Source organism: Ruegeria sp. A3M17 (assembly GCF_003318255.1).
Taxonomy (GTDB): domain Bacteria; phylum Pseudomonadota; class Alphaproteobacteria; order Rhodobacterales; family Rhodobacteraceae; genus Ruegeria.
Genome location: NZ_QOCF01000004.1, coordinates 1 through 198,654, shown reverse-complemented (window position 1 = coordinate 198,654; position 198,654 = coordinate 1). Strand labels below are relative to the sequence as shown.

Sequence of the window (198,654 nt, the reverse complement as noted above, 5' to 3'; positions counted from 1 at the left end):
AGATCGAAGCCTTCGTCGACCACTACAACCACCAGCGCTACCACGAGAGCCTGAACAACGTCACACCTGCCGACGTCTACTTCGGACGGGACAAAGCCATTCTACAACAACGAGAAAAGATCAAACGAAAGACGCTCGAAGCGCGCCGCTTGCATCACAGCCAACGCGCCGCATAATCAACCCAACCAGATGAGCCAGACACTCTCTTAGTTCAGGCGACCTTTGGACCCAAAAACTCTGCCGACGGACAATTGGAGTAGCACTGTCTTCGGGAGGCAGGGGTCGGAGGTTCGAATCCTCTCACTCCGACCAATAAAACAAGGCGCCAAAGGTGTCTTTGACGATCTTCTCGCCAGAGTTCTTCGTTGGCTTTCTCATGTCCCACTCCTCAATGGTTACGATGAGCCAGAAACACCCTCATATCAAATATTGCTTGTTGGACCGGTAAGCGCTGACGTCAGACAGGTTTACCTATGTGTTCGCGTCTGTCGCATTCAGGGAACCGGTTGTTGGGCCGTCACTCATCCCGATGCCGACAGGTTGCCAACTTCGTAGTCGGCCTCTGCGCCATCGGGATATTTCCCGAAGAGGCAAACGCCAAAAATTTCAGGATATTCGACCGCAGAAGAGTTGATCGCCCGAACATTTTCGACAGTCACCAGTCCCAACATTTGTCAAACGAACCCATTCTCGAGACCGGCCCTGGTGCTCATTTTGGTGGCCTTTTGTTTGAAGGCCTGGCGGGGGCTGTCCTGTCCCAGAGCTGAGTGTCGCCGTCGCGGATCACAAAATCCGCTGATGTATGCAGCTATGGCGATCTAGGTTTTATAGCGCAGCTGCGAGGATCGTTGCACCAAAGCTGGACCTCAATCGTCTTGAAGAAGGTTTGGTCCGGCGTTCTGGATTTGAACTGTGTACTGTTATCAAACAAAAACCGGTAAATTTCCCAAGCGGTATCTTGAAACCTTGGCGGCAAATGTATACCGGTGCATACAAATGCGATCGAGCGGGTTGCCCAACACCTCTCAACAGCAGCAGATTCAGACAAAGCGGAAACAGCCATGAGCCAGTATTCAGATTACTTGGATGAAATTGAAACGCGCAAAGAACAAGGGCTTAGCCCAAAACCCATCGACGATGGTGCGCTGGTCGAGGAAATCATCGAACAAATCAAGGATACCGGTCATCCACATCGCGCAGATTCGCTGCACCACCTGATTTACAACACGTTGCCCGGCACAACCAGTGCTGCGGGTGCGAAGGCAACGTTCCTGAAGTCCATCATCGTCGGCGAGGTTGCAGTCGAAGAAATCTCGCCCGAATTCGCGTTCGAACTGTTGTCCCACATGAAGGGCGGACCGTCGGTTGACGTGCTTCTGGATGTTGCACTGGGCGACAAGCAAGACATAGCGGTTCAGGCGGGCGAGGTTCTGAAAACTCAGATATTCTTGTACGAGGCTGACACGGACCGTCTGAAAGCTGCCTATGAGGCGGGCAACAAGATTGCTGCGGATCTCCTTGAGAGCTACTCCAAGGCCGAATTTTTTACCAAGCTGCCTGATGTGGACGAAGAAATCCAAGTTGTCACATATATTGCAGCCGAGGGTGACATTTCCACCGACCTTCTGTCGCCGGGGAATCAGGCGCACTCGCGTTCCGACCGCGAGCTGCATGGCAAATGCCTGATTTCCGAGGCCGCACAAAAAGAGATTGAAGCGCTGAAGTTGCAGCACCCCGACAAGCGCGTGATGCTGGTTGCGGAAAAAGGCACTATGGGTGTTGGTTCGTCGCGGATGTCGGGTGTCAACAACGTGGCGCTTTGGACCGGCAAGCAAGCCAGCCCTTACGTGCCTTTCGTCAATTTCGCGCCGGTCGTGGCCGGCACAAACGGCATTTCGCCCATCTTTCTGACAACCGTGGGCGTGACCGGCGGTATCGGTGTCGACCTGAAGAACTGGGTCAAGAAAGTGGACGAGGATGGTAAGGCGATCCTCAACAACGATGGCAACCCGATCTTGGAACAGCGCTATTCGGTTGAGACCGGCACCGTGTTGACCATCAACACGAAAGAGAAAAAGCTCTATAGCGCGGATGGCAGTGAAGAACTGGTCGACATGGCCGGCTCATTCACGCCGCAAAAGATGGAGTTCATGAAAGCCGGCGGCTCTTATGCCATCGTCTTTGGCAAGAAACTGCAGACATTTGCGTGTGAGACGCTGGGCATCGAGCTGAAATCGGCCTTCGCCCCTGCGAAGGAAGTCAGCTATGGAGGTCAGGGCCTGACGGCCGTCGAAAAGATCTTTAATGCCAATGCGCGCGGGGCGACCCCGGGCAAAGTGTTACATGCCGGCTCTGACGTGCGCGCCAAAGTCAATATCGTGGGCTCTCAGGATACCACCGGTCTGATGACCAGTCAGGAGCTTGAGGCCATGGCTGCCACCGTCCTGTCGCCCAGCGTCGATGGCGCCTATCAGTCCGGCTGTCACACGGCTTCGGTCTGGGACCTCAAGGCGCAGGCCAACACCCCGCGCCTGATGGCGTTCATGCACAAATTCGGCCTGATTACTGCGCGTGATCCCAAGGACGTGTACCACGCGATGACAGACGTCATTCACAAGGTGCTCAACGACATCACCGTGGATGACTGGGCCATCATCATCGGCGGCGACAGCCATACACGGATGTCCAAAGGCGTGGCCTTTGGTGCGGACTCGGGCACGGTTGCGCTGGCGCTGGCCACGGGTGAGGCAACAATGCCGATCCCGGAATCCGTCAAGGTGACCTTCAAGGGCGAAATGGCCCCGCACATGGACTTCCGTGACGTGGTGCACGCGACGCAAGCCCAGATGCTGGCGCAGCACGGCGACAACGTTTTCCAGGGCCGGATCATCGAGGTTCATATCGGTACGCTGCTGGCGGACCAGGCCTTTACCTTCACCGACTGGACGGCCGAAATGAAGGCCAAGGCGTCGATCTGTATCTCGAACGACGATACGCTGATTGAATCGCTGGAAATCGCCAAGTCGCGGATCAAGATCATGATCGAGAAAGGCATGGATAACGATGTTGAGATGTTGCAGGGCCTGATCGACATCGCGGACAAACGTATCGCCGAAATTCGCTCGGGCGAAAAACCGGCTCTGCGTCCAGATGACAACGCCAAATACTTTGCCGAAGTCGTCGTGGATCTGGATCAGATCGTCGAACCGATGATCGCCGATCCGGATGTGAACAATGCCGATGTGTCCAAGCGTTATACCCACGACACGATCCGCCCGATCTCGTACTATGCGGCTGAAAAGAAGGTTGATCTGGGCTTTGTGGGCTCCTGCATGGTGCATAAGGGCGACATTAAGATCGTGGCCCAGATGTTGCGCAATCTCGAAGACGAGTATGGCAAGGTCGAGTTCAAGGCCCCGCTTGTTGTTGCCGCGCCGACGTACAACATCGTTGATGAGCTGAAAGAAGAAGGTGATTGGGCAATTCTGCAGAAGTATTCGGGCTTTGAGTTCGATGACCTGTTCCCCAAGCAAACCGCACGGACCGAGTACGAGAATATCCTCTATCTTGAACGCCCGGGCTGTAACCTTTGCATGGGCAACCAGGAAAAAGCTGCTAAAGGCGACACCGTTCTGGCCACGTCCACCCGTCTGTTCCAAGGTCGTGTTGTAGCGGACAGTGAGACAAAGAAGGGTGAATCCCTTCTGGGTTCGACCCCGGTTGTTGTTCTGTCAGCCATTCTGGGTCGTACGCCGACGCTGGAGGAATATAAGGTCGCGGTCGAAGGCATCGACCTGACCAAATTTGCACCGCCGATGGACGTTCCCGGTACTGCCCGCTCGGTGCATTTCTAGTACAATAGCGGGCGCGGCGAATGGTGCCGCGCCCGCTTTACCCCAACCTGCCCGACGCTTGGTAAAAACGGCGCATTACAATGGGGGTCAGGTACATCGGGATCTGATAGGCCCCGATGAACACCAAAAGTGGCGCCGTTACCTCGGGTGGCAACGCAATCAGGAAAATCGCGACATTCCGGTTTCCGGCGACAATGGACAATGCGGTGGCTTTTTCGGCAGCCGCTCGGTTGCGTGTCAGAAAAAACATCACCAGTTGCGCGCCGAAATTGGCTAGGCATGCGAACCCCACCCAAAAGGCCGCAAGCCCGGGATCAACAAGCGCTGTCGCGGTCACGGACGGCATCAAGCCGATCACAAAGACTGCGAGTGTGATTGTTGCCAACCCTTCCAAATTTTTTAGCGAGGTTTGGGATGGGTTTCTCAGAAATGCTAGGCGAAACAACACGGCTGCTACAGTCGCCCCCGCAATTGTCAAAAACAGACGCAAGACGGCGATCAGAACGGATTGAAAGTCGCCCAGCTCGGGCATCAGCACGAATATGGGAAACACGGTTAACGGCAATACGGCGGTCCCGATCACCATCAGGCGCATGGCGTGTTCTGCCGGGTGTCCCATCATCAGGCACATATTGGCACTGCCCGAGATGGACGGAGTCGCGGCCATGATCAGCAGAGACAAAAAGACCGGCGTGCCGGTCCATCCACCGATCATGCCAATAGTCACAACTATTAGCGGCAAAACCAACTGAAACGCGATCACTGTATTTGCCACCTGGCGTAAATCGACCAATGACCCCAACAGCAAAGAAGGCTCAATTCTAAGGACAGTCAGAAACAGCAGCAGTGCGACAAGCGGCGGCAAAGCTGCGCGCATCGGCTCGGCCAGCGCAGGCAACAACAATCCAGCAGCCAGTCCTGCAACCAGAACATAAGGACCGTTGCGCGCCGCCAGATGAAGTGGGTTCAATGCCCCCTACCCGCCCGGGCTTTGCCTAAGGTTTTCTGGCAGCCATGTGGCCAGTTCCGGGAACCAAATCAGGACGAAGACCATCACCACCATGATCAGAAACATCGGAATTGCCGCGCGGGCGATATAGCTCATCTCATGGTTCGTCATGCCTTGCATCACAAACAGATTGAAGCCGATCGGCGGCGTGATCTGCGCCATTTCAACGACAACGACGATGAAAATGCCGAACCAGATGAGGTCGATACCCGCGTCCCGGATCATCGGTTCCACCACGGCCATGGTCAACACGACCGAAGAGATGCCGTCAAGGAAACAGCCCAGAATGATGTAGAAGACCAGCAGAACCATCAACAACTCAAACCGCGTCAGCTCCCACCCGGCGATCAGATCAGCCAGACCGCGCGGCAGACCCGTAAATCCCATGGACAAAGACAGGAACGCGGCCCCCGCCAGGATCAAAGCGATCATCGCGCTGGTCCGGGTAGCTCCCATCAGGCTTTCGGTAAACGTCTTCCAGGTCAGGGACCCCTGCCCTGCCGCCAGCAACAGACCACCGATTACGCCAAAGGCAGCGGCTTCGGTCGCGGTGGCATAGCCCAAATACATCGACCCGATCACCACCATGATCAGCAGGATTACGGGCAACAAGAAGCGTGAGTTCTTGATCTTCTCAGAAAAGCTCAGTTTGCTCTCACTGTTTGGGTTCCAGTCTTTCCCGAATTTCGAATAAATTGCGACGTATCCCATGAACATCGTCGCCAGCACCAATCCGGGCAGGATGCCCGCAAAGAACAGCTTGGTGATCGATTCATTGATGGTCACGCCATATACAATCAGCGTCAATGAAGGTGGGATCATCAGACCCAGTGTTGCCGCGCCAGTCAATGTTCCGATGATCATTCGCTCGGGGTAATTGCGCTTGCGCAGTTCAGGGATCGACATCTTGCCCACGGTCGTCAGTGTCGCCGCCGACGATCCGGATACGGCGGCAAAGACTGTGCAGCCCACTATATTGGTGTGCACCAATCCACCGGGCAAAGGTGCCATCCACGGCGACAGACCTTTGAACATGTCCTCGGATAATCTCGTTCGATACAGGATTTCGCCCATCCAGATGAACATCGGCAATGCAGTCAGGGTCCAGGACGAAGACGCCGACCAGATGGTGGTGATCATCACGTCGCCGACGGGCCTTGTAGTGAACAGCTCCATCCCGACCCAGGCAACGCCCATAAGCGCCAGACCGACCCAGACGCCGGTGCCCAACAAGGTGAAAAGAACAAAGAGGAAGAGGATGATGACAGACAGGTTTTCCATACGCTTATTCCCCGTGGCTCTGATCGGCCAGATCGCGGACGATACGGTGATTGCCTCGGAAGAGGACGTGGACCAGATGATCGGTCAGGGCGATTGCAAGAATGACCCCGCCGATCAGCATCGCAGACTGCGGAATCCACAGCGCGGTTTTGTCCTGACCCTGACTGATGTCGTTGAACTTCCAGCTCCAATAGACAAAGCGATAGGCATACCAGCAAAAGTACCACATGACCGCCGTACCCACCGAAAAACACCATATTTCAAGGAAGCGGCGAACCCGATCGGGAACCGCATTGAGCAGGATCGACACACGAATGTGGCTGCCTCGGTTCAGCGCATTGGCAAAGGCCAGAAAGGACGCGGCGGCCATGGCATAGCCTGCGTAATCGGGGGCGCCGGGAAAAACCTCACCGGTCCAGCGGGCCAGCATTTGCACAACGATCAGCAGCAAAATGGCGATCAGGCTAAGCGCTGCCAGAACCCCTGCTGCCTGATAGATGAAATCCAATACGGACCTGAGCCCTCGTAGTGCCGCCATGCTGTCCCCACTATTATTTATTCTATGGAAACGGGCGGCAGGTTGATCCGCCGCCCATCTTTGGCCAATTACTGAGACGAATTGAACGCATCGACGATGGCCTTGCCCTCGTCACCTGCGGCCTCAAGCCACTCATTGGTCATTGTCACACCGATGTCTTTCAACTCGTTGGTCATCTGCTCGGAAGCCGGACCAACTGTCATGCCGCCATCACGCAGACCTTGCAGGGTAAAGCCGGTGTATTCCTTGGCGCGCCAGTTGCCGGCATATTCGGCAAGCTCAGCGCAGGCCTTGATGACGTTCTTGTTGGCATCAGAAACGCCAGCCCAGATATCTGAGTTGACCATGACGTAGTTGCGCGGCAGCCACGCGTCCACCTCGTAGAAATAATTCAGGCTTTCCCATACTTTGCGGTCATACCCGGTCGATCCCGACGACACCATCGAGTCCGCGACACCAGTGGCAAAAGCCTGGCTGATTTCTGCAGCTTCGATTGTCACGGGCAACATGCCGGTCAGTTCCGCCAAACGCGACGTAGCATTATTGTAAGACCGGAACTTGATGCCCTCCATGTCGGCGACCGAGTTCACCTCGTCTTTGAAGTACAGCCCTTGCGGCGGCCACGGCACGGCATAAAGCAACGTCAGGTTCTGTTCGGCCAACAGATTTTCGATCGAGGGTCTTGCGGCATCCCAAAGCTTGGCGCTGTCATCGAACGACGTTGCCAGGAATGGGATCGAGTCGAACCCAAACAGCGCGTTTTCGTTCTGGTGGCCGGACAGCAGACGCTCACCAATTGGGGCTTGCCCGGTTTGAATGGCACGCTTGATGTCGGCGCCTTTGAACAACGACCCGGACGGATGCGTGACGATTTCAACCTCACCACCGGTGCCTGTGGTCACGCATTTGGCAAATTCCGCACCCGTGGCCGAGTGGAAGTTCGATGCCGAATATGCCATAGGCATATCCCATTTCTCGGCCATCGCCGGTGCAGTTGCTGCGGCTGTCAAAGCGGTTGCCGCCAGAAGGCTTGTCAATTTCTTCATCTTTTTCTCCCTGTTTGATTTTGTGTTGCCGGCTTGTGTTACCGGACATTTCTCAAGTCGCGTAGCGAGACGGCGCATAGACGCTCATGTCTGCGTTTGGGGTCCTGCCCGCGATCATCTGCGCCAGCAGACGTCCTGTTTTCGGCCCGCCCGTGAGGCCGATATGATGGTGGCCAAACCCCATAAACGCTCCGTCAATTCCCGGCACCTCGCCGATGATCGGGATCGAGTCTGCCGGTGCGGGCCTGTGCCCCATCCATTCTACTTCGTCCTTCCATGTTACGCCCGGAAAGGCCGCCCGGGCATTCTTGCGCATCAGTTCGAACGGTGCCCTCGAAGGCGGCGCGTCCAGCCCGCCGAATTCGACAATCCCAGCCAGCCGGATGCGGCCGTCCATCGGCGTGGCAACGAACTTGCCCGAAGCAACCATAACCGGACTTTTCGGCATCGCGGAAGGTTCCACCAATTCAAGATGATAACCACGTTCTGTCTCCAGTGGAACAGAAACGCCCAATTTGCTGGCCAAAGGTCCCGACCAGACGCCCGCAGTGACAATTGCAGTGTCACACGGGATGGTCTCACCAGCCACCCGAACGCCTGAGACTTTACCGTTCTCGTGTACGACGTCCTCAACAGCAGCACGGATGACCCTGCCGCCGTTGGCCTCGACATGTGCGGCTAGGTCTTTCACGTACCGCCCGGGATCGGTGATGTGTCCGTGATCGGAAAGTTTGGCAGCAAATCCGATATCTTTGCTGTAGATCGGGTCGTAGGCGTGGAACGCGGCACCCTCTAGTTCTTCCCACTTGAACCCATGCTTGCGCCGAACACGCCAACCAAAGGCATCGCCTTCGAAATGCTGGCGGTTTTCGTAGAGGAACAGGTAGTCGGATGGCACAATCCATTTCTCGGCCGTCGTACCCTGAGCCAGAGCCTGATGATCGTTTAGGCTGTCTCCGACAATGGGGGTTAGCGCGGCCGCTATACGTTCGACGTCGCTTGCGTTTGCGTGTTTCAGATAGCGCGTCAACCACGGCAAGAGCTTGGGTACATAGCCCCATTTCATGAACAAAGGTTGCGACGGGTCAAACAGCATCCTGGGCGCTTTTTTCAAAAGCCCCGGCACCGTGACCGGAATGATCGAGCAAGAGGCCAGCACACCGCCATTGCCATGCGAGGTGCCCTCTCCGGGGCCGGCCTTGTCGATCAGGATGACATCATGTCCGTCACGTTGCAGCCAGACGGCGGTTGAGACACCAACGATACCGGCACCGATAATGGCAATTGTCTTTTTCTCGCTCATGCCGCCACCGCTTTGGAAACCGCATAGTGATTCAGCTTTGCCTCGTCCGGCTTCCCTCCAAGACCCGGTGTGTCGGGGACTATGACCTGGCCCCTTTTCACCTCGAAAGGCTTCTCAAGAATGTCTTCTGCCAAGAAGTAAGAGGCCTGATAAAACTCGCAGCCCAGCGTAATTTCCGGTGTGGCGGCGATCATGTGAGTGCCTGCCAGATGTGCCAGACCTGCCTCAAACATATCTCCGCCATAAGCACTCAGACCGTGTGCTGCGGCCATGCGGGCAACTGTTTGCCCGCGCGTCAATCCTCCGGATTTCATGATTTTGACCGAGACACCGTCGCAGATCCCTTCGCTTGCAGCCCGCTCCATATCCTCGGGGCCAAAGACGCTTTCATCGGCCAGTAGCGGCACATCCGTCATTTGCCGCAGCTTTGCCATCATGCCGTAGTGATGCGCGCGCACCGGCTGTTCGATGAAATCAGGATTGAACGATGCCACGTCCCGTACCTGCGCCAGTGCGTCCTCGATTGACAGGCCTTGATTGTAATCAACGCGCACCGAGAACTGTGGGTAATGCTTCGCCAAATGCTCAAGCCGCATGATATCGAAAGCATGATCCTTGAACCCCGTCTTCAACTTGACGATTCTCACGCCGTCGTCCTGCAAACGGGCCAGCAGATCTATATCCTGCGCAAAATCGGGGTTAGCGATGGAGCAGCTTAGCGGGATCGCGTCGCGGCATTTCCCTCCCAACAAGGCCCAGACCGGAACGGCGCTGATCCGGCCCGTCAAGTCAAGCAATGCTGCTTCCAACGCCGCCTTGGCCTCGGTGCAATGCGCCACCGCATATGCAGCCCGCGCCATGATAGCGGCTCTGTCAGCAACCCTCGCCCCCATCACCAACGGACGCAGATACCTATTCAATGCGGCGTAAGTCGCCTCGGGCGTTCCGGTGAATACGGACCAGGGTGAGGCTTCGCCAAATCCTTGGCTACCATCCTCGGACGTCAGGCGCAGGACAACGACCTCGCACACGCCTTCGACAGATCCAATACCGTGGTCCCGGCGAGATGTGACAGGCAGTTCAAGATGCCACAGGTCGTAGCCGATGATTTGTTGTGACAGATCGCCCATTCGTCCTCCCCAGCGATAGGTGGAAGCCTGCCTTGACCTGCATATCATTTCAAATACTATGTTTTCGTAAGTCCATCATAAGAAATGATAGGGTAAGCTGTGTCTCTGCGCTTTCGTCAGTTGCAGGCGTTCCACGCCATCATGGAAACGGGCACCGTAACCGGGGCCGCGTCAGTCTTGGGAATCTCGCAACCGGGCATCAGCAATCTGTTGGCTCAGCTGGAACGCGAGGCCCGGCTGCCCCTGTTCGAACGCAACAAAGGGCGTCTTTTGCCGACGCCAGAGGCGGAGCTTTTGTATCGTGAGGTCGATACCGTGGTCCGCGGGCTGGATCACGTCGCGCAGGCCGTATCGGACCTGCAGAACAAGCACCCCGGGCAATTGCAGGTTGCTGCGCCCCATCTATTGTCGTTCGGTTTCATGCCGCGAGAGATTGCCCGTTTTGCCAAATCTCGCCCCAATCTGTCCGTCAGCTTTCAGTCTCAGTATTCTTCGAAAATACAAGAGTGGGTGACCTCTGGCTTGTTCGAAATTGGCATCGTCGAGATGCCAATACTCCACGACACGCTGAACTATCAGGTCTTCCATTTTGAAACGATGGCCACGTTCCCCGAAGGTAGCCAATTGGCGGCCTATGACGAGTTGACCCCTGAGCTGCTTGAGAATGAGCCGTTCATTGTCATGGGCCCCGAGCACCAAACACATCGCAGAACCCGTGACATTTTTCAGACTGCAGAGCGTACCTGGCAGACGCGAATACACACACACTTGTCGGAAAACCTGCTGAGCTTTGTCAAACAGGGCATGGGCGTGGCGATGATCGACCCGTTCACCGTTACTTTCGACGAAGAGGGCGGGTATCAAACCCGCCCTTTCACACCAACAGTCACGCTGGATCTTGCGATAATCACCGCAAAAGGACGCCCTTTATCGATGATTGCGCAAGAGTTTCTGACCCAGCTGACCCCGTCAATCGCGTCCTACGCCACCCATTCCGACACCGGTGCCGCCGCTTCGTGAAGCTGTTGTGAGTGGATGTCGACCAGCGTCGGGCCATCATGCTCAACAGCCTGCTTCAACACTTTTCGCAGATCGTCAGGATCCTTCACCGTCCAGGATTTGACCCCAAACGCCGACGCAACGGCAGCGTGATCGGTCCGATTGAAATCGACGTTGTAGTAACGCTGCCCAAAGCCTGCATCCTGACCCGCTTTGATCCAACCAAAGACCGAGTTCGAGAATACGATCGAGGTAATCGGCATCTTGTGCCGCACCATCGTTTCAAACTCACCGCAAGTGAAGCCAAACGACCCATCCCCCATAACGGACAATGTCTTGACCGATGGCCGACCTACATGGGCGCCCATAGCGGCACCCAGCGAATAACCCAACGCGCCATGCGCCCGATTGGTGATAAAATGCCGCCCCGGTTTGCGCCAGCGGTAATGAGCGCTGAAGTAAGGGCACGGGGTGCCCGGATCAGCGACGACAATCGCATCATCATCCAGGATGTCTGCAAGAGCCGCCATTACGGCTTCGGGCCGGATCGGAGTTTCGCGACTTGCCGCAAGCGGAGCGAACGCTTGCAACTTGGCCTCCCAAGCGGCACGGGCTAGGGCCGCTCCACCAAAGTCTGGCAGATCGTGTCGTGTTTTCAGTGACTGCGCCAAGGCCTCTAACGCTAGCCGGGCGTCGGCGCAGATGGCCACCTCTGTCTGATAGTTTGCGCCGATCACCATCGGATCGCTGTCTATATGGATGATGATGGCATCCCGTCCGGGGCTGCGCCAGCGTTCGGTCGTGACCGACCCAGCGCGGCAACCGACAAACATGACCACATCTGCCTGATCCACAACGGCGCGCGTGGCCGTAACACCACCGTTCGATCCGACGACGCCCAAGGCCAGCGGATCCGTTTCGGCAATGGAACCCTGACCGGAAACTGTTGTGGCGACTGGGATATCCAGCAGGGTTGCAACTTGGCGCAACGCCTCCTCGGCCCCGGAAAGAACCGGCCCGCCGCCACAAACGATGACTGCTGACTTAGTTTTGGCCAGGATATCCGCGGCCGCTTCAATCGCATCCAGATCCGGTCCTGCCCGTTCTGCGGGATAGCTGCGGTGGCGTGTGTCGGCCCATATCTCGGCTTCGTCCACCGGCCCTTTTTGCGTGTCAAAGGGCAGCGCCAGATGTGTTGCGCCCGGTGTTCCGGTCGTCATTGCACGAAACGCAGCCCGCACCATCGCAGGCAAACGCGAGGCGTCGTCCAGTGACGCATTCCACTTTGCCAAAGGCTTGAACAGCGCAGCCTGATCCAATTCGGTCAACGGATACTTCCCGCGGCTTGTGGTTGCCACGTCAGAGGTGATCGCCAGAATGGGAACCGAGCTTTCGCTGGCCTCGATCACCCCCGGCAATATGTAGGTCGCCCCGCCTCCGGACGGGCCTTCGCAGACGCCCGGCTTGCCAGTGACGCGTGCGTATCCATCCGCCATATAGGCCGCGTGACGTTCATCCCGGGTCAGAATGTGCTGAATGCCATGATCCATCCGCGCCAACGCGTCATAGAATGGCAGCGTTGTATCACCGCACAGGCCGAACATGTGTTTCACGCCGTGTGCTTCCAGCATGCGCACCATTGCCTCAGCACCTGTCAGATAGTTCGTCCCGGTCATCGCTGGTTTCCTTTGGTTTCGTTCTGCACACAGAACTGTATACAGTTTTGTATATTGATTTCAAGTGCAGCCTGTGGCACGCCTTGGCAAACGGAAAAAGGCGGCACTTATGGCAGGTCCACGCGTTGACGACATCTATGATCAGGTAAAGGCGATGGCCGTCTCGTTTCATCTGCGACCCGGTGATCGGTTGAATGAAGTGGCTTTGTCGAAAGAATTGGGCGTCAGCCGCACGCCTCTGCGCGAGGCCCTGAACCGGTTGGTGGCCGAACACCTGTTCGACTTTCGCCCCGGTCTGGGGTTTTTCTGCCGCCCGCTGGACCCGCAGAGCGTGTTTGATTTATTCGAGCTGCGCCAGATCATCGAATCCGCCGCCGCGCGCATTGCTTGCACAAAAGCGTCTGACAAGGACCTACAAACACTTCGGGATGAGCTTTACACAACCGGCATCGACATCGCCGGCCTGACCGTCGAAGAAGCCGTCAGCAGGGACGAGGATTTTCATCTGGGCATTGCCAGGCTATCGGGCAATGAGGAACTGGTTCAGACCCTGACCCGGATCAACGAACGCATCCGATACATCCGCTGGGTTTCCATGAGCTTGGATCGGGTTCAACGCTCGAAAGACGAACATAAACGGGTCATGCAGGCTTTGATGGATCGCGACGCGGATGAGGCCGCGCGCGTACTGGGCGCGCATATCTCCAAGCGAATGGATCAGGTGCAGGACGCCGTGCGCCACGGGATATCCAGCATCTACATGGAAGGGTCCGAAGACATCTCGGCCCGCATTATCGAGGAGGCGCAAGGATGATCGCCCAAGGTGGTAAATCCATTTACGGAGCGTCGGTGGGCATTCTGATGCTGGACGCCCAATTCCCACGCATCCCCGGTGATATGGGAAATGCGCTGACATGGCCTTTTCCGGTGCTCTATCGCATTGTTCGGGATGCTTCGCCGGAACTAGTCGTTCGGCACCGGGCCGAGGGCATGTTGGACGCATTCATTGATGCCGCGCGTGAACTGGTCAAGGATGGCGCGGACGGCATTACCACCAATTGCGGGTTTCTGTCCCTGTTTCAGAAAGAGCTGTCCGAGGCTGTGCCGGTTCCGGTTGTGACCTCATCTTTGATGCAGGTGCAGATGGTGAACGGTATCCTTCCGGCCGGAAAACGCGCGGGGGTTCTGACCATTTCTGCTTCCACTTTGACCCGTGAACATCTGCGCTGTGCTGAGGTTCCGGACGATACACCCATCGGTTCCACCGAAGGCGGGCTCGAATTCACACGCGCAATACTAGGGAACGAACTCGTCCTGGATGTTGATAAGGCCCGTGCCGATAACGTTGATGCCGCGCTTGCGTTGCAGTCTGAGAATCCGAACCTTGGCGCGATCGTGCTGGAATGCACGAATATGTGCCCATACGCGGCAGATATTCAGCGCGCCACCGGTTTGCCCGTCTTTTCCATTGTGACATTGGTCAGTTGGTTTCAAGCCGGGCTTGCGCCGCCGCGCTTTCCCAATCCCTAAAGGGCGCGACGGTCAGGCCTAAAGTCTCTTTTGCCCACCAATTCGTGCGTTGCGCTTACCGGAAAAAGACCGTAAGCGTCCCGCCCGCCGGTCGCAGCCTACCCGGTTATCAAAACAAGGACTGAAAACATGAAAACTACTTTGGTCTGCTCCGGCGGACTGGATTCCGTGTCGCTTGCGCATGTGCTGGCCGCGGAAGGAAACCTTTCACGGCTTGTGTCTTTCGACTATGGCCAGCGCCACACCAAGGAGCTGACCTTCGCGGCCCTTTGTGCAATGCGGCTAAGCGTGCCTCATCACCTGATCGACCTGCGTTCTGTCGGAGCGTCGCTGACAGGCTCGGCCTTAACCGACGACGTGGACGTGCCCGACGGGCATTACGCGGAAGAAACGATGAAGGTCACGGTTGTCCCCAACCGCAATGCGATCATGCTGACCATCGCTTATGGTGTGGCAGCAGCGCAGGGGGATGATGCGGTGGCTGCTGCTGTTCATGGCGGCGACCATTTCATCTATCCCGATTGCCGCCCGGCATTCACCGATGCGTTTGACACCATGCAGCGCGCAGCGTTGGGCGGCTACGCGGATGTGGCGCTGCATGTGCCATTCGTGCACCGCAGCAAAGCCGATATTGTCCGCGAAGGCGCGCGCGTGGACACCCCGTTCGATCAGACGTGGTCCTGCTACAAAGGCTGCGATTTGCATTGTGGCCGTTGCGGAACATGCGTTGAACGGCGCGAGGCGTTTGATCTGGCCGGAGTGCCGGACCCAACGCAATACGAAGACGCCGAATTCTGGAAATCGGCCATCGCGGGGGCACAGGTCTGATGTACCGGATCACCAAAGAGTTCCACTTTTCCGCCTCGCACCAGCTGACCCACCTGCCCGAAGATCATCAGTGTGCCCGGATGCATGGACACAACTATGTCGTTGTGGTCGAATTGGCCCGGCGCGAGTTAAACGCGGATGGGTTCGTGCGGGATTACCACGAGCTGAAACCGCTCAAGACCTATATCGACGATGAATTTGACCACCGGCACTTGAACAATGTGCTGAATGTCGTGTCGACCGCCGAAAACCTTGCGCGGCACTTCTTTGACTGGTGCGCGGCCCGCTGGCCCGAAACCGCTGCGGTGAAAGTGTCCGAAACGCCCAAGACATGGGCCGAGTTTCGCCCATGACCCTTAAAATATCCGAAATTTTCGGCCCCACGGTACAGGGCGAAGGCGCGCTGATCGGTCAGCCGACGGTATTTGTACGCTCGGGCGGATGCGATTTCCGGTGCAGCTGGTGCGACAGCCTCCATGCTGTCGACAGCGCCTATCGCCACGATTGGGCAGCAATGGAAACGCAGGCCGTCTGGTCCGAGGTCCAGCGTTTGTCAGGCGGGCGGCCTCTGACTGTTTCCCTGTCTGGCGGCAATCCCGCCATTCAGGATTTTGGCCCTTTGATTCAGCAAGGTAAAGCGGAAGGCTATGCCTTTGCATGCGAAACCCAAGGGTCAATTGCAAAGCCGTGGTTTGCCGACCTTGCTATGCTTGTTCTCAGCCCGAAACCGCCCAGCAGTGGCGAGGATATGGATTGGACGGCGTTTGACGCCTGCCTCAACGTGCGCCCCGCGCAAACTGTCCTCAAGATTGTGATCTTTGACGACACGGATTTTAACTGGGCACGCAGCGTAGCCGACCGGCATCCGGACCTTCCGCTGTACGTTCAACCCGGTAACCCGGAAACCGATCCGGCCAGCCCGGTTGATCTGACCAATGCCACCAGCCGTATGGACTGGCTGATCGACAAAACTTTGAATGCCGGTTGGTTCGCGCCTCGCATTCTGCCCCAGCTCCACGTGCTGATCTGGGGCAACAAACACGGCGTCTGACTGCAGGAGAGATAACATGACCGATAGTATCTACAGTAACCTCACCCAGTTGGGCGGAGACACCAGAATGCCAGCCAGCCCGGAAGAGGCGGTTCTGGAACGCGTGCAGAACCCGCAGGCTGATGTGGATTACAACGTGCGCTTTACTGCGCCCGAGTTCACTTCGCTTTGCCCAATGACCGGCCAACCGGATTTTGCCCATCTGGTGATAGATTACGTGCCCGATCAGTGGTTGGTGGAAAGCAAGGCGCTCAAGTTGTTTCTGGGCTCGTTCCGCAATCATGGCGCCTTTCACGAAGATTGCACCATCTCGATTGCCCGCCGACTGCAGGAGTTTCTGGAGCCAAGGTGGCTGCGTATCGGAGGCTATTGGTATCCGCGCGGGGGCATTCCGATCGACGTGTTCTGGCAAACTGGCCCAACGCCTGAAGGCGTCTGGATCCCGGATCAGGGTGTGCCGCCTTACCGTGGGCGTGGTTGACCCCGATGATTTGAGAGGCGTGAAGGCCCCAGCCTGACAAGCAATCAAAGGGGCCCCACGCACCGGTTCGAAACGTGACGTTTTGGCAGTGGTGGTAATTTTGTTTCGCCCAAGCTTGCGGTTTTGAAACATCATGACAATCCAACACTGATGGGTTAGATGTTTTTTTAATGTAAGAACAAATTCCTGGTGACGATTGTGGAACAGGTGGCCTTTAATTTTGAGATGGGTGTCGTTTGCGCTCTTCTTGCCTTCACCGTATTTCTCTTTGTATCCGAAATCGTCAGAATTGACCTTTCTGCCATACTTGTTCTGGTCCTAATCGGCCTTCTCAGTTACGCGCCCGGGCTCGAGAAACTCGCGGACGTGCCGCACCTGTTTGATGGATTTGCATCCAATGCGGTGATTTCCATTATCGCTGTCATGATCGTTGGCGCGGGCCTCGACAAGACTGGCATAATGAACAAAGTCGCCGCCGTTATTCTGAAATATGGCGGTACGTCCGAGAAACGCGTGCTGCCGATTATTTCGGGTACCGTGGGGGTCATTTCCTCGTTCATGCAAAACGTTGGGGCCGCCGCGCTATTCCTTCCGGTCGTCAGCCGAATATCTTCCCGATCAGGCATCCCGTTGTCGCGTTTGCTGATGCCGATGGGGTTCTGCGCCATCCTTGGCGGCACAATGACGATGGTCGGATCTTCGCCTCTTATCCTGCTGAACGATCTGATCCAGTCGGCCAACAATGGCCTGCCCGAAGGTCAGAAAATGGAGCAGTTCGGCCTGTTTTCTGTGACGCCGATCGGGATTGTTCTGATCCTGACCGGCATCGCCTACTTTCTGCTGCTGGGTCGGTGGGTTTTACCCGGTGATGAGGGATCGGAAAACACCGGGACCGGGCAGGGAACGCAGGAGTATCTGCAACGTGTTTACGGCTTGAAAGCCGATGTTTTCGAAGTAATCGTTCCAGCCGAAAGCCCTTTGGTCGGGCAGATTTTGGCCGACATAAACCACGAAAACCACCTGTACATCATTTCGACATTCTATCGCGGCAAAACCTCGATGGTTCAGGTCCTGACGGCCGAAATTGCCGCGCCTTGCCGATTGGCGATCATAGGTCGGCGCTGGGTCGTGGAGGAGTTTGCTCAGAAATACGGGCTGACCGTGCTGCCGGCGTTGGACATCTTTGTCGAAGAATTTGCGCCAACCAATGCAGGGATCGCTGAAGTTGTCATAACACCCGACAGCAAACTGATCGGGAAATGCCCACGTGAGCTATTGTTCCGCAAGACATACGGCATGTCGTTGCTTGCCATCCATCGCGGCGAGGAAACGCTCAGCCATGTTGAATCCGAAACGCACGAGTCCACTCAAATCGGGCTTGAGGAGTTTCACGCAGGCGACATGCTTGTGGCCCATACACGCTGGGACAACCTGATGCGGATCAAGCGCGATCCCGATTTTGTGGTCGTCACCACCGACTTCCCCCAAGACGAACTGCGCCCGCAAAAGGTAGGTTGGGCGCTGGCGTTTTTCGCCGTTTCCTTGTCGATGATCCTGTTCACCGACATTCGGCTCTCACTCTGTTTGTTGACCGGAGCCGCGGGAATGATGTTGACACGTGTATTGAGTGTCGATGAAGCCTACCGTGCGGTTGGATGGAACACAGTCTTTCTGCTCGCATGCCTTATTCCATTGGGTCAGGCGGTACAGAATACCGGCACGGCTGCATGGATTGCACAACAGATCATGGTCATTCTGGACGGCTGGCCGATCTGGTCACTTCAGGCCGGCGTTGCGATTTTGGCCACGGCGTTTTCCCTGGTGATGTCCAATGTCGGGGCCACCGTCCTGCTGGTGCCATTGGCCGTTTCCATTGCCGTGGCGGCTGGAGGAAATCCGGCTGTTTTTGCCCTGACAGTTGCCATATCAACATCGAACAGCTTCATAATCCCGACCCATCAGGTAAACGCCCTGATTATGGGTCCTGCAGGGTATAAAGTCATGGACTTTGTACGCTCAGGGGGGGTTATGACCATCCTGTTTCTTGTTGTTTCACTCCTTATGCTCAATCTGCTGTACTGACCGTTTCGGCAAGCAGGAATGGGTCCATGATTGCAAGGCCTTACAGCTGTAAACTAACGCTCGCTGAATGCGCGTTCCATTGTCATCTGCACCGGCTTCAACAGGTAGGAAAGCAGCGTCTGTTCACCCGTCGTCATTTCCGCAACAACAGTCATCCCAGCCTGAAGCGGACGCTCCCACGGGCCCGTGCCGACCTTGGCTTCGGCCAGTTTAAACGAGGCCCTGAAATAGGTTTCACCGGTTTGTTCATCCGTCAGAGGCACAGGATAGATGGATTGCAGGCGTCCTTCGACCTTACCGAAACGCCGGGCATCAAACGTGTCTACGCTTACTGAAACCGGCTGATCCACCTCAACATGGCCGACCTCGGAATTTGCGATACGTGCTTCTACGACCAAGGCGCGACGGGTTGGCAAAATCTCAAAAATCACTTCGCCCGGCGCGATGACTTCCCCTGGGTTAGGATATGTTACCGCCTGAATAATTCCACGTGCTGGGGCAGAAATACGCAGTGCCGCCAATTTGGAATTTACGATGTCCAGCGATATCTCCAACTCCAAGCGCCTTTGCTCAAGTTCGGCCCATCGGGTCAGCACCTCATCTCGCAGCGCCAAGGTTTCTTCAACTTTGGCTGCGCGGGCCAGCATCAATGCGCTCTGGGCTTCGGCAAGGCGCACCCGGGCGTCTGAAGCAGCCGCCCGTACTGAGTCCACTTCATCCTCTTCCTCAAGGAAATCGCTCAGGGATTTTAGACCCTGCGTCCGCAGCTGCGCGTATCTCTCCAGAATCTCCTCTTTCTTTCGAACGCGGTCCTGTGCGAACTGCGTGGCCCGTGTCAGGATATCCAATGTCCCCTCGTGCTGTTTGATTGTGGCCAGCTGAATGCGTTGGCTTTCAGCATAAAGGTCCAACCTTGCGGCTGCAGAAATCAGGCCCTTGCCTTTGAGCGCATCAATTTCCGCCTTGTCAGGCACCGCTTCGCGATCCAATACCGCCAGTACAGCGGACGCTGTGGCCAAGTCTCGCTGAACCGCAGCATGCTGGCCCGACGTGACATCTCTTTCCCGCGTCAGATCCGGGTGATGCAGTTCAACCAGCAAATCCCCCGCCTCAACCAACTGGCCGTCGCGAACGTGAACAGCCCGAACAATGCCGCCGAGCATCGTTTCGATTTGTGGATACGCGCCAACTGGCAGGATGGTTCCAGGGGCGCGGGTGACCTGGGGAACAGCAGTTTGCCCTGCCAGAACCACCAGGCAACCAACCATGGCCGAAACCGCAAGCGACAGGAAAGCCGCAAATCGTGGCCGCCGCATTCGACGCCTCCAATTGGCGCGTTCCATTGGACTGGACGTGTCACTTTTCTTTGAACCTGATTTCACTGTGCCCTCCCAAGCGTTTTCAACACGGCCTGAAGTTTCTTGCGCCCCGCATCACCTGTGCTGTTCACGACAACCTTGTCGCCATTCAGAAAGATGAAGCGGTCGGCGATCTGCATGAATGAGCGATCCGCCGTTGCTATGACCACAGTCCTGCGCCCTTGCTGCGCGCGGCTCCAGTTTCTGAAACACGCCCGTCGATGGTCGGAAAGGCCGTTGGTTGGATCGGAAAACAGATAGACTGAAGAAGGGCGCGCCATGCTGCGTGCAAGGACCAGCGACTTTAAGGTTGCCGATGGCATCTGCGCCAGGTCACCGTAGGTCAAACGAGTATCGATGCCCTTTGGCAGAAGGCCTTGGTCATCCAGCAAATCCATATCGGTCAAAGCAGCCATAATGTTGTCGTCAGTGAGAGACGGCGAGGCCAATCGAAAGTTCTGGGCAACAGTGCCGTAGAACATCGACATGTCGTAAGTGGCGTAGGTTATGGATTTACGCAATTCGTCCCTGGCAATCTGACGAATGTCGATGCCGTCATGTTCAATCGTACCTGCCAGAGGCGCGTAAAGGCCATCGATCAGATCCAGCACCGCTGTGCGACCGGCCGCATCGCTGCCCATGACCAGTACCACTTCGCCCGGATCACAGTTGAAACTGGCTTGCGAAAGGACAGGCGCGTTCAAAGGGTCCGGCCGGTACGTGGCAGAGCAAAACGAAATCGCGCCGCTCAAAGTCTTTTGGTGCGTTTGTTCCAGGCCCACCTCGATCTCCTCGCCAAGATCAAGGACGCGATCCGCCTGATTTCGACTGCTTCGGAAGGAAAGGATCTGGGGGAAGCTGGAATACAGAGACTGAATCGGCGCCAGAATTTTGGACACCAACGCAATCGAGGCGATCAACGCACCAAAACTGATATCACCGCGCAACGCACCATGCGCGCACAAGATGATGGCCCCCATCGTCGCAAGTGCCGTAACGGATTGAGCCAATGATTGCGCAAGCGCCTGAAACTGACGGCTGCGGCGCGCGGCCGCTTCTGCGCGCTGTGCAAGAGGCATACAGCGATCCAACCATTGGTTTTGCATCCCCAGATTTGCAATGGTCCGCTGGTTAAGAATAGCGTCCTGAACGGCCGACTGGCTGGCGGCTGCGGCCTCTGCCGTTTTTTGATCCAACCTTTTTTGGTGTGGGATGATTATTGCGCCGAGCAAGACAAGAAAGACCGCCAAGCCGAGCGTCAGCAGCCCGACCTGCGGTGCGAGACATGCAAGGACCGCAAAGAAAATCACCACGAATGGCAGATCCAAAAGGGTCGTCATGACCTGCCCGGTAAATGCATCGCGCAAGGATTCGAATTGGCGAAAACGAGATAGCTGTTGGTTTACATCCGTTTTTCCGAGCTGGCTCAGCGGCAGTGACATCAGTTTGCGAAACAGCGCAATCATCAACTGACGCTCTCCACGCCAGCCAACATATGCCAGCGCCCGCGTGCGCGCTTGGCGGAAGCACAGGTCAGACGCCCCAACAATCACCACACCGATCATCAGCGAAACCAGCAAACTGACAGAACCCGACGGGATGACACGTTCGTAGATGCCCATGATCAACAAGGGTGCCATGAGTCCCAGAATGTTAGACAGTAGCGAGGCGGTCAGCAGCCAAGGCAGCATCGGGCCAAATTCTGCGAATGCCGAGCGGACAGATGTGAACCGCCTGTCTGCTTGTTGATGTGTGAAGCGGTCTATCCGGATGACGGTGCACCATTGGCGACCGGGCTTGAGGTGGTTCAGATCTGGGTTCAGATCGTCGCTGATTTGCAGCGTGCCACCTATCCGAGCCAACGCCAGGAAGCAGGCACCATTGTCCGGTATGATCAATGCCGGGCATTCGTGATCCGTGATCTCGCGTTCACGACATCTGATCTGCGTGTATGGGATATCGAGGTTTTCCAACGTCTCGAAAATGTCGTCCGGGCGGAGCCGATCCAGCACGTGCGGAAACGCCTCAAGCAGCCGGTCTTCATTATTGCGCCAGCCACCCGCCAATAGCAATCTAAACAGCAACCCGCTTACAATCTGAGTGTTCATTGCGGTCATGCGGCACCCTTTTTCCAGGCTTCTGCGGCAGTCCGTTCAAGATCTGCGTCCATCGCCCATGCCGCCAGATCCAGGGCGTTTGACAAACTTAAGCGAACGCACCTGTCCGTAATCTGCCTCATCCGAGGGTCCGGGCTTGCCACAAACATCGTAGGCCGCGGTGAAACGGATTGGAGGTAATCCGCCAGAGCTTGGCGTTCCGTTGTATCTAAAACCGCTGTTGGTTCATTCATCAAAAGCACTCGCGGCCGCAGCGCCAAGGCCCGTGTCAATGCAATGAGATGACGGTTCACCGGGTCGGCCTCAAACCCGGTTCCGGTGTTAAGCTGGGTTGCATTACCCATGGGCAAACGGTGAATGCGCTTCTCTAGCCCAAGTGCGACGGCAACTTGCTTGGCGCGATCAACGGACTCGGCGTCACCAAAAGCGCTGATGTTTTCAAGCAGTGTTCCCGACAGGATCGCTGGCTCGGCTTCGAGCGCAACCAGCGCGTCCTGCCCTCGCCACCCGATCAGTTGTGATGCCCCCAAGCCGCCAATGAACAACCCGCCTTCATCGGGTTCTCGCTGCCCCATCATTGCGTCAAACAAAACTTCGACCATCCAACTTTCTTCGGGCTCAATCAAAACGCCCTGCCCTTGCTCCACCTGAAAGTTGAGGGGCAAGAAAGCTCTTCCCTCTCCTTTCAAACGGCGCATGGACAAACCGGATACCCGGATCTGACCCAAGTGATCGTAGGAAAGCCCTACACTTTGCCCGGTTTCAAGCTGTTCCATTTCGTTCAATCGTGCTTGTGAAATGGCAGAATTTTCCGACTGAACCCACATCGCCATGAGTTTGGTCAAAGGCTGGATAATTCGGCCATTCAACAGCATGCAGGCAGCCAATTCGGCGATACCGATCAGGTTGATGATCACCAGGTAGGCCCCCAGCAGCCCCATCGCAGCAACAGTCACCTGCGAGAAAATGGCTCCAAAGCTTTGTGCAAAGCCCGAGAAATGGATCAGCTTTTTGCTGATATCGACGGTCTGATCTTCAAGCAATTCAAAGCGGCGGGCCAATTGTGGCTCCATCCGGTTTGCCTTGGCCGTGGGCATATTTGACAAAATCTCGGCCAAAAACGCGTATCGGCGTGTGTCCAGGGACTTGCGGCGCTTGAACAGGGCCCACTGCGCCCGTTTCATGGCTGCCGCGAAGACAATCACGACGCCAAACGCGCCCAGTGGCACCAAAATCAGCCACCCCCCGATCAATCCGATCAGAATCGCAAACAAGACCGTAAAGGGCAGATCAATCGAGAGTGTTTGCCCCTGCCCCGAATGGTAGTCCCGCAACTGGCCGATAGCTGCGTAGCGTTCCGCATAGTTGCTGGCGGGTTCACGCGAGAAGGCCAATGAATTCGCGTTCAGAACTTTGGTCATAAAGCGGCGGTAATTCCAGACCGCTGCCCCTTCAGCCGTGGTTGTCAAAAGGACGGCACGGCACTGTCTCAGTATCAGCTCCATACCGGCACCGATAACCAGTGCCACCGTCAATACGCGCAGCGTGTCTGTAGACTGAAATGGGATGACCCGATCAAATATCAGCAAGATGGAAATCGGCATCAAAAGCGACAGAATATTCATAGTCAAAGAGGCAACCCAAAGCGGGATATCAAAGTGAGGTGTCGAAATGCGACCAACAAATCCACGCGGTTCCATGATGCTTTTCACCCCCTTGGTCATTTCAGCAGGAGTGGTCAGTTTCCGTTTACGACCCGTTAACTCCCCGGCGCATCATTCCTAAGATTTACTTTTAAATTTAGGCGTTTAGTTGCCCGTTATCGGCGGGCGCGTGTTACCAAATACGATGAATCAGCTGTTGTTTGGGGAATTGTGCGATGGGTAAACTAGAGAACGACCTGAATTTTCACGCAGGGTCTGCACAGGCCGATATGGACGAACTACACGAGATCGCCTCTCATCTTTCCCGCAATGTTGTCGGGCCAAGCGAAGATCCGACGCGCAGTTCGTTACACACAGGCCAACAATTCTCTGGGACATTGGCGCGGAATATTCGGAACGAGGGTGCCCCGGACGAGTTGAGCCCTCGCACCGTGCATGCGCAACAGTCCGGCAACGTCACAAACACTGATCCCGTCGCCCATACCTTTAATTCAACGAACACGTTGGCTGGGTCAATTGCACAGAACACCAAGGCAGAGGCGATGGAAATTGCCGAAAGCGCGGCTGGGGTGGAAGCATTCAGAGTCGCAATTTCAACGCCCCAAACAACAGAAGGTGTGGGAAATACCCATGTAAGCGGCCCGGTCTCTCGTCCAGAGCTGCCAAGCGTACCCAGTCTGGATGCAGCCCCGGCAATACCAACCGACACGCAGACCGAGAACAATGCTCCGCAAGAGGTCACCCTGGATAACACTTCTGTTGCCGAGAACGCCAATGGGGCATTGATCGGAAACATCTCGATCGTGGACGCGGATGCGTCGGACACGCACAGCTTTGACATCTCGGACGACCGTTTTGAAATCGTGGACGGCAAGTTGCAGCTAAAGCCCGGCATTGCGTTGGATCATGAAGAAGCGGCGCAGATAGAGGTCGACGTCACCGTGACGGACGCTGGCGAGTCCACCCTGACCGAGCGTTTCATCGTGGACGTTCAGGATGTGAACGAGGGTCCGGCAGATCTGGAGCTGGACAACACTTCTGTTGCCGAGAACGCCAATGGTGCGGTGATCGGGAACATTTCCATCGTAGACCCGGACGCGTCGGACACGCACAGCTTTGACATTTCGGACGACCGTTTTGAAATCGTGGACGGCAAGTTGCAGCTAAAGCCTGGCATTGCGCTGAATCATGAGGAAGCGGCACAGATAGAGGTCGACGTCACCGTCACGGATGCTGGCGGGGCCACCCTGACCGAGCGTTTCATCGTGGACGTTCAGGATGTGAACGAGGGTCCGACGGGTCTGGTGCTGGGCCACAGTGCTAAAAACCTCATTCAGAATGGCAGTTTCGAAGAATTTGATTTGGATATGGGCAAGTGGAAAGGCTTTGGCTCGGATGAAAGCGGGTCCTGGCAAGACGCGCACGGATTGGAAATTTGGGATCATCTAGGCGGTACGAAAGCGTCCGATGGCGATCAGCTGCTTGAGATGGATCATGGACGGGGCGTCGACAGTATTTCCCAGGTCGTCCAAACAGAGGATGGTCAGCTCTATGATCTGGGCATTGACCTGCGTGAGCGCCTCGCAGGTGGAACCGATACAGTCGAGGTCTATTGGAACGGCAATCTGGTGGCGGAACTGGACCCGCAATCCGCAGTTTGGGAAACGTTCCAACTGCAGGTCGTTGGAACAGGACAGGATACGCTGAAACTGCGCGAACCTGAGGGCCATAATGATACCTACGACGCCCTGGTTGATAACATCACACTGACCGCCGCAGAGCAGACCGTGGCCGAAAATGTCGACGGTGCAGTCGTGGGGCGGCTCAGTTTCGAGGATCCGGATCAGCGCGATACCCATAGGTTCCAAATCTCGGATGACCGGTTCGAAGTCATCGGTGGTGAACTGCGTCTGAAACCCGGTGTTGCGTTGGATTATGAAGTGGCACCCTCGGTCACTGTTGATGTCACAGTGATCGACGACGGCGGGTTGCGTCAGACCGAAAGCTTTACTGTCAATGTGGCGGATACGTACGAGATGACGTTTTCGTCAGGGTTTCACGCCAAACACTTCGACGTTGATCATCGTCTTTCCAAACTGGAAGACATCAACTGGACCGCAGAACCGACCCATGAAGAGGTTACGTCCGAAATCAACTACGCAAACAGTCACGACACATTCTGGGATGGAGGCGCGAAAGACACGTTCGGCGTCCAGATCAATGGCAGTATCGAGGTTGAGCAAGGCGGAACATTCACTTTTTTTCTGGGCGCCGATGATGGTGCGATGTTGGTAATCAACGGCAAACCCGTCGTTGAAAATGACGGGCTGCACGGGTTTCGAACTCGAACAGGTGAAATTGAGCTTGAACCGGGAACACATTCGATCGAAATCCGATACTTCGAAAATTACGGACGGGCTGGACTGAAACTTGAATGGGAAGGCCCAGGTCTTGATGGGCGAGAGAGGGTTACAGCCCCGGACATGTCCGAGGCCCAAACCGTATCCGGCATGCCGCTGGCCATTGATGTGGATATGGGAACGCTCAGCGTGACCGAGGAAACCACGTTCGAACTGACAGGTCTGCCCACCGGGACAATTATCGAGACTGGCGGAACCGCATTCGCGGCAAACGCGGACGGGATCGCAGAGATGGGAGGCTGGCAAGGTGGAATGATCACAGTAACACCGCCGCCAGAATTTGAGGGAACGGTCGAAGCAGCCCTGCATCATTCTACGCCAACCGGTGAAAACAGCAGTCACGACGGCGTACAATACCTGACTTTCGAAGTAACTCAGGCTGACTTGCCCGCACCAGATGCCAAAATGGTGGGCGGATTCCGTGCCAGTTATTTTGACATGGACAGCAGGTTGTCAGAGTTGGACGACATCGACTGGTCCGCTGAGCCGACACATCAGGAATTTGTGCCTGAAATCAACTATGAAAACAGTCGCAGCTCATTCTGGGAAGGCGGTTCAGGGGATACGTTTGGGGCAAAACTCGAAGGTCAAATCACAATAGAAGAAGGCGGTTCCTACACGTTTTTTGCCGGTGCGGACGATGGCGTAGCCGTCTTTGTCAACGGAATAAGGATCGTGGACAATGATGGTCTGCATGGGTTCCGAACGCGGTCCGGAGAAATCGACCTGGAACCGGGTACTTATGATATCGAAGTCCGATATTTTGAGAATTACGGCCGTGCGGGGCTGAAATTGGAATGGGACGGGCCGGACACAACGGGGCGCGAGCTTTTGCAGGCTGACCCACGACCAACAGTCGACGAAAACGGGACGGTCGAAGTCGCAATCGAGTTGGACCAAGCAAGCGATCATGCTGCCGTATCTCTGGAAGGGCTGCCACCAAATACGCTGCTGATCAGCGGTGAGAATTCACTGATGACAGATGGCGGTTCGGCGGATCTGTCTGGCTGGGATCTCGACTTTCTTGAGATATCTCCACCCCCTGGATTTGAAGGCGCAATCGAAGGGGAAATCGCGGTGACGGACACCGGATTTAACGGGGCGCAATTGTCCTCAGAGATTCCCTTTGCGCTGGACGTCGGGCAGACAGATGAAATTGCAAAGGACCTTGCCCCTGATCTGTCCGAAACGCTTGCTGCGACAATACAGGTTGAACCGCCGGCGCTGTGGCACTTGGATTTTGCGCAAAGTGACGGGGAAACCGACAGTGATGTCATGGCCGAAGCGGTATTGACCAACCCGGGCTCTGAGATCTCGTGTATCGAGACCGAAGCCTATGAGCGCATTGATTGGTAGCAGCATTCAACCTTGTTTGCGGGCCACAATCCATATCGGGTTATATGTCAGGGACACGCCATTATCGCCGCCAAAGTGACGGACATATTGTTCCGTGAATTGGGCAAGACTGGTTTTGGTCCAGACCTTCTGCGCGCGCCCGTTGACCCCAGTTTTTCGAAGATGATTGAGAACGCCTCGGGGCGTATCAAAGTGCAGTTCAGAAAGGTTTTCACCGCAACTGATTATCTCTAACTGGCCTTTGATCGCCGCGGCCAGATCTTCAGATCGGCACAAGCCCGGCGCCTTGGCAGTGGAGCCGACTTTCACCAGTTCCCGGTATTGTTCCGGTCCAAAGCCTGAAACCGCCAACCACCCGCCAGGAGCCAATGCGTTGGCCGCCTTTTGCAAAAAGGCTACGGGATCGAACAGCCATTGGATCATGGATGCGGACATGACCAAATTGGGCTGAGATGGCCATTCAACAGTTTTGGCATCACCACATAAAAAATCCGCGCCGACCGATGTTGCGGTCTCAGCTGCTTCGGGCGACAGGTCATTGACCGTCAACTGACAAATATCGAATGCGCTACACATCCGATGCGTGAGGTGGCCGGTACCACACCCAAATTCCAATCCGGTCGCGAAATGATGCGGCGCGCCGCCGGCCCGCATCTCATCGACCAGCCGATCCGCGATTTTGGCTTGCTGGCTGGCCGAGCCGTGATAGCTGCGGAAACTGCGACTGAAACTGCGCTGGACGCGGTCCGCGATCTGCACGTTCATGCGACCCACTCCTGCCAGTTCTGACCATCGCGAAACGGGACATGCGGGGTGGCTATGTCACGCGCGGCAGACTGTTGATGCGCCCATGCCGCCTCTTGCGCGGGGGGCGGGATAATACGGTCCCGCTGGGGGATCCAAATCCGGTCAAATGCCACCTCGGGTGCGCCACCACGGTCGATCACGGCGTGAAGCTCTGCCTGCGCGGCCTCCATGTCAATTTCGGGAACCGGTCCATTCAATCCGGCGCGGCGACAGAACTTTGCTAAACTGGCTTCGGTCAGGTTATCCGCCGTGGCGCGGATCATATCCGGCGCGATGCCACGCTCGGGGTCAGCAGGGCATAGCGTGCCACTGATAGCAATCAGCCGATCAGGGAAATATCCGGTTTGCGCCAGCCAATGGCCCGCAGATGCGACGCCGAAAGAAAAGGCAATCAAATTGACGCGATCATATTGCGCAATGTCAGGCAGAGGATCGTCAAGGTGGCGGAAGTCGTCGACTAATAGCACATCACCGCGCCCTGAAAGGCCAGCAAAAGGCGCAGCCCCCAGCGCCCAACCGCCAAAAATCAGGATCAATTCTTCCGTTCCCGACCGCGATAGCCACTGCTGTTTCATGACAGGCCTCGGACCAGGGAGATCATGGCCGATGTTACGCGGCTCAATTCGTCGGCGGAGATGATGTAAGGCGGCATGCAATAGATGTTGCGGGCAAACGGGCGCAACCAAATTCCGGTATCGGGTGCCAGCGCATGCGCAACCGCGGGATCAACCCATTGCTCCATTTCGATGACCCCGATCGCGCCAAGCACGCGCACATCGGCAACGCCTGGCAATTCACGTGCGGGGGCAAGCTCTTGCTTCATCTGGTCGGCGATCGCGTGCACTTCGGCGCGCCAATCTCTAACCGATAGTTGGTCCAAACTGGCCACTGCGGCAGAACAGGCCAGCGGGTTGGCCATATAGGTCGGGCCATGCATCAGAACGCTGGCTTTGCTTTCACCAATTCGACGCGCGACATCCTCAGTCGTGGCGGTCGCGGCCAGAGTAATATGGCCACCTGTCAGCGCTTTGCCCAGGCAGATGATGTCCGGAACCACTTCAGCATGATGCATCGCGAACAGTTCGCCCGTGCGGCCAAACCCGGTCGCGATTTCGTCAAAAATCACAAGAATTCCGTGCGATTTACACAGGTCTTGCGCGCCTTTTAGCCACTTGGGGTGATAGAAATACATACCACCCGCGCCCTGGATCACTGGCTCAAGGATCAGGGCCGCGATTTGATCGGCTTTGGTTTCCAGCAGCTCTGCTAATGCATCCAGCCCATTCAGGGTTGGATCATCCGTCCATTCCTGATCGAACGATATCGGCGGGCGTGGCAGGAAATGTTGGATCGACAGCGCGCCGCTGAACAGCCCATGCATCCCATTCTCGGGGTCGCAAACGCTCATCGCTTTCCATGTGTCCCCGTGATAGCCGCCGCGAACGGTCGCAAATTGCGTGCGCCGCGTGTGACCCAGCGCCATCTGATACTGCACGGCCATTTTCAATGCGACTTCAATCGCGACCGACCCGCTGTCACTATAGAAAATGCGATCCAGCCCGTCAGGCAACAGCCCGACCAGCTTGCGACCGAGTTCAATCGCGGGTTGATGCGTCAGGCCACCGAACATGACATGGGGCATTTGCTGCAGCTGTTCCTGCATCGCAGCCGTAATGGCCGGATGACGATGCCCGTGCACCGCACACCACCACGACGACATTGCGTCGATCATCCGTGTGCCGTCGTCTCGGGTCAGCCACACCCCTTCGGCCTCGGTGATCAGATGCATCGGGCCGGGGTTCAGAACATTCGTATAGGGATGCCACAGGTGGCGAGCGTCAAACTCCAGAGCGGTCACAGAACCCTCCGAATTGTTGCGGTGTCGATCGCATGGAAGGCAGCCGACAGCGTTTCTCGCGTCAGGGTTTCAAGATACGGCAAGCGTCCCAAATGGGTAACCTGACACATCTCGGCGATGGTCTGTTCAACCTCCGGCTCAGCGTCGCCTACGAACGCTACACCGACGACGTTGCAACCTGCGCCCCGCAAGGCCATCAGGGACAGGCTTGTGTGGTTGATCGTGCCCAATGCGGTCCGCGCCACAAGAACCACGGGTGCCTGCCACACCGAGATAACATCAAGGAAAAAGGTCTTGCGGTTCAGCGGCACCATGATCCCGCCTGCCCCCTCGACGACCAAGGGCCCGTTGACTTGCGGCAGCGCAAGCCGATCCGGCGAAATCTCGACGCCCATGTCCTCGGCCGACAAATGGGGTGAGGCTGGCATGTTCAGGCGATAGGCTTCCGGCAAAATTTCAGCACCGGAAAGCGTCGCGACGGTTTCTGTGTCCGTTGCATCCTCAAGCCCGGATTGCACCGGTTTCCAATAGGTTGCGCCAAGCGCGGCCGTTAGGCCCGCAGCAAAAACCGTTTTCCCGACACCGGTGTCGGTACCTGTTACGATTACAGCGCTCATGCCGCCTCCGCCTGTTGATGCGACAGTGTTTCGAACAGAGCGCTGATGTCATCAGCTCCTACGTTGCCGGTGATCGACACCCTTAGACGCGATGTGCCGCGTGGCACGGTCGGCGGCCGGATACCACGGACGTCAAAACCTTTGGCCTGCAACGTTGCGGCCATTTCCATGGTTTTGGCATCATCGCTCAGAATAATGGGGATAATCTGGCTGTTCAGTGCCTCTTGGGGTGTTCCGATCTGACGTGCAACGGCATGCGCGTGGCGAATTCGGGACAGGGCACTCTGGGCTAGCAAACTATCTGCTTGAAGATGCTGCAGAACAGCGCGAACAAGGGCCGCGTTGAAGGGCGATGGGGCCGTGGCAAAGATAAACGGGCGCGCGCGGTTAATCAGTGTTTCGATCATCACCCGGCGGCCGCAAATCAATCCGCCCGAAACCCCCAACCCTTTGCCGCAAGTGTGCAGCGTCAACAACTCAGCCTTTAGGCCATGCGCCAGACCTTTACCATTAGTGCCAAATACTCCGGTCGCATGAGCTTCATCCACGACCAAAATGGCACCGTGTTCACAGGCCAGATCAGACAGCGCGGCCAAGGGCGCAATGTCGCCCTCCATGGAATAGATGCTTTCTACTGCGATCCAGATTTGGCCAGGCCCGCCTTCTGCCAACCACGCCTCAATGGCCAGACGCGCTGCGGCCACATCATTATGAGCAAAAGCACATGTTTGGGCGCGTCCCATCCGCATGCCTTCAAGCGCGCTTGCGTGAACCAAAGCATCGTAAAGGATCAGATCATCGGCGGCAGGAAGGGTCGAGAAAATCGCCTGATTGGCTTGGAAACCTCCACCCATGAACAAAGCAGCCTCAGCATCAAAAAAGGCGGCGGCCTCGTTTTCAAGCGCCTCATGTTCGGGATGATTGCCCCGCAACAAACGGGAACCACCAGATCCCAGCGGCACGCCCTGCGCCAATGCCGTTTGCGCGGCATCGCGCAGGAGTGACGATTGCGCCAGACCAAGGTAGTCATTGGACGCAAAATCCAGACCGCGCGGCGGTGTCAACACCCGGCGGCGGTGCCGGGTGTCCAACAGTTCAAGCATCGAGTTCAACCGACTCAGTGCCTTCATTCAGCAGCATCCAGGCAGGATTTTTCGGCCGATGTTTCCGCCTGCAGCCCAAGCTTTGCGAACAAAATGGCATCGGTGTCTTCTTCGGGGTTTTCTGCCGTCAGAAGAGTTTCGCCAACAAATATGGAATTCGCACCTGCGAAGAAGCACATGGCTTGCAATTCCTCGCTCATATCGCTGCGCCCGGCGGAAAGCCTTACATAAGACTGTGGCATCATGATCCGTGCCACGGCTATGACCCTTACAAAGTCGATCGGATCGATCGGCTTGGCGTCTGCCAAAGGCGTGTCTTCTTGCGGCATCAGCATGTTGATCGGCACCGAATCCGGTGCCGGGTTCATATTGGCCAATGTGACCAGCATATCGACACGGTCCTGAACCTCTTCCCCCATCCCGAGGATACCGCCGGAACAGACCTTTATACCCGCTTCCTGCACGCGGTTCATCGTGTCAATGCGGTCCGCAAAGGTGCGTGTGGTGATGACTTCGGGATAGTAACGCTCGGACGTGTCTATGTTGTGGTTGTAATAGTCGAGCCCGGCATCACGCAAACGGATCACCTGATTATCGTCCAGCATGCCAAGGGTCATGCAGGTTTCCATCCCCATCTCGCGCACACCTTCGACCATGGCAACAAGCGCATCCATATCCCGATCTTTGGGTTCGCGCCACGCAGCGCCCATGCAGAAACGGGTCGCCCCGCCGTCGCAGGCCTTGCGGGCTTCGGTCAGAACGCGCTGAACCTCAATTAGTTTTGAGGCTGACAGCTTTGATCCGTTCCGTGCTGATTGTGAGCAATAGGCGCAATCTTCGGCACAACCACCCGTTTTGATCGACAGCAGTTTCGATGTCTGGACCTTGTTGGGATCAAAGTTTTCGCGGTGCACTGTCTGCGCGCGAAACAGCAAATCCATCAGCGGAAGGTCATACAGAGCTTGGGCAGCGTCGCGGGACCATATCGGGGAGGTATTTTTCATTTTATAGATACTTTTCGAGAACTCTCATGGCTACCCGTTCTTTTATAGATAAAGATCGTTATCACAACCAGTTTCTACCATCTACGTCACTCAGGCGGAAAAACGCGGATGCTTGCGATAGCCCAGCGTACCAGCGCCGCTTTAGCAAACGATGCGGAGCATTCTGCCCCAATGCGGCTGCCGCCATTTCCACAATATGCGACGCGCGATAATCCTCCGTCTCAATTCGACATATATTGCCATGATTGAGCAAGCAGATCACAATGGGCATCAGTACCAAACATTCCCGCATGCGCCGCGCCGCTGCAAACGCGTTGGATACCAGTGTCACACGATTGTTTTGTAAGTCATGCAGAAGGCGCTTTAGCAAACATATTGAAAGGTTCCGAATGACCTCCTCCAGCCATTTTTCGATGTCTCGCCGCCAGTTCCTTGCCACAACCACGGCCAGCGCCGCCGCAATCACCCTGCACCCGTTTTCGGCCGCTGCTGCCGACAATCAGGCGCATCTTCGGATCATGGAAACCACCGATATCCATGTGCATGTCTTCCCTTATGATTACTACGCAGACAAGCCGCGCGACACAGTAGGCCTGTCGCGCACCGCCTCGATCATCAATGACATTCGGTCAGAGGCAACCAACTCGTTGCTTGTGGACAATGGCGACTTTTTGCAGGGCAATCCAATGGGTGACTACATCGCCTATGAGCGCGGCATGAAAGAAGGCGACAGCCATCCGATCATCGCCGCATTCAACACCGTGGGCTATGACGCCGCTACTTTGGGCAACCACGAGTTCAATTACGGTTTGGATTTTCTGGAAAAGTCACTCGCCGGTGCGGATTTCCCGGTCGTTTTGGCTAATATCGCCAAGGAACAAGGCGCGGGGCCACGCGATGATAAGACCCTGGTCAAGCCTTACGCAATTCTCGACCGCGAAATAGAAATGGGCGACGGCACCAAGCATCCGATCAAGGTTGGCGTCATTGGGTTTACGCCGCCGCAGATTATGAATTGGGACCGCAAGCATCTGGAAGGTAACGTTCAGGCCCGCGACATCGTTGAAACGGCGCAAGCCTATGTGCCCGAGATGCAAGAGCAAGGCTGTGATCTGATCATCGCCCTCTCTCATTCGGGCATCGGTGAGGCCGATCACACTGATGGGATGGAGAACGCCTCAGTCGTGCTGGCCGGTGTTGAGGGCATCGACGCGCTGGTCACAGGCCACAATCACCTGGTCTTTCCCTCGGCTACATTCGCGGATCGCCCGGGTATCGACATCGAAAAAGGCACGCTTATGGGGAAACCAGCGGTCATGGGCGGTTTCTGGGGATCGCATCTGGGTCTGCTGGACCTGCTGCTGGAACGCGACGGGAATGAATGGCGCGTTGTAACAACGACGTCCGAGGCGCGCCCTATCTCAAAGCGCAACGAAGATCGTACGATCACCGCGCTGGTGGGCGACGACCAGACCGTGCTGGATTCGGTCGCCAAAGATCACGACGAAACACTGGCATATGTTCGCCGCGCCGTTGGGAAGACGTCCGCGCCGTTACACAGCTATTTCGCGCTCGTCGCAGATGATCCGTCGGTTCAAATCGTGTCGATCGCACAAAAATGGTATATTGAAGAGATGATGAAGGGCACCGAGCACGAAGGGCTGCCCATCCTATCAGCCGCCGCCCCGTTCAAGGCCGGTGGCCGTGGTGGGCCAGAGTATTATACCGATGTTCCAGTGGGCGATGTGGCCATCAAAAACGTGGCTGACCTGTACCTCTATCCAAACACTGTCCGGGCGGTTCGCGTGAACGGCGCGCAGGTCCGGGGTTGGCTGGAGCGTTCTGCAGGTATGTTCAATCAGGTTGAGCCGGGCTCGGCCGATGCAATCCTGCTGAACCCAGAGTTCCCATCCTACAACTTTGATGTGATGGACGGCGTGACCTATCAGATCGACCTGTCCCAGCCCTCGCGATTTGGACCAAAAGGTGAAGAGGTTAACCCAGATGCGGCTCGGATTGTAAACCTGTCCTTCAACGGCACGCCAGTTACGGATGATATGGAGTTTATCATCGCCACCAACAATTACCGCGCATCTGGCGGCGGGTCCTTCCCGGGCGCATTGGGCGACACGATTGTTTTCGAGGCCCCAGACACCAACCGCGACGTCATCGTGCGCTATATTGTTGAGCAGGGTACAATCGATCCAAAAGCGGACGCCAACTGGTCCTTCGCCCCGCTGGCAGATACCACGGTGCTTTTCGAAACCGGCCCCAAGGCGCGCGACTATATGAGCGACGTCAAAGGAGTGGTGATCGAAGACGCAGGCGAAGCCACCGATGGTTTCGCAGCGTTCCGCATCAAGCTTTAAACGCCAGAGCTTTTAGGCCGACCGTCGCCCCGACCAGTAGGTGGCGGTCGCGCACCAAAGATGACGAATTTTTCGAACACTTGAAGCTGGGCTTTGAAGAAATCAGTCAAGTTCGCCGCTTTCTGACATCAAAATCGCTAGCGGTCGCGTTGAATGGATTTGCGACAAGATGATCATCACCACGGCAGTCAACGGTATCGCCAATATGGTGCCTGCCAGACCCCACATCGCGGTCCAGATCGTAAGCGAAAACAGCACCATAAATCCGCTCAGATTCACCGAGTTTCCGACAAGCCGTGGTTCAAGGAAGTTTCCGACAAACAGCTGAGCGGCCATCAGCGCGATCAGCGCGACACCGGCGTGCCAGATGCCGCCGAATTGCACGAGGCTCAGCATTACGGGAAACAGAACGCCAACAATGGAACCTAGGTATGGGATATAGTTCAAAAGCCCGATCAATATGGCCCAGAACATTGCGAACTCGATCCCAAGCAACAACATGATCGCATATGAGAGCACAGCTAAAATGACGTTGATCAGGGTCTTTGCGCTTAGGTAGCTGCCAATTTTCTGGTTGATCTGGGCGACGATTTGCAGCGACCGGTCAGCTGTTTCGGCATCACCCAAAGCCTTTCGAACTTTTTCCGGCATATCGTCTAGATCGGACAGAATGAACACGATGTAAAGGATCGTCATCAACATGACCGTGCCGAAACCCTGCACTGTGGAAAGCGTCCCCTGCACAAAACCCAAAATATCGAACTTGCCAGCAATCGTCTGCTCGATCGTGGACCAATCTGGCAGTTTTTTAACGCCCAACATCGCCATTGCCGAGTCAATCAGCGCTTTTAAATTGGTTTGGTAACGCGGGATATTCTGGGCGACCGCTTGTGCGTTTGCCTCAAGAAAAACCCCTATCAGAACCAGCGTTAGAAATATGGCAAGCAGCGCAAGCAAACGGCGCCCGCGGCGTGGTATGTGGCGCAACCCCGGAACACGGCCGATTGTCGAGGCGGTCGAGTCCAGAATGTATATTCCGATTATGCCCAAAAGCACCGGAAGAAGGATGCTTTTACCCAGCACCAGCAGCCAGCCGATGACAACAGCGACGATCAGGCCAGATGCAAGTTTTGTCACATTAAACAGCAGCATATCTTCGCTTTCGGTCGGGCGGGTGGTTCCTTTTGTGCCGGGTTCAAGGCTTTTATTCAACTTCTTTCACGCGATCTGCGCGCCCCGAGCGCGGTGACGGCTACCCGGTGCCGGAGGCGTTTCGCGACCACCGGCAAAACACTGCGCGATTGACATCCATTCGGCAGCAACCGGCCCTTCCACCTTCAGCGATGTATCCGCGATGTTACGGGTTTGGGCTGAGACTTGTGCAAACTCTACCGCAGGGCCTGTTATCCGATTGCCCCTCGGCTCACCGAACTCCCACAAGGCTCCGGATGGCGCGGTCAGTTCAAGCCTCGGCATCGCCTCAGGCACAGGTTTGCCGTTGACCTGATAAGCCCAGCCAAAGGTGTTCACACCCAGAATGACGATGTTCTTGACCCGGTCCTGTTCGACGCGCTCGATACCAAGAACGTCAAAAACCTCTTGCCCGTGTGCCCAAGTCTCCATCTGGCGGGCCGTAATTGATGAGCGTACAGACATGTCCGGACCGGCCCATTTCACCCGGTGCTTGGGATCGAGATCGGCCCAACGCGTGGCAATATCTGTGTAAAGTGTCCGCCAGGCTTGGCGCAACTCGTTCCCGCGCAGCAAGATCGCTTCGTTCTCGGCTGCGCGCAGCCCTTCGGCCTGAGCTTTGACAAACAATGCGCCAATGCGCGCAGCGAACGCGTCGGGGTCCTGAAGCGACAGATCGGCCATCTGGTTCCAATAGTGCAGATGCACCAGAACATCGTTCAGCGTCCATCCCTTGAACTGCGTCTGGCTGTTCCACTGATCGCCCGAAACATCGGCCAGAATGGCAAACAATGCCTCGCTTTCTTGCAGAAAATCCGTTGCCTGTTGCACTGCTTTTTTCCTCGATTTCGTGATTGCCTATTCGATGTCCCCGGATGCAGCGTCTGAGCGGCGGTGGTCGACACACACCCAATTCTATCTATGTTTCGTCAATCTCGATCATCACATCCCCCGCGCTTAGCTGCTGCCCGACCTCAACATGGACAGAGGTCACGACGCCTGCAACGGCAGCAGTGATCTGGTGTTGCATCTTCATGGCTTCGAGAACGGCCAGACAGTCGCCAATCGAAACGCTTTGACCAGGTCTTGCCGCCACCTCGACCAGGGCGCCCGGCATGGGGGCGGTGACGCGACCGCTAGCGATCGTTCCCGCATCCAATGCACCGGGACGCAGGCGTCGAAACGTCAGGCGCTCGGCGCCGATGGCGATCTGGGCTGTGTCGCGGGTTATGTGTACGGTGGCGTCGACGGTGTTGTCATTTATGCGTGCCCGGACCTTCCCGCTGCTGCGCTTGATAAACGAGACATCATACGCGTTGCCCTCAACCCATACCGTCCATCCATCGGGGCGGGCGAGTGCGCGCGTTTGTATCTCTTCGTCACCATAGGCAAGCATCACGGCGAACAGCGGCAACGCCGCGCTGGACCAACCCAACTGTTCGGCTGAGACATAGCCCGCCGCAGCCCTTGCGCGGGCCTGATCCGCATCCAACAACAGCGCAGCCGCTAAAGCGATGTCCGGCGCAGTTACTCGGTACGCAGGAAAGCCCCGGGGGTAAGTCCGATCCAGAAATGTTGTCGTTGCATCGCCGGCAATAAAGTCTCTTTGCTGCAGAACATCTGCAAGAAACCGCGAATTTATCACCGTTCCCAGCAGAATAGTTTCATGCACAGCCTTGATCAGCCGCGCACGTGCAGTTTCGCGGGTTGGACCATGCGCGATGATCTTTGCAAGCATGGCGTCATAGAATGGCGATACCTCTTGCCCGTGTTGAATGCCTGAATCCACACGCACTCCGGGTCCAGTCGCAGCCTGCCAGAAATCAATTGGACCGGTTGCCGGCAGATATCCGTTAGCAGGATCTTCGGCGTAAAGCCGCGCCTCGATGGCGTGGCCGTTCATGGTGACGTCTTCTTGAGAGATTGGAAGGGCGTCACCCCGCGCGACAGCGATCTGTAGCGCCACTAGGTCGATGCCAGTGACCATCTCGGTCACAGGATGCTCAACCTGCAGTCGGGTGTTCATTTCAAGGAAATAGAATGCGCCGGACGGTTCCAATAGAAACTCCACGGTTCCTGCACCGCGATAGTTCACCGCACGGGCCGCCTCAATCGCTACAGCCCCCATTATTGCGCGCAACTCTGGCGTCATGGCCGGGCTTGGGGCTTCTTCGATAACTTTTTGGTGGCGACGCTGAACCGAGCATTCCCTTTCGCCCAGATGAATTACGTTCCCGTACCCATCGGCAAAAATCTGAAATTCGATATGGCGCGCATCACCGATCGCTTTCTCAAGGATCAGTTCGCCGGATCCAAAAGCGTTCTCGGCCTCGGATCTGGCAAGCGCGATCGCCTCAGAAAGAGCGTCGGCGGATTGGACCACGCGCATTCCGCGTCCACCGCCACCAGCTGCGGCTTTGACCATGATGGGAAAACCGATTTTGCTCGCTTCGGCGACCAGTGCAGCATCCGATTGATCATCGCCTTCATACCCCGGAACGCAGGGAACGCCCGCGCCGATCACAAGTCGTTTGGCGACGGCTTTGTCGCCCATCAGCCGGATCGCTTCGGGATCGGGTCCGATAAAAGTCAGACCCGCGGCCTCGACTGCCGCTGCAAAATCCGCATTTTCGGACAAAAACCCATAGCCCGGGTGGATCACCTCTGCCCCAGCTTTCTGAGCAGCGGCAATGATCTTTTCTGCGTTCAGATAGCTGTCACCTATAGGCCCTTCACCGATCCAAACCGCCTCATCAGCAAGTTCGACATGGGGTGCCCGTTCGTCAACGGTTGTAAAAACGGCCACTGTGCGCAGCCCAAGCGACCGGGCGGTTCGCATGACACGCGCGGCGATTTCCCCACGATTGGCAACGAGAAGCGTGTCGAATGTCATGCCTCAGCCTCTGTTATCTGTCTTGGATGTGGATCTGGTGGGTAATGCAGCATGGTCAGAACCTGTGCACCCCGTACGAACTGGGTTTGACCGTTCGCGAACGGCCCTCAAGGCAAGTTTCAAGGCAAAAACCTAGCACACGCCGCGTGTCGCGGGGGTCAATGACGCCATGATCGATACACCGGCCCGAGGTGTAAAACGCATTCTCCTGTCGTGTGAAATTCGCTGTGATCGCTGCCTTCTGCGCTGCCAGTTTGGCTTCGTCGGGGTCGATCTCTTTGCGTTTAAACCCTGCGCGCGCGACCAGCTCCATCGTCCCGGCGGCTTGCTCACCTCCCATCACGCCCGTTGCCGCATTGGGCCAGGCAAACAGAAAATCCGGATCATAGGCGTAGCCGCACATCCCGTAATTGCCCGCCCCGAAACTTGCCCCGACATAGAGTGTGATCTTGGGCACATCGACTGACGTAACGGCCTGGATCATCTTGGCCCCATGTTTGATCATGCCGCTTTGTTCATATTGGGTGCCGACCATGAACCCTGTAATGTTGTTCAGAAATATCAGGGGAATGTCAGCCTGACCACATAACTGAATAAATTGCGCGGCTTTGTTCGCGCCTGCAGGGTCCAGTGGTCCGTTGTTTCCAAGAATTCCCACAGCGATACCATTGATTGCGGCCTGCAAACAGACAGTCGCCGAGCCATAGTCGGGTTTAAAATCCTCAAAATCCGAGCCGTCTACTACGCGGGCCACGACCTCGCGGACGTCATAGGGGACACGGTAATCGGTTGGAACAACGCCTGCGATCTCATCCGCATCATATTTCGGTGGCTGCACTTCTTTGCTGCGACGCACAGGCAGGGATTTGTTCCAATCTAGCCGTGCCATCACGTTCCGCGCCATTTTGATACCGTGCGCATCGTCCTCGGCCAGATAGTCTACTAGCCCGGATGTAGTGGCATGCATCTCGGACCCGCCCAGATCGCGGTCATTGGCCTTTTCGCCCGTCGCCGCGTGAACCAAGGCGGCACCGGCCAAGGCGGCCATACCATTGTTCTTCACGCCAACAACATAGTCCGCAAGGCCGGGCATATAGGCCCCGCCTGCGGTTGATGGGCCATGCAGCACTGCGATGTTGGGCAGCCCCGCGGCCGAATGGCGCGCCAGATTGCGGAACAGTTTGCCGCCATTGGCCCAGAATTCGACCTTGTATTCCATCAGGTTTGCACCGGCGCTTTCGACAAGATGTACAAATGGGACGTTCTGTTTCAAAGCCATGTCTTGCGCACTCAGGAAGGCCGCAGCTGACATCTCGACCATCGCGCCGGCCTTGATCCCTGCATCGTCGACGATGATCATGCAGCGCACGCCCGAGATGAAACCAATGCCGATGACTAATGACGCGCCCGGAACAGATTGCTCAGGATCGTCTGTATCGACGCAGTAACCCGCCAACCCGTGCAGTTGCAGAAAAGGCATGCCAGGATCCAACAGTTGGGCCAAACGGTCACGGGGTGTGATCTGCCCCCGGGCCTCCATCCGTTCGCGCCGTTTCTCTGATAGGGCGACAGGACGCGCTTCAAGCGCGCGCATCTCGTCGACAAGAGCCAGCATATCGGCTCGGTTCTTGGCAAAGGCGTCAGAATCGCGGACGACTTTACTGACAAAACCCATCAGTTTTCTCCTCGCTCGGGATATGAGGATAACTCTGCAGGAATCCTGATCGGTGTGGCCAGCAATATCTGGGCATAACTCTTGCCTTGCGCGTCGTTGCGCAACGAGGCGACGCCACCGCCACCCAGCGCATTGTGCAGCAGAATGTTCATGGAATGTGTTCCTGGAAGATAGAACCGTTCGACCCTGCCAGATAAGTAGTTAGAAAAAACATCTGCCAGAGTCTCTGAAGTTAGCGCTGCCCAAATGTAGGGCAAAAAGGTAGCATGACGTGCAATGACCCCAATGTTTGCGGTGTCGCCTTTGTCCCCAGATCTTGCCCAGGCCAAATCTTCCAAAGGGCATGTGATCCACTCGGTCACCTTTTCACCGGCTATTCCTGGGGCTTTTGCCGGGACAGGTTCTGGGTCTTGTGGGGACGTTTTCGGCGGAATGTATGCGATATTGTCCCCATCCATCGTTACGCAATAGGTCAGCGTGTCGTTTGGCACCAAGAAGGAAAACAGGGCAACGACTGGTGAGGGTTTTGGCCGCCCTCCGCCGGTAAAGATGTGTAACCCTGGCGGTGCGGCCAGTGCGCACCCGGTCATCTCACGGAGGAATACGCTAACCGCGCGAGGGTCGTCGTGTTTCACGGCTGCCTTGAACGAGATTTCTTCGTATTCACCGTCGCCGGGCCGACCGCCGAAGGCTTCAAATGACACCTCGCGATAGTCTGGGGCGCCGATCCGGCGCAGGACAGCGCGCGCGCGTTTCAGTCCCGCTTGGGCAAAAGCATCCGCCTTTTGTCGTGGCTCGCGTCCGTTGATCAGAAAAGTCATGCCCGCACGATAGCCATCCGCCCAGGTGGCGGACACTTTGAGCTGCCCGGTCGGCGCGCGGCCTTTAGCGCCCGAGACATTTACATGGTCCGCCACGGATTGCTCAATCCTGACATTGGAAAAGTCGCAAATCACGTCAGGCAGAATATAGGACTGCGGGTCGCCGATCTCATACAGCATCTGCTCGCAGACCGAAGCCGGGGTTACACATCCCGTCGTGCCCTGCGGCTTGGTCAGGACCAGCCCGCCATCGGCGTTTACCTCGATAATTGGATAGCCGATTTGGGCGATATCCCCCGCCATATCCCAATCCGTGAAATTCCCGCCAGTGGCTTGGGGTCCACATTCCAGCAGATGCCCCGCAAGCGACCCGGCAGCCATTAGGTCGTGGTTTTCTTGTCGCCATCCAAAATGATACATGCACGCCGCCAACGTCAGCGCACTGTCGACGCAGCGGCCTGTGATGACGATGTCAGCCCCGGCGTGTAGCGCCGCCAATATCGGCCCTGCCCCAATATAAGCATTCACCGAGGCGATCTTTTCGGTCGGTGGCATCGGCGTACCGGAAAACATCTCGGTCCGGTCGACGAACTCGGCCACTCGTGGCAGCAGGTCGTCGCCTTCGACCACTGCAACTTTCAAGTTCAATCCCAATTCTGCAGATTTGCGACGCAATGCATCAGCACAGGTCACTGGGTTGACCCCACCTGCATTTGACAACACCTTGACGCCCAGCTTGGCGATCTGGGTTAAATTGTTGGCCATAACGTCAGAGACGAAATCCACCGCATATCCCTTTTGGGGGTCTTTAAGGCGGGCGCGGGCCATGATCGACATGGTGATTTCGGCGAGGTAATCGTAGACCAGAAAATCGAGCCCTTGGGCACGCAGCAATTGCTGTGTCGCATGGGGGGCATCCCCCCAAAATCCACTTGCTCCTCCGATCCGCAGAGAATGTGTCACGCCACGTCTCTCCCGCTTGGGTGCGATCTGCAGTTTACAGACCGACTGTTCTGTTTTTATGATTCACTGACCACCTTGGTCAACGATGATTTGCCACTGCGACGCTACGGAAGATGACGGAAACGATGCCAAAGAAACCCTCGGTCCAGGATCAAAGGTCCCGGGATATGCAGGCCAAAATCTGCAATGCGACGGTCACTTGTCTGGATCAGCTTGGGTATGCCGAGACTACCTTTGCCAAGGTGCAAGCCAAGGCGGGCATCTCACGCGGGGCAATTACGCATCACTTCCCCACGAAACAGGCCCTGGTCGCAGCTACCGCGATGCGACTGCTGGGCAATGCGCAAAACCCGCTCTGGCCACATGATCGCGCCCCTCAGCCCGTCTATGATCTGATTATGTCCGCCTGGGCCAATATCGTAAATTCCGCAGGCGGGCGCGCCATAGTCGAGATTCTGGTTGCTTGCCGAACCGACCCGGCACTGTTCGGAATGCTTGAACAGAGCCTTAGAGATTGGGACAAATCGAACCTTAGCCTGATCTCAGCCCGGTATGTCAGCGCAACAGGCAACCGTGACGACACTGAATTGTTGTGGAGTATCGCCCGGAACTTCCTGCGTGGTTTGTTGTTGCATGAGAAATTCGTTTCGTCGCCAGAATACCTTACGCAGATGATGGATCGCTTTGCCCGCATGATGGAAAGCCAGCTTCAGGTCTTGCCCGAAAATGACGTTGAGGAGGTCGAATGACCCTGCCATCCCCTTTTATGACCCCGGAACGCGAAGCTTTCCGCGGGAATTTCCAGCGCTTTGTCGATGCCGAAATCAAACCGCATATTGAGCAATGGGAGGCGGATCGCAGCGTCCCATGGGAACTGCATGCAGCAATCTCTGAGTTCGGCGTATTTGGCTTTGGGATTGATGAGAAATATGGCGGTCTGGGTTTCGACAACGCCTTCATGCGCCATGACTACAGCGAAATCCTGTTCGGCTGTGGGGCATCCGGTATCGGAGCCGCCGTAGGGGGACGTACGATTTCAATCAGCCCAATTGCGAAGTTCGCTTCCGAGGAGTTCAAACAGAAAGTGCTGCCCGAGATCATCTCGGGGCGCATGATGTCAGCACTTGGGATCACCGAACCGGGCGCAGGGTCGGACGTTGCCAATATTCAAACAAAGGCCGAGCGCAAAGGCGGCAAATGGATACTGACCGGGGAAAAGACCTATATCACCGGGGGGATGGATGCCGAATGGTTTGTGGTTGGTGCCCGCACTGGCGGCCCCGGATTGACCGGCATTTCGTTGTTCTTGGTCCCTCATGACGCGCCCGGGTTCAGCCGCACACCGTTGGGTGGCAAGATGGGCTGGCACAGTTCACAGCAAGCGACGCTGCATTTCGATGATTGCGAGCTGGATTCAACTGCGCTGTTGGGGCCTGAGAACAGGGGCTTCATCGCGATCATGAACAATTTCAACTTTGAACGGCTTGGCCTGACATCCGCTTCGCTGGGTATGATGAAACTATGCTACGATAATGCGCTGGACTGGGCACGGGAACGCGAGACATTCGGCAAGCGACTGGTCGAACATCAGGTCATTGGCCACAAGTTTGCAGAAATGTCCGCCCGGCTTGATATGAATGAGGCATATATCGAACGGATCTGCTGGGCGATTGAGCAGGGCCTGATGCCTGTCGCCGAAATTGCCAAGGCCAAGGTTCAGGCCACGACGTCACTGCAATTTGTTGCTTCCGAGGCGATGCAGATCTTTGGCGGTGCCGCATACATGCTGGGTAACCCGGTCGAGCGTGTATGGCGCGAAATCAAAATAATGGCAATTGGCGGCGGATCCGAAGAGATAATGCGCGAACTGGCTGTGCGCCAGATGGGATTGGCTGGGCAATAGTGGCGACGTTATGGGTCCGCATGCGCGTGCTATGAACGAGAAGAGGTGGCCGATAGGACAGCTTTTGACAAATTCTCTGCCCGGCAATTGCCCGTAAATGATCAATGCACAATTGCGCAATCATTTATGACAACCTAAGTTGCGCCAAACTTATCACGCGAGGGAATTATGGATGTTTGGTTCTATGTGGGGCTTGGCTTGTTGATATGGGCTATCAGAGACTTGGTATTTGGTTCGACCTACTTGTGGGAACGGGTAACCCGTGCCGAAAATCCGGGCACATACTGGGTTTGTGTTTTGGTTTGGCTTGTCGCTGCGTTGGCTATTTTGGCCACGTCTCCAACGACGTATTACCTGTTCTCCTGACACCACGCTCCGACAGGCTGGTCGTGTAACCAGCCTTTCCAAGACATGGAGTCCGATGTTTTCCCTATGGACGCAGTCACCCAATCGTTCGCTTAGCGAGCGCACCCGACTGTTCAGGTGTCAAAATCCAGTCGGCTGTCCAGTATAAAACTTTTGCGATTGCCTGAAAGCCCGCAAAGGCGATCCGAAGTGGAAAATTCTCTGAAACGATATGGTGCGGGTGGAGGGACTTGAACCCCCACGCCTTGCGGCGCCAGAACCTAAATCTGGTGCGTCTACCAATTTCGCCACACCCGCAACCCAAGCACTCAGTGCCAGAATGTCGGCGTGAATAGCAAAGCTTGCTGCGGAGTGCGAGAGGGAAAATTGAGTTGTGTGCAAGATTATTGATGACATCGGAGGAATATGCTTCTGAACTGACCGCCGTGCACATATGATGTGTGCTGGACGCCGCTGCTAAGCGGGATGCGGGCTATTCTCATGTGTTGCTGTTCGCGGCAGGAAAGCAGTCTGATTTTTGGCGTTCTCCGAGCAGATAAAATAGATTCCCAGGTCAAATTTGATTAATTTTATTGTTTTGTATTTAGCAACATTCTAGTCCCTTTGGTGAGCATTTGAAAACTATCTTACGTTGAGTAAATAGCTCCTCATCTAAGATCCGGCAATGATGAGAACCCAAAGACGACTGCAGCAAACATATATTTTGCAGACGTCCTCTGGGTGGATTTGGTGTTGGGTTAATTTCAAGAGATAGGTATTTTTGTTTTATTAATAATATACTAGATGCATCACCAACAATTTTTCGCGCGAGCATTGTTGCTAAGATTCCGCTCTTGAAGGCTGCGAACGGCAAATGACGCTGTTTACATTGATGACGAAAATACGCTCGTAGGTTGTGGTTGAAAAATGCCACCAAACACAATTGCGACACAATTCAAACGCCAAAAAATCTTATTCGCGTCAAAATAAGACCGCCTTGAAAGCTGCTTATAGGCAGAAGGAGTTAATGAGTCTTTTTTGCCTTCGGGCGCTGTACGAGTTTTTTTCGCTCAACTCCAGTACAAGGGTCTGAAACGTGACCAATATGATGAACTCCGCTGCCGCCGAGCAAGAAGCCGTTGGTCTTGCGCGTGAAAGTTTTCTTGGCGAACTCAAATCCCTGAACCGCGATCATCCGAACACAGGGTTTGGCGTATCGTTGCGCACGCGCTCGGGGCGGCGATACTTGCTTGCAAACTCGCGTATGCCGCTGCCCGAAACCAAATCCGAGGGCTTTCCGACCGGGCGTCGTCTTGCCCGCCTTGAAAACAGCGAGCGCTTCAGCTCGATCGAAGTTTTGGCGGATTGCCACACCTTCGAATCGATTTCGCCGGGGGCCGAAGCTGCGATCCTGGGCAATGCGCTGAATCTGATCGCCCGAATCGACACCATGACCAGCACGCCAACTGACACGTTGGCCGCGACAGGAACCGGAGGCTGAACATGGCGCGCAACGACCATCTTTTGTCAGTTGGCAATGAGGCACTGACGCCTATGACGTCAGCGATGAACTCACTGACCGCACAGATTGATCAATTGACAGAGGTGGCGGATGCACGTTCGTCCGCCCGTCTTGCCACGCTCAAGACCCGGATGGAGAATTTCTCAGCCAGCGTTACGATGGTCGGGCAGGTCAAGGCTGGCAAGTCTTCGATTGTGAACATCTTGGCCGGGCGCCCTGCCCTGCTGCCATCGGATGTAAACCCATGGACGTCGGTGGTGACCACGCTGAATATCAACACCCGCACCGAAGGCGACAAACGCGCCAAGTTTACTTTCTTTGAACAAGAAGAATGGGACAACCTGATGGTCGGCGGCGGCCGTCTGGGTGAACTGGCAAACCGCGCCGGCGCCGATGACGAGATGGATGACATTCGCCGCCAAATCGGCGAGATGAAGGCTAAATCCGAATCCAGATTGGGCCAGCATTTCGACCTGTTTCTGGGGCAGAGCCATCAATATGATTACTTCGACGAAGAGCTGATTCAGCGCTATGTCTGTTTGGGTGACGAAGAAGACCCGGACATCAATCCCAAGACCGGGCGGTTCGCCGATGTGACGAAGTCGGCAGAGCTGTACATGGACATCCCGCAATACCCGATTGCGCTCAAACTGTGCGACACGCCGGGTGTCAACGATACCTTTATGGTCCGCGAACAGATCACCCTGCGCAGCTTGCGCGGATCTGAGGTCTGCGTTGTTGTTCTGGCTGCCAGCCAGGCGCTTACAACCATGGACATGGCGCTGATGCGGATTATCGCCCAGTTCGAGAACCGGCAGATCATCCTGTTTGTGAACCGAATTGACGAATTGGCTGATCCGGTCAATCAGGTCCCGGAAATCCGTGACCGTATTCAGGACACGCTCAAGCAGAACAATATCGATGCCAATACCAGCGTTGTCTTTGGCAGCGCCTTGTGGGCCGAGGCCGCGTTGACGGGCAACCCCGAGATTCTGTCCGATGAATCCCGCGAGGCGTTGAACACGTTCTATCTGGCTGCCGGTTTTGGTGATCAGGCGCCCTCGCTCGACAAGATCTGGGCGCTGTCCGGCCTGCCCGATTTGCTGTTGGCCATGAACGAGCGCATCGCCGAAGGCGCAGGCACCCGTTTGCTGGATCGCGTCCGCCACCGCGCCCGCAATATCGCCAGTCAAATCCGCGCCACGGCTGTTGCCAAGACCCTTTCAGGCGGCGAAGGTCTTGTGCGTGATCTGGATGGTGTATCGCCAGAGGAAGCGATTGCCACACTCTCGGATCAATACGAAAAGAAAGTAGCTGAACTGACCGCATCCTTGCGTGCGAAGGTGTTGGAGAGACTAAATTCAGCGGAAACCAACTTTGTCAAACGTGCAACGGATTCGCTGATTGCCCACCTCGAGCTGAACGGCGAACAAGGCACATGGCAGTATGACCCAGCAGGTCTGCGCACCTTGCAAAAGGCCGCGTATTTCAGCTTTGCGCGATCAATGCGCAAAGAAGCAGGTGCGCTGTACAATACGGCGGCCGCAGATATTGAGACGCTGTATCAAAAGATACTGGGCAACCACCTGGGTGAGTTCAGTATCGAAGCACCCATTGTTCCGCGTGTCCCACCCCCACTCGGAATTGGACGAACAATCGCATTGGACTTGCAAAGCACCTGGTGGCGTCGCTGGTGGCAACGCCGCAAAGGGTTCGAAGCTTATGCAGCAGACTATACGCGCCTGATCGCGTCTGAGGCGAATTCGATCACCAAGGATATCGAGGAAAATCAGGTTGCAGCCGTGTTGGAAAACGTTCGCGCGATCCTGTCGGATTTCATGCGCGAGCAGAAAGAGACGTTGCTTAGCATTTCGGCATCGGCCGAGAATGACCCAAGCCGCAACGCAGCTCTGATGGCAGGACTGACACCACAGAAATCGCGTGACGATATTCTGGGCGACATCCTGAAAGATCTTAGTAACGAGGCAGCATAAGTAGCGATATGGCAAAAGACTCACAAACCCGTTTCGTCTCGCCCAAAGCATGGGAACGCATTGAGCAGTGGTCCCGCCGCAAGCCGATCTTTGCTCTTATGGGAGAGTTCAGCGCTGGCAAATCCACGCTGATCAACTTTCTGCTTCGGTCGCACACGCTGCCGACTCAGGTGACTGCGACCCAGTTACCGCCCGTCTGGTTCAGCTGGGGCAAGAAATCTGCGTATGTGCAGCGCCATGACGGCACACGCGAAAACATCGAATTGGATGCGTTGGAGTCTGTCGGCGTCAACGACGCCCAATTCGTTCGTATTTTTCTTGAATCCGACATTCTCGAGGCGGTCGATCTGATCGATACGCCCGGCATCTCGGACCCCAAGATTTCAACGGATGTCTGGCGTCGCGCCGTGGGTCAGGCCAATGGGGTGCTGTGGTGCACACACGCCACCCAGGCTTGGCGCGAGACCGAACGGGCGACATGGGTCGCGCTGCCGGAACGGTTGCAACACAACTCGCTTTTGTTGGTCACCCGCGCGGATACACTGGGCACGAAGGACCGCCAGAAGGTGTTGCGCCGTGTAAACCGCGAGGCCGGGCATCTGTTCAATCGATCGATTTTGTTCTCTGCCCGCGATGCGATTACCGCACGCGACAAGAGCGGCGACGCCGAAATGTGGGGACGCAGTGGCGGCGGCAAGATGGTGGACAGCTTTCTTGAGATCACCGAACAGATCATGGACAACCGAGCAGACATGCTGGCGCGTTACCAGATCGACAACAGCCTTGCCCATATGCCCAGTGTGCAACCTATCCGCCTACGCAAACCTGGTGAGAGCGCAGAGCAGCCTGCTCCGCTAAAGCTGGTCAATCCCGTTCAGGACGAAAACCCGCAGGACGAAGTCGTAACGAGTTTTCCGATCCGTCCTGCCCGGGTCGAGGCGCGTTCTGGCGACACTGAACGCGCACCCCGCATTGACGCGGATGAGGCCGAACGGTTGCGAGCCGAAATGACCGCGATCTCGGAAGAGACCACGCCCGAAACAGATCAGGACGAACTACGCTCTTTCTTCCGGGAAACGCCAAGTCAGCCTCTGAATTTGGCGGATGTTGCCGAGATCCCTTCGGAAGAAAACGCGTTTCTTGAACTGGATGACGAGGATTTCGACGAAGAAGAGCCCCTGGAACTGGAAGCCGAAGTCGAAGCCGAAGCAGAGCAATCTGACTTCAGCGCCGATGGTCAGGATCCCTTTGTGGCGTCGCTTGGAGACAAGCTGGCCGACGTGCCTGAAACTGTTGAGACCGACAAACCCGGCGCAGACGCGCAAAGCGCTGATGTGTCAGTCTCCTCCATTGCCGCCTTGCTCGCCGAGCAATCGGATGGTGCGGCGGATGAATTCGAACCGGAACCTGAAACCAGCGGCCTGATGGAAACACAGATCGTGCATATGCCGAACGGCACGTCGTCCGAGGCGGAGGCCGAGTCTGGATCGCTTGAGCAACTGCTGAATGTGGAGGCCGGATCAACACTCAGCGCATCGGCGATGTGGCGCGAGATCACCGCTGGTGAGGATCTTCCCGAAGACTCAGAAGGCCTGAAAAAGGTTTTTGTGGCCTTCCTGGAAGAGTTCGACAAGATCGCCGCTGAACACGGCGCCCGCGACGCAAAAAAAGACGTTTCAACGCTTCCGAAAGCTGGGAACAAGGGCGGGGCTGAATGGCATGTTTTATAACGTGAAACCAAGGTAGAAGGACGGGAAGCCCGATGTCTATCGAAGCCGCACTGAAATCTGCGATGGAAACGATACCCGACTGCGTTGCAGCCGGGTATATCGACATGGAAACAGGGATGTTATTGGGGACCAGTGTCCACGATCAAGAGGACGCCGAAGTGCTGGACAGTCTCGCGCTTGCAGTGGCGAACCTGTTTCAGGGTGGCGGCGTGGGTGCTTTTGAAGCATTGCTGCGGCAATCGGGTAATGCTGATACCGAAAACCCGGGATTTGGGGAAATCGCGGTGTTTTCAAAGGATCGGTTGAACATTTTCTTGCGGACGCAGGCCTATCCGGATCATGTGGTCTGCTACATCTGTCGCAACAGCGCGAATGTAGGGTTGGCACTGACAAAATCGCATCTCAGCTTGGGGCCCGTCGCGGCTGCAGTTTAGACGGGACCAGAGGGGGTCACGGCATGATGGATACAAACATACTCGATTTGCTCGAGGATATTGGGCGATCATCGGTCGCGCGGCTGGAACCAGCCATCGCGCTTGCTGGTGACACTGCGCTTGAGCGTCGCGAAAAGGTGTTGCAGTCCATCCGTGGCACTGTTTTGCCGCGCCGGTTAGAGTTTACGGCTGCCAATGGCGATTGCCTTGCGATTGAGGTCAATAGCTCTCGGGTTACTGATGTCTTCCGTGTCCGGTCCGGCGTTGCGCCTGATTTTGAGACCGAAGAGCGCGATACGCTGGCGGGTCAATTGGCGCAGCTGGTAACCGATATTGCCGTCGCGCCTGCACCGCTCAGCCTGATATCCCTGCGGCCGGACGCCACGCTGGAAGCGGACGATGTCGGAATCACTTTTAGCGAAATCGCTAGTGCTTGCACGATGATCGAAATGCCCGCTGAACCCGTCATAGCGGTCGTTCCGAACTCTGCCGAGCCCGAAAATGACGTGGAACCAGCAGACGAAACCAGCGATTTGGCCAACCAGTTCTATCTTGGCAGCCAGCGTTTGGCTGTTGGTCGCATCCAGGTCAAAGCTGAAGGCGGGGAAATGGTTCAGTCTGACGGCGATTGTAGTGAAGATCAGCCATTACAGGCAGATCAAACTTTGCTGGCGCAGTTCGCGCGTGACTTGTCGGGCTGGGATGATGACACGGCCGCGGCGCTGGATCATCCGCAACTGATCGTCATACGTCCGTCCGGCGGTAAAGGTTCTGGTTTGGCCGTCCTGAATGACGGCAAGGAATTCTCCATGGTCGTTCACGAGGCGCGCAAGCTAGGCGCCATTGTGAATCTGTGGACATCTCTGACGGAGCGTTCCGAATGATAGCGCCCGTAATATTCAATTTTTCGACTATTTCAATCTGTGATTGCAAGTACCCAGGGTAACAGTATGAGTGAAAATAACCGTCGTGAGTTAATTCGAATCGCCGAAGACATGAACGGGGTCAGCAACGACGAGACCCGCCAGTTTATTTCACGCATTGTAGGCGATCTATCAAATCTGAAACCGTCAATTGCATTTGTCGGGCAGATCAAGGCTGGTAAGTCCCGCCTTATCAACGGGTTTACGGGGCAGGCCGAATACCTGCCCTCGGATGTTAATCCGTGGACGACCGTGATCACCGACATGCATTTCGGTCACCCCTCGGGTCGAACCCGAGGGGCGGAGTTTCATTTCTTCGATAACCGTCAGTGGCAGGCGCTGATCGCCGAGGGCGAAGAGCTGCGCAACATGTTCCCCGATGACGAGGACAGTTATAAGCGCGAGATGATCGAAGAGCAGGTCGACGCGATGAAAACCCGTGCCCAACTGCGATTGGGCGACAGCTACGAGCAGTTGCTGGGTCAGCATCACGATCTGGAGCATCTGAACTCGGACGATCTGGCCCGTTATGTTTGTGCGGGTGACGATCCGACCGACAGCGAAGAATACGACCCCGGTTCAGATCGGGGACTGTATAGTGACATCACACGCAAGGCCGAGGTCTACTTTGACATCGGCCATTTTCCGTTCCCGCTGACGGTCACGGATACGCCCGGCGTCAACGACCCGCTGTTGATCCGCGAAGAAATCTCGCGCCAATATCTCAAAGAATCCGATTTCTTTGTTGTTGTATTGTCCGCGCATCAGGCTTTGTCGCGGGCGGATCTGAAGCTGTTCCGCCTGATGCAGGCGCTGGAACTGGGGCAGATCGTCGTCTTCATCAACCGCGTTGACGAATTGGGCGGTGGCGCCGAGGATGCCGGAAAAGTCCGGGCGGACGTTTTGGATGGCCTGGAAAAAGCCCTGGGCAACTCGGACATTGATGTACTGATGGGCAGTGCCCAATGGGCCCATTATGCCTTAACCGGTGACGATACCGGCGTGAACCACGATCACGTTCTGGCTTGGCTGCGCGCCCATCCCGAGCAGATGAGGCAATATCTGGACGGTGTAGAAGAGATCAAACAGGGTCCCGGCCCAATCAGCCGTGAGGGCGTTTTGCGCTTTGCCGCAATGATCGCCTCGGGTCTGCCCGATCTGCGCCGCCATGTTACGCACGCCTTGACCCAAGGGCCCCGTGACGAACAGCTCAAGATGGCCTGGCAGCATCTTAACAGTTTTGCGCAAGGTGAACTGGAACGGTCCAAGGCCCATCTGCGCGTAATTGACGACGAAAACTCCGCCGACATGACCGACGGCGACGAAAACGACAAAACACTGGCCGAGCTGCGCGCGCTGGTTTCGCAAAAAACCACACAGATCATTGACGATATGGATGATGTGTTGGCCAATCTTCGCGGCGTCATGGATGACACTGTATCCGAGGCCGTTTCCGCCGTTGTCCGCGGACCGAATGGCGATTCCCCCTTGTTGGCCAAGGGCGGAGACACCGAATTGAACTTTTCGCCGCTGCGGGATCGCATGCGCGAACTGGTTCAAGGTGCAACACAAGTGGTGCGGCAGAGAATGCTGAGCGAACTTTATGCCGTCGACATGAACAGCAATGCGGCGCTTCGCGCCCTGCCCGGCTGGCAAGACCCGACCGACAGTCGGATGAACACCAGCGCGGTTCGGTGGTTCCGCCCGGATACCACCGCACTGACGCGGGGCATTACCGTAGAATTGCGCGTAAGCTGGCTGTCCCGTCTGATTTCGCGTAAAAGTGTGGTCGCTCGGGCCGAGCGGATGATCGTTCAGGAATTCGAAATGATCGGGGACGATCTGGTGGACACAGCGCGCGCCGATCTGCTTGAGCGTCTGAACACCGTTCTTGACCATTATCTGGCATTGTTGGCCGGACATCTTGAACTACGGGTCGGAACCGGCCAAACCAATGTTCGTGCAGAAGCACAGGCAGCATTCGATCAGGCGCAACGTGTTGCCGATGATCTGGATGCGGTATTCGGCGGCAATAGCGCCGACAAGAAATTAGCAGAGGCTGCGGAATGATTGAATTTCCCGGAACCGAACAGGAAGTACGCAAGCTTGAACGCTTCCTGACCGCCACCGAAAACCTGCCGTCAGAGGCAGGTCTGGACAAGATGCGCGAGCGCGCCTTGTTTCATGCCGAACGGCTTTCGAATGCGGTCAATATCGGTTTTGCCGGGGAATTTGGGGCCGGGAAATCCAGCCTCGCAAACATGCTTGCCGGGGCGGACATTCTGCCGACGGGTCCGCAGCATCTGAAACTGCCATTAGTTATCGTGGCATACGCGGATGCACCGGAAACCACGGTTGGCTGGTGGGACAAAGAGCCCAAAGTTTATTCCGGCATTGCGCTGGAAAAAGCCGCAGCTGATAGTCCTGATTTTATTTCAGTCGGGTTGAATACCCCTGCCCTGCAAGAGATCTCATTGTTCGATCTGCCGGGAACCGGCGCACTGGATGACACCTACAAGTCCACTCTGGAACTGTTGTCCTATGTCGATTGTGCCATCTGGTGCACGAACGGAACCAATGCCTGGCGTGAGACCGAGCGCCACCTGTGGGCACAAGTTCCGCAAGAATTGCGCTCGAACAGCTTGCTGGCCGTAACCCACACGGATCTCCCCCCGGTTCGGGATGCTCTGGACCGTGTTCTGCACCGGTTGCAAAAAGAAAAAGGTAAATTCTTTCGGTCTGTCGTGCCCATCGGCACACCGGTCGCCGTCAAGGCCATGGCGCAAGAACCCGAGCCTGATTTTGATCTGTGGGAGACCTGTGGCGGTCAAAATCTGGCCGAACAGGTCCTGCAAGTCGCATCCGAGCGGCGTTTGAAGGATTTGGAAGCTGCCCAAATTGACATCAAGCAGGAATTTCTTCCCTTTCTGACCAGCCTGAACATCGCAGAAGCTGAACCAGCGCAGGTCGAAGCACCCTCGATTCACGCCACGCTGGAATCCGCCCTTCCCCCGCTTGAAAACCCGATCCTTGAAGACTGGCTGGCGGCAATCGCCAGCATCTATGACGACTTGCGCGAGACATCGGATATCGAACCGGCCGCATTCCTGAATAGCTGTCAGGAAATCGTCGAAGATTTTGCAGAGCGTCTGGAGCAAGGGGGCGAAATCGCCACCGAAGCTGACTGGATTCCCGGTGAGTTTGAAAAGGCCACTGATCTTCTTTTGCTACTGCAATTCGAAAGCGGTGACGCGCCACTGAAGGACGCTATCAGCATCCTCGCCCAGCTCAGCGACAACCTCGCCTGGGCCGGCAGCCGCGTCGATTCCGTTCAGGCAAAAACCGGAACCTGATGCCTACCCGTTTTAATTGAGCCGCAACGCAGCGATTCGAAGCCCTCAGAATCGCGCGTTTATTGTTTCGGATTTAGTGACCAATCCGCAGAAAACAGACACTCAGTCCGCAAGTGATGCCGCTAAAAAATCAACATTTAGATTTCCGTATGGGCAAGGTCACCATATATAGATTTTCTTTGCGCTGGGTTCTTAGTGAAGCCATCAGGCGGCCCCAATAAAGTCAAATTTGAAACGTCTAACGTACATGAGTGTCCTGCGGTTGTGTTTGGTTGTGAGTTCGCGGGCTGAAAGCCCAGTTAAGTAAGCCGCAAAACGATTAGAACGGGCGGAAAGAAATGAGCCACAACCAGGCCGTCGGCGAAACGCACGACGAACCGAAAATTGAAGGTCTTCAACCCGGCGCCAAGCTGTTGCGCGGGCAGTACGAGATCCTGCGCTTTATCAGCAATGGCGGATTTGGGATCACCTATCTTGCGCGGGACAGTCTGGAACGCGAAGTTGTGATCAAAGAGTGCTATCCCGGTGCCCTTTGCCGCCGTAACGGCGATATGGTTGAACCGGGCGAGCCGGGTTGCGAGGACGATCTACGCGCGATCATCGACCTGTTTATCCTTGAAGCACGTAATCACGCCCGCTTGGTTCACCCCAATATCGTCGACGTTCATCAGGTGTTCGAAGACAACGAGACCGCTTATATCGCGATGGATTTCATCCGTGGCTGCGATCTGCTGGACTATGTTGAGGACTCCAAGAACAAAGCTGGCCCTGACTTTATCGTTCAGGTCACCGAGAAAATGCTGTCGGCGGTGTCTTTCATCCATCAAAGCGGCATGCTGCACCGCGATATTTCGCCCGACAATATCCTGATTGATGAAAATGGCGATCCGGTCCTGATCGACTTTGGTGCTGCGCGTGAACAGGCTGCGCACCAATCCGCTGCGCTGATGACGCTGCGGGTCATCAAGGACGGGTATTCGCCGCATGAGTTTTATGTACGCGGCGCGGAACAAGGGCCAAGCAGTGACCTCTATGTTCTTGCGGCAACACTGTATCACGCCATCAGCGGCGAACGTCCGATCGACGGTCAAACCCGCCTGAACGCGTTCAACAATGGTCAGACAGACCCCTACACACCGCTGGCCGGGCGCTTTGAGGGCTATCCCAACGGGTTCCTGCAGGCCATCGACAAGGCGATGGAAGTTCACGCGACAGATCGTCTGCAGACCGCGTTGGACTGGTTGCGCATGTTCCGTGGCCCCAGCGTGATGTTCGACAGCTTTGACTACCGGCCGGTGTCGGTGATCGTGGCGATGGACCAGAAAGACGAAGCAGAAGAAAAGGCCCGGATCAAGGCTGAAAGTGAAAACGCCGAAGCCGTTGTCACCGCATTGCTTGCCGGAAACACAGACATTGCACTGGGCAATGAAGACAAGAACGACGACGGGCTCGCCACGTTCACATCGAAGGATGAAGTTCCGGTCGCGGTGGATACCGTGGTCAAAAGCGGATCCAGTGGTGCAGGCAAAATTGTTGCGGGTGTGGCCGTGGTCGCCGCTTTGGCGGCAGGCGGGTTCTTCCTAATGCCTGGTGAGGAAACTCCGGCCGAAGACACTGCATCGACGCAAGCGCCCGTAGCGACAGAAACGGTGGAAGAAACGGCCACAGTCGAAACATCCGAGCAGGAACCGGTCGAGCAAGTGACCGCAACCGAAGTGGAGCCGGCACCAGAACCAATAGAGCCCACGCAGGCCGAGGTCGCATCCACTCCAGAGCCTGTCGAGCAGGCGCAAGAAAATCCGGTTGCCACGGAGCAGGAAGAAGCTGCGGCGACGGAAACGGCTGAAGCCGCGACCGTCGAGCCGACGCCGCTCGTTCCGGCGGAACCGGTGAACCTGATGGAACAACAGGTCGCATTTTCGCATTGGGATGTGGAGATTCCGTTTCAAACATCGCGACGTCGGGCTTCGACCGGCAACGTGATTGCAATTACCGGCGTTGATCAGGATCTTGACACGTCAATTGTAGGTGAATGGGTCAAGCGTGGTGCCACGATCTTTACTCTGAACGGCAAACCCGTACAGGCAGAATCGACTTTTGCTGCACAAGTGCTGAACGATCTGAAAGTGGACCCGGACGGCTACATCCGTGTTTCTGCCCGGTATCGTACATTGGGTGAAACCCGCCCTCAAAACGGGTTGTTGGCACTGCCCGCGATGCGCGTGTTGGGTCTGGAAAACGGATACGTATTTACAATTCAGAACACAGGCGGCGCAGGGTGGAAAGCAGTTCTAACCGCAGTTCCGCCTGAGACTATGGGCAGCTTGCAAAAGGGAGATGTCTTGGTCTCAGAGGCAAATTCCGGAACGAATATTGAGGAATCAGAAAGCCTGGATGCTTTGTTGGCCAAGCTTGTATCCGAAAACCAGCCGCAGGCCCGTTTCAGCGTTTTACGCAGTGGCGTCGAGACGGACGCTGACATGCCATTAGCGCAGGATTGATCTGACCGGTTCGTAAGTGATCTGCCAGTATGTATTTGCTGAGGGTAGCGCCAAATTCGGCACCCCTGACGGGAACCGGCCCGTCGCGGAAATAGAAAGTGACCTTGTTGTCACAAACATCCGTGCCGTTGTGCAACCGCGCACAGAGGTAAGAAGCAGCCCCATAGGACCGTTGTCCTGTGCCAAGGAATAAAGGTGTCGACACCATGTTCAAATACAAAAGCCCTCTTAGCCGGCTTCTCGAAGGTGCCGGCAAACCGAAAGAAAACGAAGCCGAAGAAGCGGTAGCGCCAGAGGCGGAAAAGGCCGAACCGATCGCCGATTTCAATGCCCTTCGCGAGGCACTGGCAGGCGGTAATATGTCCTCAGACAGCTACGAAGAAGCCGATGAGTTGGTTCCCGAAGAGAAAATGCCGGAATTCTCTGAGAAAGACGTAGCAGATGCAACTGAGGCTGAAGATGATGTCGTCGTCGCAGAAGTTATCGCAGAAGTTCAGGACGTGGCAGACGAAGTACCTGCGCCCGAAGCAGAAACCGTGTTGACGCTGCACTCGGCAGTTGAGGAAGAAGTCGAAGAGGTTGTCGAGCACGAGGTACTTGAAGTAGAGGAATCCGAGCCGGAACAGATCATCGAGGTTGTCGCTGACGAACCCGTCGCAGAACCGGTGCCAGAAGCACCGGTCGCCGAAGAACCACTGGTTGAGGTTGCACCGGTTCCGCAGCCCGCGGCTGCCGAAGATCGTCGTGGTCGCGTCAAGACAACCTTCCTGGGTTTCGAACGCGCCGACACGCATGTGCAGGACCTCATCGAGACAGCAGAACCTGCAGCCAAGACAGACAATGCCGAACAGTCTTTCCCGGTTGGTTGGCTGGTCATCACTGGCGGTCCGGGCCGGGGTGCGAGCGTAACGCTGACCGAGGGCTTGATGCAGATTGGCCGCAACGACGATCAAGCCATTCAGCTGGACTTTGGCGACACTGGCATTTCCCGCAGCAACCATGCGGTGATTGCCTATGATCCCGAGGACCGCAAATGTTATCTGGGACACGGCGGCAAGGCCAACCTGGTGCGTCTGAACGGCAAGCCGGTCCTCAGCACCGTCCCACTGTCCAGCGGGGATCTGATCCGCATCAGCGAAACATCAGTCCGCTTTGCCGCTTTCTGTGACGATGGCTTTGACTGGCGGGATTCCTAATAGATGCTGGCGACACCGGCATATGATATTGCGCTGATCCTGGACAAGGGCCAGCGTGACACGCAGGAGGACGCGGTTGCTTCGCGCATGTTCGATGCGACGAATGCAAGCTATGTCGTCGTCGCTGACGGCATGGGCGGGCATGCGGCAGGTGAAGTCGCCTCGGACCTTGTGATCCAGGCCTGGCGTGACGCGTTAGATGCCGAGCTTGAAGGTTCAACGACACCCGAGTCCGCATTGATCGACGCGTTGCCCCTTGCGGCAATGCACGCCAATGCGTCCATTGCCGGTTATTCCGAGGAACAAGGTACTGGATTCAACATGGGCTCAACCATGTTGGGCACTTTGTTGTTGGGCCAGCGGCTGTTCTGGATTTCGATCGGCGACAGCCCGCTTTACCTGTTCCGGGACGGAGAGCTGTCGCAGATCAACGAAGATCACTCGATGGCTCCTATGATTGATGCACAATTGGCCGAAGGGACTTTGACCGAGGCCGAAGCCCTGGCGCATCCTGACCGCAACCAACTGACTTCGGTCATCATGGGTGCGGCAATTCCAAAGGTCGATTGCCCGGAAACCCCGCTGGACCTGACACCTTCGGATGTTTTGGTTCTGGGAAGCGACGGCCTCCAATATCTCAGCAACGCTGAAATTCAGTCCATTCTTCAATCCAATGCCAGCGGGCTTGCACAAGACATAGCCGGGGCGCTGCAGGCCGCGCTGAACGCTAAGGGCGACCCAGATCAGGACAACATCTCAATCGGTGTTGTCAAACTTACAAAAAACTAAACAAGGCAAAGCAACAGGACCCATGAGAAACCATCTGATCATATCAAGCCTGGCACTTGCTGCCGCTGCGGGTACCGCCTCGGCACAACAGGCATGCTCAACCTACGAAATTCAACGCGGCGACAGCCTGCGCGAGTTATCCATCGAAGTTTATTCGACCGAAGACTTTCGTATCATTTACGATGCAAACCGGGACGTGATCGGAAACAATCCGAACATCATTCGGGTAGGCGACGTTCTGAGCATGCCTTGTTTGGAAGAGATCGGGCGTGCACCGGCCGTGCCGCAGACTGAAGCCGAAGCTATGGCCGCCGAAATGGCAGCCGAGCTGGTCAAGGCAGCCGAGAATCGCGCGGCGAAAGCCATCGCAGAGGCGGAAGCCCGCGTTGCCGAAGCCGAAGCTGAAGCCAAAAAGGCAAGCGAAGATGCAGTGATCGCTGCAAAATCGGCTGCCAAGGATGAGATCGAATCCGCGCGGGCAGAAGCCGCAGCGCTGATCCGTAATGCAGACGCCGGCGAACGCCCGGAGATCCGCGACCGTCAGTTGTTGCTTATCACTGGCGGTAACTATGCGCCTTTCACCGACGAGGCCCTACCCAATCGCGGGCTCTACACCTACCTTGTCGAAACAGCGATGCTGCGCGCCGCGCCCGAACAGTCCTATAAGATCCAGTTCGTCAACGACTGGTCGTCGCATCTGGACCTTTTGATGCCGACACTTGCTTTCGATGCCACCTTCCCCTGGTCGCGTCCAAACTGCGAAGATGCTGAGGCGCTTTCTGAAAAAGACCGCGCGCGGTGCGATACATACAACTTCTCTAACCCGTTCTATGAAGTTGTGGACACGTTCTTTGCCCGCGAAGGCTCGGGCTATGAGCAAACACTGACTTATGCGGACTTTGCCGGGACAACAATCTGTCGCCCCGAAGGTTGGTCGCTGTCGCACATGGACGCGGTCGGACTGTACGCACCGGCGATCTCGCTAATGCGCCCAGTTTCACCCGATGATTGCTTTCACGCGCTTATGAACGGGACAGCCGATATCGTCGCGATCGAAGCTCATCTGGCTTTCGAAGCAATTGGACGGCTGGGGTACGAACACCGCATTGTAGAAAACCCCAATCTGGCGGCGATCAAGTCGCTTAACGTCATGACCCATAAAGATAATCCGGATGGGGAAGCGATCCTTGAGACGCTCAATCAGGGTTTGGACATCATGCAGCAATCCGGAGAGTGGCGAGACATCGTTTCAACCGCTCTGCGTCATCAAATGGAAAATGGCTAAGGCCCCATGTGGCCTAACTAGAAGAAAAGTCTGGAGGAAGTGGACATGTTTGAATTGAACCTGAAGAAAGTTGCACTGTCGGCCACCGCCGTTACCGCTCTGAGCGCCGGCGCCGCCGCTGCGCAAGAAGCTTGTACCAATTATACAGTTGCGGACGGCGACACGATGGCGACCATTGCGATCGCAGCATACGGTACGTCGAACTATCAGCCGATCTTTAACGCAAACCGCAACATCATCACCAACCCAAATGCACTTGAGTCAGGCCTGGTTCTGGCCTTGCCCTGTGAGGATGGTAGCCTGCCAAACGGTCAGTCCGCGCAGGAACTGATCGCAGCAGAAGAGCAACGCGCGGCAAGCGTCAAGCGATCAAATGTCTATGCACCGCCAATCAAAATGGTGGCGGGTAACGGTTGGGAACCCTTCACGAGTGAAGCGCTGGGTGGCGGCGGTATTATGACCCGTCTGGCAACAACCAGCCTTCAGCGTGCTGGCAACAGCCGCGATTACTCCGTCAGCTTTGTCGACGACTGGAGCTCGCATCTGGACACTTTGTTGCCGCTGGGCGCGTTCGATATTTCAATCGCCTGGACCGTCCCGGATTGTACGAACCGCACATACGAATGGTCGTCCGAAACTGAAGCGCGGTGTACGCAATTCGTGGCTTCTGTCCCCGTATACGACATCGTAGGTGGCTTCTTCACTCTGCCTGAAAGCGACTATGCAAGCGCGACAAAGTTCGAAGACTTTGAAGGTTCAACCATTTGCCGCATGTCAGGTTGGAGCATGGTGGTCCTGGAAGAAGTCGGACTGAACCGCGAAAATACCAATGTGGTCCAACCTAACTCTGCTCGCGAATGCCTTGATGCCGTTCTGACCGGCACAGCGGATGTCGCCGCGTTTGAAGTCGATCTGTTCGCTTCGACCATGAATGACATGGGATTGACTTCGACTGACCTGGTCGAAAACCCCTATGTGTCGACCTTGTCCTCGATGAGCTTTCTTGCACACCGCACCAACCCGTTCGCACGTGAGTACATTGCGATGATGAACAAGGGCCTGAACGAAATGCGTCAGTCCGGCGAGTGGTACGCGATTATCTCGGACACCCTTCGCGAACAAAACGAAAAGCTGAACGCAGCATCTAACTAATCATTCGACTTTTCGCGCGAATTGGGCCGGTCATTTGACCGGCCCTTTTTCGTTTTAAACAGGTGGTTTAGCTACAGGTTGAACCCAAAATTCCCAAAAGTACGGGAATCCCCTAATTTCCAAAACTCGTGGATTAGTTAACGTGAAATCAACTACACCGGTGAGGCTTCGGCCTGACCACTCACTCAAAAAAGGGCCGACTTTGGGGGTCGGCCCTTTTTTCTATTGATCTCACCAATCCGAAAATACCCACGCCGCTAAACGTGGGTACTGTTTATCAGCCGATGATCGCGTTCAGTGTCGCGCTGGGGCGCATTACTGCTGCGGTCTTGGCAGGATCGGTGTGATAATATCCACCGAGATCCGCGGCAGCACCCTGAGCGGTCGCCAGCTCAGACAGTATCTGATCTTCTTTATCCGCCAGCTCTTTTGCAATCGGCGCAAATTCTGCTGACAATTCAGCATCACCCGATTGCGCGGCCAGAGCCTCAGCCCAATAGCGTGCGAACCAATAGTGGCTGTCACGGTTATCTGGCTGCCCAACTTTACGGCTGGGCGATTTATTGTTGTCCAGGATGCCTTGCGTGGCCGCTTCGGCCGCGGCACCCAGAACACCCGCTTTGGCGTTGCCATTATTGTCGGCTAGGAAGTTCAGCGATTCACCCAAGGCACAGAACTCACCCATCGAGTCCCAGCGCAGGTGGTTTTCCTCAACCAATTGCTGCACGTGTTTCGGAGCGGACCCACCCGCGCCGGTTTCGAACAGACCACCGCCATTCATCAGCTTCACAATCGACAGCATCTTGGCCGACGTGCCCAGTTCCAGGATCGGGAACAGGTCAGTCAGGTAGTCGCGCAACACGTTGCCCGTGATAGCGATGCTGTCCTTACCTGCCGTGATGGTTTCCAACGACTGGCGGGTCGCCTCGCGCGGAGCCATGATCAGGAACTTGTCGGCCACACCAGCCGCCTCAAGCGCTGGTTTGACGCATTTGATCAGTTCCGCATCGTGGGCGCGGTTTGCGTCCAACCAGAAGATCGCTTCGGACCCGGTCAAACGCTGACGGTCCATGGCCAACTGGATCCAGTTTTCGATCGGAGCTTTCTTCACAGTGCAGGCGCGCCAGATGTCGCCCTTTTCAACGTCATGCGAATGCAGCGTCTCGCCATTGGCCAAAACGATACGGATGGTGCCGTCGGCCGGCGCTTGGAAAGTCGTCGGGTGCGAACCGTATTCTTCCGCTTTTTGCGCCATCAGGCCGACGTTGGCGACAGCACCGACAGTTGCTGGGTTCAGCGCGCCATTGGCTTTAAAAAAGTTGATGCTCTCATCATAAACCGATGCATAGCAGCGGTCGGGGATCACACAGTTGGTGTCGCCCTTGGCACCGACCTCGTCCCAGCCTTTGCCGCCTGCCCGGATTACGGCAGGCATCGAGGCATCGATGATCACGTCTGACGGCACGTGCAGGTTGGTTATGCCTTTGTCACTGTCGACCATATACATGGCCGGGCGATCACCTTTGATCGCGTCGATGGCGGACATGATGTCGGCATTGCCCCGAACACGTTCCAGCAAATCGCCCAAGCCTGAATTCGGGTTCACACCCAGTGCGTCGAGTTTCGCGCCGAATTTTTCGAATACCGGGGCCAGCCATGCTTTGACCGCAAAGCCAAAGATGATTGGGTCCGAGACCTTCATCATCGTGGCTTTCATGTGCAACGAGAACATGGTGCCGTCTTTCTTGGTGTCCTCAATCGTATCTGTCAGGAAGGATGACAGCGCCTTGACCGACATGAAAGTGGCGTCTGCAACTGTGCCCTCGGCCAGTGGCCAGGCGTCCTTCAGGACAGTGACGCTGCCGTCTTTGCCGACGAATTCGATCTTGGCGTCACCGGCCTGAGCGGCGGTAATGGTGGCCGACTTCTCGTTGGCATAGAAATCACTGCCAGACATCGACGACACTTTGGTTTTGCTGTCCGACGCCCACTCTCCCATCGAATGCGGGTTCTTCTGAGCGTAGTTCTTCACGGCGCGGGCGGAACGGCGGTCGCTGTTACCTTCGCGCAGAACCGGGTTCACAGCCGAGCCTTTGATGGCGTCGTAACGCGCGCGGATTGCTTTTTCCTCATCGGTCGATGGCTCTTCGGGGTAGCTCGGAATGTCGTAGCCCTGTGACTGCAGCTCTTCGACGGCTGCCACAAGTTGCGGGACCGATGCTGAGATGTTTGGCAGTTTGATCACGTTGGCGTCCGGCGTTTTCACCAGCTCGCCCAATGCGGCCAAATCGTCGGTGATGCGCTGTGCATCGGTTAGTTTTTCCGGGAAAGTCGAGAGAATACGACCTGCCAATGAAATATCCTTGGTGCCAACACTGACACCCGCGGCGCTAGCAAACTTGCGAATGATGGGCAGGAACGAGGCGCTGGCCAGTTCGGGCGCTTCGTCTACAATGGTATACAATATGTCGAAGTTTGAGTTATCTGCCATATTCTTTTACCTTTTTTAAGCCTTTCGGGGCGTGCGATCCCAGAGTGTGCCACAAACGGGTGGCTAGTGATGGGCGTGTTTAACCTACCGCCCAACGGTGACTCTGTGTTGACAACGTCTCCCATAAATCACGATTGGCTTGGGATCAATCGTCTAAACGGGGCGCAAATTGCCACGGGTATGAGAATGTGGATAGAAGTTATAGCCAAAACTACTGAGCACCGGTTGTTAGGGTCATTACCGGCGCAACTTCTTCCGGCAACCCATTCGCCATGAAGCCGCTTTGTTTTTCAAATTGACCGAGGTAATCTGCGATTGCGGCGTTCAAATGCTCAACAGAACCGGCGTCCGCCTCGCGCGGAACCGAGGTTCCGAATCTTCGCATGACTAGTATCAAAATGTAGCGACCATTCTCTCCGGTTTCCTCAAGGAAACCTTGGAGTACGGACATGGCGAGGTCCGGCCTGCCAAAGGCAGCAAGCAGCGTGTAGCGGTGCAACCACTCTTCATCTTGACCCAAAGCATACCAATTCGAGGTTTTGCGATACCATCGCTTGTAGAAAGCCAATTCGGCCAAGTCTCGCTGAACAGCGTAATCTGCATATTCGTTTACAAATTCAATGCCTTTGTCTTCGTCGCCGATTTTCAGATGTATCATAGCTGGCATAAACAAATCGTAATTTTCGCCGGGCTCCAGCCGAGCGAGCGTCGCAGATGCCGTAAGAGCGCTTTCATGATCTCCTGTGACATTCAGATCGTAGATCAAACGAGCACTATACACCCATGTTTGATCGGGCCAACGCTGTTCAGCTTGTGCCAGAAACTGTTCGACCGCGTCATGTCCATTTACGTCGTAGTGAGTATTGATCAGTACTGTTCCCGCGCGCCCATAGCTCGGGTCGAGTTCCAGAACCCACTCCATACCCTGAATGGCGGCTGACGTGTTTCCTTGATCCCTGTCGAACTGGGCCTTGTGAAACAATGCCTCAGTGCTGCTTGGGGCAAGCGACAGAGCTTTTTCATACGCTGTTTCAGCTGATTGGACGTCGCCTGCCGCGTCATAGGCATTAGCACGCCACAAAGTCGACTGCGGGTCGTTCGGGAATAGAGCCAATGCGCTGGTATAATCCAGAATCGCCTTATCGTACTGTTTGCCACTGTAGTACGCCCAACCACGAGATCTCAGCAATTTGTTCCGGTTTTCTGGGGAAACATCCACGCCATTCATCAAAGTTGTGCAGGCCGTGACCACATGTGCCATGCCGCCTTTATTTCCAAGGCATGACTGGGCCTGCTGCGTGTAATTTGGTCCGGATTTTGATGGTGAATTGAAGGACAGCAACAACGTGGTGATCACAATAGCCAGGGCGGCAAGACGAATGTGCATTGCACCTCCAATCTGTTCAAAGCACTCACCTTAAGGTGGCAATCCGGAACCTATACTCAAGGAAACGCGTCGCTAAATTTCTGTAATGAAACCGAAAAGACACAAGCGCTATCGCAGAGATTGATCAAACGCCCCAAGTGTCACTCAACCGATACCCACTTGGCCAGGGGTCGTCTGGATCAAGCATGTGTTGATGGGTTCCGGTGATCCAGCCGCGCCCGCTGATTTCTGGGATGATAGCAGGTTGGGCGCCAACCTGCGTTTCCTGAACAATCCGCCCGGTAAAGCGCGAGCCGATGATCGAAACAGCTTCGAAGGTTTGCCCGACCGTCATCTGCCCTTTGGCCGCCATCAGCGCCATACGCGCAGATACCGCTGTGCCAGTGGGCGAGCGATCCACCTTTCCGGGCTGAATGGCAACGGCAGATTTACCGCGCCAACCAGTCGGGGTTTTTTCAAGCGGGCCACAAAAAGCGCAAAAAGAAATGTGGGTCCAATCCGGGTTCTCAGGATGTGAGAACCCCAATTGGGCATTGGCGGCATTCGTAATTGTAACGCCGGTCCGGGCGATTTCACGGGCTTCATCTTCGATTATGTCAAACCCCAGCTTAGCGGCATCTACAACCACGAAACTGTCGCCTCCAAAAGCCGTATCAACAGTCAGTGTGCCCAGACCCGGAACCTCTAACGGGACAGAGAGCTTACCCGCAAAACTGGGGAGGTTCTGCACGTGGATCCGTTCTGCCTTGCCGTCCCGGCATACAGCGCGCACGCGAACCAGGCCTCCGGGCGCTTCAAGCGTCAGATTGGTCTCGGGTTCTTGCATCGGGATGATCCCGCTATCCAGCAATACTGTGGCAACACAGATCGAGTTTGAGCCGGACATGGGTGGAGTGTCCTCGGGCTCCATGATGATAAAGGCGGCATCGGCATCCGGGTGTTTGGGCGGAACCAGAAGATTGACATGACGAAACACACCGCCTCGCGGTTCGTTCAGTACGAAATTCCTAAGTGTCTGATCCTTGGCAATATGCGTTCGTTGTTCCCAGATCGTGTCACCGGGCGGCGGTGAGACGCCGCCCACGATGACGTCGCCGACTTCGCCTTCGGCATGGGCCGACACAACATGAATTGTTTTGATACTGCGCATATCCCCTCCTTAAAATCGGATGGCGGCGTAAGGCGACAATGATATTGGTGGGTCTTGCCCATCGACCAGCGCCCCGACGAGTTCCGCAGTTCCCGCAGATTGAGTCAGGCCCAAATGCCCGTGCCCGAAGGCATAAACGACGTCCGCCGAATTACGAGACGCGCCAATCACCGGAATGCTGTCCGGCAAGGATGGACGGAACCCCATCCATTGCGTGCCACCTTCGGTTTTTAGTCCAGGCAGAAACGCCGCCGCCTTTTCCAACAAAATATCGGCGCGCTTGTAGTTTGGCGGTAAGGTCAATCCACCCAGCTCGACAGCCCCCCCTACGCGCACGCCGCCATTGATCTTGCTGGCAACAAAGCCGTGGCGCGAGAATGTAAGATGCATATGCAAATCAAATGCGCCTTCCGGCAAGGTGGTATTGTATCCGCGCTCAGTTTCTAACGGGATACGGTCGCCCAAAGATTGTGCGATGCGATGAGACCAGGCACCTGCGGCAATCACCACTTTGGCCGCATCTATTGTTCCGTCCGCGCATGCGACACGCACGCCATTTTCCTGCGGTGACAGAGTTCGAATGTCTTGCCCTTCGATCCGACCGCCGCGATCTTGAAAGACCTTAGCGATGTGTTCGACCCAACGCTTCGGATCAACTGTGTTCAGCCAGTTCGGCGTAAACCCGGCATGAGTGAAACGAGGGCTGAGGCCCGGCTGCATCTCGGCAATTGCGGCCGGGCTTTCAAGCAGTTCGAATTCGATCCCGTGTTTGCGCCGCAAGTTCCATGTCGGCAAACTGGCGCGATATTCAGCCTCGCTTTCATACAACTGCATCTGCCCATTGCGTTGCAACAGGTGTTCGGCATCGACGTTTGGTATCAGCTGATCAAGCGCAGTTTTAGATAACGCCATTAAACTGGCTTGCGCACCAAGCAAGTTTTCATAGCGATCCGGCCGGCTGGCCCGCCAAAACCGGTACATCCATGGCACAATTTTCAGGGCGTGGGCCGGCGGGATAGACAGTGGGCCCAGCGGATCCAACAACCACTTTGGAGCTTTGCGCATGATGCCGGGCGTGGCCAGTGGTTCGACCTCAGAAAAGGCAAACGCCCCGGCGTTACCGGCTGATGTTTCGGCCGCGATGCCCTTGCGGTCCAAAATAAGCACGGAATGGCCCCGCCGTTGCAGTTCGAGCGCGGTCGTAATCCCAATTACTCCGGCACCGATGACAACGACTTGTGAGGTCATGTTTCGATCCCGGCTCTGAAAGGATCGTTTTCGTTGAACAACAACGTAGCCTCGGCCATGACGAATGCCTGCCCGGTGATCGAGGGGATAACACCCCCGTTAGACCCAGGCTGGTAGGACAGCCGATAGGAACTGCCAATCACACTTTGCTGGATGATCTCCTGACCCGGCGCCAAACGCCCGTCGGCCGCCAGACAGGCCAGCCGAGCCGAGCCGCCCGTTCCGCATGGTGAGCGGTCATAATTGTCATCGGGGCACAGAACGAAATTGCGACTGTGAACCGCCGGGTCCGGTGAAGATTCCTGTAATATGACGTGGTCAATCGGCTCACCGTTTTCACCGCCAACCCCTTCCTCGATCGATGCCTCACGGATGGCGATCGACATATCCGTTAGTTTGCGTATGTTAGCAGGCTCGACGGGGATCGGGCTGGGGTCAATGATAAAGAACCAGTTTCCACCATATGCCACGTCGCCTGTGATCCGGCCGTAGCCCGCGACATCCAGTGTAATGGCCTGATTAACCCTGCGGCTTTCAATGTTGGTCACGGTAACGGTGTTTGCATCGTGCAACTTGACCGTCACCACACCAGCGGGCGTTTCGATCCGGTGTTGGCCCACACCAATTCGTCCCAGATGAGCCAATGTGACCGCCAGACCGATGGTTCCGTGCCCGCACATGCCCAAAACGGCATCTACATCGAAATAAATCACACCAGTCGCGCATGTAGGATCAACCGGCTCGACCAGTAACGCAGCGACCATGGCTGGCTGGCCGCGCGGCTCTAACATGACAGAGCGATAGAACGCCTCATGCTCTGTCGCCAGCCGCTGTGCTCGTTCCGCCAACGGCCCAGAGCCTAAATCGGGCGCGCCATCCAGTATGACACGCGTCGGTTCGCCGCCTGTGTGACTGTCGATCACATGCATTCAGCGATCACCCCACCCTGTTTCGACCAATCGGCATACCAAGTCTGGAACAGATCATATTGCTGTTCGCAATAGTTACGTTGTGCATCGGTCAACTCATCCGTTTCGTTAAAGTGCAATCGGTATTCCTGTTCCCCATTCAGGACCAGCAAGTGCTTGTAATACAGCACTAGATCCGGGCCTTCGTCAAAGCTGGAAAGCACCTGAATCGCCTCGGTCAGTTCCAGCGCGCGTTGGCGGGCCTCAGCATGGCCTTGCGCCGCTTTTTTGGACAGAGCAGCCAGCAACAGCGCTTCGCGTGGCAATGCTGTGCCGATCCCGGTAATCGACCCGGTTGCGCCGCAGTTTACGAAACCGTGGAAGACCTCGGTATCAACACCTACCATCAGAGTGACTTGCTCATCCTGGCTGGTAATGTTTTCGGCCGCATATCGCAGGTCGTCTTTGCCCCCGAATTCCTTGAAGCCGATCAGGTTTGAATGTTCTGCGCGCAGAGCAAAGAAAAGGTCAGCCCGCGTAGCAAAGCCATAATACGGACTGTTGTAGATGATCGCCGGAACATCGGGGGCGGCTGACAAGATCGCTTTGAAGTGGTTCTTCTGTGCGGCAGGTGAACTGCCGCGAGACAGAACGCGTGGAATGACCATCAGGCCGACTGCACCTATCTTTTGCGCATGCGCCGCATGGGTCACGGCGGATTTGGTGTTGATGGCTCCGGTCCCGACCACAACGGGCAAACCCGCGTCGACCAAACGCTCGACTCCTTCCATCCGCTGTGCATCGGTCAACAAGGGCCAATCCCCCATCGAACCGCAGTAGACTACCGCGGACATACCCGCCTCGATCATCTGCTTTCCTTTGTGCACCAAGGCATCAAAGTCAGGTGTCCGGTCGGGTTTGCATGGCGTCATCAGAGCGGGCATCGTGCCGGTGAACACATTGGTCGACATTGGTAAATTCCTCGATGGCTGGGCGGTTACACACGCTTTTGGAATCGCCATAACGGATATTGGATACAAAATCCAGAAAAATTGAAAACGCGCCAAATCGATGATCGGGCGCGCTCAAATTACAAAATGGGTTTTTCAGCGAAGCCTGTGACCTGTTTCGGGATCAAACAACATCGCGCGTTCCGGTCGCACCGACAGCCCGATGCGTTCACCCTGTTTGCTGCGCTGATCCTCTCGCTCCTCGACAATCAGCTTATCGCCATTGGGCGTCAGCAGATACGTATAGCTGACACCACCAAGCGCTTCGGTCAGATCAACCGTGCAGATATCGCCTGCGCGATCCACTGTGATGTGTTCCGGACGTATGCCAAGGGTCACTTTGTTCATCCCAGCCGGTACGTTTACAGGCACATCCAACGGTTCGCTAAGGGCTGGGTGCGAGACCTTCGCATCGACAATATCGCAGTCAAGAAAGTTCATGGCAGGCGATCCGATGAACCCCGCTACAAACCGATTGTCCGGGTCCCGATACAAGTCCATCGGCGCGCCGACCTGTTCAATTCGGCCATCACGCAGCACCACGATCTTGTCGGCCATAGTCATCGCTTCGACCTGATCGTGGGTCACATAGATCATCGTCGCGCCAATTTCATTGTGCAGCCGAGCGATCTCGACCCTCATTTCAACCCGCAATTCCGCATCGAGGTTGGACAGGGGCTCGTCGAACAAAAACACTTCGGGGCCCCGCACAATGGCACGCCCAATGGCGACCCGCTGGCGTTGCCCGCCGGACAGGGCCTTGGGTTTGCGCTTAAGGTATTGATCCAACTTGAGGATGTTCGAAGCGTCTTGCACTTTCTTGTTGATCTCGGGCTTGGGTACACCATTCATGCGCAAACCAAAGCCCATGTTCTCGGCCACGGTCATGTGCGGATAAAGGGCATAGGTCTGGAACACCATAGCCACGCCGCGCTTAGCCGGGTCCATATGGGTCACGTCGCGTGCGCCTATATGGACTTGCCCTTCAGTTGTTTCCTCAAGGCCCGCGATCATCCGCAGCAAAGTGGATTTACCACAGCCCGAAGGGCCGACGAAGACACAGAACTCTCCATCTTCGATTTCCAGATCAATGCCGTGAATAACCTGCGTCTCGCCATACCGCTTGATCGCCTGGTTCAGAGTCACACCTGTCATGTTGCTTGCATCCTGTCTGTGTCGGCGCTTGGGCGGGTCTCGGGGAACCGCCAGGCCTGTGCTTCGGCTCCAATTTGTTCGGCCACACGGCGAACACGGGGAACCCAGGTTTCCAATTGGTCGAAATTCATCCGTTCGGTCGATCCGGTCACGGAAATCGCCCCCAACATCCGCCCGCCCGAGGTGAGGATAGGACAGGCAATGCAGATGATGCCGGGCTCATGCTCTTCGTCATCGACGGCATAGCCACGGCTGCGGATCAGGTGGAGATCAGCGCGCAACGCCGCCTCGGATGTCAGTGTTTTGTCGGTAAAGCGGTGGTAGCTTTGCTGAGACACGGCGCGGTCCAGTGCGGCCTCATCCAAAAACGCCATCATGGCCTTACCGACGCCGGTGCAATAGGCCGGACCTACCTTGCCAGCTTGAGAATACATCTCAATTGGCTGGGCCGCATTGCGTTTATCCACATACAGCACCTGATTTGAATCGAGCTGCGCCAGATGCACCGTTTCCCCGGTTTCCCGGCTCAATGCATCCAGAAACGGTCGCGCAATTGGCGCGAGCGAGCTTTGTGTCCACGCCGCATGCGCCAGCCGAACCAATCGCAACCCAGGCGTATATGTCTGTCGGTCCGGATCATATGACAGCATTCCCTGATTGGTCAGCGTTTGCAGGAACCGATACAGGGTCGCCTTGGGGAAATTGCTGCTTTCCAACAGCTCTGCGAATCGGACCGGGCGCGCGAACGCAGCCACCTGATCCAGCACATCACATGCTTTTCCTATTGTTCCGTCACCAGCCACGGATGCCTGCTCTCCTCCAATTAACCCATCGCGATCGGCACGAGGGTCTTGACAAGACTAACCGAGTTGATGTGTAGTTTTCAATATATAAAACTCAGTTTCATTATTTGGAACTACAAAAGAATAAAATGGAAGCTAAGGGAGGAAACCATGCATTCCATGTACAAGCGCACTGCCGCCGCTTTGGCAGCCAGTGTCGCACTTGCCGCACCTGTCGCCGCCGAACTGACCGGCGAGCTGCGAATCTTTCTCGATACCTCCAACCCGGCGCCACGCGCGACGATGGAGGCAATGATCGACCGTTTTGCGGAACAGCATCCGGGACTGGAGATCGAAACAACAGTAATCGACCGCGAGGCGTACAAGACCCAGATCCGCAACTTCCTGACTGCGGATACGCCGGACGTGGCGACGTGGTATGCGGCGAACCGCATGAAGCCCTACGTCGAAGCGGGCCTGTTCGAAGATGTATCGGATTTGTGGGCCGAACCTGAGATCGCCGAAAATCTGGCGTCGACCAAGGGTGCGATGACCATCGACGGCAAGCAGTGGGGTGTACCCTACACCTACTATCAGTGGGGTGTTTACTATCGCAAAGACATCTTTGACGAGCTGGGCCTGACCGAGCCAACGACTTGGGAAGAAGAGCTGGCGAACTGCCAGAAGATCGTCGATTCCGGTCGCGCCTGCTATACGATCGGCACCAAGTTCCTGTGGACCGCTGGCGGCTGGTTCGACTACCTGAACATGCGCACCAACGGGTTCGACTTCCACAACCAACTTGCCAATGGCGAAATCAGCTGGGAAGACGACCGGGTCAAGCAGACCTTCGCCAACTGGAAACAGTTGATCGACATGGGCGCGTTCGTCGACAATCATCAGACGTACAGCTGGCAAGAGGCCCTGCCCTTCATGGTGAACGGCGAAGCCGCCGCGTACCTGATGGGTAACTTTGCCGTTGCTCCGCTGCGCGAAGCGGGGCTGACCGACGACCAATTGGATTTCTATCAGTTCGTTTCTATCAACCCGGATGTAGAATTGGCGGAAGATGCGCCAACTGATACGTTCCACATCCCGGCCAACGCATCGAATAAAGAAGCCGCGCGTGAGTTCCTGCGCTTTGCCGTTTCCGCGGATGAGCAAACTCAGATCAACAACGGCGCAAACCTGGGCCAGCTGCCTGTGAACGCTCAGTCGTCCGTCGATGCCGACAAGTTCCTGCAGCAAGGCTTTGAGATGCTGTCCGCCAACAGCCCCGGTGGCGTCGCCCAGTTCTGGGATCGTGACGCACCTGCGGAAATGGCGAAGGTGTCGATGGAAGGGTTCCAGGAATTCATGGTCAAGCCGGACAATGCTGACCGTATCCTGTCCAAACTGGAACGCGCACGTCAGCGTATCTACGAAAACTAAACCGGTCGGGCCGGGCTTTTGCCCGGCCTGCACCACTTCGTGCGTAAGGCGGGTGCATACCCGGCTTACTCCTTTGATCCAAAACCGAGTGAGCGCATGTCAGCCGTCGATGTCCCTGAACAAGAAAGCTGGTTCCACAGAAATCAACAGCGCATAGCGCCCTGGCTATTTTTGGCCCCGGGTCTGCTGTTCTTCATGGTCTATGTGATCATTCCAGTGTTCCAATCGTTCAACTTGTCTTTGTACGAATGGGATGGGCTTGGCGCTGCGGAATATGTGGGTTTTCGCAACTACGAAGACCTGTATTGGGAATTGGCCGATCGCGACGCGTTTTACATATCGCTGAAGAACAACCTGATCTGGTTGATCATGTATCTGTTGGCAATCCCCGCTGGTCTGTTCATTGCTCTGTTCCTGAATCAAACCGTCTGGGGCATTCGACTCTATAAGTCGCTGTTCTTCTTCCCCTTTGTGATCTCTCAGGTCGTCGTCGGACTCGTTTTCACGTGGTTCTATGACCCTACTTTCGGCCTGTTGAACGAATTCCTGGGCTTCTTCGGCTTCGGCCCGCTGAATGTTCTGGGGGATGAGCGTTTCGTCACCTACGGCATCATCTTTGCCGGTCTCTGGCCGCAAACCGCCTATTGCATGATCCTGTATCTCACTGGCCTGAACGCCGTGGATCCAGAACAGATCGAGGCCGGACGTCTGGACGGTGCAAAAGGAGGGCGTATGCTATGGCACATCATCCTGCCGCAACTACGCCCCGCCACCTTCATTGCTTTCGTTGTCACCATCATCGGCGCGCTTCGGTCTTTCGATCTGATCTCGATCATGACCCAGGGGGGCCCGTTCGGTTCATCCCGTGTGCTGGCCTATTACATGTTCGAAGTCGCGCTGTCAGAATACGGCTTCCGCATGGGATATGGCGCCGCCATCGCGGTGATCCTGTTCCTGATCATGCTGTGCTTCATCGCCTATTTCCTGTGGTCGATGTACCGCGAAGAAAGGGGGCATTAAGATGTTTCCCAAACCCATCGAAAAACAACCCCGCGGGGCACAGATCACTTACCAGGCGATGCTGCCCCTGGCACTGCTGCTGTGGCTCGGCCCCCTGCTGGCGGTAGCGCTGTTCTCGGTCAAGCCGGCAGCCGACTTTACCAACGCAAACTACTGGGGAATGCCGTCCAGCTTTGAGGGTGCCTACAACTATGGGCAGGTATTCTTCAACTCGGACATGCCACGCTATTTGCTGAACTCGTTCATGATCACCATTCCAACAGTGATCGGGGCCGTTGCCCTTAGCTGCATGACCGGGTTTGCACTGGGGATCTATAAATTCCGCTCAAACATCTGGATCTTTTTCATGTTTGTTGCGGGCAATTTCGTCCCGTTCCAGATTTTGATGGTTCCAGTGCGAGATCTGACTCTAGAGCTGGGTCTCTACAACACCAAAACCGGTCTCGTCCTGTTCCACATCGCCTTCCAGACAGGCTTTTGCACGTTGTTCATGCGCAACTTTATCCGCGCCCTGCCCTTCGAACTGATCGAGGCGGCTCGCGTTGAAGGCATCAGTGAGTGGCGCATTTTCTGGTACGTCGTCCTGCCGCTGATGAAACCGGCCATTGCCGCGCTGAGCGTGCTAATCTTTACCTTTATCTGGAACGACTATTTCTGGGCTGTCGTCCTGACACAGGGTGCGGAAAGCCAACCCGTAACAGCAGGGATTACCAGCTTCAACGCCCAGTTCCGGGCAGCCTATCAATTAATGAGTGCCGGCTCCATCGTCGCAGCTTTGCCGCCGGTGGCCATGTTCTTCCTCATGCAGAAACACTTCATCGCGGGTCTGACCCTCGGTGCCGTAAAATAACGTCAAACCAAAGGTTTGCCACATGACCAAAATCACCTTTATCGGGGCGGGTTCCACGATCTTCATGCAGAATATCGTGGGCGACGCCCTGCTGACCCCCGCACTGGCCGACAGCCATTTTGCGCTGATGGATATCGACCCCGTGCGCCTTGCCGAAAGCGAGGCCGTCGCCAAGGCGATGATCCGCTCTGTCGGAACGGGGGCATCTGTCTCTACCCACACCGACCGGCGCGCAGCGCTTGAGGGCGCCAATTTTGTCATCACCGCCTTCCAGGTCGGCGGCTATAAGCCATGCACGGTGACGGATTTCGTTATCCCCAAACAATACGGCCTGCGCCAGACCATCGCTGACACCCTAGGCGTCGGCGGTATTATGCGCGGCCTGCGCACGGTTCCTGTGTTGTGGGGCGTTGCACAAGACATGATGCAGCTCTGCCCAAACGCAACGCTGCTGCAATACGTGAACCCGATGGCGATCAACACATGGGCGCTAGCAGAACGTTTCCCGGCGCTGAAACATGTCGGCCTGTGTCATTCGGTGCAAAACACCATCGAAGAACTTGCTCACGATCTGGACCTGCCCAAGGACGAGTTCCGCTACAAGGTGGCAGGCGTGAACCACGTGGCATTTTTCTTACGGCTGGAACATGAAGGGCGCGACCTCTACCCGGCGTTGCGGCAAGGGTATACCGGCGGCCAAATTCCCAAACCACCGCTTTTGATGCCACGTTGCGCCAACAAGGTGCGGTATGAGGTGATGGAACATCTGGGCTATTTCTGCACGGAAAGTTCAGAACATTTGGCGGAATATGTTCCATGGTTCATCAAAGATGGCCGCCAGGACCTGATTGAGCAGTTCGGCATCCCGCTGGATGAATACCCAACCCGCTGCAAAGAACAGATCGCCAATTGGAAAGAACAGGCCAAGACCTTGACCGGCGGACGCAATCTTGAAGTGGCGCGCAGCCACGAATTTGCAGCCGACCTGATGAATGCGATCGTGACGGATACGCCCTACGTGGCGTATGGGAACCTGCCCAATACCGGACAGATCCCGCAACTTCCCGCTGGCGCTGCTGTCGAAACCCCTTGTCTTGTGGACGCCAACGGTGTGCAACCCTCGGTCGTAACAGATATTCCGCCGCAGCTGATCGCGCTGATGCGCAGCCAGATCAACGTGCAGGAACTGACTGTGCGGGCATTGGTTGAGCAGAACCCGGAACACATTTATCACGCAGCCATGATGGACCCGCATACCGCCGCCGAACTGGATTTGCGTCAGATCCGAAGCCTTGTGACCGACCTGCTGACCGCTCATGCCGATTGGCTACCCGACTGGTGTCGCCCGGCCCGCGCCGCCTGATCTTCATCTTTTCACAAATACTCAATTGCAACCGCAGCCAAAAAAGAAACGCCAGAAATGACAAAACGCCGCTCGCAGCATTGGTACGGAAAGCTCGACAAAGACGGCTTCATCCACCGGTCGTGGATGAAAAATCAGGGTTTTCCCGATCACGCGTTCGATGGTCGCCCTATCATCGGTATCTGCAACACGTGGTCGGAACTCACGCCCTGCAACTCGGGCCTGCGTGATCTGGCAGAAGGTGTCAAACGCGGCGTGTGGGAGGCCGGAGGCTTCCCCGTCGAATTCCCGGTGATGTCACTGGGTGAAACCCAGATGAAGCCCACTGCCATGCTGTTCCGCAACCTGCTGGCGATGGATGTCGAGGAATCCATCCGCGCCTATGGCATCGACGGCGTGGTTCTGCTGGGTGGTTGTGACAAGACCACGCCGGGGCAACTGATGGGTGCCGCTTCGGTCGATCTGCCCTCGATCGTAGTCAGCTCTGGCCCGATGCTGAACGGAAAATACCAAGGCAAGGACATTGGATCCGGAACAGATGTTTGGAAATTTTCCGAGGCCGTTCGTGCCGGCGAGATGACCCTAAAGGATTTCATGAACGCCGAATCCGGTATGTCACGCAGCGCAGGTGTTTGCATGACCATGGGTACGGCCTCAACCATGGCGTCTTTGGTTGAGGCGATGGGTATGTCCCTGCCCACCAACGCCGCCCTGCCCGCCGTTGATGCCCGCCGTATGGCGCTGGCACACCTGACGGGTAAACGGATTGTTGAGATGGTGGACGAAGATCTTAAACCGTCGGACATCCTGACCAAGGAAGCGTTCGAAAATGCCATTCTGGCCAATGCAGCCGTTGGCGGCTCGACCAATGCGGTGGTGCATTTGCTCGCGCTGGCGGGCCGCGTGGGCGTAGACCTGACCTTGAAAGACTTTGAAATCGGGTCGGAAATCCCGCTGCTGGTGAACTGCATGCCCTCAGGGAAATACCTGATGGAGGATTTCTGTTACGCAGGCGGTGTGCCCGTGGTTTTGAACGAGTTGAAATCCTTCCTGCGCCCCGCAAAAACCGTTCTGAACAAAGATATCTCGGCCCATTTCGAAGGGGCTGAGTGCTTTAACCCCGACGTCATCCGCCCCTTCGACGATCCGGTGAAACCCGCCGCGGGATTGCGCGTGTTGCGCGGAAACCTCGCGCCAAACGGGGCCATTATGAAACCCTCGGCCGCGACGGATGCGCTACTGGAAACAGAAGCCGAGGCCTACGTTTTTGAGAGCATCGAGGACTTGAAAGCCAATATTGACCGGGATGATCTGCCAGTAACCGCTGAAACCATTCTGGTCCTGAAGGGCTGCGGCCCAAAGGGCTATCCCGGCATGCCCGAGGTCGGCAACATGCCGATCCCGGCCAAACTGGTGAAGGAAGGCGTCCGCGACATGATCCGCATATCCGACGCCCGCATGTCCGGCACCGCCTATGGCACCGTCATCCTGCATGTCAGCCCCGAGGCACAGGCAGGCGGCACGTTGGCGCTCGTCAAAACCGGGGACCGTATCCGGGTTTCTGCCAGCAATGGTGAATTGGAGCTGCTTGTCGCCGATGAGGAGCTGGAAACCCGCCGCGCCGCGTGGCAACCGGACGATCCGCACTACACCCGCGGCTATGCGAAACTCTATGTCGACCACGTGCTGCAAGCCGATCAGGGCGCGGACCTAGACTTCCTTGTCGGCAAAGATACCCGCCTTGTGACCAGAGAGAGCCACTGATGGACCATTCAGCCACTTTTCATGATCTAAACGGCGCCTCGGTCTATATAACCGGCGGCGGCTCCGGCGTTGGAGCCGCTCTGACGGACGGTTTTTTGGCCCAAGGCGCAAACGTTGCCTTTATCGGCCGCTCGGACGCCAGCGCATTTGTTGAGGAAATGCGAGACAAACATGGTCGCGCGCCGCTGTTCATGCAGGGCGACATGACGGATACCGAATTGCTGCACGCCACTATGCAAAAGGCTGCCGAGGCACATGGACCTTTGGATGTGTTGGTCAACAACGCAGCCAATGACAAGCGTCACTCGCTTGAGGAAACCACCGCCGAGTTCTGGGACTGGATGATTGAGGTGAACCTCAAAGCCTATTACTTCGCCTGTCAGGAGGCCGCACGCCAAATGGCAGGAAAAGGTGGTTCAATCGTCAACTTCAGTTCGATCAGCTACATGATGGGGAATGCGGGCTATCCGATCTACACGACTTCAAACGCAGGGATCACCGGGATGACGCGGTCGTTGGCGCGCGAGTTGGGGCCGAAAAAAATCCGTATCAATGCGCTGGCTCCCGGATGGGTTTTGACGCAAAAACAACTTGAAATGTGGGCTACGCCCGAAGACCTGGCGGCGCATTTGGATCGCCAGTGCCTGAAAGAACACCTGACGCCCGAAGACATGATCGCACCGACATTGTTCCTGGCCTCGGATGCCAGCCGCGCGATGACCGGACAGTGCATGGCCGTCGATGGCGGCGTTGTAGTAACGGGGTAAAGCCATGAATGCAGAGTGGATAGCCGTCGACTGGGGAACATCCCAACTGCGGGCCTGGGCCATGCAGGGCGACACCGTACTGGCGCAAAGGCAGTCTGACTGCGGCATGGCTCGCCTGAGCAGAGATGCGTTTGAATCTGCCTTGCTTGACCTGATCGCAGACTGGCTGGGTGCTGAACCTGTCGATGTTGTGGCCTGCGGCATGGTCGGTGCGCGGCAAGGCTGGGTCGAAGCCCCCTATTCGGTCGTACCATCGGCACCGCTGTCGGACGCACCAATTCGGGTTCCCGGTACCAATGCCAGGATACGCGCGTTCGTCGTGCCTGGGCTCAAGCAGAACGCACCGCCTGATGTAATGCGCGGCGAGGAAACTCAAATTTCTGGTTTTCTGGCAACCCGCCCGAACTGGGACGGGGTTATCTGCCTGCCCGGGACGCATTCAAAATGGGTTCAGATCAGCGCAGGAGAAGTCGTGAGCTTTCGAACGTTCATGACAGGTGAGATGTTTGAGCTGCTCTCCGAGCAATCAGTGCTCAAGCATTCAATCAGTGACGGCTGGGACGTCGACGCCTTTGCAGAAGCTACAGCAGACACGCTGTCGAAACCCGAACAATTGGCTGCGCGCCTGTTTGGCCTGCGAGCGGCGGATTTGTTGCACGATCAGGACAAGGGGACAGCCCGAGCCAAGTTATCCGGGCTATTGATCGGGGCTGAACTGGGGGCAACACGCCCCTACTGGTTGGGGCAGCAGCTGGCAATTATCGGCGCTGAAGGGATGTCCCAAATCTACGGACGTGCGCTGCAACTGCAGGGCGCTTTCGTGGACACCGCTAACGCTACTCAATGCACTTTGGCAGGCCTGTCGCAGGCCCGCAAACTAACGAGGCAAACCGCATGAGCCGCCCCATCATCGCCATTTTGCGTGGCTTGCTACCGTCAGAAGCCGTCGATGTAGGCCATGCACTGATCGAAGCCGGTATCGACAAGATCGAGGTGCCGTTGAATTCGCCTGACCCGCTGAACAGCATTGAATCGTTGGCCAACTCGTTCGGCGATCAAGCCTTGATCGGCGCTGGCACGGTTCTGACCCCCGAGCAGGTAGAGGCTGTTGCGCAAGTTGGCGGTAAGCTGATCGTTTCCCCAAATTATGACGCCGAGGTCATTGTGCGTTCTGTCGCGCTAAGCATGCAAAGCTGGCCGGGCGTCTATACCCCGACCGAGGCGTTTGCTGCGCTAAAAGCTGGCGCCACTGGTTTAAAACTGTTCCCCGGTGTCATTGCCGGGCCAGTTGGTCTGGCCGCAGTGCGGCCGGTACTGCCGTCGGGCACTTTGGTCTATGCAGTTGGCGGCGCTGGACCTGAGAATTTCGCCGAATGGATCAAGGTCGGGGCAGATGGATTCGGCATCGGATCGGCCCTGTTCAAACCGGGAATGTCCATCGCAGAGATTGCCGGTCAGGCCAAGCGGATCGTCGCTGCCTATGACGAGGCAGCTGGATGAGCTTTGTTTTTGACGACCGTCCATGTGAGCTAGGCGAAGGGCCCCTGTGGCATCCTGAACGCAAGCAACTGTTCTGGTTCGACATCATCAACAAACGTTTGATGACGCAGACAGGGGGCGAGCAACACAGTTGGCAGTTTTCGGAACATGTCTCAGCGGCAGGTTGGGTGGACCGGGATACAATAGTGATGGCTTCAGAAACCGGCCTGTGGCGGTTTGGTTTGGACAGTGGTCAAAAAGACCTGATCGTCTCGCTTGAGGTGAACAACCCGGTCACCCGTTCTAATGACGGGCGCGCAGACCCGTGGGGCGGGTTTTGGATCGGGACGATGGGAAAAAACGCCGAACAAAAAGCGGGCGCGATCTATCGGTACTGGCAGGGCGAATTACGCCTTCTTGTGCCCGAGGTCACAACCTCGAACGCGATCTGTTTTTCCTCAGACAGGTCCTGCGTCTATTACACCGATACAGTCACACAACAGGTTAGGCGCTGTTCGCTGGAGCCTGAGACGGGGTGGCCCGAAGGCAATAGCACGGTGTTTCTCGACCTGCGCGCTGATGGCTTTTACCCCGATGGCGCCGTGGTCGACGCAGACGGCAATATCTGGATCGCCCAATGGGGGGCAAACCGTGTCGCTTGCTATGACCCGAATGGGCAGTTTCGGCATGCCGTCTCGTTTCAGGCCGCACATACATCTTGTCCCGCCTTTGGCGGCGACGATCTGACAACGCTGTTTTGCACCACTGCCCGTCAGGGGTTGGACGCAGACACTGTCAAAACACAACCAACCAATGGCATGACCTTTGGTGCATTGGACGCGGGCACAGGCCAGGCAGAACACAGAGTCCTTCTATGAAACCAGAACTTGGTGTTTGCTATTACCCGGAACACTGGCCCGAGGCCATGTGGGCCGAAGACGCGGCCCGTATGGTTGAAACTGGCATAAGCTGGGTCCGGATCGGTGAGTTTGCCTGGAGCCGAATGGAGCCGGTTCCAGGCGATCTGCAATTGGACTGGCTGGACCGTGCAATCGACACGCTTGGGGCGGCTGGGCTCAAGGTTGTGCTGGGGACACCTACTGCGACACCCCCGCGCTGGATGCTTGAGAAACATCCCGATATGCTGGCAGTGGATGCGCAAGGAAACCCCCGAAAATTCGGCTCACGCAGGCATTATTGTTTTAGCCATCCGGGTTATGTCCAAGAATCCGTCCGCATTGCCCGGATCATGGGCGAGCGCTACGGACGAAACCCGCATATTGGGTCCTGGCAAATCGACAATGAATATGGCTGTCACGATACGACCGTTAGCTACGGCCTCGCCGCTCTGCATGCCTTTCGGCTTTGGCTAAAGGATCAATACGGCAGCATTGACGCGCTAAACGAGGCATGGGGCAACATATTCTGGGCGATGGAGTATCGCGATTTCGACCAGATTGATCTGCCCAATCTGACAGTGACCGAACCCAACCCGGCGCATGTTCTGGCGTTCCGGCGTTTCAGTTCGGATCAGGTCGTTGCGTATAACAAAGCCCAGGCAGATGTACTGCGCGCTTTGACGGATGCGCCGTTGTTGCACAACTATATGGGCCGAGTGCTGGATTTCGACCATTTCAAGGTTGGCGAAGATCTGGATATCGCCACTTGGGACAGCTATCCAATCGGCTTCCTCTCTGACCGGCTTGAGGCGGATGAAGCCCATAAAACCGCCTTTCTTCAGCAGGGCGATCCGGACATGCAGGCTTTTCATCATGACCTGTATCGCGCGGTCGGCCGCGGGCGTTGGTGGGTGATGGAGCAGCAACCCGGCCCGGTGAATTGGGCACCGTACAATCCGGCACCACTACCCGGAATGGTTAAGCTGTGGTCGCTTGAGGCAGTGGCGCACGGGGCAGAAGTCGTCAGCTATTTCCGCTGGCGGCAGGCCCCGTTTGCGCAAGAGCAAATGCATGCGGGGCTGCTGACACCCAACAACCGCCCTGCCCCGGCTCTGACCGAGGCAAAGCAGACTTCGGACGCATTGTCAGAGATCGGCAACGTTGTGCAGGCACAGGCCCAGGTGGCCATCCTGTTCGACTACGCGTCGGATTGGGCTTGGTCGACACAGCCTCAGGGGGCGGGATTTGACTATTTCCGTCTGGTCTTCTCGGCGTATCGCGCCTTGCGGCGGGCGGGCTTGTCTGTGGACTTCGTGTCCTCAACCAAACTTCCGCGCGTTGGCTACAAGCTCATCCTTGCTCCGGGGATCGCCACCATGCGCGACAATTTGGAGCATCAATTGGCGGAGGCCTGTGATCTGCTCATCATGGGCCCACGCAGCGGGGCGATCACACATGACTTCCAGATTCCGCGGGCGCGACCCGGCCTGAACGGCCTGAAATGCGACGTCGATCTGGTCGAGACCCTGCCGCCCAATATACGGCGTGGCGTTGAAGGCGGCGGCGCGGCGCAACATTGGATCGACAGGATTTCGGGGACTGCCCCCAATTTGTTGACATTTGCAGATGGCACCCCTGCGCTTTTGGGTGAAAATCGTCTTTGGTATCTGGCAGGTTTCCCGAATGACACATTGTGGGACCGGGTCGTTGAAATGGCCGCGCGCAAAACCGACGTTACCCTATTTTCGATGCCCAAAGGGCTGCGCCGTCGCGAGACGGCCACACATGTTTTCTTGATCAACTACAACGCGCAACCAGTCGCATGGAACGGTGACGTCGTTGACGCCTGTGACGTAGCTGTCACGCAGAAGGATGCGCCCGAAGAGGAATGACTTCTCCGGGCGCTCGTTTTGGATTTAGCTTCAAAACCTACTGGTCAGTCTGCAGGCTGTTGGGGTCGAACACGCCCCCAAAGCCACCGTTGTTTGAAGGCGGAGTTTCAGTATCTGAACTCTCCTCCTCGGCATCACCACCCAGAGTATTCGGCGCGAAGACGTTGCCAAAACCGCTGTTGTTGGACGGTTTCGGTGTGGATTGCTGCGCACCACCTTGTTCGGCTTCTTCGGCCTCACGCTTCTTACGCTGTTCTTCGCGCTGCTTGCGCAGCTCTTGAATGCGTTGATCGGCTTCCAGACGTTTCTGCTCTTTCACATTGGCGATGCATTGGCCGGGGTTGTAGGCCGTTGCGGTGCCAACGACAGTGATCGTCGCAACCGCAAACACAACCAGTAGGACAGCCGCCATGTTGCCAGCAAAGAAGCTGGGCAACTTAATCTTGCCTGCCAGTTCCTCAACAGTGGCGCTCTTACGGGCTGCGGCCACCAGTTCCTGACGCTTCAGCTTGGCTTCGTTCAACAAGGCAAAGAATACTGTCAACGCCACGATGATGAAGGCCAGAGCCGAAATGGCAGGCGTGATACCATACCGCACCTTTTGGGCCAGTTCGATCGTCAGCGTCGGGTATTCACCAAAGGTGAAAGTGGTGGTGTTGTAGTTCTCGAACGAAGCGAGGAACGCCAGTACTGCTGCGGAAGCAATCGCAGGACGCATGAAGGGCAACAGAATCTTGCGGAAAGCCTGAGCATGCGTTGCACCAAGGTCCAACGCCGCTTCGGTCAATGCCACATCGTAACGCTGCAGGCGCGCCACCAGAACCAACATGCAATAGCTTGCAATAAAGGTGGATTGGCCGATTACCGTCAGGAAGATACCGTTAGACAGGAAGCTATCTGCACCCAGTCCCAGCATCCGATTGATCCGATCCCAGAACACCAAAGTCGAGATGCCCAGAACAACACCCGGGATCAGGATCGGAGCGATGATGATCGTGTAGTAGGTCGCCCGTAACTTAGGCCATATCTGGGTCAGCATCAGCGCACCGGCCAGACCCATCGCCACCGACAGAACAACCGTTCCGGCGCCAATGATCAGCGAGTTCTTGATGCCGTTCAGGATACGCTGATCCTGAAACAGCTCGCCGAACCACTGGAAGGTCAGACACTCCCACGGCGTCATGCGCGGGAAAGCCGACGAATTGAAGGCCGTGACCGACATGATCACCAGCGGGCCCAGCAGGTACAGGAAGAAGATGACCAGATAGACCCAGATGCTTACACGAAGGAAGGAATTATTCATTTCCCGATATCCCCCATATTCACCTTGAACAGGCGCATCATCGCCAGCACGAACAAGATACAGGTCACCAGAAGAACAATTGCGTAGGCGGCACCTTGCGGCCAGTCATTGTTGTCATTGAACTGCTGGTAGATAAGCTGCGTAAACCACAGACTGGATGGTCCGCCCAGGATTTGCGGCGCGGCCAGCGCACCGGCGCTGAGCATGAACACCATGGTACAGCCTGAGCTGATGCCCGGTTTGGCGTAAGGAATAACCACACGCCAGTGAATTCGCCACCACGGCGCACCAAGATCGCGCGCAGCCTCGATCTGGTTTTTATCCAGACTTTCGATCACGTTGTACATCGGGAAGATCATCAGCAGGATGTAGGCGTAACCCAGACCGGCATAGAGCGCGATGTCATTGCGAATAAAGTCAAACGGCGTATCCCAGATGCCCAGCCCTACGAACAGTGTATTCAAAACACCGGTCTCACCAAAGATAATCCGCAGGGCAAAGGCACGCAAAATCTCGTTGATCCAGTAAGGGATGATCAGCATGATCGCGAAGATGCGAATGTGGTTGCCTTTGGACTGACCCAGATAATAGGCAATTGGATAGCAGAGGATCAGGTTGAAGATCGTCACACAGACCGCAGCTAGCAGAGTGCGGAAAAAGACCCTCAGATCGACTGCATTATAGGACTGACTGCCGCCCTCAGGGCCATAGATCAGGTATTTGTAGTTCTCCAGCGTATAGACGTCCTTGGGCCCGCCGATCTCCGGCGGGGGCAAGTTCGGACGGAAGGAGAAATCCAGCATCGACAATTGCGGCAGAATGATCAGGCCAATGGTCCAGAACAGGACCAGACCCAATATTGCGGCGCCCATGCCGATGCCGTTTCGGTTGAAGAATTCTTTCAGGAAGCCTGGCATAGTCGGCCCCCTTATTCCGCGGCCAATTCACCAGCCGGAACCAGAACCGCATTGCGGGTCTCATATTCCAACGTGATGTTTTGGCCTGTGTGGTCATCGAAGGATTGGCCGAGGTTTGGCAAGGACACCTTGATCTCTTTACCGCCGTCACCTTCAGTGAAGATGTTGAAGACGTTACCTTCGAATTCTTCGTGGTTCACCCGCGCGGTGACAAAGTGATCGCCTGATGCACCATCGGCAGCGATCGCAAAAGCTTCGGGGCGAATGAACATCATGGCGTCGTCACCCGCTTTCAGCTTTCCTTGGTTGGCGGACGAGATACGTGCAACCAATTCACCAGACCGGTTCGTTGAAATCAGCGCTTCGTTCCCCATAATCTGTTTAACTTTGCCGCGAAACACGTTGTTTTCACCTACGAAAGAGGCCGCGAATGCAGTGTTGGGATCATTATAGATAGTCTTGCCATCAGCGATTTGATCGATCACACCAGCCCGCATGACCGCAATACTGTCTGACATGGTCAGGGCTTCGCCCTGATCGTGGGTGATATAGATGAAGGTGATGCCGACGCGTTTTTGAATCTCACGCAACTCGGTGCGCATATGCTGGCGCAGTTTGAGGTCCAGCGCGGACAACGGTTCATCCAGCAGCAGCACATCCGGTTCCGCACATAGCGCGCGGGCGATGGCAACCCGTTGGCGCTGACCACCGGACAACTCGCTTGGCAGCTTGTCACCCTGGTCAGGCAGCGCGATCATGTCCAGCAGCTCATCGGCACGCTTTCGGCGCTCTTTTGCGCTTGCGCCGCTGATCTCCAATGAGAAGGTGATATTTTCCCAGACTTTCATCAGCGGGAACAACGCGAGGTTCTGAAAAATCAGGGCGGTCGGGCGTTTGTTCGGACCGATGCCACGCATGTCCTTGCCACCGATCAGAACTTTGCCCTCACTTGGGTCCAGAAAACCCGAAACCGCCCGCAGGATCGTCGTCTTACCGCACCCTGAGGGACCAAGAAACGAAAAGAAATCGCCCCCATTGATGTTCACATTGGCGTCCCGCACGGCAACAAAGTCTCCGAAACGGATCCACAGGTTTTCAAGATCTACACCGACCCCTGCACTCATTTTTGGCATCTCCGTCTGGCACGGTCCATGACCACACCGAAATAGCGTCCGTCACGCCGTTGTGGCATGCGGGTTGATAGCCCTCCGCACAGTGGCGGAGGGCACCTTGTCAAAGCAATCAGGCGCTTTTGAACTTGTTGACGAACTCGGTCCGAGTTTCGGCATACCACGGAGCCTCAGCAGGCCATGGGTTCAGGTTTGCCAGCGAGTCGCCCGGATAGGCCTCGGCGAAGTTCTTCTTGTAGGTGTCGCCCGCATATTGGTCGGCACCCAGAACTGGCGAGTTGTAACCGTGGCTGTCGATGGCGACACCTGCAGGCTTGGCCTGATAGGCGAAATCGATGAAGGCATAAACCTGATCGATGTTCTGCGCACCGGTCGGCATCGACATACCGTCGACCCATGCCATCGCACCTTCGACCGGAGCCTGATAGTGCACCGGCTCACCAGCCGATTTCAGCGCCAGCGGCGGACCATCCCAGGTCTGGCCGACAATAACGCCTTCGTTCAACAGGCCGTTTTTCTGGGTGTCGGCATCGTTCCAGATCAGCTTGATCCGGTTCTTCCGCTCGACGCACCAGTCTGTGATCTGGCCCCAGACCTTGCGCATGGTGTCTTCGTCGCCGTACGCGGCCCAGACAGAGCCAGGCTCCATCTCTCCGGAGGCTTCCATATACAGACCCGCGCCCAGCATCATCGAGTGCGCGCGACCCATGGTCTTGCCTGCGTTTGCTTCGGACCAGACGTCTCCATAGGACGGGGCGTCGCCTTCGGGCAGCCACAGGTCGGTGCGGTAGGCGATGCCTTCTGTACCCCAGATATGCGGCAGCCAGTGCACGCCACTGTCAGCAAAGTTCCAGGCGTCGGTGCCGATCTGCGCCATCGCAGGGTTCACCAGATCAATTGGAACCTTGTTCATGTCGAAGGGCTGCAACAGTTCCAGCGGCCCCCACTGCAGCGAGCGGTTGTTAGTCGGCGATACGATGTCAAAGCCTTGGCCCTTGGTGGCCTTCATCTTGTTGATGATTTCTTCGTTCGATCCGATGCCGGTGTAGTTCACCTTGATCCCGGTCAGAGTTTCAAACTCTTGCAGGAATGCGGGCGGCAGATAGTCCGACCACATCAGAATGTTGATTTCACCCGAAGATGCCAGCGCGCTTTTGCTGTAAAGCGGTGCTGCCAGTGCTGCTGCACCCGCGCCTTTCAGGACCGAGCGTCTGGAAACGGTTTTCCGTTCAGCCATATTTTAGTTCTCCCGTTATTGGACTGTGTTGTTTTGTTATTATGGTTGCCACGCTAGAACTTTGCGGGGGCATTGTCAGGCCAAAAGTGACGGATTGGAAATTTCGTATGTCCAGATTGCGATTTAATCTAGCAAGTATCGCTAGTTACCCCCTGGGTCCGCAGTCATATATTGAGACCGGAGTAGCCTATTTCTGCAATGTTTCGTAAAAAGTTGACACGGCTGCCCGTCAGGTCCGGGACCAGATTTTGGGCCTCAATCCAATTGGGGAAAAGCGGGTTTTGTCATGCCAGACCGAAAGAAATCACGACAAAAACAGTCGTAAACTGCATGCTTTTGGCAACGCACGCAGACCTCGGGGCTTACTATGCGGGGAACAGACAACGTTTCAAGCAGTATGAAAAGGGGCATTCGCGTACTGCATCGCACCTTTCGATCCATTAGGTATGAGTTACAGTTATTCTCTCATGGACAGGCCCTGGTGAAACAGGTGAACCTTGCCCGGATCTGCCGAAACAGCAACGGTTTGGCCCCGCATGTTTTTTTGGACCCCCGGCAGTTTTGCGATTGTGGGGTCCTCTCCGTCTTTGGAGGCAAAATACAACAGCGTGACCTCTCCAAGTGCTTCGGTAAAGTCCACAATTCCTTCCATAATCGGATTGCTTTCAACGGGGTGAAAGTCTTCGGGACGCACGCCGATATTCACCTGTTTACCCTCGTCAGCCGCATTGGTCCGGATGTTGGTCACCGCGATCCCACCGCCATCCAGTTTTACGACGGTACTCTCACCAGTCTGCGTGATGACCCCCGGCAACAGGTTCATCGCAGGTGAGCCAATAAATTGCGCGACAAACTCATTGTCTGGCGTTTCATATAGTTCGAGAGGGGTGCCGACCTGCGCGATCCCCTTGTTGGCCAGGACGACAATCCGGGTGGCCAATGTCATCGCCTCGACCTGATCGTGGGTGACATAGACCATCGTGCTGTCGGGCATTGCCTCTTTCAAACGCGCGATTTCGATGCGGGTTGCGACGCGCAGCGCTGCGTCAAGATTGGAAAGCGGTTCATCGAACAGATAGACCTTTGGGTCCCGCACGATCGCCCGACCGATTGCAACGCGTTGCCGCTGACCACCGGAAAGGGCCTTGGGAAGGCGGTCCAGAAACGGTTCCAACTGTAGGATACGAGCGGCGCGGTCAACGGCTGCATCAACCTTGTCCATTGGCATTTTGGCAATCTTCAATGCAAAGGCCATATTCTCGCGCACAGTCATGTGCGGATACAGGGCATAGCTTTGGAAAACCATCGCAATGCCCCGTTGCGCGGGCGGCACGTTGTTCATCACCTGGCCTTCGATCTCAAGCGTTCCGCCAGTGATCTTTTCAAGCCCTGCAATCATGCGCAGCAACGTGGATTTACCGCATCCCGAAGGCCCAACAAATACAATTAATTCACCGCGTTCGATGTCGAGGTTAATGTTCTTTAGAACGTCGACATTACCATACGTTTTGGCGACATCCGTGAGATTGAGTTCAGACATGACTTACCCCTGTACCCGAGCCATCAAACAGAATTGGGCCGCACCGAGGGTCATTGTCCCCGCCCCTGCGACGCCGCCCAACTCCTCCCCGATAACCTGCCAGTTACCGTCGGGCAGTGTGACTTCCGCGCTGTCAGATCCCAGATTGAATACACAAAAGACCTGCTGGGCATCGTCCTCACGCAGGAAGGTCAGGATCGGGCCCGACTGGGTCATGTCGAGCTGCTGCCCTAACATCAGTGCAGAATACGCGTGGCGCAACGCAATCGCGCGGCGATAGTGATGCAGCATCGAGTTTGGCTGTTGCTCTAAACGGTCTACCGCTTGCTCGGCTTGCGTTTGGCTGACGGGCAACCAGGGGGCACCAGTACTGAACCCGAACTGTTCGTCCTGCGCAGCCCAAACCATCGGAGTGCGGCATCCATCACGGCCCTTGAATTCCGGCCAGAATTCTATGCCGTAGGGGTCCTGCAGATGCTCAAAGGGCACATCCGCCTCGGGCAGGCCAAGTTCTTCGCCTTGGTACAAGCATGCTGACCCGCGCAGGCACATCATCAGCACTGCATGTTGACGGATGGCTGCGTCGTCCAGCCCCCACCGCGACGCGTGGCGCTGAACATCATGGTTTGAGAACGCCCAGCAAGGCCATGCATCGCCAGCCTTTTCTTCCAACTGATCAAACACCTGCTTGGCATATGCGGCGGTCAAAGCGCGTTTTTCGAGAAACTCAAAGGCATAACACATATGCATACGTTTATCGCCGCTGGTGTATTCCCCCATGATCTCAAGCCCGCGCTGAGCGTCGCCAACCTCACCCAAACAAGCACGACCTTCGTATTCGTCCGTCAGCGCACGCAACCGTTCGAGGAAGGCGATGTTTTCAGGCTGGCTTTTGGAATAGAGGTGATCCTGATGGTTATAGGGGTTCACCAACGGCGCGATCGAGGCATTGCGCTGATCCATCGGCAGGCCAGGATTGTCGCGCAGTTGTTTGTCGTGGAAGTAGAAGTTGATCGTGTCCAGACGGAAACCATCCACGCCCAAGTCCAGCCAGAACCGCGCCACATCCAGCAATGCATCCTGCACGTCCGGGCAATGGAAGTTCAGATCCGGCTGCGACGTCAGGAAGTTGTGCAGATAGTACTGTAGGCGTCGGGAATCCCACTGCCATGCAGACCCGCCAAAAATCGACAGCCAGTTGTTTGGTGGCGTCCCGTCGGGTTTGGGATCAGCCCAAACGTACCAGTCGGACTTGGCATTTTCGCGACTGGACCGGCTTTCCTTGAACCATAGGTGTTGATCCGACGTATGCGACAGCACGAGGTCGATCATCACCTTTAGCCCAACTGAATGCGCCTGATCTAAGAGGTCCTTAAAGTCCTCCATGGTGCCAAACATCGGATCAACATCACGATAGTCGCTGACATCGTATCCAAAATCCTTCATCGGAGATTTGAAGAATGGCGAGATCCAGATCGCGTCGACGCCAAGCGAAGCGATGTAACCAAGCCTTTGGGTGATACCCCTGAGATCTCCGATTCCATCGCCGTTGCTGTCCTGAAAACTGCGCGGGTAGATCTGGTAAATCACTCCGCCCCGCCACCAGTCGGCGGCTGCCTTGGTTGCTGTTTCGAGTTTCACGGTGTTCTGCACGTTCATCAGACGCCTCTACTTAACGGACCCGGCCAACAGACCGCGGACCAGATATTTTTGCATTGCGAAGAAAACAATCAGCGGGACGATGATCGAAACAAAGGCCGCTGTGGCAAGGATTTCCCAATTCCCACCGCGCGTGCCCAAAAGCTCGACGATGCGGTTGGTCATGACGGTGGTTTGCCCGGATGCGTCAATCAGGAACACCTTGGCAACCAGCAAGTCATTCCACGTCCAAAGGAACTGGAAGATTGCGAAAGACGCCAGCGCTGGAAAGCTGAGTGGCAGGATCAATTTGGTAAAGATCTGAAACTCGGTCGCACCATCGACCCGCGCGTTTTCGATCAGGTCGCGGGGCAGACCGGCCATGTAGTTACGCAAAAGATAGATCGCCAGCGGCAAACCGAAACCGGTATGCGCCATCCAAACCCCCAGATATCCTTTGCCAATGCCGATATTCAGGTGGAATTTCAGCAATGGGATCAGGGCCAGTTGCAGCGGGACAACCAACAGACCAACGACAGCTGCAATAATCAAAGCACGTCCAGGGAAATCCATCCACGCCAGCGCATAGGCTGCAAAAGCCGCCACGAGGATTGGAATGATCGTCGCCGGGATTGTTACGGTCAGCGTGTTGAAAAACGCGCGCCCCATGCTGTCGGTACTGTCTTCCGCCAGAAGAACCTTGTGATAGTTGTCCAAGGTAAACTCCGGCGGCAATTCCGCAGTTGCGAAAACCCGCGATCCACGACTGCCGGTGAACTCTTCCGGGTTCTCCATCCGGTAATTACCCTTGGCGTCTACCGTGATCGTGCCGCCCTTGCGCAACTCTGCTGTTTCACCAGGGGAAAAGGCATCAACTGCACGAGAGCTGACGCCCCATTTTGAGATTGTCGCCTTCGTCCCTTCGTCAAACAGATTGCCTTCGATCACGTACAGCCCATTCTCCAGTACTTGGGTATCCGGGGCCGCGCTGCGCTGGGTCAGATTTTGTTCAGACGGGAACAGTGACCGCCACCAACCACTGGTTGCGATCTGGTCCGCCGTGCGAAAAGACGAGATCAAAAGGCCCAGAGTTGGCACGACCCACAGCACCACCAGAAAGAGGACCGAGGCATGGACGACCCAGCGAAGGGCGGGTTTGGTTCCTGCGATATCGCTCATGACCCTACTCCATCTCTTGCCGCGCGTTGCGCACATTCCAGACAAGGATCGGAGCCACCAGGAGCATGATCACCATTGCCGAAGCCGACCCGACGCCCCAGTCGTTGGCGCGAAACAGCTTGTCATACATGTAGTTGGCCAGTACCTGCGTCTCCCACTGGCCGTTGGTCATGGCAAAAACGATGTCAAAGACCTTGAGGACGGTGATGGTGATCGTGGTCCAGACGACAAGGATTGTGGTTTTGATCTGCGGCACTTTGATCCGGAAAAATATCTGAAACGGATTGGCCCCATCCAGAATTGCGGCCTCAATCGTTTCCTCGGGGATTCCGCGCAGGGCGGCAGATAGGATAACCATGGCAAAACCAGTTTGGATCCAGATGAGGACAACCATCAGCAAAAAGCTGTTCCAGAACGGTATCGTCAACCAAGTCTGCGGCTCGGTCCCGCCAAAGAAAATATAGAGCGCATTGAGCATTCCGATCTGATCTTGTTCGGCCGGACGAGTGTCATAGACCAACTTCCAGATAACCGATGCCCCCACGAACGAGATCGCCATTGGCATAAAGATCAGCGACTTGGCGAGATTGCCCCAACGAATGCGGTCAGTCAGCTGTGCCACCAACAGGCCAAAGGCCGTCGACATTGCAGGCACAATGATCAGCCAGAACATGTTGTTGCGCATCGCTTCCCAAAACTTGGGCTCCTTGGCCATCTGGATATAGTTGTCCAGCCCGACCCATTTGTAGCCGCCGCCCGGGACACGATCAGTCAGTGACAGCCGCAGGGTTTCGACAACCGGATAGGCCAGATACAAGCCCAAAGCAGCCAGCGCTGGAAACAGGAACAACCAAGGCCGGATCATGTTCGCGCGGTTGATGTTGCGGCCAGCATTCGGCCCCCGAGGCGGGAACAAAACTCTGTCCAGAAACTGATTGGATAGATAGAAGTAGCCCACGCAACCTGACACGCCGATGGCGATGGTCAGCAGGCCTTGAAATGCCGGGTGCATGCCGCTCTCCCTTGGGTCGGTAGGTTCGGGCAACCCGGCAGAGCGGGTTGCCCAATCTCAGACGCTTTAGTCCAGCGCGTCCCACGAGGACTGGATTTCGTCGGCGACGTCCTGGGCAGGTGTTCCGCCCGTATAGTCGACCATTCCCGTCCAGAAGGTGCCTGCACCCACGCCGCCCGGCATCAGGTCGGAACCGTCAAACCGGAAGGTGGTGGCCCCCAGAAGAATGTCGTTCATCTTCTTCAGCGTTGGGTCTGAGAAGACCGAGGTATCGACACCCTTGTGCGGCGTCAGGAACCCGGTCAGAGCCATCCAGGCTTCGTGCGCCTCGGGTGTCTCCAGGTATTTCATCAGCGCATGCGCGCCCGGGCTGTCATTGGTGATCGCCCAAACTGTGCCCGCGCCCAGGACCGGGCTGCCGAGATCCTTGCCTTCGTAAGCTGGGAAATAGAAGAAATCGGCATCTTCGCCCACAACCGTGCCTTCGGGGAAGAAAGCCGGAATGAATGAAGCCTGACGGTGCATGTAACACTGCGGAGGCGAGCTGAACATGCCCTTCGGGCTGTCGCGGAAGTCGGTGGTCGCGACAGCACCAGCACCACCGGCCACATAGTCATCGTTGCGCGCGAACGCCCCGAATTCTTCAATCGCTGCAACAACCTTGGGGTCGTTGAACTTCAGGTCATTGGCGACCCAGGCGTCATAATCCTCGGGCGGTAGGGTGCGCAGCATCATGTCCTCGACCCAGTCGGTCGCGGGCCAACCCGTCGCTCCGCCGGACCCCAGCCCGATGCACCATGGCGTTTCGCCATCTGCAACGATCTGATCGGACAGCGCCTTCAGCTCCTCCATCGTGGTCGGGATTTCATAGCCGGCGTCTTCGAAGTTCTCCGGGACAAACCAAACCAGCGATTTCACGTCGACCTTGTAGAAAAATCCATACAGATGGTCCTGCCCGTCCGGGCCCTGATAGGTTCCCAGATCCACCCACGACTGACCGGCCGCATAGTTGTCGCGAATCCAATCCGCAGTTCCTTCACTCAGGGGCGTCAGGAATCCCGCCTTGGCCATATCTGATGCCAGACCGGGTTGGGGAAACACTGCTACGTTGGGCGCCGATCCGGCTTCGGCATCAATTCTGATCTGCTGCTCAAAGCTGTCCGAGCCGACATAGCTGTACTCATGCCCGGTCGCTGCGGCAAAGCCGTCCAAAACCTTTTCGACATTTTCCTGATCAGGCCCCAGCCACGGGCCGAACACGGTGACCTTGTCGGCATGCGCCGCGCCCGCCATCAGGGCGAACGTGGCCGCGCCTGCATAAAGCGAGTGTTTCATGAAGTTTCCTCCCAACTTTGCTCGCGCCTTTGAGACTCATTTTCAAAGCGCTTTGGATAACGCACTTTATCCGCTAACATTCAATTTTTGTCAATAATCTGTTTACTGTTGCCCATATTATTAATATTTAGGGCAGTGTCAGCAAGATGTGGCAGTCGGGCAGGAAGCGCCCGCAAATCTGAAAATGATCAAATTTGAAGGCGCTTTGAAGCGAAGATGAATCTAAAGCAGCTCTCAGAAATCCTTGGTTTATCTCAAACCACTGTCAGCCGCGCGCTGAATGGTTACCCCGAGGTGAACGAGGATACGCGCCTGCGCGTCCAAGCCGCCGCTGCCAAGCATGGCTATCGACCGAACAGCCGGGCTAAGGGACTGGCAACAGGGCGCTCGATGGTGATTGGGCACGTGATTCCCTCCTCATCCCAGCATGAAATGGTGAACCCGATTTTTGGTGATTTTGTCGCCGGTGCTGCACGCAAGTATTCGGATCATGGATATGACATGATGTTCACTAATGCAGATGACACCTCGATCGAGGAAGCCTATCGCAGTCTTTTCCAGCGTGGCGCGGTCGATGGTATTGTATTGCAAGGCCCCAAGGTCAACGAACACCGGATCGAGGTCCTAACCAGAATGGGCGTGCCCTTTATCGTTCATGGCAGATCAACCGGGGTGGACGTGCCCTATGACTGGATCGACGTGAACAACAAAAGTTCGTTCCTGCGCGCCACCCGTTTTCTGATCGACCTTGGGCATCGCCGCATTGCCCTGATCAACGGGCTTGAGGATATGGATTTTGCTCAACGTCGCCGCGACGGATATCTTGAAGCCCTGCATGAGGCAGGTCTGTCCCCCGACCCGGAATTGATGCGCAGCGCCGAGATGACCGAGGTTTATGGCCACCATGAAACCCGCGATATGCTTCGCCTGGTTGACCCGCCTACGGCCATCCTGACAGCCTCCATGATTTCCGCTATCGGAGTGCGTCGCGCGCTTAACGAAGCGGGGTTGAAGATGGGCAAAGACGTCTCGGTCATCGCCCATGACGACGACTTATCTTACCTCAAGAACGGTCAGGACGTACCGATTTTCACCGCCACACGATCGTCTGTACGCAGGGCCGGAGAAATGGCGGCTGAAATGCTGATCGAACGCATCAAATCACCGGAAGACCCGGTGAAAACTAGATTGCTGGAGGCCGAGCTGGTAGTTGGCGGCTCGACTGGCCCCGCCCCAAACAGGTTCTGAAAAATGAAATATACACGCTCGGACTTCCCCAAAGATTTTCTCTTTGGTGTCGCAACCTCGGCTTATCAAATCGAAGGACACGCACAGGGCGGCGCAGGGAAAACCCATTGGGATAGTTTCGCGGCCTCGCCCGGAAACGTGGTGCGAAACGAAAATGGAGATCTGGCTTGCGACCATCTGAATCGCTTCCCCCAAGACTTCGATCTCGTGCGTGATGCTGGTTTTGATAGCTACAGATTCTCAACCAGTTGGGCGCGCGTTTTGCCCGAAGGGCGTGGCCCCGTAAATCAGGCAGGTCTGGACTATTACGACCGGCTTGCCGACGCCCTGTTGGAACGCGGCATTCGCCCCTGTGCGACCCTGTATCATTGGGAATTGCCCTCTCCACTTGCCGATCTAGGTGGCTGGCGCAACCGGGATATCGCAAATTGGTTCGCCGATTTCACCGAGGTCATCATGGGCCGCATCGGCGACCGCATGTACAGTGTTGCGCCGATCAATGAGCCATGGTGCGTCAGCTGGCTGAGCCATTTTGAAGGCCACCATGCACCCGGAATGCGCGACATTCGCGCCACGGCACGGGCGATGCATCATGTTCTGCTGGCCCATGGTCGCGCCATTGAGGCGATGCGTGGTCTGGGCATGTCAAACCTGGGCGCTGTGTTCAATCTGGAATGGACCGAACCTGCCGATGACAGCCCCGCTGCGCGCAAGGCGGCTGATCTTTATGACGGAATATACAACCGGTTTTTCTTAGGCGGTGTGTTCAACAAATCCTATCCGCAAAACGTGTTGGAAGGGTTGGAGCCTCACCTTCCTTCTGGCTGGCAGAACGACTTTGACACAATCGGTGCGCCCGTCGATTGGTGTGGTCTGAACTATTATACACGCAAACTGATCGCGCCCGCCGATACCGCATGGCCAAGCCTGAAAGAGGTTGCCGGCCCGCTTCCCAAAACACAGATGGGGTGGGAGATTGAACCCGATGCCCTGACCCGCTTTCTGACCCGTACGATGCGGGATTATACCGGCGACTTGCCGATCTACGTCACCGAAAACGGCATGGCGAGCCCGGAACGCAAACAAGATGACGACCGCATTGATTACCTCAACCAGCACCTTGGCGCTGTTCAAAACGCGCTGAACGAAGGCGTCCCGGTCAAGGGCTATTTCATCTGGTCGCTGCTGGACAATTACGAATGGTCCTTTGGCTATGAAAAGCGGTTCGGGTTGGTTGATGTAGATTTCGATACGCTCGAACGAACGCCCAAAGCCTCGTACAACGCGCTGAAATCGGCCTTGTCCGGTGGGTCCGTTTCTCTGCCGATGGCTCAGCCTGCCGGAACAATGCACGAGCACTGGAACCTTGTCGCGGACATCGGTGGCACAAACACACGGCTGGGTGTCATCTCGAACGGAGAGCTGACGGACCTTCGCAAACACCCAACCGGGTCGTTGCCAGAGCTTCTGGATGCGTTCCACAGCCTGCGGGACGAAATTGGCACCGATCCACGCGCCGTTGTCGCGGCCGGTGCCGGACCCGTCAAAGATGGGACGATCCGGCTTACGAATGCGCAACTTGATCTGTCCGAGCACGACATCGGCAACGCAACTGGCGCGCAACATACGTTTGTTATCAACGACTTCACCGCCGCGGCCTGGTCGGTGGCCGAAATCACCGGCGACTATGTCGAGGTCTTGCAAGGGGCTGAGACACCGCCGACAGGAACGCGCTTGGTTGTAGGCCCCGGTACTGGCCTTGGCGTCGGCGCGTTGTTGTACTCCGAAGGGCGATACCATACTGCGTCGGGCGAAGGTGGCCATGTTGGCCTTTCGCCCCGGCACGAGGATGAGGTCGAAATCTTCAAAGCGGCACGCCATATCGCGCCCGAATGCTTCTTTGATGACAGCCTAGTGATCGAAGCGGAAATGTTCCTCAGCGGCACTGGCCTTCCCATTCTGTACCAAGCCGCCAGCATGGCCGCTGGACAGACCGATGCGGCGAAGCACAGTGCCAAGGATATCCTGCAGGATGCATTGGCGGAATCCGACCCGATTGCGGTCAAAACTGCGCAAATGTTTAAAGCGCATCTTGGGGCCATCATGGGTGACCTCGCCGTCGCCTACATGCCGACAGGAGGTGTTTTCCTTGTGGGTGGCGTCGCCGAGAAAAACCGGTGGCTATTCAAGGATGCGTTCCGGGATGCCTTTAACGCCGGTGGGCGGTTCAGTGACTTGCGGCGCTCAATGAACCTGTATGTGTCCGAGCAGGATGAATTTGGCATTGTTGGCGCTAACAATTTCTGTAAAAGTGCGCTCGCGCGGTAAACTGGCCGCCTGACCCTGTTACAGAAAGGACCACGGCATGATTTTGTGCTGCGGTGAAGCCCTGATCGACATGATCGCCGAGCCGACCGTCTCGGGTTCGCGCGGTTTCGTACCCCATTCCGGTGGTGCCGTCTTCAACACAGCCATTGCTTTGGGTCGGCTGGGCGCGCCGGCGGGTCTGTTGACCGGACTATCGTCGGATATGTTCGGACAGCAACTGGCAGACGCGCTGCAAGCCAGCCATGTGGACGCAAGCCATGTGATCCGATCGGATCGCCCCACGACACTGGCCTTTGTACAGCTTGTGGACGGCCATGCCACCTACAGCTTTGTCGACGAAAACTCGGCTGGGCGCATGTTGACGCCCGAAGACATGCCAAAACAGCTGCCTGCTGTATCCACTTTGTATTTTGGCGGGATCAGTCTTGCATGTGAACCCTGCGCGGACGCCTACGCGGCCCTGCTGGAACGCCACGGATCAGACCGGGCGGTCATGCTGGACCCAAACATCCGACCCGGGTTTATCAAGGATCAAACACGGTATCGTACACGATTGAACCGTATGATCACTCAATCTGATATCGTGAAAGTCTCGGACGAAGATCTGGATTGGATCGTTCCAGGGCCTGAAACACTGGCCGAGAAAGTCCCACTACTCCTGCAAGCAGGACCTTCCGTAGTTATCGTAACGCGCGGCAGTGATGGGGCGTCGGGATATCTGGCAGACGGGTCCGAAACTTCGGTGCCTGTCAAAGCGGTCGAGGTGGTCGATACGGTGGGTGCCGGTGACACGTTCAACGCCGGCGTTCTGGCTGAGTTGGACCGTGCAGGTCGATTGACCAAGGCCAATCTGCGGACGTTAGGCCCGGACGACTTGCGAGCCGCGCTAGCCAAGGGCGCAGACGTCGCCGCCATCACCGTTTCCCGCGCCGGCGCAAACCCGCCCTGGGCGCATGAACTTTGACCCCCTGAGGGACCGAGATGAAAAGATCAGATATCAACGACATCAAAACCGAAGCCGAAGCCTTCATTCGCTCGTTCGGGGCCGTCCTACCCCCCTTTGCCAACTGGTCGCCGGAACAAATGTGCAGCGCACAGGCACAAGGCATCCGTGACCGTGGCCTCGGGTGGGACATTACCGACTATGGTCAAGGCCGGTTTGATGAGCTTGGCCTGTTCCTATTTACCCTGCGCAATGGCGATGTGCAGGATCTGAACAAAGGTCGCGGGATGCTTTACGCAGAGAAGCTTTTGGTTTCTCGGGACAAACAACTCTCCCCGATGCATCGCCACATCATCAAGGCCGAAGACATCATCAACCGGGGCGGCGGCGATCTGGTTATGGAGATTTATGCCTCGGACCCGGACGGCGGTATAGACCGGGATAACCCGGTGGTTGTTCCCAGTGACAACTGCCCTGTCACCATCCAACCTGGTGAGTTGCTAAGGCTGAAACCCGGTCAGAGCGTAACCCTGATGCCGGGTATCTGGCACGCATTCTGGGCGGAACAGGGCGACTGCCTGATTGGCGAGGTGTCAACTGTCAACGATGACCGGACCGATAATGTATTCGAGGATCCCATTCCGCGCTTTGCAACGATTGAGGAAAACACAAAGCCCGATTTTCTGCTGGTATCGGACTATTGATAAACGGATAGCGCGTGCGCCGGCTTGATCACATCCGGACCGGGTGCTGATCGCTGCATCGGGATAACACCCTTTCCCGAATTCAAAAAATCGAATTAACATGGCCCTCGACAAAGGAAATAGTCGCGAGCCTGATTTTTGCGCGACCATCGAAGGACCCAAGTGATGGTAACCAAAGCACAGCTAGAAGCCGAGGTCGCAGAGTTGCGGCGTCAGCTGGCCGAACAATCCGGTGCACGAGAAGGCGTCTCAGATTCGCACAGCGGCAAACAAGCTGATCCCCACAAATCGATGACGGACGGAATTGTCGAAAGCCTGGATGAGTGGTCAACGCAACTAGAAGAAGTCATGACCGAGCTTGAAGAATTTCCCCACAAAAGGCCGATCCTATTCGCCCTTGGGATTTTCACGCTTGGCTATCTTCTAGGCCGTTCCCGGTAGGAGCCCGAACATGAACCGCATTTCACGCAACATTTCGATCATCCTGCGAGCCGAGCGACTTATTGCTCAAAGGCAACTGTCCGTCGCGGCAAAACGCACAGGCTTTTACGCTGCTGCCGGGTTAGCCGTTGGGCTTGCAGTAATCATGCTGAACGTCTCCGGGTTCTTTTGGCTGTCCGAGACCATGTCAAAGTCTCTGGCCGCGATCATAGTGGCCGGGGTGAACCTTGTTCTGGCCGTGATCCTCGCACTGGTCGCAAACTCCATGACCGCCGAAAGTGACACTTCGGCTGCCGTCGAATTGCGGGATATGGCGCTGCACGACATCGAGGACGAAGTCCGGGACAACTTCGCCGAGGCGCGCAACACAATCGTCGGCCTAAAACGCGATCCGATCGGGATGCTGTCACCCGATATTATCAGCACGGTTCTAGGCGTTCTGCTCAGATATGCGCGGCGTGGAAAAAACAAACCGGATTAGGAGTTATTCTACCATTCTGGCCGCTGCACGCGCGATCACCATCTCTTCGTTCGTGGGAATGGCCAGAATACGCACCCGGCTGAAATCAGTGGACAGAACCGTAGCGTTGTCTGCATTTCGGTTCGGGTCCATATCAATCCCGATCCAGCGCATGCCTTCGCAGACCATCTGACGGATACGGGCGGCATTTTCACCGATGCCTCCGGTAAAGACCAAAGCGTCGATGCCTTCAAGTGCCGCAGACAAGGCGCCCAGTTCACGGCGGATGCGGAAGACATAATACTCAATCGCCTTGCGCGCGTCCGGAGTGTCAGCCGCCAACAGGGTTCGCATGTCCGAGGACATGCCGGACAGACCAAGCAAGCCGGACTTTCGATAGAGAAGCTCGGCGATTTCGTCTGCCTCCATCCCCTCTTGCTGCATCATGTAAAGCACGACCCCCGGGTCCAATTGCCCGCTGCGAGTGCCCATTGGCAGACCATCCAACGCCGAAAACCCCATGGTCGAGGCTACGGCCCGACCACCCGACACCGCACACATCGACGCGCCATTTCCCAGATGCGCAATGACGACACGGCCGTCGTACAAACCCGGCGCAATTTCTTTCAGCTTTTGCGAGACGTAATCATAGCTCAACCCGTGAAACCCGTATCTGCGCACGCCCTTTTCGTAGAATCTTTGAGGCAATGCGAAGGTATCATTCACCCACGGATGCGTCCGATGAAACGCGGTATCAAAGCACGCAATCTGGGTTGTACCCGGAAAGGCTGCCGCGGCCGCCTTGATACCGGCAAGGCTGTAGGGTTGGTGCAAGGGCGCGAAGGGAATGAAACCGCTTAGCGTGTCAAATACGCGATCATCCACCACGACGGGTTCCGAATAAACCGACCCGCCGTGAACGACACGGTGGCCCACGGCCCGGACGTGAATGTCCGGCAGGTATTCGCGGGTAAGTTCAAGAAACGCGTTGATGGCCTCGTCGTGAGTTTTAGCCCCAGACAGCTGGCGGTCGACAGATCGCCCCCCCGCCGATTGGGCCAACAGGCGTGGGGCATCCCCTAACCGCTCGATCTGACCGCGCCAGCGCATACTGGGGCGTCGGTCCTCGACCAGCTCGAATAGCGCAAATTTTAACGAGGACGACCCGGCATTCAGCGCCAGAACATGTTCAGCCATGGATTTTGCCTTCATTCGCAATTGCATGCAGGGCCGCGACCGCACAAGACGCCAGCCGCGAGGCGTCATCATCTGCCCGAGATGTCAGGATAATCGGTGCCGCAGCACCTATCACAACGCCGGCAGCCTCAGCATGAGAGATATATGTCAGCTGTTTGGCTACCATGTTGCCGGCTTCGATATTCGGAACAACCAGAATGTCTGCGACGCCCGCGACTGGTGAGGTGATGCCTTTTGTCCGCGCCGCGTTCAGATCAACCGCGTTGTCCATGGCCAAGGGGCCATCGACCAGCCCGCCGGTGATCTGTCCACGCTCGGCCATTTTCGACAACAGCGCCGCATCGACAGACGACGGTAAATGCGGGTTGATGGTCTCAACCGCTGACAACACGCCAACCTTAGGCATCTCGATGCCAATGGAATGCGCCAGATGGATGGCGTTCTGAACGATATCTGCCTTGGTTTCCAGATCAGGAGCGATGTTCACCGCGGCATCGGTAACCATGATGGGCCGAGACATGCCTGGCACGTCCATCACGAACACATGCGACAGCCGCCGCCCGGTTCTCAGGCCTTTTTCCCTGCGCAGAGCAGCGCGCAACAGGACATCCGTGTGCAAATGACCCTTCATCAACATCCGGGCCTTGCCTTCGACGACCAGATCGACGGCGCGATGAGCGGCCACATCGTGGCCTTTGGCTTGGATAATTTCAATCCCGGCCAAATTAGCCCCAAGCTGGGCGGCAGCGGCGGTGATTTTGTCCGGGTCGCCTACCAAAATCGGCGTAATGATGCTGTTTTCCAAAGCCAGCAACGCCCCGCCCAGCGAATTTGGCTCCTCTGGCGCAACGATCGCTGTGGGCATCGGGTCCAGAGGACGTGCCTTTTCCAACAAAGCGTCGAAGTGCCGGTGACGTTGAACGATCAGTCCCGGCACCTCAACCGAGTCGAAGGTCAAATGCCGCGACGGTGGTGTGACCTGTACGGTGCCGCTTAGGATTAATGCGTTATCCCCGACCCGGCGCACTTCGGCAGAGCAGGTAAGGTCGCCGTCCTCGCGCTTTTCGGTGACGGAAACAAAGGCGGTCAGCTCTTGGCCCGCCAAAACCGAAGCATGAAAACTCAGATCCGCCCGGCGTGTTCGTGTACCGGCCCCCGGCAAGATGTTCCCGATAACCGCAGCCACCAGACCCGCGGGCCACAAGGCGGGCGCGACAGCCTCGGGGTGCCCATCTCCATCTCCGTCATAGGCCGCCAGGTTTAGCGGGTTGTGATCGCCCGAAGCCGATGCAAACGCGTACAAGTCGTCCACGGTGCACAATCGGGTGACCTGTGCCTTGTCGCCTACCTTCAGTTGAGAATAGGTTCTGTTTTCTTGAATTTTCATCTCGTCCGGCTTTGTTTTCGAATGCATGTTCGTCGTTACAAATATTGGATGTTCGGCCTCCCGGAACCAGAACATATCCACCTTTGTCCCTACATTTCTGCGACGCAGCGTAGTCAGATCAATGGCAAATGACAAATGACCTCTGCTCGTGGGGCGGCGCGGATTATCGCTTGACCCAAATTCGGAACTCGGGCAAGCATCACCGCGATGGTTCCCTGTGGTTCGCCAAGGGATGAAAAGGGAATACGGTGAGGTTGCCAACAAGCGCCAAGTCCGTGACTGCCCCCGCAACTGTAAGCGGTGAGCGACGCCAAATACCCACTGGCCCAAAATGGGTCGGGAAGGATGGCCAAGCCACGACCCGCAAGTCAGGAGACCTACCATCCGATGTTCAACCAACCCGGGGCGGGGCGTCCTGGAAGGAGGCTTTATGACACGTCTAAGACGTGATGACATGATTGGCACCTTCTGTCCGCGCTTGGCAACAGGCGGAGTGGGCCATGTCGATCAGTCCTGATCATTTCCTTCTGATTTGCGAGACCTGCGAAGGCTCTGACCGGGCGGATTCATTGCGCGCTGCGCTTGCAAGCAAGCTTCCATCCAGTTTTGGCATCCGCAGCGTTTCCTGCATGGCCGGTTGCGGTCGGCCCACAACCGTCGGGTTTCAGTCATTAGACAAGACGCAGTACCTTTTCGGTGACATCCAATCGGCTGAGGACGTGGATGCTTTGGCCGAATTTGCGCATCAATACCATCGCAGCGGTGATGGTTGGACCAACGCAACGCAACGCCCGCCTGCTCTTCTTGAAAAGACCCTGGCGCGCCTACCACAGCTAAAGCTGGAGACAAGCGTATGACCTGCGGAGCTTTCCTTGAGGCGCGCGGACTGGAGTATTACGCCCTGAACGGCGACGTACTGCTGCAAAACGTCAATTTCGAACTGAATGAAGGGGCAACTCTGGCAATTGCCGGCCCAAACGGTGCTGGCAAGACAACGTTGCTGAATCTTTTATGCGGCGGTGAAGAGATTGTGCTGGGGGACGTTTTGGTAAAGGGGCGCAGCCTTCGGCAGCTTTCGGCGATGGACCGCGCCCGAATGATCGCCGTAGTCAGTCAGCAGGAATCGCCGGACGGGCGTTTGTTTCTACGCGACTACGTGGCCCTTGGACAAATCCCGATCCGCGCCGATCGATCTGCCGCTGAACACGCCTTGGAATTGGACCGCATCCTGAAACTGACCGGACTCGTCGCCCTCGCCGACAAGCGGATGGCCGTGTTATCCGGCGGGGAACGTCAGCGTGCTCATATCGCAAGGGCGCTGGCGCAAAATCCTTCGCTGTTGTTTCTGGATGAGCCGACAAACCATCTGGACCCGGACGCCAAGGGACGCATGCTGTCGCTGGTGGCCGAGCTGGGCATAACAGTGGTCATGATCGTCCATGATCTGGTCATGATCCCGGAATTCGCCACACATGTCGCATTGATGAAATCCACGCGCCTGACCGGTTTCGGCCCGGTGCACGAAGTGCTGACACCCGAAAGGGTCCGTGAAACTTTCGGTGTCGATTATCTTAGCTTTCAGCACGAAGGCCGCATGATCCCGGCACTGGATATCCGAAGAACCACTACCTCAAACTAGGAAAAACAACATGAACAAAACACTCTGGTGCGCAGCACTGATCAGCGGCATTGCAAGTGCCGCAACAGCGCACGAGATCACTGTCGACAATTGTGGCGAGCCGATGGTGTTTGAAACTCAGCCCGAGCGGCTGGTCGTGCACGACATGAACATGACCGACATGGCCTTTGCTCTGGGTTTGCAGGACAAGATCGTTGGCCTGACGGGCATCACTGGCTGGTACAAAACCAGCCCCGAGTTTGACACCCTGCGCGGCGACATCCCGGAACTTGCGCCCAAGTATCCGACGGTTGAAAATCTGGTCGCTGTCGAACCCGACCTTTTCTTTGCAGGCTGGTACTATGGCATGAAACCGGGCGGTGACGTGACCCCGGACACGCTTGCGCCCTTCGGCATCAAAACAATGATCCTGACCGAAAGCTGCGTACATCTGGATAAGGATCGCCCCGAAGCCAGTATGGACCTACTGTTCACTGACGTCCTTCGCTTGGGCAAAGTCATGCACGTTGAAGACAAGGCAGAGGAGCTGGTTTCCGGCTGGAAAGAAGAACTGTCCGCGATTGAGACACAGACAGCGGACCTGCCGAAACCCCGCGTTTTCCTGCTGGACGGCCCCGCCGATGCCCCGTTTACGGCTGGTAAGTTTGCCATTCCTGACGCCATGATTGCTGCCGCCGGCGGCGAGAACGTCACCCATGAAATGGACACCAGTTGGGGGCGTTCCTCATGGGAGGCTGTTGCTGCTTCGAACCCGGAATTCCTGGTTTTACTTGATTATCAAACTGGAAATGGCGCCGCGGATACCTTCAAGTTCCTGCAGGACCATCCCGTGATGTCTCAGACGGACGCGGTCAAGAACGAACGCTGGATTGGTCTGCGCTACGAAGAGCTGACACCCGGACCAGCAAATATCGACGCAATTTCGAAAATGGCCAAAGCCATGCACCCGGGCCTGAACTGATATGGGCCGACTTGGCCTTACACTCTTGCTGGGGGCGGCTGTATTGGCCGCCCTTTTGCTGACCTCGACGGTCTACGGGACCACTTCCATTCCGGCCTCTGACGCGCTAACCGGTGTCCTGTTGGGCACGGGACTGGTGGAAGGGGAAATGTCTCCGCTCCACCGCATCGTGTTTGACCTGCGCCTGCCGCGCGCGCTGTTTGCCGCCGTGATCGGTGCCGGATTGGGCATCGTCGGCGTTGTCCTGCAAACCACCACACGCAACGATCTGGCGGACCCGTTTCTGTTCGGCCTGTCCTCTGGCGCTGCGGCGGGGGCTGTCTTTGTCATTACAGTAACCGGAGATGTGTTGGGCTTTTGGACCCTGCCACTGGCCGCGTTTTTCGGAGGGCTTGTCGCATCAGGCATTGTACTGGCTTTGGTTCATGGGCTGCGCACAAGCGCGCCCGAAAAACTGATCCTTGCGGGGCTTGCGGTTTCGTTTTTGTTTTCAGCTATTACCAATTATCTCATTTTCGCGGGCGACAGCCGTGCGGCGCATTCTGTTATCTTCTGGATGCTTGGGGGTCTGGGTCTTGCCCGGTGGGAGACATTCCCGCTGGTCTGTGCCGGTTTAGTGTTGATCCTCGCCTATGCGATGTACCGCAGCCGCTGGCTTGATGCGCTGCTGACTGGTGATTTGACCGCCGCCACTCTGGGTGTGCCCGTTCAGGGCTTGCGGTTCCGAATGTTCTTTGTGGCCGCTCTTGCGACTGCTGTGTTTGTGTCCGTTGCGGGCGTGATCGGGTTTGTTGGCTTGATGGTTCCGCACATCGCGCGCGGTATCGCAGGACCATTGCACAGTCAGCTTGTACCAACGGCCGCCATTGTCGGAGCAGCTTTGCTGACAGGTTCGGATATCCTGAGCCGTCTGTTGCTTGCCCCGCAAGAGCTGCCTGTTGGTATTGTCACGACATCGCTGGGATCGGTTTTTGTCTTTCTTCTGCTGATCCGAACCGCGCGCCCTCGCAGATGATCTCAAAGGGTCGCTTCGGCCAAAAAATTAAAGTTTCTTAAATGGCTAATATTTAACAGGCAAAATGACCTACATCAAAAAAGGCCCCCACAGATCACGGTATGCGATACACTCGATTACGGGAATCGAGTGTAGCCAGGTCGCATGCAATGCAACAACTGACCAGCCGACGCGCGTTTCTAAGCGCAAAGATCAGACCAGAGGACGGCAATATCGCCAGACCTCCGGGCTCGGTTGAGCTGTGCTTTGTTGAAACATGCAGTAAGTGTGGTGATTGCGCAGATACTTGCCCCGAGGATGCGATCGTTATCGGGGCAGATGGATACCCCCGGTTCCAGCCCACTGATAATCCCTGCACCTTCTGCGGTGACTGCGCCCGGATTTGTCCAACCGAAGCGTTAAGGATTGACCGTCTGCCAGATTGGCCATGGCGCGCCGCGCTTACAGCGGACACCTGCCTATCTATGAACGGCATCAGTTGCCGCATCTGTCAGGACAATTGCGAACAAAGCGCGATCCGTTTCAAACTGATGACCGGTGGCCGCGCAGAGCCGGTGCTTGACCTTGATACATGCAACGGCTGCGGGATTTGCACAAGTTTATGTCCCGCCGATGCCATTGCGATGGAACGCCAACCTCAACCACAAATGGAAGCTACTCAATGAACATCTGCGGTTGTCTCGCCCATGTCACACCTGATCACACGAGCGCAGCAGCTCGGGTGATGAAGGACACGCCGGGTGTCGAAATTCACGCCGAAACAGAAGATGGGCGTTTTGTTGTCGTCGTCGAAGACACGCCATCGCGCCTTGCGTCCGAGATCATCATGGATCTGCACCAGATCCCGGGCGTCATCTCACTGACACTGACTTATCACCATTTCGAGGATCCCGCGGACGCCCATCCGCAGCCCGATGCCCCAAGCCCAACCCCCAGCCGGAGGCCCACGCAATGACACATTCTGAATCCCGTCGGACTTTTCTCAAGGCCTCTGCGGCCGCAGCAACGGCGTCAGCCGCTGGTATTCCGCTGGCAGCCGGTCAAGCAAATGCCCAGGCCGGAGCGCCAGACATCCGGTGGGACAAGGCGGCTTGCCGGTTCTGTGGTACAGGCTGCTCTGTTCTGGTTGGCACCAAAGAAGGTCGCGTCGTTGCGACGCAAGGCGACCCCGACGCGCCTGTGAACCGGGGGCTGAACTGTATCAAGGGCTATTTCCTGTCCAAGATTATGTACGGCAAGGATCGACTGACTACGCCTTTGCTGCGCAAGACCAACGGCGAATACGACAAAAACGGTGAGTTCGAGCCGGTCAGCTGGGACGAAGCGTTCGATGTCATGGCCAAAAAATGGAAAGAGGCGCTGGTCAAGAAAGGCCCGACCAGTGTCGGCATGTTTGGTTCCGGTCAATGGACGGTTTGGGAAGGCTATGCGGCCTCCAAACTGATGAAAGCCGGGTTCCGGTCCAACAATATCGACCCCAACGCACGGCACTGCATGGCATCAGCCGTTGTGGGCTTTATGCGGACGTTCGGCATTGATGAGCCGATGGGCTGCTATGACGATTTCGAGCACGCGGACACGTTCGTTCTGTGGGGTTCGAACATGGCAGAAATGCACCCGATCCTGTGGTCCCGCCTGACCGATACGCGCCTGACGAAACCGGATTGCGAAGTACATGTATTGTCGACGTTTGAGCATCGCTCGTTCGAGCTGGCGGACAACGGCATCGTTTTTGAACCGCAGACCGATCTGGCGATCCTGAACTACATCGCCAACTACATCATTCAAAATGGCGCGGTAAACGAAGACTTCATCAAGAAACACGTCAACATCACCAAAACCGCTACCGATATCGGCTATGGCCTGCGCGACAGCAACGCGCTGCAGCAAGAAGCTGAAAATCCGAACTCGGGCAAGATGGATCCGATCAGCTTCGAAGAATACGCCGAAGCGGTCGCGGCCTACACGCTGGAATACACCTCTGAACTGTCTGGCGTCCCTGCAGACAAGCTGGAGAAACTGGCCCAGCAATATGCCGACCCGAACCGTAAAGTGATGAGCTTGTGGACCATGGGCTTCAACCAGCACACCCGCGGGTCGTGGGCAAACTCGCTGATGTACAACGTACACTTGCTGGTGGGAAAGATATCCGAACCCGGCAACTCGCCCTTCTCGCTGACGGGTCAGCCTTCGGCCTGTGGGACGGCGCGTGAGGTGGGGACCTTTGCCCACCGTCTGCCGGCGGACATGGTCGTTACGAATGATGAGCACCGCGAAATCTGCGAAACCTCATGGAACATCCCCGAGGGCACTATCCCGCCCAAGCCCGGCTTCCACGCTGTGTTGCAGCACCGCAAACTGAAGGACGGCGAACTGAATGCCTATTGGGTCCAGTGCAACAACAACATGCAAGCCGCGCCAAACATCAACGAAGAAGGCTATCCTGGTTACCGTAACCCGGAAAATTTCATCACAGTCTCGGATCCTTACCCAACTGTCACCGCAGTTTCGGCCGACTTGATCCTTCCCACGGCCATGTGGGTTGAGAAAGAGGGCGCCTATGGCAATGCCGAGCGCCGCACCCAATTCTGGCGCCAGCAGGTGCAGGCACCGGGTGAGGCCAAGTCGGACCTGTGGCAGCTGATGGAATTCGCGAAACGTTTTACCATCGAAGAGGTCTGGGGCGAAGAGCTGCTGGCCAAGATGCCCGAGCATCGCGGCAAGACCATGTATGACGTGCTGTATGCCAACGGCAAAGTCGACCAGTTCCCGCTGTCGGAAACGGCGGAAGGGTTCCACAACGACGACGCCGAGCATTTTGGGTTCTACGTTCAGAAAGGTCTGTTCGAAGAATATGCCGATTTCGGACGCGGCCACGCGCACGACCTTGCTCCGTTCGAGATGTATCACGAGGCCCGCGGTATGCGCTGGCCCGTCGTCGACGGCAAGGAAACACTCTATCGCTTCCGCGAAGGGTATGATCCGTATGTGCCGGAAGGTGCAGACGTTAAGTTTTACGGCTACGAGGACGGCAAGGCCAAGATCATCTTTGCCCCCTATGAGCCCGCCGCCGAGGAACCGGATGAGGAATTCGATCTGTGGCTGTCCACCGGTCGTGTGCTGGAACACTGGCATTCGGGTTCGATGACCCGCCGCGTGCCCGAACTGCACCGCGCGTTTCCGTCCGCCGTTGTCTACATGCACCCGGAGGACGCCAAGGATCGCGGTTTGCGCCGTGGTCAAGAGATCGTACTTTCCACCCGCAGGGGCGAGGTCACAAGCCGTGTTGAAACGCGCGGCCGCAACAAAGTTCCGCGCGGATTGGTCTTTATGCCATGGTTCGACGAGCATCAGCTGACCAACAAGCTGACGCTGGACGCAACCTGCCCGTTGTCGAAAGAGACCGACTACAAAAAATGCGCCTGCAAAGTCGAGCGCGCGTAACAGACAAGCGAGGCAAAGGTCGTCCCCATGCCCTCTGAAGGTACACCACTTTCGCCGCAACGGCGTCGCTTCCTGCAGGATGCGGCGCGTGCGTCGGGCGGCTGCGTGGTCGCCGGGTCATTGTTGGCCTGGCTCGCCCGCGATGCCCGTGCGTTGCCGGCCGAAGCGTTGCGCCCCCCCGGCGCTTTACCCGAAAAGGAGTTTTTGTCCGCTTGCATTCGCTGCGGGCTTTGCGTGCGGGATTGTCCGTACGACACATTGAAACTGGCAGAATTGGGCGTGGATGCGGTTGCTACTGGAACGCCTTATTTCACAGCGCGGGATGTGCCTTGTGAAATGTGTGACGACATCCCGTGCGTGGCCGCCTGCCCCACCGGTGCATTGGATCCGGCCCTCGACAATATTGATGATGCCAAGATGGGCGTTGCCGTCCTTGTCGATCAGGAGAACTGCTTGAACTTCCTCGGCCTGCGCTGCGACGTCTGCTATCGCGTCTGCCCTGTGATTGATGAGGCGATCACATTGGAAACAGCCCATAACGAACGTTCAGGCCACCACGCAATGTTTATCCCGACAGTTCATGCGGACCACTGCACAGGCTGCGGCATGTGCGAGAAAAGCTGTGTTCTGCCCGAGGCCGCGATCAAGGTCCTGCCTGCACGTTTGGCCCGCGGCAGCAGTGCCGATCACTACCGCAAAGGCTGGGAAGAGAAAGAGGCCAAAGGCGGTCCCCTAGTTGAAGGCCTCATCGATCTGCCGGACCGACTGCCTGGGCCGGGCACGGACAACCTTGCCGCACCGGGCGGGTTCGCCCCCACATATGATTTGCTGGGGGTCGGGCAATGAGTGCACGCACACATATGCCGGTCGGAATGGAGGCTATCCAAGAAAGAGGAAGGTTGCGCGCCCACAAATACCTGCTGCTGCGCCGCGCAAGCCAGTTGCTCTTTCTGGCGGTGTTCCTATTGGGACCGTGGTGCGGCATCTGGATCGTTCAAGGCACGCTTGCGGGGTCTTTGACGCTGGGCGTGCTGCCGCTGACCGACCCGCTGATCCTGATGCAAAGCGCAATCGCCGGACACTGGCCGGAATGGACGGCCCTGATCGGTGGTGTAATCGTTCTGGCCGCTTACGCTCTGATTGGTGGGCGCGTCTATTGTTCATGGGTTTGTCCGATCAACCCAGTCACCGACGCAGCCAACTGGGTGCACAGACGTTTGGACCTGCCGAAAGGCTGGCAACCCAAGCGCAGCACCCGCCTTTGGGTGCTGGCCACTGTCCTGATCGTCTCGGGCACTACAGGCGTGATCGCATGGGAGCTGGTCAATCCGATCACCATGCTGCATCGCGGGCTGATTTTCGGTGCGGGGTTTGTATGGGCCATGATCATTGCCATCTTCGTGTTCGACCTGTTCGTTGCGCGGCACGGCTGGTGCGGTCACATCTGCCCGGTTGGCGCGTTTTATGGCCTGATTGGCGCGAAAGGCCTGCTGCGAGTTAGCGCTGCGAACCGGACAGCCTGCGATGATTGCATGGATTGCTATGCCGTTTGTCCAGAAAATCAGGTCATCTCCCCTGCGCTTAAGGGCAAGCCGGGTTCCACGCCACTGATCCTTTCCCCTGACTGCACCACCTGTGTTCGTTGCATCGACGTGTGCGCCGTCGACGTTTTCAAATTTACTCACCGGTTCGACGACAAGGTCGCCGCACCTACTGATCCAGTTCCCGCGCCCGATCCGCGCGCAGCCAGACCTATCTGAGGGAGTGCCAAGATGAACAAGCCAACCCGAACAGGCCTTACAGCCCTTATCCCCGTTTTGCTCTTGGGCGGGTTCGCCCTTGCGCAATCAGCTCAGGTAGAAACCCTGCGGGGTGCCGATGTCGATGAACTGATCCCCCTGGAACAGATCCACAAGAACGTCGAAGGGCGCATGCAGCGTAACTATCGCCAACAACCGCCGCTGATCCCGCACTCGATCGAGCAATACCAGATCGACACGCGCACCAATCAGTGCCTGTCCTGCCACGACTGGACCAAAGCCGGGGAGCGCAACGCGCCGACGCTGTCAATGACGCACTATCTGGATCGCGACGGCAACGAGTTGGATCACATTGCAGGCACCCGTTATTTCTGCAACCAATGCCACGTGCCGCAGGCGGACGCGCCGCCATTGGTTGACAACGTCTTTCAACCGTCCTCGGGCAATTAATCCAACGCAAGAATGAAAGGAGCACCAACATGGCAGACTCTCCTGAAAAACGCGGGTGGATTGGCCGCATCTGGAACTGGATCTGGACCCCGGCGGTTGCCTTTAGCTCGGGTTTTCTGATCCTTGCGGGATTTCTGGCTGGCATCCTGTTTTGGGGCGGCTTCCACTGGACGCTTGAGCTGACGAATACAGAGGAGTTCTGTACCTCGTGCCATACGATGGAGACCAATCTGGGCGAGTACCGTGAGACGATCCACTACAACAACCACTCTGGTGTGCGGGCCATCTGTTCCGATTGCCATGTGCCGCATGAATGGAACCACAAGATCAAAGCCAAGATCATGGCGGTCAAGGACGTCTATCACGAGCTGGCAGGCACGATCAGTACGCCCGAGAAATACGAAGAGCATCGTCTGAGCATGGCGACCGCTGTCTGGAAGAAGATGAAGGCATCCGACAGTCGCGAGTGCCGGAATTGCCACAACTTCGACTATATGGATTTCACGTTGCAGGAAACGCGCGCTGCCTCTGAGCACCAACGCGCCATTGATGAAAACATGACCTGTATCGATTGCCACCAGGGCATCGCCCATAGCCTGCCGCCCGGCTATCAGGAGCGGTATCAGGAAGTGACCGAAACCTTGGCCAGCAAAGCGCAGGGTTCGTTGCAACAACAGGCCGCGGCTGACGGCGATGACATCAAGTCATTCCTGAGCACTCGGGCAGACTGAAAAAGGGACACGACATGCTGGAAATTCTGGGAACAATCGGGGCCAACGTCATCAGTCTGCCGGGTATCCTTGGGCTGGCTCTGGGAATGATGACACGCCGCGTTTGGCTGGGCGCATTGATGGGGGGCATTGTAGGGGTGTTGGCGACCTTCGTATTCGCCCATGGTTCATTTGCCACGGTCAATACATTTGAGCTGTTGATCGCAATTGGCATTGGCCTTTGCGCTGGTAGCGTGGGATCGGCCATACGCATCATGGGTGCAACGGTCTGACACTATTGGCGATCTAAGCTCCAAATACATCTACTTTGCCGCAGGTGAAACCGCGGCAAACACGCCCACCGGTGCCTCAACGTAAAAGTTCAGGAAACGCGACAAACGAAATCAATTCAGTAGTATAAACCTGTTTAGGCCTTTGGGCTTGGCGTGATGGTCAATAAAAACAAACCATTCAGACGGGGGCATCTATGCTGCGAACATTACAAAATTGGCGCCTTTTGACCTTTGTTTTTGCGGCTTTTATTGCATTTTTGTTTGCTGACCAAAGTTTGGCCCAGTCAGATGCAGCAGCACCCGGCGCGACCAATGGCGACAAGCTGGAAAATGCGGACTGGGCCAACGTGCAGGATATCCTGAACCACCGCTGCGTGGTCTGTCACAGTTGCTACGACGCGCCCTGCCAACTCAAGCTGACATCCCCTGCTGGCCTTTTGCGCGGCGCCAGTAAAGAGGCGGTCTACCACTCCGAACGACTAAAAGATGCGCAACCAACACGGCTTGGCATCGACGCGCACACAATTCCCGGGTGGCGGGATCTTGGGTTCTTTTCCGTTCTTCCGTCATCCGAAGTGACCGGCGCGGGTGGATCGTTGTTAGAGCGCTCTCTTAACCTCGGCCGGCAAGTCGGTTTGACGGCTAACGCACCTGTCCCAACCCAGCTTGGTTTGTCGATTGATCGCCCCTTGACCTGCCCTACAACGCAGGAATTCGACGCCTTCAGAACGGCAAACCCAAGGGCGGGAATGCCCTACGCCACGGCTCCACTGAGTGAACAAGAATACCAGACCCTCATGTCATGGCTAAAGAAAGGTGCGCCCTTGCCAGCGGCCACACCAGAAATCCCCCAGGACGTTCAGGATCAGATCACAAAATGGGAGGCCTTTCTGAACGCGCCCGACCTGCGCCATCAATTGATAAGCAGATATATATACGAGCATCTGTTTCTGGCGCGCCTCCACTTTCCAACCGACAATCCAAGACAGTTTTTTCAGCTGGTGCGGTCCGCCAGCCCGCCAGGATCAAAGATCGAGATCATCGCGACACGCCGTCCCTTCGATAGTCCCGGCCCAAGGCCGTTTTATTATCGCCTCCAGGCATTCGACGAAACGATCGTGCACAAAGATCATCTGGTCTATAGCTTTGGGCTGGATCGTTTGGCGCGATACAAGCAGCTATTCCTTGATCCGGCCTGGTCCGTCACCGACTTGCCTGCGTACGGAGAAGACGAAGGCGGCAACCCCTTCAGCACCTTTGCCAACATACCGGCCCGCAGCCGTTATCAGTTTCTTTTGGATGACGCGTTGTTTTATGTGCGCAGCTTCATTCGCGGACCGGTCTGTCACGGCGAAACCGCCGTTGACGTGATTGAAGACCGGTTCTGGGTCAGTTTCCTTGATCCGGATGCCGATCTGTCCGTCACAGACACCAGCTTTTTGGCGGACGGAGCGGCCTTTCTGGAATTGCCGGTGGGTACCGCAAATGGAGGGTTTTTGGGGGACCTTCTGGGAATGTCCCATGAAAACCAGATCAAGTATCTTGAGTTCCGGGATGCCCGATATCGCAACAGCGCGGCGCACAAAAACGGGTTTGGATATGACGCAATCTGGGATGGCGAGGGCACCAATCCCCAGGCGCTGATTACCGTGTTTCGCCATTTCGACAATGCCTCTGCCATGACCGGGTTCCACGGCGGTATCCCGGAAACCGCATGGGTTATCGATTATCCGGTGTTCGAACGCATCTATTACGATTTGGTCGCAGGTTTTGATGTATTCGGTCGCCTCGAACACCAGCTTTCAACCCGGTTATACATGGACGAGCTGCGGATGGAGAGTGAGGACACTTTCCTGAACTTCATGCCGCGCGGCGACAGGCAAAAGATGCACAAAACCTGGTACCAAGGAGCTCTGGCCGAGCTGCACACCTATTGGCACCGGCGTCGTGTCGATGACAGTTTTCCAACTGGCATAGATTTTAGAACGGACACGCCAAAGCAAGAGTTCCTTCTGGAACTTCTAAATCGTGGCAACGTACTTTGGGCTGTCGAGGACACGATCAACAGATGCAAAGGGGCCGACTGTTCGAATGGCAGTGCAGAAGTTGTAAACAGCTTGCGCGACATTGCGAATGAAACCGGCGATTGGGTCAGGTATCTGTCAGATGTTTCCCTGCTTTTGGTGGACAAAGAAGATGGTTTCACATCTCTCTATTCGCTGCTCCACGACAAGGCTCATTACAATGTGGCGTTCCTGTTTGAAGAAAAGGATCGCAGGAATCCGCAAGCCGACGTGCTGACCATTCTGCCGGGGGTGATCGGAAGCTATACGAATTTTTACTTTCGACTTCAGGAAGCCCAGCTGGCGTCCTTTGTAACCGACCTCAAATCGGTGCGGTCGCAGGCCGAATGGATCGATATCGTAGCCACTTATGGGCTGCGCAGGACAAGCCCGGGGTTTTGGGAAACCAGCGATCAGGTGATGACCATGTTTCTGGCAAGCGACCCCATTCAGGCAGGCGTGCTGGACCTGAACCGATATAAGGACCCTCGATCCGATAGCGATCCTGAAAACAACTAAGTCAGCCCATTGAAACAGGGGCGCCTGATCATTCGCACTCTGTCAACTCGACGCAGAAAGAAAGCCTAATACCTGCGCCACATCATCGGCCCAAACTGAAGTAGCAGTAAGCACAGCAAACGCGGTTGGTGCAGCATTTGCAAAGCCAATGCGGCCTCGTTTGCTTTATTTTCTGTCATGGCAATATACTGCATGCAAGAACTCGGTCGGCCCCAGGTAATCGGCGGGAAACCTTGTCTTCAACCCGAGCGGAAACAGAACGAACATAAGCCCCGGAAAGCGAATAGCGAGACGGCGGAGTATTGGTCCGCAACTTACTTTTCACCCGTCAGGTAACCTATAATGCGTTTTAGGTGCTGCGCGATGTCCTCGGCCGTGTTTGGCATCCCGGCTATGCTTTGCTGGATGTAATACCGAAAGGCGCCATCCAGCGTCACATAGATTTCCACACCACGCACATCATCGACAGCAAATTTTTTTCCGAGCTCGTCACAAATTGCGACAAACCGGGCCTCGACGTCAGCAACTCGCGGCCTGAGCTGGCCATCGAACATAGCCTGATTGCGGATGTCATACCAAAGCCTGTGCAGATGCGCATAGTTGATGATCGAATGGGCAAACAGCTCGATATAGGCACCGCGTGCCTCGCGTGGGCTTAGTTCTGCATCTAGAATCTCGTTCAGCTGTGACGTGAACCGGTCGACCGACAGATCTACGCAATACAACAGCAACCCCTCTTTTTCGGGAAAATAATACTGTATTTTGCCCAGCGACACGCCGGTCGAGGCCGCGATATCCCGCAAGGTGGTGTTGGCATACCCAGCCCGCGCAATTGTCGCAATTGCGTTCTCGGCAAGTTCGCGTCGCTTCTGTTCTCGGTTTCTGTCGCGCTGTTTGGCCCGATTCTCTGTCAAATTTTGCGTCATCGGCCTTTCCTAGCGCAAATCCCGCAAAAGTGTGAGCGGAACCTTGGTGTTTATGAGCACTGGATCAAAGCCCTGAAAATACAACGTTTGCCACGAAAGAAAATTCCAATTCAAACGTACAATACAAACGTATTGAAAAGATGTCAGCTATGTGCAACAAATAGCTGTCAGATTAGACAAACAAATAGCCAGCAGGCAAACAACAGGGGCAAATCCATGACCAATCCAGAATACGTTCGGGACGTTGGTAGGGTTCGCGCAGAACAGTTGTTCCGAAACGCGGCGCAGACCCGGGAGGAGCGCGCCAATCAAAACATCTAAGCAACGAGGAGGTGTCTGCCCGGGGCTACTTGCACCGCAATAATCAGACCAAAAACCCGGCCTAAGACTGGGCTGCAAAAAACGACAGGGACTATGAAAAAACGCGCAATCGGCTTGTTCGCCGAACCAATTGGTATTGCCTGCTGCAAAGCGGCCCACATCAGGGGCGCGGCGTTGCATTCAAACGGAAGACCACATTTCGCCATCGCATGTAATTGCGACGGGTACACGCTGCGCGCCTCCCTACTGCACCGCAAACAATTCCACAGGCCGGAAACGCAACTTTTTGAAGAAACGTCATTCGATGGTTGCACGACCATGCGCAAACCACGGCGCTTTAAACAGGCCAAAGCGCCCTTGCGCCACGGTCACATCAGATCCCCTCGGCACAATTAAAGACACAAAGCCGAGGAAAGGGAGGGAAGAATGAAGAAAATTGCAACATTGGCATTGGGCGCGGGCTTGATTTCAAGTCCAGCATTTGCTGGCGGGATCGAGGGGTTTCCGTCGGTAAACCGGTTCCTTTTTGAGCAGGGCCGCTATGTCGAGATCACCGGAGGATGGGCCGATTCAAAAACCGAAGGCACTGAGTTCGGACAGCCAACAGGTAACGTCACACCCAGCATTAGCGGCCTGTCCCTGGCCTACAAACAGGACGTAGGCGACAAATGGGCAGTCGCAATCCACGGCTTCAACTCGGTCAACTATAAGCTACTATACCCAACCGGTACCGGCGTTCCGTCTGCTGGCACCAACGTCCGGTATCGCGGCACCGAAGTCGCCCTGATGGCGCGCTACAAATTCAATGAAAATTTCAGTGCCTTTGCTGGAGTACGGTTCGAAAAGATTAACGATTTCAGCGGTGCACTGATCAATCCCTCTCTCAGCTACTCGCTGGATTCCGAGGGTGACTTCAACCCCGGGTTCCTTGTGGGTGCCGCGTATGAGATCCCGTCGATCGCGTTTCGCGCTGACCTGACATACTACTCGGAAATCGATCACGATCTGGATGGTGTCGAACAGCTGCAACCCCTTTCGCCATCTGACGTGACTACGCAATTGAGCACCCCTCAGACAGTCGCATTGAACGTGCAAAGTGCGATCAAGGGCCCTTGGGGTGCCTTTGGATCGATCCGCTGGAGGAACTGGGATGATGTCGCCGTAGAGTCTCCGGTTCTTGGCGGTCCGCTTGCGGAATTTGCGGAAAACTCGGTCGACTACCAAATTGGCGTCGGCTACCTGCTGAACCCGAAATGGTACTTCTACGGCATTCTGTCCCGCTCGGAACCTGAAGGCGGTTTTGTTGGCTTCGACTACGAAGGCGGCGGCAAAGGTATCACGCTGGGTGCCGTTCACTCGATTGGTCAGACCCGAATTCTGGTTGATGTCACATATGGTACGCTTGGCGATGTGAACGAACCTGACGCGGGCCTACAGATCCGGGATGTTTCCGGCACCGCTGTACGTGTGAGCCTGTCGCATAACTTCTGATCAAGCACCCGACCGCGAATGCGGTCGGGATTGGCACTCCACTACGCGAATGGCCGCTGCTTGTTGCCTATTGCTTCGGCGGTCATTTGCTTCTCAAACGCGGTTGTTAGGCACCATTGTCTAACACCTTTGACAAAAAATTATCCTTGTGATCTGCTTTGAGTGATCGGTCACTCACCATCTTGCTGCAAGAAGTTCCGGAGGAGAATATGAATACCAGTACTGAAAGCCCACCGGTCAGCATGCAGCTGTTTTACGGGGCAGGCGGCATCGCCAACGGCATCTTGTCGAACGGTCTTAGCTTCTTCCTGCTTATCTACTACAATCTGGTCATCGGCCTTCCGGCTGAGACGGTGGGGTTTGCGCTTTTTATTGCTCTTATGTTCGACGCTGTGTCGGATCCTGTTGTCGGTTACTTGTCGGATAACACGCGTTCTCGTGCCGGCAAGCGCCACCCGTTCATCTACGCGGCGATCATACCTGTCGCGCTCCTTTTCTGGTTAATTTGGAACCCACCTGCGGCACTGACCTCAGAGACCCAACTGTTCTGGTTCCTGCTGATCACAACGATCCTTCTGCGGACGGCGATGACGTTGTTTGATGTACCACACAATGCGATGGTGCCAGAGTTGACCAAGGACTATGGCGGACGAACCATGCTGTCTGGCCTCAAGGTCTCGGTCACATGGATTGCCGGTCAGGTCATGGTCATCGCGATGTATGTGATCTGGTTGGTTCCGACCGACACGATGCCTTACGGAATCCTCAACCAGGCCGGCTATCAGGAAGCAGGCCTTGTCGGCGCAATCCTCATAGCGCTGGCTATCACTGTCACCGCATTGGGCACGCGCAAATGGCAGAATAGAATGCTGGATATATCGCATGTGGCGACTTACAGCATCTCAGGGTTCTTCAGACAGTTTTTGGCGGCCTTCAAGCTGCCCGCATTACTTGCCATCTTTGTCAGCTCGGCCGTTTTCGCCGTGGGCGCCGGGATCGGAGCAGCTTTGTGGACCTACCTGACCTCGTTCTTCTGGGAGCTGAACAATGACCAAATAGCTCTGATCCTGATGGCCAACCTGATCGGCGCTTTGATAGCGGGCGTCACCCTGAAACCCATCGCACGTTCCGGCGACAAAAAATCGAGCGCCATATACTTGTCTATCCTCTCGGCAATTGTCGGTGTCGCCCCTTACGTGCTGCGTAAAATCGGGTTCTTCCCTGCAAATGGCACCGAGCTTCTGATCTGGTTGCTGTTTGTTCACGGCATTCTGCAAATCATACTGATTGTCTGGACCACGTCTCTGCTGACGTCGATGACGGCGGACGTCGTTGAATTGGGTATCAGCCAGAACGGTTTCCAGAACGAAGGGATCATCACATCGGTCATCACATTCGTGCTTAAGGCGGGTACGGCTGGCGGGTTAGCGATCTCCGGAATGTTTCTGGCATATGTTGGCTTTCCGGAAGCGCCAGACCAATCGAACCTGACCCCCGAGGTCACCCGTGCACTGGGATGGAACTACGCCTGCCTTAGCCTCTTCATATACATGGCCTCGATTGTTGCCCTGATGTTCTACCGGCTGGACAAGGCGCAGTTCGACCAGCTTCAGGCAATCCATGACTAAACAGCTGGCAGGTCGCCTGCGTGGACGGAACTTCAACTGATCTGCAATGGCGGCAAGCCAGAATGTTAAACACCCTCTTCAAAGCCACGCAGTTTTGTGAGGCAGAGGTATCCCTTCGTCGTGCCCACTTTGATGCGGGCACAAACCCCGAAAATAGATAGAGAAGTTCAATGCAATACCTCAAATCCCACCCCTTTTCCTGGATCATCTTCTTATGTTTGCTGTTGGCAACATGGTTTCAGATCTACGCGATCTGGGGGTTGCTGTTCATGTGGTGGGCCGTCTCATCCTTCATGACCGGCCAGGCCTTTTTGATTGAAACAATCGACAGCCGGGACAACCCGCCGCTTTTCTACGCCATCACGATCATGTGGTTCGCCTTCGGGCTGCTTTACGTCGTGCAGGATCTCGCATGGCGTCTGTTCGGAATTTACATTGGTTAACTGTTCAGGAGAAACTCAATGATCAAGACTGCATTCTTCGCTGGCCTTATGGCTCTGGCGGCCTCTCAGGCTACGGCCGGGGACATACAGATCGATATCACTGGTGTCGACGCCGGACGCGGGGGCGTCATCCACGTCCTGGCCTTTGACGATAAGACCGCGTTCGACCAAAGCCAGATGGCGAAAATCGTGGGCTACGCGAAGATCCCGGCCTCAGGTAGCACGGTTTCCGGAACGCTCGAGAACCAGAAACCCGGACAGCTTGCGATCATGATACACCATGACCAGAACGATAACGGCCAGTTCGAGATGAAAGGGCCGATCCCGCAAGAAGGTTGGGCTTATTCCAAGGGCGCCGGTGTCAGATCGTTGCCGGCGTTCGAAGACGCGGCGATCGAATACGATGGCAATACCTCATCGCTTGGTTTGAAAATGAATTACGCAAACTAAAGCTACCCTACAAGTTTAACCCCAACTGCCCCGGAAACGGGGCATTTTTTTTGCGGATATCGAATTCTTCGGGTTGAAACGGCGGGGCTAAGTTTTATTTTGTCGTCCATGACAGTATATTGTAATCGCAGCCGCTGTCGTCAGATCTAAAGGACCGCCATCCACCATGAAATCATCCCTGGAAGACACCAGTCGATTCTTGATGCAGGCCACGCTTGGGGCCGATCAGAGGTTACTGCATCAGGTTAGCAAGACCGGCCCGGAACGCTGGTTGGATGATCAGATGAACGCCTCGATCGGAAACAAAGGGTCGTTCGAAAAATCCACTCGCAAGATTTGGAAGAGCTTCAGAAAACGCCTGAAGCGCGCACATGGCGAATGGGCGATCAACGGCGACGGCAACAACCCCGCCCTGCCCTTTAAATGGTATTTCCACATGGCCTGGTGGAACCACACCCTGACGCAACGCGACGACCTGCTGCGCCAACGCGTTGCGCAGGCACTGTCCGAGATCCTGGTCATCTCGGACGCGTCATCGCTGGAGCTGGATGCCATCGGGATGGCGAATTACTATGACCTGCTCTATAAGCACGCGTTCGGCAGTTATTCAGACCTTCTGTACGATGTGTCGATGCACCCGATGATGGGTATCTACCTGTCGCATATGACCAATCAAAAGGCGAACGAGGCCAAGAACATCCATCCGGATGAAAACTATGCGCGTGAAATCATGCAGCTGTTTTCGATTGGCTTGTTCGAGCTGAACCCCGATGGCACGGAAAAACTGGATGCCAGTGGGGATCCGATCCCGACCTATGACAATCGCGACATCAAGGAACTGGCTCGGGTCTTCACCGGCTTGTTGCCTGCGGCCTATAAGTACGAGTGGAACACATCGTTCTGGGAAAGCAGCTATAACGGCTATCCCGTCCAATTTGATGACGGGGTCGAAAATGCCTATAAGACTGTGCCCTTCATCGACGCCACAAAACCGATGATCGTGGAAGAAGCCTTTCACGACCGCGGCGCAAAATCCCTGCTGAACGGTCGTCTGACCCTGCCCGGCGATCAGTCCGGCCCAAAAGAAATTCGTTCGACCATCGGACAACTGGTTGCCCACCCTACGACCGCGCCGTTCATCGCAACCCATCTGATCAACCGGCTGGTCACCTCCAATCCCTCGCCCGCCTATGTCGAAGCGGTGTCCCGGGCATTTGGTCCAAACGGAGATCTGAAAAGCGCGGTTCGCACAATATTGACCTACCCATTGACCAATGAGGTTGCCGCCAAACGTCTGCCTTCGGCATACAAATCCCCGACAAAGATAGTACAGTCCCAAAAGCTGAAATCGCCCTTGCATCGCGTCACGCAGGTTCTGCTTGCGTTTGGAGCACATAACCAGACCGGCAAGCTGTGGCTGCTGGGTGATGACATTCAAGAGGCGCTGCAGATGCATCCATTGTCCGCGCCCACGGTGTTCAATTTCTACAAACCCGATTTCACCCCGCATGGCGCATTGCAGAAAATGGGCCTTCGCGCGCCCGAGTTCGAGCTGCACACGGCCGCGACCTCGGTCGCTTATGTCAACAACATCTACTACTGGTTCTTTGGTGGCTACCTGCCGCTGGTCTCGACCCAGATCGGTTCGGGCCCCGAGCAGATGATGGTGATGGAGTTTGACCCCGATACGCTATGGGCCAATTCCAAGAACGCGCTGCGCTTCGACCTGAGCGAAGAGATCAAAATCGCACAGAACCGAGGCCGCCATGATGAGCTGATCGACCGCATATCAATCTTGTTGACCGGTCGGACTGATGCCGAAGTGCGCAAACGGATCAAGCAAGCCTATGTGCAGTATGCGGACAATCCCGAATGGGTGGTGCAGACCATCGCCTTCATGATTGCCGTTTCCCCAGAATTCACCGTGCAGGAGGCCTGAGCCCATGCTGACCAAATCCTTTACGCGCCGGCAGTTCTTGGCCTCGACCGGTGTTGCCGCAACTGGCGCAATGATGGGTGCCTCCCTGCCCGGCTTGGCGCAAGCAGGGACGGGAATGATCAAGCCCGCCCGCAGGGCGCTTGTTTTTGTTATGTTGGATGGCGGCAATGACAGCTTCAACATGCTGGTGCCAAATGACAAAATTGCGCACGGCCAATACTCGGAAACGCGGGCCAATCTTGCCCTTTCGCGCGGTGAGCTGCTGGACATGGATACGCCCAAAGATCGGCTGGGTCGCAGCTTTGGCCTGCACCCTTCGATGCCCGAAGTGGCCGAGTTGTTCGATCAAAGGCGCCTCTCTTTTGTCACCAATGTTGGGCCCTTGGTCGAACAGGTCCGGAAAGAGCAGTTCTATGACGGTTCGGCCGCACTTCCCTTGGGACTGCTGAGCCACGCGGACCAGTTCAAACATTGGCAAACCTCGCGCCCGGATCTGCGTGTGAACGACGGATGGTTCGGGTTCTTTGCCGATGACTTACAGCCCTCAAAATCGGCGCACGAGATCGGCATGAACATCTCATTGGCCGGAAACAACATTGCGCAGAACGGCAAGATCGACTTGCCATATGCAATTACAGACAAAGGCAGCGTCGGTCTGTACGTGAAAGAAGAGAAAAGTCCGCTCAACGACCTGCTTTTGGACAGCTTCAACCGAATGATGAACGCTGATCAAAACGGCGATCCTTTCCGCGAGACGTACCTGAACCTGACCCGTGACGCGCAGTCCAAACACGAGACGTTCAAATCCGCGACCCGAGGGATCAAGATACCCCGGTCCTTCCCATCCTCGGACCTTGCACAGCAATTGCGCATGGTCGCCAAAACGATTGCTGCCTCGGACCGATTGGGCCACGATCAGCAGACATTCTTTGTGCGCTATATCGGCTGGGACCATCATGATGAGTTGCTGGCGACTCATGCCCGCATGCTGCGCGTGTTGTCCGAAGCGCTCGGCACCTTTCAGGCAACGCTTGACGACATGGGGTTGGCCGATCGTGTCGTGACATTCACCGGATCAGATTTCGGCCGGACGCTGACGTCGAATGGCAACGGTACGGATCATGGTTGGGGCGGCAATACCCTAGTTATGGGCAATGCTGTCAAAGGCGGGCAGATTCTGGGGGACTACCCCGAACTTGGCCTGGCCAGCGACAACGCGCTTGATGTGGGCGACGGCGTTTTGATTCCGACGACCTCGACCGATCAACTTTATGCTGACCTATCTATTTGGTTTGGTGTACAACCTTCGGCACTGAACACTCTGTTCCCAAATCTCAACAGATTTGCGGATGTGGCGGGAGGAGAAAGGCTTGGGCTTTTCACCTAGACCCACCGCCCTCAAACACTTCGCCCCACCGGGAAGCTTGAACAATGCTTGCGTTGGATAGACGTCTGGAACGATGGGCACTAATGCAGAAAGCGTTGGAGAGCGGTAGACACTCTAAACTTAAATTGACTATCAGTATTGACAGTCAATTTCAACTAAGATATCTCTAAAATTCTGTTTCTGTGTAAGGGTAATCGCATGGGTCGCCCCTCGGTACAAGATCAACGTAAAAAAGAAGTCCTTGATGCCTTTATGTCGTGCGTCGTTCGCTACGGCGTCGAAGGCGCCACACTTGAACATATCGCGGCACAAGCCGGGCTGAAGCGCCCACTGATCCGGCATCATCTTGGCAACCGCAAAGCAATGGTTCTGGCGCTAGGTGAGCATGTCGTCGAAACGTTCAGCAAACAGACCGAAACATTGCGTGTTGCGCTGGACGAACATCCCGATGTCCGCAATCTGATCGAGGCCCTGTTCAACTCTGACGGTGAGATGGATCCCCGGATCAACATTTGTTACCAGGCGCTCGTCAACTCGATTGAGATCTACCCAGAGCTTCGTAAGCCGCTACTGGAATCGATGGAGGCTTTTTACAAGGTCGCAATAGATATCGTTCTTGCCTCACACCCAAAAGCCGACAAACAAGCCTGTGAGATCGTCGCGCACGGAATCATAAACCTGTTTATCACCACGGATGCTTTCGTTCCGCTTAAACCGCCGAAAACATGGGGTTATTCGTCCTACTTCGCCGCGCTGAAACTGGCTGAAACATTGGAAGAAAAACCCTGACGGCGACGGCCCGGCCAATGGCCGGGTTAATCGTAACTGACCGCAAGCTTGTCCATCGTGGCAACCGCCTGGCAGGACAGCACGGCACCTTTCGCGATCTCATTATCATCTAAAGCGGTGCGCGCCCGCATATGAACCGAGCCCTTTTTCAACTGGCACCGGCACGCGCCGCAGACCCCAGACTGGCAGGAATACGGCGGCTCCAACCCCGCCTGTTGAGCAGCCTGTAAGATCGTCTGACCAGATGCCATCTGAACCGGTTGTCGCTGACCGTTCAGCGTTATGTCCACAATGGCATCAACGCCCTTGATACTGTCATCGGTGTCTTGCGCGCCGCCGTAGCTTTCCATGTGAATCCGATTGGCGGGCACACCCAAAGACATAAGCGCGTCTTTAACCGCTTTGTTCATCCCGCCGGGACCACAGATATAGTACTGGGCATTCTGGGCATACGGCGGATTTTCCGTGATCAGCGCATCGATCGCATCCTTATCGATGACACCCCTGCGCCAATAGGCGAAACTGGACCACATTGAGGGCTTGGACAGAAGGTGATGCACTGTCAGGCGTTCAGAAAACGCCTGTTGGTATTCGGCAAACTCATCTTTGAACAGGATACTGTCCGCGCTCGCATTGCCATAGGCCAGATGCGCAACCGACCACGGTTCAGCCAAAAGCACAGACTGAAGCATGGAATGTAACGGGGTGATGCCACTGCCCGCCCCGAAGAAGTAGTGTGTGCGCCGTTCTTCCGGGTCTGTATCCAAACAAAAACTGCCGAATGGCGGCATGACGTCGATCACATCACCCTGTTGAACCGTATCGTTGATATGGTTGCTGACGAGCCCCTTTTTCACCCGCTTAACTGTGATACGCAGCGGGTCCCCTGAAACGGGTGAAGACGAGATCGAATAGCTTCTGCGCACCTCTTCACGCTTGATCCAAAAGCGAAGGGTCAGGTGCTGACCAGCACGCCAGGCAAAGTCTTGGGCCAGATGTGGCGGCACGTCGAACATGACGGATTTGGCTTGCCCGCCGATCTCATTGCGCGTTTCAAGCACCTCAAGCGGGTGAAAATCTCTGGTCATTTGAGCCTCCGAAATTCGTGCCATGCGAATGGGCAGGATGTGTGATGATGCCCGATATGGGCCGGGTGTTAGAATTGAACGGATTAGGCATTGGCACCCTGTTTCGATGCCGGTGCGTTGATCCGCTCGGTGATCTCGGACAAGCGCGCGAGGCTTTGCAAGACCATCGGTAAAACCACGACCGATTGCACAAACTCGAACGAATAGGTGACAACCGAGAAGATCTGCCCTGCCGTCGCCCCGCTTTGCGTCGCTGCAAACCACAGGTTGAAGGCCAGCATGCTGAGCAAGACAGCAAAAATCGCAGCGTAGACAAACGCCTCGGAATCCGACAATCGAACCTCATGCGTGCGCAATCGAAACAAGTGTTGGCCGATCTTTTTCAGATCCATGCTTTGCAACGCAGTCACCTGTCTTTCTGACTGGTGGTTCAACAGCCCATTCAGGCGGAAGAAGCGACGCGAAAACAAGGTAAAGATGATCATGATAATCACCGCAGCGGCCCCTGCGGCGGTGGCAAGTGCGCCGTGAAAGGACATCAGAATACCGACCGAGACCAGAACCTGCACGATTGCACCCATCGATTCAGGGGCCTCATTTTCCAGAAAATCGACCAGCTCGCGCGCCATCAGAACACGAGCATTCAGCACCGAGACCTCGCGCCCTGCATCCCGCTCGGCCTGCGCCTTTCCCATTTCGACGCGGATCGTGCCATAGGCCCGCGTGTCGTAAATACGCCGCAACGTCGACACAACCAGCAGCGTTGCCATCGCAACACCGAAATGGATGAACGACGTGTAGTCCCCATTCGACAGACCGTCGATTGAATAGCCGATCAACAGGGGAAGGAGGGTAAACAACGCCGTTTCAACCAGGGTCAGACCCCAGGTCGTTGCGATTTTTGTGCGGAAGACCCGCAGCAAGGTCGCAATCGACAACCGGTCGTCGGAGTTGATCATTCTTCTTGCAACCAATCGCGAACGACCCTTTGGTGCTGAACCACGGGGCTTTCCCCAACTGCGGCTGGACCAACCTCGAAATAGGGCGACGTCAGGGATTTCTGTTGCTGCTCACAGGCATAGATGTCCTCTTGCGTGAAATCGCCCGAGGCCATCGGATCATTTTCATCATACGCATCATCGCCGTCATATTTGCCTTTGATGCCAAAATTGTTCCAGAAAGACGCCGACCGGGTGGCCTGTTTCGAAAACTCCCAGCCCGAGGCATTGGCAACACGCGTCCGGTTCAGAATCCGCGTCCTGTCCGGAGCAAGGGGGGTGATGATAAAGACGTTCCACACGTCCTCTGACGCACCAATTCCGACCCCTGGAAACAGCATCGGCACCCATGCACCATTCTGATCTTCGGGAACAACCCGCGGCATCTGAAGCTTTTTGTTCTGATCTTTGGCGAACTCTTCGACCGGCGGTTCCCAAAAGATGTAATGCGGCCCGTACCAACCATATTGCGCATTGGCGTGGTCATACATTTGTAGGGTGTTCGAATGCAGGTGGCTCAGATGGTAGACGTCGATGTAATTCTCGACGATGATCTTCCAATTGGCCTTGATTTCATAGGTGTTCGAGGTGTCCTCGTGTTCCACCAGTTCTTCTGGCACGTGTGGTCCGACCTTATCGTCCACGTCGCCGAACCATTTCATGATCGACCCTGCGTTTGGGTCGGGATGCACAAACAACATACCCTTCCAGATATCGACCGAAGCAGGTTTCAGGCCAAGGCAGGATTTATCGACGGACTTATATTCGCGATGCTCATCCGGGACCGAGATCAGGTTGCCCTCAAGATCATAGGTCCAGTCGTGATAGGGGCAGGTCAGCGCTTTTTGGGTCTTTCCCACGGCGCGGATCAATTGGGTGCCCCGATGTCTGCAGATGTTGTGGAAAGCCCGCAGCCTGCGATCTCTCCCCATGACAATGAACAAGTTGTTCAATCCCGCCTGAACCGAAAGATAATGGCCTGGCTCGGGCAAATCTTCCATAAAGCCGGCAAAACGCCATGTTTTTGAGAATATCTCTCGCTGTTCACGGTCGAACCACTCCTGCGATGTATACGCCTCTGCAGGTAACTCATGGTACATTTGTGGCATGCTGTCCCCTCCTAGGGCCGTCGTCTTCACGGTTGGCAAGCTAAACGTTTTGACCTCAGCGACAGTGGTTACCACATGCCCGATCTTACGGTGCTTTGAAACGAGATAGGCAAGCAGCAATCAACTGTCAATAGTGACAATTTAAAGATTATGGTCAACCAAAGCAAGTAAGCGCACTCTTGCAATGTCCGCTGTTTCGATCGGTATCATCTTGCGCATGACCTAACGTTACAACCAGATTAAGGCACGCGCGGGGATTAAGCACTCAACAAATAATGCCTGCCACGATACAGAGGGGCACCATTTTCGAGACAGACAAATTCCCAATGCCTCATTCAAGATTTGCGTCAATTTAGCCGTCGTGTTGATGCTAACCGCCTGTGCCGACAGCTATGATCGGTCAGCACTTACGCCGACGCCCGAAAATTACGAGACCTTTCTGCCGGTTGGCGTAGCCTCGGACAGCCGGTATTTCGAGGATGATAGCCGCGACCGTCTGGCAACCCTCAATGCGGATATGCGCAAGACGCTGGCACAGGTTCCAAAGAGACAAGGCCTGAACATTCTAGCGCTGTCAGGCGGCGGCCAGCACGGCGCTTTTGGGGCTGGCGTTCTAAATGGTTGGACCGACAAGGGCACACGCCCGTCCTTTGATGTGGTCACCGGAATCTCCATTGGCGCGCTGATTGCGCCCTTTGCTTTCCTCGGTCCGGAATATGACAGCCGTCTGAAGCGGTTCTACACTGAAACTGCTACCCGGGATGTCGTGCGATTTGACGTTTCGGGTGCCGTCTTTGGGCGCGGTTTTCTATCCAAAGCAACGCCACTGAAAGCGGCAATCAAGCAAGAACTGACCGACAATCTGATCCGCGAGATCGCGGAGCAGCACAGATTGGGCCACCAGCTTTTGATAGGCACCACCAACATCGACGCGGAGCGTCCGGTGTTGTGGAACATCGGGGCGATCGCCCAAACCGACACACCGGGCGCACGGGATCTGATCCGGGACGTAATTCTAGCCTCGGTCTCGATACCTGTCGTGTTCCAACCCGTTACAATCAAGGTGACCAATGGCGAAGTACAACGCGAAGAACTGCATGTGGATGGTGGGCTGACCCGCGAGATTTTTGCCTACCCTTACGACTTGCAGATGCGTCGGCTGTTGCAGGACGCGGGGCTGAGCAACCAAAAAAACAGCATTTGGTTGATCCACAACAAAACGCTGGAACCGAGTTTTGATCCGTTGCCCGGAAATGCAACCGCAGTGGCTAACCGCGCGTTCGAAATGCTGATTCGTTCGCAAAGCCTTGGCAATATCGAAAGCATCCTGACCCTTGCGAGCCGGGACGGGTTTCAAGCCAACATCACCTATATTCCCAAGGACTTTCAAAGAAAGCCGCAAGAGCCCTTCGACCCCGAATACATGACCGAACTGTTTGCGATCGGTTATTGGGCCGGACAGCATAGGGAAGGGTGGATCTATGATGCGCAGGAGTGGCAGTGACGAAGATTTAAGGCCCGGACATTTGCTGAGGCAGACAGTCAACAAGATGTTTGAACAAAGCGCAAATAACTGCAAGATAACGGGGCAATTCATGAGCAGACCGCATACATGGTAACGCCACGTCGCCTTTTCCCCTCAATCTCATCGCTCCGCGCCCTTGAAGCGCTGGATCGCCTAGGCTCGGCTTCTGCGGTCGCTGATGAGCTTGCCCTGACCCAAAGTGCCGTCAGCCGGCAATTGCAAACATTGGAAGCCCAGCTAGGGGTCGATCTAATCCGCCGGGACCGCAAACGCCTGCTGCTGACCCCGGTTGCGCAGGAATATGTAGCCGAGGTCCGGCAAGGTCTGAACCAGATCGCTCAGGCCTCGTTAAAGCTGCACGTGGCTCCTATTGGTGGCACCTTGAACCTTGCGATTTTGCCGACGTTCGGAATGCGGTGGCTGGTGCCCAGATTGCCGGAATTTGCCAGCATGCACCCGGAAATAACCATTAACATGTCGACCCGCCTACGTCCGTTCAGTTTCACATCTGAACCCTTCGACGCGGCGCTGCATTTTGGTGAACCCGATTGGCCCGGCACGGATCGGCTGTTGCTGCGTGTGGAAAGTGTATTGCCGGTTTGCGCGCCATCCCTGCTGCCCAAAGGTGCGCCGTCATCACCGCGAGATCTGCTGAAACTACCATTGCTGCACATCCAGACCCGGCCCCACGCCTGGCAAGAATGGTTCAGCCATATGGGGACAGGCCATCCCGACGCGTTGCCCGGAACGATTTACGATCAATACACAACAATCAATCAGGCGGCGGTTCACGGTCTCGGCGTTGCGTTGCTGCCCAATTATTTGATCGAGCAGGACCTCGCGACAGGCAAACTGATCGCAGCCGTCCCGGACGCGGTTGAGATGATGGGCGCCTACTATCTTGTTTGGCCGAAAACCAAGTCGGACGACCCGTCGCTGCGCAGCTTTCGTCACTGGTTGTCTACGCAGGCCCAAACCGAAGAGGGCCTGCCCCGCTGACGACGTCGAATGCGGCCCGACCTGGCAATCACATAGTTTCCGTCAGCAATGAAGCCGCCCGTTTCAATTCCATGCGCCAATTGGTCGGTGCATCAAGTGCGGCCAGTGAATCAAGGGACAGGAAGATCGTTGAAATGCCCTGCGCCACAGCCCTCACCCGTTCTGGCGTGGCGTCGGGCGACACGCGAGCAAGGAACTTCTCAAGAACCGCCACAAACCGTGCCAGGACTTCCAGCAACGGCTCCGCAAGTTCGGGATGATCCCCGACTGATGCGGACAACCCCTGCCACGCAGCAGCAAGCCGTGGGTCGATCTCTTCATCTTCGGCAAATAGGATTTCCAAGAGCTGATCGCCTGTTTCGATCTGTGCAAGATGACAGTCCAGCTCCAATGTCAGATCGTTGAACGCGTCTGCGACATGCTTGTTTAGCGCACCAATCATCCGGTCACGATTGCCAAAGTAATGCCGTAACAATGGTCGCTTCACACCGGCCTCGGCCGCGACACGCTCTTGGGTGGCGCCATCAAGCCCGTACCGGGCCACGCAGGTCATATAGGCATCTAGGATTTCTTCTGACCGTTGCGTTTTTAAGCTCGGGCGCGGCATGGCGTTTCCAGTCCTTTCATCAGGCTCCGGACAAGAGCCCAAAAAATCTTGATTAACCGCTGTTTTTGCGGCCAATTTCTTCCAACTCGTCGATTTTAGTGAACGATCACTTTTCATTGACATATGGAGCACTTCTGGTTACCTGTCAACGATGACAATAATTAAAACCTAGCAGCCATTTGTGAGATCATTCATGCAACAGCCAAACAAAATGCCAGAGGTCGCCACCCAGGAATTGCCACCCGAAGCCTATACATCAGATGAATGGCTGGCACAGGAAAACAAAAAGTTGTTTTCGCGCAGCTGGGTGTTTGCTGGCGTAGAGTCAAAGGTTGCCAATGCCGGCGATTACATGACGGCCAAGGCAGGGCACTTTACCCTGGTCGTAATCCGTGGAAACGATGGCGAACTGCGTGCGTTCCACAACATATGCCGCCATCGCGGAACCGAACTGCTGGACCATGGCTGCGGAAATGCGGGCAAGACGATCGTGTGCCCCTATCACTCGTGGACTTTTGGCCTGGACGGCGCGCTGCGTGGTATCCCTGACCAGCAAGCCTGCTTCCCGGACATCAACAAAAAAGAAAACGGCCTGCACAGGGCTTCGGTCGCGGTGTTCAAGGGCATTGTCTTTGTCAATCCCGAACCCAATCAGGACCTGTCAGAATGGCTTAGCGGATTGGAAGATGTCGTCTGGCCGCACGACATCACCAGCCCTGAACTGATATCCTACGGTGAACCTGTAACCTATGAAATGCAGTGCAACTGGAAAGTGTTCTTCGAGAACGCGATCGACGGATACCATCTGGCCTATCTGCACAAGAACACCCTTGGCGGCCCGACTCAGGACAAGAACATCTGGGACCCTTATGGCGACAATCAGGTTTGGTACTCGACCGAGAACGAAACCGTGCGTTCGCGTGTTCCAAATTTCGTGTCAACGCGCATGGACAAATGGAACGCGAAGAAGATCCCGCATGCCGAGAAAGAAGGCTATGGCGGCGTCTACATGTTGTTCCCGACTACCCTGATCGTGGCGAGCCCGTGGTCCTTCTCGATATCCGTGATGGAGCCTGTAAGCGCTGGTGTGACACGGTTGCATGCTTATGTCTGGGCCGCAAAATCATGGATGTCGAGCCGCGGTTCCGTCAAGGATATTCCCGGCTATGACAAAGTATCCGGCATGATCAAAAGCTCGCACTGGAAAGTGCATCCGCTGGAAACACAGGACTTCCAGACTGAAGATGTTTATGTCGTCGAGAAAATGCAGCGTGCGATGATGTCCCCCAAATACGTGGTCGGCAAAATGGCCGCTGGTCCGGGGGCTGAATCTCCGCTGACCTACTTTCAGAGATCGGTTCTGCGCCACATGAAAGCGTAGGCACACACAAGGCAAGCGACAGAGATTTCTCTAAGTCGCTTGCCCAACCAAATGGCCTGCTTCATTTGAGGTGGGCCATTGAAACGACGAGGCTTGACCGCATTTCAGCGATCAAGCCTCACACTGTTTTTCGAACTTTCATTCCCTGACCAAGAGCATTCGGTCAGGAAGGGCGCTCAGGCCGCGCCGCTTTGATCGTCGCGACCGCAAATCTCGATGATTTCGCGCTTTTGAATTTTGCCGGTCGGTCCTTTAGGCAACGCATCCCAAATCTCGATATCTTTCGGGATCTTGAAGTTGGCGATCTTACCCCGGCAGTACTCACGCAGTTCCGCGCTGCTAACAACGGTTTCCGAGTTCAGGGTGACAACGGCATGAATCCGATCCCCCCATTTCGGATCGGGCAGGCCAAACACACTGACTTCGTCGACAGCATCATGTTCAGCCAGACAATTTTCGACCTCAACCGGGAACACATTATAGCCGCCGGATTTGATGCGGAATTTTGCCCGGTCCTTGAGATGCACGTAACCCTCGGCATCGATCACTGCTATATCCCCGGTATACAGCCAACCATCACGGACGGTTTCCGAATACTCCACCGCTTGGTTCCAATAGCCCGGTATCACATAGGGCGAGTGTATCAGCAGCTCGCCCGCCTCACCGTTTGGAACGTCATTGCCCTGTTCATCCACCACACGGACGTCCACGTAATAAAGTGCTCGACCCGCGCTTTCCAGACAGTTGTGCCCGTCTTTCAAAGCGCGTTCGTGATCGGTTGCGGTCAGCATCATACCCATGCCCATCAGCTCGGTCGTGCCAAACATCTGCAGGAATTTGCACCCGAAAGCCTTGAGCGCGTCGCACACCGTCGCAGGTGGAATTGGCGCAGACCCATACCCCAACTGCCGGATCGACGAGCAATTGTATTGCGTAATCAGGCCGGAAGACAGCAGGTCGTTCAGCATTGTCGGCACGAGAACGCAGATCGTCGCCTGCTCACGGTCAATAAGCTTAAGCGCCGTTTCTGCATCCCATTCGCCGACAATGGCGCATTTGGTACCGTGGAACATGTTGCGCAGTAGGTGAATGATCGGAACGCCCGATGCCGGCATCGCGTGCAACCAGACATCGTCCGGACCCGCACCTTCTGTCAGCGCGATTACACCCATCGACTCGATCATCAACGCGTGAGGATAGATCGCACCTTTCGGCAAACCGGTTGAACCGGTGGTGTAGCAGATCATCAATTGCTCATGTGGGGTATGGGTGAAGGCCCCGCGATCAGATGCTGCTGCGATAAGGGTTTCATAATCCCGCTCCAGCGCATGCTGGGCACCGACACCCACCAGCACCGGCTGACGCTTGCTGAAGGTCAACGCCTTTTGGGCAATTGCAACTTTCGTGTCCTGCACGATCAGAACATCCAAGCCAGCGTCGTCAATCAGCGCGCCGATTTCGCGCGGGGCGAGGCGATAGTTCAGGCCCACTCGAATCGCACCGGCCTTGGCGCAAGCGCCGATGGTTTCTGCGACCTCGATGCAGTCGGGTAGGATCACGCCGACCCTGTCACCCTTGCGGACATCCAGCGACCGCAACGCATGCGCCAACGCATCTGTTCGCTGGCCTAACTCGCGCCAACTGCGACGGCGGTCCAGTTCCACATAAGCATCTTGATCCCCAAAGCGGTCGGCGTTTCGGTCGATCAGCTGTCCAAGCGTCGGCATTGGTGTCTCCTCCCGGGCATCATCACGGCAAATTATTAGTTACGTGATGGTCGTTTTTAGTGGCGGTTTTTGGTGGTGTAAGGCGTGCGGAGTCAGGTGAAAATTCACTTTGACCCTGCATCAGCCTTCCAGCGGTGTGAGTTTGTGAAATCCCTTGCGCCCATAAATAAGCGCCGATTTTTCCGGGTTCAGGTGAACTTCTTTCACCATACCGAAGAACACCGCATGTGTCTTCGTGTTGGCCCAGTTGTCGACCACGCATTCAAAGGACACGACGGACTCTTTCAAAACAGGCAGACCCAGATCTCCTTTGATCCATGTCCCGGCTGCCTGGAATTGTTGTTCCTTGTCCATTTTCGACGAAAAGGCACCGACAACCTCGGTCATGTCATCAGGAATGAGGTTTACGGCAAACTTTCGGCTATCTATCACGACGCCATATGTTCGCGCTGTTCGATTGATGCAAACCAACAAAGCTGGCGGATCGGCAGTTAGCGAACATACCGCTGTCGCCGCCATCCCGGCGCGCGAATCCTCGAATTCTGATGTGATGATGGTCGTTGAGGCCGCCAGCAACTGCATGCCGGTCTTGAACCTGTCTTCTGTGGTCAGGGTCATACTGCGCTCTTGCTAATTAGTGAACGATCACTTACCTTCCACATCGCCGGACAAATGTCAATGCAGACTTCGCAGCCCGGCGGGAAAGAAACGAAACCCGACCCTTGTGACCAAGGGACCAGAACGGGCACACAGACCAACAGGACGACGGTTGCACACCGCAAAACCAACCGCAGGAGACGCGTATTGAACCAGCATAGCCCCAACCCCGCCGAGAGCCTCGCGACGCTTTTGGAGACCCAAAAAGCCCACCAGGCAGAGCATGGCGCGCCAAACGCGGCTGAACGCAAGGATCGCATCGCGCGGCTAATCGACCTGGTATTGGATAATCGCGATGCCCTGATTGACGCAATCTCGGCTGATTTTGGCAACCGGTCACAACACGAGACGATCGCGGCCGACATCGCTGGCACGGTAAAACAGCTAAAATTCGCGCGGGACAACCTGGATCGCTGGATGCGCCCTGAGAAGGCGAAAGTCGAGTTTCCCCTGGGATTGCTGGGCGCGCGCGGTCGCATCCATTATCAACCCCTGGGTGTCATTGGGATTGTTAGCCCCTGGAACTTTCCGATCTATCTGGCCATTGGCCCAATGGCCGAAGCCTTTGCGGCAGGCAACTCGGTCATGCTGAAGCCGTCAGAGTTCACATCCCGCACATCCGACCTTTTGAAAGCGCTGATAGAAGCAAACTTCGCCCCGCACGAAGCCGTGGTTGTAACCGGTGGCGTCGACGTCGCACAGGCGTTCACCGCCCTGCCTTTTGACCACCTGCTGTTTACCGGTGCCAGCACCATTGGCCCGCACGTTCTTCGTGCAGCAGCAGAACATATGGTGCCGACAACACTGGAACTTGGCGGCAAGAACCCTGCCATCATCGCCCCCAGCGCAGATATGAATCTTGCGGTCGCCCGGATCGCCGCGGGCAAAGGATTCAATGCGGGTCAGGTTTGCCTGGCACCGGACTATGTCTTGGTCCCACGCGCAAAGATGGAAGAATTCGCCACCCAGCTTGCGGCAAAACTTGCCGAGGCCTTCCCGACACTGTCCGGCAACCCAGATGTCACCCATATCGTGACCGACCGCCAATTCGACCGGCTCAAGGGCCTTGTGGAGCAGGCACGCTCGGCAGGGGCGCGAGTCGTTCAGGTCAATCCCGCCAACGAAGATCTCTCAGCCACGAATGAGAAAATTCTGCCTCCGACATTGATCGTCGACGCCGATCCGGCGCTGGACGTCATGCAGGATGAAATCTTTGGGCCGATCCTGCCAATCCTGCCTTACGACTCGCTGGATCAGGCCATAAGCTTTGCCAACGCCCGTCCGCGCCCTCTGGCGGCTTACGTATTTGCTAAAGACACGGGCGAGCAGGAGCAGGTGATGGAAAGCACCATTTCCGGCGGAGCGTGCATCAACGAGACCATCATGCATTCGACCCAGAACACCCTGCCCTTTGGCGGCGTCGGAAATAGTGGCATGGGCGCTTATCACGGCCTGCACGGCTTCAAACGGTTCAGTCACGCAAAGGCTATTTTCAAGCAAATCAACATGGACGGCGTCTTCAAGGCTCTTCGCCCGCCCTATGGCGAGAAGTTCTTTAAGACAATGGCGCCGTTCCTAAAAAAATAATCTGGTGCACCAAAAAGATGGGAACTCCGCATGTACGGAGTTCCCTTCAATTTTTTTGCGGTATAGCTGACAACACGGCTTGCTATAGCGAAATGCCTGCAGCGATGCCTCAGACCTCCAGCCATTCCTTCCGGATTTCGTCATTTTCGCGCAATGCCTGCGGGGTGCCTTCGTAAACTATGTGCCCGTGACCCATGACGTAAACCCGATTGGTCACACGCAAAGCAATGGTCAGCTTTTGCTCGACCAACAGGATCGAGACGCCACGCTCGGCAATTTGCAGCAGCAAATCCCCAACATGCTCAACAATCTTCGGGGCAAGGCCCTCGGTAGGTTCGTCGATCATGATGAAGTCGGGGTTGCCCATCAAGGCACGGCATATGGTCAGCATCTGCTTTTCGCCGCCCGACATGACCGAGGCATCCACATCCGCACGGTTGCGCAGGTTGGGAAACATCTCGAACATGTCCTCCATGCACCAGCGACCATCGCCGTCCTTTTGGCCAGGTTTCAACCCCAGCATCAGGTTTTGGCGCGTTGTGAGACCTGGAAAAATGTCCCGGTTTTCAGGCACGTAGCCAATCCCGGCCTTGGCAATCTCAAAGCTTTTGCGGCCTGCAATCTCTTGGCCGCGGAACTGGATCGACCCATGGGGTGCGACTTCGCCCATGATAGCCTTGCAAGTGGTTGATCGCCCAACCCCGTTGCGCCCCAATAGCGAGACGATTTCGCCCTCGCCCACTTCAAGATTCACACCCTGAAGAATGTGACTTTTGCCATAAAATGCGTGCAAGTCGGTAACCTGAAGCATTACACCGCCTACGCTTCCAAACTTGCGCCCAGATAGGCTTCTTTCACTTTCGCCGACGCGCGCACAACGTCCGGCGTGTCGGATTCGATCACCTCGCCATACACAAGGACCGAGATTTGGTCCGCCAAATCGAAAATCACGCCCATGTCATGCTCAACAATCAGTAGCGTCTTATCCTCGGTCACTTTGCGGATCAGGTCGACGATCAGATCGGTTTCCGAATGACTCATCCCGGCGCAGGGCTCGTCCAGCAGAATGATATCGGCTCCGCCTGCGATCGTGATCCCGATCTCAAGCGCGCGCTGCTCGGCATAAGCCAGCGTGCCCGCCAGTTCATTCCTGCGCGAGCTCAGATTGATTTGCGCCAGAATTTCTTCGGCCTTTTCAGTCACGTCCTGCTGCCGACCAATCATATGCCAAAACGAATAGCGATACCCCATTGTCCACAACAACCCGCAACGAATGTTTTCAAACACGGTCATGTTGGGAAAAATGTTGGTGATCTGGAAAGATCGGCTGAGGCCACGGCGGTTGATCTCGAAGGGCTTCAATCCGGTGACATCTTCGCCGTGCAGAAACACCCCGCCCGAGGTCGGCGCAAACCGCCCGGTGATCAGGTTGAATAGGGTCGATTTCCCGGCCCCGTTTGGCCCAATGACCGCGTGGCGTTCACCCTTGGCGATCTGCAGGTTCACGCCCTGAATAATCCTGGCCAGACCAAAGCTTTTTTCGAGGTTTTTCAGCTCAATAGCAGGAGCGCTCATGCCCGATCCTCCGCATGGTTGGCATTGTCCCAGGCTTCACGGATTTCTGGCAAAACGCGGGACACAAGGATTAGTGAGATCGCGGCTATGATTGTTGCAAACGCTACGGCCTGATAGCCGCCACTGTCAAAGGCAATACCATAGAGGTGCATCTCGTGATCTCCACCGTATCCGTGGCGCTTGTGGAACAGAATCTCCAGAACGGCGGCCAGCGACAAGACACTTGTGATCGCCGGAATCGCCACCTTGAGATACGGCTTGATCAGCAATTTCATTTTTCCCAGGGCAAGTGGACGTCGATGCATCGCGATCAACCCGGCAAAACCAGACGGGAAGAACATCACGCAAGACACGAACAAAATGCCCAGATACAGCGCCCACAATTCGGTATGCAGGCCAAGAACCGTTTGAAGCAAGGTGAACACAATCGCCCCGATGATCGGTCCGACAAAGAAACCCGCCCCACCTATGAAAGTGATCAGCAGGATCGAGCCTGAGGTTGCAAGATTCAGGTTTTCCTCGGTCAAAATCTCAAAGTTGATTGCGAACAACGACCCGGCAACACCGGCAAAGAAGCCCGAGGCACAGAAGGAAATCCAGCGAACGTTGCGCTGGGAATAACCCAGAAACTCGGCGCGTTCCTCGTTGTCGCGTACCGCGTTGGCGATCCGCCCGATCGGCGTGCGCGAGAACAGATACATCAGCAGTGCTGCCAGCAAAAGCCACACGACCGTTAGGTAATAGACCTCTTGCTGCGTAAGAAATTCATATCCGAACACTGGCGGACCCATGGTCCGGTCGCCCGAGATGCCTTCTTCGCCACCAAAGAACACGACGATGATGACGGAACAGGCGGCGATCAGCTCTCCGACACCCAGCGAGATCATGGCGAATACGGTGCCTGCGCGTCGGGTCGAAAAGCTGCCGATCAGGAAGGCGAAGACCATGCCGAACAAGCCTCCGACAATCGGCAGAAACGGCAATGGCAACCATAGCCCGTCCTCGACCATGTTCATCACGTGCATGGCGAAGAAGCCGCCAAGACCCATATAGACCGCATGACCAAAGGACAGCATCCCGCCCTGCCCCAGCAACATGTTGTAGCTCAGCGCAAAGACGATGGTGATTGCCATCTGGTTCATGATCGTCAGCGCCGAGTTCGACTGAAACACAAACGGCAGGCACAACAGGAACAGTGCGGCAAACGCCCATGGCATCGCGTTTGACAGCGAAATCAGGCGTGTTGAGCCCGCCGTCAGGGGCGTCTTGCTTGCGATAGTCATGATTCACGGTTTCCCATAAGACCCTGCGGGCGCAGGACAAGAACGATGACCATCAGCAGGTAAGGCAGGATCGGGCCAAGCTGAGGCAGCGTCAGCGTCCACAGGTCCTGCAGCGGATGATCCCAGATCATTTCTGGCTTGGTAAAGCCGATCGCGGTTAGCACCTGTTCGGCTGTGACGTCATAGGCGGTGGCGAAGGTCTGAAGCCAACCGATAATCAGGGATGCAACCAAAGCGCCCCAAAGCGAACCCAGGCCGCCGATCACAATGGTCACAAAAACGATTGAACCAAGCTGTAAGGCCATGCCAGGGAAAACCCCCAAAACCGGACCAGCAATGACGCCAGCCAGACCGGCCATCGCGGTTCCTACGCCAAACACGCACATAAAGACCAACGGTACGTTGTGACCCAGGTTCTGCACGGTTTCGGGATAGCTGAGTGCAGCCTGAATGGTCATGCCAATACGGGTCTTGGTCAGAATGTATAGCAGCGTCAGGAAGATCCCCATGGCGACAGCGATCATGAAAACCTTGTAGGCAGGAAATGCATTTCCGGCGATGGCGAAAGCTGCAAAATCCAGCGCGGCAGGTTCCGAGAATGGAAGCTGACTTTTGCCCCAAAAGAATTGAATCGTTTCTTCAATCAGCAGCGCAAGACCAAAGGTAAAGATCAATTCCGGCACATGCCCGTATTTGTGAACTCGCCTTAACCCGTATCGCTCGATCAGAGCTCCGATCAAACCAACAATCAATGGCGCAACAAGCAAGCCGATCCAGAACCCGGTGACGAGGCTGATCTGATAGGCGAAATAGGCACCCAGCATGTAAAAACTGGCATGAGCAAAGTTCAGAACGCCCATCATGGAAAAGATCAGTGTCAGACCGCTGCATAGCATGAACAGCAACAAACCAGTCACAAATCCATCCAACACGTTCACGAGGAACAGCGCCATTACGTGTCTCCCTGCATTTTATTGAGTGGTAACCTGGCGGCCCGCCCGGATTTCGGACGGACCACCAGAGTGGTTAGAGGGTTATGGGCGCTTCATTTCGCATGTGGTGGCCGAGTCATTCGACGCCAGTTCGACAACCGTTTCTGCAACCATACCACGGCCAGAATTGTCATAGTCGAATGCAGCCTCGGGTGTTTGCCCTTGCACCGTCACTGTCTGGATCGTCTGGTGATCGCTTTCGCGCATCAATGTCTTGCCTGTGACAATGCTGTCGTACTCCATGCCTTCCAGCGCGTAGGCGATCGCCTTGATATCCGTGGCATTGCCAACTTCGTTGATCGCGGCTGCAAGCATCGGTGCAACATTCGCCATCTGAGGCTGACCAAAGTCCAGATCCGGGAAGCTTACATAGAAGGCTTCGATGAACTCTTGCGCTTCCAGTGTTGGGGCGGGGTTTACCTGACCTGCGCCAACCAGCTTGACGATACCGTCGCCTTCTTCACCAAAGGCCGCGGTGATGCCCGAGGTCGCGCCATAGTAGGTGTAGATCGGCTTGTCGAAACCGGCACCCATAACCGCCTTGCCCAGACCGACCATATCGCCGCCCCAGTTACCGGTGATCACGGCATCTGCGCCCGAACCAACAATCTTGCGCGCATAAGGCGTGAAGTCTTTGACTTTGCCGATCGGATGCAACTCGTTCCCGACAATCTCAATATCGGGGCGCTTTTCCTGAAGGAACCGCTGCGCTGCCGCAGCAACAGCCTTACCGAACGAATAGTCCTGACCGATCACATAGACTTTTTTGATATCCGGATTGGCCGCAATATCATCGGTCAACGCGTCCATTTTGATGTCAGCATTGGCGTCAAAGCGGAAATGCCAGAACTGGCACTTGTCATTGGTCAACGCCGGGTCAACGGCCGAGTGGTTGAGGAAGATGACCGGATCATCAGGATTGCGACGATTGTGCTTGGCAACGGCTTCGGTCAGCGCGTTTGCCACACCGGATGATGCGCCCTGAGCGATAACGCGAATACCCTGATCCATGGCAACCTGCAACTGGATGAGTGATTCCTTTGCGCTGATCTTGTTGTCGAAAGGCACCATCTCGAATTCGGCATTCCCATCCAACAGCGCGCCAGGTTCGTTCACCAGCTCTTTGACGCTGTGGCGATAGATCGCCAGGCCTTGTGTGCCCGTCGTCGCAAATGGCCCGGATAGCGGATCAATGAAAGCGATTCGTACTTTTTCCTGTGCTGCAGCGGCCCCTGCAACAAGACCAGCAGCAAGTGCGGTCGCCATCATCAAATTGAACTTGTTCATTTCTTCCTCCCTATTGACACCAGGCGGTAGGTTTCAGCCCGTTGTAAGATCCACACATGGGTGAGTGATCGATCACTATATTCATGGCTGTTTGTTAGTGTGTCAACGAATTACTGACGAATTTTAGAACTTCTGGACGTTCGTGAAACAATTCGGGCAATGCGCTGTCATATCGCTCAATTTTATCGCGACTAAAGTGCGTGCTCCTCAATTGGCTTTGAAAATAAGGGGAAAGATCAATCGACTGAATATCCGTGACCCAATCCTCCGCCGGCGCTCTTGATAAACAAGAACCAGCCCAAACAAATCGTTGACATTTTTTTTGTTCGCGTAATATCATTTGTGTACTAACGAGAAATTTCCCATCAGGATAGACACTTTGCGGTATCTCTCTCCCAACACGCTCGATGATGCATTTGATTTGCTGACAAGCAATGATCTGACGGTTGTCGCTGGCGGAACTGACTTTTTCCCATCCCGGCAGCGTCATGAGCTGCACACTGACATATTGGACGTCACACGCATCAATGGTCTTTCGGGCATCAACCTTGTGGATGGCCGTTGGAGAATCGGGGCCGCAACAAGCTGGACAGACATTGCCCGGGCCGATCTGCCCGTCGCATTTAGGGGTCTGCAAATGGCTGCGCGGGAAGTCGGTAGCCTGCAGATCCAAAACAGCGGCACGATTGCAGGGAACCTGTGCAATGCCTCGCCTGCCGCTGACGGCGTGCCGCCGCTGCTGACGCTGGAGGCCAGCGTTGAGCTCGGCTCGGCCCGTGGCTTTCGCGAGGTTCCGCTGTCAGAGTTCATCACTGGCGTGCGCAAAACGGCGTTGTCCGACGATGAGATTGTGACCGCGATTTACCTGCCCGATCCGCCCAAAGGGACTGTTGGACATTTCGAAAAACTCGGCGCGCGGCGGTACCTCGTGATCTCGATCACGATGACTTCTGTCATCATCGGCCTGAATGAAAACCGCCGGATCAACTATGCGCGCGTCGCAGTGGGGGCCGCGTCAGCCGTGGCACAAAGGCTGGATCAGCTCGAAGCCGATTTGATCGGGAAATCCCCTGAAACGGTTGAAGTTTCATCCGAGCATTTAGCACCGCTCAGCCCCATTGATGACGTCCGTGGGGACGCCGCATTCCGACTGGACGCGGTGGCAGAGCAATGTGTCCGAGCAATCGCAGAGGCGGGACAACACCATGGATAAACGCGCTGATGAATTCACGACCGAATTCACTCTGAACGGCCACCCCGTCAGTGCGGTGCCGCGCGTGGGTGAGCGCCTGTCGGAAATGCTGCGCGAGCGGCTGTCAGCACGCGACGTCAAGATCGGGTGCAATGCCGGCGACTGCGGTGCTTGCACTGTACTGGTCGATGGTGATCCGGTCTGCGCCTGTCTGGTTCCGGCACAACAGGCTACTGGGCGGTCTGTGGAAACGGTGTCCGGGCTGACGCAGGATGACCAGATTGCCAAACGTTTGGCAGACAGCTTCCAGAACCACGGTGCGGCGCAGTGCGGAATTTGCACACCCGGCATGATGACCGCCGCTGTCGCTTTGCTGCGCGAGACACCTGAGCCAAACAATGAGCAGGTCCAGGATGCCCTTGGCGGCGTATTGTGCCGCTGCACCGGGTATCGCAAGATTATCGACGCCGTTGTTGCCGCTGGTGCGCCTGCTTTGCCCGAAGCAACACTGGGACACGCGGGCGACGCCATCTGGCGCGTGGACGGGCACGACAAGGTCACAGGCACGGAGCTTTTTGGCGATGATGTTGCCCCGGCAGGTACGTTGGAAATCCATGTCATCCGTTCCCCTTACCACCGTGCCGGGTTTACACTTGGCGATCTGGACGCTTGGGCCAATAAGATCCCAGGGATCGAAGCAGTCCTGACCGCGGCCGACATTTCCGGGCGCAACAACTTTGGCGTCATTCCCGACTTTGCCGACCAACCTGTCTTTGCGGAAACCGAGGCTCGGTTCCGTGGCGAGGCTGTCGCCGCCATCATTGGGCTGCCCGAGGTTCTGGCGACATTCGATCCAGCAGATTTTCCGGTAACGTGGGAAGAACGCCCCGCAGCGCTGGACTCCCTCGACGCCATGACGCCTCAAGCCGAGCAGCTGCACCCAGATCGCGACGGAAACGTTATGTGTGCCGGTTTCGTGAAATGCGGAACACCAGAAACCGCGTTGGACAACGCAGATGTTGTGGTCGAAGGCCATTTCCGCTCGGGCTTTGTCGAACATGGCTATATCGAGCCCGAGGCCGGTTTCGCCGAGATCGTGAACGGGCGGGTCGAAGTCCATGCCTGCACGCAAGCTCCGGTGATGGACCTGGACGCGCTGGAGATCATTCTGGGGATACCGCGCGATCAGATCCGTATTGCCCCGACCGGAGTCGGCGGCGGGTTCGGCTCAAAACTGGATATTTCGGTGCAGCCTTACCTGGCTCTTGCCGCGCTCAAAACCGGCAAGCCGGTGCGGCTGACCTATTCCCGAACCGAGTCGATGCAGTCCACCACCAAACGCCACCCTTCCGACCTGCGGGTCAAGATCGGGGCAACCAAAGACGGTCGTATCAGTGGGATGACTTTTGACGGGCTGTTCAACACAGGCGCCTATGCCAGCTGGGGTCCGACCGTAGCCAACCGGGTGCCCGTGCATGCCTCAGGCCCCTACAAAATCACAGACTACCGCGCCGAAGCCAAAGGCATCCATACGCATTGCCCGCCATCGGGCGCATTCCGTGGCTTTGGCGTTCCGCAATCGGCCATCGCGCAGGAATGCCTGTTCGACGAGTTGGCGGACAAGCTGGGCATCGACGCGCTTGAATTCCGCATCAACAATGCGCTGGAAAACGGTGTACCCACCGTTTGCGGACAGATCTTCGATCAGGGCGTCGGCATTCGCGCCTGCCTCGAAGCGCTGCGTCCCGCGTGGGTCGAAGAAAATGCATCGGTTCAAGCATTCAACTCACAAAACAATACCTTGAAGCGCGGCGTTGGACTGGCGGCCGGCTGGTACGGGTGCGGCAACACTTCGTTGCCCAACCCGTCGACGATCAAATCGGGCATCCGATCAGATGGCAGTTTGGTCCTGCACCAAGGGGCTATGGATATTGGCCAAGGGGCAAACACGGTAATCACGCAGATCTTTGCCACTGCGCTTGGTGTTCCGGTTGCGCAGATCGAAATCATCGGGGCCGATACGGATGTCACGCCGGATGCCGGCAAAACCTCGGCCTCGCGTCAGACCTATGTCTCTGGCAGTGCATCACGTCTGTCGGGCGAAGCGATGCGCGCGCAGATTCTGTCCCGCGTGAACGCCGGTCCTGCCGCCGTGATCACCCTGACCCCAGGAACGATTGGGGTGGACGACAACGGGCAACAACACTCTATCGACCTGACCGTGCTGGAGCCCGACGCAGAAGGTTACGTGCTGCGCGCCGAAGAAACCTATGACCCGCCCACAAAGCCGCTGGACGACAACGGTCAGGGGATACCTTATGCTCAATTTGGTTATGCTGCGCATCTGGCGGTTGTCGAGGTGGACACAAAGCTTGGCACGGTGAAACCGATTAAATTCGTGGCCGCCCATGACGTTGGCAAGGCGATCAACCCGATGCTGGTCGAAGGTCAGGTACAGGGCGGTATCGCGCAGGGTCTTGGCATGGCGCTAATGGAAGAGTACCTGCCCGGCCGCACCGAGAACCTGCATGACTATCTGATCCCGACCATTGGTGACATCCCTCCGATTGAAACCCTGATCATCGAAGAAGAGGATGCCCACGGTCCCTATGGCGCCAAAGGCCTGGGAGAGCACGTGCTGATCCCCACGGCCCCGGCCCTATTCAACGCAATCAAGCGCGCCTGCGGCGTTCGACTGACCCAAAGTCCCGCCACGCCAGCAAAAATGCGCGCAGCAATCAAGGAATTGACAGATGGCAACTGAGCGCACGACACCGGAAAAAATCCGCTGCGACGCCTGCCCGGTGATGTGCTATATCGCAGACGGAAAAATCGGGGCCTGCGACCGCTATGCCAACCATGGTGGCGATCTGGTTCGTCTGGATGCGCTGACCATCATCGAAAGCACAGAAGACACACGCCTGGTCCCCTTTTTAAAGGATGGCAAAGACCCCGAAGATTGGGACGGCGACATCGTGCAGGGCAAACGGCCCTTTGTGACCGCCGTTGGTGCCGGCACGACCTATCCCGACTACAAACCCGCGCCCTTCATCGTCAGCCAAGATGTGGCGGGCGTGGATATGGTCACCGTCGTGACCGAGGGGATATTCTCGTATTGCGGCGTAAAGGTGAAGATCGATACCGACCGTCATATCGGCCACGAACGCGATGTCGTCCGCGTAAATGGTGAGCCGGTCGGGCACGTCATGACCTCGGAATACGGATCCAAGATGTTGTCGCTGGGCGGTGTGGAACACCTGACCGGCGGTACAAAGAAAGAAGGCCGGATCACCTGCGATGCCCTGCTTCGGTTGTGCAATCGAGAGGCCGTCGAGATGGTGATCGGCGATGAAAGACATGAGACCACGGTGGTTGTTCAGGCCGGCAAAGCACCCATCATCAATGGGGTCGAAGAAAAACTGATGCGGGTGGGCTGTGGCTCGGCCACAATCGGGATGTTCGCCAAGCAATGGATTGAACACGTGGATGACGTGGTGGTGGTCGACGACCACATCACCGGCGTTCTGTCCGAACATCAGGCCGGTAAATTGTTGGATGTCGAACCTACGGGCATCAAGATCAATGGCCGCCGTTCCACCCCGGGTCGGTATTTTCAGGTCGCAGAGCCCGGCACCGGTTGGGGCGGTACAAACATCGAGGATCCGCTGAAAATTCTGGGCGATTTCAATCCTAAATTCTCGCGTGAGGGTATGAGCCTGTTGATGGTATCCACCACGGGTGAACAATATGGCTATTTTGAACTGGATGCCGAGCTGCAACCTCAGCCCGTCGAGATTCCCCCGGCGCTGAAGGCATCTGCAGAGCTGATTGCCGAAAACTGCGAACCTTCGGTTTGCTCGGTTCTGTTCATGGGCGGCGCAGGCGGCAGCCTGCGGGCGGGGGTCACGGAAAACCCGGTTCGCCTCACGAAATCGGTCAAGGACTCGCTGACCTTCGTATCCTGCGGTGGGGCTGAGGCCTATGTTTGGCCCGGTGGCGGCATCACCGTGATGGTGGACATTCTGGACATGCCCACGGGATCGTTCGGATACGTTCCGACCCCGGCGCTGGTCGCCCCCATCGAATTCACGATGCGTGTCAGCGACTATGGCACACTGGGCGGGCACATGGATGAGATCAAGCCAGTTACAGATGTCATCTCGGACGAAACCCGCAAGGTAGATCAGTTCGACAACCAGCCCGACCCCATGTCTTCGAAAAATTACCGCTGGGCGAAAGGAGCATAAGGTCAGATGCACCCCATCTCTGCCATATTGCCGTGTGGTCGCAGATTGCATCTGCAACACGGCCCAATCGACCTGATCGTCGAGGCAGATGGGGCACGAGATATTGCATTTGAGGCTGCCCAGTTACGGTTCCAATCCTTGCTGCAGGGCTTGGTGGATGAACTGGCTTTGTTGAAAACGCCCATGACCGCTGAATGCGCCCGCCCTCACGGACGGGTGGCGCGCCGTATGGATGAGGCTGCGCGCCCTCATACCAACGTGTTTGTTACACGCATGGCCGCCGTTGCCGGAGCTGTCGCGGACGAAGTACTGGCAACCATGCTTCAGGCCACACCTCTGGATCGCGCGTCAGTCAATAATGGTGGAGATATTGCTGTCCATCTGAGTTCGGACCAGAATTACCGCGTCGCCATGAGCGGGCTTGACGGGTGCAGCTTGGGCCGCATTGCTATCCGTGCAAGCGACAAGATTGGTGGCATTGCCACGTCGGGTCGCGGCGGACGCAGCTTGAGCCTTGGCATCGCCGACAGCGTTACAGTGCTGGCCAGCAACGCAGCAATGGCCGATGTGGCAGCGACGCTGATCGCCAATGCGGTTGATCTGCCCGGGCATCCGGCCATCCGGCGCCTTCCGGCCAATCAACTGCGCGATGACAGCGATTTGGGCGACCTGCCCGTTCCGGTTTCTGTCGGCCAACTCTCTGCCCAAGATATTCAAGATGCCATTTCAGACGGCCTGAACACTGCCGAGACCATGCTTGGGCGCGGTTTGATCTCTGCCGCCCATCTGTCTCTTGGCTCTCACTCCTGCCAGTCGGGCGCGTCCCGATTGGTGATCTCAACCACTCAGAAGGTTCCACAATATGCCTGACGTTCAGCTGCGAAAAAAGCTGTTTTCGCTTGAAGAAATCTATCACGAAGGCGGACCGCTGTCCGACACGCCGCTGGTGCGGGTGGCCGCAATGGCCGTGATCGCCAACCCGTTTGCAGGCCGGTACGAACCCGAGATTCAGGGCTTTATGGAAGACCTCAAACCTTTGGGTTTGGAAATGGCGCAAACCCTGATCGACATGTTAGGCGGTCCGGAAAACGTCCAAGGGTATGGCAAAGGGTCCTTGGTTGGCGAAGGCGGCGAACTGGAACACGGTGCGCTGTGGCACGCCCCTGGTGGTTACGCGATGCGGCAGTTGCTGGGTACAGCCAACGCGATTGTGCCTTCATCGAAAAAAGTTGGCGGCGTGGGTGCGCGGCTGGATGTGCCAATCACGCATATCAACGCCTCATATGTGCGTAGCCATTTCGACAGCATGGAAGTGGGCTGCAATGACGCCCCCCGGGCGGGCGAGCTGGCTTTTTCACTGGTCATGACAACCGGACCACGGGTGCATTCTCGTTCGGGCGGGCTTGAGGCGTGGGACATCAAAGGAGAGGACGGCCTAAGATGACAAAGATCCGCAAAATCGCAGTCAACGTTGAAGAAACCCATATCGAGGCAGGGCGCCCGATCTCGCCCGCCACGCGCAAGGCGGTGGCCGTGGCCGTGATCGAAAACCCCTTTGCCGGGCAATATGTCGAGGATCTGACACCGCTGATGGAAACCGGGGCTGAGTTGGGCGCTTTACTGGGCCGCCGCTGCGTCGAGGCCCTTAACATCACGCCGGAACAGGCTGAAAGTTATGGAAAATCGGCGATGGTCGGTGAGAACGGCGAGCTGGAACATGCCGCCGCCATTCTGCACCCCAAACTGGGTGCGCCATTGCGCAAGGAAGTCGAAAAAGGCGCCGCTTTGGTGCCCTCGTCAAAGAAGATGGGCAGCCCTGGGCAGGTACTGGACGTACCGCTTGGTCACAAGGACGCGGCCTATGTGCGCAGCCATTTTGACGGCATCGAAGTGCAGTTGAACGACGCGCCCCGTGCGAATGAGATCATGGTGGCAGTTGCGGTCACCGACAGCGGACGACCGTTGCCGCGTGTAGGCGGACTGACGAATGAGGAGGCAGAAGGCAAAGACGGGCTACGCTGAATGTAGCAGCTACGCTCTTTAGGGCTGACAACACATTAAGAAGCCGGGATAACTGGCCGTGAACAATGATCATTGGGAGGAATTTGAAATGAATCTGATCAGACGCACGGTACTGGGCGCGCTGGCGGCGCTGCCCTTCACCGGTTTGACGGCTGGGGTCAGCCTGGCCCAGGACACAATCGTGTTGGGTGAGGTGAACAGCTATACCCGTCTGCCCGCCTTTACCGAGCCCTACAAGAAAGGTTGGCAACTGGCGGTCGAACAGATCAACGCCGCAGGCGGGATCGACGGCAAGCAACTGGAAGTGATCAGCCGGGATGATACCGGTGATCCAGCCACCGCAATCCGGATCGCCGAGGAGCTGGTCTCAAAAGACGGTGCAGTTCTGATCTTTGGCACCTTCCTGTCCAATATCGGTCTGGCCGTTTCCGATTTTGCCAAGCAGAAAGAAGTCCTGTTCATCGCGTCCGAGCCTCTGTCCGACGCGATTGTCTGGTCCAAAGGCAACAAATTCACCTATCGTCTGCGCCCCTCGACCCACATGCAGGCCGCGATGCTGGCCGAACAGGCAGCCAAGCTGGACGCCGTGAAATGGGCGACTGTCGCGCCGAACTACGCCTACGGGCAGGATGCGGTGAAGGCCTTCAAATCCGAACTGACCAAATTGCGCCCCGATGTGGAATTTGTCGAAGAACAATGGCCACCACTGTTCAAGATCGACGCGGGTTCCACCGTTCGCGCACTTGAGGCCTCGAAACCGGATGCGATTTACAACGTGACCTTCGGCGGCGATCTGGCCAAATTTGTTCGCGAAGGTTCGCTGCGGTTCCTGTTCGAGGATCGCGACGTTGCATCATTGCTGACCGGAGAACCAGAATATCTTGACCCGCTGGGGGCTGAGGCTCCTGAGGGTTGGATTGTCACCGGATACCCTTCGACCGACATCACAACGGACGAGCATAAGGCGTTTGCTGATGCATATATCGAGAAGTTCGGCGAAGCGCCCAAAACCGGTTCTATCGTTGGATATAACTCGATCCTCGCCATCGCCGCAGCGTTGGAAAAAGCCGATTCCACGGACACTGACGCCCTGCTGGCCGCGATGGAGGGCCTGACCGTCGACAGCAGCCCAACCGGCCCCTTCACCTTCCGCGCGGCTGACCATCAGTCCACGATGGGCGCCTATGTCGGCAAGACGGGAACGGTCGACGGCAAACCGTCTATGGTCGACTGGTCCTATGCCGACGGGGCTGATTACTTGCCCAGCGAAGACGACGCAGCAGCCTTGCGTCCGGCGGAATAAGCCGACTTTGGCGGGGCAATAGCTGCCCCTCCCCTCAAAAAGAACACGAACAAGGGACGGTGGCCCGATGGGGTTCTATTTTGCACAGCTTCTGACTGGATTGGCGAACGCTTCCTCGCTTTTCCTGATTGCATCCGGGCTTTCGATCATCTTCGGTGTCACGCGGATCGTGAACTTTGCGCATGGCTCGTTTTACATGGTCGGCGCTTATCTCGCTTACACATTGGTCACGCTCTGGAGCGGCAGCATCCTTGGCTTTTGGGTCAGCGTCATTTTGGCGGCAATGATCGTCGGGGTGATCGGCCTGATCATCGAACTCACTATCCTACGCCGCATTTACCACGCACCCGAGCTGTTCCAACTGGTCGCAACGTTTGGCGTCGTATTGATCTTTCAGGATGGCACGCTGGCGATCTGGGGCGCAGAGGACCTTCTGGGCCCGCGCGCGCCGGGGTTGGATAGTGCGGTTCGCATCATGGGAGAACCAATTCCCGAATATGACCTCGCCTTGATTGCTATCGGGCCGGTCGTCCTGTTGGCAATCTGGCTGCTGTTTCACAAAACGCGATGGGGTGTTCTGGTGCGTGCTGCAACCCAAGACCGCGAGATGGTCGGGGCGCTTGGCGTCAATCAAGCCTGGTTGTTTTCGGCAGCATTCGTTCTTGGCTCATTCCTGGCTGGATTGGGCGGCGCGCTGCAAATCCCACGCGAGGCGGTGTCGCTACAGATGGATCTGTCCATCATCGGTGAGGCCTTCGTCGTCGTTGTCATTGGCGGTATGGGCAGCGTGTCCGGCGCGTTTGTGGCGGCGGTTCTGATCTCAGTCCTGAACGCGTTTGCCATCCTGATCTTCCCGCAGATCTCAATCGTACTGCCCTTCATCATCATGGCGATTGTCCTGATCTTCCGCCCGCATGGGCTGTTTGGCAAACCAGGCAGCGAAAAAGGCGCGCCGGAAGAACCGGACCAACCACTGGCGCTAATGGATCAGAAATCAGCAATGGTGCTGATGGCTGCGCTACTGGTTCTGGCCCTTAGCCCATTGTTAACTGCTGATTTCACCTCGGTCCTGATGGTCGATGTGATGGTCGCGACGCTATTTGCCGTGTCGCTGCATTTTATGATGGGTGTTGGCGGAATGGTCAGTTTCGGACATGCCGCCTATTTCGGCGTTGGTGCCTATGGTGCCGCGATGGCGGTCAAATTCCTTGGGCTCGGCATGATCTCGGCCATGCTTTTCGGCCCGGTTTGTGCGGCTATGGCAGCGCTGTTCTTCGGCTGGTTCTGTGTTCGGCTGTCGGGCGTTTACCTTGCCATGTTGACCTTGGCCGCGGCCCAGATCCTATGGGGTGTCACGTTCCAATGGCAGCGATTTACCGGCGGGGATGATGGCATCCTTGGCGTATGGCCTGCGAAGTGGGCCAGCTCTGACAAGGTATACTTTTATATCGCCTTCGTCCTTTGTGTCGGCGGAATATTGGCGCTGCGTCGTGTGGCATTCTCTCCGTTCGGCTATATCCTGCGCGGCATACGCGACAGCCAGACCCGGGCTGAATCGATCGGCATCGATACCCGGTTTCATCAATGGATGGGCTTTGTGCTGGCGGGTGGCTTTGCCGGTTTGGCCGGGGTCGTCTTTGCATTCTCGAAGGGCAGCGTCTTTCCTGACAGCCTCGGCATCGCGCTGAGTATCGACGGTTTGATCATGGTTCTTCTGGGTGGCATTCACGCGCTGGCGGGTCCGATCCTGGGGGCCGGTGCCTTTGTCCTGATCGAGGATTGGGTCACGCGGTTGGACTATTGGCGCTTCATCTTCGGGGCCATCATTCTAATCGTTGTCCTAGTGGCACCGGACGGAATTGCGGGCGGTATTCAACGCCTGTTGCGCGGTCTGAAAGGAGGCCGGGCATGACCAACGTTCTCGAAGTCCGCAACCTGTCCAAGTCCTTTGGCGGCGTGCAGGCCGTGAAGGATGTGAATTTCGATCTGAAGGAAGGGGAATTCCTTGCCTTGATCGGCCCCAACGGTGCAGGAAAAACCACATGCTTCAACATGTTGAGCGGCTATCATAAACCGAATACTGGTTCGGTATCCTTGCGCGGTCAGGCCTTGATCGGCCATCCACCGCGCAAGATCTGGCGTATGGGCGTCGGTCGAACGTTCCAGATTACTGCGACCTTCCTGTCTATGACCGTTGTGGAAAACGTCCAGATGGCGCTGATCTCGCATCACCGGCGGGTGTTCGACCTGTTTTCCCGGGCGACGCGGATGTTTGTGGACGAAGCAATGGCGTTGCTGGAACTGGTCTCGATGCAGGATCAGGCTGGGCGGGCATGTTCAGAACTGGCTTATGGCGATCTAAAACGGCTGGAACTGGCGATTGCATTGGCGCATGAGCCCGCCCTTCTGCTGATGGACGAACCGACGGCGGGCATGGCACCGTCCGAACGGTTTGCGCTGATGGCGCTGACTGCCGAAATCGTGGCTAAAGGCGGCGTAAGCGTTGTGTTCACCGAACATGACATGGACGTCGTATTTGCCCATGCCCATCGTATTCTGGTCCTGAACCGGGGTGAGTTGATCGCCGAAGGCACAGGGTCTGAAATCCGCACCAACCCGTTGGTCCAAGAAGTATATCTGGGCGGTGGCTCAGTCTTTGAAGCGGAGAGCGCCCATGCTTGATGTCAAGAACCTTGGGGCCTGGTACGGCCGTGCGCAAATCCTCAACGGTGTTTCGCTGAGCGTCGGCAAGAACGAGGTGGTTGCGCTCATGGGCCGGAATGGTGCCGGCAAATCAACCACCATGAAGTCCATCATGGGATTGGTGCGTCACATTGATGGCACCATCCGCTATGCCGAACGCGAGGTTCAGAGGAATACCCCTCATGTGATCTGTCGCCTTGGCATGGGTTATGTCCCCGAAGACCGTCGGATTTTCGGAGATCTGACCATCGAAGAAAACCTCGAAGTCGGACGCCGCGAACCACGTCCAGATGCACCCGAATGGACACAGGAACACTTGTTCGATCTGTTCCCAAATCTGGCTGAGCGTCGCAAGAACCTGGGCAAGCAACTTTCGGGTGGGGAACAACAGATGCTGACCATCGCCCGTACGTTGATGGGAAATCCCAAGCTGGTCCTGTTGGACGAACCATCAGAAGGGATCGCGCCGGTCATTGTTGAACAGATGGCCCGCGTGATTGCGGAACTGAAACGAGAAGGGCTGTCGGTGCTGATCAGCGAACAGAACCTGCACTTTGCGCGTATCGTGTCGGACCGGGCTTATATCATCGAAAAAGGCGAAATGCGGTTCGAAGGCAGCTTTACTGACCTCGACGAAAACCCAGAAATTTCAAACACCTATCTTGCCGTCTAATACCTTGGTCTTGTGGGAGGGACTGGGCTTTGTTTATTATAGTACAAACAATTGAATCAGGCAGGAGCCGTCATGACGGAATCCATTGAAAGCTATGCGCTTGACGAGCAGGTCGGCTATCTTTTGCGGCTGGCCAATCAGCGCCACGCGTCGATTTTCCAGTCACACACATTGGAAGGTCTGACGCCCACGCAATTTGCGGCCCTGATCCGAATTGCCGATTTGGGCAAATGCTCTCAAAACCGGTTGGGGCGGCTGGCGGCAATGGATGTCGCCACGATCAAAGGGGTGGTTGATCGCCTGCGCCAAAAAGGATTTGCGGTCGTCGAACCCGATCCGGACGACAAGCGACGCACGCTGATTTCGCTATCCCCCGAAGGCGAGGCCATGGTCGCGCGCATGAAAGATGTCGGTCAGCAGATCACCAACGAAACGCTCAAACCGCTGACGGCCGCTGAACAGCGCAACCTTGTCCGTATTCTGCGAAAAATCTCATGATTTGACAGGCCGTTTGGCCGACGCCTTGTCCAACTGCAATTCAGACCGGGAAAACCGGATCGGAGTGCGCAGACCGGGCACGCCTTCCGGGTTAATCTGCATCTCGCGATGCTGAACCTGCGGGTCGTTCAGCGCCTCTTGCACTGAATTGATCGGACCACCGGGCACACCGTATTGTTCAAGGGACGCCAACAGATCGGTCTTGGTCCATTCCAGACAGGAACTCGTCAGCAATTCAGTCAACGCAGCGCGATTTTCCACACGATCCGCGTTGGACATGAACCGTGTATCGTTGATCAACCCCGGCAGGCCTAGTATTTCGCACAGGCTTGCATATTGCCGGTCGTTCCCACAGGCGATGATGATGTGTCCATCCGCCACCGGAAACACCTGATAAGGCACGATATTGGGATGGGCGTTACCCAGTCGCGTTGGGCACGTACCCGAGGCCAGATAATTCATCGCCTGATTGGCCAAAACGCCCGTCATGCAATCCAGCAGGCTCAGATCCACGTGCTGTCCCTGCCCCGAGCGCTCACGTTCAGCAAGTGCAGCCTGAATGCCGATCACCCCGTAGAGGCCCGTGAATATATCGGCAAAGGCAACGCCGATCTTTTGCGGCTCTCCCTCGGGGTCGCCCGTCAGGTCCATGATCCCGCTCATGCCCTGAATCAGAAAATCGTACCCCGCCCGATGGGCATAGGGCCCATCCTGACCAAACCCTGTGACGGACGCGTACACCAGCCGGGGGTTGATCTGTTTGACGCTGTCATAATCCAGACCGAATTTCTTCAGCCCCCCAACCTTGAAGTTTTCGATCAGCACATCCGCATCGCGGATCAGATCCAGCAACTTAGCCCGATCACCCTCATCCCGGAAATCCAATGCGATACTGTCTTTGCCCCGATTGGCCGCGTGGAAATATGCAGCTGTCTTGTCGCCAGCACGCTCGATAAACGGAGGGCCCCATTTGCGCGTATCGTCACCCTCGGGGCTTTCGATCTTGAGCACGTCTGCCCCCAGATCCGCCAAGGTCTGCCCGATCCAGGGTCCGGCCAGAATGCGGGCCAGCTCGATCACCTTCAATCCGTGCAAGGGTGTGCTCATGGTCTGAACCTTTCAAAACTCTGTTGCGATCAGCCAGTTTACGTCCGGGATCGAATCCTACATGTTGCCCAACAGCATGAGCCCGATATTTCAACAACCAGATTGTCTGTCATACCACCCTGCCAAAGCACATTATTTTCGTTAGTACACTAACTTTTTTCACATTTGGGTCAAGAGTCCGACCCAGGTATATTTCATTCGTACAGAAACGTATTGACAGGCAGGTATTTCTCACGAATATTCGTTCGTATACTAACGAATAGGCGCTCCATGACTTACGTCGTCACCGAAAACTGCATCAACTGCAAATTCACCGATTGTGTGGAGGTTTGCCCCGTGGATTGCTTCTACGAAGGGGAAAATACTCTGGTCATCCATCCGGACGAATGCATCGACTGCGGCGTGTGTGAACCGGAATGCCCCGCCGACGCAATCCGCCCGGACACCGAGGACGGGATGGAGACGTGGGTCGAACTAAACGGCAAATACGCAGAGGCGTGGCCCGTCATCACCGAAAAGAAAGACCCGATGCCTGACGCAGATGACTGGAACGGGAAAGAAGGTAAGCTGGCGTTCTTGTCTGAAGCCCCGGCAGAATAGGAGACTAATATGTCGCTGGATTCTACGACCAAAACTGAATTCCCCATTCCGGCGGGCGTGTTCGCCCAAACCGTGACCGAAGTGAAGCATTATACCGACCGGCTGTTCAAATTCCGCATCACTCGCCCGGCTTCCTTCCGGTTTCGGTCAGGTGAGTTTGTGATGATTGGCCTGCCGAACGCAGAAAAACCCGTGTGCCGCGCCTATTCCATCGCATCGCCTAGTTGGGACGAAGAGATCGAGTTCTATTCGATCAAGGTCCCCGACGGTCCGCTGACCGAACACCTGCAGAAAATTCGCGAAGGTGATACGGTTCTGATGCGCAAAAAGCCCACAGGCACGCTGGTCAATGACGCGCTGTTGCCGGGTAAACGGCTTTGGATGTTTTCGACCGGCACCGGCATTGCGCCCTTTGCATCGCTGATCCGCGACCCCGAAACTTATGAGAAGTTCGACGAAGTAATCCTGACCCATACCTGTCGGGAAAAAGGCGAGCTGGACTATGGCAAAGAACTGGTTGCGGCGCTCAAATCCGATCCGTTGGTGGGCGAGATGGCGCAGAATTTGCGGCACTACTGCACCCTCACGCGTGAGGATTATCCGTTCAAAGGTCGGATCACCGATCTTATGGCATCAGGCAAAGTATTCGATGATTTGGACCTGCCGCCAATCTCACCTGAAACAGATCGCGAAATGATTTGCGGCTCGATGGCGATGCTGCAGGATACCAAGGCCGCGCTAGAAGGGTTCGGTCTGGAAGAAGGCGCGAACAACAAACCTTCAACTTTTGTGGTCGAACGCGCCTTTGTCGATTGACCAACCGGGGCTCTGCCCCGCCCTACACCGGGATCTGGTGAAACGCTCTCACACCAGATCCCGCGTGTCTCGGGACTTACTGATTGTCCCGCTTTCCCGTCTTGTTCAGAAACGCCTCCATCCCGGCCTTCGCTTCGGGTGAGGATTGGGCAATTGCTGCCGCCAGACTTTCGGTAAAGAAGCCATCACTGGCCGACATGTCATTGATGCGCGTGATCGCCTGCATCATCATGTAGTTTGACAGCGGCGCATTCTCGGTCACGCGCTTGGCCAGTTCCATCGCCTTGTCGAACACGGTTCCGTCCGGCTCGACATAATGCGCCAGCCCCAGTTGCAACCCTTCGTCCGAGTCATAACGGCGACCGGTCAGCATCATCTCCATCATCCGGCTAGCCCCGATGATCCGGCCAACACGTACCGTTGCGCCGCCGCCGACAAAGATCGCGCGGCGTCCTTCGGGCAGTTCATAGAACGTATCTTGCTGCGAGACCCGAATGTGGGCGGTCATCGCCAGCTCCATCCCGCCGCCCAAAACACCACCGTTCATTGCGGCGACAACCGGAACCCGTCCGTATTCGATTTTGTCGAAAATCCGGTGCCACAGGCGGCATTCATGCATCGCCCCTGCGGCGTCGCGCATCGAATGTTCCAACAGGTCCAGCCCGGCACAGAAATGCTGACCGGAACTGCGGATCACAACGGCGCCGATCTCATCGGGAAGGGTGTCGAAATAGTGCTCGATCTCGAACAGCAGCCCGTGATTGATCGCATTAAACTTGGCAGGTCGGTCCAGCGTCAGGATACCGACCGGGTCGTCTGTCTCTGGAGTGATATGTGTGTATTCCATTGCAAAGCCCTACTTGGGTTCCAGACGGATAGCGCCGTCCAGACGTACGCATTCACCGTTCAGCATAGTGTTTTCGATCATGTGCCCTGCCAGGCGCGCAAACTCAGCCGGCTGTCCAAGGCGCGACGGGAAGGGAACCTTGGCACCCAGACTGTCCTGAATCTCTTGCGGCAGCAAATCCATCATCGGGGTCGAGAAGATACCCGGCGCAATTGCCATGACCCGAACGCCCGAGCGCGCAAATTCCCGCGCCGCAGGCAAGGTCAGGCTGGCCACCCCACCTTTCGAGGCAGAATAGGCCGCTTGCCCGATCTGTCCCTCAAAAGCCGCCGCCGACGCGGTGTTGATGATAATCCCCCGCTCGTTATCCTTAAGCGGTTCATTTAGCATGATCCGCTCAGCCGCCAGGCGCATGACGTTAAAGGTGCCGATCAGGTTGATCTGAACCGTTCTGGCGAACCCGTCCAACGCCGCCGGGCCGTTGCGCCCCACAATCCGCTCGCCATGCGTGACGCCAGCGCAATTGACGACAATACGGGGCAAACCATTGGCGGCAATGGCCGTGTCCAGCGCCGCAGTAACCTGGGCCTCATTGGTGACGTCGCAAGGCGCGGCTATTGCCCCCAGTTGCTTTGCGGCCTCGTCCAGCTTGTCGCCGGGCAAGTCGAACAGGGCCACTTTCGCCCCGCATGATGCAAGATATTCGGCCGTCGCAAACCCCAACCCCGAAGCACCGCCAGTCACGATTGCGGATGCGTTTTCGATTCTCATTTCATGTCTCCCTGTGTGCCCCGAACGCCATGACGCAACGACGCAACGAAATCAGGCTTCGGTCTTGCGCGATTTCCTGATGCATCATACCCGTTAATTCGGAACTTAGTGAACGGTCAATAATACATTTGCATACTAACAAATATTTGGATAGCCTGATTTTCAAAATATGCATCATGTCGCGCCCATGGCGACCAGATGACAGGGAGAGGAAAGATGAGCATTTCAGCCCGGCAAAGTGAAGACGGCGTAGTGCCTATCCAAAAATTCGCGCCCTCAAAGGTGTTGCGTGAAGACCTGGGCGATGGAGCCTTTGTTTTGCGCAGCCCATACCCGCTGAATATGGATTTACAGTGCGTTTCCGAATATCTGGAACGTTGGGCGGAAGAAGCACCCGATCGCCTGTTCCTGGCCGAACGTGGGCCAGACGGAGAATGGATCAGCGTCACCTATTCCGAGGCTTTGGCGCAAACCCGCTCACTGGCAGCGTTTCTTCTGAACAAGGGACTGGGTCAAGACCGCCCGCTTTTGATTCTGTCGGGCAATTCGGTCCGGCACGGTTTGCTGATGCTGGCTGCTATGCATGTGGGCATTCCGGTGGTGCCGGTTTCTGTTCCTTACTCTCTGTTCGACGAGTCTCTGGCCAAACTGCGCCATATCGTCCGGACCACAAATCCCGGCATGGCCTATGCCGATGACGCCAAGGGCTTTGCCCATGCTTTTGAGTTTCTCGCCTCGGAAGGCATCGAACAGCTGTCGGACAATGGCGCACTGACCTTTGAGCACGCCCTGGAAGCCACAGCTGGCGAACCCATTGCCCAAGCGCGGGCCACGATTGACCATGACACGCTGGCCAAGATCCTGTTCACCTCTGGCTCAACCGGGTTGCCCAAGGGCGTCATCGTAACGCAGCGCATGATGTTGGCCACTCAAGAAGCCGTGGTGCAGATTTGGCCGTTTCTGGAAAGTGCCCCACCTGTCGTGGTTGATTGGCTGCCCTGGAACCATACGTTCGGCGGCAATTTCAACTTCAACATGATGCTGCGCAACGGCGGCAGCTTCTATGTCGATGATGGCAAACCCGTGCCCGGTGAAATCGAAAAGACAATTCGCAACGTGCGCGACGTTTCACCCACTCTGTTCTTCAACGTCCCGCGCGGCTTTGACATGCTTTTGCCGGTCCTGCGCGAGGACGCAGCCTTTCGCTACGCTTTTTTCAAGCGGCTTGATCTGATCTTTTTCTCTGGTGCGGGGCTACCCGACCATCTTTGGAAAGGTTTGGAACAATTGGGCGTGCAGGAACGGGGCGAGAAAATCCCGTTTGTAAGCGCCTGGGGCCTGACCGAGGCGATGATGGCCACCTGTGTGCACTTCCCCATCGACAAGGCAGGCGTCATCGGGGTGCCGGGTCCGGGATCCGAGCTGAAGTTTCTGCCCAATGGTGGCAAGCTGGAAATGCGGGTCCGCGGACCGCATGTGACAACAGGTTATCTGAACAACGTCGAAAAAACCGCCGAGGTGTTTGACGAGGAAGGGTACTTCCTGACTGGCGACGCGGGTCGCCTGCAAGATCCAGATGATCCATCAAAGGGCATCGTATTCGATGGCCGCATCTCTGAGAACTTCAAACTGATGACCGGCACTTGGGTCGCAGTGGGCAACTTACGTGTTGCGTTGTTGCAGGCCCTCAGCCCGATTGCCTCGGATGCCGTCATTACCGGCCATGACCGGACCGAAATTGGTGCGCTGCTGTTCCTGAACGCAGATGAATGCAAAGCCCTGACCGGACAGGGCGGCACATTGGCGGGTTACGCCGATGATCCGACTGTGCGCGCCTTCATCACCGAACGTTTGGCTGCATACAATGCCGGGCAAACCGGCAGCGCTACACGCGTGAAGCGCGTTGGAATCGAACGTGACGCCCCGTCGATTGAAAAGAATGAAATCACCGACAAAGGCTATATCAATCAACGTCTTGCGCTAGAGCTTAGGGCTGAAGCGGTCACTGGATTGTATGAAGGGTCCGAGGATGTGATCGTATCAGGAAAGGCCGCCACATGATCGACTACACCGCCTCTGAAGCCGAGATTGCATTTATCCTCAAGCATATTGGCCGGCCAGAGCGGCTGCCGGGTTGGAGCGACGATCTGGCCGAGGCCGTAATCCCAGCATTGGGTCGCTTCATCAATACCGAGATTGCCCCTTTGGACATGATCGGCGAGGAACAAGGCGCGCGTCTGGAAAATGGCCGTGTGCGGATGCCACCAGGCATGGTCGCCGCCTATAAACGCTATGCCGATGCCGGTTGGCCGGGCCTTTGTGCGCCTGAAGAATATGGCGGGCAAGAACTGCCGCACATTCTGGGCGCGGTTCTGGCGGATATGCTGGCTGGCGCGTGTATTTCCTATGAGATGGTGCTGAGTCTTGCGCAGGGCTGCATTCGAACCCTGAATGCCTCGGGCAATGACGATCAAAAGGCGCGGCTGTTGCCGCCGCTGGTGTCGGGCGAATGGATGGCATCGATGTGCCTGACCGAACCGGATGCGGGGTCAGATCTGGGTCGGATCAAAACAACCGCTACACACGATGGCGAAGGTTATGTGCTCAGCGGCACTAAAATCTTCATCTCGGGCGGTGACCACGACTATACCGACAACGTATTGCATCTGGTGCTCGCCCGCACTCCGGACGCAGCGCCGGGTGTGCGGGGGCTGAGCCTGTTTGCCTGCCCCGCCGTTTTGCCGGACGGTATGCGCAATCAGGTGCAAACCGTCCGTATCGAAGAAAAGATGGGGATGCATGCCTCGCCCACCTGTCAGATGGCGTTCGACGGCGCAAAGGCCGAATTGTTGGGCCAGGAAGGCCAGGGTTTGGCCGCCATGTTCACTATGATGAATGCCGAGCGTCTGGATGTGGCCCTGCAGGCCGTGGGCCAAATGGACGTGGCCTTTCAGCGTTCGCGTTTGCATGCCGCAGGTCGGCGCCAGGGCACAACATCAGAAGGCTCGGCGCTGATCACCAAACACGGTGACGTTCAGCGGATGTTGCTGGATATCTACGCCTACACCCTGGGATGCCGGGCGATGGTTTATCGCACCTTTGTGGATATGGACCTGGGCGCCGATCAGGGGTTGCTGGATATCCTTACTCCGACCTGCAAGGCCTTCGCGACCGACGCAGTCAACGCGGCCTCAAGCCAGGCGGTGCAAATCCACGGCGGCTATGGATTCTGCAAGGAATACCGCGTTGAGCAGATCATGCGCGACAGCCGCATCATGGCAATTTACGAGGGCACCAACGGCGTTTTGGCGACCGGAGTGGCCCGCCGCGCGATCCGCGCTAATGGCGGTGCGGCAGCGCAGGCTTTTGCCGATTTGGCCTCAACGGGCCCCAGCTCGATCGAGTTGGCCGATGCGATCGACGCCTGGAAAACCGCAACCCGAGCCATGCAAAGCTATATGGATATCGGTCCGTCGGTCTCGGACTATATGCGCCTGACCGGGCTGGTATATTTTGGTCGCGTTTGGGCGGATCTCGAGGCCGCCGCGGACAACGCCCCGGAACCCGAATTGTTGCGCGCCACTGCCGCCCATGTCCGGGCGCGCATCCTGCCCGAAGCCGGTTTGCTGCGGCACCGCATCCTTAATCCAGAACCCACACATTCTGTGGCGATCTTTGCCGCGTGAACATCAAGGACGACACATGACTGACTTTACTCTTCCCGAAGCCAGCCCTCAGGCCGACGCGGCATTCCGTTCCGGCCTGGCCGCTGGGAAATTTCTGATCCAGCGCTCAAAAACCACGGGTGAATACAACTTCTACCCACGCGCCCTGTCCCCCACCACCGGAGCAGACGATCTGGAATGGGTCGAAGCCTCGGGCCGCGGCACTGTCTTTGCCTCGACCATCATCCGGCGCCCGGCAAAATACGGCGGTGACATCAACAACGTGCTGATTGATCTGGATGAAGGCCCGCGCATGTTCAGCCGCATCATCGACGTGGACAACGAAGCGATCACCATCGGTATGAAAGTACAGGCCGTTGTCATGACCCCCGACTTCGGACCCAACGCAAAATCCGGCGAAGCCGCCGTGTTCTTCAAGCCCGCGGAATAAGGAATTCAATCATGGCACATTCACTTCGCGGCAAATCCGCAATCGTTGGCAAAGGCTATTGGGGTCTGGGCAAAACGCCCAACACCTCACCAATGGAACTGATCGCCAAAGCCACGCAGAACGCGCTGACCGATGCAGGTATGGACCTGTCCGAGATCGACGGCGTCTGTGGCGGCACCTTCTACCACTTCTTCCCCACCCTCTCGATCGCTGAGTATCTGGGCATCAAACCAACCTGGGCGAACTCGGACATGGTGGGCGGATCGTCTTTCATGTCCTATCTGGTCGAGGCGACCATGGCGATTCAGGCTGGTCTGTGTAAAAACGTTCTGATCTGCTACGGCTCGAACGCTAAATCCGCGCGCGACCTCAATGGTCTGATCGAAACCCCGCAATGGGAACGCGCCTATGAACCGATGGTGCCGGTGCCGGGATATGCCTTTACCGCGCAACGCTATATGCATGAGTTCAACGTACCCAAAGAGCATTTCGGCCATGTCGCCATCTCGGCCCGAAAATGGGCTCAGCTGAACCCCGATGCGACAATGCAGGATGACCTGACCATGGAGGAGTATCTGAACTCGCCCATGGTTGCCGATCCACTGGCGGTTCTGGATTGTTGCCTGATGTCGGATGGCGGGGCCGCGATCATCGTTACCTCGGCCGACCGCGCAAAGGATTATCAAGAGAAGCCCGCCTATTTCCTGGGCGGCGGCAACGCCATTTCCCACCGCGAGATCAGTCAGGCCGCCACGCTGACCACTACCTGTGCCACCGAAAGTTCGAAACGCGCGTTCGAGATGGCCGGCGTCACCACCGAAGACGTTGACGTGGTCGAGCTGTATGACGCCTTCACGATCAACACGCTGCTGTTCCTCGAGGACATGGGCTTTGTGAAAAAAGGCGAGGCCGGGGCCTTTGTGGCCGATGGCAACATCGCACCGGGTGGCTCGCTGCCGGTAAATACCAATGGCGGCGGGTTAAGTTGCGTACACCCCGGCATGTACGGCCTGTTCTGTCTGATCGAGGCTGCGACCCAAATCCGGGGCGACGGCGGCGATCGTCAGATCGACGATGTGAATATTGCAATTGCCCACGGCAACGGCGGCACGTTCTCGAACGAGTTCACGACCGTTCTGGGCAGCGAAGCTGCGCTTTAAGCGATCAAAATGGGGGGCAAATGCGCGCCCCAAAGCTTGAGATTTTGCCAGTGCAATAGAACGCAACCTGCGGAATACGAACTATCGACAAGGGTCAGTCAGCGGCAAAAGCAGGCAATCCAAATTCGTATTGTTGGTAAAGCCCTAGGCCCGACCGCCTATCTTGCAGTCGGGCTTAGGCTTCAAACTTACGTTTCCCGTGTCTTTAAAGTACAGGCACGCGCGCAGCAGGAGGGGTCGAACGTGACCGTCCGGTACGCATCTTACCATCAATCATAACAGCCCCAACTCCGGGGATGTTGCCGACCGCCATACCCTCCAAAACGTTCTTACCGTCCGATCCTTCGGGGCGGTCCATGAAAACCAGATCGGCTGGGCGGCCTGGTGCGACGATCCCTTGTGCAAGATCCCGTCTCTTTGCCACGTTTCCGGTGCCACAGCACCACGCCTGTTCAGCAGGCAATCCGCCAATACTGGCCAGCAGAGTTGCCATCCGCAGCATTCCGTTCGGTTGTACGCCGGAACCTGCCGGGGCATCTGTTCCAATCAGGAAATCGGCAAGGCGGCCTTCGGCCAGCGCGCCCTCCAATGTCACAATTACCGATTTCTCGTTGCCATTGTGTACCGCTTCAAGCGCCCCTTTCGCGTGGCGGCAAAGCTCTCGGATTTCATCCTGCGAAATTGAGGTTGGTCCACCATTGATATGACTGACTACATCCGGTTGCGCCTCTAGCACATCTGCTGCTCGAACATCGTGAGAGCCCGCAATCGAAGGGCCGCCAGTATGCATAATGGTTTCAATTCCCAATTCCCGACACCAGCCAGTGACGCGTGCCGCGTCCGGGCCCTTGGCAACTGTCCCAAGACCGATCTCACCAATATGTCGGATACCGGCCGCTTTGACGGCGACATAAAAATCGCGATCGAAATCAAGTTCCGGCACCGGTGCGCCCGCCAAAACCTTGGCACCGGACGGTCGGAAATTTGAATAGCAACGTTGTGCCACCATTGCCAACGCCTTGACGCCTTCGGCATCCTTGGGGCGACCGGGCAGATGGACTTCGCCTGCGGAAATAAAGCTTGTGACGCCTCCGTTAACATTCATTTCGATCCAGCCGATCTGGCTTTGGCGTGGGGTCCAATCGCCGAAAACCGGGTGGCAATGGCCATCAATCAGGCCCGGTGCGACCGCACAACCAGAGGCATCGATGATGCGATCCGCGTCTCCGGCTTCAAGGCCCACAATCACCCCGTCTTCGATGAGAAGGCAATCACTGTCCGCAATAGGCGAGTCCAGATCACCGGTCAGAAGCAAACCGATGTTACGGATTAGTGTGCGACCCTGTTCCGGTGTGTCTTTTGGTGCGTCAGCCATCTGATCCCCCATTTAGCGTGTGATTTCTGGTTCCTTTTCGGATCAAAAAAAGCACGCCAAGAAGCCGTTCGACCGTCGCGCTTCATTCATCCATTTTCATTAGTATACAAGCGATATTAGAAAGCCTGTGTCAAGACCTTCTAATTGGTGCGACGCCGGGAATTGCTGACCCTTGTGCGGTTGAATGACCAGAGCCGACCAATCCTCGCCCGCTAGTAAGAAACCTGCAGTCGTCAAGCCGCCGTTTAGTACCGCGGCTTGGGCGCTGTTGCCTCAATTGCCTCGGCTCAGGAAAACGCCTTGATGACTTTGGCGTAGTTGTCCAGCATCTCAAGCTCTTCATCTTGCGTGAAGTAACCGACGTGATGCCAGACGACGAATTCTTCGGTCCCATATTTCTCTTTCAACGCACCAACCTGATCAATCACCTGGTTTACGGTGCCTTTCCAGACGCGCCCCATCGGCACATGATATGGCGGGGCGTTATAGGCGAAATTGAACAACTCCTCAAAATCGCGATAGTGCTGCTCGGCCTGCGCTTCGGTCGATCCGATGGTCAGATGCCCGCCCAAAACCAGAGTGTTTCCGACCGTCAGATCGGTATGGCCATGGTGGTGCGCTTCTTCCAGATAGATCGGCATTGTCATATCCATGAACTCATCCTTGGACACAAAAGACACCAGCTTGGCACCTTCCTTGGCCCAGAACTTTGCCGTCTCCATCGACCACGAGAACGGCACATAGAGCGGCGGAAAATCTCGACCATCTGTTCGCTTGCGCGGGCGCGGAACAATGCCCATTTTGCGCAACCTACCGTTGTCGTCAACTGCACCTTCGCCGCCATACTTTGCGGTCGGGGGGAAGGGCCATGTGATGTTGTCGGCGGGGATGTTCCAAAATTCGCCATGATGACTGAAGGTTTCGTTGGTCCAGGCCTTTTTGACCACGGCCCAGCTTTCCTCCATCAATCGACGGTTCCGGGCATCTTCCTTGGACCGGTCAGATTGGGTTGTCGTGATATCCAGATGCTGCGCAAGTGTATTCAGCCAGCGCGGCGTGTTGCCACGAACAAAACCACAGAACAATCGGCCACCGGACATGTGATCGATCATTGCCAGATCCTCGGCCAGACGCATCGGGTGATGCGCCGTCAGCGCCATACCCACCTGCCCCACCATCAGGTTCTTGGTGTTTGCAGCGATGTGCATGTTCCACAAAAGCGGATTGGTCGTGGTTTCGATCCCTTCCACCTGAAAGTGATGCTCGGTCATGCAAAATCCGGCGTACCCGTTTTCGTCGGCAAACTTCATCTGCTCGGTTGTCCGCTCCAATAGCGTTTCATACCGATCCGGGTCCGAGCCGGGCAGCACGACATCTTCGCCCTTTGAACGCATATAAGGTTGCACAAGGATATGTGTTTTCATGGTATTACCTGAATTTAGTAATCGTTCACTAAATTCTATCCACTGACGCCTCAACAAAACTTGATTTGGGTCAAGAAACGCAAAAAAGGGCGCCCTGTTACCAGAACGCCCTTTAGCACCGCTGTCTGTGAAGAAGGAGGAGTTACAGACAGCGATCAGCGCGACATACAACGCCGGGTTCACCGGCCTGCATAATTAATTCGTGGCTGACAGCCCGGGGCAATGCCCGCGCCATAAAGGCGCGTGCTGCATCCACCCGATCCGAATAGTATTCTGGCGATTGAGCGCCCGCTGCGGCGGTGGCCACCCGTGCAATCCGGGCGGACATCCAGGCCGATACGCTCAACGCCACGATTTCCAGATAGTCGCACGCACCGGAAAGCACGTCACCTTGCGCCGTGCCCAGCACCCAATCGGTCGAACGCCCAAGCCGTGATGCCGCATCGCGCAAGTTATTCTCTAAGTCAGAGAGGTCGTCGCCCAGTTTGCCCGCCTCGTCCAGCATATCGGCCACCAGACCCTTGATGACGGCACCATTGTCGCCGCACACCTTACGCATAACCAGATCGCGGGCCTGAACGGCATTGGTACCTTCGTAGATTTCGGTGATCCGCACATCACGCACCAGCTGTTCGACGCCATAATCTTTGATGAAGCCATGCCCGCCATGCATCTGCACAGCCTCATTCGCCATTCGCGATCCCATGTCCGAAAGGTAGGACTTGATGACCGGAGTCAGTAGCGAAAGGCGCGCGTCTGCCATTTTGCGCTGCTCGGGCGTCGCTGCCCGATGAGCTTCATCCAGCAGGCCCGCTCCGAAATAGGCCAGCGCACGGGCAGCGTCCATTTCGCCTTGGGCGGTCAGCAGGCGGCGGCGTACGTCCGCATGGGCAATCAGCGGATCGGCAGGACCGTCCGGGTTCAAAGGTTTCCCATCCGCGCGACCCTGAAGGCGTTCGTGGGCATATGCCGACGCGGTTTGCACGGCGGCCTCAGCTACGCCCAACCCTTGCAGGCCGACCGACAGGCGCGCGGCGTTCATCATCACGAACATCGCGGCCAAACCCTTACCCTCGTCGCCGACGATCCAGGCCTTAGTGTCTTCAAACGAAATCGCGCAGGTGGGTGATCCGTGGATACCCATCTTGTTCTCGATCCCGGCAATGGTGATCGTGTTCTGCTCGTCCGTCGTGTTGTTGTCCGCATCCAGCATGTATTTCGGCGCCAAAAACAGTGACAGTCCGCGCGGTCCGGGCTGAGCGCCCTCGATCCGTGCGAGGATCAGATGGGCGACATTTTCCGACATGTCATGGTCGCCCCAGGTGATGAAAATCTTGTTACCAGTGATGGCGTAAGATCCGTCATCATTGCGAACGGCCTTCGTGCGGATCAGGCCCAAATCGGTGCCGCAATGCGGCTCGGTCAGGTTCATGGTTCCGACCCAGTTGCCGGACGTCAGCTGAGGGCAATAGACCGCCTTTTGTTCGTCCGAGCCATAGGCCATCAAAGCTTCGACAACGCCAAAGTTCAGTTCGTGGATCAGGGCAAAAGCCAGATTGGTTCCGGCCATCCCTTCACGCAGGGCGGCATGCAGGACGAAGGGCAGTTGTTGGCCACCATATTCTTCTTCCAGCGCCAGCGCGTTCCAGCCGTCTTCGCAGAATACCTTGTAGGCGTCGCCAAATCCGGGCGCGGCATAGACCTGACCATCTTCAAGCCGTGCGCCCGGGCTGTCGCCCGCCTCATTGCAAGTTGCCAGATTGTCGCGCACAAACCCGTTGATCGCGTCAACGACCGCACAGAACGTATCTTTGTCGCAATGCTCATACCCTGGCAGGGCCAGCGTCTTGTCGAGGTCAAGAACCTCGTCCAACAGAAAAGTAATGTCCCGCTGCGGGAGTTGATAGTCCATACCTATGATCCCTCAGTTTTTAAGCGGCTTGCCGGTCGTCATGGTGTGACGCATCCGTTCAATTGTTTTATCCTGACGGATCAGGCGCATCATGCCTTCGGCTTCCAGCCTGTGCAGCGCCTCTTCGTCCAGAACGCCGCCGTCACCGCCAGCCAGAACGCGCGCTGTTTCACGGGCAATCTCGACTGTGTAGGGTGCGTCGGGCATTGCCTCGGATAGCGCGGTCAGCTTCGGCTTCAGCGCGGCATTGATTGCGGCGGCATCCAGCGTGATCTCGGCCTTAGGTGCTGGATTGTACGATTCAGCCAATGCCAAAGCAGCGGCCTTAGCTTCGGCCAAAAGGCGGTCGCGGTTCATCACCACGCCATCGGTTTGCCGCAAGTAACCCGCATGCCGCGCCATAGGGGCAGAGCCGGTCATCAAAGCAACTGAAATCACATCGAACGCTGCCTCGGCCCCTTTGACAGCATCACCCAGTTCCGCCGCCTTGAGCAGCAACAGGGCGGTTGTTCCGCCCCATGCAGGCAGCAGGCCGACATTAGCCTCGACCAATCCGACATTGCTTTCCAGAGCCGCCATGACCCGATCCGAATGCATCAGGATTTCGCAGCCGCCCCCAAGGGCAAGCCCACAGGCGGCCGAGACAACCGGGAACGGCGCGTACTTGATCTTGCGCATCGTGGCCTGACCGATGGCCAGTTGCCCTTCGACCAGATCCAGTTCCCCCGCATCAGCACGATCCAGCGCTTTTTTCAGGTTTGCGCCCACCGAAAAGTGGTTGCTGTCCGACCCGATGACCATCGCTTTGAAATCTCGGCCCACGACGTTCAGTGCTTCGCTCACACCTGTCATCACCTGATCGTCCAAAGCCGCATTAGGTGCCGTGATCGTCAGCAGAGCGACACCATCACCCATATCGCGCAGCACAACAGCCTCGGTCTGGAACACCGGAGCATCCGTCAGGTCAGATGCAAAGATCACCCCGGGCCCACGCGGCACGTCTGCCTGTTCGCCCGAAGGTAACAGAACCTTACGGTCACGGCCCTGACCTGAATAAATCCCGCCGCGTTCAGCGGCCAGCACCAGCAAGGGCGGCACATCCTGACCCTCGGCCGTCAAGCGAGCCACAATCTTGTCCGCACCAATCTTGTCGATCAGCTTGAATGGACCCATGCGCCAATTGTATCCCAGCTCCATCGCCGCATCGATATCCGCCGGGTTGGCGGTAATCTCGGGCACGCAATAGGCGGCATAAGACAAAGTCGGCCCCATTACGGCCCAGGCAAAATCAGCCAACCGATCACCGGCCTGATCAATGAAGTCGACACCAAAGCTTTTGGCCAACTCCGGACCCTTGGCCTGCGCACGATACTCCAGCGTTGCCAGATCAACGGCTTCGGCGACTGGTTTGCCATTTTCGTCCTTGGACCTGCGATAGAAACCCGCACCGACCTTGCGACCGGCCAAACCCTTGGCGGCCATCTGGACAAACAGCTCCAGGCCTTCGGTGTGGAATTGCTGCGGATCATCAGCCTCGAGCAGATTGCGCATAGACAGGCGCGATTTGCCCATTAGGTCGATGCCGATCAGGTCCATCAACCCGAATACACCCGTTCCGGGCACGCCGAAGGGACGGGCCAGCACCGTATCAGCCTCTTCGACTGTGATGCCACGCGCTACGGCCTCGCGGGCGGCGGCGTTCATCCACAGCCCGCCCAGACGGTTAGCGATGAACCCGGGGCGGTCGTTGCAGGGCACGACGGTTTTGCCGAGGCATTCATCGCTGAACGCACGTGCACGTTCCGCAGCAGCCGGATCTGTGTCAGGACCGGTCACCAGCTCGATCAGGCGCATATAGCGCGGCGGGTTAAAGAAATGCACGATCACGAAGCGCTTGCGCAGGCTTTCATCCATCTGGCTGACCAGGTCGGCCAGCGGAATGGTCGAGGTGTTCGAACTCAGAAGTGCGTCCTCGCGCAGGAAAGGCGCAATTTTCGCATAGAGTGCGTGTTTGATGGAGAGGTCTTCCAGAACGACCTCAACCACCCAATCACAGGTCGAAAGCTGACCCAGATCATCGTCCAGATTGCCCGCTGTCAGACGGGCCGCATAGGCCGGGTCGGCCAGTTGCGGCGCGCGGCCCTTGGTCATCCGTGCAATGGCACCTTTGGCCAACATCGAGCGGTCTTCGGCATCCTTTGGTACGATGTCCAGCAAAACGACTTCGGCACCAGCATTGGCGAAATGGGCGGCAATGCCTGCCCCCATCACGCCCGAGCCGATGACAGCAACTTTGTTGATCGCAGTCATTTACAGTACCTCGAACAGACCAGCAGCACCCATGCCGCCGCCGATGCACATGGTGGCAACGATGTACTTCGCGCCGCGTTTCTTGCCCTCGATCAGCGCGTGACCGACCATACGCGTGCCCGACATGCCATAGGGGTGGCCCACGGAAATCGCGCCGCCATCGACATTCAGGATCTCATTCGGGATGCCCAGCTTGTCACGGCAATACAGGGCTTGCGATGCAAAGGCCTCGTTCAATTCCCAAAGGCCGATATCATCCATCTTGAGGCCATTGCGTTCCAGCAATTTAGGCACTGCAAACACTGGCCCGATACCCATCTCATCGGGTTCACAACCCGCGACGACATAGCCCATATAGCGACCCAGCGGCTCGAGCCCGCGCTTTTCGGCCAGCTTCTCTTCCATCACGACCTGGGCCGAGCCACCATCGGACAATTGCGAGGCGTTGCCGGCGGTGATCCACTTGTCCTCACCCATCACTGGGGTAAGACCCTGCAGGCTTTCCAGCGTGGTCGAAGGACGGTTGCACTCGTCCTGCGTCAGCGTGACCTCTTCATAGGTGATCTCGCCGGTTTCCTTGTTCTTGTTTGCCTTGGTGACCGTGATTGGCACAATCTCGTCATCGAACTTGCCCGCAGCCTGCGCCGCGGCGGTGCGCTGCTGCGATTGCAGGGCAAACGCATCCTGCGCCTCGCGGCTGATACCATAGCGTTCGGCAACTGTATCGGCGGTCTGGATCATCGGATTATAGAAGCCACGGATGTTCTGATCGATCCATTCTTCTTTCAGGCGATAGGTGTTGTCGCGCCCCATAACCAGCGAAATGCTCTCGGCACCGCCCCCGACAACCACGTCACAGCCATCCACCATGACCCGCGAACAGGCGCGCGTCAGAGCTTCAAGACCGGACGAGCAGAACCGGTTGATGGTTTGGCCCGACGCGGTCACGGGCAGACCGGCGCGCATGGCGACCTGACGGCCCAGGTTGCCGCCGTTCGCACCTTCGGGCACAGCATTGCCAAAGATCACGTCTTCGATCTCGGACGGATCAACACCGGCGCGTTTGACCGCTTCGGCAACGGCATGGCCACCATAGACGGCGGGGTGTGTGTCATTGAAGGCACCGCGAAAGGCTTTGCCAATGGCGGTACGGGCGGTCGAGACGATAACGGCAGAACGCATGGTTTTGATCCTTAATGGCAGAATTTAGTTGTCTGTTGGAAGCTTGTAGTCCGCGTATTGCTCACGCAGATGCAGTTTAGAAACCTTGCCGGTGGCGGTGTGCGGAAGCTCGGCCTGGAACACCACGTCGTCGGGCGTCCACCACTTGGCAATCTGACCATCGTAGAGCGCGAGGACATCCTCGCGGTTGACATCCGATCCCTCACGCTTGACAGCAACGATCAGCGGGCGTTCATCCCATTTGCGGTGCTTGGCGGCGATACAGGCGGCCTCCAGAATGTCCGGGTGGCTCATCGCGATGTTTTCCAGATCAATCGAGGAAATCCACTCGCCGCCCGATTTGACCACGTCCTTGGTTCGGTCGGTCAGGCGCAGGTAGCCTTTCGGGTCGATCGCCGCGACATCACCGGTGATGAACCAGCCGTCGTCGGTAAAGGCATCAGCACCGGCCCCGCCCCAATAGCTTTCGGCAACCCAGTGACCACGCACCTGCAACATACCCGAGGCAATGCCGTCATGTGGTAGCAACTCGCCATCATCATTAACGATACGCATCTCGACCCCATAAAGCGCACGGCCCTGTTTGGTTTTCAACGCAAGACGGTCGTCGATTGGCAGTTTATCCTCGCCCCATTTGGGTACCGAAAGCGTGCCGACCGGACTCAGCTCAGTCATGCCCCAGCCATGCACCACGTCGATCCCGTGGCCTTTTTCGATCTGCTCTATCAGAGACAGCGGCGCCGCCGATCCACCCATCATCGCGCGTTTGACCGTCTTTAGCGTGGCGCCCTGCTGATCCAGATATTCGAACAAGCCCAGCCAGACAGTCGGCACACCCGAAATCATCGTGACCTCTTCGTCGTCCATAAGTTCGCGCAGAGGGGCCGGATCCATGCCCGGTCCGGGCATGACCAGTTTGGTGCCGTTCATCAGGGCCGCATAGGGAATACCCCAGGCACAGGCGTGGAACATCGGCACCACCGGCAAAGTGGCGTCACGCGAGCTGAGCGCCAGCCAGTCGCCACCGGACACGCCCATGGCGTGCAGCACGGTCCCACGATGGGAATACAAAACGCCTTTTGGATTGCCGGTTGTGCCAGATGTGTAGCACAGCGCCATGGCCGTGTTTTCATGCAGTTCGGGCCAGTCATAAACCTCGGGCTTGCCCGCGATCAGGGATTCATAGTCATTTACCGCGGTCTTCATCTGCGGCACCTGATCCGGGCCAGTCAGGCTGAACCAGCCCTGAACGCTGGGGCAACGGGCCGAGACAGCATCGATCAGCGGCGCAAAAGTTGTGTCGAAGAACATATGTGTGTCTTCGGCATCATTGATGATAAACGCGATCTGATCGGGATGCAGGCGCGGATTGATCGTGTGGCAAATCGCACCGATGCAAGCCAAGGCGTAATAGAGTTCCAGATGCCGATTGTTGTTCCAGGCCAGCGTCGCGACGCGGTCACCCGGCCCCACGCCCAGTTCGGTCAGAGCATGCGCCAGTTGCTGGGTCCGTCGCCCCATATCCGCAAAGCGGTAGCGTTCAATCGTCATATCCGAGTTGCGCCAGACGATCTGCGCCTCGGAGTGCGCGCGCATGCCATGACGGAAAATGCTGGTTACCGTCAGTGGCATCGTCATGATCTGACCGGGAATCGTCGTTTTTTCTGCGCTCATTATTTTGCCTCTCAATGTGTTTTTCTGCATCTGTGTCCGTCACAGAGGTGCAGCCGGCATTTCCCCGATGTCCTGTTCGATCCGCCACGACATTTGCAAAACGCCCAGATCGTCAAAGCGGCGTCCGACCAGTTGCATACCGATCGGTAGCCCGTTGCGGTCTGGTCCGACCGGGATACTGGAGGCCGGTTGTTCAGTGAGGTTGAACAGGAATGTATTAGCCCAGCTTTCGAACGGCTTAGCGGGGTCAGATCTTGGCAGTTCGGCAGCAAAGGCAGTGTCCGGTGTCGATGGCAGCAGGACAAAATCATGGCCGTCAATCAGCGCCAACGCACGTTCGCGCAACGCCTGCGTGTGGTCGAAATTCCGCTGATGTTCAACGGCAGACAATTCGCGTGCATCGTTGGTCCAGTCGCGGATATAGGGCGTTTTCGCCTGTTCGGCATCGGGTTGGCGCATCAGCTCGGACAGGGTACGTATTTTATAGAACGCCTCGGCGGGTTCCCAGTCTGTTCGGCTGAACGGTGTGGTTTCAAGATAGGTGATCTGAACACCCATATCCCGCAGAACTTGCGCCGTCCGTTCCAGCGCTGCCTGAACATCTTCCGCCACCGGTTCGCCCAAGCCCAGCTCTGGGATAACCAGAACCGACATGCCTTTGCGGTCGCCGCGTGTCAGGCGCGAGACATAGTTCACGCCGTCCCGCGCCAAAGCCGCGAAATCGCGCGTATCTTCACCGGTCAGAACATTCATATGCAGTGCGACGTCGCCAAAATTGCGGGCCAACGGCCCCGCTGTGATCGCCGGGCTGTTGCAGACGTAATAGGGCACCCGCCCCTGGCTGGGTTTCAGCCCGGCCAGCCCACAATACGAGGCTGGCAGGCGGATGGACCCCACGATGTCGGTCCCAATCGAAACCGGCTCGATCCCAGCGGCAACACTGGCCGACGCGCCCGAAGATGATGCGCCTGTTGTGCGCGATACATCCCATGGATTGCGGGTAACTCCGTGCTTTGAGCTCACTCCGCCTGCAAGAATGCCATAATCGCACATGGTACTTTTGCCCAGGATCACGGAACCGGCCTCACGCATGCGTGCTACCGTGGGATGATCGGTTGTGCTCACCGATGCCTCACCCGCCGCTGATCCGCGAAAGGCAGGCATACCGATGCAATCCATTGCGTCTTTGACTGTCGTCGGCACGCCATCCAGCGGCCCCATTGGTATGTTGTCGTGCCAACGTTTCTCGGACGCCCGGGCCGCTTCAAGCGCACCCTCGGCATCCACATGGTAAATCGCATTGATCCTAGGATTAACCGACTCAATACGGGCCAGCGCAGCTTGCGTGACCTCGACCGGAGACAGCTCCAGCCGGGCAAAGGCCTGCACCATGGCACGCGCCGAAAGTTGGGAATATGGGGCGGTCATTCGGGGGCTCGATCAGATAAAGGGGATCAGTCTTCGGTGCGCTGAACGTAATAGACCTTGGCCGCAATCTTCCAGCCCTCGCCGGTGCGGACCAGCGACAGGTAGTCGATGAAGTATCGCGGCTGCACGGCGCAGTCGATCTTGACAAAGGCCGTGTTTGGCCCCGACTGGTCGATCGAAATCGTGTGACCGTAGACCGGATAGCCTTTGGATTTAGGGCTTTCGCGGCCGCCGATGACCTCTTTGTACTTCTCAAGCGTCATGTGGATATAGCTGCCATCGTCGTTGGCGCAGCAAAGATCACATTCCGGCAGAAACATCTGGTCGGTCTTGCTGATGTCTCCATCATGCAGGTTTTCGATATACGCCTGCATCAGGGTTTCGATCTCGGCAAATGCGGTCATAGGATATCCTCGGTCATGAGTGTCTTGAAACGCAGGTGGGTTTGGATGTCAGGCGGCCTTGTCGGCAAGCAGGTCCTGGCGATACCGTTTGAGGTCTTCGATCGTGCCGACCTTAAGGCCGTGCCGGGCCCCAAATTCCAGCAGATCCGGCAGGCGCGCCATTTCACCGTCATCATTCATGATTTCGCAGATCACACCGGAATCCCCCTGCCCAGACAGCCGGGCCAGATCAACTGCGGCTTCGGTGTGGCCTTCGCGGTTCAGCACACCGTGCGGTTTCGCCACCAATGGAAACAGATGCCCGGGCGAAACCAGATCTGCCGAAGAGCCGTTGTCGGACGCCAAAAGTGCAATGGTCCGCGCCCGGTCGCTGGCGGAAATGCCGGTGGTCGTGCCTTCTTTCGCGTCCACCGAAATGGTGAACGCCGTATGATGCGGATCCGTGTTTAACGCTGTCATGGGGCCAAGGCTGAACTGCTCGGCCCGCTCGGGCGGAATGGCCATGCAGATCAAACCCCTACCAAAACGCGCCATGAAGTTTACGGCGGCTGCATCCGCACAGGCGGCGGGGATCACCAGATCGCCCTCGTTCTCGCGGTTTTCATCGTCGACAAGAATTACCATACGGCCCTGTTCGCAATCCGTAATGATTTCTACGATGGGCGACAGCTGGTAAACTTCATGCAGGTCGAACATGGCCTTCCCCTTATCCGTTCAGAGGCTTGATGACGCCTTCGGCAAATTCGATCAAAGCTTCCTGCTCGAGCTCATCGCCAAAGTAGTTCACGTGGTGCCAGACAAAGAATTCTTCGATCTGATACCGCTCGGCCAGCTCGCCGACCTGATCCAGAACCTGTTGGCGCGAGCCATCCCAGACGCGGCCGAGCGGAACGTGATACGGCGGCGCGTCGTAGGCCGAGAACCACAGGTTGTCGAACTTCTCGCGGTATTCTTTGGCCTTTGCCGGGGTCTTGCCCATCATCAGATGCGCACCCAAAGCCAGAACATCGTTGTTGGTGGTTTGAGGCAGCCCGTTTTCATGCGCAGCCTTCAGGCAGTTTTCCAGGATCACCGGCATGAACTCTTCTTTGTCGGCGGTCACGAAAGAAACCATCTTGGCTCCTTCCGATGCCCAGAACTTGGCAGTTTCCATCGAATACGAGAACGGCGCATATACTTTTGGGTGCGGCTTTTGCAGTGGACGGGGAACGATACCCGATTTGCGAAGGATCTTGTTGCTATCAACCGGACTGTCACCGCCCCAGAGTTTGGTCGGGTTGAACTCCCACTCGACATTCGACGGGAAGTTCCAGAACTCGCCCTGATGTTCGGTCAGGTCGTCGGTCCACAGCGATTTGATCAGACGCCAGTTTTCGTACAGCGCGCGACGGTTGCGCTGGTCGGCCTCGGACTTGTCGGATTCAGCCGAGGTGATGTCCAGGTGCTGCCCCATGGTCGCAGTCCAGCGCGGCGTGTTCCCGCGCGAGAAGCCTGCGAAGACTCGACCGCCGGTCATGTGGTCCAGCATGGCGATGTCTTCGGCCGTCTTGATCGGGTTCATCGCGGTCAGGTTCATCCCCAACTGACCAACTTTGAAGTTCTTGGTGTGCTGGGCGATGTACATGTTCCAGAACAGCGGGTTCGTGGTGCATTCAACGCCTTCGACCTGCATGTGGTGCTCAGTCAGGCAGAAGCCGTCATAGCCAAGCTCCTCAGCAAGGACCATCTGATCACGCATCGTGTGCATCATCTTGTTGAACCGCGCAGGGTCACGTCCAGCAAGCTGAGTGTCCTCGCCATGCTGGCGTGCGAATGGAATGGCGAGAATCTTGAACTTCATGCAGGCGTCCTCGGATGTGTGACTGAACGTTCACTAACATTCCCATACGGTCGGCAATTTCGTCAAGCCCCGAATTGTTTTTCCCTACGTCGCAACGACACTGCGACGATTTCCAACTGGACAACACATAGGGATTTCAACATGTTGCCCTCAGGTAGGGTCCTATGGAGGCAAGCCACGTGTTTTTGTATTCCGCTGCGCAAGTTGATGAATTTATTAATAAATCGCAGCTAGATGGCGTGTGCGTTGCGCTGGCGATTGATGCTGCGCGCGAGGAACTCAGACGCCTCGGCGACACTTTGCATCCAACACTGGTCAACACCTCGGCAACGAATCTGGCAACCCCGGGACAGGGGCAAATCGAGGCCCAGGCCATGCGCATGTCGCCTGAAGATTCGCTGCTGACCTCATACCGTGTCTCGATTGTTCAGGCCGGGCACAATCCCGGTGAAGCCGCGACGCTGATGGAAGTGACCTGCACCTTCTCAGTCGAAGCGCAACTGGCGGAATCGCCGAAATCCACACAGGTCGAAAAACCGGCCCGCGCCCTGTCCGACACCGCCGAGGAACGGCGGCGACAGATCTTTGAAGGCGCGTGCAAGGTGATTGCCAAGCATGGGTTCGGCAATGCTTCGATGCGCGAGATTGCCAAAACATCCGGGCTGTCGGTTCCGCTGATGTACAAATACATCAAGGACAAGGATGATATACTGCACTTGATCACTACGATGTGCATGCAGGACATCATCGACTTTTTCGATACCGGAGAGCTGTTCACTGGCCCCGCCGATCAGAACCTTGAAAAAGCGGTTGACCGGTACATCGACTACATTGGCGAAAACCGCCGCTATATCAATCTGGTCTATTCGGAAACACGGTCCATGTCTGCCGAGAACCGCGCGCGTGTATTTGATATGGAGCGTGAGTTCATGGGCCGCTGGAAAGGCATTCTGGACAAAGGGGTCGAGCAGAAAGTGTTCCGCCCCATGAACACAGAGCTAATGGCCAATTATCTGTATTTCCTTTGTAATGTCTGGTCTCTCCGGCATTGGAGCATCGGGAAGTTCCCGGAAAGCGAGATCCGAACCAGCCTGAAGGCGCTTATCATGGATGGCGTTTTGATCAGGGCTGCTCTCTCCAAAAAATCCTGAGCGAACCATCGACCGCTCAAGACTGCTGATGCACAAACGCTTAGGCAATCAAGTCGCAAATCTCTGTCGCTTCCGGGCGATTTGGTCGCAAACCAACTTGCGACACGTCTTGGGCGTGTCAAACTGCGTACATGACACCGCTCTCTAGTCCAAACCCTCTGGATCGCCGCGCAACCGGTTGTGACCTCGTCGTCAGTGGATGATGGCAGGCGCTCTGCGCCCTTTGCCATCTGCCCAGACAACGGACAATTCGGACACCCTCATGACATCTCAAACCTTACGCTTGGCCATTGATATCGGCGGCACCTTTACCGATACGGTGCTCGTCTCGGACAATGACACCATATTGGCTTCGACCAAGACGCTCACGACGCACCAAAATCCTGCAGATGGCGCGATGGAAGGTGCAAAACGTCTCATGGCGGAATCGAGCCGGTCGTTGAATGAGGTGACAGGTTTCATCCACGGAACGACGCTGGCGACCAATGCACTAATCGAACGCCGAGGTGCTGTTGTGGCGACCGTGACGACCGAAGGGTTTCGCGACATTCTGGAAATCGCGTATGAGCGGCGATATGCGCAATATGACATCAACCTGGAAAAGCCGGACCTGCTGGTACCACGCGATCGGGCTCTGACCATTCGCGAAAGAATGGCTGCCGATGGGAATGTGCTGATCCCGCTGGACGCCGGTTCGATAGACGCGCTGTTGGCCGAACTGGATGCCACCGGTGCGGAAGCGGTCGCAATCTGTTTGATGCATGCCTACGCCAACCCGTCGCACGAACGTAGGCTGCGCGACTTACTGGCCAAACGGCGCCCAGGCATGACTATTTCAATTTCCTCTGATGTCAGCCCCGAGGCGCGCGAGTTCGACCGGCTTTGTACCACGGTCGCCAATGCCTACATCCAACCGTTAATGGAAAGCTATTTGGCGCGCTTTGCTTCACGGTTTCAGGAGGAAGGCGTGGCTTGCCCAATCCTGATGATGACGGCAGGTGGCGGCATGTGTACCGTTCAAACCGCCTCACGCTTTCCGATCCGACTGGTCGAAAGCGGCCCGGCAGGTGGGGCCATTTTGGCCGCGCGAATCGCGGCGCGGGCTGGGATTGACGAGGTGCTGTCTTTCGACATGGGCGGGACGACAGCGAAGCTCTGCCTGATTGACAATGCACGCCCGCAAACCTCGCGCCAGTTCGAAATCGCGCGGGCCGCGCGGTTCATCAAAGGGTCCGGCATGCCGGTACGTATCCCTGTGGTCGAAATGATCGAGATCGGCGCGGGCGGCGGTTCAATCGCCGGGGTTGACCGTCTGGGTCGGTTGACCGTGGGTCCAAAATCGGCCGGATCAGAACCCGGTCCGGCAGCCTTTGGGCGGGGTGGCACCGAGCCAACCGTGACCGACAGCGACATCACTCTGGGCTATATTGTGCCGGACACATTTGCTGAAGGATTTATAAAGATCGACCCCGCAGCGTCTGAAGCCGCGTTGTGCCGGGTCATAGGCACGCGTTTGGACACGAACGCCACAAAGGCGGCGGACGGCGTCAGTCACATCGTCGATGAAAGCATGGCCAGCGCGGGTCGGATGCATGCGGTGGAATCGGGCAAGGACCTTGGTTCGCGCACAATGATCGCTTTCGGCGGAAACGGTCCCCTGCACGCAAGCCGTGTGGCCCGATCCGCCGGGGTCCGTCGCGTTGTGATCCCACCCAATCCGGGCGTCGGATCCGCAGTCGGGTTTCTGTTTGCCCCTGTCAGTTTTGAGATCGTTAGATCACGCTACTCTCTACTTGAATCCCTGGATCTGGAACGGGTCAAAGCCCTGTTTTCCGACATGATCAACAAGGCAAGCCGCGTGGTTGCCCAAGGCGCGGATGATGCACCCACCGAAACGCACCGTACGGCCTTCATGCGCTATAACGGTCAGGGCCACGAGATCGAGATTGCTCTGCCCGATCGCGACCTAACATTCGAAGACATAGAACCGCTGACCGATGCGTTCGAGGCGGAATACCGTAAACAATTCTCACGTCCTGTGCCGGGGATGCAAATCGAGATCCTGAACTGGGCTGTCCGCGTCGCAACCCCAGATAGAGACGTTCCAGATTTGCCGGAAACGCCGCCTCTGACAACGATCACACCGGCCCAGGCCTGCTCCATCACCTGCGATGTGGATGGTCAGACAAAGCAGGCTGGTTTTGTCCCACGTGACAGCCTGAACCCCGGCGACCGGGTTTGCGGCCCGGCGCTGATCACGGAACCGCAGACGACGACTTTGGTCTCATCAGACTTCTCGGCTCATGTGGATGCCATTGGAAACCTCATCCTTATCCAAGATCAGAAAGGAGGTGTATGATGACTGCCGATCAGTCCCCCGCCCGCCTGCAAGTCATGTGGAACCGCCTGCTTGCAGTGGTCGAAGAACAAGGTCAGACCCTGATCCGCGCGGCATTCTCACCCATTGTGCGCGAATGCGGCGACATCTCTGCCGGGATTTTTGACGCCGAGGGTCGGATGCTGGCACAGGCGGTCACAGGAACACCGGGGCACATCAACACGATGGCCGAAGCCGTGATGCATCTGCGCGGTCGTTTTCCGGTTCAGCACATGACGCCCGGCGATATCTACATGACCAATGATCCGTGGCTGGCCTCGGGGCATCTGAACGATTTTCTGTTGATGATGCCCGCATTCAAAAACGGCAAGGTCGTTGGCTTTACTTCATGCACTTCGCATCTTGTAGATCTGGGCGGCCTTGGAATGGGCCCCGAAGGGTCGGATATCTATGATGAGGGTCTGCTGATCCCACCCTGCAAGTTGGTCGAACAAGGTGTCCCGAACGCCTTGCTTCTGGACATTGTCCGCGCCAACAGCCGCGAGCCTATTGCGAATGAGGGCGACATATATGCACTAATCGCTTGCTGCGAAGCGGGCGTGAACCGCCTGCTCGATATGATGGATGAGTTCGGGATCGACGACCTGGATCGACTGGGCAGCTACATCATCGACACCTCGCGCCGCGGAACGCTTGAGGCCATCGCCGAAGTCCCCGCAGGTGTCTATCGAAATGCCCTTAAGATGGACGGTTATGAAAATGAACTGGAACTGCACGCGACCCTGACGATCAGCAAAACGGGCATGCATGTGGATTTCACCGGAACTTCAGGCTGTTCGGGCAAGGGTATCAATGTGCCGCTGAACTATGCGACCGCCTATACCGTCTTCGCCTTGCGCTGCATCGTCGGGTCCGACATCCCCAACAACGCCGGATCGCTTGAGCCGTTTACAGTGGACGGGCCAAAAGGCTGCATCCTCAATGCACAACGCCCCGCCCCGGTAGCAATGCGGCACACGCTAGGACAGGTAACACCGGATCTGGTGCTTGGATGCCTTCATCAGGCCCTGCCGGATCAGGTCCCCGCAGAGGGCGCATCCTGCATGTTCGATCTGCCGATGCGGCACGCACCCGAAGTGGCACGTGATGGAGGTCGGGAATTCGCGGTCGAGCCTGTGCACAACGGCGGCACCGGTGCCCGGCCACACGCCGACGGCTTGTCTGCCACGGCCTATCCTTCGGGTGTGTTCGGATCTCAGGTCGAAATCACGGAAAGCGTGGCCCCCGTCACAATATGGAAACGCGAGCTTCGCCAGGATTCAGGAGGTGCAGGCGAGTATCGTGGTGGTCTCGGTCAACGGATCGAGATGACCTCGGCCAATGGCGCACCTTTCATCGTGTTCCTGTCGGTTGAGCGTCTCAAGTTTCCCGCCCTTGGACGCATGGGTGGAAAACCCGGTGCACCCGGGCGCATTCGTTTCCGTGTTGGCGAAAATGATATCCCGGGCAAAGGAGAGCTGCGCGTTGAGGCTAACGACCACCTGATCTTTGAAACCCCTGGGGGCGGTGGTTTTGGCGACCCGGCCGAGCGAGACCCGCAGGCAATCTTACTGGATCTCAAGCGCGGGCTGATCAGCGCAGAAGGCGCAAAATCCTATGGGGGCACATCATGATCCGCCCGGTTCCCCATATAAGTGCAATGGCGGCCTATGCGCTGGCCGATCTCGGCGGCGAAAACACCGTCTCGTTGGCCCAGAACGAAAGTGCCTTTCCCGCAAGTCCCGCAGCCATTAAGGCGGGTCGTCACGCACTGGCCGATCTGCAATTGTATCCTGATCCGGAATGGTCGGAACTGCGCGCAGCAATTGCCGATGTGCATGGACTCGATCCGGCAAGGGTGCTGTGCGGAGCGGGCTCGATGGAGCTGATCGGCTGCTTGATCCGCACCTATGCCGGGCGCGGTGATCGGGTCCTTGGCACGGATTACGGATATGCGTTTGTCGCCTCAGCAGCAGCTCAGGTTCAGGCCGATTACGTCAAGGCGCGTGAAGTGGATCTGACCGTATCCGTCGACGATATCATCGCCGCGGTGACACCTGAAACGCGGATCGTCTTTGTCTGCAACCCTGGCAACCCGACCGGCACCTTGATTTCGAATTCCGAAATCACTCGTCTGCGAGAAGGGCTGCCCACCGATGTTCTGCTGGTCGTCGATCAGGCTTATGCCGAGTTTTCCGATCACATACATGATCCGGCCGACATCTTCGCGCTGACCGATCGAGGGGATACCGTTATCATGCGCACCTTTTCCAAGGCTCATGGCCTGGCGGGAGTGCGCGCAGGATGGGGATACTTCCCGTCAGAAATCGCAGCAGAGCTGCGTAAATTGCTTAATCCAAACAATATTTCCATCGCTTCACAGGCGGCGGCAACTGCCGCGATCCGCGATCAGGCGCATATGCAAAATGTGGTTGCCCGCACGACTGAAATCCGTGAACGATTTGCCGTGGAATGTCGTGCGTTGGGCCTGATCGTTCCTCAAAGCCATACAAACTTTGTGCTATTGCGCTTTGACTCAACGCAGGATGCGCAACGGGCAGACACGGCGCTGCGGGCGGACGACCTACTAATGCGCGGCATGGGAGGATACGGCTTAACCGACTGCTTGCGCGCTACAATCTGCGAGACACCAGTCATGGATCGGTGCCTGACCACCCTGAAGGGAGCACTGAAGTGACCGAAACACGAACCGCAGCCAAAATCGGTGTTCTGGTACCCTTCACCAACACCAATCTCGAACCGGATATGGAGTTGTTGAGGCCGCCCAACACCACAGTCCATTTTCAACGCATGGGTGGGTATGACGTGGATGAAATCCCCGGCTCGGATCAGATGGCGGGGTTGGGCGCATCAGATATCACTCACGACCTGCGGATGATCTCGGGCATACGCCCCGATGTGGTGCTGTATGGGTGCACTTCGGCGACGCTGACTCACGGGCCGTCCTTTGACGCAGAGCTGGCCCGGCAGATCAAGGCGGGCTCGGGCGCAATTACGCTGACCGCTGCAGGGGCGTTGATCGCTGGGATCAATGCGGTCGGCGCAACAAAGATCGGCTTTTCATCGCCTTATTTGGGCGAGATCAATGCCCTGGCGATGGATTTCATGGCCCTCAACGGCATTGAAACCGTCAAATGTGCCGATGTCGGCCGCGAGCTTGGCAATTATGGGCAAGGTGAACTGACCCCGGACGAGGTGTTCGATCTGGCGTGCAGAGCCGATGACCCGGATGCGCAGGCAATCGTCCTAAGCTGCACAGACATGCGCTCGGTCGAGGCGATTGAACGGATTGAGGCCGCGCTGAACAAACCCGTCATTACCTCCAATCAAGCGATGGTCTTTGGACTGCTGAAAGCGCTGAACCTACCGCGTCACAAAACGTTACTTGGGCGTCTGTTCGACACTCTTTGATCAACAGCGGAGGCAAGTGGCACTTCTACGCCCCGCTCACATAAGCTGCAGTCTTTTGGCGACTGTCAGGAGTTGGTATGACGCTGCCAACCAAGCAGGCTAAAACAGGCAAACAAAATGGCGGCGACACAGACAATCGAGGGCCCGGCCGGCGTGTCGAAGACATAAGCTGCCCGCAACCCGGCCACAGCAGACGTCGCCCCGATTGCCGCTGCAATCAGGGCCATCGTTTCCGGTGACCGCGCCAGATTGCGCGCCGCAGCGGCTGGTATTATGAGCATCGCCGCTATTAGCAGAACACCCACAACTTTGATGGCGACTGCCACCGTGATGGCCAGTGCAAGCGTCAATATCAGTTGTTCGCGCTTGGGGTCGAACCCGCTGGCATAGGCCAGTTCCTCGTTCAACGTCGCTGTCAACAACTGGGACCAACGCCAGGCAATCAAAATTACGACCAGTGCAGCGCCGCCCCAGATGACGGCCAAATCCGAACGGGAAACGGCCAGAATGTCGCCAAACAGATAGGCCATCAAATCAATCCGGACACCAGAGAGGAATGAGACCGCCACAAGACCAAATGCCAAGGCGGAATGTGCCATAACCCCCAGCAACGTATCCATAGCGTACCCACGACCTGCCAACAGCGTCACGGTCAACGCCATCAACAAGGCGACGGCCAGCGCACCTGTAAAAACCGACATCTGAAACGTCAGCGACAAGGCCACGCCAAGAATGGCTGCGTGCGCTGTGGCATCGCCGAAATAGGCCATACGGCGCCACACCACAAAACACCCCAACGGCGCTGCTGCAAAGGCCACGCCTACACCGGCCAGCGTGGCTCGGGTCATGAAATCATCAAGCATTATTCTGCGGCTTCCTGAGAATCTGTTCCATGGTCATGATGATGATCGTGGTTGTGATCATGATCGTGACGGTAAAGGGCAAGCGCACCACCTGTTCCGGTTCCGAACAACGCGCGGTATTCGGGTGCCGAGGCCACAACCGCAGGTGAGCCTTCGCAGCAGACATGGCCGTTCAGGCAGATCACCCGGTCCGAGGCGCTCATCACCACATGGAGCTCGTGGCTTATCATGATGATCGCACACCCTGTTTCCTGGCGCACGTCTTCGATCTGGCGATAAAATGCAGCCGAACCGGGCTGATCCAACCCTTGCGTGGCCTCATCCAGCAATAGGATTTCGGGCCGGTTGATCAAAGCCCGTGCCAGCAGCACGCGCTGGAATTGTCCGCCCGAAAGCTGTGACATCTGGCGCTTGAGCAGATTGGGCACGCCGGCGGTTTCCAACGCGCTCGCACAATCCTTCTTCGACGCACGATGGGTCAGTCGCATAAACCGTTCGACCGTGATCGGCAGGGTCGGATCGATATGCAGCTTTTGCGGAACATAACCAATCTTCAGCCCCGGCTTTCGCTTTACCTGCCCGACAGCCGGTTTGATCGCACCGATTATGGCGCGCAATAGGCTTGTCTTACCGGAACCGTTGGGGCCGACAATTGTCACAATCTCGCCAGGCTCGACCCCCATGTTGACATGCCGCAACACAGTATTCGCCCCATAGCTAACGCTGACGTCTTCTACGGTAATCAGTTTCATTTCTACGCCTTTTCGGTGCAGTCGGGGCAAACACCTTCGGCTTCTACAACGGTCCGCTCAATCTCGAAACCCACCGCCCGCGCCGCCGCACCCAGCTCGCCTTTTGCAGGTGCAGAGTGGGTCTCGGCCACGGCATCACATTTCCTGCAAATCATGAAGGCCGGGGAATGCGTTGCCCCGGGATGCGCGCAGGCGACAAATGCATTCAGCCGTTCGATTTTGTGTACAAACCCGTTCTCGACAAGAAAATCGAGGGCGCGGTACGCCACTGGTGGCTGCGATCCGAAGCCTTCGTCGCGTAATCGATCAAGGATTGTATAGGCACCCAAGGCCCGATGTTCCTGCAGCAGCATTTCCAAAACTTTGCGCCGAACAGGCGTCAGCCGCAGACCTTCGTCTTTGCACCGGGTCTCGGCAACGGCCAGGCTGCTTTCGACACAATGCGCATGATCATGCTTTTGGAATCCAACAAGGGCGGAGTCTTCAGCAGGTGCAGGTCTCATCTCACTTGTCATGTTATTCCATATCATATATGCCACTCGCAACGTTATAAAATCACATAGAGGGTTTGATGTCCAGAAAGCTTCTTCCTGTTTCGATCACGGTTGTGTTGATGGGGGGCACGGCAATGGCCGATGTCCCAAATGTTGCAGTTGATATTGCACCGGTGCACTCGTTGGTGGCGCGCGTGATGGAAGGTGTTGGCACACCGAACCTGATCGTACAAACCGGCGCGTCCCCGCATGAATACAACCTCCGCCCGTCTGAGGCGGCTGCCCTGCAGAATGCGGATCTGGTATTTTGGATGGGCGAGGATCTGACCCCATGGATGGAAGGCGCGGTCGAGACCCTGGCCAACGGCGCGACAGTCACCCCCCTGCTGGAAGCGGATGGCACCGTCCTACTGGATTTCCGCGAAGATGCGCTGTTTGAAGCGCATGATCATGGCGATGAAGATCACGTTGAAGAGGAGGGCCATGACGATCATGGTCACGAGGATCATGCCGACGACAAAGACCACGACGATCATGACCACGAAGAGCATGCCGAGGGCGCAGACCACGATCACGAGGATCATGCAGAACACGACGACCACCATGACCACACGCATGGCGATCATGATCCGCATGCCTGGCTTTCGCCCAAAAACGCCGACACCTGGCTGAACGTTGTTGCCGCGCAGCTATCCACGGCGGACCCGGACAATGCGGGTGCATATTTCGCAAACGCGGCGGCTGCGAGCCAAGAGATGGCAACCCTCTCTGCTGAAGTGAGTGCAACTCTGGAACCTGTCCGCGGAAGCAACTTCATCGTCTTCCACGATGCTTATCAGTATTTCGAGAACGCCTTCGACATCCCCGCGTCGGGTGCAATTTCGCTCAGCGACGCATCGGATCCAAGCCCGGCGCGGATTTCTGAGATTCAGGGGCGCATTCGCGAAGAAGGGATCAATTGTGTTCTGTCGGAACCGCAATACAACCCCGGTATCGTCGCCACTGTCTTGGACGGAACCGAAGCGAATACCGGTGTGATAGATCCGCTAGGTTCTGATCTTGAACCCGGGACTAAGCTGTACCCGCAAATGATCCGGAACATCGCAATAACATTGGCGGAATGCCTATGATCTGATCGGGCAGCCCGTTTTGACATGGAAATCCAGAACGGGCTGACCTGAATGATCGCCGAGTGCAGAAAAACCGGAGCGGCGGGATCAACTCCGCACACTCACCCGGCGACGTGAGGTAACCGCCCTGATTTGTTGACGCAGGCTATTTGCCCGCATACGAACTTGCCCACATGCAGGAAACTCACAGCCGACGCGGCACAAATTCCGCCGGGCATCCAAGGAATAACGCCATGAGCGAACATATCATCGTCAGCACTCAGAATCGCGTCACAACAGTCACAATTTCTCGCGCAGACAAGAAAAACGCGATCACTTTTGCCATGTATACTGCGATAGCTGAAGCCATCGAAGAATACGGTCAAACCGATCAAGCCCGGGCGCTGGTCATCACTGGTGAAGGCGATATGTTCACAGCCGGGAATGACCTGCAGGACTTTATGACAGGCGGTCTTCCGGCGGGTGACGCTGAAAATCCGATTATTCGGTTCCTGAATGCGATCCGGGATTGTCCGAAACCCCTGATCGCCGCAGTCAACGGTTCTGCAATTGGTGTTGGCCTGACCATGCTGCTGCACTGCGATCTGGTCTATTCCGCGAACAGCGCTACATTCAGCGCTCCATTTGTCCAACTGGGTCTGGTGCCCGAGGCCGGTTCTTCGATGTTGCTGCCTGCGTCCCTCGGTATGGCTGTCGCCAATGACGTCTTGCTGGCCGGGCGGGTTCTGACTGCAGCCGATGCCCTGAACCACGGGTTGGTCGCGCGCGTCTTTGCCGACGGTGAGTTGATGAGCAAAGTCCAAGAGATAGCACAAGCCATTGCGGCCTCATCCCCGGTAGCGCTCAAACAGTCCAAGGCCCTGATTCGCAATCAGCGTGACGAAGTGGCCAGACACATGGCCGCGGAAATCAAGATTTTTGCCGCGCAGCTACAATCCCCAGATTTCGCCGAAAGCGTTGCGGCCAAACTGCAAAAACGCGCACCGAATTACAGCTGACCCGCGCCTTTGAGGGACTACGGCTTTCCACGCCTCGCAAGCAGCCCCGGTAATTTCGGAAACGAAAACTGAGGCACAAAGCGTCGCTGGCGCAAACCTAAGCTGAAACCAACCTTCCGTTATTGGCCTACATGGCGAATAACGGAAGGTTATCAACTTAATTTCATTACCGGGCTGGTCAATTCCGCCCGGCAATGGAATCAGTGCGCATCAACAAATTTTGATTCGCCCTGACACGCTTTAACAAGCCGAAAAAGGGCGTGCCCTGTGGCTATTGGATGGCGTTTCACCCGATAGCCGCGTGTAGTCAGAGGAAAAGCATGGGCCTAACCTGCTATGACGTGATGGTACCGCAAGAGGTACAAAAGACCATTCTGCCGGATGAAAGCATCGCCACGGCCTTCAACATCATCAGGGGCAGCCGGGCACGGTTTCTGCCTGTCGTGGCTGAAGACGGAACTTATGTTGGCGTCTTTACCGCCCCGACGCTGCTGAAACTGATTCTGCCGAAGGCGGCGACAATCGGTCTGAATGATGATGCGTCGCGCGTCGCGATCGACTCGCTCAGCTTCATGAACCTGACGCGGGAAGATTTCGAACAACAGATGGAGCGGCTGAAGACCGAAAAGGTTCGCGACAACATGTCGAGGTCGTCTAACATCCCTGTTGCTGCACCCGACACGCCAGTGATGGAAGGTATCTTCCTAATCTACAAATACAAACGGCACGTGATCCTTGTTGAGCCCGAAACCAACCGTTTTGTTGGCACCGTAAGCGCCAACTCGCTTTTGGATCGCGCACTCAGCTAACCCTATACAAACCGGACTAAAACCTTGGCTACGCATTCGACGTCACACGGAGAGGCCGCTCTCTCTGTTCCACAACTATTGGGCATTGATCCGCTTTGGATCGCGACCGGAATTCTGATTTTGGTGTATGCGGTCCTGATCACCGAAAAGGTCAACCGCGCCATTCTGACGATGCTGGGCGCGTCCCTGATGGTCCTGTTTGGCATCATCAATCAGGAACAGGCCGTGGCGGGAGTGGACGCCAACACTCTGGCACTGCTTATCGGCATGATGGTCATCGTGGGGATCACCAGCAAATGCGGATTGTTCCAATACGTAGCGATCAAAGCCGCAAAAGCGGTGAAAGCCAATCCAACCGGCATCCTGATCATGCTGACGCTGATTACGGCGGTGTTCTCGGCCCTGCTGGACAACGTGACGACCGTTTTGCTGATCGCCCCGATTACGCTGCTGATCACCGAAGCCCTGGAAACGCGGGTGTTCCCGTTCTTTGTCGCCGAGATCCTGGCCTCGAACGTGGGCGGAACAGCGACGCTGATCGGTGACCCGCCCAACATCATCATTGGCTCGGCCGCAGGGCTGAGCTTCAACGATTTCGTGGTGAACCTGGCACCTATCTCGGCCATATGTCTGGTTGTCCTGACCGGCATCATTTACCTGATGAACCGCAAGGAACTGGCCCGCATTCCGAAATCGGCCAGCGACCGGATTATGGGGTTCAACGAATCCGAAGCGGTCACTGATGTTGTCTTGATGATCAAGTCTCTGGCCGTTTTGGCTCTGGTTTTGCTTGGGTTCACGCTGGGGCACAGCTACGGCATTCAGCCGGGTACGTCAGCGTTGGCCGGTGCAGGCCTGTTGATGCTGCTGGCCTATGGCCACCAAAGCGGTGAAGAACAATCCGAGTCGGTTCACCACATCTTTGGTGAAGTTGAATGGGTCACAATCTTTTTCTTCGGCGGGCTGTTCGTCATTGTTGCCGGTGTCGAACATGTTGGACTGCTGGCATTCTTCGGTGAGAAAGTGCTGGAGCTGACCCAAGGCGACATGATGTGGACCGCGTTCTTCATCTTCTGGGCCTCCGGCATCCTGTCGGCCATTCTGGACAACATCCCGTTTGTGGCAACGATGATCCCTCTGATCGAATCCACCGCGGATACATTTGGCGGCGAAGACGCGATTGAACCCCTGTGGTGGTCGCTGGCGCTTGGGGCCTGTCTGGGCGGCAACGGCACACTGTTGGGAGCAAGCGCCAACCTTACGGTGGCCGCTTTTGCGGAAAAGGCCAAGCAGCCCATCGGCTTTATCGCCTTCGCCAAAATTGCATTCCCGATCATGATCCTGACCTTGATGATCGCGAACGTTTACATCTGGCTGCGCTACTTCTGACCTAATTGCCCTTTGAACCAAGCGTACTGCAGGTTCAAAGGGTATCCGGTTCCGGACAGGCTTCCTCGCCCACATACCACACGCACCGCGCTGAGGCACCGAATTTGGTTGTCTTTCTGGCCAATCCCCCCTAGTGACGGCCTCACCTCGGGGAGCACGGCCTGCCGCGCTGAGATGCTTATCAAGCGAACCCGTAGAACCTGAACCGGCTAGAACCGGCGGAGGGAAGGGTTTCGGTTTCATCCATCCTTGCCCTCTCGCCGCAATGGAGGATGACATGAAACATCTGCTAATTGCTGCGGGACTTCTGAGTGCAACTTCGGCTATCGCCGCCGACAAGCCTCAGCTTACCGTTTACACCTATGACAGCTTTGTATCCGACTGGGGCCCCGGCCCGCAGGTCAAAGAAGCTTTTGAAGCGGTCTGCGACTGCGAGCTGAACCTTGTGGGCGTCGAAGACGGCGCCGCGCTGTTGTCGCGTGTCCGGCTTGAGGGTGAAAACTCCGATGCTGACGTCGTGCTTGGATTGGACACCAATCTGATTGCAGCGGCCCGGGAAACCGGCCTGTTTGCGCCCAATTCCGTCTCAGCCGACTTCGCACTGCCGATCGAGTGGTCCGATGACACGTTCACCCCGTATGACTGGGGCTACTTCGCCTTTGTTCACAAAGCGGATGCGACAGCGCCTGCGAACTTCCGGGAGCTGGCGGACAGCGACACAAAGATCATCATCCAGGACCCTCGCTCGTCCACGCCCGGTCTGGGTCTGCTAATGTGGGTCAAAGCGGCTTATGGTGACGAAGCACCCGTAATCTGGGCTGATCTTTCCGACAATATCGTGACCGTCACCAAAGGTTGGTCCGAGGCATACGGCCTGTTCCTTGAGGGCGAGTCGGACATGGTTCTCAGCTACACGACATCTCCGGCCTATCACCTGATCGCCGAGGATGACGGCAGCAAAGCCGCGTCAGCTTTCGACGAAGGCAACTATTTGCAGGTCGAGGTCGCCGCAAAACTGGCCGCGACGGATCAGGCCGATCTGGCGGATCAGTTTCTGGAATTCATGGTCTCGGACGCGTTCCAGCAGATCATTCCAACAACCAACTGGATGTACCCGGCCGTAACGCCGGCAGAAGGTTTGCCGAAAGGGTTCGACACCCTGACAGTGCCGGCAAAGTCGCTTCTGTTCTCTCCCGATGAAGCCGCCGCTGTGCGGGATCAGGCTCTGGCAGAATGGCAGAACGCGCTCAGCCAGTAAGCCCATGGCCCGGTATCGGTGCAGCGGCCCTGGTCGCCGCGCTGATCCTGGGCACCCTCGCGGCAGTCGCGCTGCGCGCTGAGGCCAGCGGCGGGTTCAGTCCAGCCGACTGGGCTGCGCTACGGTTCACACTGACTCAAGCCACGCTGTCAGCATTGTTCAGCGTATTGTTGGCCGTGCCGGTTGCGCGGGCTTTGGCACGTCGGAGGTTCCCCGGCCGACGTGCTTTGATTGCCCTTCTGGGCGCGCCCTTCATCCTGCCGGTCATCGTTGCCATTCTGGGTCTGCTGCAAGTCTTTGGCCGGTCGGGGTGGATCTCAGACTTCCTTGGCATTTTCGGCCTGCCGCCCATACGCATCTACGGCTTGCATGGGGTCGTACTGGCGCATGTGTTCTTCAATCTGCCCCTGGCCACGCGCCTTGTGCTGCAAGCCTGGCAGGAAGTACCCGCCGAACGGTTTCGCCTTGCCGCACAACTGGGATGCAACGGTATGGCCATGTTTCGACTGATCGAGATGCCAATGCTCAAACGGACCCTGCCCGGGGTTCTGGCCGTGATCTTCGCCATCTGCCTGACCAGCTTCGCCGTTGCCCTCACCTTGGGCGGAGGTCCACGGGCCACAACGATCGAACTGGCAATCTATCAGGCCTTTACCTACGATTTCGACCTTGGCCGCGCGGCCCTGTTATCCGCCCTGCAACTTGCCCTGACAGCTGCGACCGCTCTGGTGGCGCTTAAGTTTTCGCGCGGGGACGGTTTCGGAACAGGCCTTGATCGCGCCTTGCGCCGCTGGGACGGGGGTGCGCCAACAATAGATGTATTCTGGATCATCGCAGCGGCCGTCTTTTTGCTGCTTCCTTTGGCATCAGTTGTGATCTCCGGAGTTGCCGGGTTGTTTGACATGCCCGCAATCGTTTTTCGGGCCGCGTTGATTTCGGCCCTTGTTGCTGCTGCAAGTACGGCAGTCCTGCTTTTGCTTGCTTTGCCCATGGCCACCGCCGTCGCAAGCGGCCGGTACGGGCTTGTGGAACTCAGCGGCATTTTGGGTTTGGCGGCATCACCACTGGTCATCGGTACGGGCCTATTCATCCTAATCCGGCCTTTGGCAAACCCGACGACATTGGCTCTGCCTGTCACTGCTTTGGTGAATGCTGCGATGGCCCTGCCCTTTGCTTTACGCATTCTGGTCCCCGCAGCGCGCGACATAACCGCCAGGCACGGACGTCTTGCGCTTTCGTTGGATATGACAAAATGGACGTTTTTCACGCGCGTATTGCTACCACGCATGCGTCCGCAGATCGGGTTCGCCGCGGGCCTTGGCGCTGCCCTGTCGATGGGTGATCTGGGCGTGATCGCACTGTTCGCCGACCCGCAAATCGCCACCCTGCCCTTGCAAATCTACCGATTGATGGGCGCCTATCAGATGCAGGCGGCCGCCGGTGGGGCATTACTGCTGTTGCTGCTGTCCATGGGCGCATTCTGGCTATTGGACCGAGGAGGGCGCTGGCATGCTGAATCTTGACGACTGTGTGATTGAAAACGGAAATTTCACCTTAAACGCCGATATTCAGATCGAGGTTGGCAGCAGCATTGCCATTATCGGCCCATCCGGGGCGGGCAAATCCACTTTGCTGGAGACCATCGCCGGATTTCGAGACCTAAAAAAGGGCCAGATTTTTTGGGGTGGGCAACAAATTTCCAATTTGCATCCCGGTAAGCGCCCTATGGCGATGCTGTTTCAAGACGGAAACCTGTTTCCGCATCTGACGGCTGAACAAAACATAGCCCTGGGCTTGCGCCCAAACGGTCGGCTGTCAAGGGACGAGGATGCACAGGTTCAGTCCGCTCTGGGCCGGGTTTCTTTGCATGGAATGGGGGCGCGCAAACCCTCGGAACTGTCCGGAGGACAGCAAAGCCGGGTTGCGCTGGCCCGCGTGCTTGTTCAGCGACGTGAACTGTTGCTTTTGGACGAGCCGTTTGCCGCCCTTGGACCAGCCTTGAAAGCTGACATGCTGGATTTGGTGGCCGATCTGGTGGCCGAAACCCAAACGACCCTGCTGATGGTCAGTCACGATCCGCAGGATGCACGCCGTATTGCCGATCAAACCGTACTTGTTGCAGATAAAACGGTGCATGCCCCCGCTCAGACAGCCAAACTCTTTGACAACCCGCCGCCAAGTCTGCGTGCCTATCTCGGCTAGCGGCGATCCCGCCTCAGACGTCAACGAAGCGTTGTAACGGGTCGCCAAGCTAAATATCGTTCAAAGATGGTCAACGAAGACAAGCATACACAGCACACTGGCGTGATCGACAAAAGCGCCCGGGCGCAAAGCAACCGCCAGACAAAGTTGAAAATCCGGATTTCCACTCTGCTGGCGCTGACCATTGGCGGGCTGGTGGCAATATCGGCTGGCGCCGTGCTGTTGGTTTCGACATATGCCAATGTTCAGAACACGACGGAATTATTGAACACCTCTGCCGCGATGATCGTCGAATCCATCGAAGACGATATCTTCAGCCTGACAACACCGATTGAGGAATTGGCACAGTCTCTTCAACAAGACGCAAGCACGGGTGAAGTCGATCTGCACGACACCGATTTTCTGAAAGCCTACTTCAAAGGCGTGGTGGCTTCGGTCCCGTATCTGACCGACCTGGCCGTTGTGTATCCTGACGGCAGCCTGTTCATGTCAACACATATCACCGACGTTGAGGGGCCACGTTTTATAACGTCATACGAGCCTCCGGCTGCAGGAACGCTTCGGTATCTTAAAGATGTCAAAGGCTATGATGGATTGTTCTGGAACGAACCCTTCTTTGACCAGGGCCGGACACATATCTCAGCGACTGTACCTGCCTATAAAGACGGTATTTTTCTCGGGGCCGTGCTCGTATCTTCTACCGTTCACCATTTCTCGGGCCTGGTCGACGAGTTAAGCGGCAAATACGGGGCAACCGGTTTTGTTCTGTACGGGGACAACCGCGTTCTGGCCCATCCCAAATTGCTGAACCTGTCTGCAAACACGTTAAGCTCAAACGCCCCCTTGCATTCGGTCGCAGCACTTGATGACGCGGTCATCTCACAAATGCTGACGCAGCCACCCGAGTTTCAGGGCAACGATGGAACATTTGTCGGATATGTGGTCGAGGCGCTAGACGGAGAACACCTGGTTTTGACTAGCATCGTCAGCGGCTTCGGGTCTGAGCCGTGGGTGATCGGGCAGTATTCTCCCCTGAGCGATTGGAGCAACCAATGGTCCCGGCTGAGTGATGCCGCCCTGGTCAGTCTTGGATTACTGATCGCTTCGGTCATTGCGGCGCTCGTGTTGGCAAGACGACTGGCGGCACCCATACACAGGTCGACCGAAGAAGCCATCAAGATCAGCGAGCTGAATTTGAACCAGATCGACCACCTGCCCCCGTCTCGGGTCTCAGAACTGAACCTTCAGGCTGTGGCCTTCAACAAGATGCTCGACGGGCTGCGCTGGTTTGAAACTTATTTGCCCCGAACCCTAGTACGGCAAATGCTAAAGACCGGAGACCCTAACCTTGTGTTGCCGCGCGAAGTCGAACTGACCGTCATGTTCGCCGATATCGTGGAGTTCACACCCGCATCCGAGGCCATGACACCACAAGCCACGGCAGCAATGCTGAACCGGCATTTCGAGATCCTGAACCGCTGTATCGAGGCCGAGGGCGGAACGCTCGACAAATACATCGGCGACGCGGCGATGGCGTTCTGGGGCGCACCGCAGGACCAGATGGATCATGCCGAGCGCGCCTGCCGGGCTGCAATGGCAATCAAGCGATCTCTGGCTGAGGCTGGCGTCGAGTACGGCGTCAAAATCGCGGTGCACACCGGACCGCTGATCGTCGGCAATATCGGGGCCGTCGACAGGATGAATTACACGGTGATCGGCGACACGGTGAACACCTGTGCCCGGATCGAGACCCTGGTTGGCGAACTGCCAAGTGACGAGCAAACCAGGATTTTGATCAGCGATGCCACAGCGCGCCTGATCAGCCCGGCTTTTCCTCTGATCGACTGTGGCGAATTCACTGTCAAAGGACGTTCAAGGAAAGTGAATGTCTACCGCCTTTGCGATGCAGATAAGACCCTTGGCCCTTCAGCATAACCTGCCAGAAATTCCGGAGGCCGTATAAAGGTCACTCTGTGCGCCGCAGTTGTTTTGGTGTTTTGCCGTATTCGGCCTTGAATGTTTGGGCAAGCGTAGAGGTTGACGCAAAACCGCAAGCAATGGCGATGTCAATAATCGGCATTTGCGAGTTCGAGACCAGGGTAAACGCTTTTTTCAATCTGATCTTTCTATAAAATTTTCCAGGCGATGTGCTCAGGTGCAGCATGAACTGACGCTCTAACTGCCGGGTAGATACGCCCACGCGGCGGGCAAGGCTGGCCGTTGGCAACGGGTGTTCGGTGTTTTCTTCCATGATGCGGATCGCGTTTTGCAGCCGCTTTTCCAGGAAATTCGGGTTCGCGCTCAGACCTTTGGGTTGCTCTTGCGCGTGGCCCCGAACGTCGTTCAGCATCAATTGACAGGCCAGTTCCGCCCTGTCCTGAGGTTCCAGCACATTTGCCAAAATGCCGATGATCGCCTCGGCAGTATGCCCGTGCCCGGCGCATGTCATCACCGATCCGTTGCGGGCGACAAGGTTTTCAGAAAGCGTCGGGTAATCTCCAATCTCACGTAGCAAACCAATATCGCGCCAATGCGCAGTGACAGCCCCCGCTTGCGGCACCGTGGCCTTGATGTATTCCCGCGCGGCGTCCGAAAACAAGGCAACCGGTCGTTTGAGCTTTTGCATCGCGCGGACGCGCCGCGACCATGCGCTGACATCTCCCAGCTGACCACCAACGACACACAGGCAGTCGCTCAGGTACTGGTCCGCAATGGCGGGTGTCGCGCGAACAATCAGGTCGGAGCAACTGGCCACCAAACCAGGTGTGTCCGACGTGATCTGCCACTGAAAGAGATCGCGATTGATAACATCGTTTGCCGTTTGCAAAACGGCAATGATGGACGACAGCTCAAGATACGCAAACTCGGCCTGCACGAAGATCTCGAATGTTATTCGCTGTTCAGTCTTTGATCTGTCTGTAGGTGCTAACATTCGATGAGTTCTTGTTGTTCTTTGCCAGCACGTTAGCCCTTTTTTGCAAGACCCGGTCAGTCTTTGGGGCAGCTGTAAATCAACTGGCGAGGGCTTAGTTTGAACCGATCATCAGATTGAAAGCAAGGTGCAAGTCCGCGCGCAAATCCAAGGTGCCGGTCGCGGCGATAATATGTAGACCACGAGACGTTAAGACCCAATCGCGGGACCCAAAAGACCCCGCGCCAAGGAATGCTTGTAATACAGATGCTTATGCCGCTGCAATCTGACCAGCCTTTTCGACCAGTACTTCGGCCTGACGGATCGAGGCATAGTCGATCAGGCGACCATCCAGAGACACAGCGCCTTTGCCAGCCGATTCAGCCTCGGACATGGCAACGAGTATGCGCTGTGCTTTGGTGACTTCGGCATCTGATGGCGACATGACCTCATTGGCCAAGACAATCTGGCTGGGTTGGATAGCCCATTTTCCTT

At 56.5% G+C, this 198,654-nt stretch carries 165 protein-coding genes, 1 tRNA gene, 3 pseudogenes and 2 riboswitches; of the genes and pseudogenes, 98 read left to right on the top strand and 71 right to left on the bottom strand.

Annotated features, from left to right (window positions below; translation table 11 throughout):
• On the top strand, nt 1-176 hold a 176-nt coding region (locus tag DS906_RS02300; RefSeq protein WP_147235144.1), incomplete at its 5' end, for an integrase core domain-containing protein.
• Nucleotides 177-1,061: 885 nt separating this feature from the next.
• Nucleotides 1,062-3,854 (top strand): bifunctional aconitate hydratase 2/2-methylisocitrate dehydratase, encoded by a 2,793-nt coding sequence (locus DS906_RS02295; RefSeq protein ID WP_113788638.1) that lies wholly within the window; start codon nt 1,062-1,064, stop codon nt 3,852-3,854.
• Nucleotides 3,855-3,891: 37 nt separating this feature from the next.
• On the opposite strand, the gene DS906_RS02290 is transcribed toward DS906_RS02295, so the two are convergent.
• From DS906_RS02290 to DS906_RS02265, 6 genes are all read right to left on the bottom strand, one after another.
• Nucleotides 3,892-4,824 (bottom strand): hypothetical protein, encoded by a 933-nt coding sequence (locus tag DS906_RS02290; protein ID WP_113788637.1) that lies wholly within the window; start codon nt 4,822-4,824, stop codon nt 3,892-3,894.
• Nucleotides 4,825-4,830: 6 nt separating this feature from the next.
• Nucleotides 4,831-6,144 carry a TRAP transporter large permease gene (locus tag DS906_RS02285; protein WP_113788636.1) on the bottom strand — a complete coding sequence of 438 codons (1,314 nt, stop codon included), beginning with the start codon at nt 6,142-6,144 and terminating at the stop codon, nt 4,831-4,833.
• A gap of 4 nt (nt 6,145-6,148) precedes the next feature.
• Nucleotides 6,149-6,682: a TRAP transporter small permease gene (locus DS906_RS02280; RefSeq protein ID WP_113788635.1), complete on the bottom strand. Its 534-nt coding sequence runs from the start codon at nt 6,680-6,682 to the stop codon at nt 6,149-6,151.
• A 68-nt stretch (nt 6,683-6,750) separates the two neighbouring features.
• On the bottom strand, nt 6,751-7,728 hold the full coding sequence (locus tag DS906_RS02275; RefSeq protein WP_113788634.1) for a TRAP transporter substrate-binding protein: 978 nt from the start codon (nt 7,726-7,728) through the stop codon (nt 6,751-6,753).
• 52 nt (nt 7,729-7,780) lie between these two features.
• Nucleotides 7,781-9,031, bottom strand: coding sequence for an FAD-binding oxidoreductase (locus tag DS906_RS02270; RefSeq protein WP_113788633.1), 1,251 nt, complete (start codon nt 9,029-9,031; stop codon nt 7,781-7,783).
• Nucleotides 9,028-10,161, bottom strand: a complete 1,134-nt coding sequence (locus tag DS906_RS02265) for an enolase C-terminal domain-like protein (RefSeq protein ID WP_113788632.1) — start codon at nt 10,159-10,161, stop codon at nt 9,028-9,030. Before DS906_RS02265 ends, DS906_RS02270 begins: the two co-directional genes overlap by 4 nt.
• Nucleotides 10,162-10,260: 99 nt before the next feature.
• Between DS906_RS02265 and DS906_RS02260 the strand changes: the two genes are divergently transcribed.
• The gene (locus DS906_RS02260) at nt 10,261-11,181 is read left to right on the top strand and encodes a LysR family transcriptional regulator (RefSeq protein ID WP_113788631.1); all 921 of its coding nucleotides are present in this window, start codon (nt 10,261-10,263) and stop codon (nt 11,179-11,181) included.
• On the opposite strand, the gene DS906_RS02255 is transcribed toward DS906_RS02260, so the two are convergent.
• The gene (locus DS906_RS02255; protein WP_113788630.1) at nt 11,142-12,836 is read right to left on the bottom strand and encodes a thiamine pyrophosphate-binding protein; all 1,695 of its coding nucleotides are present in this window, start codon (nt 12,834-12,836) and stop codon (nt 11,142-11,144) included. The two genes, DS906_RS02260 and DS906_RS02255, sit on opposite strands and share 40 nt — an antisense overlap.
• A 109-nt stretch (nt 12,837-12,945) precedes the next feature.
• Here DS906_RS02255 and DS906_RS02250 point away from each other — a divergent pair, with 109 nt between their 5' ends.
• From DS906_RS02250 to DS906_RS02220, 7 genes are all read left to right on the top strand, one after another.
• A complete protein-coding gene (locus DS906_RS02250) occupies nt 12,946-13,650 on the top strand; it encodes a GntR family transcriptional regulator (protein WP_113788629.1) in 705 nt (234 codons plus the stop codon).
• Nucleotides 13,647-14,366, top strand: coding sequence for an aspartate/glutamate racemase family protein (locus DS906_RS02245; RefSeq protein ID WP_113788628.1), 720 nt, complete (start codon nt 13,647-13,649; stop codon nt 14,364-14,366). The genes DS906_RS02250 and DS906_RS02245 overlap by 4 nt, the downstream gene beginning before the upstream one ends.
• A gap of 129 nt (nt 14,367-14,495) precedes the next feature.
• Entirely contained in the window at nt 14,496-15,194 is a 699-nt protein-coding gene (gene queC, locus DS906_RS02240; RefSeq protein WP_113788627.1) for a 7-cyano-7-deazaguanine synthase QueC, read from the top strand.
• Nucleotides 15,194-15,547, top strand: a complete 354-nt coding sequence (queD, locus tag DS906_RS02235) for a 6-carboxytetrahydropterin synthase QueD (protein WP_113788626.1) — start codon at nt 15,194-15,196, stop codon at nt 15,545-15,547. The genes queC and queD overlap by 1 nt, the downstream gene beginning before the upstream one ends.
• Complete coding sequence (queE, locus tag DS906_RS02230) at nt 15,544-16,245, top strand: 7-carboxy-7-deazaguanine synthase QueE (RefSeq protein WP_113788625.1); 702 nt, start codon at nt 15,544-15,546, stop codon at nt 16,243-16,245. Before queD ends, queE begins: the two co-directional genes overlap by 4 nt.
• A 16-nt stretch (nt 16,246-16,261) precedes the next feature.
• Nucleotides 16,262-16,726: a preQ(1) synthase gene (gene queF, locus DS906_RS02225; RefSeq protein WP_113788624.1), complete on the top strand. Its 465-nt coding sequence runs from the start codon at nt 16,262-16,264 to the stop codon at nt 16,724-16,726.
• Nucleotides 16,727-16,951: 225 nt separating this feature from the next.
• Complete coding sequence (locus tag DS906_RS02220; protein ID WP_113788647.1) at nt 16,952-18,808, top strand: SLC13 family permease; 1,857 nt, start codon at nt 16,952-16,954, stop codon at nt 18,806-18,808.
• 53 nt (nt 18,809-18,861) lie between these two features.
• On the opposite strand, the gene DS906_RS02215 is transcribed toward DS906_RS02220, so the two are convergent.
• From DS906_RS02215 to DS906_RS02205, 3 genes are all read right to left on the bottom strand, one after another.
• Entirely contained in the window at nt 18,862-20,124 is a 1,263-nt protein-coding gene (locus DS906_RS02215) for an HlyD family type I secretion periplasmic adaptor subunit (RefSeq protein WP_158541269.1), read from the bottom strand.
• Nucleotides 20,125-20,186: 62 nt separating this feature from the next.
• Nucleotides 20,187-22,283 carry an ABC transporter transmembrane domain-containing protein gene (locus DS906_RS02210; protein WP_113788622.1) on the bottom strand — a complete coding sequence of 699 codons (2,097 nt, stop codon included), beginning with the start codon at nt 22,281-22,283 and terminating at the stop codon, nt 20,187-20,189.
• A complete protein-coding gene (locus DS906_RS02205; RefSeq protein ID WP_255415362.1) occupies nt 22,280-23,908 on the bottom strand; it encodes an ABC transporter transmembrane domain-containing protein in 1,629 nt (542 codons plus the stop codon). Before DS906_RS02205 ends, DS906_RS02210 begins: the two co-directional genes overlap by 4 nt.
• Before the next feature lie 254 nt (nt 23,909-24,162).
• On the opposite strand from DS906_RS02205, the gene DS906_RS02200 reads away from it, so the two are divergent.
• Nucleotides 24,163-27,723 carry a PA14 domain-containing protein gene (locus DS906_RS02200; protein ID WP_113788620.1) on the top strand — a complete coding sequence of 1,187 codons (3,561 nt, stop codon included), beginning with the start codon at nt 24,163-24,165 and terminating at the stop codon, nt 27,721-27,723.
• A gap of 6 nt (nt 27,724-27,729) precedes the next feature.
• On the opposite strand, the gene DS906_RS02195 is transcribed toward DS906_RS02200, so the two are convergent.
• The 6 genes from DS906_RS02195 to bioB are packed head-to-tail and all read right to left on the bottom strand — an operon-like array spanning nt 27,730 to nt 33,112.
• Nucleotides 27,730-28,488, bottom strand: a complete 759-nt coding sequence (locus DS906_RS02195; RefSeq protein ID WP_113788619.1) for a methyltransferase — start codon at nt 28,486-28,488, stop codon at nt 27,730-27,732.
• Complete coding sequence (locus DS906_RS02190) at nt 28,485-29,105, bottom strand: pimeloyl-ACP methyl esterase BioG family protein (RefSeq protein WP_113788618.1); 621 nt, start codon at nt 29,103-29,105, stop codon at nt 28,485-28,487. Before DS906_RS02190 ends, DS906_RS02195 begins: the two co-directional genes overlap by 4 nt.
• Complete coding sequence (bioA, locus tag DS906_RS02185) at nt 29,102-30,388, bottom strand: adenosylmethionine--8-amino-7-oxononanoate transaminase (protein ID WP_113788617.1); 1,287 nt, start codon at nt 30,386-30,388, stop codon at nt 29,102-29,104. The genes DS906_RS02190 and bioA overlap by 4 nt, the downstream gene beginning before the upstream one ends.
• Nucleotides 30,385-31,005, bottom strand: a complete 621-nt coding sequence (bioD, locus tag DS906_RS02180) for a dethiobiotin synthase (RefSeq protein WP_113788616.1) — start codon at nt 31,003-31,005, stop codon at nt 30,385-30,387. Before bioD ends, bioA begins: the two co-directional genes overlap by 4 nt.
• The gene (locus DS906_RS02175) at nt 31,002-32,135 is read right to left on the bottom strand and encodes an 8-amino-7-oxononanoate synthase (RefSeq protein ID WP_113788615.1); all 1,134 of its coding nucleotides are present in this window, start codon (nt 32,133-32,135) and stop codon (nt 31,002-31,004) included. Before DS906_RS02175 ends, bioD begins: the two co-directional genes overlap by 4 nt.
• Entirely contained in the window at nt 32,132-33,112 is a 981-nt protein-coding gene (gene bioB, locus DS906_RS02170) for a biotin synthase BioB (protein ID WP_113788614.1), read from the bottom strand. Before bioB ends, DS906_RS02175 begins: the two co-directional genes overlap by 4 nt.
• 413 nt (nt 33,113-33,525) lie before the next feature.
• On the opposite strand from bioB, the gene DS906_RS02165 reads away from it, so the two are divergent.
• Nucleotides 33,526-35,481, top strand: a complete 1,956-nt coding sequence (locus DS906_RS02165; RefSeq protein WP_233494651.1) for a bifunctional 2',3'-cyclic-nucleotide 2'-phosphodiesterase/3'-nucleotidase — start codon at nt 33,526-33,528, stop codon at nt 35,479-35,481.
• A gap of 102 nt (nt 35,482-35,583) precedes the next feature.
• On the opposite strand, the gene DS906_RS02160 is transcribed toward DS906_RS02165, so the two are convergent.
• The 5 genes from DS906_RS02160 to DS906_RS02140 form a co-directional block, all read right to left on the bottom strand.
• Nucleotides 35,584-36,693, bottom strand: coding sequence for an AI-2E family transporter (locus DS906_RS02160; RefSeq protein WP_113788612.1), 1,110 nt, complete (start codon nt 36,691-36,693; stop codon nt 35,584-35,586).
• 6 nt (nt 36,694-36,699) lie between these two features.
• Entirely contained in the window at nt 36,700-37,503 is an 804-nt protein-coding gene (locus DS906_RS02155) for a TIGR03084 family metal-binding protein (protein ID WP_113788611.1), read from the bottom strand.
• Between the two features lie 88 nt (nt 37,504-37,591).
• Nucleotides 37,592-39,565 carry an acetyl-CoA carboxylase biotin carboxylase subunit gene (locus DS906_RS02150; protein ID WP_113788610.1) on the bottom strand — a complete coding sequence of 658 codons (1,974 nt, stop codon included), beginning with the start codon at nt 39,563-39,565 and terminating at the stop codon, nt 37,592-37,594.
• Between the two features lie 55 nt (nt 39,566-39,620).
• A complete protein-coding gene (locus tag DS906_RS02145; RefSeq protein WP_113788609.1) occupies nt 39,621-41,240 on the bottom strand; it encodes an acyl-CoA carboxylase subunit beta in 1,620 nt (539 codons plus the stop codon).
• The gene (locus tag DS906_RS02140; protein WP_113788608.1) at nt 41,240-43,024 is read right to left on the bottom strand and encodes an acyclic terpene utilization AtuA family protein; all 1,785 of its coding nucleotides are present in this window, start codon (nt 43,022-43,024) and stop codon (nt 41,240-41,242) included. The genes DS906_RS02145 and DS906_RS02140 overlap by 1 nt, the downstream gene beginning before the upstream one ends.
• A 125-nt stretch (nt 43,025-43,149) precedes the next feature.
• On the opposite strand from DS906_RS02140, the gene DS906_RS02135 reads away from it, so the two are divergent.
• Both DS906_RS02135 and DS906_RS02130 read left to right on the top strand, forming a co-directional pair.
• Complete coding sequence (locus DS906_RS02135) at nt 43,150-43,773, top strand: TetR/AcrR family transcriptional regulator (protein ID WP_158541267.1); 624 nt, start codon at nt 43,150-43,152, stop codon at nt 43,771-43,773.
• The gene (locus tag DS906_RS02130) at nt 43,770-44,927 is read left to right on the top strand and encodes an acyl-CoA dehydrogenase family protein (RefSeq protein WP_199528444.1); all 1,158 of its coding nucleotides are present in this window, start codon (nt 43,770-43,772) and stop codon (nt 44,925-44,927) included. Before DS906_RS02135 ends, DS906_RS02130 begins: the two co-directional genes overlap by 4 nt.
• A gap of 578 nt (nt 44,928-45,505) precedes the next feature.
• On the opposite strand, the gene DS906_RS02120 is transcribed toward DS906_RS02130, so the two are convergent.
• A tRNA-Leu gene (locus DS906_RS02120) sits at nt 45,506-45,590 on the bottom strand.
• Between the two features lie 787 nt (nt 45,591-46,377).
• On the opposite strand from DS906_RS02120, the gene DS906_RS02115 reads away from it, so the two are divergent.
• From DS906_RS02115 to DS906_RS02060, 12 genes are all read left to right on the top strand, one after another.
• The gene (locus tag DS906_RS02115; RefSeq protein WP_174822482.1) at nt 46,378-46,773 is read left to right on the top strand and encodes a hypothetical protein; all 396 of its coding nucleotides are present in this window, start codon (nt 46,378-46,380) and stop codon (nt 46,771-46,773) included.
• Nucleotides 46,774-46,775: 2 nt separating this feature from the next.
• Nucleotides 46,776-48,788, top strand: coding sequence for a dynamin family protein (locus DS906_RS02110; RefSeq protein WP_113788605.1), 2,013 nt, complete (start codon nt 46,776-46,778; stop codon nt 48,786-48,788).
• A gap of 8 nt (nt 48,789-48,796) precedes the next feature.
• Nucleotides 48,797-50,518 (top strand): dynamin family protein, encoded by a 1,722-nt coding sequence (locus DS906_RS02105; RefSeq protein WP_113788604.1) that lies wholly within the window; start codon nt 48,797-48,799, stop codon nt 50,516-50,518.
• A gap of 32 nt (nt 50,519-50,550) precedes the next feature.
• The gene (locus tag DS906_RS02100) at nt 50,551-50,952 is read left to right on the top strand and encodes a hypothetical protein (protein ID WP_113788603.1); all 402 of its coding nucleotides are present in this window, start codon (nt 50,551-50,553) and stop codon (nt 50,950-50,952) included.
• 23 nt (nt 50,953-50,975) lie between these two features.
• Nucleotides 50,976-51,836 carry a hypothetical protein gene (locus DS906_RS02095; RefSeq protein ID WP_113788602.1) on the top strand — a complete coding sequence of 287 codons (861 nt, stop codon included), beginning with the start codon at nt 50,976-50,978 and terminating at the stop codon, nt 51,834-51,836.
• Between the two features lie 66 nt (nt 51,837-51,902).
• A complete protein-coding gene (locus DS906_RS02090; protein ID WP_113788601.1) occupies nt 51,903-53,945 on the top strand; it encodes a dynamin family protein in 2,043 nt (680 codons plus the stop codon).
• Nucleotides 53,942-55,228: a dynamin family protein gene (locus DS906_RS02085; protein ID WP_113788600.1), complete on the top strand. Its 1,287-nt coding sequence runs from the start codon at nt 53,942-53,944 to the stop codon at nt 55,226-55,228. The genes DS906_RS02090 and DS906_RS02085 overlap by 4 nt, the downstream gene beginning before the upstream one ends.
• A 338-nt stretch (nt 55,229-55,566) precedes the next feature.
• Nucleotides 55,567-57,729, top strand: coding sequence for a serine/threonine-protein kinase (locus DS906_RS02080; RefSeq protein ID WP_113788599.1), 2,163 nt, complete (start codon nt 55,567-55,569; stop codon nt 57,727-57,729).
• A gap of 206 nt (nt 57,730-57,935) precedes the next feature.
• Nucleotides 57,936-58,925, top strand: a complete 990-nt coding sequence (locus tag DS906_RS02075) for an FHA domain-containing protein (RefSeq protein ID WP_113788598.1) — start codon at nt 57,936-57,938, stop codon at nt 58,923-58,925.
• A 3-nt stretch (nt 58,926-58,928) separates the two neighbouring features.
• Complete coding sequence (locus tag DS906_RS02070; RefSeq protein WP_113788597.1) at nt 58,929-59,714, top strand: PP2C family serine/threonine-protein phosphatase; 786 nt, start codon at nt 58,929-58,931, stop codon at nt 59,712-59,714.
• Nucleotides 59,715-59,736: 22 nt separating this feature from the next.
• Complete coding sequence (locus DS906_RS02065; protein ID WP_113788596.1) at nt 59,737-60,999, top strand: ABC transporter substrate-binding protein; 1,263 nt, start codon at nt 59,737-59,739, stop codon at nt 60,997-60,999.
• A 45-nt stretch (nt 61,000-61,044) separates the two neighbouring features.
• Nucleotides 61,045-62,151, top strand: a complete 1,107-nt coding sequence (locus tag DS906_RS02060) for a transporter substrate-binding domain-containing protein (RefSeq protein WP_113788595.1) — start codon at nt 61,045-61,047, stop codon at nt 62,149-62,151.
• 277 nt (nt 62,152-62,428) lie between these two features.
• On the opposite strand, the gene DS906_RS02055 is transcribed toward DS906_RS02060, so the two are convergent.
• The 8 genes from DS906_RS02055 to DS906_RS02020 form a co-directional block, all read right to left on the bottom strand.
• The gene (locus DS906_RS02055) at nt 62,429-64,642 is read right to left on the bottom strand and encodes an NADP-dependent isocitrate dehydrogenase (protein WP_113788594.1); all 2,214 of its coding nucleotides are present in this window, start codon (nt 64,640-64,642) and stop codon (nt 62,429-62,431) included.
• A gap of 211 nt (nt 64,643-64,853) precedes the next feature.
• Nucleotides 64,854-65,999: a tetratricopeptide repeat protein gene (locus DS906_RS02050; RefSeq protein ID WP_158541266.1), complete on the bottom strand. Its 1,146-nt coding sequence runs from the start codon at nt 65,997-65,999 to the stop codon at nt 64,854-64,856.
• 154 nt (nt 66,000-66,153) lie between these two features.
• Nucleotides 66,154-67,179 carry a proline racemase family protein gene (locus tag DS906_RS02045; RefSeq protein WP_113788592.1) on the bottom strand — a complete coding sequence of 342 codons (1,026 nt, stop codon included), beginning with the start codon at nt 67,177-67,179 and terminating at the stop codon, nt 66,154-66,156.
• Between the two features lie 9 nt (nt 67,180-67,188).
• The gene (locus tag DS906_RS02040) at nt 67,189-68,427 is read right to left on the bottom strand and encodes an FAD-binding oxidoreductase (RefSeq protein WP_113788591.1); all 1,239 of its coding nucleotides are present in this window, start codon (nt 68,425-68,427) and stop codon (nt 67,189-67,191) included.
• Nucleotides 68,424-69,356 carry a proline racemase family protein gene (locus DS906_RS02035; RefSeq protein ID WP_113788590.1) on the bottom strand — a complete coding sequence of 311 codons (933 nt, stop codon included), beginning with the start codon at nt 69,354-69,356 and terminating at the stop codon, nt 68,424-68,426. The genes DS906_RS02040 and DS906_RS02035 overlap by 4 nt, the downstream gene beginning before the upstream one ends.
• Complete coding sequence (locus DS906_RS02030; RefSeq protein WP_113788589.1) at nt 69,347-70,306, bottom strand: dihydrodipicolinate synthase family protein; 960 nt, start codon at nt 70,304-70,306, stop codon at nt 69,347-69,349. Before DS906_RS02030 ends, DS906_RS02035 begins: the two co-directional genes overlap by 10 nt.
• Before the next feature lie 135 nt (nt 70,307-70,441).
• On the bottom strand, nt 70,442-71,500 hold the full coding sequence (locus DS906_RS02025) for an ABC transporter ATP-binding protein (RefSeq protein ID WP_113788588.1): 1,059 nt from the start codon (nt 71,498-71,500) through the stop codon (nt 70,442-70,444).
• Entirely contained in the window at nt 71,497-72,303 is an 807-nt protein-coding gene (locus DS906_RS02020; protein ID WP_113788587.1) for an IclR family transcriptional regulator, read from the bottom strand. The genes DS906_RS02025 and DS906_RS02020 overlap by 4 nt, the downstream gene beginning before the upstream one ends.
• Before the next feature lie 150 nt (nt 72,304-72,453).
• On the opposite strand from DS906_RS02020, the gene DS906_RS02015 reads away from it, so the two are divergent.
• The 10 genes from DS906_RS02015 to DS906_RS01970 all read left to right on the top strand — a co-directional run bounded on the left by DS906_RS02015 (nt 72,454) and on the right by DS906_RS01970 (nt 83,747).
• Complete coding sequence (locus tag DS906_RS02015; protein ID WP_108859651.1) at nt 72,454-73,713, top strand: ABC transporter substrate-binding protein; 1,260 nt, start codon at nt 72,454-72,456, stop codon at nt 73,711-73,713.
• A gap of 96 nt (nt 73,714-73,809) precedes the next feature.
• Nucleotides 73,810-74,733 carry a carbohydrate ABC transporter permease gene (locus tag DS906_RS02010; protein ID WP_058271993.1) on the top strand — a complete coding sequence of 308 codons (924 nt, stop codon included), beginning with the start codon at nt 73,810-73,812 and terminating at the stop codon, nt 74,731-74,733.
• A 1-nt stretch (nt 74,734) separates the two neighbouring features.
• Nucleotides 74,735-75,583: a carbohydrate ABC transporter permease gene (locus tag DS906_RS02005; protein ID WP_058271994.1), complete on the top strand. Its 849-nt coding sequence runs from the start codon at nt 74,735-74,737 to the stop codon at nt 75,581-75,583.
• 22 nt (nt 75,584-75,605) lie between these two features.
• Complete coding sequence (locus DS906_RS02000; RefSeq protein WP_113788586.1) at nt 75,606-76,946, top strand: alpha-glucosidase/alpha-galactosidase; 1,341 nt, start codon at nt 75,606-75,608, stop codon at nt 76,944-76,946.
• 57 nt (nt 76,947-77,003) lie between these two features.
• On the top strand, nt 77,004-78,710 hold the full coding sequence (locus DS906_RS01995) for an IlvD/Edd family dehydratase (RefSeq protein ID WP_113788585.1): 1,707 nt from the start codon (nt 77,004-77,006) through the stop codon (nt 78,708-78,710).
• The gene (locus tag DS906_RS01990) at nt 78,710-79,477 is read left to right on the top strand and encodes an SDR family NAD(P)-dependent oxidoreductase (protein WP_113788584.1); all 768 of its coding nucleotides are present in this window, start codon (nt 78,710-78,712) and stop codon (nt 79,475-79,477) included. The genes DS906_RS01995 and DS906_RS01990 overlap by 1 nt, the downstream gene beginning before the upstream one ends.
• 4 nt (nt 79,478-79,481) lie before the next feature.
• Nucleotides 79,482-80,375, top strand: a complete 894-nt coding sequence (locus tag DS906_RS01985) for a 2-dehydro-3-deoxygalactonokinase (protein ID WP_113788583.1) — start codon at nt 79,482-79,484, stop codon at nt 80,373-80,375.
• Entirely contained in the window at nt 80,372-80,977 is a 606-nt protein-coding gene (locus tag DS906_RS01980; RefSeq protein WP_113788582.1) for a 2-dehydro-3-deoxy-6-phosphogalactonate aldolase, read from the top strand. The genes DS906_RS01985 and DS906_RS01980 overlap by 4 nt, the downstream gene beginning before the upstream one ends.
• Nucleotides 80,974-81,834: an SMP-30/gluconolactonase/LRE family protein gene (locus tag DS906_RS01975; protein WP_113788581.1), complete on the top strand. Its 861-nt coding sequence runs from the start codon at nt 80,974-80,976 to the stop codon at nt 81,832-81,834. Before DS906_RS01980 ends, DS906_RS01975 begins: the two co-directional genes overlap by 4 nt.
• The gene (locus DS906_RS01970; RefSeq protein ID WP_113788580.1) at nt 81,831-83,747 is read left to right on the top strand and encodes a beta-galactosidase; all 1,917 of its coding nucleotides are present in this window, start codon (nt 81,831-81,833) and stop codon (nt 83,745-83,747) included. The genes DS906_RS01975 and DS906_RS01970 overlap by 4 nt, the downstream gene beginning before the upstream one ends.
• Before the next feature lie 37 nt (nt 83,748-83,784).
• Here DS906_RS01970 and DS906_RS01965 read toward each other — a convergent pair whose 3' ends face one another.
• From DS906_RS01965 to DS906_RS01925, 9 genes are all read right to left on the bottom strand, one after another.
• The gene (locus DS906_RS01965) at nt 83,785-85,050 is read right to left on the bottom strand and encodes an ABC transporter permease (protein ID WP_113788579.1); all 1,266 of its coding nucleotides are present in this window, start codon (nt 85,048-85,050) and stop codon (nt 83,785-83,787) included.
• Complete coding sequence (locus DS906_RS01960) at nt 85,047-85,967, bottom strand: ABC transporter permease (RefSeq protein WP_058272003.1); 921 nt, start codon at nt 85,965-85,967, stop codon at nt 85,047-85,049. The genes DS906_RS01965 and DS906_RS01960 overlap by 4 nt, the downstream gene beginning before the upstream one ends.
• Before the next feature lie 11 nt (nt 85,968-85,978).
• Nucleotides 85,979-87,091: an ABC transporter ATP-binding protein gene (locus DS906_RS01955; RefSeq protein WP_113788578.1), complete on the bottom strand. Its 1,113-nt coding sequence runs from the start codon at nt 87,089-87,091 to the stop codon at nt 85,979-85,981.
• A gap of 118 nt (nt 87,092-87,209) precedes the next feature.
• Nucleotides 87,210-88,334, bottom strand: a complete 1,125-nt coding sequence (locus DS906_RS01950) for an extracellular solute-binding protein (RefSeq protein ID WP_108859641.1) — start codon at nt 88,332-88,334, stop codon at nt 87,210-87,212.
• Nucleotides 88,335-88,791: 457 nt separating this feature from the next.
• Nucleotides 88,792-89,874: an ABC transporter ATP-binding protein gene (locus DS906_RS01945; protein WP_113788577.1), complete on the bottom strand. Its 1,083-nt coding sequence runs from the start codon at nt 89,872-89,874 to the stop codon at nt 88,792-88,794.
• 3 nt (nt 89,875-89,877) lie between these two features.
• Complete coding sequence (locus tag DS906_RS01940; RefSeq protein ID WP_113788576.1) at nt 89,878-91,533, bottom strand: alpha-glucosidase; 1,656 nt, start codon at nt 91,531-91,533, stop codon at nt 89,878-89,880.
• Between the two features lie 9 nt (nt 91,534-91,542).
• The gene (locus DS906_RS01935; RefSeq protein ID WP_113788575.1) at nt 91,543-92,691 is read right to left on the bottom strand and encodes a carbohydrate ABC transporter permease; all 1,149 of its coding nucleotides are present in this window, start codon (nt 92,689-92,691) and stop codon (nt 91,543-91,545) included.
• A gap of 4 nt (nt 92,692-92,695) precedes the next feature.
• Nucleotides 92,696-93,703 (bottom strand): carbohydrate ABC transporter permease, encoded by a 1,008-nt coding sequence (locus DS906_RS01930; protein ID WP_113788574.1) that lies wholly within the window; start codon nt 93,701-93,703, stop codon nt 92,696-92,698.
• Between the two features lie 66 nt (nt 93,704-93,769).
• A complete protein-coding gene (locus DS906_RS01925; RefSeq protein WP_113788573.1) occupies nt 93,770-95,038 on the bottom strand; it encodes an ABC transporter substrate-binding protein in 1,269 nt (422 codons plus the stop codon).
• A 216-nt stretch (nt 95,039-95,254) separates the two neighbouring features.
• On the opposite strand from DS906_RS01925, the gene DS906_RS01920 reads away from it, so the two are divergent.
• The 7 genes and pseudogenes from DS906_RS01920 to DS906_RS01895 all read left to right on the top strand — a co-directional run bounded on the left by DS906_RS01920 (nt 95,255) and on the right by DS906_RS01895 (nt 101,183).
• On the top strand, nt 95,255-96,286 hold the full coding sequence (locus tag DS906_RS01920) for a LacI family DNA-binding transcriptional regulator (RefSeq protein ID WP_113788572.1): 1,032 nt from the start codon (nt 95,255-95,257) through the stop codon (nt 96,284-96,286).
• 3 nt (nt 96,287-96,289) lie between these two features.
• Nucleotides 96,290-97,591, top strand: a pseudogene (locus DS906_RS22405) (GH1 family beta-glucosidase); the annotation flags it as partial.
• 21 nt (nt 97,592-97,612) lie between these two features.
• On the top strand, nt 97,613-98,614 hold the full coding sequence (locus DS906_RS22400) for an ROK family protein (protein WP_369933953.1): 1,002 nt from the start codon (nt 97,613-97,615) through the stop codon (nt 98,612-98,614).
• Between the two features lie 37 nt (nt 98,615-98,651).
• Nucleotides 98,652-99,578 (top strand): carbohydrate kinase, encoded by a 927-nt coding sequence (locus tag DS906_RS01910; RefSeq protein ID WP_113788570.1) that lies wholly within the window; start codon nt 98,652-98,654, stop codon nt 99,576-99,578.
• Between the two features lie 17 nt (nt 99,579-99,595).
• On the top strand, nt 99,596-100,261 hold the full coding sequence (locus tag DS906_RS01905; RefSeq protein WP_113788569.1) for a D-lyxose/D-mannose family sugar isomerase: 666 nt from the start codon (nt 99,596-99,598) through the stop codon (nt 100,259-100,261).
• Nucleotides 100,262-100,426: 165 nt separating this feature from the next.
• A complete protein-coding gene (locus DS906_RS01900; protein WP_113788568.1) occupies nt 100,427-100,702 on the top strand; it encodes a hypothetical protein in 276 nt (91 codons plus the stop codon).
• Between the two features lie 10 nt (nt 100,703-100,712).
• Entirely contained in the window at nt 100,713-101,183 is a 471-nt protein-coding gene (locus DS906_RS01895; protein WP_113788567.1) for a phage holin family protein, read from the top strand.
• Between the two features lie 3 nt (nt 101,184-101,186).
• Here the strand turns inward: DS906_RS01895 and DS906_RS01890 are convergent, their stop codons facing one another.
• Nucleotides 101,187-102,359 (bottom strand): acetate/propionate family kinase, encoded by a 1,173-nt coding sequence (locus DS906_RS01890; RefSeq protein ID WP_113788566.1) that lies wholly within the window; start codon nt 102,357-102,359, stop codon nt 101,187-101,189.
• Complete coding sequence (locus DS906_RS01885; protein WP_113788645.1) at nt 102,352-103,746, bottom strand: bifunctional enoyl-CoA hydratase/phosphate acetyltransferase; 1,395 nt, start codon at nt 103,744-103,746, stop codon at nt 102,352-102,354. Before DS906_RS01885 ends, DS906_RS01890 begins: the two co-directional genes overlap by 8 nt.
• Nucleotides 103,747-103,937: 191 nt before the next feature.
• Nucleotides 103,938-104,146: riboswitch (cobalamin riboswitch) on the top strand.
• Nucleotides 104,147-104,246: 100 nt separating this feature from the next.
• Here DS906_RS01885 and DS906_RS01880 point away from each other — a divergent pair.
• From DS906_RS01880 to DS906_RS01820, 14 genes and pseudogenes are all read left to right on the top strand, one after another.
• Nucleotides 104,247-104,603 (top strand): DUF1636 family protein, encoded by a 357-nt coding sequence (locus DS906_RS01880; protein ID WP_113788565.1) that lies wholly within the window; start codon nt 104,247-104,249, stop codon nt 104,601-104,603.
• Nucleotides 104,600-105,385: an ABC transporter ATP-binding protein gene (locus tag DS906_RS01875; protein WP_113788564.1), complete on the top strand. Its 786-nt coding sequence runs from the start codon at nt 104,600-104,602 to the stop codon at nt 105,383-105,385. Before DS906_RS01880 ends, DS906_RS01875 begins: the two co-directional genes overlap by 4 nt.
• Before the next feature lie 10 nt (nt 105,386-105,395).
• Complete coding sequence (locus DS906_RS01870) at nt 105,396-106,346, top strand: ABC transporter substrate-binding protein (RefSeq protein WP_113788563.1); 951 nt, start codon at nt 105,396-105,398, stop codon at nt 106,344-106,346.
• Nucleotide 106,347: 1 nt separating this feature from the next.
• A complete protein-coding gene (locus DS906_RS01865) occupies nt 106,348-107,361 on the top strand; it encodes an iron ABC transporter permease (protein WP_113788562.1) in 1,014 nt (337 codons plus the stop codon).
• Between the two features lie 101 nt (nt 107,362-107,462).
• Nucleotides 107,463-107,762, top strand: a pseudogene (locus tag DS906_RS22395) (4Fe-4S dicluster domain-containing protein); the annotation flags it as partial.
• Nucleotides 107,763-107,825: 63 nt separating this feature from the next.
• A complete protein-coding gene (locus DS906_RS22390; RefSeq protein ID WP_233494652.1) occupies nt 107,826-108,026 on the top strand; it encodes a 4Fe-4S dicluster domain-containing protein in 201 nt (66 codons plus the stop codon).
• Complete coding sequence (locus DS906_RS01855; protein ID WP_113788560.1) at nt 108,023-108,316, top strand: chaperone NapD; 294 nt, start codon at nt 108,023-108,025, stop codon at nt 108,314-108,316. The genes DS906_RS22390 and DS906_RS01855 overlap by 4 nt, the downstream gene beginning before the upstream one ends.
• Nucleotides 108,313-110,805, top strand: coding sequence for a nitrate reductase catalytic subunit NapA (gene napA / locus DS906_RS01850; RefSeq protein WP_113788559.1), 2,493 nt, complete (start codon nt 108,313-108,315; stop codon nt 110,803-110,805). Before DS906_RS01855 ends, napA begins: the two co-directional genes overlap by 4 nt.
• Nucleotides 110,806-110,832: 27 nt before the next feature.
• A complete protein-coding gene (gene napG / locus DS906_RS01845; protein WP_113788558.1) occupies nt 110,833-111,651 on the top strand; it encodes a ferredoxin-type protein NapG in 819 nt (272 codons plus the stop codon).
• Complete coding sequence (gene napH / locus DS906_RS01840; RefSeq protein ID WP_113788557.1) at nt 111,648-112,565, top strand: quinol dehydrogenase ferredoxin subunit NapH; 918 nt, start codon at nt 111,648-111,650, stop codon at nt 112,563-112,565. The genes napG and napH overlap by 4 nt, the downstream gene beginning before the upstream one ends.
• A gap of 12 nt (nt 112,566-112,577) precedes the next feature.
• Complete coding sequence (locus DS906_RS01835) at nt 112,578-113,015, top strand: nitrate reductase cytochrome c-type subunit (protein ID WP_199528442.1); 438 nt, start codon at nt 112,578-112,580, stop codon at nt 113,013-113,015.
• 29 nt (nt 113,016-113,044) lie between these two features.
• Entirely contained in the window at nt 113,045-113,746 is a 702-nt protein-coding gene (locus DS906_RS01830) for a NapC/NirT family cytochrome c (RefSeq protein ID WP_058272027.1), read from the top strand.
• A gap of 14 nt (nt 113,747-113,760) precedes the next feature.
• Nucleotides 113,761-114,018: a hypothetical protein gene (locus DS906_RS01825; protein ID WP_113788556.1), complete on the top strand. Its 258-nt coding sequence runs from the start codon at nt 113,761-113,763 to the stop codon at nt 114,016-114,018.
• 275 nt (nt 114,019-114,293) lie between these two features.
• Nucleotides 114,294-116,600, top strand: a complete 2,307-nt coding sequence (locus DS906_RS01820) for a fatty acid cis/trans isomerase (RefSeq protein WP_233494650.1) — start codon at nt 114,294-114,296, stop codon at nt 116,598-116,600.
• A 314-nt stretch (nt 116,601-116,914) separates the two neighbouring features.
• On the opposite strand, the gene DS906_RS01815 is transcribed toward DS906_RS01820, so the two are convergent.
• Complete coding sequence (locus DS906_RS01815; protein WP_113788554.1) at nt 116,915-117,526, bottom strand: TetR/AcrR family transcriptional regulator; 612 nt, start codon at nt 117,524-117,526, stop codon at nt 116,915-116,917.
• A gap of 747 nt (nt 117,527-118,273) precedes the next feature.
• Here DS906_RS01815 and DS906_RS01805 point away from each other — a divergent pair.
• The 7 genes from DS906_RS01805 to DS906_RS01775 all read left to right on the top strand — a co-directional run bounded on the left by DS906_RS01805 (nt 118,274) and on the right by DS906_RS01775 (nt 125,974).
• Nucleotides 118,274-119,338, top strand: a complete 1,065-nt coding sequence (locus DS906_RS01805; RefSeq protein ID WP_113788552.1) for a hypothetical protein — start codon at nt 118,274-118,276, stop codon at nt 119,336-119,338.
• A 209-nt stretch (nt 119,339-119,547) separates the two neighbouring features.
• Nucleotides 119,548-120,966: an MFS transporter gene (locus DS906_RS01800; RefSeq protein ID WP_113788551.1), complete on the top strand. Its 1,419-nt coding sequence runs from the start codon at nt 119,548-119,550 to the stop codon at nt 120,964-120,966.
• 224 nt (nt 120,967-121,190) lie between these two features.
• The gene (locus tag DS906_RS01795; RefSeq protein ID WP_147235141.1) at nt 121,191-121,409 is read left to right on the top strand and encodes a hypothetical protein; all 219 of its coding nucleotides are present in this window, start codon (nt 121,191-121,193) and stop codon (nt 121,407-121,409) included.
• 18 nt (nt 121,410-121,427) lie between these two features.
• Nucleotides 121,428-121,859: a DUF2141 domain-containing protein gene (locus DS906_RS01790; RefSeq protein ID WP_113788549.1), complete on the top strand. Its 432-nt coding sequence runs from the start codon at nt 121,428-121,430 to the stop codon at nt 121,857-121,859.
• A gap of 166 nt (nt 121,860-122,025) precedes the next feature.
• Nucleotides 122,026-123,798, top strand: coding sequence for a DUF1800 family protein (locus tag DS906_RS01785; protein ID WP_113788548.1), 1,773 nt, complete (start codon nt 122,026-122,028; stop codon nt 123,796-123,798).
• Between the two features lie 4 nt (nt 123,799-123,802).
• Complete coding sequence (locus tag DS906_RS01780; protein ID WP_199528440.1) at nt 123,803-125,185, top strand: DUF1501 domain-containing protein; 1,383 nt, start codon at nt 123,803-123,805, stop codon at nt 125,183-125,185.
• A gap of 252 nt (nt 125,186-125,437) precedes the next feature.
• Nucleotides 125,438-125,974 (top strand): TetR/AcrR family transcriptional regulator, encoded by a 537-nt coding sequence (locus tag DS906_RS01775; RefSeq protein WP_158541265.1) that lies wholly within the window; start codon nt 125,438-125,440, stop codon nt 125,972-125,974.
• A 26-nt stretch (nt 125,975-126,000) separates the two neighbouring features.
• On the opposite strand, the gene DS906_RS01770 is transcribed toward DS906_RS01775, so the two are convergent.
• The 3 genes from DS906_RS01770 to DS906_RS01760 form a co-directional block, all read right to left on the bottom strand.
• Complete coding sequence (locus tag DS906_RS01770; RefSeq protein ID WP_158541264.1) at nt 126,001-127,062, bottom strand: ferredoxin--NADP reductase; 1,062 nt, start codon at nt 127,060-127,062, stop codon at nt 126,001-126,003.
• A gap of 83 nt (nt 127,063-127,145) precedes the next feature.
• Nucleotides 127,146-128,021, bottom strand: coding sequence for an ABC transporter six-transmembrane domain-containing protein (locus DS906_RS01765; protein WP_113788545.1), 876 nt, complete (start codon nt 128,019-128,021; stop codon nt 127,146-127,148).
• A complete protein-coding gene (locus tag DS906_RS01760) occupies nt 128,018-129,169 on the bottom strand; it encodes an aromatic ring-hydroxylating dioxygenase subunit alpha (RefSeq protein WP_113788544.1) in 1,152 nt (383 codons plus the stop codon). The genes DS906_RS01765 and DS906_RS01760 overlap by 4 nt, the downstream gene beginning before the upstream one ends.
• A gap of 367 nt (nt 129,170-129,536) precedes the next feature.
• Between DS906_RS01760 and DS906_RS01755 the strand changes: the two genes are divergently transcribed.
• Nucleotides 129,537-130,673, top strand: coding sequence for a patatin-like phospholipase family protein (locus DS906_RS01755; RefSeq protein WP_113788543.1), 1,137 nt, complete (start codon nt 129,537-129,539; stop codon nt 130,671-130,673).
• A gap of 108 nt (nt 130,674-130,781) precedes the next feature.
• Nucleotides 130,782-131,693: a LysR family transcriptional regulator gene (locus tag DS906_RS01750; RefSeq protein WP_113788542.1), complete on the top strand. Its 912-nt coding sequence runs from the start codon at nt 130,782-130,784 to the stop codon at nt 131,691-131,693.
• A 28-nt stretch (nt 131,694-131,721) separates the two neighbouring features.
• Here the strand turns inward: DS906_RS01750 and DS906_RS01745 are convergent, their stop codons facing one another.
• The gene (locus tag DS906_RS01745; protein WP_158541263.1) at nt 131,722-132,300 is read right to left on the bottom strand and encodes a TetR/AcrR family transcriptional regulator; all 579 of its coding nucleotides are present in this window, start codon (nt 132,298-132,300) and stop codon (nt 131,722-131,724) included.
• A gap of 193 nt (nt 132,301-132,493) precedes the next feature.
• Here DS906_RS01745 and DS906_RS01740 point away from each other — a divergent pair, with 193 nt between their 5' ends.
• A complete protein-coding gene (locus tag DS906_RS01740; protein WP_113788540.1) occupies nt 132,494-133,681 on the top strand; it encodes an SRPBCC family protein in 1,188 nt (395 codons plus the stop codon).
• 176 nt (nt 133,682-133,857) lie between these two features.
• On the opposite strand, the gene DS906_RS01735 is transcribed toward DS906_RS01740, so the two are convergent.
• Nucleotides 133,858-135,408, bottom strand: coding sequence for a class I adenylate-forming enzyme family protein (locus DS906_RS01735; RefSeq protein ID WP_113788539.1), 1,551 nt, complete (start codon nt 135,406-135,408; stop codon nt 133,858-133,860).
• 120 nt (nt 135,409-135,528) lie between these two features.
• A complete protein-coding gene (locus DS906_RS01730; RefSeq protein WP_113788538.1) occupies nt 135,529-136,026 on the bottom strand; it encodes a flavin reductase family protein in 498 nt (165 codons plus the stop codon).
• Between the two features lie 186 nt (nt 136,027-136,212).
• On the opposite strand from DS906_RS01730, the gene DS906_RS01725 reads away from it, so the two are divergent.
• Complete coding sequence (locus DS906_RS01725; protein ID WP_199528438.1) at nt 136,213-137,652, top strand: coniferyl aldehyde dehydrogenase; 1,440 nt, start codon at nt 136,213-136,215, stop codon at nt 137,650-137,652.
• A 109-nt stretch (nt 137,653-137,761) separates the two neighbouring features.
• Here DS906_RS01725 and DS906_RS01720 read toward each other — a convergent pair whose 3' ends face one another.
• The 5 genes from DS906_RS01720 to DS906_RS01700 form a co-directional block, all read right to left on the bottom strand.
• Nucleotides 137,762-138,463, bottom strand: coding sequence for an ABC transporter ATP-binding protein (locus DS906_RS01720; RefSeq protein WP_113788536.1), 702 nt, complete (start codon nt 138,461-138,463; stop codon nt 137,762-137,764).
• A gap of 8 nt (nt 138,464-138,471) precedes the next feature.
• On the bottom strand, nt 138,472-139,227 hold the full coding sequence (locus DS906_RS01715; protein WP_113788535.1) for an ABC transporter ATP-binding protein: 756 nt from the start codon (nt 139,225-139,227) through the stop codon (nt 138,472-138,474).
• Nucleotides 139,224-140,510 carry a branched-chain amino acid ABC transporter permease gene (locus tag DS906_RS01710; protein WP_113788534.1) on the bottom strand — a complete coding sequence of 429 codons (1,287 nt, stop codon included), beginning with the start codon at nt 140,508-140,510 and terminating at the stop codon, nt 139,224-139,226. The genes DS906_RS01715 and DS906_RS01710 overlap by 4 nt, the downstream gene beginning before the upstream one ends.
• Complete coding sequence (locus DS906_RS01705; protein WP_113788533.1) at nt 140,507-141,463, bottom strand: branched-chain amino acid ABC transporter permease; 957 nt, start codon at nt 141,461-141,463, stop codon at nt 140,507-140,509. The genes DS906_RS01710 and DS906_RS01705 overlap by 4 nt, the downstream gene beginning before the upstream one ends.
• A gap of 81 nt (nt 141,464-141,544) precedes the next feature.
• Nucleotides 141,545-142,789 carry a branched-chain amino acid ABC transporter substrate-binding protein gene (locus tag DS906_RS01700; RefSeq protein WP_113788532.1) on the bottom strand — a complete coding sequence of 415 codons (1,245 nt, stop codon included), beginning with the start codon at nt 142,787-142,789 and terminating at the stop codon, nt 141,545-141,547.
• A gap of 379 nt (nt 142,790-143,168) precedes the next feature.
• Here DS906_RS01700 and DS906_RS01695 point away from each other — a divergent pair, with 379 nt between their 5' ends.
• The 11 genes from DS906_RS01695 to DS906_RS01645 all read left to right on the top strand — a co-directional run bounded on the left by DS906_RS01695 (nt 143,169) and on the right by DS906_RS01645 (nt 155,427).
• Nucleotides 143,169-144,002, top strand: coding sequence for a xanthine dehydrogenase family protein subunit M (locus tag DS906_RS01695; RefSeq protein ID WP_113788531.1), 834 nt, complete (start codon nt 143,169-143,171; stop codon nt 144,000-144,002).
• Nucleotides 143,995-146,745: a molybdopterin cofactor-binding domain-containing protein gene (locus DS906_RS01690; protein WP_113788530.1), complete on the top strand. Its 2,751-nt coding sequence runs from the start codon at nt 143,995-143,997 to the stop codon at nt 146,743-146,745. Before DS906_RS01695 ends, DS906_RS01690 begins: the two co-directional genes overlap by 8 nt.
• Nucleotides 146,735-148,228 (top strand): 6-hydroxynicotinate reductase, encoded by a 1,494-nt coding sequence (locus DS906_RS01685; protein WP_113788529.1) that lies wholly within the window; start codon nt 146,735-146,737, stop codon nt 148,226-148,228. The genes DS906_RS01690 and DS906_RS01685 overlap by 11 nt, the downstream gene beginning before the upstream one ends.
• 6 nt (nt 148,229-148,234) lie before the next feature.
• Nucleotides 148,235-149,098 carry a UPF0280 family protein gene (locus DS906_RS01680; RefSeq protein ID WP_113788528.1) on the top strand — a complete coding sequence of 288 codons (864 nt, stop codon included), beginning with the start codon at nt 148,235-148,237 and terminating at the stop codon, nt 149,096-149,098.
• The gene (locus DS906_RS01675; protein ID WP_113788527.1) at nt 149,091-149,672 is read left to right on the top strand and encodes an amino acid synthesis family protein; all 582 of its coding nucleotides are present in this window, start codon (nt 149,091-149,093) and stop codon (nt 149,670-149,672) included. The genes DS906_RS01680 and DS906_RS01675 overlap by 8 nt, the downstream gene beginning before the upstream one ends.
• The gene (locus DS906_RS01670) at nt 149,669-150,250 is read left to right on the top strand and encodes an amino acid synthesis family protein (RefSeq protein WP_113788526.1); all 582 of its coding nucleotides are present in this window, start codon (nt 149,669-149,671) and stop codon (nt 150,248-150,250) included. Before DS906_RS01675 ends, DS906_RS01670 begins: the two co-directional genes overlap by 4 nt.
• 88 nt (nt 150,251-150,338) lie before the next feature.
• Nucleotides 150,339-151,553, top strand: a complete 1,215-nt coding sequence (locus tag DS906_RS01665; protein WP_113788642.1) for an ABC transporter substrate-binding protein — start codon at nt 150,339-150,341, stop codon at nt 151,551-151,553.
• 67 nt (nt 151,554-151,620) lie between these two features.
• Nucleotides 151,621-153,465, top strand: coding sequence for an ABC transporter permease (locus DS906_RS01660; protein WP_113788525.1), 1,845 nt, complete (start codon nt 151,621-151,623; stop codon nt 153,463-153,465).
• Complete coding sequence (locus DS906_RS01655; RefSeq protein ID WP_113788524.1) at nt 153,462-154,235, top strand: ABC transporter ATP-binding protein; 774 nt, start codon at nt 153,462-153,464, stop codon at nt 154,233-154,235. Before DS906_RS01660 ends, DS906_RS01655 begins: the two co-directional genes overlap by 4 nt.
• Complete coding sequence (locus tag DS906_RS01650; protein WP_113788523.1) at nt 154,228-154,929, top strand: ABC transporter ATP-binding protein; 702 nt, start codon at nt 154,228-154,230, stop codon at nt 154,927-154,929. The genes DS906_RS01655 and DS906_RS01650 overlap by 8 nt, the downstream gene beginning before the upstream one ends.
• A gap of 72 nt (nt 154,930-155,001) precedes the next feature.
• A complete protein-coding gene (locus tag DS906_RS01645) occupies nt 155,002-155,427 on the top strand; it encodes a MarR family winged helix-turn-helix transcriptional regulator (RefSeq protein WP_113788522.1) in 426 nt (141 codons plus the stop codon).
• On the opposite strand, the gene DS906_RS01640 is transcribed toward DS906_RS01645, so the two are convergent.
• Nucleotides 155,422-156,534, bottom strand: coding sequence for a CaiB/BaiF CoA-transferase family protein (locus DS906_RS01640; protein WP_113788521.1), 1,113 nt, complete (start codon nt 156,532-156,534; stop codon nt 155,422-155,424). The genes DS906_RS01645 and DS906_RS01640 overlap by 6 nt on opposite strands.
• Nucleotides 156,535-156,804: 270 nt before the next feature.
• Here DS906_RS01640 and fdxA point away from each other — a divergent pair, with 270 nt between their 5' ends.
• Nucleotides 156,805-157,134, top strand: a complete 330-nt coding sequence (gene fdxA / locus DS906_RS01635; protein WP_113788520.1) for a ferredoxin FdxA — start codon at nt 156,805-156,807, stop codon at nt 157,132-157,134.
• 9 nt (nt 157,135-157,143) lie between these two features.
• Nucleotides 157,144-157,950, top strand: coding sequence for a ferredoxin--NADP reductase (locus tag DS906_RS01630; RefSeq protein ID WP_113788519.1), 807 nt, complete (start codon nt 157,144-157,146; stop codon nt 157,948-157,950).
• Between the two features lie 76 nt (nt 157,951-158,026).
• On the opposite strand, the gene DS906_RS01625 is transcribed toward DS906_RS01630, so the two are convergent.
• Together DS906_RS01625 and DS906_RS01620 are read right to left on the bottom strand one after the other, a co-directional pair.
• Nucleotides 158,027-158,797 (bottom strand): crotonase/enoyl-CoA hydratase family protein, encoded by a 771-nt coding sequence (locus DS906_RS01625; protein ID WP_113788518.1) that lies wholly within the window; start codon nt 158,795-158,797, stop codon nt 158,027-158,029.
• A gap of 9 nt (nt 158,798-158,806) precedes the next feature.
• Entirely contained in the window at nt 158,807-159,568 is a 762-nt protein-coding gene (locus DS906_RS01620; protein WP_113788517.1) for an SDR family NAD(P)-dependent oxidoreductase, read from the bottom strand.
• A gap of 216 nt (nt 159,569-159,784) precedes the next feature.
• Here DS906_RS01620 and DS906_RS01615 point away from each other — a divergent pair, with 216 nt between their 5' ends.
• Genes DS906_RS01615 through DS906_RS01600 form a run of 4 tightly spaced genes read left to right on the top strand, consistent with a single transcriptional unit; the run spans nt 159,785 to nt 164,844 of the window.
• Complete coding sequence (locus tag DS906_RS01615) at nt 159,785-161,629, top strand: feruloyl-CoA synthase (RefSeq protein WP_113788516.1); 1,845 nt, start codon at nt 159,785-159,787, stop codon at nt 161,627-161,629.
• The gene (locus DS906_RS01610; protein WP_113788515.1) at nt 161,626-163,254 is read left to right on the top strand and encodes an acyl-CoA dehydrogenase family protein; all 1,629 of its coding nucleotides are present in this window, start codon (nt 161,626-161,628) and stop codon (nt 163,252-163,254) included. Before DS906_RS01615 ends, DS906_RS01610 begins: the two co-directional genes overlap by 4 nt.
• Before the next feature lie 16 nt (nt 163,255-163,270).
• Nucleotides 163,271-163,684 carry a Zn-ribbon domain-containing OB-fold protein gene (locus DS906_RS01605; protein ID WP_113788514.1) on the top strand — a complete coding sequence of 138 codons (414 nt, stop codon included), beginning with the start codon at nt 163,271-163,273 and terminating at the stop codon, nt 163,682-163,684.
• Nucleotides 163,685-163,695: 11 nt separating this feature from the next.
• Nucleotides 163,696-164,844 carry an acetyl-CoA acetyltransferase gene (locus tag DS906_RS01600; RefSeq protein WP_113788513.1) on the top strand — a complete coding sequence of 383 codons (1,149 nt, stop codon included), beginning with the start codon at nt 163,696-163,698 and terminating at the stop codon, nt 164,842-164,844.
• 205 nt (nt 164,845-165,049) lie between these two features.
• On the opposite strand, the gene DS906_RS01595 is transcribed toward DS906_RS01600, so the two are convergent.
• From DS906_RS01595 to DS906_RS01550, 10 genes are all read right to left on the bottom strand, one after another.
• Nucleotides 165,050-166,219 (bottom strand): amidohydrolase family protein, encoded by a 1,170-nt coding sequence (locus DS906_RS01595; RefSeq protein ID WP_113788641.1) that lies wholly within the window; start codon nt 166,217-166,219, stop codon nt 165,050-165,052.
• 287 nt (nt 166,220-166,506) lie between these two features.
• Nucleotides 166,507-167,643, bottom strand: coding sequence for an LLM class flavin-dependent oxidoreductase (locus DS906_RS01590; protein WP_113788512.1), 1,137 nt, complete (start codon nt 167,641-167,643; stop codon nt 166,507-166,509).
• Between the two features lie 142 nt (nt 167,644-167,785).
• Nucleotides 167,786-169,555 carry an acyl-CoA dehydrogenase family protein gene (locus tag DS906_RS01585; protein WP_113788511.1) on the bottom strand — a complete coding sequence of 590 codons (1,770 nt, stop codon included), beginning with the start codon at nt 169,553-169,555 and terminating at the stop codon, nt 167,786-167,788.
• Nucleotides 169,556-169,567: 12 nt separating this feature from the next.
• Entirely contained in the window at nt 169,568-171,865 is a 2,298-nt protein-coding gene (locus tag DS906_RS01580) for a 3-hydroxyacyl-CoA dehydrogenase/enoyl-CoA hydratase family protein (protein WP_113788510.1), read from the bottom strand.
• Entirely contained in the window at nt 171,866-173,047 is a 1,182-nt protein-coding gene (locus DS906_RS01575; RefSeq protein ID WP_113788509.1) for an acetyl-CoA C-acyltransferase, read from the bottom strand. It lies immediately after the preceding gene.
• A gap of 24 nt (nt 173,048-173,071) precedes the next feature.
• Nucleotides 173,072-174,721, bottom strand: a complete 1,650-nt coding sequence (locus tag DS906_RS01570) for a long-chain-fatty-acid--CoA ligase (RefSeq protein ID WP_113788508.1) — start codon at nt 174,719-174,721, stop codon at nt 173,072-173,074.
• Nucleotides 174,722-174,760: 39 nt separating this feature from the next.
• Nucleotides 174,761-176,149, bottom strand: coding sequence for an amidase family protein (locus tag DS906_RS01565; protein WP_113788507.1), 1,389 nt, complete (start codon nt 176,147-176,149; stop codon nt 174,761-174,763).
• Between the two features lie 26 nt (nt 176,150-176,175).
• The gene (locus DS906_RS01560) at nt 176,176-176,553 is read right to left on the bottom strand and encodes a nuclear transport factor 2 family protein (protein WP_113788506.1); all 378 of its coding nucleotides are present in this window, start codon (nt 176,551-176,553) and stop codon (nt 176,176-176,178) included.
• Between the two features lie 48 nt (nt 176,554-176,601).
• A complete protein-coding gene (ribB, locus tag DS906_RS01555) occupies nt 176,602-177,249 on the bottom strand; it encodes a 3,4-dihydroxy-2-butanone-4-phosphate synthase (protein WP_113788505.1) in 648 nt (215 codons plus the stop codon).
• Nucleotides 177,250-177,259: 10 nt separating this feature from the next.
• Nucleotides 177,260-178,393, bottom strand: coding sequence for an LLM class flavin-dependent oxidoreductase (locus tag DS906_RS01550; protein WP_113788504.1), 1,134 nt, complete (start codon nt 178,391-178,393; stop codon nt 177,260-177,262).
• 179 nt (nt 178,394-178,572) lie between these two features.
• Between DS906_RS01550 and DS906_RS01545 the strand changes: the two genes are divergently transcribed.
• The 5 genes from DS906_RS01545 to DS906_RS01525 all read left to right on the top strand — a co-directional run bounded on the left by DS906_RS01545 (nt 178,573) and on the right by DS906_RS01525 (nt 185,353).
• On the top strand, nt 178,573-179,544 hold the full coding sequence (locus DS906_RS01545; protein ID WP_158541262.1) for a TetR/AcrR family transcriptional regulator: 972 nt from the start codon (nt 178,573-178,575) through the stop codon (nt 179,542-179,544).
• A 262-nt stretch (nt 179,545-179,806) separates the two neighbouring features.
• Entirely contained in the window at nt 179,807-181,903 is a 2,097-nt protein-coding gene (locus DS906_RS01540; protein ID WP_113788640.1) for a hydantoinase/oxoprolinase family protein, read from the top strand.
• Entirely contained in the window at nt 181,903-183,555 is a 1,653-nt protein-coding gene (locus tag DS906_RS01535; RefSeq protein ID WP_113788639.1) for a hydantoinase B/oxoprolinase family protein, read from the top strand. The genes DS906_RS01540 and DS906_RS01535 overlap by 1 nt, the downstream gene beginning before the upstream one ends.
• Entirely contained in the window at nt 183,552-184,619 is a 1,068-nt protein-coding gene (locus DS906_RS01530) for a histidinol-phosphate transaminase (protein WP_113788502.1), read from the top strand. Before DS906_RS01535 ends, DS906_RS01530 begins: the two co-directional genes overlap by 4 nt.
• On the top strand, nt 184,616-185,353 hold the full coding sequence (locus DS906_RS01525; protein ID WP_113788501.1) for an Asp/Glu racemase: 738 nt from the start codon (nt 184,616-184,618) through the stop codon (nt 185,351-185,353). Before DS906_RS01530 ends, DS906_RS01525 begins: the two co-directional genes overlap by 4 nt.
• Before the next feature lie 65 nt (nt 185,354-185,418).
• On the opposite strand, the gene DS906_RS01520 is transcribed toward DS906_RS01525, so the two are convergent.
• Genes DS906_RS01520 through DS906_RS01510 form a run of 3 tightly spaced genes read right to left on the bottom strand, consistent with a single transcriptional unit; the run spans nt 185,419 to nt 187,471 of the window.
• A complete protein-coding gene (locus DS906_RS01520) occupies nt 185,419-186,216 on the bottom strand; it encodes an iron chelate uptake ABC transporter family permease subunit (protein ID WP_058272042.1) in 798 nt (265 codons plus the stop codon).
• Nucleotides 186,216-186,968, bottom strand: a complete 753-nt coding sequence (locus DS906_RS01515) for a metal ABC transporter ATP-binding protein (protein ID WP_113788500.1) — start codon at nt 186,966-186,968, stop codon at nt 186,216-186,218. Before DS906_RS01515 ends, DS906_RS01520 begins: the two co-directional genes overlap by 1 nt.
• Nucleotides 186,969-186,970: 2 nt before the next feature.
• A complete protein-coding gene (locus DS906_RS01510; protein WP_369933900.1) occupies nt 186,971-187,471 on the bottom strand; it encodes a transcriptional repressor in 501 nt (166 codons plus the stop codon).
• 68 nt (nt 187,472-187,539) lie between these two features.
• Between DS906_RS01510 and DS906_RS01505 the strand changes: the two genes are divergently transcribed.
• The 8 genes from DS906_RS01505 (at nt 187,540) to DS906_RS01470 (ending at nt 197,183) form a co-directional block, all read left to right on the top strand.
• The gene (locus DS906_RS01505; RefSeq protein ID WP_113788498.1) at nt 187,540-188,592 is read left to right on the top strand and encodes a zinc ABC transporter substrate-binding protein; all 1,053 of its coding nucleotides are present in this window, start codon (nt 187,540-187,542) and stop codon (nt 188,590-188,592) included.
• 233 nt (nt 188,593-188,825) lie between these two features.
• On the top strand, nt 188,826-189,590 hold the full coding sequence (locus DS906_RS01500) for an enoyl-CoA hydratase (RefSeq protein ID WP_113788497.1): 765 nt from the start codon (nt 188,826-188,828) through the stop codon (nt 189,588-189,590).
• 320 nt (nt 189,591-189,910) lie between these two features.
• A complete protein-coding gene (locus DS906_RS01495; protein WP_158541261.1) occupies nt 189,911-190,399 on the top strand; it encodes an HPP family protein in 489 nt (162 codons plus the stop codon).
• A 24-nt stretch (nt 190,400-190,423) separates the two neighbouring features.
• Entirely contained in the window at nt 190,424-191,788 is a 1,365-nt protein-coding gene (locus DS906_RS01490; RefSeq protein WP_113788495.1) for a sodium:proton antiporter, read from the top strand.
• Nucleotides 191,789-191,926: 138 nt separating this feature from the next.
• Nucleotides 191,927-192,032: riboswitch (TPP riboswitch) on the top strand.
• A gap of 33 nt (nt 192,033-192,065) precedes the next feature.
• A complete protein-coding gene (gene thiB, locus DS906_RS01485) occupies nt 192,066-193,046 on the top strand; it encodes a thiamine ABC transporter substrate binding subunit (protein ID WP_113788494.1) in 981 nt (326 codons plus the stop codon).
• Nucleotides 193,022-194,569 (top strand): thiamine/thiamine pyrophosphate ABC transporter permease ThiP, encoded by a 1,548-nt coding sequence (locus tag DS906_RS01480; RefSeq protein ID WP_113788493.1) that lies wholly within the window; start codon nt 193,022-193,024, stop codon nt 194,567-194,569. Before thiB ends, DS906_RS01480 begins: the two co-directional genes overlap by 25 nt.
• On the top strand, nt 194,556-195,248 hold the full coding sequence (locus tag DS906_RS01475; RefSeq protein WP_113788492.1) for an ATP-binding cassette domain-containing protein: 693 nt from the start codon (nt 194,556-194,558) through the stop codon (nt 195,246-195,248). Before DS906_RS01480 ends, DS906_RS01475 begins: the two co-directional genes overlap by 14 nt.
• A gap of 66 nt (nt 195,249-195,314) precedes the next feature.
• Nucleotides 195,315-197,183, top strand: coding sequence for an adenylate/guanylate cyclase domain-containing protein (locus DS906_RS01470; protein WP_113788491.1), 1,869 nt, complete (start codon nt 195,315-195,317; stop codon nt 197,181-197,183).
• A 31-nt stretch (nt 197,184-197,214) separates the two neighbouring features.
• On the opposite strand, the gene DS906_RS01465 is transcribed toward DS906_RS01470, so the two are convergent.
• Nucleotides 197,215-198,180 (bottom strand): GlxA family transcriptional regulator, encoded by a 966-nt coding sequence (locus tag DS906_RS01465; protein WP_113788490.1) that lies wholly within the window; start codon nt 198,178-198,180, stop codon nt 197,215-197,217.
• 250 nt (nt 198,181-198,430) lie between these two features.
• A pseudogene (locus DS906_RS01460) lies at nt 198,431-198,654 on the bottom strand (CoA ester lyase); the annotation flags it as partial.

Excerpts from the sequence above, each read along its gene's own strand:
- DS906_RS01690 (WP_113788530.1), top strand. The coding sequence starts at position 143,995 with ATGGATAAACGCGCTGATGAATTCACGACCGAATTCACTCTGAACGGC.
- DS906_RS02015 (WP_108859651.1), top strand. The coding sequence starts at position 72,454 with ATGCATTCCATGTACAAGCGCACTGCCGCCGCTTTGGCAGCCAGTGTC.
- DS906_RS02190 (WP_113788618.1), bottom strand. The coding sequence starts at position 29,105 with ATGAAACAGCAGTGGCTATCGCGGTCGGGAACGGAAGAATTGATCCTG.
- DS906_RS01975 (WP_113788581.1), top strand. The coding sequence starts at position 80,974 with ATGAGCTTTGTTTTTGACGACCGTCCATGTGAGCTAGGCGAAGGGCCC.
- queC (WP_113788627.1), top strand. The coding sequence starts at position 14,496 with ATGAAAACTACTTTGGTCTGCTCCGGCGGACTGGATTCCGTGTCGCTT.
- DS906_RS02255 (WP_113788630.1), bottom strand. The coding sequence starts at position 12,836 with ATGACCGGGACGAACTATCTGACAGGTGCTGAGGCAATGGTGCGCATG.
- DS906_RS01990 (WP_113788584.1), top strand. The coding sequence starts at position 78,710 with ATGGACCATTCAGCCACTTTTCATGATCTAAACGGCGCCTCGGTCTAT.
- DS906_RS01740 (WP_113788540.1), top strand. The coding sequence starts at position 132,494 with ATGCAACAGCCAAACAAAATGCCAGAGGTCGCCACCCAGGAATTGCCA.
- DS906_RS01800 (WP_113788551.1), top strand. The coding sequence starts at position 119,548 with ATGAATACCAGTACTGAAAGCCCACCGGTCAGCATGCAGCTGTTTTAC.
- DS906_RS01565 (WP_113788507.1), bottom strand. The coding sequence starts at position 176,149 with ATGACCGCCCCATATTCCCAACTTTCGGCGCGTGCCATGGTGCAGGCC.
- DS906_RS02045 (WP_113788592.1), bottom strand. The coding sequence starts at position 67,179 with ATGCGCAGTATCAAAACAATTCATGTTGTGTCGGCCCATGCCGAAGGC.
- DS906_RS01465 (WP_113788490.1), bottom strand. The coding sequence starts at position 198,180 with ATGTTAGCACCTACAGACAGATCAAAGACTGAACAGCGAATAACATTC.
- DS906_RS01785 (WP_113788548.1), top strand. The coding sequence starts at position 122,026 with ATGAAATCATCCCTGGAAGACACCAGTCGATTCTTGATGCAGGCCACG.
- DS906_RS01605 (WP_113788514.1), top strand. The coding sequence starts at position 163,271 with ATGACTGACTTTACTCTTCCCGAAGCCAGCCCTCAGGCCGACGCGGCA.
- DS906_RS01890 (WP_113788566.1), bottom strand. The coding sequence starts at position 102,359 with ATGGCTGAACATGTTCTGGCGCTGAATGCCGGGTCGTCCTCGTTAAAA.
- DS906_RS22400 (WP_369933953.1), top strand. The coding sequence starts at position 97,613 with ATGGCTCAGCCTGCCGGAACAATGCACGAGCACTGGAACCTTGTCGCG.
- DS906_RS01655 (WP_113788524.1), top strand. The coding sequence starts at position 153,462 with ATGACCAACGTTCTCGAAGTCCGCAACCTGTCCAAGTCCTTTGGCGGC.
- DS906_RS01825 (WP_113788556.1), top strand. The coding sequence starts at position 113,761 with ATGCTGGAAATTCTGGGAACAATCGGGGCCAACGTCATCAGTCTGCCG.
- DS906_RS02265 (WP_113788632.1), bottom strand. The coding sequence starts at position 10,161 with ATGGGCGATCTGTCACAACAAATCATCGGCTACGACCTGTGGCATCTT.
- DS906_RS01570 (WP_113788508.1), bottom strand. The coding sequence starts at position 174,721 with ATGAGCGCAGAAAAAACGACGATTCCCGGTCAGATCATGACGATGCCA.
- DS906_RS01535 (WP_113788639.1), top strand. The coding sequence starts at position 181,903 with ATGACTGCCGATCAGTCCCCCGCCCGCCTGCAAGTCATGTGGAACCGC.
- DS906_RS01705 (WP_113788533.1), bottom strand. The coding sequence starts at position 141,463 with ATGGCGCTGTTCCTCGTGAACGTGTTGGATGGATTTGTGACTGGTTTG.
- queF (WP_113788624.1), top strand. The coding sequence starts at position 16,262 with ATGACCGATAGTATCTACAGTAACCTCACCCAGTTGGGCGGAGACACC.
- DS906_RS01515 (WP_113788500.1), bottom strand. The coding sequence starts at position 186,968 with ATGAAACTGATTACCGTAGAAGACGTCAGCGTTAGCTATGGGGCGAAT.
- DS906_RS01610 (WP_113788515.1), top strand. The coding sequence starts at position 161,626 with ATGATCGACTACACCGCCTCTGAAGCCGAGATTGCATTTATCCTCAAG.
- queE (WP_113788625.1), top strand. The coding sequence starts at position 15,544 with ATGACCCTTAAAATATCCGAAATTTTCGGCCCCACGGTACAGGGCGAA.
- DS906_RS22390 (WP_233494652.1), top strand. The coding sequence starts at position 107,826 with ATGAACGGCATCAGTTGCCGCATCTGTCAGGACAATTGCGAACAAAGC.
- DS906_RS01870 (WP_113788563.1), top strand. The coding sequence starts at position 105,396 with ATGAACAAAACACTCTGGTGCGCAGCACTGATCAGCGGCATTGCAAGT.
- DS906_RS01735 (WP_113788539.1), bottom strand. The coding sequence starts at position 135,408 with ATGCCGACGCTTGGACAGCTGATCGACCGAAACGCCGACCGCTTTGGG.
- DS906_RS01680 (WP_113788528.1), top strand. The coding sequence starts at position 148,235 with ATGCACCCCATCTCTGCCATATTGCCGTGTGGTCGCAGATTGCATCTG.
- DS906_RS01895 (WP_113788567.1), top strand. The coding sequence starts at position 100,713 with ATGAACCGCATTTCACGCAACATTTCGATCATCCTGCGAGCCGAGCGA.
- DS906_RS02295 (WP_113788638.1), top strand. The coding sequence starts at position 1,062 with ATGAGCCAGTATTCAGATTACTTGGATGAAATTGAAACGCGCAAAGAA.
- DS906_RS02165 (WP_233494651.1), top strand. The coding sequence starts at position 33,526 with ATGTCTCGCCGCCAGTTCCTTGCCACAACCACGGCCAGCGCCGCCGCA.
- DS906_RS01685 (WP_113788529.1), top strand. The coding sequence starts at position 146,735 with ATGGCAACTGAGCGCACGACACCGGAAAAAATCCGCTGCGACGCCTGC.
- DS906_RS01750 (WP_113788542.1), top strand. The coding sequence starts at position 130,782 with ATGGTAACGCCACGTCGCCTTTTCCCCTCAATCTCATCGCTCCGCGCC.
- DS906_RS01640 (WP_113788521.1), bottom strand. The coding sequence starts at position 156,534 with ATGAGCACACCCTTGCACGGATTGAAGGTGATCGAGCTGGCCCGCATT.
- ribB (WP_113788505.1), bottom strand. The coding sequence starts at position 177,249 with ATGTTCGACCTGCATGAAGTTTACCAGCTGTCGCCCATCGTAGAAATC.
- DS906_RS02110 (WP_113788605.1), top strand. The coding sequence starts at position 46,776 with ATGGCGCGCAACGACCATCTTTTGTCAGTTGGCAATGAGGCACTGACG.
- DS906_RS02000 (WP_113788586.1), top strand. The coding sequence starts at position 75,606 with ATGACCAAAATCACCTTTATCGGGGCGGGTTCCACGATCTTCATGCAG.
- DS906_RS01550 (WP_113788504.1), bottom strand. The coding sequence starts at position 178,393 with ATGAAGTTCAAGATTCTCGCCATTCCATTCGCACGCCAGCATGGCGAG.
- DS906_RS02270 (WP_113788633.1), bottom strand. The coding sequence starts at position 9,031 with ATGAGCGAGAAAAAGACAATTGCCATTATCGGTGCCGGTATCGTTGGT.
- thiB (WP_113788494.1), top strand. The coding sequence starts at position 192,066 with ATGAAACATCTGCTAATTGCTGCGGGACTTCTGAGTGCAACTTCGGCT.
- queD (WP_113788626.1), top strand. The coding sequence starts at position 15,194 with ATGTACCGGATCACCAAAGAGTTCCACTTTTCCGCCTCGCACCAGCTG.
- DS906_RS01885 (WP_113788645.1), bottom strand. The coding sequence starts at position 103,746 with ATGAAAATTCAAGAAAACAGAACCTATTCTCAACTGAAGGTAGGCGAC.
- DS906_RS01865 (WP_113788562.1), top strand. The coding sequence starts at position 106,348 with ATGGGCCGACTTGGCCTTACACTCTTGCTGGGGGCGGCTGTATTGGCC.
- napG (WP_113788558.1), top strand. The coding sequence starts at position 110,833 with ATGCCCTCTGAAGGTACACCACTTTCGCCGCAACGGCGTCGCTTCCTG.
- bioD (WP_113788616.1), bottom strand. The coding sequence starts at position 31,005 with ATGAGCGCTGTAATCGTAACAGGTACCGACACCGGTGTCGGGAAAACG.
- DS906_RS02075 (WP_113788598.1), top strand. The coding sequence starts at position 57,936 with ATGTTCAAATACAAAAGCCCTCTTAGCCGGCTTCTCGAAGGTGCCGGC.
- DS906_RS01980 (WP_113788582.1), top strand. The coding sequence starts at position 80,372 with ATGAGCCGCCCCATCATCGCCATTTTGCGTGGCTTGCTACCGTCAGAA.
- DS906_RS01710 (WP_113788534.1), bottom strand. The coding sequence starts at position 140,510 with ATGACTATCGCAAGCAAGACGCCCCTGACGGCGGGCTCAACACGCCTG.
- DS906_RS02070 (WP_113788597.1), top strand. The coding sequence starts at position 58,929 with ATGCTGGCGACACCGGCATATGATATTGCGCTGATCCTGGACAAGGGC.
- DS906_RS02175 (WP_113788615.1), bottom strand. The coding sequence starts at position 32,135 with ATGAAGGCACTGAGTCGGTTGAACTCGATGCTTGAACTGTTGGACACC.
- DS906_RS01560 (WP_113788506.1), bottom strand. The coding sequence starts at position 176,553 with ATGACCGCATTTGCCGAGATCGAAACCCTGATGCAGGCGTATATCGAA.
- DS906_RS01965 (WP_113788579.1), bottom strand. The coding sequence starts at position 85,050 with ATGAATAATTCCTTCCTTCGTGTAAGCATCTGGGTCTATCTGGTCATC.
- DS906_RS01985 (WP_113788583.1), top strand. The coding sequence starts at position 79,482 with ATGAATGCAGAGTGGATAGCCGTCGACTGGGGAACATCCCAACTGCGG.
- DS906_RS01475 (WP_113788492.1), top strand. The coding sequence starts at position 194,556 with ATGCTGAATCTTGACGACTGTGTGATTGAAAACGGAAATTTCACCTTA.
- DS906_RS01495 (WP_158541261.1), top strand. The coding sequence starts at position 189,911 with ATGGGCCTAACCTGCTATGACGTGATGGTACCGCAAGAGGTACAAAAG.
- DS906_RS01760 (WP_113788544.1), bottom strand. The coding sequence starts at position 129,169 with ATGCCACAAATGTACCATGAGTTACCTGCAGAGGCGTATACATCGCAG.
- DS906_RS02130 (WP_199528444.1), top strand. The coding sequence starts at position 43,770 with ATGACCCTGCCATCCCCTTTTATGACCCCGGAACGCGAAGCTTTCCGC.
- DS906_RS01645 (WP_113788522.1), top strand. The coding sequence starts at position 155,002 with ATGACGGAATCCATTGAAAGCTATGCGCTTGACGAGCAGGTCGGCTAT.
- DS906_RS02210 (WP_113788622.1), bottom strand. The coding sequence starts at position 22,283 with ATGACCGCAATGAACACTCAGATTGTAAGCGGGTTGCTGTTTAGATTG.
- DS906_RS02145 (WP_113788609.1), bottom strand. The coding sequence starts at position 41,240 with ATGGGTTTTGTCAGTAAAGTCGTCCGCGATTCTGACGCCTTTGCCAAG.
- DS906_RS02090 (WP_113788601.1), top strand. The coding sequence starts at position 51,903 with ATGAGTGAAAATAACCGTCGTGAGTTAATTCGAATCGCCGAAGACATG.
- DS906_RS01500 (WP_113788497.1), top strand. The coding sequence starts at position 188,826 with ATGAGCGAACATATCATCGTCAGCACTCAGAATCGCGTCACAACAGTC.
- DS906_RS01520 (WP_058272042.1), bottom strand. The coding sequence starts at position 186,216 with ATGCTTGATGATTTCATGACCCGAGCCACGCTGGCCGGTGTAGGCGTG.
- DS906_RS01540 (WP_113788640.1), top strand. The coding sequence starts at position 179,807 with ATGACATCTCAAACCTTACGCTTGGCCATTGATATCGGCGGCACCTTT.
- DS906_RS01900 (WP_113788568.1), top strand. The coding sequence starts at position 100,427 with ATGGTAACCAAAGCACAGCTAGAAGCCGAGGTCGCAGAGTTGCGGCGT.
- DS906_RS02245 (WP_113788628.1), top strand. The coding sequence starts at position 13,647 with ATGATCGCCCAAGGTGGTAAATCCATTTACGGAGCGTCGGTGGGCATT.
- napH (WP_113788557.1), top strand. The coding sequence starts at position 111,648 with ATGAGTGCACGCACACATATGCCGGTCGGAATGGAGGCTATCCAAGAA.
- DS906_RS01770 (WP_158541264.1), bottom strand. The coding sequence starts at position 127,062 with ATGACCAGAGATTTTCACCCGCTTGAGGTGCTTGAAACGCGCAATGAG.
- DS906_RS01920 (WP_113788572.1), top strand. The coding sequence starts at position 95,255 with ATGAATCTAAAGCAGCTCTCAGAAATCCTTGGTTTATCTCAAACCACT.
- DS906_RS01910 (WP_113788570.1), top strand. The coding sequence starts at position 98,652 with ATGATTTTGTGCTGCGGTGAAGCCCTGATCGACATGATCGCCGAGCCG.
- DS906_RS02115 (WP_174822482.1), top strand. The coding sequence starts at position 46,378 with ATGATGAACTCCGCTGCCGCCGAGCAAGAAGCCGTTGGTCTTGCGCGT.
- DS906_RS01995 (WP_113788585.1), top strand. The coding sequence starts at position 77,004 with ATGACAAAACGCCGCTCGCAGCATTGGTACGGAAAGCTCGACAAAGAC.
- DS906_RS01970 (WP_113788580.1), top strand. The coding sequence starts at position 81,831 with ATGAAACCAGAACTTGGTGTTTGCTATTACCCGGAACACTGGCCCGAG.
- DS906_RS01905 (WP_113788569.1), top strand. The coding sequence starts at position 99,596 with ATGAAAAGATCAGATATCAACGACATCAAAACCGAAGCCGAAGCCTTC.
- DS906_RS01700 (WP_113788532.1), bottom strand. The coding sequence starts at position 142,789 with ATGAACAAGTTCAATTTGATGATGGCGACCGCACTTGCTGCTGGTCTT.
- DS906_RS01925 (WP_113788573.1), bottom strand. The coding sequence starts at position 95,038 with ATGAAACACTCGCTTTATGCAGGCGCGGCCACGTTCGCCCTGATGGCG.
- DS906_RS01730 (WP_113788538.1), bottom strand. The coding sequence starts at position 136,026 with ATGACCCTGACCACAGAAGACAGGTTCAAGACCGGCATGCAGTTGCTG.
- DS906_RS01600 (WP_113788513.1), top strand. The coding sequence starts at position 163,696 with ATGGCACATTCACTTCGCGGCAAATCCGCAATCGTTGGCAAAGGCTAT.
- DS906_RS01585 (WP_113788511.1), bottom strand. The coding sequence starts at position 169,555 with ATGGACTATCAACTCCCGCAGCGGGACATTACTTTTCTGTTGGACGAG.
- DS906_RS02055 (WP_113788594.1), bottom strand. The coding sequence starts at position 64,642 with ATGGCAGATAACTCAAACTTCGACATATTGTATACCATTGTAGACGAA.
- DS906_RS02085 (WP_113788600.1), top strand. The coding sequence starts at position 53,942 with ATGATTGAATTTCCCGGAACCGAACAGGAAGTACGCAAGCTTGAACGC.
- DS906_RS02005 (WP_058271994.1), top strand. The coding sequence starts at position 74,735 with ATGTTTCCCAAACCCATCGAAAAACAACCCCGCGGGGCACAGATCACT.
- DS906_RS02205 (WP_255415362.1), bottom strand. The coding sequence starts at position 23,908 with ATGAATATTCTGTCGCTTTTGATGCCGATTTCCATCTTGCTGATATTT.
- DS906_RS01625 (WP_113788518.1), bottom strand. The coding sequence starts at position 158,797 with ATGGAATACACACATATCACTCCAGAGACAGACGACCCGGTCGGTATC.
- DS906_RS01630 (WP_113788519.1), top strand. The coding sequence starts at position 157,144 with ATGTCGCTGGATTCTACGACCAAAACTGAATTCCCCATTCCGGCGGGC.
- DS906_RS02080 (WP_113788599.1), top strand. The coding sequence starts at position 55,567 with ATGAGCCACAACCAGGCCGTCGGCGAAACGCACGACGAACCGAAAATT.
- DS906_RS01595 (WP_113788641.1), bottom strand. The coding sequence starts at position 166,219 with ATGGCTGACGCACCAAAAGACACACCGGAACAGGGTCGCACACTAATC.
- DS906_RS02095 (WP_113788602.1), top strand. The coding sequence starts at position 50,976 with ATGATGGATACAAACATACTCGATTTGCTCGAGGATATTGGGCGATCA.
- DS906_RS02025 (WP_113788588.1), bottom strand. The coding sequence starts at position 71,500 with ATGACAGGTGTGACTCTGAACCAGGCGATCAAGCGGTATGGCGAGACG.
- DS906_RS01670 (WP_113788526.1), top strand. The coding sequence starts at position 149,669 with ATGACAAAGATCCGCAAAATCGCAGTCAACGTTGAAGAAACCCATATC.
- fdxA (WP_113788520.1), top strand. The coding sequence starts at position 156,805 with ATGACTTACGTCGTCACCGAAAACTGCATCAACTGCAAATTCACCGAT.
- DS906_RS01575 (WP_113788509.1), bottom strand. The coding sequence starts at position 173,047 with ATGCGTTCTGCCGTTATCGTCTCGACCGCCCGTACCGCCATTGGCAAA.
- DS906_RS01855 (WP_113788560.1), top strand. The coding sequence starts at position 108,023 with ATGAACATCTGCGGTTGTCTCGCCCATGTCACACCTGATCACACGAGC.
- DS906_RS01480 (WP_113788493.1), top strand. The coding sequence starts at position 193,022 with ATGGCAGAACGCGCTCAGCCAGTAAGCCCATGGCCCGGTATCGGTGCA.
- DS906_RS01775 (WP_158541265.1), top strand. The coding sequence starts at position 125,438 with ATGTCGTGCGTCGTTCGCTACGGCGTCGAAGGCGCCACACTTGAACAT.
- DS906_RS01955 (WP_113788578.1), bottom strand. The coding sequence starts at position 87,091 with ATGAGTGCAGGGGTCGGTGTAGATCTTGAAAACCTGTGGATCCGTTTC.
- DS906_RS02035 (WP_113788590.1), bottom strand. The coding sequence starts at position 69,356 with ATGCATGTGATCGACAGTCACACAGGCGGCGAACCGACGCGTGTCATA.
- DS906_RS01950 (WP_108859641.1), bottom strand. The coding sequence starts at position 88,334 with ATGGCTGAACGGAAAACCGTTTCCAGACGCTCGGTCCTGAAAGGCGCG.
- DS906_RS02275 (WP_113788634.1), bottom strand. The coding sequence starts at position 7,728 with ATGAAGAAATTGACAAGCCTTCTGGCGGCAACCGCTTTGACAGCCGCA.
- DS906_RS02150 (WP_113788610.1), bottom strand. The coding sequence starts at position 39,565 with ATGACATTCGACACGCTTCTCGTTGCCAATCGTGGGGAAATCGCCGCG.
- DS906_RS01780 (WP_199528440.1), top strand. The coding sequence starts at position 123,803 with ATGCTGACCAAATCCTTTACGCGCCGGCAGTTCTTGGCCTCGACCGGT.
- DS906_RS01505 (WP_113788498.1), top strand. The coding sequence starts at position 187,540 with ATGTCCAGAAAGCTTCTTCCTGTTTCGATCACGGTTGTGTTGATGGGG.
- DS906_RS01790 (WP_113788549.1), top strand. The coding sequence starts at position 121,428 with ATGATCAAGACTGCATTCTTCGCTGGCCTTATGGCTCTGGCGGCCTCT.
- DS906_RS01875 (WP_113788564.1), top strand. The coding sequence starts at position 104,600 with ATGACCTGCGGAGCTTTCCTTGAGGCGCGCGGACTGGAGTATTACGCC.
- DS906_RS01945 (WP_113788577.1), bottom strand. The coding sequence starts at position 89,874 with ATGTCTGAACTCAATCTCACGGATGTCGCCAAAACGTATGGTAATGTC.
- DS906_RS02195 (WP_113788619.1), bottom strand. The coding sequence starts at position 28,488 with ATGAACGTGCAGATCGCGGACCGCGTCCAGCGCAGTTTCAGTCGCAGT.
- DS906_RS02280 (WP_113788635.1), bottom strand. The coding sequence starts at position 6,682 with ATGGCGGCACTACGAGGGCTCAGGTCCGTATTGGATTTCATCTATCAG.
- DS906_RS01805 (WP_113788552.1), top strand. The coding sequence starts at position 118,274 with ATGAAGAAAATTGCAACATTGGCATTGGGCGCGGGCTTGATTTCAAGT.
- DS906_RS02285 (WP_113788636.1), bottom strand. The coding sequence starts at position 6,144 with ATGGAAAACCTGTCTGTCATCATCCTCTTCCTCTTTGTTCTTTTCACC.
- DS906_RS02200 (WP_113788620.1), top strand. The coding sequence starts at position 24,163 with ATGGGTAAACTAGAGAACGACCTGAATTTTCACGCAGGGTCTGCACAG.
- DS906_RS01510 (WP_369933900.1), bottom strand. The coding sequence starts at position 187,471 with ATGAGACCTGCACCTGCTGAAGACTCCGCCCTTGTTGGATTCCAAAAG.
- DS906_RS01580 (WP_113788510.1), bottom strand. The coding sequence starts at position 171,865 with ATGACTGCGATCAACAAAGTTGCTGTCATCGGCTCGGGCGTGATGGGG.
- DS906_RS01470 (WP_113788491.1), top strand. The coding sequence starts at position 195,315 with ATGGTCAACGAAGACAAGCATACACAGCACACTGGCGTGATCGACAAA.
- DS906_RS01960 (WP_058272003.1), bottom strand. The coding sequence starts at position 85,967 with ATGCCAGGCTTCCTGAAAGAATTCTTCAACCGAAACGGCATCGGCATG.
- DS906_RS02060 (WP_113788595.1), top strand. The coding sequence starts at position 61,045 with ATGTTTGAATTGAACCTGAAGAAAGTTGCACTGTCGGCCACCGCCGTT.
- DS906_RS01765 (WP_113788545.1), bottom strand. The coding sequence starts at position 128,021 with ATGATCAACTCCGACGACCGGTTGTCGATTGCGACCTTGCTGCGGGTC.
- DS906_RS01835 (WP_199528442.1), top strand. The coding sequence starts at position 112,578 with ATGAACAAGCCAACCCGAACAGGCCTTACAGCCCTTATCCCCGTTTTG.
- DS906_RS01675 (WP_113788527.1), top strand. The coding sequence starts at position 149,091 with ATGCCTGACGTTCAGCTGCGAAAAAAGCTGTTTTCGCTTGAAGAAATC.
- DS906_RS01660 (WP_113788525.1), top strand. The coding sequence starts at position 151,621 with ATGGGGTTCTATTTTGCACAGCTTCTGACTGGATTGGCGAACGCTTCC.
- DS906_RS02040 (WP_113788591.1), bottom strand. The coding sequence starts at position 68,427 with ATGACCTCACAAGTCGTTGTCATCGGTGCCGGAGTAATTGGGATTACG.
- DS906_RS01830 (WP_058272027.1), top strand. The coding sequence starts at position 113,045 with ATGGCAGACTCTCCTGAAAAACGCGGGTGGATTGGCCGCATCTGGAAC.
- bioB (WP_113788614.1), bottom strand. The coding sequence starts at position 33,112 with ATGAAAAATACCTCCCCGATATGGTCCCGCGACGCTGCCCAAGCTCTG.
- DS906_RS01715 (WP_113788535.1), bottom strand. The coding sequence starts at position 139,227 with ATGAGCGCTCCTGCTATTGAGCTGAAAAACCTCGAAAAAAGCTTTGGT.
- DS906_RS01745 (WP_158541263.1), bottom strand. The coding sequence starts at position 132,300 with ATGCCGCGCCCGAGCTTAAAAACGCAACGGTCAGAAGAAATCCTAGAT.
- DS906_RS01815 (WP_113788554.1), bottom strand. The coding sequence starts at position 117,526 with ATGACGCAAAATTTGACAGAGAATCGGGCCAAACAGCGCGACAGAAAC.
- DS906_RS01615 (WP_113788516.1), top strand. The coding sequence starts at position 159,785 with ATGAGCATTTCAGCCCGGCAAAGTGAAGACGGCGTAGTGCCTATCCAA.
- DS906_RS01590 (WP_113788512.1), bottom strand. The coding sequence starts at position 167,643 with ATGAAAACACATATCCTTGTGCAACCTTATATGCGTTCAAAGGGCGAA.
- DS906_RS01935 (WP_113788575.1), bottom strand. The coding sequence starts at position 92,691 with ATGAGCGATATCGCAGGAACCAAACCCGCCCTTCGCTGGGTCGTCCAT.
- DS906_RS02135 (WP_158541267.1), top strand. The coding sequence starts at position 43,150 with ATGCCAAAGAAACCCTCGGTCCAGGATCAAAGGTCCCGGGATATGCAG.
- DS906_RS01930 (WP_113788574.1), bottom strand. The coding sequence starts at position 93,703 with ATGCACCCGGCATTTCAAGGCCTGCTGACCATCGCCATCGGCGTGTCA.
- DS906_RS02100 (WP_113788603.1), top strand. The coding sequence starts at position 50,551 with ATGTCTATCGAAGCCGCACTGAAATCTGCGATGGAAACGATACCCGAC.
- DS906_RS02220 (WP_113788647.1), top strand. The coding sequence starts at position 16,952 with ATGGGTGTCGTTTGCGCTCTTCTTGCCTTCACCGTATTTCTCTTTGTA.
- DS906_RS01720 (WP_113788536.1), bottom strand. The coding sequence starts at position 138,463 with ATGCTTCAGGTTACCGACTTGCACGCATTTTATGGCAAAAGTCACATT.
- DS906_RS02215 (WP_158541269.1), bottom strand. The coding sequence starts at position 20,124 with ATGCGGCGGCCACGATTTGCGGCTTTCCTGTCGCTTGCGGTTTCGGCC.
- DS906_RS01755 (WP_113788543.1), top strand. The coding sequence starts at position 129,537 with ATGCTAACCGCCTGTGCCGACAGCTATGATCGGTCAGCACTTACGCCG.
- napA (WP_113788559.1), top strand. The coding sequence starts at position 108,313 with ATGACACATTCTGAATCCCGTCGGACTTTTCTCAAGGCCTCTGCGGCC.
- DS906_RS02250 (WP_113788629.1), top strand. The coding sequence starts at position 12,946 with ATGGCAGGTCCACGCGTTGACGACATCTATGATCAGGTAAAGGCGATG.
- DS906_RS01940 (WP_113788576.1), bottom strand. The coding sequence starts at position 91,533 with ATGAACGTGCAGAACACCGTGAAACTCGAAACAGCAACCAAGGCAGCC.
- DS906_RS01665 (WP_113788642.1), top strand. The coding sequence starts at position 150,339 with ATGAATCTGATCAGACGCACGGTACTGGGCGCGCTGGCGGCGCTGCCC.
- DS906_RS01650 (WP_113788523.1), top strand. The coding sequence starts at position 154,228 with ATGCTTGATGTCAAGAACCTTGGGGCCTGGTACGGCCGTGCGCAAATC.
- DS906_RS01620 (WP_113788517.1), bottom strand. The coding sequence starts at position 159,568 with ATGAGAATCGAAAACGCATCCGCAATCGTGACTGGCGGTGCTTCGGGG.
- DS906_RS01530 (WP_113788502.1), top strand. The coding sequence starts at position 183,552 with ATGATCCGCCCGGTTCCCCATATAAGTGCAATGGCGGCCTATGCGCTG.
- DS906_RS02105 (WP_113788604.1), top strand. The coding sequence starts at position 48,797 with ATGGCAAAAGACTCACAAACCCGTTTCGTCTCGCCCAAAGCATGGGAA.
- DS906_RS02010 (WP_058271993.1), top strand. The coding sequence starts at position 73,810 with ATGTCAGCCGTCGATGTCCCTGAACAAGAAAGCTGGTTCCACAGAAAT.
- DS906_RS01880 (WP_113788565.1), top strand. The coding sequence starts at position 104,247 with ATGTCGATCAGTCCTGATCATTTCCTTCTGATTTGCGAGACCTGCGAA.
- DS906_RS02030 (WP_113788589.1), bottom strand. The coding sequence starts at position 70,306 with ATGTCGACCAATGTGTTCACCGGCACGATGCCCGCTCTGATGACGCCA.
- DS906_RS02065 (WP_113788596.1), top strand. The coding sequence starts at position 59,737 with ATGAGAAACCATCTGATCATATCAAGCCTGGCACTTGCTGCCGCTGCG.